The 230,686-nt window shown below is 44.7% G+C and carries 199 protein-coding genes, 9 tRNA genes, 1 other RNA gene and 1 pseudogene (1 of these 210 cut by a window edge); 148 read left to right on the top strand and 62 right to left on the bottom strand.

Going from position 1 to position 230,686, the window contains the following annotated elements; translation table 11 throughout:
* Positions 1-46: 46 nt before the first annotated feature.
* On the bottom strand, positions 47-697 hold the full coding sequence (gene fsa / locus AB4Z08_RS04480; protein ID WP_441572556.1) for a fructose-6-phosphate aldolase: 651 nt from the start codon (positions 695-697) through the stop codon (positions 47-49).
* Positions 698-821: 124 nt separating this feature from the next.
* Positions 822-921, bottom strand: an RNA gene (gene ffs / locus AB4Z08_RS04475) — signal recognition particle sRNA small type.
* A 211-nt stretch (positions 922-1,132) separates the two neighbouring features.
* On the opposite strand from ffs, the gene AB4Z08_RS04470 reads away from it, so the two are divergent.
* Positions 1,133-1,576, top strand: coding sequence for a DUF5684 domain-containing protein (locus AB4Z08_RS04470; protein WP_441572555.1), 444 nt, complete (start codon positions 1,133-1,135; stop codon positions 1,574-1,576).
* 48 nt (positions 1,577-1,624) lie between these two features.
* On the opposite strand, the gene AB4Z08_RS04465 is transcribed toward AB4Z08_RS04470, so the two are convergent.
* Complete coding sequence (locus tag AB4Z08_RS04465) at positions 1,625-2,365, bottom strand: RDD family protein (RefSeq protein ID WP_441572554.1); 741 nt, start codon at positions 2,363-2,365, stop codon at positions 1,625-1,627.
* A 122-nt stretch (positions 2,366-2,487) separates the two neighbouring features.
* On the opposite strand from AB4Z08_RS04465, the gene AB4Z08_RS04460 reads away from it, so the two are divergent.
* From AB4Z08_RS04460 to AB4Z08_RS04440, 5 genes are all read left to right on the top strand, one after another.
* Positions 2,488-3,483, top strand: coding sequence for a stage II sporulation protein M (locus AB4Z08_RS04460; RefSeq protein ID WP_441572553.1), 996 nt, complete (start codon positions 2,488-2,490; stop codon positions 3,481-3,483).
* 1 nt (position 3,484) lies between these two features.
* Positions 3,485-4,264, top strand: a complete 780-nt coding sequence (locus AB4Z08_RS04455) for a hypothetical protein (RefSeq protein ID WP_441572552.1) — start codon at positions 3,485-3,487, stop codon at positions 4,262-4,264.
* Positions 4,261-5,490, top strand: coding sequence for a DUF4350 domain-containing protein (locus tag AB4Z08_RS04450; protein ID WP_441572551.1), 1,230 nt, complete (start codon positions 4,261-4,263; stop codon positions 5,488-5,490). The genes AB4Z08_RS04455 and AB4Z08_RS04450 overlap by 4 nt, the downstream gene beginning before the upstream one ends.
* Before the next feature lie 3 nt (positions 5,491-5,493).
* Positions 5,494-6,474, top strand: coding sequence for an AAA family ATPase (locus tag AB4Z08_RS04445; RefSeq protein WP_441572550.1), 981 nt, complete (start codon positions 5,494-5,496; stop codon positions 6,472-6,474).
* A gap of 87 nt (positions 6,475-6,561) precedes the next feature.
* Positions 6,562-7,914 carry a DUF58 domain-containing protein gene (locus AB4Z08_RS04440; RefSeq protein WP_441572549.1) on the top strand — a complete coding sequence of 451 codons (1,353 nt, stop codon included), beginning with the start codon at positions 6,562-6,564 and terminating at the stop codon, positions 7,912-7,914.
* On the opposite strand, the gene AB4Z08_RS04435 is transcribed toward AB4Z08_RS04440, so the two are convergent.
* From AB4Z08_RS04435 to gatC, 5 genes are all read right to left on the bottom strand, one after another.
* Positions 7,915-8,604 carry a hypothetical protein gene (locus AB4Z08_RS04435; RefSeq protein WP_441572548.1) on the bottom strand — a complete coding sequence of 230 codons (690 nt, stop codon included), beginning with the start codon at positions 8,602-8,604 and terminating at the stop codon, positions 7,915-7,917.
* A 47-nt stretch (positions 8,605-8,651) separates the two neighbouring features.
* A complete protein-coding gene (locus AB4Z08_RS04430; RefSeq protein ID WP_441572547.1) occupies positions 8,652-9,242 on the bottom strand; it encodes a riboflavin synthase in 591 nt (196 codons plus the stop codon).
* Between the two features lie 21 nt (positions 9,243-9,263).
* A complete protein-coding gene (locus AB4Z08_RS04425; RefSeq protein ID WP_441572546.1) occupies positions 9,264-9,824 on the bottom strand; it encodes a cob(I)yrinic acid a,c-diamide adenosyltransferase in 561 nt (186 codons plus the stop codon).
* Positions 9,825-9,953: 129 nt separating this feature from the next.
* Positions 9,954-10,658 (bottom strand): ABC transporter ATP-binding protein, encoded by a 705-nt coding sequence (locus AB4Z08_RS04420; protein ID WP_441572545.1) that lies wholly within the window; start codon positions 10,656-10,658, stop codon positions 9,954-9,956.
* A gap of 5 nt (positions 10,659-10,663) precedes the next feature.
* Positions 10,664-10,954 (bottom strand): Asp-tRNA(Asn)/Glu-tRNA(Gln) amidotransferase subunit GatC, encoded by a 291-nt coding sequence (gatC, locus tag AB4Z08_RS04415; protein ID WP_441572544.1) that lies wholly within the window; start codon positions 10,952-10,954, stop codon positions 10,664-10,666.
* Between the two features lie 209 nt (positions 10,955-11,163).
* Between gatC and trpS the strand changes: the two genes are divergently transcribed.
* From trpS to AB4Z08_RS04365, 10 genes are all read left to right on the top strand, one after another.
* Positions 11,164-12,174 (top strand): tryptophan--tRNA ligase, encoded by a 1,011-nt coding sequence (trpS, locus tag AB4Z08_RS04410; protein WP_441572543.1) that lies wholly within the window; start codon positions 11,164-11,166, stop codon positions 12,172-12,174.
* Positions 12,175-12,220: 46 nt separating this feature from the next.
* Positions 12,221-12,856 carry a deoxynucleoside kinase gene (locus tag AB4Z08_RS04405; RefSeq protein WP_133808723.1) on the top strand — a complete coding sequence of 212 codons (636 nt, stop codon included), beginning with the start codon at positions 12,221-12,223 and terminating at the stop codon, positions 12,854-12,856.
* Between the two features lie 320 nt (positions 12,857-13,176).
* A complete protein-coding gene (locus AB4Z08_RS04400; protein WP_441572542.1) occupies positions 13,177-13,971 on the top strand; it encodes a hypothetical protein in 795 nt (264 codons plus the stop codon).
* On the top strand, positions 13,938-16,010 hold the full coding sequence (locus AB4Z08_RS04395) for a hypothetical protein (protein ID WP_441572541.1): 2,073 nt from the start codon (positions 13,938-13,940) through the stop codon (positions 16,008-16,010). Before AB4Z08_RS04400 ends, AB4Z08_RS04395 begins: the two co-directional genes overlap by 34 nt.
* A gap of 711 nt (positions 16,011-16,721) precedes the next feature.
* A complete protein-coding gene (locus tag AB4Z08_RS04390) occupies positions 16,722-16,916 on the top strand; it encodes a hypothetical protein (RefSeq protein ID WP_441572540.1) in 195 nt (64 codons plus the stop codon).
* A 172-nt stretch (positions 16,917-17,088) separates the two neighbouring features.
* Positions 17,089-20,409, top strand: a complete 3,321-nt coding sequence (locus AB4Z08_RS04385) for a SusC/RagA family TonB-linked outer membrane protein (RefSeq protein ID WP_441572539.1) — start codon at positions 17,089-17,091, stop codon at positions 20,407-20,409.
* Positions 20,410-20,452: 43 nt separating this feature from the next.
* Positions 20,453-21,922 carry a SusD/RagB family nutrient-binding outer membrane lipoprotein gene (locus AB4Z08_RS04380; RefSeq protein WP_441572538.1) on the top strand — a complete coding sequence of 490 codons (1,470 nt, stop codon included), beginning with the start codon at positions 20,453-20,455 and terminating at the stop codon, positions 21,920-21,922.
* 153 nt (positions 21,923-22,075) lie between these two features.
* Positions 22,076-22,387 (top strand): DUF3467 domain-containing protein, encoded by a 312-nt coding sequence (locus AB4Z08_RS04375; protein ID WP_133808729.1) that lies wholly within the window; start codon positions 22,076-22,078, stop codon positions 22,385-22,387.
* Between the two features lie 10 nt (positions 22,388-22,397).
* Complete coding sequence (locus AB4Z08_RS04370) at positions 22,398-23,471, top strand: Ldh family oxidoreductase (RefSeq protein WP_441572537.1); 1,074 nt, start codon at positions 22,398-22,400, stop codon at positions 23,469-23,471.
* Positions 23,472-23,550: 79 nt separating this feature from the next.
* A complete protein-coding gene (locus AB4Z08_RS04365) occupies positions 23,551-24,873 on the top strand; it encodes an aspartate kinase (protein WP_441572536.1) in 1,323 nt (440 codons plus the stop codon).
* 72 nt (positions 24,874-24,945) lie between these two features.
* On the opposite strand, the gene AB4Z08_RS04360 is transcribed toward AB4Z08_RS04365, so the two are convergent.
* From AB4Z08_RS04360 to dinB, 4 genes are all read right to left on the bottom strand, one after another.
* Entirely contained in the window at positions 24,946-25,404 is a 459-nt protein-coding gene (locus AB4Z08_RS04360) for an RES family NAD+ phosphorylase (RefSeq protein WP_441572535.1), read from the bottom strand.
* An 18-nt stretch (positions 25,405-25,422) separates the two neighbouring features.
* Positions 25,423-25,875 carry a type II RES/Xre toxin-antitoxin system antitoxin gene (parS, locus tag AB4Z08_RS04355; protein ID WP_441572534.1) on the bottom strand — a complete coding sequence of 151 codons (453 nt, stop codon included), beginning with the start codon at positions 25,873-25,875 and terminating at the stop codon, positions 25,423-25,425.
* Between the two features lie 42 nt (positions 25,876-25,917).
* Positions 25,918-28,875 carry a DNA polymerase III subunit alpha gene (locus AB4Z08_RS04350; protein WP_441572533.1) on the bottom strand — a complete coding sequence of 986 codons (2,958 nt, stop codon included), beginning with the start codon at positions 28,873-28,875 and terminating at the stop codon, positions 25,918-25,920.
* 169 nt (positions 28,876-29,044) lie between these two features.
* A complete protein-coding gene (gene dinB / locus AB4Z08_RS04345; protein WP_441572532.1) occupies positions 29,045-30,259 on the bottom strand; it encodes a DNA polymerase IV in 1,215 nt (404 codons plus the stop codon).
* Positions 30,260-30,273: 14 nt separating this feature from the next.
* On the opposite strand from dinB, the gene AB4Z08_RS04340 reads away from it, so the two are divergent.
* Positions 30,274-30,399 carry a hypothetical protein gene (locus AB4Z08_RS04340; protein WP_441572531.1) on the top strand — a complete coding sequence of 42 codons (126 nt, stop codon included), beginning with the start codon at positions 30,274-30,276 and terminating at the stop codon, positions 30,397-30,399.
* Between the two features lie 177 nt (positions 30,400-30,576).
* Positions 30,577-31,248: an SdpI family protein gene (locus tag AB4Z08_RS04335; protein ID WP_441572530.1), complete on the top strand. Its 672-nt coding sequence runs from the start codon at positions 30,577-30,579 to the stop codon at positions 31,246-31,248.
* A gap of 98 nt (positions 31,249-31,346) precedes the next feature.
* Here AB4Z08_RS04335 and AB4Z08_RS04330 read toward each other — a convergent pair whose 3' ends face one another.
* Positions 31,347-31,793 carry a hypothetical protein gene (locus AB4Z08_RS04330; RefSeq protein ID WP_441572529.1) on the bottom strand — a complete coding sequence of 149 codons (447 nt, stop codon included), beginning with the start codon at positions 31,791-31,793 and terminating at the stop codon, positions 31,347-31,349.
* 109 nt (positions 31,794-31,902) lie between these two features.
* Between AB4Z08_RS04330 and AB4Z08_RS04325 the strand changes: the two genes are divergently transcribed.
* From AB4Z08_RS04325 to rpoC, 22 genes are all read left to right on the top strand, one after another.
* A complete protein-coding gene (locus AB4Z08_RS04325; RefSeq protein WP_441572528.1) occupies positions 31,903-32,655 on the top strand; it encodes an XRE family transcriptional regulator in 753 nt (250 codons plus the stop codon).
* A 287-nt stretch (positions 32,656-32,942) separates the two neighbouring features.
* The gene (locus AB4Z08_RS04320; RefSeq protein WP_441572527.1) at positions 32,943-33,269 is read left to right on the top strand and encodes a cupin domain-containing protein; all 327 of its coding nucleotides are present in this window, start codon (positions 32,943-32,945) and stop codon (positions 33,267-33,269) included.
* A 71-nt stretch (positions 33,270-33,340) separates the two neighbouring features.
* A complete protein-coding gene (gene rpsU / locus AB4Z08_RS04315; protein ID WP_079470678.1) occupies positions 33,341-33,538 on the top strand; it encodes a 30S ribosomal protein S21 in 198 nt (65 codons plus the stop codon).
* A gap of 86 nt (positions 33,539-33,624) precedes the next feature.
* Positions 33,625-34,566, top strand: a complete 942-nt coding sequence (locus tag AB4Z08_RS04310) for a tyrosine-type recombinase/integrase (RefSeq protein ID WP_441572830.1) — start codon at positions 33,625-33,627, stop codon at positions 34,564-34,566.
* Positions 34,567-34,727: 161 nt separating this feature from the next.
* The gene (locus AB4Z08_RS04305; protein ID WP_133808740.1) at positions 34,728-35,027 is read left to right on the top strand and encodes an HPF/RaiA family ribosome-associated protein; all 300 of its coding nucleotides are present in this window, start codon (positions 34,728-34,730) and stop codon (positions 35,025-35,027) included.
* Between the two features lie 235 nt (positions 35,028-35,262).
* Positions 35,263-35,336: transfer RNA gene (locus AB4Z08_RS04300), tRNA-Thr, on the top strand.
* A 55-nt stretch (positions 35,337-35,391) separates the two neighbouring features.
* Positions 35,392-35,473, top strand: a tRNA-Tyr gene (locus AB4Z08_RS04295).
* Between the two features lie 199 nt (positions 35,474-35,672).
* Positions 35,673-35,745: transfer RNA gene (locus tag AB4Z08_RS04290), tRNA-Gly, on the top strand.
* Positions 35,746-35,766: 21 nt separating this feature from the next.
* A tRNA-Thr gene (locus tag AB4Z08_RS04285) sits at positions 35,767-35,841 on the top strand.
* A gap of 112 nt (positions 35,842-35,953) precedes the next feature.
* Positions 35,954-36,027: transfer RNA gene (locus AB4Z08_RS04280), tRNA-Lys, on the top strand.
* Positions 36,028-36,099: 72 nt separating this feature from the next.
* Positions 36,100-37,287: an elongation factor Tu gene (tuf, locus tag AB4Z08_RS04275; RefSeq protein WP_441572526.1), complete on the top strand. Its 1,188-nt coding sequence runs from the start codon at positions 36,100-36,102 to the stop codon at positions 37,285-37,287.
* A 103-nt stretch (positions 37,288-37,390) separates the two neighbouring features.
* Positions 37,391-37,461: transfer RNA gene (locus AB4Z08_RS04270), tRNA-Trp, on the top strand.
* 111 nt (positions 37,462-37,572) lie between these two features.
* Positions 37,573-37,773, top strand: coding sequence for a preprotein translocase subunit SecE (gene secE, locus AB4Z08_RS04265; RefSeq protein ID WP_106527941.1), 201 nt, complete (start codon positions 37,573-37,575; stop codon positions 37,771-37,773).
* On the top strand, positions 37,774-38,340 hold the full coding sequence (gene nusG, locus AB4Z08_RS04260; RefSeq protein ID WP_089902937.1) for a transcription termination/antitermination protein NusG: 567 nt from the start codon (positions 37,774-37,776) through the stop codon (positions 38,338-38,340). It abuts the gene before it with no gap.
* An 87-nt stretch (positions 38,341-38,427) separates the two neighbouring features.
* Entirely contained in the window at positions 38,428-39,627 is a 1,200-nt protein-coding gene (locus AB4Z08_RS04255) for a transglutaminase domain-containing protein (RefSeq protein ID WP_441572525.1), read from the top strand.
* Positions 39,628-39,745: 118 nt separating this feature from the next.
* Positions 39,746-40,942, top strand: coding sequence for a transglutaminase domain-containing protein (locus AB4Z08_RS04250; RefSeq protein ID WP_441572524.1), 1,197 nt, complete (start codon positions 39,746-39,748; stop codon positions 40,940-40,942).
* Positions 40,943-41,163: 221 nt separating this feature from the next.
* On the top strand, positions 41,164-41,607 hold the full coding sequence (gene rplK, locus AB4Z08_RS04245) for a 50S ribosomal protein L11 (RefSeq protein WP_331964243.1): 444 nt from the start codon (positions 41,164-41,166) through the stop codon (positions 41,605-41,607).
* Positions 41,608-41,651: 44 nt separating this feature from the next.
* Positions 41,652-42,341: a 50S ribosomal protein L1 gene (rplA, locus tag AB4Z08_RS04240; protein WP_089902929.1), complete on the top strand. Its 690-nt coding sequence runs from the start codon at positions 41,652-41,654 to the stop codon at positions 42,339-42,341.
* Between the two features lie 58 nt (positions 42,342-42,399).
* Positions 42,400-42,927 carry a 50S ribosomal protein L10 gene (rplJ, locus tag AB4Z08_RS04235; RefSeq protein WP_133808747.1) on the top strand — a complete coding sequence of 176 codons (528 nt, stop codon included), beginning with the start codon at positions 42,400-42,402 and terminating at the stop codon, positions 42,925-42,927.
* A 124-nt stretch (positions 42,928-43,051) separates the two neighbouring features.
* The gene (rplL, locus tag AB4Z08_RS04230) at positions 43,052-43,420 is read left to right on the top strand and encodes a 50S ribosomal protein L7/L12 (RefSeq protein WP_441572523.1); all 369 of its coding nucleotides are present in this window, start codon (positions 43,052-43,054) and stop codon (positions 43,418-43,420) included.
* Between the two features lie 219 nt (positions 43,421-43,639).
* Entirely contained in the window at positions 43,640-47,449 is a 3,810-nt protein-coding gene (gene rpoB / locus AB4Z08_RS04225; protein ID WP_133808749.1) for a DNA-directed RNA polymerase subunit beta, read from the top strand.
* A 121-nt stretch (positions 47,450-47,570) separates the two neighbouring features.
* On the top strand, positions 47,571-51,869 hold the full coding sequence (gene rpoC, locus AB4Z08_RS04220; protein WP_441572522.1) for a DNA-directed RNA polymerase subunit beta': 4,299 nt from the start codon (positions 47,571-47,573) through the stop codon (positions 51,867-51,869).
* A 174-nt stretch (positions 51,870-52,043) separates the two neighbouring features.
* Here the strand turns inward: rpoC and AB4Z08_RS04215 are convergent, their stop codons facing one another.
* Complete coding sequence (locus AB4Z08_RS04215) at positions 52,044-52,580, bottom strand: hypothetical protein (protein WP_441572521.1); 537 nt, start codon at positions 52,578-52,580, stop codon at positions 52,044-52,046.
* Positions 52,581-52,711: 131 nt separating this feature from the next.
* Here AB4Z08_RS04215 and AB4Z08_RS04210 point away from each other — a divergent pair, with 131 nt between their 5' ends.
* From AB4Z08_RS04210 to AB4Z08_RS04180, 7 genes are all read left to right on the top strand, one after another.
* Positions 52,712-53,398 (top strand): DUF4397 domain-containing protein, encoded by a 687-nt coding sequence (locus tag AB4Z08_RS04210; RefSeq protein WP_441572520.1) that lies wholly within the window; start codon positions 52,712-52,714, stop codon positions 53,396-53,398.
* Between the two features lie 215 nt (positions 53,399-53,613).
* A complete protein-coding gene (locus tag AB4Z08_RS04205; RefSeq protein WP_441572519.1) occupies positions 53,614-54,645 on the top strand; it encodes a glycerophosphodiester phosphodiesterase family protein in 1,032 nt (343 codons plus the stop codon).
* Positions 54,646-54,760: 115 nt separating this feature from the next.
* Entirely contained in the window at positions 54,761-55,369 is a 609-nt protein-coding gene (locus AB4Z08_RS04200; protein WP_441572518.1) for an OmpH family outer membrane protein, read from the top strand.
* Between the two features lie 78 nt (positions 55,370-55,447).
* Positions 55,448-56,872, top strand: coding sequence for an APC family permease (locus tag AB4Z08_RS04195; protein ID WP_441572517.1), 1,425 nt, complete (start codon positions 55,448-55,450; stop codon positions 56,870-56,872).
* A 788-nt stretch (positions 56,873-57,660) separates the two neighbouring features.
* Complete coding sequence (locus AB4Z08_RS04190) at positions 57,661-58,266, top strand: DUF4254 domain-containing protein (RefSeq protein WP_441572516.1); 606 nt, start codon at positions 57,661-57,663, stop codon at positions 58,264-58,266.
* 11 nt (positions 58,267-58,277) lie between these two features.
* Positions 58,278-59,318: a glycosyltransferase family 9 protein gene (locus AB4Z08_RS04185; RefSeq protein ID WP_441572515.1), complete on the top strand. Its 1,041-nt coding sequence runs from the start codon at positions 58,278-58,280 to the stop codon at positions 59,316-59,318.
* A gap of 185 nt (positions 59,319-59,503) precedes the next feature.
* Positions 59,504-59,574: transfer RNA gene (locus tag AB4Z08_RS04180), tRNA-Gln, on the top strand.
* A 534-nt stretch (positions 59,575-60,108) separates the two neighbouring features.
* Here the strand turns inward: AB4Z08_RS04180 and AB4Z08_RS04175 are convergent.
* The 4 genes from AB4Z08_RS04175 to AB4Z08_RS04160 all read right to left on the bottom strand — a co-directional run bounded on the left by AB4Z08_RS04175 (position 60,109) and on the right by AB4Z08_RS04160 (position 63,348).
* Positions 60,109-60,378, bottom strand: a complete 270-nt coding sequence (locus tag AB4Z08_RS04175; protein WP_441572514.1) for a hypothetical protein — start codon at positions 60,376-60,378, stop codon at positions 60,109-60,111.
* Between the two features lie 113 nt (positions 60,379-60,491).
* Positions 60,492-61,343: a hypothetical protein gene (locus tag AB4Z08_RS04170; RefSeq protein WP_441572513.1), complete on the bottom strand. Its 852-nt coding sequence runs from the start codon at positions 61,341-61,343 to the stop codon at positions 60,492-60,494.
* Between the two features lie 70 nt (positions 61,344-61,413).
* Positions 61,414-62,028 carry a hypothetical protein gene (locus AB4Z08_RS04165; RefSeq protein WP_441572512.1) on the bottom strand — a complete coding sequence of 205 codons (615 nt, stop codon included), beginning with the start codon at positions 62,026-62,028 and terminating at the stop codon, positions 61,414-61,416.
* A 255-nt stretch (positions 62,029-62,283) separates the two neighbouring features.
* A complete protein-coding gene (locus tag AB4Z08_RS04160; protein WP_441572511.1) occupies positions 62,284-63,348 on the bottom strand; it encodes an SDR family oxidoreductase in 1,065 nt (354 codons plus the stop codon).
* Positions 63,349-63,451: 103 nt separating this feature from the next.
* On the opposite strand from AB4Z08_RS04160, the gene AB4Z08_RS04155 reads away from it, so the two are divergent.
* Positions 63,452-64,291, top strand: coding sequence for a helix-turn-helix domain-containing protein (locus AB4Z08_RS04155; protein WP_441572510.1), 840 nt, complete (start codon positions 63,452-63,454; stop codon positions 64,289-64,291).
* Between the two features lie 62 nt (positions 64,292-64,353).
* On the opposite strand, the gene AB4Z08_RS04150 is transcribed toward AB4Z08_RS04155, so the two are convergent.
* Positions 64,354-65,001 (bottom strand): NAD(P)-dependent oxidoreductase, encoded by a 648-nt coding sequence (locus AB4Z08_RS04150; RefSeq protein ID WP_441572509.1) that lies wholly within the window; start codon positions 64,999-65,001, stop codon positions 64,354-64,356.
* Between the two features lie 9 nt (positions 65,002-65,010).
* The gene (locus AB4Z08_RS04145; protein ID WP_441572508.1) at positions 65,011-65,499 is read right to left on the bottom strand and encodes a hypothetical protein; all 489 of its coding nucleotides are present in this window, start codon (positions 65,497-65,499) and stop codon (positions 65,011-65,013) included.
* 113 nt (positions 65,500-65,612) lie between these two features.
* Between AB4Z08_RS04145 and AB4Z08_RS04140 the strand changes: the two genes are divergently transcribed.
* Together AB4Z08_RS04140 and AB4Z08_RS04135 are read left to right on the top strand one after the other, a co-directional pair.
* Positions 65,613-66,245: a MarR family winged helix-turn-helix transcriptional regulator gene (locus AB4Z08_RS04140; RefSeq protein WP_441572507.1), complete on the top strand. Its 633-nt coding sequence runs from the start codon at positions 65,613-65,615 to the stop codon at positions 66,243-66,245.
* 159 nt (positions 66,246-66,404) lie between these two features.
* Positions 66,405-67,880 carry an RICIN domain-containing protein gene (locus tag AB4Z08_RS04135; RefSeq protein ID WP_441572506.1) on the top strand — a complete coding sequence of 492 codons (1,476 nt, stop codon included), beginning with the start codon at positions 66,405-66,407 and terminating at the stop codon, positions 67,878-67,880.
* A gap of 74 nt (positions 67,881-67,954) precedes the next feature.
* Here AB4Z08_RS04135 and AB4Z08_RS04130 read toward each other — a convergent pair whose 3' ends face one another.
* Positions 67,955-69,079, bottom strand: a complete 1,125-nt coding sequence (locus AB4Z08_RS04130) for a fatty acid desaturase family protein (protein WP_441572505.1) — start codon at positions 69,077-69,079, stop codon at positions 67,955-67,957.
* Between the two features lie 189 nt (positions 69,080-69,268).
* Here AB4Z08_RS04130 and AB4Z08_RS04125 point away from each other — a divergent pair, with 189 nt between their 5' ends.
* Both AB4Z08_RS04125 and AB4Z08_RS04120 read left to right on the top strand, forming a co-directional pair.
* Positions 69,269-70,057: a TerC family protein gene (locus AB4Z08_RS04125; protein WP_441572504.1), complete on the top strand. Its 789-nt coding sequence runs from the start codon at positions 69,269-69,271 to the stop codon at positions 70,055-70,057.
* 182 nt (positions 70,058-70,239) lie between these two features.
* A complete protein-coding gene (locus AB4Z08_RS04120) occupies positions 70,240-70,632 on the top strand; it encodes an acyl-CoA thioesterase (RefSeq protein ID WP_441572503.1) in 393 nt (130 codons plus the stop codon).
* A 2-nt stretch (positions 70,633-70,634) separates the two neighbouring features.
* On the opposite strand, the gene AB4Z08_RS04115 is transcribed toward AB4Z08_RS04120, so the two are convergent.
* From AB4Z08_RS04115 to AB4Z08_RS04105, 3 genes are read right to left on the bottom strand one after another with little or no spacing between them, the layout of a single operon-like run.
* The gene (locus tag AB4Z08_RS04115) at positions 70,635-71,030 is read right to left on the bottom strand and encodes a DUF1634 domain-containing protein (RefSeq protein WP_441572502.1); all 396 of its coding nucleotides are present in this window, start codon (positions 71,028-71,030) and stop codon (positions 70,635-70,637) included.
* 10 nt (positions 71,031-71,040) lie between these two features.
* Positions 71,041-71,874: a sulfite exporter TauE/SafE family protein gene (locus AB4Z08_RS04110; RefSeq protein WP_441572501.1), complete on the bottom strand. Its 834-nt coding sequence runs from the start codon at positions 71,872-71,874 to the stop codon at positions 71,041-71,043.
* A gap of 10 nt (positions 71,875-71,884) precedes the next feature.
* Positions 71,885-72,538 (bottom strand): FadR/GntR family transcriptional regulator, encoded by a 654-nt coding sequence (locus AB4Z08_RS04105; protein ID WP_441572500.1) that lies wholly within the window; start codon positions 72,536-72,538, stop codon positions 71,885-71,887.
* Between the two features lie 195 nt (positions 72,539-72,733).
* On the opposite strand from AB4Z08_RS04105, the gene AB4Z08_RS04100 reads away from it, so the two are divergent.
* The 3 genes from AB4Z08_RS04100 to AB4Z08_RS04090 all read left to right on the top strand — a co-directional run bounded on the left by AB4Z08_RS04100 (position 72,734) and on the right by AB4Z08_RS04090 (position 77,367).
* Positions 72,734-73,462, top strand: coding sequence for a GDSL-type esterase/lipase family protein (locus AB4Z08_RS04100; protein WP_441572499.1), 729 nt, complete (start codon positions 72,734-72,736; stop codon positions 73,460-73,462).
* A complete protein-coding gene (locus tag AB4Z08_RS04095) occupies positions 73,459-75,105 on the top strand; it encodes an FAD-dependent oxidoreductase (RefSeq protein ID WP_441572498.1) in 1,647 nt (548 codons plus the stop codon). The genes AB4Z08_RS04100 and AB4Z08_RS04095 overlap by 4 nt, the downstream gene beginning before the upstream one ends.
* 327 nt (positions 75,106-75,432) lie before the next feature.
* Positions 75,433-77,367 carry a hypothetical protein gene (locus tag AB4Z08_RS04090; protein ID WP_441572497.1) on the top strand — a complete coding sequence of 645 codons (1,935 nt, stop codon included), beginning with the start codon at positions 75,433-75,435 and terminating at the stop codon, positions 77,365-77,367.
* A gap of 105 nt (positions 77,368-77,472) precedes the next feature.
* On the opposite strand, the gene AB4Z08_RS04085 is transcribed toward AB4Z08_RS04090, so the two are convergent.
* On the bottom strand, positions 77,473-77,805 hold the full coding sequence (locus AB4Z08_RS04085; protein ID WP_441572496.1) for a DUF4870 domain-containing protein: 333 nt from the start codon (positions 77,803-77,805) through the stop codon (positions 77,473-77,475).
* A gap of 242 nt (positions 77,806-78,047) precedes the next feature.
* Here AB4Z08_RS04085 and AB4Z08_RS04080 point away from each other — a divergent pair, with 242 nt between their 5' ends.
* The 12 genes from AB4Z08_RS04080 to AB4Z08_RS04025 all read left to right on the top strand — a co-directional run bounded on the left by AB4Z08_RS04080 (position 78,048) and on the right by AB4Z08_RS04025 (position 95,879).
* On the top strand, positions 78,048-78,530 hold the full coding sequence (locus tag AB4Z08_RS04080) for a hypothetical protein (RefSeq protein ID WP_441572495.1): 483 nt from the start codon (positions 78,048-78,050) through the stop codon (positions 78,528-78,530).
* A gap of 77 nt (positions 78,531-78,607) precedes the next feature.
* Positions 78,608-78,678, top strand: a tRNA-Gln gene (locus AB4Z08_RS04075).
* Between the two features lie 483 nt (positions 78,679-79,161).
* Positions 79,162-82,383, top strand: coding sequence for a SusC/RagA family TonB-linked outer membrane protein (locus tag AB4Z08_RS04070; protein WP_441572494.1), 3,222 nt, complete (start codon positions 79,162-79,164; stop codon positions 82,381-82,383).
* Positions 82,384-82,403: 20 nt separating this feature from the next.
* Positions 82,404-83,900 carry a SusD/RagB family nutrient-binding outer membrane lipoprotein gene (locus AB4Z08_RS04065; protein ID WP_441572493.1) on the top strand — a complete coding sequence of 499 codons (1,497 nt, stop codon included), beginning with the start codon at positions 82,404-82,406 and terminating at the stop codon, positions 83,898-83,900.
* A gap of 28 nt (positions 83,901-83,928) precedes the next feature.
* On the top strand, positions 83,929-86,265 hold the full coding sequence (locus AB4Z08_RS04060) for an arylsulfatase (RefSeq protein ID WP_441572492.1): 2,337 nt from the start codon (positions 83,929-83,931) through the stop codon (positions 86,263-86,265).
* Positions 86,262-86,390 (top strand): hypothetical protein, encoded by a 129-nt coding sequence (locus AB4Z08_RS04055; protein WP_441572491.1) that lies wholly within the window; start codon positions 86,262-86,264, stop codon positions 86,388-86,390. The genes AB4Z08_RS04060 and AB4Z08_RS04055 overlap by 4 nt, the downstream gene beginning before the upstream one ends.
* A 20-nt stretch (positions 86,391-86,410) precedes the next feature.
* Positions 86,411-87,508, top strand: a complete 1,098-nt coding sequence (locus AB4Z08_RS04050) for a sterol desaturase family protein (RefSeq protein WP_441572490.1) — start codon at positions 86,411-86,413, stop codon at positions 87,506-87,508.
* A 160-nt stretch (positions 87,509-87,668) separates the two neighbouring features.
* A complete protein-coding gene (locus AB4Z08_RS04045; RefSeq protein ID WP_441572489.1) occupies positions 87,669-88,241 on the top strand; it encodes an RNA polymerase sigma-70 factor in 573 nt (190 codons plus the stop codon).
* Positions 88,242-88,314: 73 nt separating this feature from the next.
* Positions 88,315-89,289, top strand: a complete 975-nt coding sequence (locus AB4Z08_RS04040; protein WP_441572488.1) for a FecR family protein — start codon at positions 88,315-88,317, stop codon at positions 89,287-89,289.
* Positions 89,290-89,487: 198 nt separating this feature from the next.
* On the top strand, positions 89,488-92,796 hold the full coding sequence (locus AB4Z08_RS04035; protein ID WP_441572487.1) for a SusC/RagA family TonB-linked outer membrane protein: 3,309 nt from the start codon (positions 89,488-89,490) through the stop codon (positions 92,794-92,796).
* 28 nt (positions 92,797-92,824) lie between these two features.
* Complete coding sequence (locus tag AB4Z08_RS04030; RefSeq protein ID WP_441572486.1) at positions 92,825-94,447, top strand: RagB/SusD family nutrient uptake outer membrane protein; 1,623 nt, start codon at positions 92,825-92,827, stop codon at positions 94,445-94,447.
* A gap of 34 nt (positions 94,448-94,481) precedes the next feature.
* On the top strand, positions 94,482-95,879 hold the full coding sequence (locus AB4Z08_RS04025; RefSeq protein ID WP_441572485.1) for an alpha-L-fucosidase: 1,398 nt from the start codon (positions 94,482-94,484) through the stop codon (positions 95,877-95,879).
* 72 nt (positions 95,880-95,951) lie between these two features.
* On the opposite strand, the gene AB4Z08_RS04020 is transcribed toward AB4Z08_RS04025, so the two are convergent.
* The 18 genes from AB4Z08_RS04020 to AB4Z08_RS03935 all read right to left on the bottom strand — a co-directional run bounded on the left by AB4Z08_RS04020 (position 95,952) and on the right by AB4Z08_RS03935 (position 125,041).
* Positions 95,952-97,556, bottom strand: coding sequence for an NAD(P)/FAD-dependent oxidoreductase (locus tag AB4Z08_RS04020; RefSeq protein ID WP_441572484.1), 1,605 nt, complete (start codon positions 97,554-97,556; stop codon positions 95,952-95,954).
* Positions 97,557-97,944: 388 nt separating this feature from the next.
* Positions 97,945-98,793 carry a hypothetical protein gene (locus AB4Z08_RS04015; RefSeq protein ID WP_441572483.1) on the bottom strand — a complete coding sequence of 283 codons (849 nt, stop codon included), beginning with the start codon at positions 98,791-98,793 and terminating at the stop codon, positions 97,945-97,947.
* Between the two features lie 421 nt (positions 98,794-99,214).
* Positions 99,215-99,694 (bottom strand): hypothetical protein, encoded by a 480-nt coding sequence (locus AB4Z08_RS04010; RefSeq protein ID WP_441572482.1) that lies wholly within the window; start codon positions 99,692-99,694, stop codon positions 99,215-99,217.
* 72 nt (positions 99,695-99,766) lie between these two features.
* Positions 99,767-100,171 carry an SMI1/KNR4 family protein gene (locus tag AB4Z08_RS04005; RefSeq protein WP_441572481.1) on the bottom strand — a complete coding sequence of 135 codons (405 nt, stop codon included), beginning with the start codon at positions 100,169-100,171 and terminating at the stop codon, positions 99,767-99,769.
* Positions 100,172-100,180: 9 nt separating this feature from the next.
* Positions 100,181-101,914 carry an alpha-L-arabinofuranosidase gene (locus AB4Z08_RS04000; protein WP_441572480.1) on the bottom strand — a complete coding sequence of 578 codons (1,734 nt, stop codon included), beginning with the start codon at positions 101,912-101,914 and terminating at the stop codon, positions 100,181-100,183.
* 75 nt (positions 101,915-101,989) lie between these two features.
* The gene (locus AB4Z08_RS03995; RefSeq protein ID WP_441572479.1) at positions 101,990-103,246 is read right to left on the bottom strand and encodes a glycan-binding surface protein; all 1,257 of its coding nucleotides are present in this window, start codon (positions 103,244-103,246) and stop codon (positions 101,990-101,992) included.
* 18 nt (positions 103,247-103,264) lie between these two features.
* Positions 103,265-104,914, bottom strand: coding sequence for a RagB/SusD family nutrient uptake outer membrane protein (locus AB4Z08_RS03990; RefSeq protein ID WP_441572478.1), 1,650 nt, complete (start codon positions 104,912-104,914; stop codon positions 103,265-103,267).
* 18 nt (positions 104,915-104,932) lie between these two features.
* Entirely contained in the window at positions 104,933-108,124 is a 3,192-nt protein-coding gene (locus AB4Z08_RS03985) for a SusC/RagA family TonB-linked outer membrane protein (protein WP_441572477.1), read from the bottom strand.
* Between the two features lie 202 nt (positions 108,125-108,326).
* Positions 108,327-112,430, bottom strand: a complete 4,104-nt coding sequence (locus AB4Z08_RS03980) for a hybrid sensor histidine kinase/response regulator transcription factor (RefSeq protein WP_441572476.1) — start codon at positions 112,428-112,430, stop codon at positions 108,327-108,329.
* A 272-nt stretch (positions 112,431-112,702) separates the two neighbouring features.
* On the bottom strand, positions 112,703-113,836 hold the full coding sequence (locus AB4Z08_RS03975) for a redoxin family protein (protein WP_441572475.1): 1,134 nt from the start codon (positions 113,834-113,836) through the stop codon (positions 112,703-112,705).
* A 59-nt stretch (positions 113,837-113,895) separates the two neighbouring features.
* The gene (locus AB4Z08_RS03970; protein ID WP_441572474.1) at positions 113,896-114,819 is read right to left on the bottom strand and encodes a hypothetical protein; all 924 of its coding nucleotides are present in this window, start codon (positions 114,817-114,819) and stop codon (positions 113,896-113,898) included.
* A gap of 34 nt (positions 114,820-114,853) precedes the next feature.
* Positions 114,854-115,771 (bottom strand): hypothetical protein, encoded by a 918-nt coding sequence (locus AB4Z08_RS03965; protein ID WP_441572473.1) that lies wholly within the window; start codon positions 115,769-115,771, stop codon positions 114,854-114,856.
* An 11-nt stretch (positions 115,772-115,782) separates the two neighbouring features.
* Positions 115,783-117,198, bottom strand: a complete 1,416-nt coding sequence (locus AB4Z08_RS03960) for a PKD-like family lipoprotein (RefSeq protein ID WP_441572472.1) — start codon at positions 117,196-117,198, stop codon at positions 115,783-115,785.
* A gap of 11 nt (positions 117,199-117,209) precedes the next feature.
* Positions 117,210-118,046 (bottom strand): DUF4843 domain-containing protein, encoded by an 837-nt coding sequence (locus AB4Z08_RS03955; protein WP_441572471.1) that lies wholly within the window; start codon positions 118,044-118,046, stop codon positions 117,210-117,212.
* Positions 118,047-118,055: 9 nt separating this feature from the next.
* The gene (locus AB4Z08_RS03950; protein WP_441572470.1) at positions 118,056-119,531 is read right to left on the bottom strand and encodes a RagB/SusD family nutrient uptake outer membrane protein; all 1,476 of its coding nucleotides are present in this window, start codon (positions 119,529-119,531) and stop codon (positions 118,056-118,058) included.
* A gap of 10 nt (positions 119,532-119,541) precedes the next feature.
* Positions 119,542-122,970: a SusC/RagA family TonB-linked outer membrane protein gene (locus AB4Z08_RS03945; protein ID WP_441572469.1), complete on the bottom strand. Its 3,429-nt coding sequence runs from the start codon at positions 122,968-122,970 to the stop codon at positions 119,542-119,544.
* A 163-nt stretch (positions 122,971-123,133) separates the two neighbouring features.
* Entirely contained in the window at positions 123,134-124,303 is a 1,170-nt protein-coding gene (locus tag AB4Z08_RS03940; RefSeq protein WP_441572468.1) for a FecR family protein, read from the bottom strand.
* 69 nt (positions 124,304-124,372) lie between these two features.
* On the bottom strand, positions 124,373-125,041 hold the full coding sequence (locus AB4Z08_RS03935; RefSeq protein WP_441572467.1) for an RNA polymerase sigma factor: 669 nt from the start codon (positions 125,039-125,041) through the stop codon (positions 124,373-124,375).
* Positions 125,042-125,344: 303 nt separating this feature from the next.
* On the opposite strand from AB4Z08_RS03935, the gene AB4Z08_RS03930 reads away from it, so the two are divergent.
* The 3 genes from AB4Z08_RS03930 to AB4Z08_RS03920 all read left to right on the top strand — a co-directional run bounded on the left by AB4Z08_RS03930 (position 125,345) and on the right by AB4Z08_RS03920 (position 127,309).
* Positions 125,345-126,499 carry a TlpA family protein disulfide reductase gene (locus AB4Z08_RS03930; protein ID WP_441572466.1) on the top strand — a complete coding sequence of 385 codons (1,155 nt, stop codon included), beginning with the start codon at positions 125,345-125,347 and terminating at the stop codon, positions 126,497-126,499.
* 128 nt (positions 126,500-126,627) lie between these two features.
* Positions 126,628-126,822 carry a hypothetical protein gene (locus AB4Z08_RS03925; protein WP_441572465.1) on the top strand — a complete coding sequence of 65 codons (195 nt, stop codon included), beginning with the start codon at positions 126,628-126,630 and terminating at the stop codon, positions 126,820-126,822.
* A gap of 31 nt (positions 126,823-126,853) precedes the next feature.
* Positions 126,854-127,309: a hypothetical protein gene (locus AB4Z08_RS03920; protein ID WP_441572464.1), complete on the top strand. Its 456-nt coding sequence runs from the start codon at positions 126,854-126,856 to the stop codon at positions 127,307-127,309.
* A 298-nt stretch (positions 127,310-127,607) separates the two neighbouring features.
* Here the strand turns inward: AB4Z08_RS03920 and AB4Z08_RS03915 are convergent, their stop codons facing one another.
* Positions 127,608-128,351, bottom strand: coding sequence for a hypothetical protein (locus AB4Z08_RS03915; RefSeq protein WP_441572463.1), 744 nt, complete (start codon positions 128,349-128,351; stop codon positions 127,608-127,610).
* A gap of 271 nt (positions 128,352-128,622) precedes the next feature.
* Positions 128,623-128,693 (bottom strand) — tRNA-Gln (locus AB4Z08_RS03910).
* 234 nt (positions 128,694-128,927) lie between these two features.
* Here AB4Z08_RS03910 and AB4Z08_RS03905 point away from each other — a divergent pair.
* From AB4Z08_RS03905 to AB4Z08_RS03875, 7 genes are all read left to right on the top strand, one after another.
* Positions 128,928-130,466 (top strand): hypothetical protein, encoded by a 1,539-nt coding sequence (locus tag AB4Z08_RS03905; protein ID WP_441572462.1) that lies wholly within the window; start codon positions 128,928-128,930, stop codon positions 130,464-130,466.
* Positions 130,467-130,563: 97 nt separating this feature from the next.
* Positions 130,564-131,115 carry an RNA polymerase sigma factor gene (locus tag AB4Z08_RS03900; protein WP_441572461.1) on the top strand — a complete coding sequence of 184 codons (552 nt, stop codon included), beginning with the start codon at positions 130,564-130,566 and terminating at the stop codon, positions 131,113-131,115.
* A gap of 90 nt (positions 131,116-131,205) precedes the next feature.
* Positions 131,206-132,246, top strand: coding sequence for a FecR family protein (locus tag AB4Z08_RS03895; protein WP_441572460.1), 1,041 nt, complete (start codon positions 131,206-131,208; stop codon positions 132,244-132,246).
* A gap of 107 nt (positions 132,247-132,353) precedes the next feature.
* On the top strand, positions 132,354-135,713 hold the full coding sequence (locus tag AB4Z08_RS03890) for a TonB-dependent receptor (RefSeq protein WP_441572459.1): 3,360 nt from the start codon (positions 132,354-132,356) through the stop codon (positions 135,711-135,713).
* A 12-nt stretch (positions 135,714-135,725) separates the two neighbouring features.
* Positions 135,726-137,117, top strand: coding sequence for a RagB/SusD family nutrient uptake outer membrane protein (locus AB4Z08_RS03885; RefSeq protein WP_441572458.1), 1,392 nt, complete (start codon positions 135,726-135,728; stop codon positions 137,115-137,117).
* Positions 137,117-138,157, top strand: coding sequence for a cyanophycinase (locus AB4Z08_RS03880; protein ID WP_441572457.1), 1,041 nt, complete (start codon positions 137,117-137,119; stop codon positions 138,155-138,157). The genes AB4Z08_RS03885 and AB4Z08_RS03880 overlap by 1 nt, the downstream gene beginning before the upstream one ends.
* A 22-nt stretch (positions 138,158-138,179) precedes the next feature.
* Complete coding sequence (locus AB4Z08_RS03875) at positions 138,180-139,217, top strand: isoaspartyl peptidase/L-asparaginase family protein (protein WP_441572456.1); 1,038 nt, start codon at positions 138,180-138,182, stop codon at positions 139,215-139,217.
* A 65-nt stretch (positions 139,218-139,282) separates the two neighbouring features.
* On the opposite strand, the gene AB4Z08_RS03870 is transcribed toward AB4Z08_RS03875, so the two are convergent.
* Complete coding sequence (locus AB4Z08_RS03870; RefSeq protein WP_441572455.1) at positions 139,283-139,555, bottom strand: hypothetical protein; 273 nt, start codon at positions 139,553-139,555, stop codon at positions 139,283-139,285.
* A gap of 178 nt (positions 139,556-139,733) precedes the next feature.
* Here AB4Z08_RS03870 and AB4Z08_RS03865 point away from each other — a divergent pair, with 178 nt between their 5' ends.
* Positions 139,734-140,177: a hypothetical protein gene (locus AB4Z08_RS03865; RefSeq protein WP_441572454.1), complete on the top strand. Its 444-nt coding sequence runs from the start codon at positions 139,734-139,736 to the stop codon at positions 140,175-140,177.
* 3 nt (positions 140,178-140,180) lie between these two features.
* Here the strand turns inward: AB4Z08_RS03865 and AB4Z08_RS03860 are convergent, their stop codons facing one another.
* Together AB4Z08_RS03860 and AB4Z08_RS03855 are read right to left on the bottom strand one after the other, a co-directional pair.
* Positions 140,181-140,930 (bottom strand): LytR/AlgR family response regulator transcription factor, encoded by a 750-nt coding sequence (locus AB4Z08_RS03860; protein WP_441572453.1) that lies wholly within the window; start codon positions 140,928-140,930, stop codon positions 140,181-140,183.
* Positions 140,927-143,632, bottom strand: a complete 2,706-nt coding sequence (locus AB4Z08_RS03855; protein WP_441572452.1) for a sensor histidine kinase — start codon at positions 143,630-143,632, stop codon at positions 140,927-140,929. Before AB4Z08_RS03855 ends, AB4Z08_RS03860 begins: the two co-directional genes overlap by 4 nt.
* Positions 143,633-143,813: 181 nt before the next feature.
* On the opposite strand from AB4Z08_RS03855, the gene AB4Z08_RS03850 reads away from it, so the two are divergent.
* Positions 143,814-144,392, top strand: coding sequence for a Crp/Fnr family transcriptional regulator (locus AB4Z08_RS03850; protein WP_441572451.1), 579 nt, complete (start codon positions 143,814-143,816; stop codon positions 144,390-144,392).
* Positions 144,393-144,455: 63 nt separating this feature from the next.
* Positions 144,456-144,869: a DUF4267 domain-containing protein gene (locus AB4Z08_RS03845; protein WP_441572450.1), complete on the top strand. Its 414-nt coding sequence runs from the start codon at positions 144,456-144,458 to the stop codon at positions 144,867-144,869.
* 40 nt (positions 144,870-144,909) lie between these two features.
* On the opposite strand, the gene AB4Z08_RS03840 is transcribed toward AB4Z08_RS03845, so the two are convergent.
* The 3 genes from AB4Z08_RS03840 to AB4Z08_RS03830 form a co-directional block, all read right to left on the bottom strand.
* The gene (locus AB4Z08_RS03840) at positions 144,910-145,893 is read right to left on the bottom strand and encodes a hypothetical protein (RefSeq protein ID WP_441572449.1); all 984 of its coding nucleotides are present in this window, start codon (positions 145,891-145,893) and stop codon (positions 144,910-144,912) included.
* 175 nt (positions 145,894-146,068) lie between these two features.
* Positions 146,069-146,542, bottom strand: coding sequence for a PRC-barrel domain-containing protein (locus tag AB4Z08_RS03835; RefSeq protein WP_441572448.1), 474 nt, complete (start codon positions 146,540-146,542; stop codon positions 146,069-146,071).
* Between the two features lie 32 nt (positions 146,543-146,574).
* The gene (locus tag AB4Z08_RS03830) at positions 146,575-147,201 is read right to left on the bottom strand and encodes an OmpA family protein (RefSeq protein ID WP_441572447.1); all 627 of its coding nucleotides are present in this window, start codon (positions 147,199-147,201) and stop codon (positions 146,575-146,577) included.
* 81 nt (positions 147,202-147,282) lie between these two features.
* Here AB4Z08_RS03830 and AB4Z08_RS03825 point away from each other — a divergent pair, with 81 nt between their 5' ends.
* Positions 147,283-147,471 carry a hypothetical protein gene (locus tag AB4Z08_RS03825; RefSeq protein ID WP_441572446.1) on the top strand — a complete coding sequence of 63 codons (189 nt, stop codon included), beginning with the start codon at positions 147,283-147,285 and terminating at the stop codon, positions 147,469-147,471.
* Here the strand turns inward: AB4Z08_RS03825 and AB4Z08_RS03820 are convergent.
* Positions 147,456-148,211 carry an RNA polymerase sigma-70 factor gene (locus AB4Z08_RS03820; protein WP_441572445.1) on the bottom strand — a complete coding sequence of 252 codons (756 nt, stop codon included), beginning with the start codon at positions 148,209-148,211 and terminating at the stop codon, positions 147,456-147,458. The genes AB4Z08_RS03825 and AB4Z08_RS03820 overlap by 16 nt on opposite strands.
* A gap of 12 nt (positions 148,212-148,223) precedes the next feature.
* On the opposite strand from AB4Z08_RS03820, the gene AB4Z08_RS03815 reads away from it, so the two are divergent.
* The 5 genes from AB4Z08_RS03815 to AB4Z08_RS03795 all read left to right on the top strand — a co-directional run bounded on the left by AB4Z08_RS03815 (position 148,224) and on the right by AB4Z08_RS03795 (position 156,349).
* Positions 148,224-149,192, top strand: a complete 969-nt coding sequence (locus tag AB4Z08_RS03815; protein ID WP_441572444.1) for a FecR family protein — start codon at positions 148,224-148,226, stop codon at positions 149,190-149,192.
* Positions 149,193-149,210: 18 nt separating this feature from the next.
* Entirely contained in the window at positions 149,211-152,546 is a 3,336-nt protein-coding gene (locus AB4Z08_RS03810; RefSeq protein ID WP_441572443.1) for a SusC/RagA family TonB-linked outer membrane protein, read from the top strand.
* A gap of 18 nt (positions 152,547-152,564) precedes the next feature.
* Positions 152,565-154,304: a RagB/SusD family nutrient uptake outer membrane protein gene (locus AB4Z08_RS03805; protein ID WP_441572442.1), complete on the top strand. Its 1,740-nt coding sequence runs from the start codon at positions 152,565-152,567 to the stop codon at positions 154,302-154,304.
* Between the two features lie 18 nt (positions 154,305-154,322).
* Entirely contained in the window at positions 154,323-155,660 is a 1,338-nt protein-coding gene (locus AB4Z08_RS03800; RefSeq protein WP_441572441.1) for an alkaline phosphatase family protein, read from the top strand.
* Between the two features lie 212 nt (positions 155,661-155,872).
* Entirely contained in the window at positions 155,873-156,349 is a 477-nt protein-coding gene (locus AB4Z08_RS03795; protein WP_441572440.1) for a hypothetical protein, read from the top strand.
* Between the two features lie 232 nt (positions 156,350-156,581).
* On the opposite strand, the gene AB4Z08_RS03790 is transcribed toward AB4Z08_RS03795, so the two are convergent.
* From AB4Z08_RS03790 to AB4Z08_RS03770, 5 genes are all read right to left on the bottom strand, one after another.
* The gene (locus tag AB4Z08_RS03790) at positions 156,582-157,514 is read right to left on the bottom strand and encodes a hypothetical protein (protein WP_441572439.1); all 933 of its coding nucleotides are present in this window, start codon (positions 157,512-157,514) and stop codon (positions 156,582-156,584) included.
* Positions 157,515-157,525: 11 nt separating this feature from the next.
* Entirely contained in the window at positions 157,526-158,527 is a 1,002-nt protein-coding gene (locus AB4Z08_RS03785; RefSeq protein ID WP_441572438.1) for a redoxin domain-containing protein, read from the bottom strand.
* A 247-nt stretch (positions 158,528-158,774) separates the two neighbouring features.
* Positions 158,775-159,527, bottom strand: coding sequence for an SOS response-associated peptidase (locus AB4Z08_RS03780; protein ID WP_441572437.1), 753 nt, complete (start codon positions 159,525-159,527; stop codon positions 158,775-158,777).
* A gap of 6 nt (positions 159,528-159,533) precedes the next feature.
* Positions 159,534-160,028, bottom strand: a complete 495-nt coding sequence (locus AB4Z08_RS03775) for a hypothetical protein (RefSeq protein ID WP_441572436.1) — start codon at positions 160,026-160,028, stop codon at positions 159,534-159,536.
* Between the two features lie 15 nt (positions 160,029-160,043).
* Positions 160,044-160,463, bottom strand: a complete 420-nt coding sequence (locus AB4Z08_RS03770) for a LexA family protein (RefSeq protein ID WP_441572435.1) — start codon at positions 160,461-160,463, stop codon at positions 160,044-160,046.
* Between the two features lie 542 nt (positions 160,464-161,005).
* On the opposite strand from AB4Z08_RS03770, the pseudogene AB4Z08_RS03765 reads away from it, so the two are divergent.
* The 24 genes and pseudogenes from AB4Z08_RS03765 to AB4Z08_RS03650 all read left to right on the top strand — a co-directional run.
* A pseudogene (locus AB4Z08_RS03765) lies at positions 161,006-161,059 on the top strand (hypothetical protein); the annotation flags it as partial.
* Positions 161,060-161,067: 8 nt separating this feature from the next.
* On the top strand, positions 161,068-161,979 hold the full coding sequence (locus tag AB4Z08_RS03760) for a PDDEXK nuclease domain-containing protein (protein WP_441572434.1): 912 nt from the start codon (positions 161,068-161,070) through the stop codon (positions 161,977-161,979).
* Between the two features lie 312 nt (positions 161,980-162,291).
* The gene (gene hisG / locus AB4Z08_RS03755; RefSeq protein WP_441572433.1) at positions 162,292-163,146 is read left to right on the top strand and encodes an ATP phosphoribosyltransferase; all 855 of its coding nucleotides are present in this window, start codon (positions 162,292-162,294) and stop codon (positions 163,144-163,146) included.
* 15 nt (positions 163,147-163,161) lie between these two features.
* Positions 163,162-164,442, top strand: coding sequence for a histidinol dehydrogenase (gene hisD, locus AB4Z08_RS03750; RefSeq protein WP_441572432.1), 1,281 nt, complete (start codon positions 163,162-163,164; stop codon positions 164,440-164,442).
* 23 nt (positions 164,443-164,465) lie between these two features.
* Positions 164,466-165,539 (top strand): histidinol-phosphate transaminase, encoded by a 1,074-nt coding sequence (gene hisC, locus AB4Z08_RS03745; protein ID WP_441572431.1) that lies wholly within the window; start codon positions 164,466-164,468, stop codon positions 165,537-165,539.
* On the top strand, positions 165,536-166,672 hold the full coding sequence (gene hisB, locus AB4Z08_RS03740) for a bifunctional histidinol-phosphatase/imidazoleglycerol-phosphate dehydratase HisB (protein WP_441572430.1): 1,137 nt from the start codon (positions 165,536-165,538) through the stop codon (positions 166,670-166,672). Before hisC ends, hisB begins: the two co-directional genes overlap by 4 nt.
* 412 nt (positions 166,673-167,084) lie before the next feature.
* Positions 167,085-168,497, top strand: a complete 1,413-nt coding sequence (locus tag AB4Z08_RS03735) for an anthranilate synthase component I family protein (protein WP_441572429.1) — start codon at positions 167,085-167,087, stop codon at positions 168,495-168,497.
* A 1-nt stretch (position 168,498) separates the two neighbouring features.
* Positions 168,499-169,068 (top strand): anthranilate synthase component II, encoded by a 570-nt coding sequence (locus tag AB4Z08_RS03730; RefSeq protein WP_441572428.1) that lies wholly within the window; start codon positions 168,499-168,501, stop codon positions 169,066-169,068.
* 85 nt (positions 169,069-169,153) lie between these two features.
* Positions 169,154-170,149, top strand: a complete 996-nt coding sequence (gene trpD / locus AB4Z08_RS03725; protein ID WP_441572427.1) for an anthranilate phosphoribosyltransferase — start codon at positions 169,154-169,156, stop codon at positions 170,147-170,149.
* Positions 170,150-170,160: 11 nt separating this feature from the next.
* Positions 170,161-170,961 (top strand): indole-3-glycerol phosphate synthase TrpC, encoded by an 801-nt coding sequence (trpC, locus tag AB4Z08_RS03720; RefSeq protein WP_441572426.1) that lies wholly within the window; start codon positions 170,161-170,163, stop codon positions 170,959-170,961.
* Between the two features lie 7 nt (positions 170,962-170,968).
* Positions 170,969-171,604 (top strand): phosphoribosylanthranilate isomerase, encoded by a 636-nt coding sequence (locus AB4Z08_RS03715; RefSeq protein ID WP_441572425.1) that lies wholly within the window; start codon positions 170,969-170,971, stop codon positions 171,602-171,604.
* Positions 171,605-171,610: 6 nt separating this feature from the next.
* On the top strand, positions 171,611-172,819 hold the full coding sequence (trpB, locus tag AB4Z08_RS03710) for a tryptophan synthase subunit beta (protein ID WP_441572424.1): 1,209 nt from the start codon (positions 171,611-171,613) through the stop codon (positions 172,817-172,819).
* A gap of 8 nt (positions 172,820-172,827) precedes the next feature.
* Complete coding sequence (trpA, locus tag AB4Z08_RS03705) at positions 172,828-173,601, top strand: tryptophan synthase subunit alpha (protein ID WP_441572423.1); 774 nt, start codon at positions 172,828-172,830, stop codon at positions 173,599-173,601.
* Positions 173,602-173,605: 4 nt separating this feature from the next.
* Positions 173,606-174,199, top strand: a complete 594-nt coding sequence (gene hisH / locus AB4Z08_RS03700; protein ID WP_441572422.1) for an imidazole glycerol phosphate synthase subunit HisH — start codon at positions 173,606-173,608, stop codon at positions 174,197-174,199.
* 1 nt (position 174,200) lies between these two features.
* Positions 174,201-175,346, top strand: coding sequence for a 1-(5-phosphoribosyl)-5-[(5-phosphoribosylamino)methylideneamino]imidazole-4-carboxamide isomerase (hisA, locus tag AB4Z08_RS03695; RefSeq protein WP_441572421.1), 1,146 nt, complete (start codon positions 174,201-174,203; stop codon positions 175,344-175,346).
* Positions 175,347-175,358: 12 nt separating this feature from the next.
* Positions 175,359-176,114, top strand: a complete 756-nt coding sequence (hisF, locus tag AB4Z08_RS03690) for an imidazole glycerol phosphate synthase subunit HisF (protein ID WP_441572420.1) — start codon at positions 175,359-175,361, stop codon at positions 176,112-176,114.
* A gap of 21 nt (positions 176,115-176,135) precedes the next feature.
* Entirely contained in the window at positions 176,136-176,732 is a 597-nt protein-coding gene (gene hisIE, locus AB4Z08_RS03685) for a bifunctional phosphoribosyl-AMP cyclohydrolase/phosphoribosyl-ATP diphosphatase HisIE (protein WP_441572419.1), read from the top strand.
* 235 nt (positions 176,733-176,967) lie between these two features.
* Entirely contained in the window at positions 176,968-178,053 is a 1,086-nt protein-coding gene (locus tag AB4Z08_RS03680; protein WP_441572418.1) for a redoxin domain-containing protein, read from the top strand.
* Between the two features lie 70 nt (positions 178,054-178,123).
* Positions 178,124-179,263, top strand: a complete 1,140-nt coding sequence (locus tag AB4Z08_RS03675) for a redoxin domain-containing protein (protein WP_441572417.1) — start codon at positions 178,124-178,126, stop codon at positions 179,261-179,263.
* A 145-nt stretch (positions 179,264-179,408) separates the two neighbouring features.
* The gene (locus AB4Z08_RS03670) at positions 179,409-179,768 is read left to right on the top strand and encodes a BlaI/MecI/CopY family transcriptional regulator (RefSeq protein WP_441572416.1); all 360 of its coding nucleotides are present in this window, start codon (positions 179,409-179,411) and stop codon (positions 179,766-179,768) included.
* A gap of 13 nt (positions 179,769-179,781) precedes the next feature.
* Complete coding sequence (locus AB4Z08_RS03665; protein ID WP_441572415.1) at positions 179,782-181,323, top strand: TonB-dependent receptor plug domain-containing protein; 1,542 nt, start codon at positions 179,782-179,784, stop codon at positions 181,321-181,323.
* A gap of 166 nt (positions 181,324-181,489) precedes the next feature.
* A complete protein-coding gene (locus AB4Z08_RS03660) occupies positions 181,490-182,797 on the top strand; it encodes a M56 family metallopeptidase (RefSeq protein ID WP_441572414.1) in 1,308 nt (435 codons plus the stop codon).
* 110 nt (positions 182,798-182,907) lie between these two features.
* Positions 182,908-183,360 carry a redoxin domain-containing protein gene (locus AB4Z08_RS03655; protein ID WP_441572413.1) on the top strand — a complete coding sequence of 151 codons (453 nt, stop codon included), beginning with the start codon at positions 182,908-182,910 and terminating at the stop codon, positions 183,358-183,360.
* 5 nt (positions 183,361-183,365) lie between these two features.
* Positions 183,366-183,875: a DsbA family protein gene (locus AB4Z08_RS03650; protein ID WP_441572412.1), complete on the top strand. Its 510-nt coding sequence runs from the start codon at positions 183,366-183,368 to the stop codon at positions 183,873-183,875.
* Here AB4Z08_RS03650 and AB4Z08_RS03645 read toward each other — a convergent pair.
* Positions 183,858-184,904: a formylglycine-generating enzyme family protein gene (locus tag AB4Z08_RS03645; RefSeq protein ID WP_441572411.1), complete on the bottom strand. Its 1,047-nt coding sequence runs from the start codon at positions 184,902-184,904 to the stop codon at positions 183,858-183,860. The genes AB4Z08_RS03650 and AB4Z08_RS03645 overlap by 18 nt on opposite strands.
* A 256-nt stretch (positions 184,905-185,160) precedes the next feature.
* Here AB4Z08_RS03645 and AB4Z08_RS03640 point away from each other — a divergent pair, with 256 nt between their 5' ends.
* Positions 185,161-186,525: a GH1 family beta-glucosidase gene (locus tag AB4Z08_RS03640; protein ID WP_441572410.1), complete on the top strand. Its 1,365-nt coding sequence runs from the start codon at positions 185,161-185,163 to the stop codon at positions 186,523-186,525.
* Between the two features lie 105 nt (positions 186,526-186,630).
* Here the strand turns inward: AB4Z08_RS03640 and AB4Z08_RS03635 are convergent, their stop codons facing one another.
* Both AB4Z08_RS03635 and AB4Z08_RS03630 read right to left on the bottom strand, forming a co-directional pair.
* Positions 186,631-187,860 carry a hypothetical protein gene (locus AB4Z08_RS03635; RefSeq protein WP_441572409.1) on the bottom strand — a complete coding sequence of 410 codons (1,230 nt, stop codon included), beginning with the start codon at positions 187,858-187,860 and terminating at the stop codon, positions 186,631-186,633.
* A gap of 9 nt (positions 187,861-187,869) precedes the next feature.
* A complete protein-coding gene (locus tag AB4Z08_RS03630; RefSeq protein WP_441572408.1) occupies positions 187,870-189,204 on the bottom strand; it encodes a DUF4270 family protein in 1,335 nt (444 codons plus the stop codon).
* A gap of 247 nt (positions 189,205-189,451) precedes the next feature.
* Here AB4Z08_RS03630 and AB4Z08_RS03625 point away from each other — a divergent pair, with 247 nt between their 5' ends.
* The 4 genes from AB4Z08_RS03625 to AB4Z08_RS03610 all read left to right on the top strand — a co-directional run bounded on the left by AB4Z08_RS03625 (position 189,452) and on the right by AB4Z08_RS03610 (position 192,998).
* Positions 189,452-190,450 (top strand): Kelch repeat-containing protein, encoded by a 999-nt coding sequence (locus AB4Z08_RS03625; RefSeq protein WP_441572407.1) that lies wholly within the window; start codon positions 189,452-189,454, stop codon positions 190,448-190,450.
* A complete protein-coding gene (locus tag AB4Z08_RS03620; protein WP_441572406.1) occupies positions 190,443-190,793 on the top strand; it encodes a DUF4907 domain-containing protein in 351 nt (116 codons plus the stop codon). The genes AB4Z08_RS03625 and AB4Z08_RS03620 overlap by 8 nt, the downstream gene beginning before the upstream one ends.
* A gap of 358 nt (positions 190,794-191,151) precedes the next feature.
* A complete protein-coding gene (locus AB4Z08_RS03615; RefSeq protein ID WP_441572405.1) occupies positions 191,152-192,270 on the top strand; it encodes a sensor histidine kinase in 1,119 nt (372 codons plus the stop codon).
* Complete coding sequence (locus AB4Z08_RS03610) at positions 192,267-192,998, top strand: LytR/AlgR family response regulator transcription factor (RefSeq protein WP_441572404.1); 732 nt, start codon at positions 192,267-192,269, stop codon at positions 192,996-192,998. Before AB4Z08_RS03615 ends, AB4Z08_RS03610 begins: the two co-directional genes overlap by 4 nt.
* Before the next feature lie 536 nt (positions 192,999-193,534).
* Here AB4Z08_RS03610 and AB4Z08_RS03605 read toward each other — a convergent pair.
* Positions 193,535-194,278 (bottom strand): hypothetical protein, encoded by a 744-nt coding sequence (locus AB4Z08_RS03605; RefSeq protein WP_441572403.1) that lies wholly within the window; start codon positions 194,276-194,278, stop codon positions 193,535-193,537.
* 321 nt (positions 194,279-194,599) lie between these two features.
* Between AB4Z08_RS03605 and AB4Z08_RS03600 the strand changes: the two genes are divergently transcribed.
* Positions 194,600-195,727 carry a cysteine desulfurase family protein gene (locus AB4Z08_RS03600; protein WP_441572402.1) on the top strand — a complete coding sequence of 376 codons (1,128 nt, stop codon included), beginning with the start codon at positions 194,600-194,602 and terminating at the stop codon, positions 195,725-195,727.
* Positions 195,728-195,832: 105 nt separating this feature from the next.
* On the opposite strand, the gene glmM is transcribed toward AB4Z08_RS03600, so the two are convergent.
* Entirely contained in the window at positions 195,833-197,215 is a 1,383-nt protein-coding gene (glmM, locus tag AB4Z08_RS03595; protein WP_441572401.1) for a phosphoglucosamine mutase, read from the bottom strand.
* 249 nt (positions 197,216-197,464) lie between these two features.
* On the opposite strand from glmM, the gene AB4Z08_RS03590 reads away from it, so the two are divergent.
* The 32 genes from AB4Z08_RS03590 to AB4Z08_RS03435 all read left to right on the top strand — a co-directional run.
* Positions 197,465-199,483, top strand: a complete 2,019-nt coding sequence (locus AB4Z08_RS03590; RefSeq protein WP_441572400.1) for an LTA synthase family protein — start codon at positions 197,465-197,467, stop codon at positions 199,481-199,483.
* A gap of 116 nt (positions 199,484-199,599) precedes the next feature.
* A complete protein-coding gene (locus AB4Z08_RS03585) occupies positions 199,600-200,343 on the top strand; it encodes a class I SAM-dependent methyltransferase (protein ID WP_441572399.1) in 744 nt (247 codons plus the stop codon).
* Positions 200,344-200,345: 2 nt separating this feature from the next.
* Positions 200,346-200,924, top strand: a complete 579-nt coding sequence (locus AB4Z08_RS03580; RefSeq protein WP_441572398.1) for a phosphatase PAP2 family protein — start codon at positions 200,346-200,348, stop codon at positions 200,922-200,924.
* Complete coding sequence (locus tag AB4Z08_RS03575; RefSeq protein WP_441572397.1) at positions 200,921-201,652, top strand: ZIP family metal transporter; 732 nt, start codon at positions 200,921-200,923, stop codon at positions 201,650-201,652. Before AB4Z08_RS03580 ends, AB4Z08_RS03575 begins: the two co-directional genes overlap by 4 nt.
* A gap of 23 nt (positions 201,653-201,675) precedes the next feature.
* A complete protein-coding gene (locus AB4Z08_RS03570) occupies positions 201,676-202,965 on the top strand; it encodes a hemolysin family protein (RefSeq protein WP_441572396.1) in 1,290 nt (429 codons plus the stop codon).
* Between the two features lie 148 nt (positions 202,966-203,113).
* Positions 203,114-204,649 (top strand): HAL/PAL/TAL family ammonia-lyase, encoded by a 1,536-nt coding sequence (locus tag AB4Z08_RS03565; RefSeq protein ID WP_441572395.1) that lies wholly within the window; start codon positions 203,114-203,116, stop codon positions 204,647-204,649.
* 46 nt (positions 204,650-204,695) lie between these two features.
* Entirely contained in the window at positions 204,696-205,424 is a 729-nt protein-coding gene (gene fabG / locus AB4Z08_RS03560; RefSeq protein ID WP_441572394.1) for a 3-oxoacyl-ACP reductase FabG, read from the top strand.
* A gap of 139 nt (positions 205,425-205,563) precedes the next feature.
* Positions 205,564-206,790, top strand: a complete 1,227-nt coding sequence (locus AB4Z08_RS03555) for a beta-ketoacyl-[acyl-carrier-protein] synthase family protein (protein ID WP_441572393.1) — start codon at positions 205,564-205,566, stop codon at positions 206,788-206,790.
* A gap of 94 nt (positions 206,791-206,884) precedes the next feature.
* Positions 206,885-207,142, top strand: coding sequence for a phosphopantetheine-binding protein (locus AB4Z08_RS03550; RefSeq protein WP_441572392.1), 258 nt, complete (start codon positions 206,885-206,887; stop codon positions 207,140-207,142).
* Positions 207,142-208,017, top strand: coding sequence for an LpxL/LpxP family acyltransferase (locus AB4Z08_RS03545; RefSeq protein WP_441572391.1), 876 nt, complete (start codon positions 207,142-207,144; stop codon positions 208,015-208,017). The genes AB4Z08_RS03550 and AB4Z08_RS03545 overlap by 1 nt, the downstream gene beginning before the upstream one ends.
* A gap of 75 nt (positions 208,018-208,092) precedes the next feature.
* Positions 208,093-208,518 (top strand): 3-hydroxyacyl-ACP dehydratase, encoded by a 426-nt coding sequence (locus AB4Z08_RS03540; RefSeq protein ID WP_331972228.1) that lies wholly within the window; start codon positions 208,093-208,095, stop codon positions 208,516-208,518.
* A 6-nt stretch (positions 208,519-208,524) separates the two neighbouring features.
* Complete coding sequence (locus tag AB4Z08_RS03535; protein WP_441572390.1) at positions 208,525-209,280, top strand: hypothetical protein; 756 nt, start codon at positions 208,525-208,527, stop codon at positions 209,278-209,280.
* Between the two features lie 3 nt (positions 209,281-209,283).
* Positions 209,284-209,703, top strand: a complete 420-nt coding sequence (locus tag AB4Z08_RS03530) for an acyl-CoA thioesterase (RefSeq protein WP_441572389.1) — start codon at positions 209,284-209,286, stop codon at positions 209,701-209,703.
* Positions 209,704-209,714: 11 nt separating this feature from the next.
* Complete coding sequence (locus AB4Z08_RS03525; protein WP_441572388.1) at positions 209,715-210,860, top strand: beta-ketoacyl synthase N-terminal-like domain-containing protein; 1,146 nt, start codon at positions 209,715-209,717, stop codon at positions 210,858-210,860.
* Positions 210,861-210,873: 13 nt separating this feature from the next.
* Positions 210,874-211,935: an SAM-dependent methyltransferase gene (locus AB4Z08_RS03520; protein ID WP_331956524.1), complete on the top strand. Its 1,062-nt coding sequence runs from the start codon at positions 210,874-210,876 to the stop codon at positions 211,933-211,935.
* Between the two features lie 49 nt (positions 211,936-211,984).
* Positions 211,985-213,241 (top strand): NAD(P)/FAD-dependent oxidoreductase, encoded by a 1,257-nt coding sequence (locus tag AB4Z08_RS03515; protein WP_441572387.1) that lies wholly within the window; start codon positions 211,985-211,987, stop codon positions 213,239-213,241.
* A 4-nt stretch (positions 213,242-213,245) separates the two neighbouring features.
* Complete coding sequence (locus tag AB4Z08_RS03510; protein WP_441572386.1) at positions 213,246-213,863, top strand: beta-ketoacyl synthase N-terminal-like domain-containing protein; 618 nt, start codon at positions 213,246-213,248, stop codon at positions 213,861-213,863.
* 19 nt (positions 213,864-213,882) lie between these two features.
* Positions 213,883-214,149, top strand: a complete 267-nt coding sequence (locus AB4Z08_RS03505; RefSeq protein ID WP_441572385.1) for a phosphopantetheine-binding protein — start codon at positions 213,883-213,885, stop codon at positions 214,147-214,149.
* On the top strand, positions 214,146-215,339 hold the full coding sequence (locus AB4Z08_RS03500) for a beta-ketoacyl-[acyl-carrier-protein] synthase family protein (protein ID WP_441572384.1): 1,194 nt from the start codon (positions 214,146-214,148) through the stop codon (positions 215,337-215,339). Before AB4Z08_RS03505 ends, AB4Z08_RS03500 begins: the two co-directional genes overlap by 4 nt.
* A gap of 141 nt (positions 215,340-215,480) precedes the next feature.
* Positions 215,481-216,545, top strand: coding sequence for a beta-ketoacyl synthase N-terminal-like domain-containing protein (locus AB4Z08_RS03495; RefSeq protein ID WP_441572383.1), 1,065 nt, complete (start codon positions 215,481-215,483; stop codon positions 216,543-216,545).
* Positions 216,539-217,318: a polysaccharide deacetylase family protein gene (locus AB4Z08_RS03490; protein WP_441572382.1), complete on the top strand. Its 780-nt coding sequence runs from the start codon at positions 216,539-216,541 to the stop codon at positions 217,316-217,318. Before AB4Z08_RS03495 ends, AB4Z08_RS03490 begins: the two co-directional genes overlap by 7 nt.
* A 16-nt stretch (positions 217,319-217,334) precedes the next feature.
* Positions 217,335-217,943, top strand: coding sequence for an outer membrane lipoprotein carrier protein LolA (locus tag AB4Z08_RS03485; protein WP_441572829.1), 609 nt, complete (start codon positions 217,335-217,337; stop codon positions 217,941-217,943).
* Positions 217,921-218,544, top strand: coding sequence for a hypothetical protein (locus AB4Z08_RS03480; protein ID WP_441572381.1), 624 nt, complete (start codon positions 217,921-217,923; stop codon positions 218,542-218,544). The genes AB4Z08_RS03485 and AB4Z08_RS03480 overlap by 23 nt, the downstream gene beginning before the upstream one ends.
* 27 nt (positions 218,545-218,571) lie before the next feature.
* Positions 218,572-218,931, top strand: a complete 360-nt coding sequence (locus AB4Z08_RS03475; protein ID WP_441572380.1) for a 3-hydroxyacyl-ACP dehydratase — start codon at positions 218,572-218,574, stop codon at positions 218,929-218,931.
* Positions 218,932-220,125 carry a DUF2062 domain-containing protein gene (locus AB4Z08_RS03470; RefSeq protein ID WP_441572379.1) on the top strand — a complete coding sequence of 398 codons (1,194 nt, stop codon included), beginning with the start codon at positions 218,932-218,934 and terminating at the stop codon, positions 220,123-220,125.
* On the top strand, positions 220,118-223,993 hold the full coding sequence (locus AB4Z08_RS03465; protein WP_441572378.1) for a 1-acyl-sn-glycerol-3-phosphate acyltransferase: 3,876 nt from the start codon (positions 220,118-220,120) through the stop codon (positions 223,991-223,993). The genes AB4Z08_RS03470 and AB4Z08_RS03465 overlap by 8 nt, the downstream gene beginning before the upstream one ends.
* Positions 223,980-225,497, top strand: coding sequence for a phytoene desaturase family protein (locus tag AB4Z08_RS03460; RefSeq protein ID WP_441572377.1), 1,518 nt, complete (start codon positions 223,980-223,982; stop codon positions 225,495-225,497). The genes AB4Z08_RS03465 and AB4Z08_RS03460 overlap by 14 nt, the downstream gene beginning before the upstream one ends.
* A gap of 2 nt (positions 225,498-225,499) precedes the next feature.
* On the top strand, positions 225,500-227,191 hold the full coding sequence (locus AB4Z08_RS03455; protein WP_441572376.1) for a C45 family autoproteolytic acyltransferase/hydolase: 1,692 nt from the start codon (positions 225,500-225,502) through the stop codon (positions 227,189-227,191).
* Positions 227,192-227,205: 14 nt separating this feature from the next.
* Complete coding sequence (acpS, locus tag AB4Z08_RS03450) at positions 227,206-227,583, top strand: holo-ACP synthase (RefSeq protein WP_441572375.1); 378 nt, start codon at positions 227,206-227,208, stop codon at positions 227,581-227,583.
* 85 nt (positions 227,584-227,668) lie between these two features.
* The gene (locus tag AB4Z08_RS03445) at positions 227,669-228,961 is read left to right on the top strand and encodes a phenylacetate--CoA ligase family protein (protein ID WP_441572374.1); all 1,293 of its coding nucleotides are present in this window, start codon (positions 227,669-227,671) and stop codon (positions 228,959-228,961) included.
* Positions 228,962-229,063: 102 nt separating this feature from the next.
* On the top strand, positions 229,064-229,978 hold the full coding sequence (locus AB4Z08_RS03440; protein WP_441572373.1) for a helix-turn-helix domain-containing protein: 915 nt from the start codon (positions 229,064-229,066) through the stop codon (positions 229,976-229,978).
* A 162-nt stretch (positions 229,979-230,140) separates the two neighbouring features.
* Positions 230,141-230,686 carry the 5' portion of an NAD-dependent epimerase/dehydratase family protein gene (locus AB4Z08_RS03435; RefSeq protein WP_441572372.1) on the top strand. The gene runs 519 nt beyond the window's last position, so only the first 546 of its 1,065 coding nucleotides appear in the window; the start codon lies at positions 230,141-230,143; its stop codon lies off the right edge, out of view.

Genomic DNA, 230,686 nt, shown 5'->3' with positions numbered 1-230,686 from the left:
GCAATTACTGCACCGGGGATACACCATCTAAAAAAATATCGTAAGATTACATTTTCTTGGCATCTTCCAGGAACTTCGCCAGACCGATATCCGTTAATGGGTGTTTCAGCAGACCCAGGATAGAATCTAACGGGCAGGTACATACGTCAGCACCTACTTCTGCACATTTCACAATGTGGAGTGCACTACGGATAGAGGCTGCGAGAATTTCTGTTTTGAAACCCTGTAAGCTGTAGATCTGTGCAATTTGTGCGATCAGTTCTACACCATCCCAGTTGGTATCGTCAATACGACCAATGAACGGAGATACATAAGCTGCACCTGCTTTAGCAGCCAGGATAGCCTGACCTGCAGAAAATACCAGGGTACAGTTTGTTCTGATACCGTTATCAGTAAACCATTTGATGGCTTTTACACCGTCTTTTATCATTGGAACTTTCACCACGATATTCGGGTGAATAGCAGCCAGTTTCTTACCTTCTTCAATAATAGATTTGAAATCTGTGGAGAGCACTTCAGCACTTACATCACCGTCTACGATTTCGCAGATGTCTTCGTAATGCTTAATAATAGCAGCTTCGCCTTTAATACCTTCTTTAGCCATCAGAGATGGATTGGTGGTTACACCATCGAGAACGCCGAGATCGTGAGCTTCCTGTATTTGCGCCAGATTAGCTGTATCAATAAAGAATTTCATACTATATAAATTAGTTGTCAGGAAATGAACCGTTTGTGGAAGGTGCTGTCATTAGTGAAAGAGGTGGAGAAAATAGCAACCAGATACTATTGACAAGCAACTAATGACAATAAAAAAAGAAAAAAAAAGGCAAGTTACTTATATCGCACCGCTACAACCACCTACCCTTGCTACATTCCTGTCCTGGGGGAGTTCAGTAGGAGCTGGTCGTATAAGACTTGCCGGTTGCAAAGGTAATATAATGTGTTGAATCTCCAAATATTAGGCAGAAAAAAGTTGAAATTATTTTTGGAACCGTATTTATACGCATTCTTTTAATGTTAATAATGTTAGGAGTATGTATATAGCGGGAAAATATATATATTTGGTAAACAGGGTTATCCCCCAAAGAAAGATTGTTAAACTTGAAACTTCAAAACAACTTAAACCTATTTTATGCAAACAACCACCTATGAAGGCGGCAGTGCCTTCGCAGTGCTATTTAGCGGCGTATTTCTTGTCTTCGCTTTAGTTCTCATTGCCATCATTTTCGTCAGTCTCTGGAAGATATTTGAGAAAGCAGGCCAGGAAGGCTGGAAAGCTATCATTCCAATTTACAACCTCTACATCCTCACTGTCATTGTTGGTAAACCATGGTGGTGGATGCTGCTGATGTGTATTCCTTACATTGGCGCGATCTGGGGTATCTGGATAACTAACCTGCTCAGCAAAAGCTTTGGAAAAACTGAAGGCTTTACTGTAGGACTGGTTCTCCTGGGGATTGTATTTTATCCTATCCTGGCATTTGACCGTACTATTGTGTACAAAGGCCCGGCTGGTGATCCAACCCGTTTTAATCACGTAAACGATGACCTGAATTCGATAGGTAAATCTATCTGATGCAGCTATCAAGATAAAAAAAAGGCGGCCTGTTGAAGGCCGCCTTTTTTAATTATTCCTGGTAGTGTAATAATTGTAGTCGTTGAGCACCGTTTCCAGGAAGTAAGTATGTGGCAGATCTGATTCAATGTGCAACACATCCTTTACCCGGTATGCCACCCTGGCCGCCAGTTCGTCATCTTTCGCCATCAGCGCGCGATCCAGCAGTTCCTTCACTTTATTCATATCCCTGTCAGACAATTTCATGATCTGCGGAAACTGAGGTTTATAATCACTATTGGAAAGGTCCCGGAAGATGGTTTCTTCTATACTGCCTTTTCGTTTGGTACTGATCACAATGGTGCCGGCTATTAAATCGCCTAAACGTTGATTATACGGTGTGCGCACAATCGTGATCAACGGTATGAGCACCGGTAAAAGAGCCATGAAATATAACGGCGTTTCAATGATTCTGAATATCCATCTTATCAGGTGCTGACTAATACTGGGCGCATTGCCCGTCATACTTACCACCTGTATATGCAGTATTTTTTTTCCCGGTGTAGACCCGTTCATACTGATTTCTGTGATAGGAAAATAAAACGTGACGGGTATAAAAACCAGGATTATGTAAATTACCAAATGGGCATCCATATCCATCCGGAAAGAGGTGAGCACTGAATAAGCCAACAGGATATAGCAGGCGCGTATGGCAAAATCAATCAGCCATGCTAAAAAACGTTTCACGATATCTGCTGATTCAAATTCGAGATCTATATTGAAAGAAGTTGGTATTTTTATATCTGCCATAGTCAAATTTACATATTTGTTTATATATTGTTAAACGATTTAGTATGTTTGCCGGTATTCCCCCATTAGTAACCCATTACTGTAGGTAATATCTGTATTTAAAAGGGAAAGAAGAACTCAATATGAGAGAATCGCTGTTTATCAAAAAAAATTTGTCCCGCTGGAAGCAATACCAGGAGGAGCCCACAGATGACCCTGATGAAATGGCGGAAAGATTTGTGTCAGTATTAGATGATCTGTCTTACGCTAAAACTTTTTATAGCTTCAGTAAGGTAACCCGTTATATAAATGGCCTGGCAGCAGGCATTTACCATCGTATTTATCAGAACCGGAAAGAAGATGTAGGTCGCTTTCAGTTGTTTTTTAAATACGAATTACCACTGCTGTTTCGCAGGTATCACCGTCTGTTATTATTTACTTTATGTTTTTTCCTGCTCTTCTGTATTATAGGCGCCTTTTCATCAGCGCATGATGAAACTTTTGTGCGGGGTGTACTCGGTGATGAGTATGTGAATATGACTGAACGTAATATTGCCAATAAAGATCCCTTTGGTGTATATAAAGACGGTGATCCGTTAGGCATGTTTTTCCGCATCGCGATCAACAACATACAGGTATCTTTCTATTGCTATGTAGGCGGTATTTTCCTGGGTGTAGGCTCCCTGTATCTGCTCATACGGAATGGGGTGATGCTGGGTGTTTTTCAATACCTGTTTTTTACGCATGGTCTCGGCTGGAAATCAATCCTGGTCATCTGGATACATGGTACTTTGGAAATATCCAGTATCGTTATTGCAGCCTGCGCCGGTATTATATTGGGCAAAAGCATTCTTTTTCCCGGCACGCACACACGGTTGGATTCCCTGCGCAAAGGCGCCAAAGATGGAATTAAGATCATGGTAACTTTAATACCTGTATTTATAGTAGCAGCATTCCTGGAGAGCTTTGTAACCCGGCATACTGAAATGCCGCTGGCGTTAAGCCTTTTTATCTTGTTGTCATCCCTGAGTTTTATACTGGGCTATTTCATTTTTTATCCCATCTACCTGCATAAAAAAGGATATCGTTTAAATGCGGACGGGAAAGTCTTCATCCCATTTACCCTTTCAAAGCAGTAACATGAAGAAATATTTGGGGCTAAAAATAGGTTTGCTGCTGTTGCTTTGCCTCCCTTTAAAAAGTATAGCGCAATACGACAGCACAGGAACACCGGAAACTGCTATTACCGATAGTGTACCGACAGCGGCAGGCGCGGATGTTGATGCAGATACTGAAGAATACGCAAACGAAACTGCTTATCATGAGATGCGTTACATCTCAGATTCTCTGGTAAAAGCGCTGAAAGAAAATAAGAAACTACAGTACTATGATGTGAAAAAGGAGCCTCCAAAACATTTACCATGGCTGGAAAGATTCCTGATTGCGATGTTTAATTCTATCAGTGCTATCCGCTTTGTACTCATGATTTTGTTGCTGGCAGGATTAGGATTTCTGTTGTACCGCTATATGAAAGTTAATGGCATGACCATCTTCCGCAAGGCGAAACTAATAGATGGCCTGACGGAGATACAGGAAGAAGAACTGCAAAGTGGAGAGGAATATGAGGAGAAGATAAAAACAGCTATTGCGGCCGGAGATACAAGACAGGCCATACGCTGGTGGTACTTGTATACGCTGTTTCAGCTCGTCGGCCGGCAAATGATTGTGCCGGGCCGGGAAAAAACAAATAATGACTACCTGCGTAGTATGCGCAGCTCTCCCTACTATAAAAAGTTTGCCACACTGACGTTGGACTATGAATATATCTGGTATGGTGGATTTGAGGTGAGTGAAGATAATTTCAGGAATATTAACCAGGAGTTCAGGGATTTTAATAACGCAATAGGAAAAGCTTCGTGAAGACTAAATCCATTTATATCATCATAGGATCGGTTGTACTGTTATTTATAGTACTGATGATCATTGGAGGCAATTTTTCCATTAACCCGGAAGAGCAATCCACTGATATGTCCCGGTCTTCTTTTTCCAGTAAGGATAAGAAAGCCGGCGGAGCTTACGCCGCTTTTAAGATGCTGCCGGAACTGTTTTACAAACATTCCATACAGGTGGTGACTAAACCTTTTGCACGCACCTACGAAAAGGAAACAGAGCTGAAGTATAGCGGCAACACCTATATACTGGTGGCCAATGAACTATTTACAACTGAAAAAGATGTAGATGCTATGCTGGAATATGTATCACCTGGCAATGAACTGTTTATTGCAGTGAATAACCCGGATCCTTATTTAGCGAAGCAACTGAATTTTAAGGTGGTGGAAAGTGATAACCTGCAGCATCATAAAGCAGGTGTGGTACAGCGTTACGAGGATACAGCGGTACCCGTAGATACCAGCTTCTCTTATGAAGGGATGATCAGCGGTAATTATTTCTCTGGTACAGACAGTACTACAACAACAACGCTGGGCTATAACTATAAGAATAAGCCTAATTTTATTCGTATTGCCTACAGCCGTGGGTACATTTATCTTTTGCTGAACCCGTATACCTTCACTAATTATTTTTTACTGCATAAGCATAATGTGGCCGCATTGGAAACGCAGATTGCCTATTTGCAAAATTCAGCCGGTAATGTATACTGGGACGATTTTTATAGTGGCCAGCATAGTGCACAGGCGGGCGATTTCAGTGAGTGGCAGGTATTAATGCGCTATCCGGCTATGCGCTGGGCGTTGTGGCTGGGCGTAGTATTGTTGCTATTGTATGTATTGTTTGAAAGCAAACGCAGACAACGGATTATTCCTGATAAACCAGTATTTAATAACACTTCCGTTGAGTTTGTGGATGCAATAGGACAGTTGTATTATCAGCAGCATAACAACTTTAATCTGGCGCATAAAATGATTCTTCATCTGCTGGAGTATATTCGTACCCGTTATTATCTAAATACCAATATACTGAATGAAGAATTTGTAGCAGCATTGTCGCGGAAATCTACTATATCGGAAGCGGATATCAGAACGTTATTGCAGATGATGCATCATGTACAGCTGGAAGGGAATATAAGTGATGATTACCTGAAGGAATTTTATAAACGCATTCAACTATTTTATTTAAACACGAAATAAATAATGGACACCAATACATTTCAACCCAGGACTGATTTTTCTGCTTTGCATGAAGGGGTGGAAGCGATCAGGGAGCAAATAGCAAAAGTAATTGTAGGGCAGCATCAGATGGTAGATTTGCTGATTGCAGGTTTACTTACACAGGGGCATGTGCTGATCGAAGGCGTTCCAGGCGTGGCTAAAACCCTGACGGCTAAACTACTGGCACAATGTGTAGATGCAGATTTCAGCCGTATACAGTTTACACCGGACCTGATGCCGGCCGATGTATTGGGCACTTCCGTATTTAATCCTCAAACAAGGGAATTTGAATATAAGAAAGGACCTATTTTCAGCAACCTGGTATTGATTGATGAAATAAACCGTGCCCCGGCCAAAACACAGTCTGCCTTGTTTGAAGTAATGGAAGAAAGGCAGATTACCAACGATGGTACTACCTGGGCACTGGATCGTCCGTTTATGGTGATTGCCACGCAGAATCCGATTGAACAGGAGGGTACTTACCGGCTACCGGAAGCCCAGCTGGATCGCTTTCTGTTTAAGATAGAAGTAAAGTATCCTGACTTGCAGGAAGAAGTAGCGGTGCTACGCAGTATTCACCATTTCAGCGGGGAAACAGATCTAACAAAGATGATCAGCAAGGTAGTGACTACTACACAGATTATTGAATACCAGAACCAGGTAAGACAGGTAGTGGTAGATGATAAACTGTTCCATTACATCGCGGCTATTATCAATGAAACACGTATGAATTCATCGCTCTACCTGGGCGCGTCACCTCGTGCATCCATTGCCGTTATGAATTGTGCAAAAGCTACTGCTGCCATGAAAAACAGGGATTTTGTGATTCCTGATGACGTGGTGGAAATGATACCGCATGTGTTACGTCATCGTATTATTCTTACGCCTGAAAAGGAGATGGAAGGTATTAAAACAGATGATGTTATTGCGCAGATTATTAAGATGGTGGAAGTACCGAGATAGCAGTTAGCCATTAGCAGTTAGCTATTAGCTGTTTAGCTAAAACTAATGATGAATGGCTGGAAGCTACTGATTAAATGCTAAGAGAATATGTCAGCAACTGTAAAGAATAATTTATACCAGATACTTTTTTTTACTAACCGGCTTTATTTGCTGTTAGGCATAAATGCGCTGTTGTTTATCACAGCATTTTTTATTCCGCGTCTTTACAATATTGCGATCATCGCTTTTATTGTACTGGTAGGAATAGTGTTGCTGGATATGGTATTACTGTTGCTGCGTCCTTCGGGCATCATATCGCTGGAACGTAAAACCAGCAATCGTTTCAGTAATGGAGATGAAAATGAAGTGTTGCTTGATTTTCATAACAGGTATCCCTTTCCTGTTTTTGTAAGTATAATTGAAGAATTACCTTTTCAATTCCAGGAACGTGATTTTTCTTTAAGTGCAAAAGTTGGCGGCGGCGCAGCGCATGTGTTCAGATATGTACTGCGTCCGCTGGAAAGAGGTGTTTATCAATTCGGCTATAGTAATGTGTTTATAAAAAGTGCACTAGGTATTATCAGTCGCCGGTTTGTATTTAATAATGAACAGGAAGTAAGTGTTTATCCGAGCTTTCATCAGTTGCGTCATTTTGAATTGTATTCCTATATGAACCGGCTGAATGAATTAGGTGTACATAAACGCCGCATTATCGGGCATAGCATGGAGTTTGATCACATTAAGCCTTATACAAAGGGCGATGATGTGCGGATGTTAAACTGGAAGGCATCAGCCCGTACGGGCAACCTGATGGTGAATAATTATGTGGAAGAAAGGTCACAGCAGGTATATTCTATTATAGATAAGGGGCGTACAATGAAGATGCCTTTTAATGGATTGTCATTGCTGGATTACGCTATCAATGCTTCGCTGGTATTCAGTAATGTGGCCATCAATAAAGGCGATAAAGCCGGGTTGGTAACATTCACTGAAAATAAAACAGAAGTACTTCCTGCCAGCAATAAAAAAATACAGGTGAATAAGATCCTGGAGATGTTATATGCGCAGGAAACGCATTGGCAGGAAAGTGATTATGAAGCATTGAGTGTACAGTTGCGCAGCAGTGTATCTACCCGTTCATTGTTGATGGTATACACCAACTTTGAGTCCATGTCAAGTTTACAGCGGCAGTTACCTTTCCTGCGCCGGCTGGCCCGTTATCACCTGGTGCTGGTGGTATTTTTTGAGAATACAGAATTGAAGAAAATCACGGAGCAACCTGCTTATGATATAGAGGGTATTTACAAACAAACTATTGCGCAAAAATTTGCGTACGATAAGAAACTGATTGTAAAGGAGCTGGCGAAATATGGTATCATGTCGCTGTTAAGTCCTCCGGAACAATTGACCCTGAATGTGGTGAATAAATACCTGGAGTTGAAATCACGTATGCTGATATAGTTATTGTCTTCTTTTCCTTTTATTCCCTTCGGGAGAATTTTTTATCAGCAGGGAATCATTGTCAGGCGCCTGTTTTACGGGGATAACAGATCGCAGGTACATGCGGTCGTTTGGTTTATACCATGCTTCTACGATGACTGTTTTCGAGGAATCATTTTTATCCAGCAATAAGTCCTGCCCTATAATTTTCCCGGTAGAGGCAGCAAATTTTATGGTAGCGGTATCTAATGGAAATACTTTCCCACTGTTGAATTTTCCTTCTACATTCAGGTAAAAACGGATATCCCGTTTAATGCTGTCGGCATAATGATTAAAGCGGATACCTGTAATATATGGGAGGGTGATCGTTGTTTTTAAAGGGTCGCTATTGCCGGTAGTAACGGTAAGGGTAATACGATAATGATCATTTATGAGCTGCGCTCTGTCGAAATAAAGTACGCCATTCCGGATGGTTCCATTGCTGCTGCTGATATTTAATTTGTTCCAGCGGTAATTGCCCCTGCCGTAGCCGGTGGTGAGCTGGGTGGAGCTGTCGCTGTAGAACAGCTGTATGCCAATAGGAGCACTGTTATAGAGCTCCGTTACCGCAGTAGCATCGTAACTGCCCTGTATCCTTACCACAGTGGGCTGTTGGGCATTTGCCAACATGGTGATAAAAAGCAGGGAGCAGCAGAGAAGGTATCTTAGCATTCAGCTGTCAGCTTTAGTAAAATGATGGTGAGGAAAGCTAACAATGGTTAGTTTCTTACCGCTAATTGTCTGGCTACGTATTTACCAAGAATATCAAATTCCAGGTTGATCAGCACACCGGGTTTTATTTTAGATACATTGGTATGTTCGTAGGTGTATGGAATGATGGCTACTGAAAACTCATCATTGGTAACATCAAATACAGTAAGACTGATCCCATTCAGGCAAATGCTTCCTTTTTCCACGATGAGGGCGGCAAATTCCTTTGGATAGCGAAAACGGTATAACCAGCTACCATCCTGTTCCTGGCAGGAAATACATTCTCCTACGCTGTCTACGTGTCCCTGTACCAGGTGGCCATCTATGCGGCCGTTGAACACCATGGCTCTTTCCAGGTTTACGAATTGAGTGGGGGTGAGCTGACCGAGATTCGTTTTTTGCAGGGTTTCTGCTACGGCAACGGTTTCGTAAGTATCTCCCTGGATGTTGGTAACAGTAAGACATACGCCATTATGTGCCACACTCTGGTCTATTTTTAATTCGCCTGCGAGTGGCGTTTGTATCGTTATTACCAGGTTACCACCGTCCTTCCTGGTCGATACTACTTCTGCTAGTGTTTCTATGATTCCTGTAAACATGAAGCGAATTTAAGAAAATTTCTATACCCGGGGCTTCCATGGAATTTCATCCACGCCCAGTTTGTGTCCTACCCAGCGTGCGAGTACAAAAAGATAATCGCTGAGACGGTTAATATATTTGAGTACCAATGGCTCAATGAACATATCGTGTTCCTGCATACCTACGCAAAGTCTTTCTGTACGGCGGCAAACGCAGCGGGCAACGTGACAGGTAGATACTGCCACATGGCCTCCCGGCAAAATGAATGATTTCATGACGGGGAGTTCTTCATTCATCTGATCGATGCTTTTCTCCAGCAGTTCGATGTCTGCCTCATGGAGGTCCGGTATTTTTAATTTGGTTTCTTTATCAGGATCACAGGCGAGTGCAGCGCCGATGGTGAAAAGACGGTCCTGTACTTCCCGGAGTAGATGTTTGGTGTCCGGATCTGCGATATAATCGTTGACGAGGCCAATATAGGAATTGAGTTCATCAACAGTGCCGTAAGCTTCAATACGCACATCGCTTTTGGGCACTTTAGTGCCGCCGATGAGGGATGTTTTTCCTTTGTCGCCTGTTTTAGTGTATATCTTGAATGACATGGATAGTATTTAATGCAAATTACGAATTAGGAATTACGAATTACGGAGTTGTGAGTAGATCTTTTGCGAAGATGATCCGCTGTTATCTACCCACAACTCCGTAATTCGTAATTTATAATTCGTAATTCTTTAGTGTACTGCGACTTTCTGATTCACCCGGTCAGATTCAATGACGCCATCGCGTAAGCGGATCACGCGCCTGGCATGATCGGCAATATCTTCTTCATGGGTTACCAGTACCACCGTGTTACCGGAGGCATGTATGGCGCCAAAGATCTCCATGATTTCCACGGATGTTTTGGAGTCCAGGTTACCGGTAGGTTCATCTGCCAGGATCAGGGATGGATTATTTACCAGGGCGCGGGCAATAGCCACACGTTGACATTGTCCACCGGAAAGTTCGTTGGGCTTATGTTTGTAACGTTCTCCCAATCCTACTTTTTCCAGCATGGCGATGGCTCTTTCTGTTCTTTCTTTTTTGTTGATACCTGCGTAGACCAGTGGAATGGCCACATTTTCGAGGGCGGTTAGCCGTGGCATCAGGTTAAACTGCTGAAAAACGAAGCCTATTTCCTTACCACGTACGGTGGCGAGGTCGTTGTCTTCCATTTTGCTCACATCATGTCCGCTGAGGATATATCTACCGGCGGTAGGTGTATCCAGGCATCCCAGGATATTCATCAGGGTAGATTTACCGGATCCGGAGGGGCCCATCAGTGCTACATATTCATTCTTAAAAATGTCTAGTGTTACACCTTTGAGTACCGGCAGTTCATTTTTTCCGAGAAAATAGCTTTTCCTGATCTCTTCCAGGTGGATGACGGACTTTTGCATGTGGGTTATTTCTTTATAATTTTCGGCACTTTAAAGTATTCTTCAGTAGCTGATGGTGCATTCTGCAGGGCTTCTTCGCGTGTAATACCCGGAATTACCCTGTCTTCACGGAAAACATTATAATCATCTGTAAGATGAAGTAATGGTTTTACGTTTGAGGTATCCAGTTCGTTGAGCTTTTCCACGAAGGTGATCATCCGTTGCAGTTCCCCGCGTATCTCCACCTTTTCCTGGTCGTTAAATTCCAGTCTGGCCAGATCCGCCAGTTGTTGCACCAGTGCGTCGTTCACTTCCATAATCAAATTAAATCAAAAGATAATGAAATATAAATGGTAAATATGATAGTGTCCCAAAATTAGGGATAAACGGCCAGAAAAAGCGGAAAGCTTAAAGCAGAAAGCTAAAAGCTATGGTGGCGGATAAACAGGGCGGATGGGCATCTGCTTAAATAGCTTTTGGCTTTCTGCTTTAAGCTTTCCGCTTTTTGATTAAATTGCGCCCTGTTATGGCTACTGAAAAAGAAATTGTGGTAAGCGGCATACGCCCCACCGGTTATTTGCATTTAGGCAATTATTTTGGCGCAATCCGTAATTATATCCGGATGCAGGAAGATTTTAACTGCTACTTTTTTGTGGCAGACTGGCACTCACTGACCACCCATCCGGATCCCAAGGATCTGCCGGGCAATGTAATGCGGGTACTGGCTGAGAATATTGCGTCCGGACTGGATCCTGAAAAGGTATCCCTGTACGTACAGAGCGATATTCCTGAAATTTCGGAGCTATATCTGCTGATGAATATGCTGGCCTATGTGGGCGAGCTGGAAAAGGTACCTACGTTCAAAGATAAGGTGCGGTTGCAGCCGCAGAACGTGAATGCAGGGCTGCTGACTTACCCTGTGCTCATGAGTGTGGATATATTAATTCAGCGTGCAGTAAAAGTGCCGGTGGGTAAAGATCAGGGACAACACCTGGAAATGGCCCGCAACTTTGCGCAGCGCTTTAATCACCGCTATGGAGATCTGTTCCCGGAACCGGAAGCATTCAACTATGGTGATACCCTGGTGCGTATCCCAAGTCTGGATGGAGAAGGCAAGATGAGTAAGAGTGAAAATGAAATGGCTACTTTGTACCTGGCAGATGAAGATGAAAAGATCATAAAGAAGATCATGAAGGCCAAAACTGACAGTGGTTCAGGTGTACCGGGTGCGCCGATTCCGGAATCAGTACGAAACCTGTTGGATCTGATGAAACTGGTGACCACTACTCCGGATGCTGTATCTTTTTATGAAGAGGCATGGAGTACCAATGGTAACATCCGTTTTGGTGATATGAAGAAACAGCTGGGAGAAGATATGGTGAAATTTATTTCCCCTATCCGTGAAAGAGCGAAGGAATTACAGCGGGATACGGATTATTTGAAGAAGATTATGAAAGCCGGTGCAGAGAAGGCAAGAGCGAATGCGGCACAAACTTTGCAACAGGCGAAAAAACTTATTGGTATAAATTATTATTGAAAAAGTCGCGAACTGTAGCTATTTTCAATATTACACCTATCATCGCATGGCAAAACAGAATAAGATTAAGCATATAGCTATCGCCGGAAATATCGGTGCCGGTAAAACTACACTCACAGAAATGCTGTGCAGACATTACAAATGGCACCCGCAGTATGAGGATGTAGAACACAATCCATATTTGAATGATTTTTATGAAGACATGCCCCGCTGGTCTTTTAACCTGCAGGTATATTTTCTGAACGGCAGATTAAAACAACTGCTGGAAGTGCAGAACGGAAAAGAAACGGTGATCCAGGATCGTACCATCTACGAAGATGCGCACATTTTTGCGCCTAACCTGTATGAAATGGGCCTGATGACCAAACGCGATTTCGATAATTATTTCAACTTTTTTGAAACGCTGAAAAGCATGGTGAAACCACCAGACCTGCTGATCTATCTGCAGGCATCTGTACCTACCCTGGTAGCCCAGATTCAGAAGAGAGGAAGAGAATATGAAGAGAATATCCGGTTGGACTATCTGAAGCGCCTGAACGAATATTATAACAACTGGATCGAGAAATATAAAGAAGGTCCATTGCTGATTATAGATATCGATAAAAATAAATTCCCGGAAAGCGATGAAGATCTGGGAGAAATTATCTCTAAGATTGACTCACAGTTGTACGGATTGTTTTAATCAGTGCGGAGTTTGTCTTAGTTCAGGATGATACTGATTGTGATGATTTCCTGGATGTTTTTTTGATTTCGTAAGATATAAAAGCTTAGCGGCGGCAGGTAAGAAAAATTCTTATCGGTTGCCGATAAGCTTTTTTAATAGCCTAAAGTAACATCATCAACATCAGTATCATCCTGAACCAAGACAAAAATTCGCTTGTTTATGTTTCATTAACACCTACCCATACAACGATTCCTACATTTGTTACCGATGATAGCATTTTGTTGACCCAAACTACCGTTGCTATCAGGCGGATTTTTATTGTTAAACCCAACTCCCGGATGAAACAGTTTATGTTGACCCTTATATCCACGTGGTGGATATCGTTGTTGTCGGCGCAACCCTTGCTGATGCCCATAGGAAAAAATACCGGCATTGGCAGTTACAGCCGTCATTTCCAGAATGTAATTGCTACGTGGACTAATCCCGCCGGTTTATCCTGTTTGCCGGAATTTAGTGCCGGTATTTATTCAGAAAACAGATTCCTGTTGAAAGCAGCTTCATTGTATGCGGTGATGATTGCTATTCCGGTGCCTGCAGGTGCATTTGGTGGTAGTGTTGCCCGCTTAGGCAACAGTGCCTGGCATCAGCAACAGCTTAGTGGTGCATATGGGCGTAGCCTGGGACGTAAGATGGGGATAGGCGTACAGTTTAATTATGAAACGACTGCTGCACAGGGAGCAGGTACGGCCAGTTCGTTTAGCTTTGACGGAGGTATACTGTGGCATTGCAGTGAAAAACTGCATGCAGGATTACAAGTGCGTAAGTCGGCGAGTGAACCGGTAATGTACAGTGCCGGTGCTGGTTTCGAGGCATCCCCTGATTTTTTATTAACCGCCGGTGTGATTAGTATGGGCGCAGTTACCGGTGTGAAAGCGGCTGCGTATTACCGGATCGTGCGTGCTTTCGCATTGGAAATAGGTATGGCATCCCGTCCGGCCTATAACAATGCATCCGTCATATTTTATCTGCGCTCACTACGCATAGATATTGCAGCCGGATTTCATCCGCAGTTAGGTATTACTCCTTCAACCTCACTGATATGGCAACCTTCTACACCACCTTCTACAGAATAATTTGTTGCGCGTTACTGCTATTGCTGTGCAGGGAAACGAGCGCCCGCCAACAGGAAGAAACAATGCCGGTGGTGATGGAAAATAACCTGGAGAAAGAAGCGGCCGGCACGGAAAGTGTATCGGAAGATGATGCGCAATGGCAGCAGCTGAATGCACTGGGCAGGCATAAAATTCAGCTAAATACGGCGGATGAAGCGACACTGCAATCTATTGGATTGCTGACACCTTTGCAGATCAGTAACTTTTTGCAATATCGCTTACTATTGGGCGACTTGTTGAGTATCTATGAACTGCAGGCGGTGCCCGGTTTTGAGCCGGAAGTGATCCGGCGTATCCTGCCTTATGTAATGGTAGGTAATGATCTGTCACCGCATTATACATTACATGATTACCTGCATAAAGGCGATCATACGTTTCTGTTACGTTATGCGCGGCCACTGGAAAAAGCGAAAGGATACCTGCATACCGACAGTACACTGCCTGCTTACAGGGGAAGTCCGGATAAATTGTTTGTGCGTTATCGTTATAGTTTTCCACGCTATATCAGCTGGGGGGTAGTGATGGAGAAAGATGCCGGTGAAGCACTTTTTAAAGGAGGGCAACAACAGGGATTTGATTTTTACAGTGCTCATCTTTTTATCAGGAACTTCCGGAAAATAAAAGCATTGGCATTAGGTGATTATACCGTCAATCTCGGGCAGGGGCTGTTGAACTGGCAATCACAGGCCTATGGAAAAGGGGCGTCAGTAATGCAGGTAAAGCGCGAAGGAGAAGTGTTGCGGCCGTATACTTCTCCGGGGGAATTTTATTTTTTCAGAGGTGCTGCTATCACGCTGCAGCAACAACATTGGGAAGCAACTGCTTTTGCTTCCTGGCGTAAGCAGGACGGCAGCACAGATACGTTAATGGATGAGGTGATCGCTGAAAGTGTGATCAGCAGCGGGTATCATCGTACGATTGGAGAAATCGCCAAACGGGGCCTTGTGCAACTATGGAGTGCCGGAGGCAATATCGGGTATACCACTCCCCGTTGGCAGCTGGGAGGAAATGTAATCAGTCATCGTTTTTCTCCGGCTTTGCAAAAGGCTATCGCACCATATAATCAATTTGATTTTAACGGTCGTCAGCTGTCAGCCGGTAGCGTGGACTATGCGGGGAGCTGGAAGAATGTTCACCTGTTTGGAGAGGTGGCAGCAAGTAATAACGGCAAACTGGCGATTGTACAAGGACTGCTCACCAGTGTAGCGCCATCTGTGGATATTTCGCTGGTGTACCGTTACTATGATAAAGCTTACCAATCGCTGTTTGCCAAAGGTTTTGGCGATGGCTATCGCACCGTCAATGAAAATGGCATGTACATGGCGGTAACGGTTAAAATAAATGCCCGTTGTAAACTGGATGCCTATGCGGATTTTTTTCGCTTCCCCTGGCTGAAGTACCGTATCAATGCACCTTCTTATGGTAACGATTTTTTTGTGCAGGGGAGTTATACGCCTGGTAAAAAAACAACACTGCTGCTCCGGTATAACTACCGGCAGTCCAGTGAAAACATATTGCTCCCGGATAATCCGCTCAAAGTACCGGAGTTGATAACGACTACGCATCTACGCCTTCAATGGAACTGGCAAAAGAACAAACAGCTGAGTGCCAAAGCTAGACTGGAATACAGCAGCTCTCAATCGGCTGCAGGCGCACAGCAGGGGTGGCTGATTTACCTGGATGCAGGATATCATTTTAAGCGTATACCCTTTACCGTTAGTGGAAGATTATCCCGTTTTCAAACCAGCAGTTACGATTCCCGAATCTATGCTGCCGAAAGCAGCGTGTTGTATGAAAACGCTGTATCCCAGCTCTATGGCCTGGGATGGCAGTATTACCTGAACGTGAAATGGAAAATAAATCGACGACTTTCCGGTTGGGGGCGTTTTCATCAGACGATCTATCCGGGGGCAGATCAAACAGGCAGTGGTAATGATATCATCAAAGGTGATAAGAAAACCATGCTTCAATTTCAACTGCAGTATTTAATCAACAGGTAAGAATTTTTTTTACTTATGCAATCACTTACATTGATTATCAATTTGTTATGTGGTTATCTTTGCTTGCTGTTAAAATAATGTTAAGTAGATGTAGGACAGCATCCTTTTTTTTTCTATCTTGTGTATGTCAACCGAAATCTAAATCATACTTGCTTTATGAGTGAATACCTTCTTCAGGAAGATCAGCTTGTGATAGCCAGGAAACACGCACTAGTTTCAATTATGGTTGACTACAATGAGCAACAAAATCAGCAACTGCTACCTTAGCCCGGAATTAACCAGACACAATTAGCGTATTTCATTAGCCATGGTCCTGTAATAATATCTGGTTACCAACAACCTGATATAAACAATCAGCTGTCACCCTTGATGGTGCGCTGTTTGATGCAAAGACTAAATCGGTATTTAATTTATACAACCAAAATCTGAACTGATTATGAAAAAAGGAACCTCCCCTTTTACATAGCTGTGATGCCGTAGCCATTTACGGTAACTGATTCTGCATTTCCCGCCCATTGTGGGAATAGAATGGTTTATTGCAATAATAGATCGTACAAGCTTGTGCGGTACGGAAGGCTTATGTCTACACTTTCGCCGGGTGCATGAGAAAGCGTCAAATGATATTTGGCGTAACGGCATGCTGTTGCCCAATTGTGAAGCAGTTATACGATACAATTTTTATTTCTTTTTCAACCAAAATTTGAATCTTTTATGAAGAAGGTTTTATTCCTTTTTGCCGTGCTTACGGCAATTGTAAGTCTGGCCTACTCGCAGCAGCGGGAGGTTACAGTGACTCGTGATGGCAACCTGACTCGGTTTGCCGCTATCGGGGTTAAAGGTATCCATACAGGCACTACGGTGCTGCCCAGCCGGGTATATCCCTTGAGTGTATCCGATATTTTTTAAAAGAAATATGGATTCATGATATTCAACCAGATCGAACCATACAGAAGGACACAGCGCACATCAGGTATTCAGCCAAAATCGAATAACTGTTGACGCCGGCTGGTAATAGAGCTCCGCTTCCCATGTCCGCTCTGGACAATCCAAACTAAAACTAAAACAAAACAATTCGTTTATGAGAAAACCATTCTTATTAACAACGATGTTGCTGCTACTATGCATAGCAACTGTCATCGGGCAAGCAAAACTTATCACAGGGAAAGTCACCGAAACCAACGGGGACGGTGTGCCCGGTGCTACCATCCAATTTAAAGGACTGTCGAAAGGTACCGTTTCGGACCTGAATGGTGCCTTTAAACTGGAAGTTCCGAATGGCCAGGTGTTGGTTATTTCTGCCATGGGCTACGAAACGAGAGAGGTTACTGTGAGTGGTAGTACACTGAACGTCAGCCTGGTGAAAACGGAGAAAACCATCAATGAGGTAGTGGTAACTGCATTGGGCATTAGGAGAGAGAAGAAAGCGCTGGGATATGCAGTACAGGAAGTAAAAGGGGCAGAACTTACGCAAACGAATGAAAACAATATTTTAAATTCATTGTCAGGTAGGGCAGCTGGTGTACAGATCACTAACAACGGTGGCGCCGTAGGATCCAGTACCAGCATCGTGTTACGCGGTTACAACTCTTTCGGTAATAACCAACCACTGATCGTAGTGGATGGTATTCCGATCAATAACCCGAACACAACGTTGGTGCCAGGTACCATAAGAAACACTTCTACAGATCAACCCACCGCAGTGGATTATGGTAATGGTATCCAGGATATTGATCCGGAAAACGTAGCCTCTATTTCCATCCTGAAAGGCGCCAATGCTGCCGCTTTGTATGGCTACAGGGCAGGAAACGGTGTGATCCTGATTACTACCAAGTCCGGAAAATCCGCCTTCAAAGGTATCGGGTTATCTTACACCGGGGGTATTTCATTCGAAAAACAATACATCCTGCCGGGGTACCAGAATAAATACGGACAGGGTTCCGCCAGTAGTGAATACTGGTACAACCAATACAAAAGTCAAACACCAACTAACCCGCTGTCTTACCAGGACTGGGCATTACAAAACGGATTTGCTTATGTAGATGGAGCAGGAGGGGGAGTAAATGATGGCGCAGATGAAAGCTGGGGACCAAGGCTTGATATAGGACTGAAATTGCCACAGTACAACAGCCCACTGGATGCCAGTGGTAACAGAACTCCTACTGACTGGGTCTCACATCCTGACAACGTGAAAGAATTTTTCACGACTGGATTTACGCTCAATAACAGTGTGGCAATGACTTCGAATACCAACAGGGGCAGCACGAGGCTTTCACTTGGCCACCAGCGTCAGATGGGCAGTATTCCCAATACGGATCAGACAAGGTATGTTGCCATGCTGAATACTTCACAGAACCTGACCGATAAGTTGAAAGTAGAAGCAATGGCCAACTACATACAAACCCTTAACGAAAATATTGTAGGACAGGGATATAACGAATTCAACCCATTACAGTCAGTAGGTAGCTGGTTCGGACGTCAGGTAGACATGAAAGACCTTAAAAATAACTGGACGAAGTTTATTCCTAATCCCCAATACCCCGCCGGAGGTGTTCCCTACAACTGGAATTTGAACTACCACGATAATCCTTATCTGAGTATGTATAAGAATCAGAATGGACGTACTAAAAACCGTGTGATCGGTTACGCGAGTATTTCATATGATTTCCACAAATGGTTTAACCTGATGGGACGTATTGGTACCGACTGGTATTCTGAAAACAGGAAACAGACAACAAGCTCTCTCACCACCGCTAATTTTACAACCGGTCAGGGTGGACAGTTTACGGATTGGAGTATTTACCAGAATGAGTTTAATGCGGACCTGATAGCAACTGGTGGAGGAAAACTGGGTCATGATTTCTCCCTGTCCTATACCGCTGGTGGAAATTACCGTGATACGAAATATAAGAGTACTTCAGTTATCGCAAACGATCTGACTGTGCCAGACTTTTTTACGATTGGTAACGCAAAAGGGGGAACGATTAATGCCATGCGTATTTCACAGCTCCGCTCCAATAGCGTATTTGCACAGGCTTCATTGGGATTCCGCAACTGGTTGTACCTGGATGTTACTGGTAGAAATGACTGGAACTCCAGCTTGCCCGCCAGCAACAGAGCTTATTTCTATCCTTCAGCCAGTTTGAGCTGGATTTTCAGCGATGCATTAAACCTGAATAAGTCGACTGTCTTTACCTTTGGTAAACTCCGCTTAAGCTACGCAGAAGTAGGTAATGGAACAGATCCTTACCAACTTATCAGAAGTTTTGTACCCGAATCTGGTACATTCCATGGCGTGAGCCTTTATCATGAAGCCTATAGCCTGGCTCCTAAGAACCTGAAACCGGAAAGAGCCAAAAGTACTGAAATCGGTGCTGAGCTGCGCTTTCTGGATAACAGGTTGAATCTGGATGCCACGTATTATAACAAGATAACAAAAGACCAGATCATGCCGGTAGGTATCTCCGCGGCCGCCGGAGCGGATTTCAACTTCATCAATGCCGGTGAGATCCAGAACAAAGGTGTGGAGCTGCAATTGAACCTGGGTATCCTGCGTAAGGAGAATGGATTCAATTGGGATATCACGGTTAACTGGGCGAAGAATTCCAGTAAGGTGAATAAACTGTATACTGATCCTACTACTGGCCAGACACTGAATTGGTTCCAACTGTCCACTGCCTGGGCTGTTACTGTGGGAGCGGTTCCTGGTGAATCTTATGGAGTGATCAGGGGGGCCGATTACGTAACCGATCCTAAATCAGGTGCGATTGTGGTAAATGCCCAGGGATTGCCAACGTTCGCTAAGGATCAGGTGATTGGTAACATCACACCCGATTGGTTTGGTGGAATCAATAACGCATTTACTTATCGCAATTTCAAACTCAACTTCCTGGTCGATATGAGAAAGGGGGGTGATATATTCAGCGTAACGCAGATGTTCGGTGCTAATACCGGTACGATGGACTTTACAGCTGATGGTACACTCCGTGAAACAGGAGTGGTAATCGGTAGAGACCTGTTGGCCGACAGAAAAGTAGTAGACGCAAACGGTAATCCCAATACGAAGGTGGTGGCTGCCGACAGGGCTTTTAAATACCTTTCTTACGATGGAGCTTCCTCCGGAACCAAGTTCGATATCATAGATGGTACTTTTATAAAACTCCGTACTATCCAATTGGGCTATACACTTCCTGCCAATCTGATAAGCAGGTGGGGATGGTTGAAAGGTGCGGGTGTATCTGTGTTTGCGCAGAACGTAGCACTCTTGTATGTTGATAAAAGCAACAAAGCACATATTGACCCGGAAACCGGATTAGGAACGGACCTTACGTCAATCGGCGTGGAAGAATACCAGATTCCTTCAAACAGAAGCATAGGTCTGAAATTAAATCTGAATTTCTAACATAGTAGTGAAGCGGATTGATGATTTAACTAAAATTATTATTATGAAACTGTATAATAGAAGATTTTCGAAATTTATCCTGGCGGGTGCATTGATTTTGATAACTGGCGGAAGCTGCACCAAAAGCTTTGACAGAATAAATGAGAATCCCAATACTCCGGAAAAGGTGCCTGGTAACAATACGCTGGCATATTCGATTGCTTATTATGGAGAATTCCTTTATGATTTATGGGGAGATATGAATGAGCCCGAATGTTTCGGTGGCCATCTGGGTAAGATCCAATATATAGATGAGTCACGTAATGTATACAGGGGAGTGGTGATGGAGAATTTATGGACTTATCATTACAGAGTTCTAAATAACCTTCAGATCACCATTAGTGATGCCGTATCCAACAATAAAGTGAATATGCAGGCGGCGGCACTTACTTTTAAGGCTTATGTGGCACAAATAGCCACAGACAGCTGGGGGAACATACCTTACTCTGATGCGCTGAAAGGTAATTCCGGTGTTATTACGCCAAAATATGATGACCAGAAAGCTATTTATGCGTCATTATTAGCGGATCTGAAAACGGCCAATGATCTGTTTGCGAAGAACAGTCCTGATGCGCTGGGGGATGGAGATTTCCTGTTTTCGGGAGACTTAACCAAATGGCGTAAATTCTGTAATTCCGTTCGGTTAAGAGTAGCCATCCGTTTAAGCAAGGTGGATCCGGTAACAGCTAAATCCAATATTGAAGAAATTGCCGGAGATCAGGAGAAGTACCCTATCATGACAGACAACGGTGATAATGCGTTCCTGACCTGGCCTGGAGGTAAACCTTACAATGAACCCTGGGCTTCCAATAAATCGGATGATGGCCGCGATGATCATGCTGTAAGCGACACGTTGGTAAATATTCTCAGCCGCCTGAAAGACCCGCGGTTGTCAGTTTATGCCAAACCTGCCAGCGATGGCCAGTTCCGCGGTGTAGGAATTGGCATACCAGATAATGACAGACTGCCTTCCCTTGCGCTGTATTCCAGGATCGGCGCCCGTTTCAGGGACAATAAGCAAGGATTTACGCCGTACATGCGTGTGGCGGAAGTGAAATTCATTCTTGCGGAAGCTGCAGCCAACGGCTGGAACGCAGGTGTTAGTGCGCAGCAAGCCTATGAGGCTGGTATTGACGCCTCTCTCGCTGAGAACCAGATCACCAACGCAGCATATAAAACCAATTCCGGCGTAAAATGGGATGGTGATGTGAAGAAAATATATCTGCAGAAATGGATTGCCCTGTTTAAAGATGGTCATGAAGCGTGGGCGGAAACCAGGAGAACAGATGTTCCCGTATTACCTGCTGCCAAGGGATCTCCTTATCCGGGCCATACACGTGTATCCTTTCACCTGCCTTATCCTAATAGTGAAACTACATTGAATAAGACAAATAGCGGACCTACTGTGGGCCAGGTGAAAGATAACTTCTGGGGAAAGCAAATGTACTGGGACACCAGAACAGGAATAAATTGATGTCTAAAAAGAAAAGAAGGACATTGTCTGTCCGGTATTTAGCGGACAAATTCGATAAAGATGACTGGTAACAGACGCTAATTTGCTGTTTCTAAAAAAAGAGGACTCATTTGAGTCCTCTTTTTCTATTTTTGTACGGCAAAAACGTACAACATGGAAAATCAGGAAGAACAGAATCAGCTTAATATAGAGTTGAATGAAGAAATCGCCGAGGGTCAATATGCGAATCTTGCTATCATTACTCATTCAAACGCCGAATTCGTGGTAGACTTTGTGAATGTGATGCCCGGTCTGCCAAAGGCTAAGGTAAAATCCCGTATAATACTTACCCCGCAACATGCCAAGCGCTTTATGAAAGCGATGCTGGATAATATTAAGAAATATGAATCTGTACACGGCCCCATCCAGGATCAGGAGCAGGTATCTGTACCTTTGAATTTTGGTGGACCCACCGCTCAGGCTTAATTCGTCGCAGATGGAACATATTTTTTCTTATCATCATTTGAGGGAATTTACCCGCGAGGTGTTTATTCACATGGGATGTAGCCTCGAACATGCTGCATTGGCAAGTGAAGTATTGGTTTCGGCAGATTTGCGTGGTATAGATTCTCATGGAATAGCCCGTTTATCGGGCTATGTTCGTTTATGGGAGGCAAAGCGAATCAATGCACGTCCCAATATTCGCATTGTGCATGAAACGCCCAGCACCGCTGTTATTGATGGGGATGCTGGTTTAGGATTGGTGGTAGCGCCTTTTGCCATGGAAATAGCCATGCAGAAAGCGGCTGCTGTGGGTACCGGCTGGGTAAGCGTGAAAAATTCCAATCATTTTGGTATTGCGGGTTATCATGCTATGATGGCTTTGGAAAAGGATATGATAGGCATGGCCATGACCAATGCCAGTCCGCTGGTAGCGCCCACTTTCTCTACAGAGCGGATGTTGGGTACCAATCCGATTGCAGTAGCCATTCCGGCTAAGGAGCAACCGGCTTTCGTGGCTGATTTTGCTACTACCACTGCAGCCAATGGTAAACTGGAGATCCTGCAACGCAAAAATGAAGAAGCGCCTTACGGCTGGATACAGGATAAAGAAGGTAATCCCAGCAAAAATCCTCATGAACTTAAGGATGGTGGGGCTTTACTGCCATTGGGCGGTGATCGCGAACATGGAAGTCATAAGGGGTATTGTTTGGGAGCAATAGTTGATATATTTTCGGCCGTTCTTTCAGGAGCTAATTATGGTCCATGGGCGCCTCCTTTTGTGAGTTTTCTGCCATTGGCGCCTGATCCCGTAGGAGAGGGACTGGGACATTTCTTCGGTGCTATGCGTGTAGATGCATTCCGGCCGGCAGAAGAGTTTAAGTTGAATATGGATACGTGGATCAATCGCTTCAGAGCTGCTGAACCGGTAGCAGGGAAAAAAGTGTTGATACCCGGAGATCCGGAAAGAGAAATGCAGCACGAAAGACTTGAAAAGGGAATTCCTGTAATAGCCCCTGTGGTAAAGGATATGAAAGAAGTAGCTGCAAAATTTAATTTGAATTTTTAAATCATAATCGTTCATAAAAAACACCAGGAATAAAGCCCGTGCTGGATTTCAGGTAGCTAAAGCAAAACAAAACATTCAGATGAAAGTGTTAAAATTTGGTGGAACCTCCGTGGGAAAACCAGAGCGTATGCAGTCGGTATCACAACTGATCACAGCAGATAATGATCAGAAAATTGTGGTTCTGTCTGCACTGTCAGGCACCACAAATTCCCTTGTGGAAATTAGTCAGTCACTGTCAGGAGGTAAGAAGGAACAGGCGAAGCAGCAGATAGATAAGCTGGAGAGCCACTACCGTACCTTTTGCGATGAACTGGTGAAACAGGAAGCCGGCCGCGCAAATGCCAAGGCGATTGTTGATGAACACTTCGAATTTCTGAACATCATCCTGAAGATATCCTTTAATGAAGCGCTGAATAAAGATATTCTTGCACAAGGCGAATTATTATCTACCCGCTTGTTCTGTGTATATCTCGAAGAAGCCGGTATCCCTGCAGTATTGTTGCCAGCACTGGATTTCATGAGTATTGATGAATTTGAAGAACCAGAAATTCCAAAAATAAAAATTAAACTGGCTAACCTGATCAGCCAGCATAAAGGTCAAACGGTATTTATTACCCAGGGATATATTTGTCGCAATGCGCGCGGAGAGGTAGATAACCTGAAACGTGGCGGCAGTGACTATTCTGCATCCCTGATCGGCGCTGCTATCCAGGCAGATGAAGTGCAGATATGGACAGACATTGATGGTATGCACAACAATGATCCGCGCGTGGTGAAAAAAACTTTCCCCATTGAGCAGCTCTCTTTTGATGAAGCGGCAGAACTGGCTTACTTCGGTGCTAAAATCCTCCATCCGGCTTCTATCTGGCCTGCACAACATTTCAATATCCCGGTGAAATTGCTCAATACCATGCAACCGGAAGCCAAAGGCACTATCATCACTGAAATGCCTAATGGTAACGGGGTAAAGGCAATTGCAGCGAAAGATGGCATCATTGCTATTAAAATCAAATCCAGCCGCATGCTGCTGGCATATGGTTTCCTTCGCAAAATTTTTGAAATATTCGAAAAATACCGCACTCCAATTGATATGATCACTACTTCTGAAGTAGCGGTGTCTGTCACGATCGATAACGAGCAATACCTGGATCAGATCCTGAAAGAACTGCAACCATTCGGTACAGTAGAACTGGATTATCATCAAACCATCGTATCTATTGTTGGTAACGAAGTAGCGGCTACTCCCTCTATTATCACTAAATTATTTGACGCCATTGAAGAAATTCCATTGCGCATGATCTCTTATGGTGGCAGCAGGCACAATATCTCTATCCTGATCAATGGTCAGTTTAAAGAGAAAACATTGCAGGTGCTGAATAAAGGGTTGTTTGGTCTGGAATAGACAACAGATATAAACGTATAAAAGAAATGCCACGGATATTTTCCGTGGCATTTCTTTTATACGTTTTGAAAATTATTTTTTCAGCCGCTGGTCAAAGACAAATGGTTGTGTATTGACGATTGTTATACTCTCCGCATCCGGATGAAGAGGATTGATCAGGTAATTATATTCATCTGCTATCACAACAGAAGGAATCCTGAGTACCGCATATTTAGCAGTATCTGCCCATTCATCACCGATACCCTGCAGCTCCGGATCCGGACCAAGTGACTGCCAGCCTGAAGGTAGGTCGTGTTTGGTCAACACCTTAATGGCGAGATTATCCGGGATGTTGATAGTAGCAATACAGAAATCCTGTACTATATTTTTCAAAGGAATATGCACGAGCACTTCCAATGCGGATAATGCTCTGCTGCCAGCGGTGTACACAATGGAATGCCCTGGACTGTTCCAGCGTCCTCCGTACAGACGCGCACCTGTTCCACTCAGATCATTGATGTAAGCGCACTTACTGATCCTGTATACTTCCATGTTGATTGATTCGTTGATTTATGCAAAGATGCCATGCTCAATGCGTCCCAGCTCATCTTGAATCAGCTGAAACCCAAAAGTGGTATCTAAAAGCGAAATAGGGGTTTGATAGTTGAAGGCAGGTAAAGATGTTCTCATCCATTCCTTGAAGTTTTCAAGCTGACCGAACACTTCGGTCCCACGTTGATAGAGCTGAGAGAGCAAAATGGCACGCTCAGAGGTATCGGCAGATAATTTTGCATCGTCTGCGTAGCGCTGTAGTGTTCTTTCTGAAACATGTACTACCTGCGCCAGTTCTGATAAAGAAAAAGAAAGCTGTCTGCTCAAATTCAATAATGCTTGTTTAATAATTCCACTACGGGAAAGTTGTATAAAATCAAAATAGCCGCTACCGGCAATGAAAGCCGCCCCAGGTACTTCTACAATCAGTAATGCATTTTCCTGCACGCGGTATCCTTTTACGTGTTTCATAATACCCGACATTTGTCGCAAAAATACAACATTTTGTCGGTTTTATGCTTTTTTATCTTCAAAATACCCAATCTTCCACATCTTATTGATTTCCAATGTTATTACATCATGTTCTTTCGCCACCTTACCCTGTAAAACATAAAAACCACCTTTTTGAAAGGGATATTGCCGCAGACTATCAGGGAAATGAACCGTATCCACAAATGCGCCTTCTTTATCCAGAAAAGTACCAAAACACATGGGCTCTCCTTTATTGCTGCGTAAAAATTTAGTGGTTACCAGGTAGCCCAGCGTTGTAACCGGCAAACCCACATATTTTCCGAACTCACGGGCAGGCATATACGTACTTTGATTGTGTTGCAATACACTGAAAGGAGATTGTAGCGGAAAACCCAGCAGATCAATCTCATCAAAGGCATCTTCATGTGCATGATATGCCAGGGTAGGGAGTTCACAGTGAACAGCCGTATTTCCAAACAGCGGGAGACTATGGGTATTATTGGTTTCTTTACTTTTTACGAGCATACTGCTTTTCCACAATAATTCTTTTTTAGTGTAGCCAGTAAAGTTGAAACAGCCAATGCGGATCAGTATTTCGAGTTGCTCCGGCCCCGGTGAGATGCGGTTGGTAAAGTCTTCCAGATGTGCAAATGACCCATAGGCCAACCGATCGGCTAATATTCTTTCTGCCAGTAGTTGTTCGAGTCCTTCCACGTGAATCAGCCCCACATATACATCCTGGCCTTTGATATTTGTGGAATAGTCACTGTTATTAATGCAGGGTGGGTGCATGGTTACCCCTGTTTTCAGCAGCTCCCGGAAATAAAGTTCCCGGTTATAAAAGCCGCCAAAGTTATTGATGACCGCCACCATGAACTCTGCCGGGAAATAAGTTTTCAGGTACAAACTCTGATAGCTTTCTACTGCAAAACTGGCAGAATGGGCTTTGGAAAAAGAGAAGTTGGCGAAACTGGCTATTTGTCGCCATACTTCCGCTGCTACCTGATCCGAATGACCTCTTTCTTTACAGTTAGCAAAAAACTTTTTCTCTATCTCTTTAAAATCATTTGAATCCCTGTACTTCCCACCCATGGCACGGCGCAGTGTATCCGCATCTGCCAGTTCCAAACCGGCAAATCGATGGGCTACTTTAATTACATCTTCCTGGTACACCATAATACCAAAAGTTTCTTTCAACAGTTCTTCTATCACCGGGTGCAGGTATTCCACTTTATCGGGATTGCGGTATCGCTGCACATATTCTTTCATCATGCCCGATTGTGCTACACCGGGGCGGATAATAGAACTCGCTGCTACCAGTGCCAGATAATTATCGCATCGAAGTTTCAGTAGCAGCTGTCGCATGGCAGGAGATTCTATATAAAAACAGCCAATTGTATTTACGGTGGCCAGGTTGTTTTTTACACGGGTATCTATCTGGAATGCTTTGACATTATGGATGTCGATATCCACATGTTTGTTTTCTTTTATGATGTCGATGGCGTCGCGTATATGCCCAAGTCCGCGCTGGCTGAGGATATCAAACTTATACAGTCCTATGCGTTCTGCCTGCCACATATCCAGTTGGGCTGTTACAAAACCTTTCGGTGGCAAATAAGTAGTGCAGTAGTGATGGATAGGTGCATCACTGATCAGTATTCCTCCGGCATGAATGCTGAGATGGTTGGGGAATGCAGGTTTTCTATCCATCAGGTCGCAGTAATGCGCTATTTTCTGATGGATGTTATCTGCCTCCAGTTGAACATGAAATCCATTCTCCAGTATTTTGTCAATCTCTTTTTTCGGTAGCCCGTATACTTTGCCCAGTTCCCGTATAATGGCATTTGTTTGGAAAGTGGTGACGGTGCCCAGTAACGCTGTATAATCTTTTCCATAGGTATCAAAGACATACCGGATGATCTGATCACGATCACGCCACGAAAAATCTATATCAAAATCCGGCGGAGAACTACGCGAAGGATTAAGAAAGCGTTCAAAATACAGATCCAGCTCTATGGGATCTACATCCGTAATTTTTGTACAATAGGCAATAATGGAATTAGCGCCGCTGCCCCTGCCAACGTAGAAAAATCCCTGTTCCTGTGCATACCGGATGATATCCCAGGTGATTAGAAAATACGCTTCGAAATCCATTTGAGCAACAATGGCCAGCTCTTTTTCAATACGGCTAAGCGCTTCTTCATGATCATCGCCATACCGGTAGTACATGCCTTCCAGGGCCAGTTCCCGCAATTTGGCGCGGTCTCCTTCCACGCTTCCTGTAAAATGTTTTTTGTTGCGGGGAATGTGAGGGGTGATGTCCATTTCCACCTGGCAGGCTTCCATTATTTCCACGGTATTTTGTACAATATGTGGATAGTCTGAAAAATGTTCCACCATTTTTGAAGGATGTACGAATTGTTCTGCCGGATGGCCCGTCATATCGGGCGTTAGTTGTGAAATAAGAATATTCTGATCTACTGCCCGCAGCAGGCGATGTAGCTCAAAATATTCTTCATCCTGGAAGGTTACTGGTTGCAGAATAACCAGTTTATCCCGGATAGATGAGGTATTTGTTCTGAATAATTTATTACGCTCCCAGGGCTTTATGCCGATTAATTCGTGTGCTGCCAACATTTCCGGAGCGCGGCTTCCCCAAGCGTAAATAACAAAGGTATGAGGGATAAAAGGTGCCTGGTCAGGAAAAGGAATTTCCTGCTGCAAATGTTCGGACAGAAAATGATTGATGGCGTACCAGCCTTGCTGGTTACGCGCCAGCAGGATATATTTAAAATTGTTTTCGTTTCGGCATTCCAGTCCCAGTATAGGTTTAATCAAATATTTATTGCAAAGTTCCACGAACTCCCAGGCATCGGAAGTCATATTGATATTTGTCAACGCCAGGGTGCGAATGCCCAGTTCATATGCTTTTTCTACCAGCATTTCTGCATGCATAGTGCCATATCGCAGACTGAAAAATGTTTTGCAATTGAGATACATAATTGAATCCGGTATTCCTTTTTACGTGCTGTTATTTTTTATAGGAAGATGTTGAACCTCGCTGTGTAACAGCGTATGCGCTGAGCAACCTGTTATTTTTATCCGGAGACATTGAACCTCACCATGCGATATTATCTACATTCCCGAACAACTGTTATCAGCAGCGATGTTAAACTTTGAAATATGGCATGATATCTTTTTTGGGTGCCGGCTGTTTTTTTCGATCAGGTGGTATCACATTGGTACCTTTCATCAGATACTCCCATCCAAAACGATTTTTGATTTGATCAATAGCCTGATACAGCGCGATCATTTCTTGTTTATCGTCAAATAAACTGATCTGGTAGTTTCCCTGCACCAGGTGGCTGAAACGTACGCCAATAAGACGTACCAACAAACGACGGTCATATAGTTTTTTAAACAGTTCCTTTACTTTTTCCAGTAGCGCATGATCGGCACAGCAGTAAGGAATTGACATTTGTTTGGTAACGGTTTCAAAATCGGAATAACGTAGTTTCAGGGTAATGCAGCCGGTAAGTTTATTTTGCTGTCTTAATTCAAATGCTATTTTTTCCGTCATGCGTATTAATTCTGCATGTAGAAATTCCATGTCAATGGTGTCTGCAGGAAAAGTACTTTCTGTAGAAATAGATTTTTGTTCATAAAAAGGCACTACCGGCGATTCATCGATACCATTGGCTTTTTTCCAAAGCGCTATTCCGGTTTTCCCCATCCATGCTTCCAGCAGGGAGATGGGCACTTCACTCAGTGTTTTCACGGTTTCTACGCCACGGCGCCTTAGTTGGGCACCGGTTTCGCGGCCTACCATCGGAATCTTTTCCACCGCCAGCGGTGCCAGAAAACTTTTCTCTTCGCCAAACAGTATTTCCAGTTGACCGTTTGGCTTAGCCTCATCTGTGGCTACTTTGGAGACCAGCTTGTTGGACGCCAGTCCGAATGAAATAGGTAGCCCTGATTCTTTCATGATGGCTTTCCGCAGCTCGGTAGTCCATTTCAGGGAGCCGAAGAATTTATCCATGCCGGAAAGGTCCAGGTAAAATTCATCGATAGATGATTTCTCATATAGCGGTGCTTTGCCGGCAATGATCTCCGTGATCTCCCTGGATTTTGCACTGTACAATTCCATATCCCCACTGCGTACAATGGCATGCGGACAAAGCCGCAATGCTGTTTTCATGGGCATAGCAGAATGAATACCATAGCGTCTGGCCTCATAGCTGCAGGCAGCTACCACAGCACGATCACTGCTGCCGCCTACCAGCAGCGGTTGTCCGCTTAACCGGCTATCCCTTTGGCATTCCACTGACACAAAAAAACAGTCAAGGTCGAAATGCGCAATGGTACGCTGTTGTAACGTAATCATAATAACGTTGGTTTATGGATAAACAAAGGACGGAACAGCTAGACCGTATAAAAGCGATACGGATGGCGGACCGGGCAAAGGGAGAGGATAGTAAAGCAGCAGGCCTGCCAGCCGGAATCACTTTTATCTGCGACTGCTAAATTACTAATTATTTTAGTAATACTAATAAATTTAGTAAAATATTATTGAGATTTCTCTAAGAATCAATTTTCGTAACTTTAATAAACATAACTGGCATCCAATATGTAATAGATAAGAGAATGGAAATGAAGGAAAAAGGGAGTATGTGAGTGGTTTTACATTTAAACTGATCTCCAATGAAACAGCCGGATTTTACCAAAGAATTGCTTATCCTCGCATTACTGCTGGTACCCATGGGTTACCTGGCTATTATCTGGAATTCGATACCTGCAGTTGTCTCTACTAATTTAAACACATCAGGCGCCCAGGAAATAGGATCAAAGAGAGATTTCCTGTTGCTGATGATCTTCCTGTTTTTTACAAATGCCCTCATCTATTTCCTGTTTCGCTATATTCCGGCCGCAGGAGAAAAGCAGATTACACCGTCTGCCATAGAAGTGGAGCACAAAGAATATTATCGCATCCGATTTTTGATTCATTCTTATCAGGCAGTTTTCACCTGTATTATCATTTTCCTGGTGAGTCAGGGAAAATCGTTCATCATGGAACGCTGGGCATTTATAGGAGTCGGATTGCTGATCACCGGTATCGGTTTTTATCTGCGAAATCTGAAGCCCAACAATTATGTAGGTGTAAGAACACCATGGACACTACAAAGTCCTAATGTATGGAAAGAAACACATCTGATGGCCAGTAACCTGTGGGTAAGTGCAGGTGTGGTCATCATCATAGCCGGATTCTTCCTGTCGCTGATCACCGGCGTATTTATTATCTTCTTTGTGGCGATCGTACTGGCGGCATTGCCGTATATCTATTCGTTCAGATTGTACAACAAGGACAAGGGTTAATTAGTTATTCAGTGGTCAATCAATAAAAAGAAAATGGCGTCCCTGACAAGGACGCCATTTTGCTAATAGCTTTTATTATCTGACAACCAGGGCCGTTATTAAAACCATCCTTTACCGAGTGCTGCACGGAAAGGCCATGGAATAAGCGCTAGTATCACTACCAGTGCAAGACCAAAGAAGATCAGGCCAAGTTTATGTTTTTGTGCATCGGAGGCTGCTTTCTTTATTTTGGATTTACCGATGTGTACGAGAGCAATGGCAATAATGGCCATCGTTTCATGTTCTACGGTAAAAAATCGCAGTACAGGGTCTTTCATCGCAGCGCCCATGTCTGATATGCCGGCTTTAGATAAAGGACTCACGAAGAAAAGGATCAGTCCCACCAACAATTGCAGGTCACAGAATATCATGAAGAAAAGGCCTGCTTTGCTGTCTGCTGCAGTAAATGGTGTTTTGCCTGTTACGCCCTTTAATGAACGGATAACGGCCCAGATCCCAGCGAGTAATAGCGCCCATCTTAAAAACGAGTGTATATAGTTTAACATATCGAGTTGGATTTTACCGGGCAAAAATAAGCGAAGCGACCCGAATATATTTGGTAATTCATAAAAATATTTGCTAATTTTGTTAGCAAGGTACTAAATTATTTAGGTTATGTCCGTAGTATGTCAGAATTTGAAATATCTGCGTAAGCAAAAAGCCTGGACGCAGCAAGAGTTTGCCGATAAACTCGGTATTAAGCGATCCCTGCTGGGTGCTTATGAGGAAGAGCGAGCGGAACCCCGTACAGAAATCCTGGAACAGGTAAGTGATATGTTCCGGGTATCTATCGATGATCTGCTCCGCCGCGATCTTGGCTCCCAGAAAGACAGTTTCCTGGAAAAGCGTCGTCAGCTGAAGTTGGGCAGTGCCCGTCAGGCAATACAGTTTGTACCGGTAAAGGCAGCTGCCGGTTATCTTGCTGGTTATAACGATGATGAATTTATAGAGGAACTGAATACGTTTACATTACCTATGCTGGGTGCCGGGGATTACCGGGCCTTTGAAATAGCCGGGGACTCTATGTTGCCGGTTACATCCGGTTCTGTTATCGTTTGCCATAAGGTAGACGGATGGGAAGAAATTAAGAACAATGAAACTTATGTGGTGATTACTTCCCGTGAAGGCATTGTTTTTAAACGTATCCTGAAGAATAACCGCTCCAAATCAAAAATCACCCTGGTATCAGATAACCCACAGTTTGAGCCATATGGAGTGGAAATGGAGGAAGTGCTGGAATTATGGCAGTCTGATGCCGTAATCAGCAAAGCAGGGCAGCAAAGCCGTATGAGTGTGAACCACCTGGCAGATATGGTTAGCCATCTGCAGGATCAGGTGAGTTTGTTAAAGAAGAAGCTGAAAGACTAAAAGAAACTAAGTTTCGGGGATCTCAGGAAAGATAGGCGCGGTGATTACCGGGTAGATCTCTCCTGAGATTCCTGTTTGTATAGCACAGCATCATTGTTACTCCCGACATGCCGTGATCTGTCAGGTAACAGGTCTTCTGCCGCTTGTGCTGCCACGGTTATCAGATTTCACCATTGGACAGCCCATACTACTGGCATCTGTCTCCAATGCCAGCGCCTGTCTTCAGCTCAAATTCCCAATTCTTTCTTAATTTCGGGTTATCTCAGCACACGTTAAATAACCAGCGTATGAGGTTTCATGTTTCTTTTGCCGAGTCCTTAACACAATTGCAGAAAAGCGAAGATGACTTCGCGGTATTGTTTGAACACGGTTCCATGCGGGGAATTATCTTTGGCCCGGATGAGATAGACGGACAGGAGCCTCATGTTCAGGACGAAATCTATCTGGTAATGCGGGGAAGCGGGGAATTTGAAATGGAGGGTAAAGTGGTACACATTGGGGTGGGTGATTTCCTGTTTGTGCCCGCCGGTGCTGCACATCGCTTCCGGAATTTTACGACCGACCTGTTATTATGGGTGATATTTTACGGTCAGGAGGGAGGGGAGACAGAATAATTCTGATAGTCTTTTGTTTTTTCACAAATCTTGTTTTATCTTTGCGTTCCTAAAAATAAGAGGCAAAAATTATGTTGATCATTGATTCTAAAGATTGCGAAAACATAGACAAGGCGCTTAAAAAATATAAAAAGAAGTTTGAGAAAGCTCGCATATTACTGCAGCTGAGAACGCGCCAGTCTTTTACTAAACCATCTGTTAAACGTCGTAACCAGGTGTTAAAAGCCGTTTACAAGCAACAGTTGGCTACCGGTAAATTTGAAGATTAATATTGCATTGGCAATAAGCTGAATGCAACTCAAAATATTTGATGATTGTAAGGTTATTTAATAACTTTACAATCATCAATCTTTTTGTGTTGAACGAACCATTATATTCCTTAGCAGAGCGCTTTATAGCCTATATCCAGCTCGAAAAACGGTACTCAGCGCATACCTGCACTGCCTATCGCAATGATCTTTTACAGTTTATCGATTATATTACCCTCAGCTACAACAGTACCCCTGTTGAGGACCTTACCCATGTAATGATCCGTAGCTGGCTGGCTCGCCTCATGGAAGATGCCATGACAGCCAAAAGCGTAAACCGCAAAATCTCCACACTCAAATCCTTTTTCAAATATTGCCTGCGTCAGGGCCTGGTCAGGCAGTCGCCCATGACCAAAGTCATTGCACCCAAAATAAGCCGCCGTTTGCCGGGTTATATTGAGGAGAAGGGGATGCGTGCCCTGGAAGATAATATCAGCCCCGTTTCCCTTACTTCCCTTTCCATTTTTGCCAATGATTTTGAAGGTGCCACCCATCGGCTCATTTTTGAAATCTTTTATCAGACAGGTATCCGTTTGTCGGAGCTGATCTCTTTACAGGAGTTCAGGGTAGACAAAGGGAATCTTTCGATTAAGGTAATGGGGAAAGGAGGAAAGGAGCGGATCATTCCGATTAGCCAGGGGTTGCTGATGCAAATAGGCGACTATATGGATCAGAAGCGTAGTTACCTGGAAGAGTTTGAAGCAGGGGTATTGGTGGTGCATCCACACAGCGGTCAGCGACTATATCCCAAATATGTGTATCTGACAGTACGGAAATATCTCACAGAACATCAAATCACTACTTTAAAAAAGAAAAGCCCGCATATACTTCGTCATACGTTCGCTACTCATCTCGCAAACAATGGTGCAGATCTGAATGCCATCAAAGAATTGCTGGGTCACTCCAGTCTCGCTGCCACACAGGTTTACACGCACAATACGATTGAGCAGTTGAAGAAAGTTTATCAACAGGCACACCCGAAAGCGTAGCAGTTATTTTTGGCTTTTAACAAAATATTACGCGGCTATTCCGCATTGCATTGCAAAAGTGACTATATTAGTAATCCAGTTCATTATACTAAAAGAGAGTGCCTATGACCTTCCTTTACTAACTAGAACTTAGATTGTTAAATATTTAAAAAATTAGTGCTATGAACGTACAAATTCAAACTGTGCATTTTGATGCTGATTCCAAATTGATCGATCATGTGAACAAGAAACTTCAGAAGTTAAACACCTTTTATGACCGTATCATTAGTGTGGATGTATTTTTAAAAGTGGATAATTTAGCCCATCAAATTAAAGACAAAATAGCCGAGATCCGAGTTCGAATACCCCGTCAGGACTTGTTTGTCAAGCACGAGTCTAAGTCCTTCGAAGAGTCTTTTGACCTTGCCTTCGAATCCCTTGTAGAGCAGGTGAAAAGAAAGAAGGAAAAGAAATTTCAATAATTTTCTGAAATAATTTTGGAAATATTAATCTCTTTGCTACCTTTGCCATCCCGATTCAAAAAGAGGGTCGGTAAAGGTAGCAAAGTTCTTTATGGTAGGGCGTTTTCAGGGAAGCAGATAAATTTTTAAATATTTGTAACAAACTGAAAAAAAGATTTTGAGAATTGAAAAATTCGTTTAATTTTGCGCTCTCTTTCAACGAGTTACTTTATTGAAAGAATGTTTTTTGAAAGATGCCAGCATAGCTCAGTTGGCCAGAGCTACTGATTTGTAATCAGTGGGTCGGGGGTTCGAATCCCTCTGCTGGCTCATCGATTTTTATTTGGTTATTGAGATAACCGGATGACAAAATCCAAAGATGTTAGGGCAGGTTCCAGAGCGGCCAAATGGGGCGGACTGTAAATCCGCTGACTACGTCTTCATAGGTTCGAATCCTATCCTGCCCACAAATACAGCGTGTTCCGCTTTTGCCCTTCGCAGAGGCGGAACATAGTTGTTGAGTAGAAGGTGAGTAATTCAGAAGTAGTAGACAGAATACCCTAAACCTGTGGTACAACAGCCTTTTAAAGTTCTTATTTTTATTCTAATAATTCTATAAGTGGAAAGTTGCAGTGTTGTTTGCCGGAAACTTAGTGAATTAAAAATGCGGGAGTAGCTCAGTTGGTAGAGCGACAGCCTTCCAAGCTGTAGGTCGCGGGTTCGAACCTCGTCTCCCGCTCGCATTAAAGCAATTTTTTAAGCTGTTGTAGCTCAGGGGTAGAGCACTTCCTTGGTAAGGAAGAGGTCGTGAGTTCAATTCTCATCAACAGCTCCATTGAATTTTAGAAGAATAGTTGTAGTGACTTTTTTAATCGCCTCAACAAACTCCATAAAATTCGAATTTCGGAATTCGAATTTGTAAATTCTGCACTCCGAAATTAAAACTTAGCGTTGTAGCTCAATGGAAGAGCGACCCATTTTTATTTAGGGGAGGCCATGAGTTCAATTCTCATCAACGGTACAAGTTTGTAAAACCGTTTTTTTAAAACAACAATCAATACAATCTTTACAAACCATCTAAAAAGAAAATACAATGGCAAAAGAAACCTTCAAGCGGGATAAACCCCACGTAAACATTGGTACCATCGGCCACGTGGATCATGGTAAAACTACTTTGACTGCTGCCATTACCACAATTTTGGCAAATAAAGGTCTGGCAGAGAAGAGAGGATATGATGAGATCGATGCTGCTCCTGAAGAAAAAGAAAGAGGTATTACTATCAATACAGCTCACGTTGAGTATCAGACAGTTGCTCGTCACTACGCTCACGTTGACTGTCCTGGTCACGCGGATTATGTGAAGAACATGATCACCGGTGCTGCTCAGATGGACGGTGCTATCCTCGTGGTGGCAGCTACAGATGGTCCTATGCCGCAAACAAGAGAGCACATCCTGCTGGCTCGCCAGGTAGGTGTACCTCGTATCGTGGTATTCATGAATAAAGTTGATCTGGTAGACGATCCGGAACTGCTGGAACTGGTAGAAATCGAAATCCGTGATCTGCTGTCTTCTAACGGTTTTGACGGTGATAACGTTCCTGTAATCCAGGGTTCTGCAACTGGCGCTCTCGCTGGTGACGAAAAATGGGTTGCTGCTATCGACCAACTGATGGATGCTGTTGATACTTACATCCCACTGCCTCCACGTCCGGTTGATCAACCGTTCCTGATGTCAGTAGAAGATGTATTCTCTATCACAGGTCGTGGTACAGTTGCTACAGGTCGTATCGAACGCGGTCGCATCAAAGTTGGTGAGAACGTTGAAATCGTAGGTCTGCAGGAAGAACCACTGAAATCTACTTGTACTGGTGTTGAGATGTTCAAAAAACTCCTCGACGAAGGTGAAGCAGGTGATAACGCTGGTCTGTTACTCCGCGGTATTGAGAAAACTCAGATCCGTCGTGGTATGGTTATCTGCCAGCCAGGTACTATCAAACCTCACTCCGAATTCAAATGCGAAGTATACGTACTGAGCAAAGAAGAAGGTGGCCGTCACACTCCGTTCTTCAACAAATACCGTCCTCAGTTCTACTTCCGTACTACTGACGTAACAGGTGAAGTTGAATTACCAGCTGGTGTTGAAATGGTTATGCCTGGTGATAACGTTAGTCTGACAGTTAAACTGATCCAGCCTATCGCTATGGACAAAGGTCTGAAGTTCGCTATCCGTGAAGGTGGTCGTACAGTAGGTGCTGGTCAGGTTACTGAAATCCTGAAATAAGCAACTAAATAATATTGAAGAGCCATTAGCTTTGGCGATTAAATGTCAGAAAATTAATATAGATTTGCTGGCTGCTAAAAGCTTACTGCTAATGGCTTTATACACGGGTATGGTGCAACGGTAGCATACGGGTCTCCAAAACCTTTGATCTGGGTTCGAATCCTAGTACCCGTGCAAGGTTTAAAAAATATAATTAAATGGTTGAATTGTTGTTATTACAAAATAAAACAAGTCAACCATTTTTTAGGCTTTAAACAATTGACCATAAATAGTTAACTTTATAGAATGAATAAGATCAGAAACTATTTCCGCGAGTCTTATCATGAATTGGTTTACAAGGTGTCCTGGCCTACCTGGCAAGAGCTCCAGTCATCTACCATGATTGTACTGATAGCAACAATATTTGTTACCGCACTGGTATGGGGTATGGATGCCGCTTCCAATTTTGTGTTAACACACTATTACGAAATTTTCAAAGCTAAATAAATGGATGCAGCCAATCTTCCTGCTCAGGAAACAAAGTGGTATGTACTCCGCGTTGTTAGTGGCAAGGAAAAAAAAGTGAAGGAATACCTGGATATTGAAGTACGCCGCTCCGATTGGGGTAACGTAATCAGCCAGATCTTCCTGCCGGTGGAAAAAGTTTATAAAGTGCAGGCTGGTAAAAAAGTAATGCGCGAAAAAAACTTCTATCCCGGATACGTGATGATCGAAGCGGTAGATGGTAAAATGACCGATGAAGTAATACAAGCCATACGTAATGTATCCGGCGTTATTCACTTCCTTGGAAAAGAAAAACCAATCGCACTCCGTAAAGCTGAAGTAAATAAAATGTTAGGTAAAGTGGATGAACTGAGCGATCAGGGATTAACCATGAGTGAACCTTTCATCGTAGGTGAAACCATTAAAATTATTGATGGTCCATTCAACGACTTTAACGGCGTGATCGAAGAAGTAATCGAAGACAAGAAAAAACTGAAAGTAACTGTAAAGATCTTTGGCCGTGCTACTCCGGTAGAGCTGAACTTTATGCAGGTAGAAAAACTTTCTTAATTTTTTATACAATATCTTTATTGAAGAGCGTTCCGGAACACCGGAGCGCTTTTCTCATTTACCTATGGCCATGAACATCAAATAACCATGAATATCAAATGCCTGGTAATGGGTGCCACCTGCTTCTTTCTCATCGGAAGCGTAAAGGCCCAGACTGTAGCCCAAAAAACCGTTAAACCAGTGGCCTTTGCCGTTAATTTTGCACGCGTGCCTGATTCGGTGACCACTACGCCAGCCGCAATGGCGGCCTACCTGGTAGCCCACAACAAAAGCCAGGTTGCCATACTTAAATCCCTTTACAGCTGGATGTCTGACCACATCAGCTATGATATGGTGAATACCTTTAAACCAGATTATTATAAAGATACTGCTGATGCCATCAGCAAAACCCTGAAAACCCGTATCGCTGTTTGCCAGGGATATGCCAGCCTGTTCATGGACATCTGCCGCCGCGCCAATATTCCTGCGTGGCTGGTGAGCGGATATACACTCAGTGCGGGAAGGCCTAATAATGCCAGTCATGTATGGGTGGCTGTGTTTACAGACAATAAATGGCTGCTGGCTGATCCTACCTGGGGATCCGGCTATGCAAGGGATAATGAATATGTGCAACAGATTAACTGGCAACATTTCCTCATCGCTCCGGCTGTATTCATTAAAACACATGTACCCTTCGATCCTTTGTTCCAATTCCAGGATCAGCCCTTACGGCACGATGAAATCCGGGATGGAAAGTGGACAGCGGGGAGCAGTCGCCCGACATTCAATTACAGGGATACGCTGGCAGCGTATGTGCTGATGCCGGAACTGGCCCGGGCTGAGAATTCGGTGAACAGAATAACGCAGTATGGCATCACCAATCAGCTGATCTCTGTAGAATTAACCAATCTTCATAATACAATAGCATACAGTAAACAAAAGAAGCTGGTAGATGAGCAAAATAAACAGGCCCATATAATAAATCAGGCCAGCAGCCGGTGCAATGATGTGATCAATTCCTTTAACCGGTATATAATTTTTAGAAACAACCAGTATACCCCGGTAAAGTCTGATAAAGAGATCCGGGAATGGGTGGACGGCATGGCTGCAGAGCTGAATGACATCACTAAGATGCTCAGTAGCGTGAATGCAACTGAGCCTCCCTATACCACAAATAAAATGGAAATAGAAGCTTCTGCTGCCGGATTAAAACAACGTATCGCGGAAGAACAGGTCTTCCTGACGAAATACCTTAAAACAGGAAAATTATTCCGGAAAACCTTGTTTTATAAAATGAACTGGCGATAAGTTTACATAGTTGGATATTCAGATAGAGGAAAAAAAGTTTTCTCTTTTTTATATTTTTAGGATGGTCCCGGGCCTTGCCCGGACTTTTAAACACAATCTCCCTATATCTCATTATTATATGAAATCAGTTATTTCTGTCTTGCTTGGGCTGCTGCTATGTACAGCAGCTGACGCACAAACCGGCAAATCTACTAAACCAGCCACTACCCTGGCTATTCCTCAGCTACCCGAATCAGCCACTACGTCTCCCGCAGCAATGGCTAAGTGGTTACAGGCGCATACCAGCAATAGTATGGCTTTACAGCAGTCATTATTCAGCTGGATGGCAAATAATATTGCCTATGATGTGGCCAATATGAATCAGCCTAATAGTTACAGGGATTCGGCGGCGGCAATACTCAGAACGTTGCGTACCCGCAAAGGCTTATGTACTGACTATGCGGTATTATATGCACAGGTATGCCGGGAAGCAGGCATTAATGCTATTGTGGTAACTGGCTACGGTTTGCTGAATGATATTATGATTCCTACAGGTTCACATGACTGGGTAGTAATAAAAAATGGCACGCAGTGGAGCATTACAGATCCTACCTGGGGAGCAGGAGTGGTAGATAATGGTCGTTTTATCCAGAAGATCAACTGGAGCTGGTTCCAGGCACTGCCGCAGCTGGCGGTGAAAACGCATATGCCTTATGATCCCATGTGGCAGATGTTATCATTTCCGTTACGTCATGACGAGCTGAACAGCCAGGGCTTTGCAGCAGCAACGAAACGGTCAGTGTTTGCTTTCAATGATAGTTTGAATGCCTGGGCACGGCAGTCTCGTCTGGAACGGTTGCAACATGCCTCTGTCAGGATCCGGCAGTTTGGCGGGGCAGCGAATCCATTTATTATGACGGAACTGGACTGGATGGATCAGACCATTAAGGTATTGGCGGCCAACCAGGAAATAGAGGCAAGGAACAGGCGGGTAGACCAGTTTAATGCCGTGAACCGGGATTATACCGACGTGGTGAAGTTATATAATGAGTATGTGGGCTTCAAGAACAGGCAGTTTTTGCCGGAAACGAAGGATGAGATATTAAAGAAGATGATTGATGGGATTGCCGGCCGGCTGACGGCTGCTGAAAAGGCGCTTTCGGGGCTGCATATTCCTGACGATGCGATTAAACATAATATGGACGAGCTGTTGCAGGCAATAACGGAGATGAAGGGAAAGGTGATGAGTGAGCAATCTTTTGTCAATAAATATATAAAAACAGAGAAAGCTAAGCGACGGGAATTGTTTTACGCACAAGTGGCGGAGAAATCGTAACTTTGCCGGCTTCGGATTGTAAGGAAAAATTTCGGGTAATGCAATAGATTTGTAAAAAAAATCCTTTCTGAAGCAAAAAGGATGCCCAATTTCAAATACTTTTTGACAATTTCGTAATAATATATACCTTTGCATCCCCTTTAAAAGGTTATTTTAGTTCCTTTTAGTTTTGGGAGTCTTCTGTTTTGCAGGGGGCGTTTAACCAAATTAAATTAAAAAACATGGCAAAAGAGATTTCAACGTACGTGAAATTGCAGGTGAAAGGCGGCCAGGCCAACCCTGCACCTCCAATTGGTCCCGCACTGGGTTCCAAAGGTGTGAACATCATGGAGTTCTGCAAACAATTCAATGCCCGTACCCAGGATAAAATGGGTAAAGTATTGCCTGTGTTGCTGACTGTTTACACTGACAAATCATTCGAATTTGTAATTAAAACTCCTCCGGCACCTGTACAGCTGCTGGAAGCTGCTAAATTACAGAGTGGTTCCAAAGAACCAAACCGTAACAAGGTGGGTAAAGTTTCCTGGGCTCAGGTACAGGCTATCGCAGAAGATAAGATGGCTGATCTGAACTGCTTTACGCTGAACAGCGCTATGAAAATGGTAGCTGGTACTGCGCGTAGCATGGGTATTACTGTTGATGGTAAAGCTCCTTGGGAAAACTAATTGTTTCACCCTGTTGAGGCAGGATCTTAAAATCATTTTGACAAATGGCAACTAAAAAGAGAAAAGTAGCTGACGCTAAGCTTGAAAAAAATAAGGTTTACAGCCTGAAAGAAGCTTCTAGCCTGGTTAAAGATATTAACTGTACTAAATTCGACAGCTCTGTCGATTTACATATCCGCTTAGGCGTTGATCCTAAGAAAGCAGATCAAGCCATCCGTGGTTCCGTAACGCTTCCACACGGTACTGGTAAGACTAAGAAGGTTTTAGTGCTCTGCACACCTGATAAAGAAGCTGCTGCAAAAGAAGCAGGTGCTGACTTCGTTGGTCTGGATGAATTTATCCAGAAGATCGAAGCTGGTTGGACTGATGTTGATGTAATCGTAGCTACTCCTTCTGTAATGCCGAAGATCGGTAAACTGGGTAAGATTTTAGGTCCCCGTAACCTGATGCCAAACCCTAAGACCGGTACTGTTACCAACGACGTTGCAGCTGCAGTAAACGATGTTAAAGGCGGTAAAATCACTTTCAAGGTTGATAAAGCTGGTATCATCCACGCTTCTATCGGTCGTGTATCTTTCGCATCTGATAAAATTGAGCAGAACTCTCTGGAGCTGATCAATGCTATCATCAAGCTGAAACCAGCTACTGCAAAAGGTACTTACCTGAGAGGTCTGTCTATGGCAAGCACCATGAGTCCAGGTATTGTTATCGATACTAAATCTGTTCAAAACTAATTGATCACGAGTTGTAGTCGTTATCTGTAAAGATGGGGCTTGCTACAAACGTTTTAATATGAATAAAGATCAAAAACAAGAAGCGATTGAACTGCTGAAAAGTAAGTTCTCTCAATACAGCAACTTTTATATCACTAATACTGAATCATTATCAGTAGCACAGGTAAATGGCCTGAGGAAAGTATGCTTTGATAAGCAAGTGGAAATGAAGGTGGCTAAAAACACCCTGATCCGCAAGGCACTGGAATCTCTGGATAGCGAAAAGTATGCAGGTTTATATGAAAGCCTGAGTGGTGTAACAGCCCTGATGTTCTCTGACAGCCCGAAAGAGCCGGCTCTGATCATCTCTGCTTTCCGTAAAGCTAACAACAAGCTGGAAAAGCCTGTATTGAAAGCTGCTTTTGTTGCAGATGAAATCTTCATCGGTGACAACCAACTGGTTCCTTTGACCAACATCAAGACCAAGAACGAGCTTATCGGCGAAGTTATCGGTCTCTTGCAATCACCTGCAAAACGCGTTATCGCTGCTTTGCTGGAAAAAGGCAAGAAAGAAGAAGCTGCAGTGGAAGCACCAGCAGCAGAATAACTCTTTTTGCTTTGAACTATTCGCTTGCTAAAAGCTGGTAGCTAAAAGCTAAAAGCACAATCGGCTTCCAAGTCACAATATAATTAACAACAACATTACAAACATTACATTAAAACATTATAAAATGGCAGACGTAAAAGCATTAGCTGAACAATTAGTAGGTTTAACTGTTAAGGAAGTACAAGAACTCGCAGATGTTCTGAAATCAGAATATGGTATCGAACCAGCTGCTGCTGCAGTTGTAGTTGCTGCTGCTGGTGAAGCTGCTGCAGTTGAAGAAAAAACTGCCTTCAACGTAGTTCTGAAAGCTGCTGGTGCAAGCAAACTGAACGTTGTTAAGATCGTTAAAGATCTGACCGGCTTAGGTCTGAAAGAAGCGAAAGAACTGGTAGACGGTGCGCCTAAATCTATTAAAGAAGGCGTAAGCAAAGCTGAGGCTGAAGACCTGAAAGCTAAGCTGACTGAAGCTGGTGCTGATGTTGAAATTCAGTAATTCTTTGCTTAAGTATACATCTTTTAAAGGTCAAAAGTGCTTTTGCACTTTTGGCCTTATTCCCTTTGGGAAAGTGTCTTTTTCAGAGAGTCAAAACGGGGAATCACTAATAAGGTGACTTTGACCACGTGCAGAAGGCATAAATAAATTGGGATGGTATTGGCAAAGAAATCTTAATTTCCCTAATTCTTACAAGTCATATAACTGCTAACTTCGAATATGTCTCTAAAAAAAGCCCAAACAAACGAAAGAGTAAATTTTGGAAAGATCAAACAAGTTACTGAGACACCGGATCTGTTGGCTATCCAAATCCAATCTTTCAAGGATTTCTTCCAATTAGAAACCACACCAGACAAGCGAAACAACGAAGGACTTTTTAAAGTATTTAAAGAGAACTTCCCGATTACGGATACCAGAAATATCTTTAATCTGGAATTCCTTGATTATTTCGTGGATCCTCCGCGTTATACCATCGAGGAGTGTATTGAGCGTGGGCTTACTTATTCCGTACCGTTGAAAGCGAAACTCCGCCTCAGCTGTAATGATGAGGAGCATGTGGATTTCCAGACGATTGTCCAGGATGTGTTTTTAGGAAACATTCCTTACATGACTCCAAGAGGTACTTTCGTTATTAATGGTGCTGAGCGCGTGGTTGTATCCCAACTGCATCGTTCACCTGGTGTTTTCTTTGGTCAATCTGTACATCCGAACGGAACCAAGATCTACTCGGCAAGGGTGATCCCGTTCAAGGGCGCATGGATGGAGTTTGCAACGGACATCAACAACGTGATGTACGCTTACATCGACCGTAAGAAGAAATTCCCGGTTACCACTCTGTTGCGTGCCATCGGCTATGAAACAGATAAGGATATCCTGCAGCTGTTTGGCATGGCAGATGAAGTAAAAGCAGACAAAAAAAGTCTTGATAAATATGCCGGCAAAAAGCTGGCTGCCCGTGTTTTAAGAAGCTGGGTGGAAGACTTTGTGGATGAAGATACCGGTGAAGTGGTGAGCATCGAGCGTAATGAAATTATGCTGGAGCGTGATAGCATCCTGGATGAAGCGAATATCGAAACCATCGTAGACATGGGATTGAAAAGCGTTTTCGTGCAGAAAGAAGAGGTGAGCGGCGATTTCTCCATCATCTACAATACATTAAATAAGGATACATCTAACTCCGAGCTGGAAGCTGTTCAGCACATCTACCGCCAACTGCGCGGTGCGGATGCGCCGGATGATGAAACTGCAAGGGGTATCATCGATAAATTGTTCTTCTCCGACAAACGTTACGATTTAGGTGACGTAGGTCGTTATAAGATCAACAGAAAATTAGGTCTTCCTACTCCGTTAGACATGAAAGTGCTGACGAAGGATGACATCATCTCCATCATCAAGTACCTGGTACAGCTGACCAATGGTAAAGCAGAAATCGATGATATCGATCACCTGTCTAACCGTCGTGTGCGTACTGTAGGCGAGCAGTTATATGCTCAGTTTGGTGTTGGTCTTGCACGTATGGCACGTACCATCCGTGAAAGAATGAACGTACGTGATAACGAGGTATTTACCCCGGTAGATCTGATCAACGCCAGGACTTTGTCTTCCGTGATCAACTCCTTCTTTGGTACTTCCCAGTTATCCCAGTTCCTGGATCAAACAAACCCGTTATCAGAAATCACGCACAAACGTCGTATTTCCGCTCTCGGACCCGGTGGTCTGAGTCGTGAAAGAGCAGGCTTTGAGGTGCGTGACGTTCACTATAGCCACTACGGCCGTCTTTGTACCATTGAAACACCAGAAGGACCAAACATTGGTCTGATCTCTACACTTTGCGTTCACGCAAAAGTGAATGAAATGGGCTTCATTGAAACACCTTACCGCAAAGTAAGAGACGGTAAAGTAGATATGCATAAAGTGGAGTTCCTGAGTGCTGAAGAGGAAGATTCTGTGAAGATTGCACAGGCGAACGCCCCACTGGATGATAAAGGCCATTTCTTAAACGAAAAAGTAAAATCCCGCGAAACCGGTGACTTCCCGATTCTCGACAGAGATGATGTGGAGTTCATGGACGTGGCGCCTAACCAGATCGTAGGTTTGAGTGCTTCATTGATTCCGTTCCTGGAACATGATGATGCCAACCGTGCGTTGATGGGATCAAACATGCAACGTCAGGCGGTACCATTGCTGAACCCTGAAGTGCCTATCGTAGGTACCGGATTGGAAGGCAAAGCTGCGCGTGACTCCCGTTTGCAGATTACTGCAGATGGTAATGGTGTGATCGAATTTGTGGATGCAAATGAAATTCATGTTCGTTACGAGCGTGATGAAATGCAGAAACTGGTGAGCTTTGAAGACGATCTGATCGTTTACACACTGACCAAATTCGTTAAAACCAACCAAAGCACCTGTATTAACCTCAGACCTTGCGTTAAGAAAGGTCAGCGCGTTAAGGATGGCGACTTCTTAACAGAAGGTTATGCTACCCGCGGTGGTGAACTGGCACTGGGACGTAACCTGAAGGTGGCGTTCATGCCTTGGAAAGGTTACAACTTTGAGGATGCGATCGTAATCTCTGAGCGTGTTGCACGTGAGGATCTGTTTACCTCCATCCACATCGATGAATATGAACTGGAAGTTCGTGATACCAAACTGGGTGAAGAAGAACTGACTCCGGATATTCCTAACGTAAGTGAAGAGGCTACCAAAGACCTTGACCAGAACGGTATCATCCGTGTTGGTGCACACATTAAGGAAGGCGATATCCTGATTGGTAAAATTACTCCGCGTGGTGAATCTGATCCTTCTCCTGAAGAAAAACTCTTAAGAGCGATCTTCGGTGACAAGGCTTCTGATGCGAAAGATGCTTCTCTGAAAGCACCTCCGTCAACAGAAGGTGTGGTGATCGACAAGAAATTGTTCAGTCGCGCCAAGAAAGATAAGAACTCCAAAACCCGTGAGAAAGCAGCTATCGAGAAACTGGAGAAAATTCACCAGAAGAATGCGGAAGATGTGCTGGAAGTGCTGATGAGCAAATTGCTGGTATTACTGAAGGATAAAACCTCTCAGGGTATTACCAACACTTACGGTGAAGTATTGATCTCTAAGGGTTCCAAGTTCTCTCCGAAGAACCTGGTAAACATTGATTTCATGAACGTAAACCCACTGGGCTGGACAACAGACGAAGTGGTGAACGATCAGATCAATACCCTGCTGCATAACTATAACATCAAATTCAACGAAGAGCTGGGTCGTTACAAACGTGAGAAGTTCAACATCTCTATCGGTGATGAGCTGCCAGCGGGTGTACTGAAACTGGCAAAGGTTTACCTGGCCAGCAAGCGTAAGTTGAAAGTGGGTGATAAGATGGCTGGACGTCACGGTAACAAGGGTATCGTTGCCAAGATTGTGCGTGATGAAGACATGCCTTTCCTGGAAGATGGTACACCACTGGATATCGTACTGAACCCACTCGGGGTACCTTCCCGTATGAACCTTGGACAGATCTACGAAACCGTATTAGGTTGGGCTGGTCTGAAACTGGGTGTACGCTTTGCGACTCCGATCTTTGACGGTGCTACTACAGATGAAATTGCTGATTATATCAAAGAAGCCGGTTTACCTAGCTTCGGTCACGCTTACCTGTGTGATGGTGAAACGGGAGATCGTTTCCACCAGAAGGCAACCGTAGGTGTTATCTATATGCTTAAACTGAGCCACATGGTGGATGATAAGATGCACGCCCGTTCTATCGGACCGTACAGTCTCATTACCCAACAGCCGCTGGGTGGTAAAGCCCAGTTTGGTGGTCAGCGTTTTGGTGAGATGGAGGTGTGGGCACTGGAAGCATATGGTGCATCCAACATCCTGCAGGAACTGCTTACTATTAAATCAGATGATATCGTTGGTCGTGCCAAAGCATATGAATCTATCGTGAAAGGTGACAACATACCTAAAGCAGGTGTGCCTGAATCCTTCAACGTATTGATCCATGAATTGCGTGGTCTGGGTCTGGATCTGAAATTTGACTAAGAGCTTTTAGCTACCAGCCATTAGCAGCAATGCTAATGGCTGATAGCTTGGATATTTCGCAGGAATAAAATTTTTGTCGCTGGCTTATCACCAACGGCTAACAGCTAAAAGCTAATTACAGATGGCTATCAAGAAAGAAAATCGTCCTAAATCAAATTTTAACAGCATTACCATCAGTCTGGCTTCTCCGGATGTTATTCTGGAGCGTTCATACGGTGAGGTGCTGAAACCTGAAACTATCAACTACCGTACTTACAAACCGGAACGTGATGGTTTATTCTGCGAAAGAATATTCGGGCCTGTAAAGGATTACGAATGCTATTGCGGAAAATACAAACGTATCCGTTATAAGGGTATTGTGTGTGATCGCTGCGGTGTAGAGGTAACGGAGAAGAAAGTACGTCGTGAAAGAATGGGCCACATTCGTTTAGTGGTACCCGTTGTACATATATGGTATTTCAAATCCCTGCCTAACAAGATTGGTTACCTGCTCGGAATGTCTTCCAAGAAACTGGAAACCATCGTGTATTACGAGAGATACGTGATCATCCAGGCGGGTATGAAACAGGAGAAAGGTATGAACTACGGTGATTTGCTCACTGAAGAAGAATACCTGGACATCCTGGACACCTTACCAAAAGACAATCAGCTGTTACCGGATGAAGATCCTAACAAGTTTATTGCTAAAATGGGTGCGGAAGCGGTAGAAATGATGCTGGCCCGTATTGATCTGGACAGTCTTTCTTATCAGCTGCGTAACCAGGCGGCTACTGAAACTTCCCAGCAACGTAAAGCGGAAGCGCTGAAACGTCTGAGCGTAGTGGAAGCTTTCCGTGAAGCAAATGGCAGAGTTGAAAACCGTCCTGAATGGATGGTGATGCAATATATCCCGGTGGTACCTCCTGAACTGCGTCCGTTAGTTCCTCTGGATGGTGGCCGTTTCGCGTCTTCCGACCTGAACGACCTTTACCGCAGGGTAATTATCCGTAACAACCGTCTGAAACGTTTGATCGAAATTAAGGCACCTGAGGTGATCCTTCGTAACGAAAAACGTATGCTGCAGGAAGCAGTGGATTCCCTGTTCGACAACTCCCGTAAATCCAACGCGGTGAAAGCGGAAGGTGGTCGTGCACTGAAATCACTGTCAGACGTACTGAAAGGTAAACAAGGTCGTTTCCGTCAAAACTTGCTCGGTAAACGTGTGGATTATTCCGGACGTTCTGTTATCGTGGTAGGACCTGAACTGAAGCTGCACGAATGTGGTTTGCCTAAGGATATGGCGGCTGAATTATTCAAACCGTTTATTATCCGTAAACTGATTGAAAGAGGCATCGTTAAAACCGTGAAATCAGCTAAGAAGCTGGTAGATCGTAAAGAAGCGGTGGTTTGGGATATTTTGGAAAACGTATTGAAAGGTCACCCGGTTATGTTAAACCGTGCGCCAACCCTTCACCGTTTGTCCATACAGGCTTTCCAGCCTAAACTGGTGGAAGGTAAAGCGATACAGTTGCACCCACTCGTATGTTCTGCGTTTAACGCGGATTTCGATGGTGACCAGATGGCGGTACACGTGCCTTTGAGCAACGCTGCTGTTCTGGAAGCCCAACTGCTGATGCTGTCTTCACACAACATCCTTAACCCGCAGAATGGTACGCCAATCACCCTGCCTTCACAGGACATGGTTCTTGGTCTGTATTACATTACCAAGGGTAAGAAAACGATGGGTGATGTGGTAGTAAGAGGAGAAGGTAAAGCTTTCTACTCTGCTGAAGAAGTAATCATCGCACTGAATGAAGATCGCATCGATCTGCATGCTCACATCCGTGTTAAAGCAGATGTAAGAACCGCAGATGGTTCGCTGGAAAGAAAACTGATCGAAACTACGGTAGGTCGCGTACTGTTCAACCAGCACGTACCTAAAGCAGCCGGTTATGTAAATGCCCTGCTGACCAAGAAGTCACTGCGTGAAATCATCGGTGATATCATTAAAGCAACAGATATTCCTAAGACTGCGAAGTTCCTGGATGACATCAAACAATTAGGTTTCCGCATGGCGTTCCGCGGTGGTCTGTCATTTAACATTAATGACCTGATCATCCCAGATGTTAAGCAAGACATGATTGATGGTGCTGCCGGTGAAGTAGAAGAAGTTTGGGATAACTATAACATGGGTCTGATCACCAACAACGAACGTTATAACCAGATCATTGATATCTGGTCACGCGTGGATACGAAGGTGACTGAAACCCTGATCCGTGAGCTGGCGGCAGACAAGCAAGGATTCAACTCTGTATACATGATGTTGGATTCCGGTGCGCGTGGTTCCAAGCAGCAGATCAAACAGCTGGCTGGTATCAGAGGTCTGATGGCCAAGCCGCGTAAGAGTGGATCTACCGGTTCAGAGATCATCGAAAACCCGGTATTGTCCAACTTTAAAGATGGTTTGAACGTATTGGAATACTTCATCTCTACGCACGGTGCCCGTAAGGGTCTTGCGGATACGGCGTTGAAAACAGCGGATGCGGGTTACCTGACCCGTCGTCTGGTGGACGTTGCGCAGGATGTGGTAATTAACGAAGAAGATTGTGGTACCCTCCGTGGTATTGCTACTTCAGCGTTGAAAGATAATGAAGAAGTGATTGAAACACTGTACGACCGTATTCTTGGACGTACTTCCCTGCACGATGTATTTGATCCTCATAATGATGATGAACTGATCGTAGGTGCTGGTTTAGAGATCACAGAAGAGATTGCACACAGGATTGAAGAAAGTGCTATTGAAACCGTAGAAATCCGCTCCGTACTGACTTGCGAAAGCCGTCGTGGTGTGTGTGTGAGATGTTATGGTAAAAACCTGGCGAGCGGTTACACTGCACAGAGAGGTGATGCTGTAGGTATCATCGCTGCACAGTCAATCGGTGAGCCTGGTACACAGTTGACACTGCGTACCTTCCACGTGGGTGGTGTGGCCGGTTCTACTTCCGTTGAATCCGGTATGCCAGCTAAGTTTGATGGTACTGTACAATTCGATGGCTTACGTACTACCACCTATGAAAATAATCAGGGTGAAAAAGTACAGATCGTTATCGGTCGTACCGGTGAGTTGCGTATCATGGACGTGAAAAATGATCGTCTGCTGGTAACCAACAATATCCCTTACGGTTCTACCCTGTTGGTAAAAGACGGGCAGAAAGTAGTGAAAGGTGATATGCTCTGTACATGGGATCCGTTCAACGCCGTTATCGTGTCTGAAATTCCGGGTAGCATTCGTTTCGACAGCATCATTGAAGGTATTACCTTCCGTGAAGAAGCGGATGAACAAACAGGTCACCGTGAGAAAGTGGTAATTGAAACCAAAGACAAGAATAAGATTCCGTCTATCCTGGTAGAAGGTAATAAAGAAGTGAAATCATACAACTTACCAGTAGGTTCGCACATCGTTATCACTGAAGGTGATAAGGTGAGAGCGGGTCAGGTAATTGTGAAGATCCCACGTATTATCGGTAAACTGCGAGATATCACGGGTGGTCTGCCACGTGTAACTGAGCTCTTTGAAGCACGTAACCCAAGCAACCCTGCCATCGTTTCTGAAATTGATGGTGTGGTAGCATTCGGTAACATCAAACGTGGTAACCGCGAAATCATCATCGAAAGCCGTGAAGGTCAGATCAAGAAATACCTGGTGCCATTAACACGTCATATCCTGGTTCAGGACGGTGACTTCGTGAAGGCCGGTACTTCTCTCTCCGATGGTTCTACTACTCCTGCAGATATCCTGTCTATCAAAGGACCGTTTGCCGTACAGGAATACCTGGTAAATGAAATCCAGGAAGTATACCGTTTACAGGGTGTGAAGATCAACGACAAACACATTGAGGTGATCGTTCGTCAAATGATGCGTAAAGTAAACATCGAAGATCCGGGCGATACCCGCTTCCTCGAAGGTGATACTGAAGATAGATTTGACTTCTTTGAAGAAAACGATATGATCTTCGATAAGAAGGTTGTAACGGAAGCAGGTGAATCTGCTAACCTGAAAGCTGGTCAGATAGTGACCCTGCGCCAGGTTCGTGAAGAAAACTCTCTGTTACGTCGTGCAGATAAGAAACTGGTTGAATTCCGTGATGCAAGTCCGGCTACTTCCAGCCCGCTCCTGCAGGGTATTACCAAGGCTTCCCTCGGTACCCGTAGCTGGATCTCTGCTGCTTCGTTCCAGGAAACAACCAAAGTACTGTCACAGGCTGCGATCAACGGTAAGACCGATGATATGATGGGTCTGAAGGAGAATGTGATCACAGGTCACCTGATCCCTGCCGGTACTGGTTTACGTGAGTTCGAAAACATGATCGTAGGTTCCAAGGAAGAATACGACATCCTGGCCTCTTCTAAGGAAGTGTTCCAGTTTGATGAAGAAGAATAGTGCTGTAAAGCATTTTCAAACATATAGAAGCGGGTGTTTCCATTTGGAGACACCCGCTTTTTGTTTGTGCTGGTTAGTGCTGTGGGTGGGTTGATTCTCCCGAAAGCCAATACTACTTTATCCATAAAAAAAGGACCGCATTGTTTGCGGTCCCTGTTATGAAAGCATTGCAACTTATTGCTTGCCGGCATCTTGTTGTGCATCCTTTTTATCATGCTGTAAATCCTTTACATCATGTTGTTTATCTTTTCTATCCTTATTTAACTGGCGTTTATCCTGCTGAATATCCTTGTTGTCGTGGTTCCGGTCTTTCCGGTCTTTGTTCAGATCTTTGTCATCCTTGCCCAGGTCTTTTTTGTCGTGGTTAATGTCTTTGCGATCATGCTTCAGATCAGCCTGGTCTTTATTCAGGTCTTTGGTATCCCCGTTTTTGCGGTCTTTAGCGATATCTTTCTTGTCTTTGTTCACATCTTTCCGGTCATGATTTAAATCTTTATGATCTGCATTGATATCTTTTTTATCATGATTGATATCCTTGTTATCATGTTTTACATTGTTGCGGTCGTGCTGAATATCCTTTTTGTTGTTGCTGATATCCTTATTGTCGTGGTGTATATCCGCCTTATCATGGGCAGTACGTTGCTGGGCGCTGATGGTCATGGAAGCAAGGCTTAATGCAAGGGCAGGTACCAGGATAGTTGCAATTTTCATTTCTACGGTTTTTATTATATGAAAAAAAATGTTTGTGATGAATAGACTACCAGGAATAATATTTGTTTAACGGGGACCTTTTAAAAACTAATTAAAACCTATTTTTGAATCCGTAAAACGAAGCGGATTTCATGAAATATCTGATCATTCCAATTATCATTGTGCTGGCATTGCTGGGAGCATGTACGAAGAATAGTGACAGCGCAGTGCCTGATACCCACGGCAGCTTTGCATTTGTTAATGCGATGCCTGGCGATGTAGCGTTTAACATCAGGCTGGATACGAATGCCTTTGCCAGTAATGTAGCGTATAAGACCAGTACCGGGTATAAATCGTACCGGTCGCAGAAGTATAATCTCATCATTACCACTGCTGCCCGACCTGATATTATTTCCTATAAAGGAGAAATCTTTTTAAGGAATAATCGTTTCTACACCGCGTTTGTAGGAGCAGATAGCCTGAAAAGGCCCATTTTGATTGTTACAGAAGATGATTTGACGCCTTTAAGAGATGATAGCGCAAAGGTCAGGGTAATTGATTTCAGTGAGGGATTCAAGCCGAACAGAACGCCGCTGGGAATGGATATTTATTTTGGTAAACCTTTATTTTTCAAAGGACTTACCTTTCCTGCGCAAACAGCTTTTGCACCGTTGGTCGGAGACAGCACTTACACCGTAAATTTCAATTATGTAGATGCCGCCACAGTGCTGAAAACTATTTCACTGAAAACGCAGAAAGGCAAAGTGTATACATTGGTAACCGCCGGCTATCCACTGGATCCGGCCAGGTTTGATGTATTGACCATACAACATAATTAAGCAGAAAGCGGAAAGCGGAAAGCAAAAAGCTATTGAAGCGAATGACTGAAGTAACAGAATAGTGAGCTATTCTTTTCCATCATTCGCTTCAATAGCTTTTTGTTTTTCGCATTATGCTTTTCCAAAGCTTTATTTTAATTTAACGGAGTAATTGTCCTGCAAAGGGACGTAAATAAATAAATTGCGCGTTATTTTCAGAGACAAACGTTGGTAATATGAATGATTACAAAAAAATATTCCTGCTTGGAGGAATGGCCATGCTGGGAACTGTAGCAGCAGGCGCACAACAGGCAGCGGCGCCTTACCTGGATGCCTATACGATTCCCGTTAAGAAAAGGAATGCTGTAATAGGAAAGATATATGATAGAAACGGGAAGTTGGGCTCAGCCGTACTCCTGGAAGATAAGTCGGGTTTATTCACGATCAGCGGGAATGAACTGAAACTGAAAAGGAAAGTCAGTGTAGGCGTGGATAGTCATGTTACCTATCCTGTGCGCATTAAAGCTGGGGATGATACCGCTGATTTTCTGCTGGTAGCAGATGATTTTATCCGCAACAAAGTAGTGGCGCACCGGGGCGCCTGGAAGCATCATGAAGGCAGTCAGAACAGCCTTACTTCTCTGAAAGACGCCATCAAGCTGGGTTGTGAAGGATCTGAATTTGACGTTTGGTTATCTTCAGATGATCAGCTGGTCATATCGCATGATCCGGAGATAGGAGGAAAGAAGGTAGAAGAATCTACCCTGGCGGATTTACAGGCCGTACAGTTGAAGAATGGAGATCGGGTGCCTACATTGGAGGAATATATCAACACCATCATGGAGCAGCAAAAGACCAGGCTGGTATTGGAGTTGAAGCCATCTGCCAAAGGAAAAGGGGAGCAGTTAGCTACCCAGGCGGTAGCCATGGTGCACGCCAAAAAAGCACAGGCCTGGATGTTTTATATCAGCTTTGACTATAATATTTGTAAGAAAATAAAGGCGCTGGATCCCACAGCGAAGATTGCCTATCTGAATGGAGATAAAACACCGGCTCAATTGCAGGCGGATGGCATATGGGGACTGGATTACAACCAGCAGGTATTTAAAAAAGATCCACAGCTGATTGCCACCGCAAGGCAGCAGCTGGTCACCACAAATGCGTGGACTATTGACAATCCGGAGATCATGGATGGATTACTGAAGGATGGTATTGATTTTATTACCACCAACGAGCCTGAAATCCTGTTGGAGAAGGTAAAACATTAATATTAGTTAAAACCGAGCTAAAAAAACTAATCGGAATATGAAAATCCGGTAAAAACGTTATTTTAGCCGTTCCATTTTAAAAATGTACTAAAAAGAAGCAAATCCACCTATTAACATGCGCACTCGTAAACAATTAGTGACTAAAGGATTTATAGCGGCATTAGCAGCCGGATTATTAATGTCTTGCCAGAATAAAGCTGGTAACAATACACCAGCTACCACACCAGCAGCAGGCACAGGTACTCCGGCAGCAGGTAGTTTCAAAATTGCGTATGTAGATTTGGATTCACTGGAAACGCATTTCGAGTATTTCAAGGAAAAGAAGGGCTTACTGGAACAGAAGCAGCAACAGATGGACAATCAGCTGAAAGGTAAAGCCCGCGCTTTACAGGCTGAATATGAAGATCTGCAGCGTAAAGCAAATACGCTGACACAGGAACAGGGTGAGGCTGCACAACGTAGTCTGATGTCCAAGCAACAGCAGCTGGAGCAGGAAGCGCAGAACCTGCGTGCTTCTTACGCAGAACAGGAAACTAAATTTAATGAGGAATTGCAGAAAAGACTGGATGATTTCCTGAAGACTTTTAATGCAGACAAGCGTTTCGCTTACATATTCTCTTATCGTAGTAATGCCAGCAACATTCTGTATAAAGATCCTGCTTACGATGTAACAAAGGACGTTATTAAAGGAATGAATGACAATGGTGCTGCTGGGACAAAATAAGCGCATAAAACCATCGAATTTTTTTCTACCTTATAGTCCCGGTTCCCTTATGAACCGGGATTTTTTATAAACAACCATATGGAAATCAACCAAACTAAATCTTTCAAACCATCCCTGGGATTGTTAGATGCCACCATGATCGTAGCCGGTTCTATGATAGGTTCCGGTATTTTTATTGTAACGGCCGAGATAGCGCGCAGTGTAGGCGGTGCTGGCTGGATTACCGCCATGTGGGTGCTGGCAGGTATCGTTACGCTGATTGCCGCCCTGAGCTACGGAGAGCTATCCGGCATGTATCCCAAAGCTGGTGGGCAATATGTATACCTCCGGGAGGCTTATAACCCTTTTATTGCTTTCTTATTTGGCTGGACCCAGTTCGGCGTGATTCAGACCGGTACTATTGCGGCAGTGGCAGTGGCCTTTGCCAAGTTTACCGCTTATCTTATTCCCGCTTTCAGTGAAAAAAATATTTTGTTGGATGCAGGCTTCGTGCAGATTTCCGCTGCACAGATAGTGGCCATAGTGTCTATTATCTTACTAACGTTTATCAATACACGTGGTGTTCACCATGGTAAAGTGATACAAACAGTATTTACACTGGCCAAGCTGTTATCCTTATTTGGACTGATTATTTTCGGATTTGCCGTTGGTGCCAAAGCGGAGATCTGGAACGCTAACTGGCAACATGCCTGGGATGCTGCCGCAGTTACTTCTCAGAATGGAGAGGTAGTCACCGCTGCCTTATCGGGACTGGCTTTATTTGGTGCGATTGCAGTATCTATGAAGGGCTCTCTGTTTTCGAGCGATGCGTGGAACAACGTTACTTTCATTGCGGGAGAAATTAAAAACCCGGCAAAAAATATTGGTCGTTCCCTGTTTCTCGGAACGCTGATTGTGACGATCATTTATGTGAGCTGTAACCTGATGTACCTGGCAGTATTGCCACTGAATGAAATTGCTTTTGCTGCGAACGACCGTGTAGGCGTTGCAGCGGCCGCAAAAATCTTCGGTTCTTACGGTGCTTATATTATTGCCGTGATGATCATGATTTCCACTTTTGGCTGCAATAATGGTCTGATATTATCCGGGGCGAGGATCTATTATACTATGGCAGAAGATAAGTTGTTTTTCAAAAAAGCCGGGGAGTTAAACAAACACAGTGTGCCTGCCTACGGATTATGGATACAGTGTGCATGGGCATCTATGCTTTGTCTTACAGGCAGATATAATGACTTGCTGGCATTGGTAATATTTGGTGTATTGATATTCTACGTGCTGACCATTCTGGGTATTTTTATTTTAAGAAAAAAGCGTCCGGAAATAGAAAGGCCTTACAAGGCTTTTGGTTATCCGGTATTACCACTGATATATATCATCGTGGCATTATCGCTGGCAGCGTTGTTGCTGGTATTTGAAAGCAACTATACCTTACCCGGATTAGGCATTATTTTATTGGGCATTCCGCTCTATTATATCGCGATGGCGCGTCAGCCGAAGGCATAGTTTAGCTAAAACGGACAAAAAAACCAGATATTTACAACGAAAGTTGTATGAAAAAATGTGGCCACTGCAGTGTATACTGCAGTGGCCACATTTAATTTGCACTAAGACACACGGGACATGGTGATGTCTGAGAATTGAACCCTAATAATTTAGAAAACCCGGTAATTTTAGAGAATATTAAACAAAAGGAATTGTCAACATAAGCAAAGGAAATCCCATAAAAATAGTGGTAAGAGACCACTTCAATTTATGAAATTCAACGTCTGTGATCTGGCCCTGTAATTTGTGACCTGGATTTTGTTAACAATTGCAGCGACTATTTTTTATTTATGCCCTCAAACAAAACGTTTAGCCATTAGAGTGATTGATATTTACTTCATGCAAAAAACATTCAAAAAAACATAAACAACTATAAAAATATTATTGCCAACATATGGTGTGTAACAGCATCATTTTAGGGTAAAAGGAACTTAAGGTGGTATAACCTTGACGGCATCTCAACCCCAAGATAACCATTAAAAGCCTTCACGATTTGCATTCTCGAACATTCACATGACAATCTTTTACAATAAGCGTATGGTTTCTACCATGCGCTTCTTTTTTTTAGCTATTAGCTATTAGCTATTAGCTATTAGCTGTTAGCTCTTAGCTGTTAGCTCTTAGCTGTTAGCAGGATGCAGGGGGCGTTTCGGTGTAAAAAAGGTTGGATTAAATATTTTCGGAATGTTAACTGCTAAACTAACTGCTAAAAGCTAAAAGCTAATAGCTGTTTTTTGTACATTTGCGCCATGTTTACACAACTGTGCAATAAGATATTTAACCAGAGTATCGCGGCCTACCACGAGCGCAACGATGTGCATCAGGCTATTTCCAATCCTTATGAAAAGAGCAGTATTGAACACCTGCTTTTCCTGAAAAACTGGATAGACACGGTGCAGTGGCACCTGGAAGATATTATCCGTGATCCTAAAATAGACCCGGTAGAAGCCCTGGGCATTAAACGCTGGATAGACCGTTCCAACCAGGAACGTACCGATGTGGTGGAGTATATCGACAGTTATTTCCTCGAAAAATTCAGTAAAGTGGCGACTGCGGCAGATGCCAGCATTAATACGGAAAGTCCGGCCTGGGCAGTAGACCGTTTGTCTATCCTGGCGTTGAAGATTTATCATATGCAGGAAGAAGCCAGCCGTGCAGATGCTACACCTGAGCACCGGGCGGCCTGTCAGAAGAAACTGGATATTCTCCTTGAACAGCAACAGGATCTGGGAACAGCGATAGAAGCGCTGCTGGCGGATATTGAAGCAGGTAAAAAGTTCATGAAAGTGTACAAGCAGATGAAGATGTATAATGATCCTTCTCTCAATCCCGTTTTATACAAAACCGAAAAATAAACCTGCAATCATTGGGCACTGTTAAAACGATATTGGTTACCCGGTTGTCTGCCTTGGGGGATGTAGCCATGACTATTCCTGTGATGAAGCAGGTACTGGACGATAACCCTGATGCGGAGATTGTTTTTGTGACCAATCGTAACTGGGGTGCGTTGTGTGCAGGAATTCCCCGGCTTACTTTTTTTCCGGCTGATGTAAAAGGGATACATAAAGGAGTAAAAGGGCTATACCGTTTATTTCGCGAAGTGAAAAAAATGTATCGAATCGGAGGGGTAGCTGATCTGCATAATGTGCTGCGATCAAAAATTATCCGGACCTTTTTCCGTTTGACTGGTACGCCGGTAGCATCGATAGATAAGGGTCGCGCGGAAAAGAAAGCGCTGACACGCCGGGAGGATAAAGTATTGCAACCACTTGTCCCTACTATTGAGCGTTATGCAGTTGTTTTCAGGCAATTGGGACTTCGTTGTGAAATGGGCAATAAACCCGTTTTTCCGCCTCGTCCTTTGACGGAGTCTATTATGGCCGTCACAGGTGTTAAGGGAGTGGAAAAGTGGATAGGAATGGCTCCTTTTGCCACTTACCGTGAGAAAATGTATCCCCTCGAAAAGATGGCGGTGGTACTGGAAATACTGTTGCAGGAACCGAAACAACGGGTACTGCTGATGGGAGGTGGAAAACAGGAAATAGCGCTGCTGACAGAGCTATCCGCAAAATATCCGGAAGCTATTGTGATAGCGGGGCGTTTTTCATTAATGGAAGAAATGACGATCATCAGCCAGTTGGATGTGATGATCAGCATGGATTCCGCCAATATGCACCTGGCCTCTTTGTTTGGAGTGCCAGTGGTATCGGTTTGGGGCGCTACTCATCCTTTTGCGGGTTTTATGGGATATGCACAACCGGCAGATAATGCTGTACAGATCGATGATCTTTCCTGCCGGCCTTGTTCTGTATTTGGCAACAAACCCTGTTTCAGAGGGGATTACGCCTGTATGGAGTGGATAAAACCAGCACAGATAGCGGAAAAAGTAAATAAAATAATTTTATAACGCTTGCTATAAAGGATCTTGTTGCCAGGGAGGCATGGAAACCATACAGATAGTGAGGAGGTGAGTAAACTGAATTTGAGATATAGTACTGTAGCGGGTTTTAAAGGATATTTAAAAAATATTGCAAGTTTTTTTTGCAGAAATAAAAAAAGTTATACTTTTGCCATCCCAAACAACAAGGGTATTGCCCAATAGTATAATGGTAGTACAGCAGATTTTGGTTCTGCTTGTCTTGGTTCGAATCCAGGTTGGGCAACTACTATAAAAAGAAAAGGCCGGAGAATTTCTCCGGCCTTTTCTTTTTATAGTAGTTGCCAATGATATTTATTAAAAGGGATCAAGTCGAAAACCTGGGAGATAGTGTAAATTTTAGGCATAAAGTTTATAGGACATAAAGAATCCCCATCATTATAGTCAACATTACCCACAAGATGTATTGTCATTATGTAGATGCAGTCTAATCTATGCTTAACACCCGCTATGCACCTATAGAAGCACTGCAGCAGAGGTGGACTTGAGGTGGACTTGAGGTGGACTTGATGCGGGGATGACACAACCGAATCAGAAGATGGCTGGAGGTCAGAATGAGCCATAGCAGCGCTGTTGTAGCAGGCTGTAGCTTTTTAAAGAGGTAATATTGTATTCAAATATGGTTTGGGGAGATTTGAGAATGGCAAATGGGGGCGAATGGCATTTTGAGAATATTGAAAAAGATATTCCCCAGGCATTTAACATTCAAGCAGAAAGCCGCAGTGATGCGGCTTTCTGCTTGAATGAATGTTTTTAACGCTTAATTACAAGGGCCAAACCATGCCCACGCAGACGAAAATCCTGGGTATTGAGCCTGGTTCGTGGTTATTGCCTGATACAGGTTGCCGTTGTAAACCACTCTTTGTCCCGGATAATACATGAATCCATAAAAGAATGGGGGTACACCAACGCAGGAGACTCTGGCAGCCGCCTTTTTAGCTGTAACAGAAGACTTAGGGCCTGCTGCGTTTACGCTGGTCAGGAAAAGGGCAAAACAAAACAATAGCAAATAGCTCACTTTGGTTTTCATAAATTAGAATTTAGGTGTATTCAAAAATATCCTGAGCCACCGCTATCTCCTCACAGTGGAAAGGAAATTTATGATGATAACTAATGGGTTCCTTCTCACGAAATCAATGCATGCTAGTTTTGGGCTATTACAGGGGTAGCACCTATTGGCCCATATATAGGAGCTGTTTGCACGTAGTTAGGGAGCCTTGCATACATTGATCTTGAGTCCACCCACATCTTATCACCGGAAGGAGAGAGTACGCCAAAGTAAGGTACCAGTTTCCTGTTTTCTTCATTATAGCCAGACATATACACCATAGCGCCCTGTTGCACATAGAGTACCTGGAGTATGCCTGGTGTAGGTATCTGAGGAGTAGCTGTTTCAGGTGCATAATTTCCGTTTCTGAAATAAACCGCCACATTATTGCTACCACTTTTCCGGAACTCAATAGTATTCAGATCAGGATAGGAATCCTTAAACATCCCATGCCAGGCAGTACCCGTTAAAGAAGGTGCCGCAGCAGGGAATGATTCCAGTGTAATAGAAATAGGGACATTAGGCTTATTGGCATCGGCAGTGGTGCTGGTGAGTTTTTGTCTGTTTGTGATCAGCATCGTCTGGCGGTCATTAATTTCAGGAAAGGTAACAATCACGCGGGTCCTGTTGTCTGTGCCGGTACTGTCGATGCTCGTGATAACGCCATTGATGCTATCTTTTTCAATGAATGTGTTGTTGACATTAAACACAAAGAATGAATACAGGATAACAGTGGTATCTGAATTGAATTTAAGACAACAGGGCGGATCGTATTCGCGACCAGGACTTACAATATGATAGGAGCCCACCCACTGTGTGTTTGTAAGAAACGAGTGAACGTTGTTAACCGGCGGCTTGGGTACGGTATTATCTTTTTTACAGCTGATGAATACCAGTATCGATACGATGAAAAAGAGGCTGAGGTTGAATAATAGTTTCGTTTTCATAACTTTTTAGTGTTGAGTATCAGAAATGTTCCGGTTAACTGTTTACAGGATTGAGTGGGCAGGCGGGGAGCTATAGCCGCTCCATTCCTGTTTCAAGCAGCTTGTCACCTGCTGCCAGAAAAATTTGTTGCAGATTTTTATTATCAGTAGCTGCCGCGGCCTGTTGAAGCTCCAGGGCCACTACAGCCAGTTCAATTGCCGACCATTCAGGATGAGGATCCGGATCAGGAGGATAGGGGCCTTTGGGCTTTTTAATTTTCGGCGGATTTGGGCAGAGGTCATCCACAAAACGGTTAAGGTAATGTGCTACGAAGCCGGCAGACTGTTCATTATCGTTGGGCTGAACGGCTGCGGCCACATCATGTATGAGGAGAACGCGGTTAATTACTGCATGGGCAAGTGAATGCACAAAGACAATACCTGGTGGAAGTGGTTGGGGATTGAGTACTACATGTGAAAACGGGCCACCGAAAATGTCCCATACCTCAGGACGGCGTCTGGCAATAATCCGCCAGGATCGGATACCTTGTCCGAAGGCCATCATAGACTCCAGGGCCTCGTGGATGATAGGGCCCCATGGACCGGGTGGCTGGGGATCATCAGGGTTGGGGTAGGCATCTCCATAAATCACTTGGCTGGCCAATGAAACCAGCTTTTGCGGGGTGAATGTTGTGATGTTTTTCATAGCATAATTTTTTTGTTGGTATGCTATTAGTCGTGGTTTAATTATGCAGGGGAAACAACCATTTAATTATTTTTTTTGATACTCCGGATGACCTGTCATAACAGGCATATAATAGGGGCGCAAACAGAAATGAAGTAGTGCATACCAGGATTATTAAGAAGCCGTTACCAGTGTATGCCCCGGGAAGTGTTCAATTTTTGGGCGGCATTACATTCGTAACGGCATTCTCTTTTTATCAGTTATCTGTTGAAATCATTACGGAATGACTTTCATCTTTCTGAAGTTGTCAAAAATCTCCATGAACATTGCTTCGGTGTCTACAAACTCGTGGAACCCTGCTCTTCGTGCTTTGGAGCCATCTGCAAAAAAGTCGTAGTCCCAGGAGAACACAAAGTCCCCGAATTTCCAGGAAGAAACTTCTGCATAGCTGTATTTCAGGCCATACTTTTCCATCATCGTATTCCACAGCGGTTCTTTATCTGCCATGACTACATCGAGTTGCATCGGTAACGGATCTGCTGCTTCCAGGCCAAAGTAGCGGGCAATACGCGGCCAGAGGTCGGACCAGCGGAACAGGTCACCATTGTTGATATTAAAAGCCTGGTTAGTGCCGGCAGGACTTTCTGCTGCCCAGGTGGTGGCTTTGGCCAGGAGATTTGCGTCTGTCATTTCCATCAGCTTATGATAAGCGCCTGGTTTGCCCGGGAAACGGAGTGGGAGACCCAGTTCTTTGGAAATGGCAGCGTATACAGCAATGACCATGGCCAGGTTCATCGGGTTACCCAGTGCAAATCCACCTACTACAGAAGGACGTATAGCCGACCAGGTCCAGGATTTTCCCTGTTGCATATTTTCCAGGAAATGCTGCTGCGACATGTTGAATTCCGGTGGCATAAAGCTGCCTGCATCGGTTTCACGGGCAGGCGTTTTAAACGGACCAAGGTGAGCGCCATATACTTTGTATCCCTGCATCAGGCTGATGTGCTGTAGTTGCGTGGCTACGGGTTCCACTACTTCCACTACGTTCCGGAGCATAGTCATATTGGGTGCTACCAGTGCCGCCCAGCTGTCGCGGTCCTGGTAAGCGGCATAAAATATATGCGTTACCGTAGTCAGGTGTTCCAGTTTCTCCTGGGTATCTTCCCGGCTCATTAAGTCTACTGCAATGTGTTTTACCTGCGCCGTATCTTCTCCACCTCTTCTGGATAAACCAATAATATCCCATGACTGCTGTGCTAGCAGGTAGTCAGATAGGTTACGTCCTATTACTCCTTGTGCACCTACTATCAGTGCTACTTTCCGATTATTATGCTGTTCCATATTACTGTTGTATTTTTAGTATCGATTTTGATAACACAAAGATCGCTATCGGGCAGATTGCCACACTTGTACATCACGGGGGATAATTGGTATATTTCAACGAATGAAGAGATACATACAACTTGAGTACCTGAAAGTATCGCACTTTACAGTTACGGAATGGCAACATCCGGTGCATAACCACAATCACTTTGAACTGATTTTTGTGCATCAGGGCAGTGGTACGCATTGTATATCGGGGATGAATTATCCTTATACCGGTCCGTGCCTCTTTTTGCTGGCACCTTGTGATGCCCATCATTTTGAGATCGCTACGCCTACTACTTTTACTTTTATTAAGTTCACCAACGTATATCTCCACGGCAGCGGACACCTGCGGTTTCAGCAAAGCTGGAATCAGGAATTGGATAAGTTACTGCTGCAGGCCCGTGAGCAAAGAATGTTTGGTGCTGATACCAGCAGGATGGAGCAGCTGGTAAAGCTGATCACTACAGAATGGCAGGCAGTGCAGGATGAAAATAACGAAACCATTTTCTTCCTGCTACAGGCATTGTTTACCATGATTAAAAAAGCCGGTGACAACGAGTTGCCGCAAAAAGGAGCTGCTAACGGCGCCCGTGTGACGGCTATTCTTCATCATATTCATGAACACATACATCAAACAGATGAAGTGCAGATAGAACAGCTGGCTGAAATTTTCGGTTACTCGAAACATTACCTGGGCGCTTTTTTTAAGGAACAAACGGGGAGTACGCTGCGGGAATATGTGAACCAGTACAAATTACACCTGTTGGAGAACAGGTTGCACTATAGTGCTTTTTCGTTGAAGGAAATCAGTCATGAACTGGGATTCAACGACCAGAGTCATCTGAATAAATTTTTCCGCAAATATCATGGAGTAAGTCCCTCTGCCTATCGAGAGCAGGTGCAGGCTTCCTCGTGAAGACACTGCCTGTATCATTCCGCAGTATACTTCTGATCAAACTATGAAGACCCCGATGTTTTTTAGTAAGCGATTTCAATAATACTCCTGTTTGTTTCCGGGTTGTCTATTATGTCAGTGATGTAGGCCGCCAGATCTGCCCTGGAGATGCTGAAAGGTCTTTTGAGGTGTGTATTTATTGCCACTTTATAATGGCCGGCAGGAGCGCTGTCTTTTAGCCAGGGCGGGCGCACAATAGTCCAGTTAACCTGGGTGTTACGCAGCAGTTTTTCCATTATCAGCAAGTCTTTATACGGGTGCCTGAAAATTTTCCGGACGATATATTTTATCAGCCACCTTTGCCAAACCGTCATTACAGAATTTATTTCAATGGGTAAAGCGGAGATGCATATTAATCGCTTGCGCTCTGGTTTATCCATGGCATGCAGGATGTGTTTCATGCCATCAGAGTATAAAGTAGTTGGCATCCGGGAGCGACTGCCAACTGCAGAAATAATGATGTCATGTTGCTGCACCAGGTCGGCAAATGTTCCCGGTTGCGTGATATCACCTTTTCTAATCAGGAGGTTGGGATGTTGAAAGTTGACTTTTACGGGGTCACGTGCGATGGCTGTAACATGATATCCTTTGCGGATCAGGTTTTCAGCGATGATACTTCCGGTACCTCCGGTAATCCCGAAAAGAAGAATATGTTTTTGAGTAGTTTCCATACAATGATTTTAATTAGGAATCTTGTCAGGTCTTACAACACTCACCAGAATGATTAAAAAGAAAAGTATCAGCTGGATAAGGTAAAACCATTGCAGTGAATCTCTGACTCCAATGGTTTGTGGAATAAAGCTGTTGGCATTTTCGTTAATGATGGTTCTCAGTTTATGGCCCAGCTTACTGCCTACAAACATGCCATTCGTTATTAATAGCATGACTAATATCATCTTTATCCTGAACCATAACTGATCCCACCAGGTACCATTTACTAGTGTGAGCATCGTAATGCCTGTTAGCAGCATGATGACAGCGCCCGCTCTAACAAAGGCCCCATACCTGGCCATCAGGGGGAGTAAGCCTAAAGACTTGTGATCTCCCTGATCAACCAGTTTCCAGAATGTTTTAAAAGTGAGGTAATCTATAGTGGTGGTGCCGGCCATTATTACCAATCCAATGATATGGAAGGCCAATAAAATTTTTATGGCGAAATACATCTTCATGGGGGATTATTTATTTCAATTTGGTAGTATTTATGTAAAAGTAAAACCTTTTGGTATAAATAAACAACTATTTGGTATTTATTTTATTTATTTGCTACTTAAATGAATTAATGATGAATCAAACTGTTGAATTGGTCAGGCTTTGGGGGGAATATGAGCAAAGCCATCCCGGCGCCACCATTGAGGGGTTTTGCCGGAGTACATTAGCTGGATCTATCAGAAAGGAGAGAACTGTGGAACCCGAATGGCAATTGCGACCGGATTTGAATGGTGCATTAATTAAGTTGATCAGCCGTATTGGGAAATTCCAGATGATATACACGAATAAGGCACTGGAAGGTACCGGATTAGATCAGATCGAGGAGTTTGGAATCATGGTAGCCATCTTTAACGGAAAAGAACCTATTAAGTCGGAGGTGATTTTCAGTAATATGCTGGAACTATCAAGCGGCACCAATATACTGGTAAGGCTGAAAAGCAAAAGCCTGATCAGTGAATATGATGACCAGGACGATAAAAGGGTAAAGCGACTGCAGCTTACAAAGAAAGGAGAAAAAGTATTGAAGGCGGCAAAAGAACAAATTCTCAAAGTGGTAGGAATGCTGGCCCAGGATTTAACGGAAGATGATAAACAATTATGTCTGCAATTGTTGACCCCTATAGACAGCCGTTTTTCTGCTATCATACAAAAACAAAAAGGAAAGCCATTTGATGAAATATATCAGGAGAATACGCACCTGCGTTGATCACTGTCTCCTGCTTTTAAACGAATACTAATTTACCCCCTGTTTTAAACGATTTACTCCCCCGGTCTCCTTGCGGAACAACCCTATATTGTCAACGTTATTTCCACGACTAAGCTGATATTATTAACCCTCATCTTTCACGTTTTAAAGTGCTTAATTATGAAACGATTACTATTCTATCTCCCGTTGACCCTCCTTTTTTTCGGCTGTTCAAAAAATATGAAGGAAAACATCCCCAACAGTCTGGCAAAGGAGAAAATTGTTACCACTACCTCGCTGCTGGAGGCAGCCTCCTCCGATTTCAAAGGTGTTAACTGGGCAGATCCTGCAGACAACTTCAAAGATGACTTTGTAGTACCAAGCGGACTGGTGTCTTCCGACAATTACGCCACCACCAAAACCAAAGCAGCCAATATTATTAATGCCTTTAAGCAACGAGGTGCCAATACCATACGTATGCCGATTAATCCACCTTCCGTACTGCAAGCCTGGTGGGGCAGTTATACCGCTGCTATTGACACTGCGGCCAATAGTGGCATGAAAGTAATCCTGTGTTATTGGGAAGGAAGCAGTTCCCGCGATGGTGTAGTCGATAACACTACCCAGTTCTGGAACATGTGGCAAACAGTGGTCAATAAATACATTAGTAACAGCAATGTTTATTTTGAAGTCTTTAATGAGCCGCATGGCTATAGTTTATCTAATCTGAACAATTTGTATGCGGACTGGCTCACACATTATCCCAATGTGCCTAAAAACAGGATCCTGTTGGATGGCGCCGGATATGCGACGGATGTTAACGGCGTAGGTGCTGACAACAGGCTGAATACCTGCCTGTTATCTTATCACAACTATAGCTGGTTCGACAATAGTAAAACAACGACCGCTGATTGGGAAACGGCGATATCTGGTGTTAGTTATCCCGACAGAACAGTGGTTACAGAATTTGGCATTCCCATGACTAATGGGAAGGACTATCTGGGGGCACCGGGGCAGGACCGTGAAATTGCTTATTTCCAGGGGATGACCAACGGTATACATGCCCATGGTATGGGGTGCGTATACTGGCCCGGATTAAGAGATGGAGATGGTTACAGCTTATTAACATTAAGTGGTACCACGGTTACCACCAATAATGCATCGGGTCTGTCCCGGTTGCAGTATGCCTGGGGTACTAACACGATTACACAGCCTGCAGGCGTATTTGATGGTAATGCATGGTATAAGGTTGTTTGCCGGCAGAGTAATAAGGGCCTTGATGTTAACGGTTCTTCGACTACCAACGGCGGAAGTATTGTGCAATGGGATTATTGGGGCGGTACCAATCAGCAATGGAAGTTAACCAGTCTGGGTAATGGGTTGTTCTCCATCACGAATCGTAACAGTAATAAATCGCTGGATGTGAATGGTAGTTCTACAACCGGGGGCACTGGGATTGTTCAGTGGGATTATTGGGGCGGTACCAATCAACAATGGAAAGTGGTGGATATGGGCTTTGGGTATTACCAGGTGACCAATGTGAACAGTGGGCTGGCGCTGGATGTGAACGGCGCCTCCAATACTAATGGTGCCAGCATTATTCAGTGGTATTGGAACGGTAATGCCAATCAGCAATGGCAGATCGGAAAGTTATAAATACAAAAATATCATCGGGTTTTTCGCGGAAGAATATTAAGAAGGAGGCTGTCTACACACAGCCTCCTTCTTAATTAATGTTTGCGGCCACCGGCAACACCCAGTTGTTTCAACATGCGGCCGTGTTCCCACAAGGCATGTATAAAAGTAGGTTGTACCTGGTATGGTAAATTAAATGCTGCCGCTTTTGCCTTTATAATAGGGGCGAGTTTCCGGTAATGCACATGACAAATGCCGGAAAACAGGTGGTGTTCGATCTGGTAATTTAGTCCGCCTATGCACCAGGATAGTATGCGACTGCGCGGGGCATAGTTAGTTGTATTCACGACTTCATGGATGGCCCAGCTGTTTTCCATTCTTTTCACATCATCCACTACCACGGGTGTAGCAAATTCAGACGAAGTCATGACATGTGCAGGCTGGAAAATGCAGGCGAGTAATAATCCTGCAGTAAAGTGCATGAGGAAAAAGCCTGTCAATACCCAATACCAGGGCACACCGGAAAATAATAACGGTAACACGAGAATATATCCATAGTAGAATACCTTGAACACGGAAATTCTGAACATGGCTTGTTTTAACGAAACTTTTTGTTTTATGAGCAGGCCATGATTTTTATAACGCAGTACCTGTAAATAATCTTTGGCGGTCATCCAGAATAAGGTCATCAGCATATAGAAGAACCAGGCGTAAATAAACTGATACCTGTGATACCAATGGCGTGGCTGGTTGGGAGAGAAACGCAGAAATTTAATGCTGTCAATATCTTCATCTAATCCAGTTACATTGGTATAGGTGTGGTGCAGTACGTTGTGCTGTATTTTCCAGGTGGCAGCATATCCACCGATTACTTCCAATATATGGCCTATGAAATTATTGACACTTTTTTTCGGAGAAAAGGCGCCATGGTTAGCATCGTGCATGATGGTGGCGCCTATGCCAGTCATGCCCAGCCCGGTGAGCAACCATAATCCCAGGTACAGCCAGATATTACCGGCGCCGGCACCCACTACCATTAAAGTATACGGTACAAAATACAGGGAAAGCATCACGATAGTTTTAATCCACATCTCTCTATTGGCATAAATAGAAATTTTATTTTCGGTGAAATAATCCTGTACCGCAGCCATAGCAGCTTCTATAAAGCTGTTATTACCGCGCGAAGCAAAGCGCACTATATGCCATTCATCTTTTTTCATTTTCATCTTTTAATAAGGAAACAGAAGTATGTATTTGTAAACAAGCAGGAGGAGGAAATGCTATTCATTGTGTAATGGGTGTAAGGTACGGTAATTTGTTTTAGCAGGTATTTAGCAGATTTTATCACTAGTGAAAAAGAAAGTATATTACGGTTTGCACATGCAACAACCTATATATAACTGTCAATTATGGAACACTTGCTTAACGCAGATGCGCTGATTAGTCTTTTGACGCTAACCGTACTGGAAATAGTACTCGGTATTGATAACATCGTATTTATTTCTATTCTGGCAGGGAAGCTGCCGGCAGACAAGCAAAAGAAAGCACGGCGCCTGGGATTGGGGCTGGCTATGTTTGTACGTGTTTTATTACTGTTGTCTATCAGTTGGATCATGTCGCTGACGAAACCGCTTTTTAATGTGGGTGACTGGATAGGTATACAACATCCGGAATGGCTGGAAAAGATGGCTATTTCCGGCAGGGATCTTATTTTGTTGATAGGTGGATTGTTCCTGATTTATAAAAGCACCGCCGAGATACATGAAAAGCTGGAAGGTGGAGAGCATGGAGAAGCAAAAGGAAAAGCCCTGGGATTTGGTCAGGTAATTGTGCAGATATTATTACTGGATATTGTGTTTTCGCTGGATTCTGTAATCACCGCGGTGGGTATGGCTGATCATGTGGAGATCATGATTGCTGCAGTAGTAATAGCAGTAGGTGTAATGATGCTGGCGTCAGAATCCATCAGTCATTTCGTTAACAGGCATCCTACAGTGAAAATGCTGGCGTTGTCTTTCCTGTTGCTGATTGGCGTTTCCCTGATTGCAGAAAGTTTTGATCAGCATATTCCCAAAGGATATATTTATTTCGCGATGGCATTCTCTGTATTTATAGAAGTGCTGAACCTGAAAATGAGATCACGTTCGGAAAAGCCAGTGAAGCTACATTCGCCCGAATTACCGGAAAAAGATAAATAAGTTATTTATCTGCCGAAAAAATAAACGATAACGGAAAAGGTTATACGATTTTACCGGGGTGTACTGCTTTCCCGGATAATTAACTTCCCTGGCAGAATAATTTCCAGGTTAGCCGGAAAAGTGGTACACCGTATGTAAGAATGGAATAGCTTTGCTTTTTTACCAGGAACAAAATTATCGTCATGAACTTTTACACACGGAAATGGGTAAAGCCGGAGGATCTGAATGCACACGGAACTTTATTTGGCGGCAGCCTGCTGCGCTGGATCGATGAAGAAGCTGCTATTTATTCCATTATTCAATTAGGTACCAACCGCTGCGTGACAAAGTACATGTCTGAAATTAACTTTATCAACTCTGCCAAACAGGGCGATATCGTGGAACTGGGCATTAAGGCTACCCATTTCGGCCGTACCTCACTTACCCTCACTTGCCAGGTAAGAAACAAGATTACACAAAAAACGATTCTCACAGTGGACAGAATGGTGTTTGTCAGTGTAGATGAACATGGTAAACCTGTACCACATGGCAGAACTGCTATCACGTATACGGATGAACGACTGAGAGAAGAATAAACTTATACTTTCAGTCCACCGAACATACTGAACAGAATGATGCAGAGCACGATCATGGTAATCACCACATAGAGCTTATCTTTTTCTATAGCAAAAGCAATCAGGGAGAAAAAGATGCGGAGAATGGGAGTTGCCAGTAATACGAGTACGCCCAGTTGTATTATTTCGGTGGCGTTGCCGGTAGCTACACCATGGAAGATGCCCCGGAAAGAGGTGTAATCCGCGCCTTCTCCCTTAAACACACTATACTCCGGAATACTGGCGGCGCCCTGCTGTACCAGGTACAAGATGCCTCCCAGCAGCGCAATGCAGCTGGCGGTGATGACGCCTATCCTCAGTACCTGGCCAATGAATAGTTCAATATCGCGATCTACTAATAATTTCTTCAAAGGTTTCATGCTGCTGCTGTTAAAACTGGTGATGTAATCCGTTATAGATCATTTCTATGGCTACAAACGTAATGGCCACCCCAAAAATGATCCGCAACGTAGTAGGGTTGATCATGGTGAGTATTCTCGCGCCTGTGAAGGCGCCGCCCAATACACCCAGTATCACCGGGAAAGCAATGCCGGGATCTATATATCCTCTCTGCAGGTATACCACCGCACTGGCCGCCGCAGTAACACCTATCATGAAGTTGCTGGTAGTGGTACTTACTTTAAAAGGAATGCGCATGGTGCTGTCCATAGCCAGCACTTTCAATGCGCCGGAGCCAATGCCCAGCAGGCCGGAGAGTACGCCGGCGACCAGCATAATAGAAAATCCGCCGCCTACATTTTTCAGTTTATAGTTGACTTCACCGTTAGGTGTGGGATAGCTGCTGTTGAGCTTCAGCAGGTAAGATAATTTGCTGCCGGTTTGTTCTGCATGTACATTTTTTTTGCGCATGGTCATGGCAGCGGAAAATATAAGTACTACGCCCAGCAAAATGGCAATAGCATTAACCGGCATAAATACGGCGATGAGTGCACCCACCACCGCACCTGCGGTAGTGGCTATTTCCAGGAACATGCCGAGCCTGATGTTAGTGATGCCTTCTTTTATATAAGCCGTAGCGGCGCCGGAGGAGTTGGCGATAGAAGCCAGCAGCGCGGTACCTATGGCATAACGGATGTCTACGTGAAATATAAGCGTGAGCAGGGGAATGAGAATTACGCCGCCGCCCAATCCGGTGATGGAACCTAAAAGTCCTGCCATGTAAGCGCTTCCCAACAGGATCACGCTAAATATCAGAATATTCATCTTTCAAAATTTAATAATTGTTGTCCAGGATATCTTCCATTACCTGCCGGGATAATTTGGCGTTGCCGCTTTTGATGGCTTTATATAAAGCTTCATGCAAATGATGACTGATTGCAAAATGGCTGATGCTTTGGGTATCGCGTTTAGCAAAGAAATCGCGGATCACGACAGTGAAGCTGCGGAACAGGTCTGCCAGTACGTTGTTGCCGGACGCTTTGGCGATGGCGGTATGAAAGGCAATGTCCGCATCCATGCATTGCTGGTATTGTTGTTCCAGGATGGCTTTTTTGCGTTGTTCCAGCAGGAGTTTCAGGTGTTGGATATCTTCTTTGGTATGATTTTCTGCTGCGAGTTTTACGATTTCATAATCCAGCATACGTCTTACCTGGTTAATTTCTTCGAAGTCTGCCCGGCGCAGGCGCTGGTCCAGCGATTCTGCTTTGATGGTTTCATTCACAAAGGTGCCGGCGCCCTGTTGTACCCGCAATACCCCGCTCATGGCCAGGGTTTTAATTGCTTCCCGGATGGTGGAGCGGCCTACAGCGTATTGTACCATCAGTTCCGGTTCCGCCGGTATTTTCTGTCCTGGTTTGTATTTCCCCTGAGAGATATCTTTCTGTATGGCGTTGATGACGCGGTCTGATAATTTGGATGTCTGATCCATGAATTCACATTTACACTACAAAGGTATGATGTTTATTTAAACATCAGATGTTTTATTTTTCAAAGGAGAGAAGCGCATTTGTCTTTAGCGGAGTACCACATAGTTCTAACATTTCCTGCTTTTGTATAGAGAGATTATTATCTTACCTATTCAAACTCCGGAGCCGGCAACGGCATTAAAATAAAGTACTAAGCTATGCATCGCAGAAATTTTCTACAAGCCGGTTTGCTGACTGCTACCCTTTCTTTACCCGACACTTATTTTCCTGGCAACGCCTATGCTGCCACCAACGATGGTTTTATTGTAAATGCCGGAATAGGCGGCAATAATACCGTAGATCTGTTGGGACGCATTACCCCCGACTGCCTGGAACGTAAACCGGAACTGACCATTCTCATGATTGGTACCAATGATATGAATTCCCGTAAGCATATTCCATTACCTGAGTATGAAAAAAATCTGCGGGAGATCGTATCAAAAATAGTGGCTATTAAAAGCCGGGTATTGCTGATGACCATCCTGCCGGTTTATGAGCCTTATTTGCATATCCGTCATCCGGCAGCTTTTTATGAGCCGGAAGGTCATACGGAACGAAAACGACAGGTGAATGAAGTGATCCGCAAAGTGGCGGCAGACTATAGGCAGGATCTGCTGGATATGCATTTTATTTTTCAGCAAACAGGCGACATTGGTGAAGGCGCAGAAAGTTTGATTAAAAATGTAGTCAACAGTAACGTAACAGATGGTGTACACCCAACACCGGCAGGCTACCGAACCATGGCGGTGGCCATTTTTGAATACATCCAACAGAAAAAGCTACCTCGAAACCGGATCGTTTGTTTCGGTGACAGTATCACTTTCGGCGATGGTGGCATAGAAGGGAAAAGCTATCCTGCGTATCTTAAAAAATTATTATTTGCATGAGAAAAGTATGTTTACTGATCACTGTACTGCTATTACCCGCTTTATTTTCCCAGGGTACCGCACCTGTTTATAAGGCAGATGTGATTATTTACGGGGGGACTGCTGCTGCGGTCATTGCTGCCGTGCAGGTACATAAGATGGGGAAAAGTGTGATCGTGGTATCTCCTGATAAACATCTTGGTGGCCTCTCTTCCGGGGGGCTTGGCTTTACTGATACCGGTAATAAATCTGTTATTGGTGGTTTGGCGCGGGATTTTTATCATCGTATCTGGCTGCATTATCAGCAACCATCCGCCTGGAACTGGCAAAAGCCTTCTGAGTACGGGAATAAGGGACAAGGTACACCTGCAATGGATGGCGCTGCACGCACTATGTGGATCTTTGAGCCACATGTGGCAGAGCAGGTGATGGAAGATTATGTCCGGGAAAATAACCTCGTTATTTACAGGGGCGAGTGGCTGAACCGGGAGCAGGGGGTAGCAAAGAAGGCCGGCAAAATACAGGCGATCACTACTTTGAGTGGGCATACTTACAGCGGTAAAATATTCATTGACGCCACTTATGAAGGCGATCTGATGGCAGCAGCGGGGGTGAGTTATACCGTGGGCCGGGAAGCAAATGCTACTTATGGTGAGTCCTGGAATGGAATACAGACAGGTGTTTTACATCACGGCCATTATTTTAAACAGCATATCAGTCCTTACCGTATTGCCGGAGACTCCGGCAGTGGGCTGTTGCCGGGTGTATCTGCAGAAAATCCGGGTGAAAAGGGAGTAGCGGATCATAGAATCCAGGCTTATTGTTTTCGTTTATGCCTGACCGATAACGCTGCCAACCGGATATCTTTTCCCAAACCGATCGGGTATGATGCTGCTAAATATGAATTGCTGGGCAGGGTACTGGATAGTGGCTGGAATGAAGTGTTTAATAAATTTGATCTTATCCCCAATCATAAAACCGATGTGAATAATCATGGTCCTTTTAGCATGGATAATATCGGCATGAATTACGACTATCCGGAGGGAAGCTATGCCCGCAGAAAGGAAATTATCCGGGAACATGAAGCGTATCAGCAGGGACTCCTGTATTTTCTGGCCAACGATCCCCGGGTGCCGGCGGCTATTCAGGCCCGTATGAAAACATGGGGCTTGTCGGCTGATGAGTTTAAGGATAATGGAAACTGGCCGCATCAGCTGTATATCCGGGAAGCCCGGCGGATGAAAGGGGAGTTTGTGATGACAGAGCAGACCGTTGTTGGGAAAAGCGAAGTACCTCAATCTATCGGCATGGGCTCTTATACATTGGATGCACATAACGCGCAGCGTTATGTGAAAAAAGATGGCTTTGTACAAAATGAAGGAGATATAGGTGTGGATATTAAAGCGCCATATAAAGTGGCTTATGGGGCAATACTACCCCATCAGCAGGAATGCAGTAACCTGTTGGTGCCTGTATGTGTGTCGGCTTCCCATATTGCCTATGGCTCTATCCGGATGGAACCCGTATTTATGATATTGGGGCAAAGTGCTGCCACGGCTGCCGTATTGGCGATTGCAGAAAATAAGGCGGTGCAGGAAGTTGACTACGAAAAATTAAAAGCGCAGTTGCTGAAAGATCAGCAGCACCTGGAAACGGGGCTGTAATCGTATTGCGTTCTATTATTCCGTTATTTATTAAAAATGCAGTAAACCGGGTCAATACCAGTTTACTGCATTATCTTTTTTTATAATGAAGTAAAAAAAGAATTTGGGGGTAATTAACAAAAGAGGAAAGGCCGTATATATGCGTTGGTAAGTTCAGGCCTAGGATGCCGGTTTTTCATTTTTTCCATATGATCCTTTTCTATAAATGAACTCTGATGCAAAAATACAGTGCTGTAGCGGACTTCAGGCATTTGTAGCATCTACAACGTGACTACAGCATTCCTTTTTTTATATCTACAAAACAACTACAAATAGTATTTTTGCGGGATGAACCGTATCAAATGGAGGCTGGTATTTGTGTTATGTGCCATCATTAGCCTGCTATCTACCGCTACTTTAGATGCTCAAACCGTGCTGGATTCATTAAAGCAGGTATTGACGCAACGGACGTTAACACCGGAGGAACAGGTGTTAACAAGATTGAAACTGAGTCGTGCTTTAATAAGCCATGATCATAAAGAAGCGCTTGCAAATGCGCAGGTAGCTTTATCGATGAGTCGTTCTTTAAAGGATAGTAAGTATGCCGCACAATGTCATTCTTCCCTGGTGTCGTTAATGTTTGGACAGGAAGAAGTGAAGAAGGTGCAGCTGCAGCTGGACAGTGCTTTCCTGCTGGCGGAGCAATCCGGTGATCCGTTGACGATGGAGAATGTATGGTACCGGAAAGGATGGCTGGAAAACAGGATCGGCAAGCCGCATGATGCTGTGAAGAGCTTTCAGCAGGCTTTAAAGTATGGAGTTGGGCAACCGGCCAATAGTTTAGCAACCAGTATTTTATATAATCTTTCTTCCATTTATGCCGACTGGGATGATCTGGAAAACCAGTCGCGGTATGCCTTTGCGACCCTTGATGCCACAAAGCGTTTCCCCGATCCGGATGATATGTGCAATGCTTACCAGGCCATTGCCGGCAGTTATGAGAACCGGTTTGCCCGTGATACCAGTGCCCGGAAGCTGCTGGATTCCTCCCTGTATTACAATCGCATTGCCATACAGTACTACCAGCAAAATAAGAACAGGATCAGCTTTCCGAGTATATTGGGACTGGTAGCGTTGAATACCGCTAATCTGTATGCGGAATATTTTCCACGCAGCTACCGCGATTCCGCTCTGCATTATCTGCAAATTTCCCTGGAAATAGGCACCGCTACTGATCAGCAGGAGGTCATCGCCAGCAGTTATGGGATGATGAGCAGCTTTGAAATAGAAGATGGACACTATGATCGTGCCTCGCATTTTTTAATGGCAGGACTGGAAACTTTGCTGAGGTCTACTTCTCCCGATAATAAGGTGATGGCACATCTCATGAGTGCTTTGTCGGAGGTGGCGGAAAAGAAAGGCGATCTGTTGGGGGCGTTGAACTACGCCCGCGAGCACAGTAAATATTATGCTGCGGCTTTTGACGCAGAAAAAATGTCCATCACCAAAAGACTGGAAGCGCAGTACCAGGCGCAGCAAAGAGAGCAGGAGCTGAGTGCGTTACAGGAAAAAGCAGCTTTCAATAAAAAGCTGAACATCGTATATGTGATATTGATAGTGGCTTGTATACTGGTGCTGGTATTCCTTTTCCGCTCCTATCATTTCCGGTTGAAATCTACTATTCAGCAGCAGGCCTTGCTGGAAAAAGAAAAGCAGGATGCAGTATTACAGATGCGGTTGAAAGACGAAGAAGCCAGAGCGCTGGCATTGGAAAAACAGGAAGCCGCCCTGCAGGCAAGACTTCAAAGTGAGGAAGCCGCACGGCTACAGGCCGAACAGCAACTGATGCAGGCCCAGAAGGAACAACTGCAGAAAGACTTACTGGCAGGGGCTTTACAGGTGGAGCAGAAGAATGAACTGCTGCAAACATTGCAGGAGAAACTCTCTGAAAAATCGGGGGATCGTAACCTGGTAGGGCAAATTACGCGTATGATAGATCAGCACCGGCGTATGGATGAAGACTTTGAAACGGCGAAGACAGAGCTGGAAAATATTCATCCGGAATTTTTCAGCCGTCTGCAGGAGAAGGCCGGCAATACCTTGACCCGCCTTGATTTGAAGCATTGCTCTTATATATCTATGGGTTTATCTACCAAAGAAATTTCTTCCAGGATGGGGGTAGCACCCAAAAGTATCCTGATGTCGCGCTACCGGATTAAGCAAAAACTGGGGCTGGGCAAAGAAGAAGGACTGGATGCATGGTTGATGAACATGGTACAGTAGCTGCATAAAAAGAATGAGACTGACCATCACAGTCAGTCTCATTCAAGGGTTTACCTCATTCACAAGTAAAGTCTTTGTACCCGGCAGTTACCAGGGGCATTCACTTTAGTTCTGCAGGAAAACAAACTTGTTTTCGAACATTTTTCCTATTACAGGTATAGGTTGTTGAACGTTGTTGTTGGCGTTGATAATGCCAAAAACCATAAATACCAGGGGTAAGAAACCTGCAAAAGAGAGTATACCGCTCAGCGCTGCGGGTAAAACGGCGATAACAATTCCAAGCGCAACAGACCAGATGATACTGGCTATCACAAGACCCAGGGCCTGCTCCAGGTGATAATTTACCAGGGCACTTCTCTCTTCTTTACTTTTTACATAAGCAATGATCCATCCTATCAGGGTGATGTAAGCAATCATAGCCCATTGATTTGTTTTCATAGTTTGTTGCGTTTTTTGGTTTAACGATGATGTATGGCAAAGGTAAAATGACCTGATAGCAGTTGGTGTATTATGTCTACTACACAATGTCTACATGTTCTGAGATAAGGTACTACAAAGTAACTACATCTATCTTTATAAATTAAAAATCAATTATTTGAACATTTTATTATTTTATATTTTTAGAGAAGCACACACAGCAGGAATGGCAGGCGTGGCACAATGATTGTTGCGCAGCTGGTATGAAAAAAGCAATTATACCTTCCATATTTCAGGTTATTGGTTTGGGAATAGTCACCGGGATGCGTAGTGCGATGGGTCCTGCCTTCACCAGTTATTCACTCAGCCAGGAACCTTCCGATAAACTACGTCGCTCACCCCTGGCCTTTATGCAAAAGCCGGGTACTGCGCGTTTTTTACAGACCATGGCAGCAGGTGAGCTGGTGGTAGATAAAGCCCCTGGTACAGGAGATCGTATAGCCGCTGCCGGTATTGCCGGCAGAGCACTTTCAGGTGCATTGGTGGGTGCTACTCTTTATCAGGCAAAAGGCGGCAAAGCATGGAAAGGTGGGTTGATAGGCGCCGTGGCAGCAGTAGCCGCCGCCTATGCATTCTTCTATCTGCGCCGGGAAACAGGCCGTAAATTTAAAGTAAGAGATGCTGCATTGGGTGGCGTGGAAGATGCGGTGGCAGTAGGTATAGCGGCAGTGTCGATACGGAAATAATGATCTGTTCCAGGAATTATTTTTTGCAGGTGTTGTTTTATTTAAGAAAAAAACTACATTTGCATCCCGTTAAACAATGCCTAATAGTATAATGGTAGTACGATAGATTTTGGTTCTATTTGTCTAGGTTCGAATCCTGGTTGGGCAACAAAGCAACGCTTCACATCAACATGTGGAGCGTTTTTATTTTCACCCTGTCCCTGCGTTGCAGTGATGTTGGCCGCAGATTATTTTTTCATAGACCCCTTGCGTTTTCCAAAACCCCGTTGTATATTTGTCTACAATTATAGTAGACTAATAGAAATTTACCACCACCAAATGCCGGTATCTCCGGCAAAAGTCTTTGTCCCACCATACAAAGCAAAGCTGAATGATTCTTTATTGAAGTTGCTTCAAACAAGCAACCGGGAGTTACTATTAAATATTTTCAACCATGAATCAGCTATTGCACAACAATAGACGCAGTAAAAAAGTGAACGCCGGCAAAACAACATCTGTTTGCTGTTGCTGCTGTTGTTGTTAGGCCTTTCCTAATTGTCCCCTGATGAATGCATCCGGTTATCTGTATGGCACGTAATACGGCCATCAGGATACTTATTGCCCTGTCTGTCCAACATCTAATCTCATTTGTATGTTCAAAAATTTACAACCCGCAGTCTGGTATGCTGCGCTATTATTCATCGGCAGCCATGCGTTTGCGCAGGCGCCCGTATTATTAAAAGGAAAAGTGATTGATAGTAAAACACAGGAAGCGCTGCCCGGCGCATCTGTACGTGTTAAGAATGGAAAATCAGGTACACAAACAGATGCTACCGGAACGTATCAGCTAAGCCTGACAACGTTACCAGGTACCATCATCGTCACCTTTGTAGGATATCAGCCCCAGGAAGTAGTTATCACAAAGAATGACCTTAACAACGTGATAAAGCTGGAACAACAGCAGGCTTTATCAGAAGTGGTGGTAACAGCCGTAGGTATAAAAAGTGCCACCAGGTCACTCGGCTACAGCGTAGGCGAAATAAAAGGCGCCGCATTGAAAGACAGCCGCGAACCTAACATTGTATCTGCCCTGAGCGGCAAGGTGCCGGGTGTGCAGATCAATAATTCCGGTGGTTCTCCCGGAGGATCATCTACCATAAAAATCAGGGGTAATAGTTCCTTATTGGGGAGTAATGCACCACTATTTATTTTAGACGGTGTTCCTATAGATAATTCTATACAGGACATACTTCCCATTTCCAACAGCGTTTCCCTTGCCACACCTTCCAATCGCGGGATTGATATTAACCCGGGCGATATTGCCAGCGTAACGGTGCTGAAAGGCCCCGCCGCAGCTGCTTTGTATGGTATCAGGGCCTCCAATGGCGCAGTAGTGATCAACACTAAAAGAGGAACGGCTCTTACAGATAAAACATTTGGCGTGAGCTATAGCGGCTCCTTTACCGTTGATAAAATTAATCGCCGTGTGCAACCGCGACAAACCAGTTTTTCCAATGGCATAGGCGGACAATATGTGAAACCCGGCACCACCGGATCTGATGAAAACTGGGGCGCTTTGCTGGATACCCTGACCTACAGCTCATTGCCCAGCAACTTTGATAAAAATGGAACGATTGTAGGAAAGAGCGATCCCAGCTCCAATGGCATTCCGGTAAACAGGTATAATAATATTGATAACTTTTTTGTCAACGGCTATACGAATGACCAGCATATCAGCTTCTATGGCAATACGGGGAATGCAGGATATTATTTCTCCTATGGAAATCTGAAACAGACGGGCATCATTCCTACGACTGATTTTTTCAGGCATACCTTTCGTTTCAATGGTGACTACACCGTGAATGACCGGCTGAAAGTATCCGGTGGACTGAACTACATCAAGGATGGCGCAGATAACCGGGCGCTGATGGGTGGATTTAATACGAACGTGGTTCGCGCGTTAATCAACTCACCGGCGAATTTTGATATCACAAACGGGTACTCCAAACCCTGGGAACATCCGGAGTCATATAAGCTGCCGCCTACCAGCGCCAAGCCCTGGGGCGACAGCCGCTCCTATGCAAATGGCATCGGATGGGACAATCCATACTGGTCGCTGAACATGAACCCGCAGTCGGATGAACTTAACCGCTTTATCACTTTTGCAGAAGCAAGTCTGGATATCACCAGCTGGTTAAAGGCCACGGCCCGCTATGGTATTGACTATTATACCGATGTAAGAAAAGGTGCTTTTAGTCGCGGTACCTCCGGGGTGGCAACAGGTACTATCAACGATGTAAATTACACCCGCAGAGATAATAACCTGGACGTACTGCTGGTGGCTGACAGGCGAGTGAACAGAGATCTGAACCTGACAGTGGTGGCAGGTTACAATTATTATAATTCCTGGAAGAACCAGGTAAATACGCGCGGTGATGGCCTGACCATTCCTGGCAATTTTAATATCTCCAACGCTTCTTCTACCCAAACATTTAATCAAACTATCCGCAAGAAGCTGGTGGCAGGATATGCAGATGTAAAACTGGATTTCAGGAAATGGCTATACCTGGAACTGACCGGCAGAAATGAATGGACCTCTACACTGGCAAAAGGTAAGAATGCTTTCTTTTATCCTTCTGCCAGCACCAGTTTCATCTTTACAGATGTGCTGCACTGGAATAACAGTATCCTGAATTTTGGTAAGATCCGTGCTACTTACGCACAGGTAGGAAATGATGCCGATCCTTATTCTCTTGAAACTTACTACGTGCCTACTACCAGTGCCGGCTGGATACAGAGTGCGATCAGCTTTCCTTTTAATGGAAAGCAGGGGCTCAGTTATAGCTCCACTATCGGTAACCCTGATCTGAAACCAGAACGTATCAGTACCTGGGAAGCCGGTCTGGACCTGCATTTCTTCCACGATAAAACACAACTGGAGGTGGTGTATTATAATAACAGCAGTAAAGATCAGATCATTCCGGTTACGCTGCCATACTCTACCGGTGCCGCCTATACGCTTATCAATGCCGGAAATATCGTTAACAGAGGTGTAGAAGCAAGTCTGCAGCAACGCATTGTTAGCGGCAGAAAATTTTCCTGGACAGCCACTGCATTGTTTAACAAAAACATCAGCCGCGTGAATTATATCACGGATAATATTTCCAGTGTTAGTTTGGGTGGTATCTGGATGGAAGCGCGTGGTCAGGCCGGGCAGCCGTATGGTGTGTTTTACGGCACCGATGTGAAACGCAATGCAGCTGGTAAGCCCATCATTAATGATGATCCGTCCAGTGCTAACTATGGCTATCCATTAGTGAACAGTACGTTTACAAAAATAGGAGACCCCAATCCTGATTTTAATGTGGGCTTGCGGAATGAACTCAGATATGGCGCCTTTACTTTTTCCTTTTTGCTGGATGGCCGCTTTGGATTTGACATCTTCAATGCGCCGCGTTTACAGATGGTATTTAACGGTGTAGATGAGTCAACGGTAGCAAGAGGCAGCAAAACTGTTTTTGATGGCGTTACTGCATCGAAAGGAGCGCCTAACACGATTGAAGCTGTGTTGTCCCAGGCATGGTACAGAAACACTTTCAATATACAGGGGCTTTACGTAGAACATGATCTCTACTGGATCAAACTGAAAGATGTAAACCTGACTTATGCGTTACCGCAGCAAATACTAAAGCCTGCACATATATCTGCTGCCAGCGTTACGCTGACAGCGAGAAACTTCCTGCTGTCTACCAATTATACCGGCAGTGATCCGGATCTGGGCAGCCGGAATGGCTTGTCGAATGCTGCCGGTATTGACTTCTGGACAACACCCAGCACACAAAGTTATGGCGTGGCATTGAATGTATCTTTTTAACCAACTAAGTAATCCTGAACATGAAAATATATCATCAACACATCGGCCTTTTATTCATTGCAGTGAGCATGCTGTTAATACCGGCATCCTGCTCACTGGAAGGAACCAATGTTAACCCCAACGCCTCTACGCAGGTATCGGTGAGCGCCGTATTAACCGGGGCAGAAGTGGCGCTGGGATTTAACCTGGGCGTGAATGCCGGGCTTATTGCCAACATCTATATACAACAGGCTTCGGGCGCTAATGGAGATGCGGCCTCCTTTGATAACTATGCTTCCTCTATTCAATATTTTGATCAGACATGGAGAGGATTTTATGCGGATGTACTGGATGAACTGAAGATTGTGAAGACGACTGCCGCACAGCAGAAACTTCCTTATTACAGCGGCATTGCCCGTATACTCAGCACCTACGCTTATGGAACATTAACAGATCTGTTTGGAGATATTCCCTATAGCCAGTCACTCTATGGTAATAATGTTGCCAACCCTGTTTATGATAAGCAGGAAGATATCTACAAAGCATTGCAGGGACAGCTGGACTCTGCTATCCTGGAGCTTTCTGTTCCTGCAACAGCCAACCAGGGCGCGTTACCCGCCACCGATGATGTAATATATGGTGGCAATGTAGAACGCTGGAAATCGTTGGCGTATACGCTGAAAGCAAGATATGCGATACATCTTACCAAAATAAATTCCGTAGAGGCCGCGCAGCAGGTGTTGAAGGCATTATATGATGGTACACGATACAGAGGCATCGCAGATAATTCTGCTGATGCCCTTGTAGTATTTGGTGCTTCTACCACGAACGCGAATCCTTTTTATCAGCAAAATTCCAACAGGCCGGGATGGATAGGACTGGGAGCATCTTTCGTAAACCTGTTAAATGGTAATGAAGTAACAGATGCTGCTACCAAGCCGGAAGGACCACTGGTAGATCCAAGACGGGCTTATTTCGCTACGCCTTATCCCACCGGCAGCAGTACTTACAGAGGTAGTGCCCCCGGAGTACCAGGCGCCTTTTCGGTGATCGGCTCTTTCTATGGTACCGCTACTTCACCTGTCATCATCAGCAGTTTCTCGGAAGCAAAATTCCTGGAAGCAGAAGCCAGGTGGCGTCTCAATCCTGCGGATCCATTGGTGAAAACTTCCCTGGAAGCGGCGATACGTTCTTCGTTTCAGCGGGTGATCAGCAACCCCGCTGATCCATATGCCACAACAGATAAACAAACAGCCTATGTAACGGCAAAGACTACACTGAGTGGCGTTGCCAGCAGTGATTTGAATACGATTGTTACACAAAAATATATCGCGTTATTTCTGCAGCCGGAGGCATGGTCAGATTATCGTCGTACAGGATATCCGGCGTTGCCGCTGGCGAAGAATGGTACCAGCGTAGCTAATCCAAATGGACAGATACCGAGACGAATTCCTTACCCGCAGAATGAACAATCACTGAATAAAAATACGCCGGCAGGATCAGGATATCAAACACCTGCACTGTGGTGGGACAAATAATCTATCAGCCAACCTAACTCATTAACAAATGAAATTTTCATTCCCTTCCGGACCCTTTATTTCATTAGCCCTGCTGAGTATCACAGCAGGCGCAAATGCGCAGCATAGCCCGCAACAACGCTATGCCGACAAGATAGGGCCCACGCTTTCGCAAACAGTTATTAGTCCTGCTCCATTTAATCCGGTGGCCCCTGCAGGCGCGCCTAATATCATCTATATTATGCTGGATGATGTGGGCTGGGGCGCCAGCAGTGCATTTGGCGGATTGGTATCCACACCGGTTTTTGACAGTCTTGCCAATAATGGATTGCGATATACCAACTTTCATACTACCGCTATCTGTTCACCTACGCGAGCTTCGCTGTTAACAGGCCGTAATCATCATTCGGTGAATGTGCCTACGGTGATAGATGCGGCAGTGAATCTGCCAGGACATAATGGCTATATGCCATTTGAAAAAGGAACCGTGGCGGAAATATTAAGAGAAGATGGTTACAACACTTACGCCGTAGGGAAATGGCATGTTACACCCAGCCCGGACCTTACGCCGGCAGGGCCTTTTAACCGATGGCCTACCGGGCGTGGATTTGATGCTTTCTTTGGCTTTATGGGTGGGGAAACAGATCAGTATACGCCGGCACTCTGGGAAAATACCGTAAAAGTAGAACCCGATCTGCAGGGAAAGCATCTTACCACGGTGTTGGTGGATAAAGCTATTTCCTATATCGCAGGTCAGCATTCGGCTGCACCTGATAAGCCCTTCTTCCTGTATTTTACGCCTGGGGCCACCCATGGTCCACACCAGGTAGATAAGTCGTGGGTAAACCAATACAAAGGAAAATTTGATGCCGGCTGGGATGCTTACCGGGAGCAGGTATTAGCTCGTCAGAAAAAGCTGGGACTGGTACCTGCCAGCGCAACGTTGCCACCACGAAATCCGGGTGTGAAGCCATGGGATTCACTTTCTCCTACTGAAAAGAAAGTGTTTGCCCGCTTTTTTGAAGTGTATGCAGGATTTTTATCGCACACCGACTATGAAGTTGGGCGATTAATTAATTATTTACGTGAGACCAAACAGCTGGATAATACACTGATTGTGCTTATTATCGGCGACAATGGCGCCAGTAAGGAAGGTGGTCTCAGTGGTCATGTGCATGGCATTAATGAATATATTGACGGTAGTTTATTTACAGAAAGTTACGAGAGCAGAATAAAAGACATCGACAGTTTGTATGATAAAATCGGCAGTGCAGATTCCGGTCCTAATTATCCTGTAGGCTGGGCGCAGGCAGCCAACACACCATTCCGCTACCTGAAGCAGGATGCCAACAGCGAAGGTGGTACACGGAACCCACTCATTATTTTTTATCCGAAGCTGATTAAGAAAGGGGGCATCCGTACACAGTATTCACATGTGAACAGTGTTACGCCTACGGTACTGGAACTGGCAGGATTAAGTATTCCCAAAGTCATCAACGGTTATCCTCAGGATACACTGGAAGGTATAAGTCTCGCTTATACCGTTAACAACGCCGCCGCTCCAGGCAGACATCATGTACAATATTATGAAATATCCGGTGGTCGTTCTGTTTATAAAGATGGCTGGAAAGCTGCCGTGAGTCATAGTCGCGGTACTCCTTTCTCTGGTGATAAATGGGAGTTGTACAATCTTAATGAAGACTTTAATGAGCAACATGACCTGGCTCCCAGCAATCCGGCAAAATTAAAGGAGTTGCAGGATCTTTTTGATGCAGAGGCATGGAAATATAAAGTGTATCCATTGTTGGGAGATACTTCCCGTCTTACGCCGGCCATTCTTACCAGGGGGCCACTGGATGGACGTGCACGCGCCATTTTATATCCCGGACTCACACAGGTGCCTTCACGTTCTGCACCATTTCTTTCTGAACAGTCATTTGAAATTAAAGCAGATGTGGAACTAAATGATGCAAAAAATGAAGGCGTGTTATTAAGCATTGGCGGCCGTTTTTCCGGGTTCACTTTTTTTGTGCAAAATGGAAAACTGAAAGCGGTGCATAACATCAACGGTAAGCTGACAGATCTTACTTCCGGCAAAGATCTTCCCAGCGGTAAAGTGATCCTGCGGTATGTGCTGACTTACTCGCCAGCGCAGCGTTTAACAGATCCGGCTGGTACAGAAGCACTGTATATCAATGAAGAGAAAGTAGCGGAACGGGCTATCACAAAGGCGGATGCTACCATCACTCCCTATGATGAAGGACTGGATGTAGGCAGGGATCAGGGTTCTTCGGTGTCACCATTGTATAAGTCGCCCTACAATTTCACCGGTAAGCTTAATCATATAGAAATTATACATCCTTCATCTTTAAAACCTTCATTATGACAATCACAGATGTAGCTATACTGACAAAAAAAATTGCTATCGGGATATTTATCTTCCTGATACCGCTGGTCATCATTTCAGGTACCATCTGGTTACTGCATTTTTTACTTAATCAACCTCATTAATCACGAAAAAAATACATTTTATGACAACAACAGCAAAAACACCAACACAGGTGATCCTGAAGGATTCCCTGATTAGTCTGCTGCTCTATGTATTGCCCATATCGCTGATGTTTGGGTGGTTTTATATCAGTGGCAGCAAGCCATGGGAAACAGGTGCAACGGAACATCTTTCTTTCCGGGCTCCTGCATTCCTGGAGGCGGTATTTAATAACCTGAAAACCTGGGGGCTGCCGGCCATTATGCTGGTAGTGGGTATCGTAGAATTTTCTGTAGGGTTGTATGAAAACAGGTGGACGAAGAATGAACGTATTCTGGACATCGTTTGTTTTATTTTGCCGAGGATTGTGTTGCGTCCTATGATTGCTTATTTTGGATTGCAACTGTTGCCTCTGGTACTGCCCAACGCCAAAGATGCCTTTGTGTGGGTGCCGTTCTGGTGGGCTTTTGCTATCATGGCGGTAGCCGATGATCTCACCCAGTACTGGTATCATCGCCTGCATCATCAGTTGCCACTTTTGTGGAGATTTCATCGTACGCATCATTCCGCGCCATATATGGGCATGGCCATGACGAGCAGACAGAATATTATTTATACCATGTTTTTTTCGCAGATCTACCTGACTGTTACGTTGACGTATTTCGGATTAGGTTATGCAGCCCTTTTTGTAGGCGGTATTAAATCACTGATTACAACAGCGGCGCATTCCAGCATTAAATGGGACAAACCATTTTATACGATTCGCTGGTTGAATCCTGTTGCGTGGGTGATGGAGCGCCTTATATCAACGCCGGCCACGCATCATGCACACCATGCGGATACGACCGATGATGGCATCGGAAATTACAAAGGCAATTTTGGAAATATGTTTTTTATCTGGGACCTGATTTTTGGAACCGGCATTATTACGCGTCAATATCCTGCTGCCTATGGATTGAAGCATTATAAGGAAGAGGAATGGTATGCGCAATTGTTGTGGCCTATTTTTAAATCTAAGAAGGAAGGGAGTGAGCTGGCAAAGAACGGACCAGAAGTAGGAGATGAGATTCCGGTGGCGATGGAAGCGCCGGTGGCGTTGCCGCAGGTAGCGGTAGTGGCACAACATGCGGCGGCGGTGTAGTGTATTTGAATATATTAGCTGTCGGGTGACCGGCAAAAGGGGAAAGTTCCGTAGGGAGACTTTCCCCTTTTGCCATTTATCTTTTTTAGCAGAGCGATAGTAATTTAAACTATATATTTACCCCCGTATTCCACCATCATCTTAAAAATTAATATCAGCCATGCCGGCCAACGAGGGGCTAACAGATGAAGAGTTGCTGTTGTTGCTGCAAAAAAATGACGAACAGGCATTGACGTTGTTATACAAGCGGCATTGGCAACCACTGTTTTTATCTGCCTACCAGGTCCTGAAAGACAGGGAAGCCTGTAAAGACCTGGTACAGGAGCTGTTTACAGAGGTCTGGCAAAAAGCTGACCGCATCCAGCTCACTGGCTCTCTTAAAGTATATTTATCTGCCAGCATCCGTTACAAAGTATTCCGCTATATCCGCCAAAACCCCGTGCGGGAAGAATTGTTTGATCATATGCTGGAGAGAATGGAAACCGCTTCACCGGAAAGTGAACTGGCGGTGAAGGAATTACAGGTTTTGCTGAATACCCTTATTGACACCCTCCCGGAAAAATGCCGGGTCATTTTCCGTATGAGCCGGGAACAACATCTTTCTTATAAAGAGATAGCCACGCAACTGAATGTATCCGTTAAAACGGTGGAAAACCAGATCCATATTGCTCTCCGTAAGTTGCGTACTGCGCTGAACTACGCTATTGTAGTGCTTTTTCTCCTGCATAAATAAGCCCGTCCAAAAATATTTTTATCCGCTTTGGGGGTATGCCTTCTTTTTTGTCACTAGATATAAAATACCCATAATGGACAGGCAGGAATTTTTTTCACTGATAGATAAATGGATGGATGGATCGGCCAGCGACACCGAAATACGGTCGTTGATGAATTACTACCATAGTTTCCAATCAGCTGCCGACTGGGATGAATCGCAGTTGGGAGCCAAAGCCTTGCTGGAAGCTGAAATGGAGCAGCAATTGTTACTGGCTATCAGAAGTGCCACGCCGGTGGCTACTCCGGTAAAACGTATCCCGTGGCTGAAAATCGCTGCAGCGGTGCTATTGCTGCTGGCACTCGGTGGCGGCTGGTGGTATCGTGCAGGAATCCGGCCACCTGTTCATACCATGTCCTCCAAACTATTTGTGACCAAAGCCGGGGAGCATCAGAAAATGCAATTGCCCGATGGTACTACGGTGTGGCTGAGCCCTGCCTCCTCCCTGCAATATGCAGATACCTTTTTTAAAGGCAGCAGGGAAGTGGTGCTCACCGGAGAGGCTTTCTTTGAAGTGGCTAATTCTCCCCAACAACCCTTTATTATCCATAGCGATAAGGTGGCTACGCGTGTGTTAGGTACCTCTTTTAATATACAGGCTTTTGAAGCACAACCAGATGTAGCGGTAACGGTATTAACGGGTAAAGTAGCTGTAGCCGCAGGCGCCGCGACAGCAGTGCAGGTAGCGCCACAACAAAGAGCCGTATTCAGCAAGGCTACCGGGTTAATTACGAAAGAAGAAAATGTATCTACCGCGGAACTGTTGAACAGACGGGAAGGTATTTTGAAATATGACAGGGCCAGTTTAGCGGAGGTAACTACCCAGTTGGGTTATTATTATAACGTCACAATTGAGATAGCAGGTAATACGTCCAACTGTTTTTATTTCGGAGAATTCAATACACACGGCACTTTGGAGAAGGCATTGCAGCAGTTGTGTCTGACGTTGAATGCCACATTGGAAAAGAATGGTACAAAATACATTATCCGGAAATCCGGTGAATGCTGACCACTTATGAAATAAACTGACTTCCCATGTTAAAAGAAGCGCATCCCACTTAAGAAAAACCTCCCCGGAGGGAGGCTGAAAAGTTAAGTCCTAACGCTAGTATGCCACACTGGCCTGGTAACCGATGGCAGCTAGTATTTACTCAACCTTAATCTACGTAAAAGTATGAAAAAATGTGTACCTGTAATAGGCATGCTAATGAAAATGTCATTGTGTATTGTAGTCGTTGTATGTAGCACCGCACTATCACTGCTGGCCAATCATACCGAAGCCCAGCTCCTTGAAAAAAGGATTACCCTGAAAGTGGAAGGAGGGGTGTTGCATGATGCCCTGGATGAAATAGGCGCGTCTGCCAACCTCTCTTTCAGCTACGCGGTCAACAAAGAAATCTTTAACAGCGTGGTCACGATCAGGGCGCATCACCAGAAAGTGGGCAACATCCTGAAAGAATTGCTCGCTCCTTTTGCCCTGGAATATTTTATTGCAGATGATAAAGTCATCATCCGGCGAAGCAACGATCTGATGACCAGTATGCTCCTGGATTCAGCGTCCATGCTGCTGTTTAAAGACGTGAAAGGTAAGGTGGTCAATGAAAAGAATGAGCCGCTGCCAGGGGTTTCTATCCACGTAAAAAATGCATCCGTAGCTGCTGTTACCAATGATCAGGGAGAATACTACCTGAAAGGGATTCCCGAAAATGCGATCCTGGTAGTTTCTTTCATGGGGTATAATACCCAGGAAATAGCCACAGGAAAGGATACGGAACTACGGATTGTACTCACAGAAGACACCAGAAAATTGGGTGAAATCATTGTGGTAGGGTATGGCTCTCAGAAAAAGACGAGTCTTACCAGTGCCGTATCCAGCGTGAAAGGTGCTACTGTAGCAGAAAGACCAGTACCCAACGTAGTCAACGCCCTGCAGGGACAAGTGCCCGGTTTGTTTATACAGCAAACAGATGGCATGCCCGGTACCAACAACAATAAACTAAGTATCCGTGGTATCAGCACCTTATCCAATAACCCGGTGCTGGTATTGATTGATGGCGTAGCCGGACAACTGGAAACGATCAATCCGCAGGACATTGATAACATCAGCGTCCTGAAAGATGCTTCTGCCACCGCTATATATGGGGCACGCGCCTCCGGCGGGGTGATACTCGTGACTACCCGTAAAGGCCGGCTGAATGCCAAACCTTCTTTATCCTACGATGCGTATGCAGGCATACAGCAACCTACCTATCTGCCTAAATTGGTAGACGCGGTATCGTTTATGCGCAAATGGAATGAATCACAACTGAATGATAACCCGGATGCTACTGTGCGTTTTTCCGAAGCCAATATTCAAAAGTATGCCAGCGGCGAACTGCCCAGTACGGACTGGATCAAAGCCATCTTCAAACAGAATGCATTGCAGATGCAACATAATGTAGGTGTCTCCGGAGGAACAAAAAATACAGATTACTTTGTATCATTAGGCTACCTGAAACAGGAAGGACTGGTACAGGGCGTCATGAATGAACGCTTTACTTCCCGCATCAACATTAATACACAGATCCTCGATAACCTGAAGTTCGGTATCAACACAGTATATATGAATGCGCCTAAAAGTTTTGCAGGTGCAGGCATTTATACTACCGCTATGCATTGGGCCTATATCCTGAACCCAACAGAATGGGCATATACACCACAGGGACGTGATAGGAGCTATCGTGGCGGATCTCAGCCGGTAGCGATTATCAATCATGGTGGGTTTGAAAACTATAAAGACAACTACTTTAACACCAACATGACCCTGGACTACGGCATCACCAAAAACTTATCGGTGAAAGGACAGTACTCCTGCAACAGCCGCGATATCAAACACAAAATATTCAGAGCTACGTATAAGTTGTACGATGATAATGAAAACCTGGTAACTACGCAGCAGTCGCCCAACTCCCTGAATGACGACTATAACACCGCCATCAACCAGACATTTATCGGTACATTGAATTATGGTTTGCAGGTAAAGCAGCACGACTTTAAAGCCTTGTTAGGTTACAGCCAGGAAAGCATGAAATATGATTCTTATTCACTGGGTCGCCAGGATTTTCTGAACAACGATATTCATGTAATCAATGGCGGCAGCATAAAAAAAGACCAGTGGTCTACCGGCGGCGGTGCTTACGAATGGGCCATTCAGTCGATGTTCGGACGGTTGTCATATAGCTTTAAAGACCGCTACCTGCTGGAAGTAAACGGTCGCTATGATGGATCTTCCCGTTTTAAAAATAACCGTTGGGGTTTCTTTCCTTCTCTTTCTGCCGGATGGAGAATTTCTGAAGAAGATTTCCTGAAATCTTCCGGTACGATCAGTAATCTGAAGTTACGAGGATCTTATGGAAAAGTAGGTAACCAGAATGCAACGGGAACGGATACACGAGGTATTTATTCCTGGGCGAGCATTATCGGTACCGGTGCTACTTATTTTAATGATAAGGCGCAAACCACTACCTACTATAACAATACCGCCAATCCGGATCTTACCTGGGAGGAAAAAGTAACGGGGAATATTGGTGTGGATGCAGGATTTTTTAATGAGAAGCTAACATTTACCGCGGATGTGTTTAAAGAGAAAACAACCGGTATTTTATTAACACCCAGCGTGCCTTCTACCTTTGGCCGGGAGGCACCGGTGATGAACCTGGGTCGTATGAGTAACTGGGGCTGGGAAGTGTCTGCCGGTTATCAGAACCGTGATAATGAGTTGAAGTATGGTGTAATGGTTAACTTCTACGATACCCGCAACAAAATACTGGACCTGGGTGGCACGCCGGATGTGTTACAGGAAAATCCGGTGATGGTAGGACAGGCTCGCTGGACCTGGTATGGCTACAAAGCGCTGGGCCTGTACCAGTCGGATGATGAGGTGAAGAACTCGCCGGTATACAAACCACAGAACAAAGCAGGAGATATTAAATACCAGGATACCAATGGTGACGGAAAAATTACACCGGAAGATCGCGTGATACTGGGTGATGCAGATCCACATATGATGTTTGGTGTAAATGCTAATTTCTCCTGGAAGCAGTTTGACCTGACCATGTTGTTTCAGGGAGTGTTGAAAAACAAAACCTATCTCACGGGATATGCTGTAAGTCCTTTTAACTACGGTGGTTCCTTCACTACTGACCTGATGGATTCCTGGAGACCGGATAACAAAAACGCCCGCTACCCGCTGATGCGACAGGATTTGAGTGTGAACTACGACTTCTCTGACTGGTGGTTATATGATTCCAAATATGTGCGTTTGAAAAATCTGCAGTTAGGATATAACGTGGCGAAAAATGTGCTGCAACGTACAAAGATCAGTCAGCTCCGTTTTTATTTCATGATGGAAAATGTGCTGACGCTTAAATCAAAAAGTTTCCCGAAAAACTTTGATCCGGAAATCGACAACTGGCAGTCAGGCGTGAACTTCCCACAAATGAAGACGTATACCCTGGGACTGAATCTGAAATTCTGAGTACGCCATCACCTGTAAAAACAAACACATGAAACGACTATCAATTATCACCATACTGTGTACTTTAACAGCTTTATCTGCCTGTAAAAAGTTTCTCGACAAATCACCGTTAGATCAGTACTCTGACGATACTTACTGGACAACAGAACAGGATGCTGTAAAGTTTGCATCACGGATATACGAATTCCTGCCGTCGGCCGACTTTTTTGTGTGCTATGAAGGGATGAGTGACAACGCTTTTTCTAAAACTGCTTCCTGGGGTAATACCCTGCGCAATGCCCAGCTGATAGGCAACAGCACTTTTGTGGCTACTACCGATTACCTGGGTGATGAATGGCAATATGGACAGGTGCGGCATTGCCTCGAGTTCCTGGATCATGTGGATGCGGTGCCGGACATGAATGAAACGTTAAAGAAACGACTGAAGGCCGAAGTAAAAGTATCACTGGCTTACCGCTACTTTATGATGACCATGCTGTTCAGAGATGTGCCGTTGGTGACCAAGGTATTTGCTACGCCTGCCGCATCAGATGTGCCACAGGATAAGAAAGTGTTGGTGCTGACACAAGTCATTAAATGGCTGGATGAAGCCGCCGCTGATTTACCAGCGTCTTACACCGGTGAAGATAAAGGCCGGTTTACACAAGGGGCTGCCTGGGGATTGAAAGCGCGCGTGCTCTTGTACAACGGCGATTACGCTGCTGCTGCGGCGGCTGCCAAACAAGTGATAGATAGCAAAGTATATTCGCTGTATCCTGATTATTATAACAGTTTTCAGCAGGAAGGTGATTACTCGGCGGAAAGCATCATCAGTTATATCCATGTAAAGGAACTACGCGCCAACGGCCTGCGTGATATTCTCGGCATCAACTCCGTTTCAGGAGGCACCCTGTACCTGGATCCATTGCCTTCCCTGGTGGACGATTATGAAAGTGCGGCCGGTTATTATCCGTTTACAAAAGATCCGGCCTATGATGTACATGCGCCCTGGAAGAACCGTGATCCGCGCTTAAACGCCACGATATATTATCCCGGCAGTACCCTGGCAAATGACAAAGTATACGATCCTATCAATAATCCCATTGATAAAATAGGCGGTGATAAGGCCACCTATACCGGTTATGCCTTTAAGAAAATGTTTGATAAAACGGATCTGGAAGCCAGAGATAATGGCGGAAATGACTGGAAGATCCTGCGTTATGCAGAAGTATTACTGACATATGCAGAAGCCGCTAATGAAGCAGGGGGGCCATCTGCCGATATCAGCAGTGCGCTGAATGAAATCAGGAGTCGTGCCAAGATGCCGGATGTGGCTACTACGTTCGCATTGAATGGCTGGACCATGTCTAAAGAAACGCTGCGTACCTTCATTCGTCATGAACGGCGTATAGAGCTCGCAGGAGAGGGGCATCGCTATTTTGATATCCTCCGGTGGAGAATTGGGCAACAGGCGTTAAATGGGCCTGTTTATACCCTGGATGCCAGCGCCGGGTTGACCGATATTCCTGCTACCGGTGGCAAAACCAATAAGTATCCAAAGACCAAGCTGGAAGACAGGCATTTTTCAACAGACAAATTTTATGTATGGCCGGTGCCGCAAAGTATCCTGGATCAGGCACGCAAGCTGCAACAGCAGCCGGAATGGAAGTAATTTCTTATTGTTTATATTTTCAACTCATTAGCTTGTGAAAAAGAATCAGATTATCAGCGTATTGGCCGCGTGGCTGTTGTTAGTAACAGGTATGGTGCAGGCGCAGCAGAACAAATCCCTGCATCAGTTGCAGCAGCAGTTTGTAGACCTGCGTTTCGGGATGTTCATTCACTTTAACATCCCTACTTTCATGGACGATGACTGGGCAGACCCGGAGGCATCTCCCGCTATTTTTAATCCGAAGAAGCTGGATTGCCATCAGTGGGCGGCAGCAGCCAAATCAGCGAACATGTCGTACGGATGTTTAACGACCAAGCATCACAGCGGTTTTGCCATCTGGAACACTAAAACCACTCCTTACAATGTGATGAATAGTCCGCTTAAAAGAGATGTGGTGAAAGAATATACCCAGGCATTCCGTGCGCAGGGGTTGAAAGTAATGCTGTATTACTCCATCCTGGATACGCATCATAAAATCCGCCCGGGTCAGATTACCAAAGCGGACATCGAAATGATCAAGGCCCAGCTGACGGAGTTGCTGACCAATTACGGTGACATTACCGCGTTGGTGATAGATGGCTGGGATGCACCGTGGTCAAGGATTTCCTACGATGATGTTCCTTTTGAGGAAATATACGGTTTAATTAAACGCCTGCAGCCCAACTGCCTGGTGATGGACCTGAATGCGGCCAAATATCCTGCAGAAGCCTTGTTTTATACCGACATCAAATCATATGAGCAGGGAGCTGGTCAGCATATTTCTACTGATAATAATAAGCTGCCCGCATTATCCTGTCTGCCTATCAATACAGCCTGGTTCTGGAAAGCGGATTTCCCCACCACGCCGGTGAAAGATGCGGATAAGCTGGTGAATGATAACATTGTTCCTTTCAACAAAGCCTGGTGTAATTTCATTTTAAACGTGGCGCCTAACCGTGATGGATTGATAGACAATAACGCATTGGCAGCGTTGAAAAAGATTGGTCAGCAGTGGAAGAATGCAGGGGCGGTGAGCGCTTTACCTGCATATGCAGCGCCCATTATATCTTCCAATATGGCCAAATTTCAGGCGGCCAATTCCAGTTGGAGTACAGATATGAACATCATGGATTTTGCGAATGATGATAATTTCAGGACTACATGGCAATCCAACCGCAGTGTAAAGCAGCCCTGGTTTGAAGTGGAACTGAATAAAGCGCAGGGTTTTAATATGGTGACGATTGTGGAAGATAAAGCGCGGATTAAAAAATATCGTTTGGAGTATAATGAAAATGGTGTGTGGAAGCCATTGCCATCAGAAAGTGATGATGCAGGCCGGGTGAAGATTCATCGTTTCCCGCGGGTATGGGGAAATAAGGTGAGGATCCTGATTGATGAATTTTCTGAAACACCTGCGATAGCGGAGTTTGGGGTGTTTAACGAGCAGCGGTAAATTGATTTTTTATTTGGAAATTTTGTTTTGAAGTCCGTCTTTCAAAACAAAATTTCCAAATGAATTAATGGGTTATTTTTTTTCCTCATGATATTCCTGCTCTGTGTTGATAGACCAGATATTGGATTTGGTAACAATACCATTTGAGATATTGTCTACCGCCACCATGGCCGTGAGCATAGAGTGATCGGAGTTATTGTATTTGTGCATGCCGTTGCGGCCCACGAGGAACAGGTTTTCGAAAGAATCAATATAAGTTTTTAGTTCCTCAAAACGTTCGTAGGTGCCCCAGTATGCCGGGTATGTTTTTTCCATTCTGAGTACGGTGGCGTCCAGTACATCTGCCTGTTGTGCCAGGCCTATTTTGCAGAGTTCTGTGATGGCAGTCTGGCGGATTTCTTCATCGGACAGTTCCCAGAAATCATCTCCTTTATTACAGAAGTATTCCATCCCAACCCAGGTAGTATCCGGGTCTTTTACCATATAGGGGCTCCAGTTATTAAAGAGTTGGAGGCGTCCTACTTTCACATCTTTTTCCTGTATATAGATCCAGGTATCTTTCAGTTCCAGTGGTTTATACTGGCCTGTTTTTTTATCTTCAAAGCTGAGATTTTTTAGTAAGATACCGATGGTGATGAAGTCACGATAATGCAGTCCTGCCGCAATTTCTCTGACATTGGCAGGTACATCGGTTTCCATGTCGGCCACCAGTTCTTTGATGGGCATGGTAGAAAAGAAATAATCCCCTTCCAATGTGACCACTTCGCCGGTTGTGCGGTCTAATACATCAATAGCGGTGATCTGGTTGCCGGATGAGTGGATCTTTTTCACGTCGTGCTGCATGAGTACAGTGCCGCCTTTGTTGATGACCTGATGTGCTACTTCTTCCCAAAGCTGACCCGGGCCATGTTTGGGATAGAGGAATTGTTCAATCAGGCTGGTTTCAACATTTTTTTGTTTGAGGTCTTTGGGTTTGCCGGCGGCTACGGCTGATTTTACGGCATGTGAAATTGCTTTGCCGATGGAAATACCTTTGATTCGTTGTGCGCCCCATTCTGCAGAAATGGAGCTACAGGAAATGCCCCATACTTTTTCGGTATAGTCTTTAAAGAAGAGGTGATACAGGGTTTTACCGAAACGGTTAATCATAAAATCTTCCAGGGATTTTTCATTTTTTCTTGGAAAAATCTGTGCCCACAGGTAAGAGAACATGATGCTGACAGTAGTGGTAAATCCCAGTTTACGCAGGGTGTCAATGGATAGTTGGATGGGATAGGTAAAGAATCTTTTGAGGAAATAAATACGCGAAAGGCGTTGTCTCACCAGCATAATCAGGTCCGGGTTAGGGGCTATCAGGGTATCGGTGTTGTTGCTGTTATTGCGGGGAGCTTTTACTTCTCTGGTTTTTGATTGGTAGCTGATAGAAAATATTTCCGCGGCTTCTTTATCCAGCGGCATCATGTTCATCCACCAGTCCATTACGCGATCGGATTTGGAGAAGAACCGGTGTCCTCCAATATCGATGCGGTTACCTTTGTAGTTGACTGTTTTGGAAATGCCGCCGATGTCGGTACTTTTTTCCAGCACTACAGGTAGGATACTGGTGCGCTGTAGTAATTCATAGGCAGCAGTCAGCCCGGCAGGGCCAGCGCCAATGATGATAGCTTTCTTTTGCATGAGCGAATGAGGTTGTTGAATAAATGATTTCTGAGGTGAGCATGTTGTGGTAACCTAATTGTCTGAGATGAAGTGTTGGAGTGGCATCCCACGCGCATAAAGATGGTGGAACCTGTTAAACGTTGGCATAGCAAAATGGTTTTATGCAGGTATTTCCGATGAAGGACTTACCTGTTTTGAGGGTGTATATATTTTTTTGGGTTAGCAGCAGATCATGATGGCTGCTCGCACTATACAAGTATAGGAGTTGTTACTGAAATGCGATAGCAGCAATAGCGGTTTAGCTTTTAGCCATTAGCTTTTAGCTTTTAGTAAATGCAGCGAGTACCAACATTTATTGATCTTCGCTGCATTTACTAAAAGCTAAAAGCTAATGGCTAAAAGCTTATTAAAATTTCCATTTGTAAAAATAGATGGGTGCATTTTTACCTTCGCTGATGGTTACATAGCCGTCATTACCAGGTGTAATGGTGACGCCTTCTCCCTGCTTTTCTGCTACATAGGGCAGTTCTTTGGCGGGTTTTGCCATGGCTTCTTCTACACTTTCATTGCTGTTGCGATGCCAGTAATAAATGGTGCTTAAAGTTTTGATAACTATATGGTGGCCGTCTTTTGAAATATCTCCGGAAGTAACCCAGGAATAAGGCAACCTGATGAGTTTTTCCAGCACTACTTTATCGCCGTCTTTGAAGAAAAGTTGTTTTGTTTTATACAGGCTCACTTCTTTTTCTCTTTTACTGACGATATAAATTTGTTTACTGATGGGATCAATCATCAGCGACTCTGCATCACGTGCGCCATTAGGGAATTTGAGCGTCAGCACATCGGGCGTGATGGTTTCGTCTTCTGCAGGTAATTTTTCCGGCTCAGGGAAACGGTAGATGCGGATATGTTTCCGGACGCCGCTATTATCGCCGATATCGCCTACATATACATACGACTTCCCTTTGACCGGTCCAATGCCTTCCGCAATATCTTCCCAATCGCGGTTACTGACACCATCCAGTTTAATAGTAGAGATGAGTGTCCCTTTGTTGTTGAGAAGATATACTTCCGGTTTATTGCCGCTGTCGTTATGCGTCCAGTAGCAGCCTTTTAAAGGTATGCTGGAAGCAATACCGGAGGCTTCCCTGATTTTATCAGTGGCAAGGTGGCCGAGTATCTCCGGAGTGGCTGTTTGAGCCAGGGAGGTAGCGGAAATCAACATGGAGAGAATACCAAGGGTTAGTAAGCGCATATGTTAAATTACAGAAAACTGTCGGAATGGAGATTTTTTCAGGTATTTTTTGTTGTGCATTTTTTGTGATAATCTGGATAAAGGGCAACCAGCTTGTTTTGATTTTTGAAAGGAATGATAGTGTTGTGATACACTATTATGAGGTGTTGAATTTGGTTGGATGGTTTATTTTATTGGACTTTTAGGCATCAGGAAAAAATGGATGGATGCGGTGAAACAGGAAAAGCTCATTTTTTGAGTAAAATGGATATAATCGTTTGATAATTAATGTTATAAATAGAATTGTTATTAAAATGCGGTGAATAATTTCGCTATTCGCCGCATGTTTTGCGGTGAATAAGCAGTCTAATCATCGCATAAACCAATATATTATTAATAGAAATGAGTCTGTGGTATTCTAGTCGGAGTTTTGGTGACTTACTCACACCGGTAAATCGTACACATAGACTGATGTCCCCCTGCCTTCAATGGCTTCCAGTATCAACGGTTCTATTTTATCCCAGGTGCCGCCCGCGAGGCCGCACCCAATCCTGGGCATATGTGCTGTTGCGTGCTCTTTTGCAGCAAAGGCAGCTACTTTATATAAGGCGGTTTGGATGGCTTCATAGCGCACGGGAGGCAGCACATCTGTAGTATGACGGGTCGTAATTTTATGTTGCCCGATCATATTTATAATCCATAGGTTTTCCTCTACTGCAACAATTTGAATGTCTCCTAAGACTGGTTTGAGATCTGCTTCAAAGGATGCTAAGTATTGTTTTTTAGCAGAAGGCCATTTTTTTGAAACAGGTAATACAAAGCCTTTTCCCCATGCACCGATATCATTGCATACATGTGCGATAATTTTTTTTCCGTCACCAACAGGTACGGTAGCGTCTCCGGTTAAATAATGAATGGGCATAACAAATCTTATTTTTCGATGGCAAGATAATCGAAAAAATCAGGTTGGGATAAATAGTGAGGTTGAATAATATCAATACAACAATTGAGAATCTTTATTAATCAGCAGTATCCCTTCTTTAAACGATAACGCTATGGGGTTTTGCTGATCTGTATCTTTGAATATGCCGGTTTGATTTTTCAGAAAGCCGATAGTATAACCGTTTATAGCAGCGTCAGAGAAGCCGATGAAATTCTTGTTTCCATTTTTGCGGTAAGATGCCAATATCCTGTGAATAGGCCATATGGAGAACATGCTGCCACGTACTTCCACATCAGCAAATCCATCCACTTGTAGATACAATTCCATAAAATCTCCGGGAAATCTAAAGCCCAATGCATTTTCTGTCTCCATGATCATTTCTATCAGTGCACCTTTGTTCAGTTTAATGCTTTCTATTTTCCATTGTTGAATAATGCTCTCTGTCCAGCTTTTCATAAACGACGATTATTTTTTATCAATCACAACATATACTACCGACATAGGAGGCAAAGCTACTTTAATACCTCCCTGCGTACCGGCCGCATTGGCTTTTACGGCATCATAATTTGGAGGACCACCAGCGGTACCGGCGGGCCCGTTGTCGTTTACCAATACCTTGCGGCCAAATCCGCTAACACCTTCACCGCCGGAGAGCGTGTACCAGTAGTATCTGCTGCCTGCATTGAAGTTTTTAAATTTCAGCTGTACATTTTTTGGGAGGTTGCCTTTATTCACCAGCACGGCAGATATTTCTCCGGAACTGAAGGTAGAAGCATAAGAGATGACATTGGTATCTGTAGATGCCGCATTGATGGCTCTGTCGCCCAATGTCTTTTGGAGGAAATACAGGTAATAGAATGCAGGTCTTGGTTCCCAGCGTTGTTCGCCGGAAGCGGCGGCGCCGTCACTAAAAAGCCCGTGGTCATTTCCATTATCCCAGGCATTGGCAAGATCCCAGCGGCTGGCCATCCCGAATTTATTTTTCATCAGTTCCTCCAATACCAGCACTGCGTGTATACCGGCTACCTGTGATACCATTTGTTTGGATCCGGTAGCGAAAATATTCCATTCGGTTAGTGCAACAGGTTTTTGTGATACGCCGGCTGCCTGTACGGAAGCGTTTACGTGATTGTAAATTATTTTAGTGACTGTGCTGGCGGTGGCCAGTATTTCAGAAGGCGTGGAGTTGGTATTGAAGGGGGTATAATAGCTGTGAACAATATAGAAGTCGGCCGCGTTGCCGGTCTGCTGTAATACGCCACTGTTCCAGCTTTTGTCGGTAGCCGTAGCCCATGACGCCGGTTCCTGCTCCAGGAGTTGTACACCAATGAAAATAGTTTTACCAATTTCCGTGGCTGCTTTACGCAGGGAGTCGATAAATACTTTTGCATGGCGACCATACAGCTCCCCCGTGATCAGCAGTGGTTGTCCGTCTTTGTTTTGTGACAGATCAATGCGATAGCCTGCCTGCCAGGTGCCGTTGCTTTCGTTGCCTATTTCCCAATATTTGGTACGACCATTATCGTAACGTACCCAATCGGCTGCAAGATGTGCGGCGGCAGCTACGGGGTTGTTGCTGTTACCATACCTGGCATATCCATAGTTCAGCGTAATGATGCCTTCGTTGTTGGTTTGTTGCAGCATCCGGTAGTAGTTGTCGAGCGACAATGTCCAGCTATCGTTATTGCGGCCATACCAATAGCCTGCATTTGCCATCGTGCCATTCATGTCGGGAATGTTGACAGGAGCGTCTGTCGGCGGATTACCCGGTGTACCATTCCAGAAATAAATACTACTCAGATTGCCACCCGGAAAACGGATAATGCCGGGATGTAATTTGGTGATATGTCCCATTAATGTAGGTTCTGTCACCATCTGCGTCATATATAAATTACTGTTGTTGCCAAACAGTGCGGGTGAAATTTTCGTAATAATCGTTGAGGCGTCTACCGTAACGGTAGTATTCGCATCTGTAGGTGTAGCCGTCTCGTTAAATGGGGGCGTCGTAAACTTTTTTGCGGTCCAGGCATCTTTAAAAAATCCTTCTGTTGCGGCGGTGGCGGGGTCTGGTGGCGTAACTACCGTAATGGTGGTGTCAGGTTTATTACCATCGCCTGTTGGGGTGGAAGACTTTTTACCACATGCGCCGAGGGCGAAGAGCAACAGGCATATCCATACCATATCATTTGCTTTTTTCATCTGATCAGATTGTTCGGTCGTTGAAATACCGGGCATCACACGATGGATGCCCGGCTGAATTGACCTACTTAAGAATTATTTTATTTTAATGATTCTGAAATTATCATAAGCAGTATTGTATACTTCTACACCTGCAGCCTCTGTAATGATGCGGTAGCCGAATGTTACTTTCGCATCCGCTTTCAGCAGGTCGCCCATAACAGCGGCATTGGCGCCGGTGCCTTCGATGCCATCGGCAGTGAGCTTAAAGTCTGATAGTTTAACAGTAACGGTCTGCCATTTGTTATTGGTATCGAACGATTTGTTGGTAGCCATTAACCAGGGCTGATAGCGAAAGCAATATTTATCATTGAAGCGAAGCACGTTGATGCCTGCGGTCCATGGTTCTTTGGTATTGATTTCAAATTTCAGGGCGTACTGCGATGCCTCTTTTGTCAGCACATCTGCTGAAAACATGGCTACATCATTGAAGTTGCCGGAGCGATTACCATTCCACCATCCGCCGTCATTAGCGCCTACCCCACCGAAGATATTCTGTAGGTATGCGCCCCTGGTGCCGGGAAAAAGAGTGGCATCGCTGGTTCTGTTGGCTCCCCACCAGGCCCAGTTGAATACAGGCGTTTCACCGGTTTCTCCATCGTTGGTTAAATTGCTGATAACATCACCGCTGGCATGATCATTCAGCGGTCCGTCAGACAGTGCCTTGCCGTATTTGGCTTGTATCACCAGCCTGCCGGTATCAGTGCCCAGGTTGGGCATGATAAGTCCTACTCTTGTGCCACTGGCATCAGCTACAAACGAAGTAATTTCTCTTCCCCCCGGAAGCGTGATCTTATCTATCAGGAACAGGCTGGAGCCATATATGATCAGTGAATCACCGGCCAGCGCATTTTCATTGGAGATAGACGTGATAGAAGGTGGTGGTATATCTAACACAAAAGCGAAAGCGGCTTCACCATGCGTAGTGGTAACTTTTATCTGGTTAGGTACTTTCGGGTCGGTGGCCTCTGTGGGAGCATTGCCCGGAATACTGAGAATGATGTGTGTATTGGTATTATAGGTAGGATTTGCGTATGCACTCATGCCGTTGAAAGTGATACTGACTACGCCACCCAGGTTTTGACCGGTGATCAGGATCAGGGTGCCTGGTAATGCTTTGGTAAAGGCACTATCCTGCAGGGCGGAATCCAGTAGTGTTACTTTGGTGATCACCGGTGGACCGGACAGTTCATTGTTTTTAGAACAGGAAATGAGCAGACATAATATTACTGCCAGCATGCCTGTAATGAGTCCGCCATGTTTTTTATATGATGTAAGATGGTAGTTTGTCATACGTGTACTTTTTGAAGATTAATAGGGATAAGGCACCGGTGGTTTCCTGAGATTGGGTGCTGCTGATAATTCAGCGGCGGGATAAGGTAACAGGAAGTTGCTTTCTGTAACAGGGTAGAAAGCAGGGGTGTCGGAGTTAATGGTCCAGCTGGTGGCATTGGTCGCCGTATTAGGCACAATCCGGTAGGTGCCTTTATCCTGGGCATTCAGCAAGGCAATGGCTTTTTGCGGATTGTAATAATGCAGGCGTAGGATATCGTACCATGCCTGACCTTCCATAGCGAGTTCCAGTCTTCTTTCTTTATAAATATCATCCCAGGTAATGCTTGTTTTATCACCCAGTCCGGCGCGTTTGCGGACCGCGTTGAAATATTTCAGTGCTTCTCCGTCAGAAGTGCTGGCAGCATTGCCTAGTATAGCCTCTGCATACACCAGGTATACATCTGCCAGTCGCAGCATATAGGTATTAATTTCTGTATGCTGCTGGGTTACTTTGCCGTCATTATCTTCTGGTCTGCCTACTACATATTTTTTAACCCAGGCGCGTGTGTTGTACCTGTCAGTGCCGTTAGAATTCCATGGCACCTGTAATTCCTGGATGATCTTTTTACCGGGATTATTAGGGTCATCTACTGACTGATGGATGTAGGAGTAGTGATCACCGGGGAACATAAAGGTACCTTTACGTCTTTTGTCATTGGGAGAATATAACCTTAACTGGTCCAGTGAAGCGCCGAGATCACTTCCCCAGCCATCGGCAAAGCCGGTGATTTCAGAGCCGTAGGCGAGAAATGCCTGCACACTGTTTTGTGTGCCCCAGTCGCCATCATATTTCCATTGCAGGGAAAACAGGCTTTCGGAATTATTGTTATTTTTTGTGAGGAATAAGTCTTCATAGTTATTCAGCAACGAAGCACCACTGTTGACAATGACATCGTTGGCAAACCATTTGGCGCTATCCAGGTCTGCCTGTTTGCGTGTCATAGAGCTGCCAAGACCCGCGCGGGTGAGGTATATTTTTGCAAGCATACCTTCTGCCGACCATTTCGTGAGACGCCCTTTCTGGATAGGTGTAGCAGGCAAATTGGCGGCAGCAAACCGCATCTCCCGGATAATAAATCCCCATACTGTTTCCACTGTATTGCGACTAACAGAGGTATCTGTTACCAGCTTATAGTTATCCTCGATTACCGGTACCGGGCCCCAGTTTTGTACGAGGTAGGAATAGGCCAGTCCACGCATGAAACGTCCTTCTGCGATGGCAGCATTTTTTATATTGGCGGGTACTGATGCTGCCGTGTATTTGGTGATGTTGTTAATCGCCATATTGGACTGTGCTACCACGTTGAAGAAAGCCGTCCAGGAACTGTATACTTCTGGAGTAACGTCTGTGGTCTGCATCCGGATGTTATCCACCTGGTAGGAGCCTGACATGAGCACACCGGCTCTTCCATCACCGACACCGTTGGCAGCTTTATCATTATATGCAAACCATACGATGCCATACAACGGGGCGGTGCCAGCCATTACCTGGTCGGAGGTCTGGTAGAAATTAACATCCACGATGGCATCTTCCGGGGGCCTGTTTAAGAAGCTCTTACTACAGCTGCCCAGGATAACCAATAATGTGAAAGCGGTCAGGTATCTTGTATAAAAATGATTGTTCATTGTAATTTTTTTACTGCATTAAAAATCAATACCTACACTGGCGGAATACATCCTGGTTAAGGGATATCGGCCGGCATCCACGCCATAGAACTGGCTGTTTAGCTGCACTTCTTTGCCAAGAGAGGCGCCTACTTCCGGGTCATAGCCTTTGTATCTGGTAAAGGTGGCCAGGTTCTGTACGCCGATGGATAACCGCACGGCTTTGATCACCGGTTGTTGTTTGATGAGAGAGGCAGGCAGGGTGTATCCCAGCTGAATATTTTTGATCCTGATATAGGAGCCATCTTCTACAAAGAGGTTAGTGAAGCGGTTGCCATTGCCGTTTACATCTGTACCGGTAATTCTTGGTACGGTAGTACCAGGATTCTGGAGGGAAGCTTTTGTTCCATCGCCGGTTACACGTGCATAGTCAAATGCTTCCACCAGCAGGTTGCGTCCCAGGTTGATATTATTGGGATTCAGATTTTCATAGCGCAGGTAGTTGTAGATGTCGTTGCCTTGTGTGCCGGTAATCAGGATGTTAAGATCAAATCCTTTATAGGAGAAGGTATTGGACATACCGAAAGTGAGCTTGGGCCATGGGTTGCCGATATTGGTCTGATCACGGGAGTCGATGATACCATCGCCGTTCAGATCTTTATATTTTATATCTCCTACCCATACACCGCCATCTTTGGCAACATCCAGCCTGCTGCCATCGGCTTTTGCAGGAACTGCACTTTTGTTAATTTCATCTACAGAGGTGAACAATCCATCTGCTACGTAGCCGTAAAACAGCCAGGGTGCCTGGCCTACAGTAGCACGTGCACTGAAATTATTCATATACCATGCAGAGCGGGTAACTACGGCTGCATCTGAATAGAATTCGGTGATTTTTGTTTTGAAAGAAGATACGTTGAAGTTGGTTCTCCACACAAAACCACCGCTGCTCTTTATGTTTACGGTATTCAATGTGATGCCGAAACCTTTGTTCTGCAAGGTGCCTATGTTCACGGTAGGAGGAGTAATAGCACCTTCTCCCTGGGTTCCCATATAAGCAGGCAGCGGATTTAGCAGCAGCAGATTGTTTGTTTTTTTGATATAGTAGTCCGCTTCCAGTTGTATCCTGTTATCCAGTATGCTGAGATTAAATCCAATATTTTTTGTGGTAGTGGATTCCCATTTGATATCAGCGTTACCGTATACGTTGGATTTATATCCATTTCCCCAGGGAGTGGTAACTGCACTCAGACTGGAGTATTGTCCGCCGCTACCTGTGCTGCCGGTGGTGCCATATTCCGCGCGTATCTTCAGGTCGTTGATGAAGGGAACATTTTTCATGAATGGCTCACTGGTAATACGCCAGGCAGCAGATATAGAAGGGAAGTATGCCCACTGGTTGTTAGTGCCGAAGATAGAGGAGGCATCTGCACGACCCGCCAGTTGGAGAATGTATTTATCGTTATACACGTAATTAACACGTCCGAGATATGATTCCAGTGCGCCGGAGCCTTTACCGCTACCAGTGCTTTGTCCCTGCGCATTACCCAGGTTAATGGAGGGGATTTCGTTGCTGGCAAAACCGATGCGGGTAGCGTTGTAGCTCTGGTAGTTCCAGGCCTGCGCTTCATGGCTCGCCATCACCCCGAAGCTGTGTTTCTTAATTGTTTTATTGTATTGTACCAGTTCATTCAGGTTCCAGTAGAAGTTTTTGTTGGTACTGATACTCATAGTGGCATTTTCATTGGAATTATATCCCAGCTGGTAGGTGGGCGTAAATTTGGCGCCATCTGCATATTCGAAGTTGCCGTTGAAGCTGGTTCTAAAAGTAAGGCCCGGGAGAATATTGATTTCTGCACTGAGACCGCCCAAACCACCTGTTCTCTTGTAGTCGTTGCTAATAAGACTTGCGATCGCCAAAGGATTCAGCGGGGCATACTTTGCATTGCTGCCATACTCATTTTCTGTAGCGCCACCCCAGGAGCCATCCGCATTTTTTACCGGGATATTAGGTGCCAGGTTGATCGCATTACGGATCACATCTTCGCTGGTAGAAGCCAGCTTTTCTTTGGTCTGGTAGAAGTTGAGAGAGGTACTTAATTTAAGCCAGTCAAAAGCTTTGTTGTCCAGGTTCAGCCGGAAAGAATACCTGTTGAAATCAGATCCGGTAGCGACACCCTGCTGACTGAAATATTCACCCGCCATATAATAGTTGGTCGTTTTGGTACCATTGCTGACAGTGATCTGATGTTTTTGCAGCGGCGATACTTTGAAGAGTGCTTCCTGCCAGTTGGTGCCGGCGCCGAGCACCGAAGGGTTTTTGAATTCTGCAGTGGGCGTGCGGTTCAACAGTGTAGCAATTTCGTTGTTCATGATGGCAAATTGTTGCAGGCTCATGGTTTTGATGGGGTCTGGCTTTTCCTGGGCAGTATAGAGATAGTTGTATCCCACTTTCAGCCCTTGCTGACCTCTTTTGGTGGTGACCAGTATTACCCCGTTAGTTGCGCGGGAACCGTAAACAGCGGTTGCGGAAGGACCCTGTAATACTTCCATGGACTCAATATCTGAAGGGTTAATACCCGCAAGTGGATTAACGGAGCTGGTAGCACCATAGGAAACGTTGGCAGGCTGTATCTGTACGCCGTCAATAACATACAAGGGTTCGTTGGTGTTACCAATGGTGTTAACACCGCGGATATTGACAGAGATGCCGCCTCCGGGTTGCCCGGAGTTTTGTGTAACGTATACACCCGCTGCGCGGCCCTGTAAAGCCTGATCCAGGGTGGTGTTGATCGTTTTGTTAATGTCTGCGGAAGAAATGGATACCTGCGCGCTGCTCTGATCTGTTTTCTTCATGGTACCATAGCCTACTATCACTACATCCTGCAGGGCACTCCGGGTTTCATTCAGTACTACGTTCAACGTCATAGCATCGCCTACTTTTATCTCTTTGGCGGTAAAGCCAATAGAGGTAAAGACTAATACCTGACCAGGGGCAGCAGCGATGCTGAACTTACCATACTGGTCTGTGGCCACCCCGGTGTTGCTGCCCTTAAAGATGACGGATGCGCCGGGAACAGGTTGTCCTGATTCATGAGCGGTTACCGTGCCGGTAACTTTTTTTCCTGATGGAGGTGGATTTTGTGCTTTTGCTGTAATGGCAAAGGCACAGCAAGTGATCGTTAACCATACCCATAGGAATGGCCTTCCAGTAATACTGGCTCTTTTCATACGTGGAGAAATTAAAAATTTTAAAAAAGAAACGAGTGTCGATTTTGGTTTGCTACTTCATAGACTTATTCATTCGTGGTAATGGAAATAAAGTTATTTCTATTACCACGAACACAGGGTAGCGGGATGTGTATAATTCAGGATATTATGTTGCATGCAGGGGGTATCAAATGTATCACTCCAGGGGGTTGTTTTGTTGCAGCTACTCTTTCCTCATTGCCATTGCATAGGCCGAAGGGAGCATGTTGTAGGCCATTTTAAAATATTTTGTAAAGTACTTCGGATTATTAAATCCTACTTCATAAGCCACCTCTGTTACATTCATTTCTGTTTGGGTAAGCAGATAAGCGGCGCGTTGCAGGCGTACGCCCCGGATAAATTCTATAGGTGGCTGTCCGGAGATGGCATAGATGCGGCGGTAAACAGATACCCTGTTCATAAATAGTTCCCTGCTGAGTTCTTCCACAGAGAAGTTGGCGTTAGAAAGATTCTTTTCCACAATTTCCAGTGCTTTCTGCATAAATTTTTCATCAGCAGATAATACGGTGCCTGTATCGGCAGGAGGGGGCAACATCATCATTTGTTTTGCCGGCGCCCTGCGTGTCAGCAGGTTACGCACCCTCGACAGCATAATCTCAAACCTCACAGGCTTCACCATATAATCATCGGCGCCTTTTTCCAGTCCCTGGAGTTGTTCTTCTTCGCCCGTCATAGCCGTTAATAATATGACAGGGATCTGCCGGGTACGGTTATCGCTCTTGATTTTTGTGCATAAGGCGATGCCATTCATCACCGGCATGTTTACATCACTCACCACCAGGTCGGGGTGGGCGGATAGCGTTTTTTGCCAGCCGGTCAATCCGTCTGGTGCTTCTATAATATGATAGTACGCCTTCATGTTTTCTTTCAGATAGAAACGGAAGTCGTCATTATCTTCTACCAGCAGGATAGTTTGCTTTTCCTCTTTCTTTAATGTGGTATGTACTTTAGGAAGTACCGATTCCTGCTGCGGCTGTTCATATATATCGAACGGGCCTGTTTCTGTTATTTCGGTCATTTCTTCCACTTCCTGTTGAGTAGCCACCGGCAGTATTTCCAATGGCAGGTGCAGGGTAAAGCAGGTGCCTTTATTCACTTCACTGTCTACCACGATGGTGCCCCTGCAGAGTTTTACAAATTCTTTGGTAATGGCCAGCCCGATACCACTGCCCTGGTTGACAAATCCTCCGGGAGAATCGCTATGGAAAAACTGTTCGAAAATTTTTTCATGCCTTTCCGGCGGGATACCTATACCGGTATCTGCTACTTTAATTTCCAGCAGGGCCTGGTCATCTGTGGTGCGGAAGCTGGTGAATACTTTAACGGCGCCTCCTGCCAGTGTGAATTTGAAAGCATTGGAGAGCAGGTTATAAAGAATCCGTTCTATTTTATCGTGGTCAAAGCTGGTGTATAACGTTTCATTGTCTGCATGAAAAAAGAACTCCACCTGTTTACGCTCTGCCAGGTCTGTAAAGGAATATACTACTTCCCGGATAAAGCCAATGATGTCGCCGGTGGCCGGATTTAGCTTCAGCTCCTGCATTTCCATCTTCCGGAAATCCATCAACTGGTTAGCCAGGTAGAGCAGCCTTTTGGCATTACGGCGTATCAGGTATAGTTTATGACGGAAGTTATGATCTTCTTCGTGGGTAATCACTTCTTCCAGTGGCGCCAGTATCAGGGATACCGGTGTTCTGAATTCATGGCTGAGGTTTGTGAAAAGTTTGATCTTCAGCATGTCCAGTTCATGCAGTTGCCGGGCTTCTCTCCGTTCCTGCTGTAATGCAAAGCGGCGTTGGGCGCGTTGTAAAACAATTTTTCTTAGTAACAACAGGATGGCGGCAATGAGCAGAACATAGCACACATAAGCCAGCGGCGTTGCCCAGAAAGGAGGTAGTATGCGGATGCGCAGTGATATGCCTTTCCAGGGTTGGGTGTTGTCATCGTTTACCGCTTTCAGTAACAGCGTATAGTTGCCGGGGTTAATGTTGGTATAAGTGATACGCCGCGACTTCCCATCGGTAGTTTGCCATTCTTTATTAAAGCCTTCCAGTTTATAGGTATAGGTATACCTGTTTTTATCTGTGTTGGTAAAATCGAGTGCCGCGAAATCAATGGAGAAATCATTTTCATTGTGGCGTAGCACAATTTCACGTATTTCAGGCATGGCAGCCGGTAGTATCACATGATTGTTCCGTTTTTCATTTACGGCAATGGTGCGGTTAAAGAGTTGCAGACTGGTGAACACGATGGGGGGCTCGTGTCTGATCTGTTTTACTTTAGCCGGATCCAGGATGTTGAATCCATCTGCTCCGCCAAATAATAATTCGCCGGATTTTAGCTTAAGAGCAGCGTTTACATTAAATGAATTACCCTGCAGGCCATCTTTTTCATCATAATTATGACAGCTGATACTAATTGTACCTTTTGGATCGGATTGTACGATTATTTTACTTAACCCATTGGAGGTACTTACCCAGAGATGATGATCATTATCTTCCAGTATGGAAATAATATTATTATCGGGTAAACCATCCTGCATACGAAAATTGATGAACTGCTGTTTCTCCGGGTTATAGGCACTCAGTCCGTCACGGGTGCCTACCCACATGATACCACGACTGTCGCAGAGCAGGGAGCTGGTGTTGTCGTTGCTCAGCTGATGAGTCTCACGGAGGTAATGTATATATACTCCCTTGGCTTTGTCCAGTACATCGATACCATAGGCGGTTGATATCCAGAGATTTCCTTTTGTATCTTCTGTCAGATCGGTGATATAGTTGGAATGTACGGAGTTGGGTATGTTTACATTGTTATGGTAGAAGGTGCCAGCAGAGCGGTCAAATCTGTCGAGGCCCCCGCCCAGCGTGCCTATCCAGAAGTTTTGTTGTTTGTCTTTGAAAATCTTCCAGACGGTTTTATTGCTCAGACTCTTGCTGGTGGTATCGGTGCGATAATGCGTGAAGGTGCCATTGCGATAGTTGTCGAGCCCCCCGAAATAATATCCGATCCACAGGCTGTTATCGTCGTCCACATAAAGACTTAAGATTACATAATTACTAATGCTATTGTTGTTAAGGGGCTGATGCGTCATTCGCGTGAAGGTGTTAGCGTGCCGGTCGAAATAAATTAATCCGGCGCCATTAGAACCTATCCATATGTTACCATTCCGGTCTTCCGCAAAACAGTTTACATCATTATAACTCAGGCTATGTGCATCTGCATATTTATGTACATAGAGGTCGAATTTCATCATGTTTTCGGCATAGTAGCTGATGCCTCTTTTATAGGTACCACACCAGATAATACCCAAATCATCTTTGTACAAGGCGTAAATGGCGTTTTCCGCCACGCTTTTCACATCTTCTTCTCTTCTCTGCAGATAGTAAATCGTAAAGTTTTCTTTGTCCAGCACATTGATGCCGCCGTGGTCTGTTCCAATCCAGATCTGTCCTTTTTCATCCTGGACAATGCTGTTGACGATATCATTATTTAAAGCGCTGTTTTTTGATGATAACCGCCGTACCGCGCCATTTTTGCTATTGATATATATGACACCGAAATCACTGCCGGGCATGTATACCCATATGTCCTGCTGTGCATCTGTAAACAAACGGAATGATATCGGTTTATTATCTACGAAACGGGTAATGGCATCCGAGTGTGTCAACAGCTGGTTGGTGTTGATATCCAGCATATCCAATTCGCCATTCAGGTAAAGGACCCCGAGACGGTTGGCGGCTGTTTTCGTAATATCTGCTACCGCAATGCCGGCGTGATGGAGGATACGGGTAACAGCTCCCTTCTTTTTTTCATTGATACGATAGATGTTACCATCCTGGTAGCCTATCCAGAAGGAGCTGTCGGCTTGCTGGGTGCAGGTAATACCTGTTACCGGAAGGCCTTTGCTTTTCAGCCATGCGCCGGCATCTGAAAACTGTTCTTTTACAGGATCATACAGCACATCCCCTGCGCGCGTACGGATATAAAGTCGGTTGCCGGGGGCTCCTGTAATACCAGTTACATAATCATCGGAGATGGAAGCCGGATCGGCAGCATTATGCCGGAATATCCTGCAGGTGAAGCCATCATACCGGTTGAGGCCACTCATCGTACCAAACCACATAAATCCACGGCTATCTTTGAAGATGCAGTTGACCTGGTTGTTGGAAAGGCCATTGTTTACATTCAGGGAGGAAAACTCCTGGGCATTGGCATACAACAGCAACGACATTAACAGTGGGATCAGTATAGTTCTTTTTAGCATAACGTGTTGAAGGCATTAGCATAAATATAAACATATTAGGCTGATAATGTACAAGTGTATGGGAGACACTTAAACAAGCGGCTCCGACTGAAACAAGAACGCGTTTTATTTTTCTTTTGAATAGGGAAATGTTTTGGTGTCTATAAGGGATAAAAGGCGTTATGTAAGAAAGTATCTTTAAATGAAGAAAATATCACCCTCCCTGGTTAAGCAAAAAAATCCCGGCTGCTATCATGCAACCGGGATAAAATAAAGGATGCTATCAGGATAGATCAGTCTTTGAAAACTTCCGCCAGTTTCTTATTCAATTCCTCTCCCCTCAAAGAGGCGGCAATGATTTTCCCTTCCCCATCCAACAGGAAATTGGCGGGTACGGCCCTGATGCCATACAGGCGACCTACTTCATTATTCCATCCTTTCAGATCGGATACATGTATCCAGGGCATTCCATCTTTAGCAATGGCTTCTAACCATTTATCTTTATGGTCATCTAAAGAAATGGCGATGATCTGAAAGCCTTTTTCTTTATATAATTTGTATTGACTGATCAGGTTGGGATTTTCTGCGCGGCAGGGCCCACACCAGCTGGCCCAGAACTCTACTAACAGTGGTTTTCCTTTGAGGTCGGCCAGCTGTACTGCTTTTCCGTTCACATCGTTTTGTGTGAATGCCGGTGCCATAGCACCGATTTTAATATTTTTGGTGGCGGCGATGCGCTGTGCCAGTTCTTTGCCCTGGTCAGAAGCCTGCAGGTTTTTGTTCATGGCATTGTAAATAGGCTCTATCAACGGGAGATCTACTTTGCCACCTGCTGCTTCTGATAACGCCACCATTCCAAAGAAGGAGGCCGGATGCGCCTTTGCAAAGGCTATTTGTTTGTCAGTTCTCTTTTTCCTGCTGGCCATATAATCGTTGTTCACCTGGTTGGTGAAAGACGTATCATTTTGTTGCGCGGCAGTTAATTTGGCAAAGGCAGCATTGGCAGCTTTAGTCAGCGACATGATGCTGCCTCCAATGGCATTATTGTAAGCTGCATACTCGTTATATACTTTTGATCCGCTGAACACCGCGTTGTCTAAAGAATCTTTCGAAGAAATCAACACTTTTTCTTTACCAAAATAAAAGTAGATCACATCCCCGGTGTAAACGGCTTTTTGTTTGCCACCGCCATCATGTGAAAGTGCCAGGCGTGCATAGGAGTACCCATTACTGCGACCGGTAAACGTGAAGGTGCCATTTACCAGCATGGTGGAATCTTCTACACCGCTGCCATTATCCATATAATCGATGTAAGCTTTTGCGGGTGCGTTCAGCGTACCGATTTTGCCGCTGATGGTGAAGGGGCCTGATTGAGCGGCGACTAATACAGGCGCCAGGAATGCGACTAAGCTCAGTATTTTTTTCATGTGGTGGTTTTTACTATTAAAAAAATAGGGGCATCACCATACATACGATGCCCCTGCGTTTAGTACTTTACGTTAGGATAATCTTCTTTTGCGTTGATGAGCTGCTGTTCATTTTCCATGGTCCAACCAAAAGCAATTTTTGCCTGTGCCTTGAGATCCGCGCCTGCGGCGCCGCTCATGAAGTGAACAAACTCGCCCAGGTTTACATCTTCTGTATAATTTTCAAAACCCTGTTTATCTTTTTCGTGCGCAAGGTTGGCAGCCAGTATTTTGAAGTAGTTGACGAGCAACGTTGTTTTTCCATACTTCATATAAACCGGATACCACCAATCCCGAAACCAATAGGTACCTGGCCTGGGATAGAGAGCTGCACTGACTACCGACTGGCTGTACGAGTCGTCGGCTAACTGTTGCAGGCCTAAACCCAGGTATACATCATAAATAAAAATGTCCATCAGTTTACTATCACCCCAGAGCTTGAAGGTGGGAGAGCCGGACCTCTGCATACTCGAAAACTCTACGATATGACCTACTTCATGTGCCAGTACGGCAGACATAATCGCAGAATCTTTCCACATAGTAGAGCTGACTACCACCAGGTTTTTATAATCGCAAGTGGAGGAGCGGTAGGTAGATAACGTGCCAAAGAAACCGCCCCCATTGAGGTATTCCCCGTCGTGCATGGTTACCAGCAAATGTGGGTCATCTCCAAAATTGCCATATTTTTCTTTGGTATATTTCCAAAGCCGGGAGGAGAAGTTGTTATAAAAAGTAAGCGACAGGGTGGTATCCATATCAGGCGCCAAGTAGGTGGCCACCTGATCATCGAGGTATACCCTTTTTAATTCCGACTGGTAGTCGAACCAATGCTCCTTTAGTGTTAACGGAGGGTTGGTATCGCCGACAGATAAATCTGCTGTTTCCGTTTTTGAACAGGAAACAAATAATAAGGAAAGGAAAATGAGTGTATATGTTGACTTCATTTTTTGTGCTGATTTTTGATAAAAAGAAATTCCACTATTCGGTATATTTCACATTGGGAAAGTCCACGCGGGCCTGCTTAAATTGCCGGTCGCACGCATCGGGCCATCCAAAGGCAATAGTAGCCTGTGCTTTCAGATTTACACCCGCAGCACCACTCATAAAGTGAATGTATTCGCCGAGGTTCATTCTCCTGGAATATTCCTGTTCTTTGCCCAGTGGTACTTTGGGGAAATGCTGAGAAAGCAGCACGAAAAATTTATTCAACACCTGTGCTTCGCCATATTTGCTATAGATTGGCATCCACCAATCTCTGAACCAATGACTGCCTTTACTGGGATAGGTAACAACATCATCGAGATAAAAGTTATACCAGGCAGCCGCTTTATCCTGTAGCCCCAGGTTTTTGTATACATCATATACAAAGATGTCCTGCCATTTACTATCGCCCCACACTTCAAATGCCGGGGATCCTTTCACCTGGTTAGTTACACTTTCTACGATATGACATACTTCATGGATCATACCTGGTTCCGGGAAAACAAAGCTGTTCCAGTTGCCTGCGCTGAAGTCCACAATGTTGCGGTGTTCTCCGGATGCATCGGGGTAATACTGCGGCTGGCCTACATTGCCATAGGTGCCACCATGCAACACTACGTACAAACGTGGATCATCTCCCATTTTGCCATATACTTTTTTAGCGTACTTCCAGGTATCGGACATCAGCTGGTAAGGCCATGCAATGGCGGGACCTACGCCCGCATCCTTGTATACCACTACTTCCTGGTCATAATATGCCAGCGTTAATGTTTGTGTATGTTCCAGCCAATGTTCTTTCCAGACGCTATCTGGTTTAGGGCCTTTATCTGCGGAAGTGTTGTTGTCATTGGATTTTTTACAGGCACCGAAAGCCAGTGCGATGAATAATCCGGGTATATATTTATTGAATTTCATGTAGTGCTGTTTTATTTTCTGATTACAATATCTACCGGTGAACCTGGTATTCCATTTACCCTGTTGGTAATGACACCATTTTTTCCAACACTTACGTCCAGGGTAAGTATGCTACCTTCGATGCCTGCCGTAAGTTTGGTGCCTTCCTTGTTGAGCTGGATCATGGTTACTTTCCTGCCACCAAAATTGGCATCCAGCGGATACAGGTCGCCGTTTACGGGATTATACACGTAGATCTTAGCGGCTGAAGTGAAGTAAAACAGGTCTACAGCAGCATGCGCCCATTTAGTATCTTTTTCTATCAAAGCGGCACCTTTAAAAATGCGTTTGCTGATAGGTTTGATAGCGCGTTGATTGTAATCAGCCATATCAACAGAAAAAATATATTCATAGATACTGCCATCTGCTGTTTTGAAAAATGCATATGTGATACCGGGGATCGCCTGCATATAAATCAGTTCGCCGGCGCCTAAGTTTTTTGGATCAAACGCATTACCAGTAACGGTGTAGTCAGTACCCATGTAATTGCCGCCGCCATCAAATGATACAAAGGCATTGGTCAGGGTATTAAATCCAAAGAAGAAGTTACCCGTGCGTGTATAAAAACGGGAGAGATAATAATCGCCGGTTTGCATGCTGGAGAACTTCCCAAAGTCCGGTGCGAATGGTGCGGTAGAAGTAACGCTGAGATACAGTTTACCATTTATAACACCTGTTGGCGTGCCGGAGGAGCCTTCAAATGCTTCTGTCAGGAGTGGTGATGGGGGAGAAAAGAACTGATCACCAAAATAATGTTTCCGGAGCATAGTGCTGCCATCAATGATCACGCTGGCTTTGGCAGGATCCTGGCAAATAACCCAGTAATCTTCTGTGGTGCCAGCCTGGTAAGCCAGTGGCTTAGAGAATAGTTGAATGGGATGGGTCGGCAGGTTTTCATTATGTAGCGCATAATAAAGATTACTGTTGACAGTACTATCGGGCCGTATAAACGATAATTTGGTGATACCCTGATCCACACTCAGTACGGTAGTGCCGACAGAGAATTTGGTGCCGCCACGGATACTAAAAGCGTAAAAGTATTTGATACCATTCCGGTTGTCAGTGACGGTTAGTTTAGCGGTGCGTAACATCGGTTTCAGGTTGTACACCATTTTCAGCGGGTAGCCCGTATAGTGATCAGCGCGGGCTTCTTCTGCTATTACAATATCCCAGTCAAAAGTCAGGTCTGTAGCAGGATTAGCACCTGCTAAATACACATATGGCCTTACAATCAGGGAATCTCCTACGATGGCATCTACAATAGATCCCTCCAGGCCATCTACCAGCGGCTCGGAAGGAGGGGAGTAATGATAGTTGCCCAGATCTTTTTTACAGGCAGTAAAGACAACCGTCAGCAGGATGAAAAGAGGAATAATATTAGCTTTCATATAAAGGCTGATTAGAAGATAATTTGTTGGTTGTTTTCGTCGATGAAAATGTATTTATCAGCTGACTTAAAATATTTCAGATAAAATCTGATGTCAGGTGTACCGGTGTTATAGAAATCATAGTCGCCTGTAGCATCGTTTCTTTTTTTCAATACATAGCCTGACTCCGGGTTTTGGGCTACCCAATCAAACGGGTGATGGAGGAAATAGCTGGTGTTGGCAATGTAGTACAGTGCTCTTGGAATTTCCATGTACCAGTCAGGGTAGGAATTAGGGATCACCAGGTCCTTAGTGCCGGAAGAGAGGAGGAAGAGACGATGTTTGGTTCTGCTGTAAGATCCCAGCTGTCCCCAAAAATTCCACCAGGCGGGTATTTCCAGTCTGTTGGAGAAATAGATCCTTTTGGTACGGATGCCTTCGGGTAACTGCGTGGCAAAGTCAGTTCCACCTGATATCCGGAAGGTCACATACACCGATTTGTTGACAAGTGCCGTATCTGTATTCAGGATGATCACCGGGATATGCACTGTGCCGGAATCAGCAGGCATCACATAGCTGGACTGCAGTGGTTCGAAATGCAGCTTCCTGACAGCCGTAGTAGCCTGGTCCACTACGCTGATAGCGAAGCTTCTGTCCTGATGTACCACTTTCCCGGATATTTTCACCGGTACCCAGATGGTATCACTTTCCTGTGTGAGGTTATACGCAAATGAATATACGATGCTATCGCCATTCTGATAATCCAGGTAGATATTATCCTTCGGAACACTGTAGGATAAAATGCTATCCTTTTTACAACTGTATATCGCCATGCAACCAAGTATGGCAAGGATTAAATGTTTTTTCATGGCAATGAATTAATTATTTCTGTAAGCATTTTCATCTTCCGGCAGCGGGAATACGAATATGGAAGTGGAAGGTTGTTTTACCTGTGTAGCCGAAACCGTAATAGCGTGATTCAGTCGCTTATACATGTAGAAGATCTGGCTTTCTCCATAAAATTCTTTCCGTGCATCTATTAACAACAGGTCAATGAATGCATCTTTATTAGGGACGTCAGTAATGGTACGACCAATACCACGTTTGGCCCTGAGCGTATTAAAGTATTCCAGTGCTTTTGTTGGATTGATATCAAACGTTGCTTCGGCAGCGATGTAATACATTTCACTGAGTCTGATTGCCGGCGCCATCAGTGGATGCAGATTTGTTAAGGGAGCAGCGTTGCGGTAGTACTTCTGCAGTATAGAACGGTCAGGGCCACCGGTAGCAGCAGATTGCGTAAGGAACCATTGCTTCAGCCGCCAGTCCTGGCCACCAGACTGGGCTACTTCATAGATTTCCTTTACCTGGTCAGCGGTACCACTTAAGGTAGGGTTTGTATTGTTGAATCTGGCTGTCAACATAGTGTTGATATCCTTGGTATCTATATACCAGGCAGAAATTAATTCGTTGTAAAAGATGCGGTCTTTTTTAACAATATCTGTCTGGAAAAAATCTTCCTGTGTGGTGAATGGAAATCTCTTTGAGTCAATGACTTCCTGTGCATTGGACAGGCTGTTTCCCATATCATTTTTATATAAGTAAACGCGGGCCAGCTCTCCACATACGGTAAAATAATTCATCCGGTGCCTTCTGTTCTGCATAAACAGTTCCTGGCTGAGTGTTTCCGTAGCATAAGGATTGGAAGGGTATCCCACCACATAATCAGAGAAGACAATCGGATCACTTTTTTTGAGCAATGCTTTTGCTTCATTCAGGTCTGCCAGGATTTTATCTATTGTTTCAGTCACCGTTGTAAATGGCGTGCTTTGTACGCCGGTAGTTACTACATAGGGAATGCCCTTCAGTTTGGCGCCTGCTTTATACGAGGGGGCAAACATGCGCAGTAAATCAAAATGCAGGTACGCGCGTAAGGTCAATGCTTCTCCTTTGATCAGCGCATAGCTGTCGCCGCTGAAGAGAGAAGGGTTTTTATCGATGGCCGTCAACAAGCTGTTACAGTTGGCAATGGCTTTGTAAGCATTGGCCCATACTGCGTTGTTCATTCCTTTCATCAGGTCGCCGCCATAATCGAAGTTGGCCAGATTCCGGTAGGTAACGTCCGTAAACTGATAGTTTTGTGCAATGATATCCAGGTTGCCAAAGCTGAGATGGCCACCATATAGCGATTGGGAAGCACAGATGGTATAGATGCCATTCAATGCTTCTTTAAAGCCCTGTTCTGTAGTAAACAGGTCGTCCATATCAATCTGCGACTGTGGCTTCAGGTCCAGGAACTTATTGCAGGAAGCACAAGCCAGCAGGAGGACTATTAAGTAGAAATGTTTTTTCATTTTCATGTAATTAAAAAGTGGCGAGAATGGAACAGGTTAAACTGCGGGCAAACGGGTAATCAATACCACGTTCCTGCCGTACACTGGACGTTCTGAAAATGTCATTCATGGTCACTGCGCCCCGTAATGATTGTAAGCCCATTCTTTTTGTCAGCATACTTTTTACATCATAGGACAGGTATAGCGACTGCAGTTCCAGCAGGTTATCTTTCTGGATAAATCTGCTGGTAGCATAAGTGGTATTGAGATTAGCGATGTTTTTATACAAAGCAATATCCCCCGGTTTGATCCAGCGTTGCGTTAATGCCCTGCTGTCTACATTGAAACGTGGGTCTGCATTTTCCACTCTGTCCACCAATGTCTGGTTGTACATATCCCCACCTTGCTTGTAGTAGAAGCTGAAGCTGAACATGAAATTTTTGTAGGTAATGTTACTGCCGAAATAGCCTTCTATTTTAGGGGTGTAATCGCCTACGGGCCTGGTATCGTTGATATTGTAGTTGTAGGTGAGCGAGCCATCGGAGGCTACATATAGCTCCTTTCCATTCTGCGGATCTATGCCCATGGATTTAACGGCGTAGATGGTGTTGGTGGACTGACCTTCTGCATACCGCAGCAGTGGCTTGCCTTGTGCATTGTTATCCGGATCCAGCTGGTATTTATTAACACTTTCGTTATAAGCTTTTAAGGCATTGGATATTTTAACAATCGTATTGGTATTGTGCGCCAGGTTGCCGGTGATATTGATATTCAGGTTCCTGCTGCGATATGCGTTGGCAGTGAGATATAGCTCATACCCTTTGTTGGACATATCTCCCAGGTTAGCTTTATAAGTAGTATAACCGGTAGAAGGAGCGAGGTTGATATCTGTTAAGAGTCCTTTGGTGAGTTTATTATAATATACCGGGTTTATTACCAGGCGATCGTGCCATAATCCTATTTCACCGCGTACTTCCGTATTATAGGTCTTCTGCCATTGCAGGCTTTTGTTGCCATACCCATTCAGTACGGCGCCTATGCCGGTAGAATACCAGTTGGCCGTTTGGTAAGTATAAATTGTTTTAGCCAGATAGGGTGGAAAATCAACTGAACCTGTTACGCCATAGGTAGCGGTTATCTTTAAGCGGGAGAGTACGGAAGACATTTTTTGAAAGAAGGCTTCGTTATGTACGTTCCAGCCGATACCTGCGGACCAGAAAGGGGCGTACTTCTGATCAGAGCCGAAGGAGGAGGAACCATCTACACGGAAGGCGGCATCCATCAGGTATTTATTCTGATAAGAGTAACTGCCGTTGAAGAAGGAGCCGATCAAACTGCTTTTAGGTACATCACCTATTGGCGCTGCATTTTCAGCATAGGTTCTGGCAAAACCAATATTTGTAAATTTATCGTTGGAGAAACCTCTGGCTTCGAAACTTTTAAAATCGGTTTTTGAATAGGTGATATTGGAGCCCAATACTGCATTCAGCGCATGTTCACCGAGTTGCTTGTTAAACACTACCCGGAGATTTCCATCCATGCGGATACCATTACTGCTGCTGTAGTAATAGCTACCACGATTTAAGATTTCGCTGGCGGGCGTTTCAAAAAAGGTATTGCTGAAGGGAGACACAAATTTATCTGCCGTGCTTTTGGTATTGTTCATACTCACCAAACCAATTAAACGAAGTGCAGGGTTTATTTTCCAGTCTACAGACAATGCATCGATCAACTCCAGGTAAGCAGCCTTATCGAAGTTGCCCAGGGACGCTTCAAAGAGGGGGTTATACACCGGTACGTTCTTGATTTGATCGGGGCCATCTTTTTTTGTATCTACTTTCCAGTTGGCAATTTCACGTATTGGTTTACCATTGGCATCTGTGATCCGATAGTAGGGGTTCATGCCTACATAAGTAGAGAAGCTGCCGTATTTTGAATTTTGTTCATTTACCTGGGTGACAGTAATTTCATTCTTAATTAACAGCGTACGGGTAGGGTTGTAGTTAAAGTTCATACCACCGCTGTACCTATCGCGGCCGGAGCCTTTCATCACGCCCGGATTGGTTTGATAGCGGAGGTCGATGCCGTATCTGAAGGTAGAGTCGCCACCTTCTGCGTACATGGAATGTTTCTGGCCGTAAGTGTTTCTGAGTGGTTGTGACAGCCAGTAGGTGTTGTAACCGCTGACCACATTTTTCAATTTGGCATAATACTGTTTGTCTAAATCCTCCTGGTTATAGGCGGCAGTATTCGCCGCATTATATAAGCCCGCCAGTTTTTCATAAGCCAGTTTATCAGTAGCATTTAGCACATGATAACCGGTAAGGTCTGCTGCGGTAGCATTCAACTCGTAGTTGTAAGTTAAACGTAACCTGCCGGGAATGGGTGTTTTAGTGGTGATTACGATCACACCGTTTGCTGCCCTGGAGCCATATACAGCCGTGGCAGCAGCATCTTTCAGGATAGTGATGCTGGCAATTCTGTTAATATCGAAATCCACTACTTTTTGCAGTGGCACTTCAAAACCATCCATAATGAATACAGGCAGGTTGTAGGAGCTGGACAAATTATTCCGGTCTAACACTTCCCCATTCATGGAAGGCATGGCAGTAGAACCACGTACATTGATTTTGGGTAGCGCATTTGGATCAGAACCCAGCAGGTTGTTTTCTGCAATCCGGAAAGAGGGATCAAAGGAAGCCAATCCTTTCAGGATATTCTGAGGGTTTAGGCGTTTTAATTCTTCTCCCTTAACGGTAATGGCGTTACCGGTATAGTTATCTTTTTTAATCACCTGGTAACCGGTAATGACTACATCACCCAGGGCGCTGGTATTGGGCGCCATGAGGATATTGAGAAAGGAGGTATTTTTTAGGAGCACTTCTTTCCGTCTAAACCCGATAGAGCTAAACACCAGCACATCACCTGTACCGGCCTCTATTTTAAACAGGCCGGTTTCATTGCTTTGTGTGTATATGTTTTTATTCTTAACACTGATGGTAACAGCTACCATAGCGGTATGTGTGGTACTGTCGGTAATCCGCCCGGAAATAGTAACTTCCTGGAGAGGAGTTGTTGTGACGTTTGTATTCGCTGCTTTATTACTGATCACAATCGTTTTGTTAACAATTGTGTAGGTGAGCGTAAATTTACTCAGACAGGTTCTAAGGGCTTCTTCCAGTGTAACATCTTTCAGGCTCACATCCTGTTTCAAGTCTTCGATATTTACGCTGCCTTTATAAAAGAACAGGTARCCCGTTTGTTGTTTGATTTCCCGGAAGATAGTTTCCAGGGAAACATTTTTCCGGGAGATGGTTACATGGCCGGTGTCTGCTACCGCTGCGGATAATTGCAGGAATGTAAGTAGGAGTAACACGGTGGTGAGTCTGGATACCAGATAAAAAAATCCCCTTACCCTTGTCTGTAAAGACAAAGGAGGACGATGAAAAATTAATTTCATGGTTGATGTCAGATTAGTTGATAAAAAGTAGTTAGCTGATAATGCCCTATGGCAAGGCATTTCGCATAGTTGTTGGCTTGTTTGTTGGTTAGATCCTGGTTACTGATTGGTAAAGCATCCGATACATTTTAATAGTTTAAAATTAGTGACAGTTAAGGGATAGCTATTTATTGCTTCCGTTCGAAATAGTTAAGACATTGCCGGTAAGGCTGAATTTAATATCGTTGATCATTAAGATGGTCAGCACATCGGACAATCCGCTGCTGCGTGATATTTCTCCCGAGAATTTTTCCGGGGTAATGCTTCCTTCATATTTTATGTCGATATCGTACCAGCGGCCTATCTGGCGCATGACATATGGCAGGTCATCGTTTTTAAAAGAAAAAATATCGTTCACCCAGGCGGTTTCTTTTTCTGTATTGGCAGTTATTTTGCGCAGCGGCTTATTGTTATCTCTGCTGGCAATGACCTGTTCACCTGGTACAATTAAATAAGATCCGTTGCTGGTGCTTACTTTAACAGATCCTTCCAGCAGGGTGGTTTTGATGGCGCTTTCATCTGCGTAGGCATTCACGTTAAAGTGAGTACCCAGTACCTGCACGCGCTGCGTGCCTGACTTCACCACAAAAGGTTGTTGTGCATTGGGTTTTATCTCAAAGTATCCCTCTCCATTTAACGTCACCACGCGTTCGGCGGCGGTGAACCGGGTAGGATAGCTGAGCGATGACAGTGCATTCAACCATGCGCTGGATCCGTCCGGTAACATGATTTTATATTTCACACCCTTTGGTGTGGAGAATGTATTTTCCGGTACCTGGCCGGTCGCATTTGGCTGACTGCCTGCATTGTACACAATGGCCCCGTCTTTTGTCCGGGTGATGATGACGCCGGATTGTCTGGCAATTTCACCTTTGGTGCTGTCATTTAAGTAAATGACGCTGCCATCGCTTAGTGTCAGTGTTGGCTTGCCGGTTGCCGGTAACGCATTATTCACGGCGTAGTCAGCGGCTTTGTTAGTCAGCCGGTGGGGTGGCATAAAGTAGTACGCTACCAGGAAAACGAGTATCGCCGCGGCAGCCACTTTGCCCACCATCCAATAGATCCTGAACGATGCTGGTGAGGCACTGTGCTGGTCAATTTGCTGGTCAATATGATGTTTCATAGCGGCCTTCAGCGGAAGGTAATCCGCTTCATTGTCAGCTGTGATCAGGTCTTCGTTGGATTCAAACAGATCAAAAAAAGTTTCCAGAAATTTTATTTCTTCCTCGCTGGCATTCCCTGTCCGGTATTTTTTTAGAATAAGCTGAAAATATTCCTTTTTATTTTCGTGCATTTGAAGCTGTTGTCAATGATAAGAGTCAAAAAGTGAGGGCTGCGCCCATACTGTTTGAAAAAATATTTTTCAGGTATGAAGGAGCGGGTAGTCCTGGATCGTAAAAGAGGGATCTGTATTCGATGGAAATGCAGACGGGTTGGTCGATCCTGGTAAATCTCCCATCGCAGACAGGAAGGCGGCCAGCTGAATTAAAATAAGCGATTGCCGGATTCTGGCCAGCGCTTTCCCCATTTGGTTCCGGACTGTTTTTACGGAAATATCCATTTGGTCAGCAATTTCCTGGCTGCTGAGTCCAGCATGAAAGCGTAAGTTGAAGATGACTTTTTGCTGTGTGGGTAAGGTGGCTACCAGTTCTTTAAAAGTTTCGAGGAACTCTTTGAATAACACGGCCGTATCTGCGGAACCATCCGAGGTATTTAATTCCAGTAATTCTTCCGGCAGCATGGCGTATTTGCTTTCTTTCTCCAGTTGTTTAAATACGCCATTCCGTGCAGATGCCTGTAGGTAAGCCGGCAGGTTGAGGATAGGGGTTTTAGCTTCCCGGGTCCATAACTGAATAAAAACTTCCTGAGCAATGTCCTGTGCCAGTTCTGTATTACTTATTCTTTTGTAGGCAGTATTGTAGACTTGTTTCCAGTATTTATTATATAATACGTCAAATGCAACCCTGTTCCCGTTATTGAGTTTTGTCAGTAGTTCCTGATCGCTTGCATACACTAATTCATCATGACCCATAGCATAATATATTTACGAGACAGAAAATTTCAAATAACCCTAAGGTGTAATGGTGTTTTTTAAATCTTAAATGAATTTTAAATGCGTTGATAATGATTGTATTATGGACAATTAATAATTTTCCTGGTGTAAAAATAGTTTTAAAATGATGAGTATTTTATTTATTTAAACTTATCATGTTTAATTGTCTGGATTAGTTGGCAGGCCCTACTTATCAGGAGGTAATTTTAACTAAACTTAAACTGTGGGCAGGGCGCAGCGCTGCCTACTTTGGCTACTTTTGGTCAACTTATTCTTTGTAACATGATAAAAGCTATCCTTCTTTTATTTGTAGCCGTCCTTATTGTTTTTCAACCCCTCTATGCCCAGCGCAGGTTTTCTGTGACAATACTATTGGATACAGCCATTGCTGCGGGAAAAGTGCATTGCAGTTATGATAATGGCAAACAAGTCATTGATGTACCCGATACTTTTGTGAATAATAAATTGGTACTGGAAGATAATTTATACTCGGAATATGCGGCGGTGTCAGTTACTTACAGTAAAGAAGGATACCGCGGACATTCCCCGGATTTTTTTGTTGGCGATACGGCCGCAACCATCTGGTATGGATTTAAGAGGGAAGTATTTGTTTATAAAGCTTATGAGTATGCTATCCCTATAAATGATACCACTACTAACCATGTTTGGAGGGAGCTGTTAGCCTCCCGGATGAAAGAGGCCATAGATTTGAGTGCACTGTGGACTAAACATAATGGCCAGGAAATTATGGGCAACGATTCTCTCCGTCATTTGCATGAGGAAATTCAGAAAAAGATGCAGCAAAAAGAGTTGACCGTTCTTCGGAAGTACTCTCATGATTATTATTCATTTTGGTTTTTTAAAGACCAGATTGTTACACCATCAAGGATTGCTTTTGAAAAAGACACGCCCTATTTAAATTATTTGCTGACGTTTTTGAAAATGGGATTTCCTCCAAAATTTACACAAAGTATAGAAGGGGTATCGCTGCAGCTATTATTGGAAGGGTTGGTTCGTCCTCCTGAAAAAGGAGGAGCCGCGCCTTCATTTTCTTTCATGGATATGAATGGTCATGCTTATCAGTTGAGCGATTTTAAAGGGAAGTATGTGTTGCTTGATTTCTGGGCAACCTGGTGCGTGCCGTGTATGAAATCCATGCCATTCATAAAGGAACTGAGAGCGAAATATCCGGCAGATAAGTTGATCATCGTTGGTCTTAACTATGATCACGATGCTGCTAAATTTAAGAATGCAGTAAAGATAAATACAATGAACTGGCTTCATTGTTTCGATAAAGATAACGACATAGGAAGAGTATTTGGAGAACAGGCATTGCCTACGTTTATTTTAATTGATAAGGAAGGGACGATTGTGTACAGACGTTCGGGGGTTGGTGATGAGACGGAGATGGAGAAGGTGTTGGAGAGGATGGAGTAGTATCATAATAGCAGTATTTTGAAAAATTTGTTAATTAGAATTGGTGAATGATAACCATCATGGCAATAGCAATGAAATTAGATCATCATTTGTGAATAAGTAATGCAGTAACGACTTAATTTTGTTGTATGATGTCAGATTTCTCATATAAGCAAATTAAAGCGGCTCTAATTAAGCAAAGGGCTGATATTATTGCATCTCCGGAGTTAGCGAGTAAATTGATTGATGACCTTGGAATAAGGGACTTGTTTGTGCCTAAGGTTAAGAAAACTGCCACTAAAGCGGTTGCTAAGAAAGCGGCTTCGCCAAAAGCTACCAGATAATAAATAGTTAATCCCAATCACTTTATTTACAATGACTCATTCTAGTTTTATTTATTCATCCGAGCCAGGATTAATGATGGGTTTTCATGGATGTGAAGAAGAGGCCAATACTAACCCTGCACATGATGAAAATTCGAAGGACAGAATAGTAAGAAGGTTGGATTGTGCCGTAATTAGGAATATCCACATACTAATTAACCTTTCTGGATTTAAGCCATTTGATGCTGTTAAAGGGGTTTTCTTTGAAGGTGATCCATTGTATGATGGCGTTGGCTTTAACGATAAAACCCATATTCAGATCTGCATACGTAATCCGAATTGCATAAAAGGGATATTTTCTTCCTCGCAGAACGGTAAAATGGTATTAAAACCATCCAGGTACGCGATCTATGTTGTTGACGGTTTGAATAGGGATGAAAAGGAACAAGAAGATAGTCATTATAGAAAGCATCTTCGTCCATTCATCGATGTTAAAAATAATGCGTAAGAAAATCGCATATCCAACGGGACTACCCGCAAACAGGTATTTCATTATGTAGCATCCGTCTATGCTTAGCACCCGCTTAGTACATACAGTAGCACTGCAGGAGAGGTGGACTTGATGCGGGGATGACGTCCGGATGTATAACAGGGGTGAAATTGCATCAGCAAATGGATGGAGGTGAGAACTGGCCATAGCAGGGCTGCTTCCCTACCAGGGGGTAGTTGGGGAAAGAAATATACTATTGAAAGGAAGCACGTATAAAGGTTTTATTCATCAAAATATCTCCGGTGGCAAGATGGTTTTATTCCAGTTGAATGACAGATGGAAATGCGTGTGGCCAGGTAAGTTTGGGAGGCAATATCGTCCGCTTGGGGTAAGTACGTTTTTTAGCATATTTGGGTAGATGTGGTGCTGCCACCGCAATGATATCAGCGGCCATATATTGTCTGTTGCCCGATGGACCATCCCCGTACATCGCTCTTACCTGGAAAACTACTACCAGTGAACCCTGCCCCGGTACATCCAGCGAAACATTTGTTTCCTGGAAAGTGGTAGCCGGATCTATTATGAGCGTCACCGTTTCGCTACCCACCACCTGACGTGATGTAAAATCAATACGTGTAGCGATCACTTTTACTTCCAGCGCAGTAATACCTTTATACCCGGCGATGGTTTGTGCGGGAATATTTAATATCCCGTTATGGCACAGCCGGGGAGCCACGGTAAAGAAACGATCTACACCGGTATGCTGATTGAAGCGGAAGCCAGTTAGGGTCTCGTGATGATCACCGGCAGCAATGAGTCGCTTGTTCAGCCGATTGATGTGGCCACCATCGCAATGGATATCCAGGTGGGGGTAGAATGCCTTACGGATAAAAGCGCCTTTCCTGCTGGCGATGCCAAAGCGGCGGGATGCGCGACGGGTAGCAGCCGTTTGCTGCACGCTTTCAGGCATGCTGCGCAGAAAGTATTTGCCATTGCGCTTATACCCTATGAAATTCCCGAGTTTTCCCGTAAAAGAAATGATAGACATTTGTTTTGCCATGGGAGATGATTTTGATTACTATAAATATAAGATAATTCGGGGAGGGTGTTTTCGGGGCAAATTGAAGATTAGCCAAAGGGATTGTATGGCGTATTGTATAATATTCAAAGCTAGTGTAGTAGGGATTTGAGAATGACAAACGGGAGAGTATGGGCATTTAGAGCATATTGAAAAAAGATATCCCCCAGGTTTTCAACTTGATCCTTTTTTGCTACAAAAAGAGAGCAGGAGGTAAACAAAAAATGCACTCCTGGAGTGCATTTTAGTATTGTTGCCGAACCTGGATTCGAACCAAGACAAACAGAGTCAGAGTCTGTCGTACTACCGTTATACTATTCGGCAATAGTAAATCAGGACCGCAAAAGTAGAACTTTTCTGATAAATACCAAATTTTTACCCCATTTTCTTCCAAAAAATTGCAGTAAATCCTTGATTGCCATACTTTCATCTACCACTGAATTCCTGTTTCAGTCGCTTCTCCTATACTTGTACACGTAGTACAACCCTGAATCAAACACCCTCATTAAGGCACAAACCATAGATCCTGCCGGTCGGATCAAATATAAAAGTTAAACTATGTTTTTATCACCCTCCCTGCCCGCTAATACGCCTGCCAACAGTTTCGGCGCCTTTATTTTCGCTGATCGCCGTAATCGCCTGCTATTGGCTATAGCTGTAGCCACAGCTGTTATCAAGATGGTTATATTCAAACATTTTTTTCCCTACCTGGATTTTACCTCAGATACCGGTTCTTATATGCAAACGGCCCTGCAAAACCTGGATCACAATATATGGCCTATCGGCTACTCCAAGTTCCTGTGGCTATTCCACCAGGTGTCGCATTCTGAAACGGCGCTGGCAGTGTTGCAGTTAACCCTGCTGGAAACAAGTGCTTACTTCTTTTATTTCAGTATCGTATATATTTTTCATCCGGATAGCTACTTCCGGTATGGTTTCTATGCCTTTCTACTGATTAACCCGTTATTTCCGTTTTTGAGCAACTACTTCATCTCTGATGCAGTATTCCTGTCGCTGGGGCTTACCTGGATAACGCTGTTGCTATGGATGCTGCATAAGCCCACAACTTTAATACTGGTGTTGCATGGGGTGGTGCTGGGACTAGCTTTCACGATTCGTTATAATGCCATGTTTTATCCGTTTGTGGCGCTGATCCCAATATTATTGTCCCGATATAAGGTGTGGCAGAAGGTAGCGGCTATTTTGCTGCCTATGGTGCTGATAGCATCTTTTGTGTTGTTTATCCGGCAGCGTTCTTATGAACATGCCGGGGTGCGGGAGTTTTCGGTTTTCAGCGGATGGCAGATGATGAATAATTCCATGTATATGTTACAGTACCGGAAGCTGGATTCAACGGATGTACCGCCGAAGTTCGCGGTCATGCATAAGCTGGTGTATACTTATTGCGATAGCCTGAGGAGAAGTGAAAGAAAGAAACATGTGTTTGAAGGATCTGTATTTATGTGGGATAATATAGGGCCACAGAAGTCTATGCTGCGGAACTACTGGACAATTAATAAAGATAAGGACGCTTATACCGCCTGGGCTGCGCTGGCGCCACTGTTCAGGAGTTACGGAGAGTATATGATCAAAAAGTATCCGGCGGATTTCTTTCATTACTATTTGCGGGAAAATGCCATGCTGTATATACTTCCTGAGCCGGAGGTATTGAATGCTTATAATCGTCCCTATATGGGTTCAGACCTGAAAAATGTGAGCGCTTTTTTTACGGATGGGAAAACGGAAAAACCGGAAAGCAAGTACAACGACCTGCAAAGCACGCTCATGGCATTATTTCCCTCGTTAATCGTTATTTGCCATTTACTGTTCCTGGAGGAAACCATTCGCTACCTGATCAGGAAAGGTATCCGCAAGTCCAGCCGGAAGTTTAATATCGCCTTGCTGTTATGCTGGACATTTATCCTCATCAATTTTTCGTTCAGCGTGCTGGCAGCGCCTATTGTGCTGCGTTACCAGGTGTTATTGATTGTGCTTTTACTGGGATATACGCTGCTGCTCACAGAAATAACAGATATGCCATCTTCCTCTTATGAAGAGGCGGAGCTGGAGAAAGAGCGGGTTATGCTGGGGATCTGAACGAAATGCAACGATAAAGATTTTTCGCAGTATCTTAACCGGAGGATGCGCGGAGTCAACAGATGATTCCGGTAAAGCATCCGGTATATGATATTGTATGTCTTATGAAGAAGACAATAGCACTTATTGGGAACGCCTGAGGAACGGCGATAAACAGGCGTTGTTTGCATTGTATAACAACACTTATTCACATCTGCTGAGATTTGGATTGAAAATATGTGGCAGCGATGAACTGGTAAAAGACTGTATCACACAGCTGTTTTTACAGTTGTGGAGCCGGCACCAAAGCCTGCGCCCTGTTACCAATGTACCAGCTTATTTATTTACCGCCCTCAAAAGACAACTGCTGGACCAGCTGGCCTACCAGTCCAGGATCCATGCCGCCATTCACCGGGCAACGGATAAAGACGCAGAAAGTGAACTGTCTTATGAAGAAATCATTATCCAGGTACAACAGGATGAAGAGCTGAAACACCGCCTGCAGCTGGCTCTGAAAGCATTAACCCCCAGGCAGATTGAACTGGTAAGATTGAAATTCTTTGAAGGCCTGACCTATGAACAAATAGCCGCCCAAACTTCCCAAACCGTGAAAACGGCCTACAATACCATTTATGATGCCATCAAGGCACTCAGGAAAATGCTGAAATAAGCAGCTTTCCATCTCCCGAAAAAAAAAGTTAAAAAATCTTTAGGAAAAACGACGCATTCTTCCGTCTGTATAATCAAAGGCATTACCTACATGAATTTCCAGGAATACGAAGTCATCGATTTTGCATGTGATGAATCTTTTCAGCGCTATTGCCTGGAAGAACATGATAAGGATGTGTTGTTCTGGAAAGACTGGCTGCGCCAGCATCCTGAAAAGCAGGAAGCAGTAGCGGAAGCCCGCAGTATTGTGGCGCTGTTGTCTGCCAGGCAGGGCAACCGGTTAGAGCAACTGAAACATCTGGAAGATGGCATTGCACGGTATGATCTGCTGCAACAGGCGCTGGGCGAGGAATCCGGACAGGATACTGCCCACAGGCGCTTCCCGCAGGTATTGAAGTATGCCGCCGTGATAGGAGGGGTGCTGCTGTTAGCCGGAGGCATGGCGCTTTTTTATCAGCATAAGGTGCACCCGGAAGAAGCCGTGGTGATCAATGCCGGTAAAGAACCCCGGAAAACGGTGGTACTGTCGGATGGCTCTTCCATTGTTTTACGGGAGAATAGTACCGTACAGTTGTCTCCCGGATTTAACCGGGAAGACAGGCAGCTCACCCTTACAGGGGAAGCCTTCTTTGATGTAACACAAAATGCCCGGCATCCATTTATCGTACATACTGCTGCGGTAGATATTAAAGTATTGGGCACCGTTTTTAATGTCAGTGCGTATCATTATCGCCAAACGGAAACCGCTTTATTTAAGGGGAAAGTGGAAGTTACGCTGGTCAACCATCCCGAACAGAAAATTGTATTGCAACCCAATCAGAAATTAACAACAGATATAACCAAACCTTTTGCCATAGCACCATTGGATGCAGATCCGGTGGACCACAAAGCCAAAGAAATTGCCTGGGTAAGAAATCGCCTGGAAATTGAAAATGAACCCCTGGAAGTGATCGCAGCGAAGCTGGAAAAGTGGTACGGTATCCCGGTGGTATTTGCAGATGAAGAAGTGAAAGAATACCGTTATTCCGGCACCTTCGAAAGCGAAACAATACTCAAAGCACTGGATGCTTTGCAGTTATCTTATCCCTTTAGCTTTAAAATGCAGAACGGAAAAATTATTATCAGCAAATAAAGAATCATACATCAGCCAAAAATAAAGAAGGGGAAGTGCTGGAACACTTCCCCGGAAAAGGTCAGAAAATGTCGGGATTGATCATTTACTAAACCAACATCAAAGGTATGTTAAAACTTGTATTCCTGGAATGGAAGGGGAAACCTGTTCCCGCCGGCAAACTGCTGCTCACTATGAAATTGACAATCTTTCTTTTTTTGACCTGCCTTCAGGTGCAGGCTATTTGTTTTGCGCAGGAAACGATTACCCTGCAGGTAAAAGAAACAAGTATAAAACAATTGCTGAAAACACTGGAGCATCAAACGGCTTACCGCTTTGTGTTTCATGATAAGACACTGCCGGAAAATAAAAAAGTGACCGTGGCCGCAAAAGATGCTACGCTCGATGCGGTGCTCACACAGGCATTTTCCGGTACCAACCTCGCCTATACGCTGAAGGAAGATGGCCTGGTAGTGGTATATGCCCAAACCACCACTGCTGCAATAGTGGTGGATAATATCACTATCACCGGTACCGTCAGGGGGATAGACAACCTGCCCCTGCCTGGTGTTACCGTAAGAGCTACTGGTACTACTGCCGGCACACTCACCAAAGTAGATGGTACCTATCAACTAACGGCACCCGACAAGGCAACATCGCTGCAGTTCTCCCTGATAGGGTATGTAAGCCAGGAAGTAGCGATCAGTAGCCGTCGCGAAATCAATATTACACTCATTGAAGATATCAAGACACTGAACGCGGTAACGGTTACCGGTTATACGAATTATGCGAGGGATAAGTCTACCGCCGCCTCCGGTGTAGTAGGCGCTGATAAAATTACACAGGTACCCATGGGTAGTTTCGACCAGATCCTGCAGGGACGTGTGCCCGGCATGGTAGTAGCCGCCGGCTCCGGACAGCCCGGCAGCAGCGCCAAAGTAACCATAAGAGGAGTTGGTACCATTAACGGTAACTCTTCCGCATTATATGTAATGGATGGTATCCCAATAGAAGCCGGCGTATTCCAGGGCATCAACCCGGAAGATATTGCCTCCGTAACAGTATTGAAAGATGCTTCTGCTAAAGCATTATACGGATCACGCGGCTCCAACGGTGTTATCGTCATCACCACTAAAAAAGGACAATCCGGAAAAGTAGCCATCTCCTATAAATCGCAATACGGCTTTTCAAATATGACTACGCCGAAATATGAGATGATGAATTCGAAAGAAATCCTGCAATTCCAGGAGGAAGTGGGATTGGAGACCGGTGAAAGTAATGGACCAGGTTGGGATTATTCTCCCAAAAATCCTGACTATGCTACTAAAACGCCCGCAGAGAAAAAGGAAGCAGATCGTATTATCGATAGCCTGGGCAACATGAATACTGACTGGAGAAAAATTTTCCTGCAAACCGGAAAGTTCCAGGAACAACAGCTGTCTGCCAGCGGAGGCAATGATAATGTGAGATTTTATAGCTCGGTGAATTACTTTGATCAGCAGGGTATTGCCAGAACATCTGCATTAAAACGTTACGCCCTGAAAAATAATGTGGATTTCAACGTGGGGAAATTAACGGCGAATATTAATATCGGTCTCGCCTATACGGAGTCGTCTTTCATTCGGAATGAAGCCTCCAGCAGTGGCGAAAACACGTTGGCAGCAGTATACTACGCCATGCCATATGAATACCCCTATGCGAAAGATGGTACCCTGATGACCCGGTACAACCGCGATGAATATCCAACCCTGGATCCACGTGAAGGTAGTAAAGCACTGGAAGCCATGCTGAATACTTCCAACAAGGAAAATCAGATAAAGAGTATTATCGGTACTTCCCTGAACTATGAACTGGCAAAAGGACTCATTGCAAAAACAAGACTGGGACTGGACTTCAGGGAAACAACGTCTGAAGCTTATGTAAACCCGGATTCCTACTCCGGCTATAAAGTAGATAATGGTGCTAAAGGTAGTTTCGGTGAAGGTACCACCCGGAACTTTACACTGGTCACCACGTCCGGCTTAACCTATGCTAAAGTAATAGACAAACATGATTTCGAAGTATCCGGTTATTTTGAATTCACCAAAAATAACTACCGCGCTTTCGGTTACACCGGGTACGACCTGGATGGAAGATTTCCTGCCACACCGGCAGCGATCACACCGGGTTCTCCCTTTGCGCCAACCCTGAGTGGGGGCAGAACAAAAAGCGCATTGGCTTCCTACATTGCAGTAGGCCGTTATACCTTCCATGAAAAATATACACTGAACGCCAGCTACCGCCGTGACGGTGCTTCTACGGTGCCTGTAAATAACAGGTGGCATGGATTTTATTCTGTAGGATTGGGCTGGGAAGTAAAACGTGAAAACTTCCTGAAGGATGTTGATTTTGTGAATAACCTGCGCTTCAGGGCCAGCTATGGTACTTCTGCCAATCCGTTTTCCGGTAGTGGTCCTTTTTCCTACTTCCGTACTTTTAGAACAAATCAGTATGGCGGCACCCCGGCCATTTATCCTTATCAACCTGGTAACCCGGCCTACGATTGGGAATACGCTAAAGAATTTAACGTGGGATTTGACCTCGGCATATGGAATAACCGTATCCGCGTAGTGAGTGATGTATACAGTAAAGTTACCAATAACCTGTTTGTAGATCAGCCACAGTCTATCACTTCCGGCTTTTATACGATCTCTCTCAACTCCGGTTCTATGCGTAACCGGGGAATAGAAATGGATATCCAGGGAGATGTGATCCGCCAGAAAAATTTTAGCTGGACAGTAGGTGTCAACTTCGCCTATAATAAAAACGTAGTTACGGATCTGGGAGCAGCTAATGAGTTCACACAGGGACTTTCGCAGATTGTAAGAGTGGGCTTGCCATATGGTTCTCACTATGCCCCTAAATGGGCGGGCGTGGATCCTGCCAATGGTAATCCGCTTTATTATGATCGTAGTGGAAATAAAACAACTAACTATAATGAAACTGCTTTAAGCGTAGCAGAATTTGGTACTTATATACCACCGCTCACCGGTGGGTTTAATACCGGCCTTACCTGGAAAGGATTTTATGCGAATGCACTGTTTACGTTTGCTGATAAGAGCATGCGCTATCTGAATGAAGATTACTATAACGAAAACCCCTCTTTCGCCAGTAGTAATCAATCCAAACGCATGTTGTATGACCGCTGGAAAAAGCCGGGCGATAACGCCATCCTGCCAAGGATTACAGCCGGCAGGAATTATTCTTCCAAAGACATACAGGACGCTTCCTATCTGCGGTTAAGGAACGTAAGTATTGGCTACAATTTTCCAAAGGAAATCCTTGGGCACATAAAGTTTGTACAAGGCATCCAGGTATTTGCACAGGCGCAGAACCTGTACACCTGGACTAAATGGAAAAGTTTTGATCCGGAAAATAGTGACGGGGAGGGTATGTTTGACTACCCCAGTGCGCGGACTTACACTTTTGGCCTGAATGTTAATTTCTAAAACAAGTAACTCATGATGATCCGTCATTTAAGATACCTGGTGTTGCTGTTGCCTTTTTTAATTCTTTCCTGTAACAAGCAACTGGACCTGCAACCTACTGATAGCATTATTGATCCGGAAAGAACCTTCCGTAATGTGGCCGACCTGAATAGTGGGCTGCTGGGAGCTTATTCGGAGTTAACGTATAACACCATCTACAGCGTATCGCTGCTTACAGATGAATGCACCCTCCCCAATGAAAATAACCTGGGCAGGGGCGTGGCTTCTTACCGTTGGCAGATAGATCCGGGTAGCACCACTATAACCGGTTCTTTCGGGGAATATTATATCACCATAGACCGGGTGAACCGCATATTGGGAGCGATGAACAGGGTACCTGCCAAAGGGGATGATATTGCTTTGAAAGACAGGTACCGCGGCGAAGCTTTAGCACTACGCGCTTATTGCCATTTTCAACTATTGCAAAGTTATGCGGAAGCATACGATCCCGCTGCCATGGGCGTACCATTTATGGATACTTCCATCATTAGTTTTCCTGCCCGCAACACTTTTGGTGCGGTGATGGCTGCAATAGAAAAGGATCTGCAACAGGCCAGCACTTTAATTCCTGCTGATGCCAATGACAATTCCCGTATCACATTGACGGGTGTATCTGCCATCCGCGCCAGGGTAGCGTTGTACGAAAAGAAATGGGATGATGCGATTACCTACTCCACTGCTGCAATTAATGCGCTGCCACTGGCCAGCGCCGCCGATTTTCCGGGCATTTGGACAGATACCAAACAATCAGAGGTGATCTGGAAACTGAAGCAGGTAGCCAGTGTGAACGATCCAATAGGCGCTGTTTATTATGATGGAGATGTTGTTTATTATGCTCCTTCTTTTGAATTAATTAACACCTTTGATAAGGACAATGATGTCCGCTATGGCGCCTATATTCTCTTCGATGATACCCGTGGAGATGGTACTTCAGAGTACATCGTCAATAAATATTTTGGCCCGGATGGTAACGTCGGACTTACAGATATCAAGCTTTTCAGAACCGGTGAAATGTACCTGATCAGAGCAGAAGCCCTGGCAGAGAAAAGTAAAGTGGCCGATGGCGCTGCCGATCTGAACGACTTACGTGCCGCACGTATCAACGGATATACGCCGCAAACCTTCAATGATAAAGATGCATTGATTGCTGCTGTTTACACTGAACGCTTTAAAGAACTGGCCTTCGAAGGACAACGGTTATTTGACCTGAGAAGACGCGGTTTATCTGTTACCAGGGAGCCGGCAGATGCGATCAACGCACAGGGAGCAGTACTCCTCAAACCCGGTCAGAAAGGATATGTATTTCCTATTCCTGATGCAGAAACGAAGGCGAATAAAAATATGAAACAAAATCCAGGCTACTAATGAAAATAAGCACTCTTCTTCCATTTATAACAGCAACGGCTATATGTTTTAGCGCCTGTAATCAGCACACAAAACAACTCCCCGCCATACCAGGTCGTCCGGGATCTATTGGCATCATTGGCGATACCGCTGATATTACCACACCCGTACAGGGCGGCATAGCATTGATTGGCGGTGGTGGCAATGTGGATGGCGCTTTCCAATGGATGATCGCACGCAGCGGTGGTGGTGATGTAGTGGTCCTCACCGCCTCCGGAAATGGTAGCTACAATCATGACATCGATTCGCTGGGGAAAGTGAATTCCGTAGAAACACTCAACATCACCAGTCGCGAGCTGGCCAACAATGATACCCTTGCCAACATTATCCGCAACGCCGAAATGTTGTTTATTGCAGGCGGCGACCAGTCGCGCTACATGAACCAATGGAGAAATACCAAAGTAAATGCGGCCATTAATTACCTGCTGCAGGAAAAGAAAGTGCCGGTAGGTGGTACCAGCGCTGGCTGTGCTATCCTGAGCGGCCTTTACTACAGCGGAGAAGGCGGTAGCGCCGTTTCGGATTCCGTACTGGCCAATCCGTACGACTCGTTGGTAACGCTATATAACAACGATTTTCTGCACGCACCTTATTTGAAGGATGTGATCAGCGATCAGCATTACCTGAAGCGTGGTCGTGAAGGCAGACATGTCACTTTTATGAGCCGTATCATCAAAGATCATGGTATCTTTCCGAGGGGAATTGCACCGGATGAAAAAACAGCTGTTTGTATCGATGAACAGGGGATGGCCAAAGTATTTGGCGTAAGCAAAGCCTGTTTCATTTTAACAGATAGTCTGAAAAAACCTGAACTTTGTGAAAAGGGACAGCCGCTGCAATGGAACCATAATGGTCAGGCGTTGAAGGTATATGAAATCCCCGCCAGTGCTTCCGGCGACGGTAGCTTCTCTGTCGCGGATTTTGATCCGGCCAAAGCCAGCGGTGGTACCTGGTATTGGTGGTGGGTGGAAAACGGTCACCTGAACAAGAAAGCCATTTGATTACTTCTTAATAAACGTTGATATGAAAGGTAGGTTTTGTTATTTGTTTTTCCTGGTGCTGGGTGTGCATCTTTTCTCACCAGCGATGGCGCAGGAAAAATCTTCCTATGTATTGGTGATTCATGGAGGGGCAGGTACTATTCTCCAGAAGAATATGACTCCGGAAAAAGAAGCCGCTTATAAAGCTTCCTTGAAACAGGCGCTGGAAAAAGGATACAAGGTGCTACAATCCGGAGGTAGCAGTCTGGATGCGGTAGAAGCTACCGTTAGAGTGCTGGAAGATGATTCTCTTTTCAATGCCGGTAAGGGCGCTGTTTTTACGCATGAAGGCCGCAACGAACTGGATGCTGCTATCATGAATGGTAAAACCAGGGCAGCCGGCGCGGTAGCAGGTGTAACCACGGTACGTAACCCGGTAAGCGCTGCCAGGGCAGTGATGGAAAAATCAGAACACGTGATGATGGTAGGGCCCGGCGCAGAAAAATTTGCCAAAGAAGCCGGACTGGAAATAGTGGATCCTTCCTATTTCAGAACTGAGTCCCGCTGGAGAGATCTGCAAAAAGCCCTGCATGAGGATTCTATTGCGGCAGCTAAATCCAACGCCTATACGAATCCGGAGAAGCTGGGCATCAAAAACAAAGACTATAAATTTGGTACCGTAGGCGCCGTAGCGTTGGACAAACAGGGAAACCTCGCTGCAGCCACTTCTACCGGAGGTATGACAGATAAAAAATATGGCCGCATCGGCGATTCACCTATTATTGGCGCAGGTACTTACGCCAACAACCAGACCGCGGCTATTTCGTGTACGGGTTGGGGTGAGTACTATATCCGTAATGTGGTAGCGTATGATTTATCTGCACTCATGGAGTATAAAGGACTGAGTGTACAGCAGGCCGGTAATACTGTTATCAAAAAAGTAGGTGCTATGGGCGGCGATGGTGGTCTTATTGCATTAGACAAGAAAGGTAACATGACCATGTCCTTTAATACAGAGGGTATGTACAGAGGTGCAGTTACCAAAGATGGTAAAATTGAAATTGCTATTTATAAAAAATAAATGATTTACGGATGCCGGTATAAGCCGCCTGAATGGGCTGGCAAGTACCCGCATCCGTAAATATTTTACCCTTTCAGGGGACCTTTTTCCGAGTCATCTTCTTCCGGATTTTCATCGTCTATATCCTCATCTGTTATATCCTCTTCTTCCAGTAACTCATCTATTTCCACATCATCGTCTTCCTCATCCAGTAATTCATCGGAAGTGTCTGCTCCCTGCCGGGATTGCTCATCCTGGTTGCCTTTTGGCGGCACGGGTTGTTGTTTACCCTGAATAATATCATCAGGTTGCAGATCATCATCGCGCAGCGGGCCGGGTGTGTTAGGTTGTGTTCTCATGATTAAAAAGTTTATATAAGGGGTCCAAACATCGCACCATACAAAAAGTATTGGTTGTCAGCATTTAAAGAATGCCCCTGTTGCGTAAATAAATACACAGTTATAATCACATTAGGGAATATGGCGAAAAGTGATATTTTTGAGCCGTCAATTGTAAAAAACAAGACCCTACTATCCAATGAGAAGATTATTATCCGTACTAACCCCGGTATGTTTATTGTTAGCCGCCTGTACCAGCCACCATGATGAGCCTTATGCAGGAAACTGGATACAGATCACCCGTATTAACAACGAATACGTGATATACGTTCCCTGCGCCCTGGACCTTAGAAAAATGAAGGTAACTGATTCGGCTATTCATGAAGTGTTGCCTATGGAAGTAAATGACTGCCGTATTGTTAATATAACTACAGCGGGCGAAGGCTACCACCTGAAAGGAAAAGAATCCATCTATACTTTTAAGTGGATGGATCAGAAAAAAGGGACCGCAGAATGGACTATTCAGTACTCGGCTTCTTCGCCGGAAGAGAAGGTGTTTTTTGTAAACAGTATCCACGAAAAGGAATTCAAAAAAGTGCATCAGCCGGAAAGTGATTGTAATACCAGCAGCGATGCGAGGTAGTGGTTATTTCATCAGCAGTTTAAGTACTTCTTCTTTTCGCTGCCTGGAAACAGGTACCTGGCTCCCATCTTCCATGGAAATGGCGCCACCTTCTGTTTTTATCCAGGCAGTTATTTTGCGGCTGTTAACCAGGTGCGACTGATGCGTGCGTATAAAGTGCTGGCCGGTTAGGAGGTCGTTATACTCTTTGAGTGTTTTGCACACGATTATTTTTTTTTGTCCGGAGATATATACATGTGTGTAGTTGCCTGCAGCTTCGAGGCGTATAATATCTTCCGGTGCCGCAAAAACAATTTTATCTGCGAGGGGGAAGGCGATGCGGTTTTCTGCTATTGGCTTGCCTATATTGGCGATTAATTCCCGGAGCCGGCTGTTTTCCTGCTGCGGAATAATTTGTGTGATGGCTTTTTCCACTGCACCGGATAGTTCCAGTGCATCAATAGGTTTCAATACATAGTCAATGGCGCAGGCTTTTACGGCAGCAATGCCATACTGGTCATAGGCCGTTACAAAAATTACTTCAAAGTTTCGGGGGACCGGAAGGGATTGTAGCAGCTGGAAACCAGACCCACCGGGCATTTCAATGTCCAGGAAAATAAGTTGTGGTTCCAGTTGCTTAATAAGTTTTAATGCGGTTGCGGCGGAATTGGCTTCTCCGGCTATCTCTACTGACGGACAATATTCTGCCAGCAGTACACGGAGGTTGTCCCGGCTTTTATCTTCATCGTCAACTATAATGCTTATTATTTTCATGCAGTTTCAATTGGAATAGTTAATAATGCCGTAGTGCCGTTCCCGTTACTAATATGCAGATGAGCGGATTGTCCGGCTATGCTGAATAGCTGCAACCTTTCCCGCACCAGTTTTAATCCCATGCTTTTATGTGTACCCTTGTCAATGTCCGCCGGGTAAAATCCGTTTCCATTGTCGTGTACAGAGATCAGTAAAGTAGCGTCTTTTTTTACGGTTTTGATATGCAGTGATCCGGCTTTTCCTTTAGCGGCAATACCGTGTATGATAGCGTTTTCCACCAGTGGTTGTAGTATCATACCGGGTATTTCTACCAGGTCAACCGCAATTTCTTCAGCTGTATCCATGTCAAAGGAAAAGTCAAAACGTAGCTGTTCCAGCTCACAATATAAGCGAACCGTATTCAGTTCATCTATAAGTGGCAGGGTGTTTTTTTCTGCATTATGCAATACGCTTCTCAATAGCAGCGAAAATTTTACGAGGTAGGTATTGGCTGCTTTGTATTGGGCTGTATTAATCAGCGATTGAATAGAGTTAAGGGCATTGAAAATAAAGTGTGGATTCATCTGGGAACGGATGGCCTTTACTTCCAGCTCGCGGATGGCGGTTTTCGTGGCTTCCGCTGCTTTGATGTTACGTATGCGTACCCGGTAAATCCATATACCGGCTAAAGCTGTCAATAGGATGGAGCCGAGGCTCCATCCTATGATGTTCATCATATTTGATTTTTGTGTGGTAGAGAGGCGGGGCATTTTAGCTGCGGCATCAATGGCGTTCTGCAGTTCCTTCCATACATTATTTGAGGTAGGTATGTGGTCATCTACTATTCTTCCCCACTGATCCAGTACGACCACGTTACTTTGGTTGCTGTTACTTAGTCCGTATACCGCATATTTATCAGCACCTTTATTTTGCAGTTCAATACAGGTAACATTGGGAAATGCACTAAGCTTACCCACTCTTTCCGGATTGGAGTAAGGTTCCTGTATCCATGCAAATACAAATGATACTTCCGGATGACGCTTTATGATGCTCACCAGCACTGTATCCTGGTAGTAAGCGCCGTCTTCAAATATCACACAGGTAGTTTTACCCGCCTTTGTATCTATCTCATAGGTTTTGCCATTGGCCAGTGGCAGCCTGGAGAAAGGTAAGCGGTTGCCCGGCGCCCAGTGTTCCATCAGTTGCCAGTCTTTTATGATCGGGGCTGTTAAGCTGCTGTCGTCGCAGTTGTGGATAAAGTCTTCAAAGTAAGGCTTCAGCCGCTGATTGGCGGTCCAGCTTTTTTTCATCAGTTCCTCATGGATTCCTTTGGCCAACTTAAAATACAGTGGATAGCCCTTAAGGGTGGATAGCAGGGCAAAGTAATCGCTGTAAAAGGAAAATGTCTCCGTACCGCCGCCCGCAGATATGCCGATGCGTGTTTTTTGATAAATAAGGAACCAGTCCAAATAATACGTGTAGAAGTAGTTAGTGGGGTAGGGGTTCATAAGCACAGGCATATTATCGATGCCACTGGTGATTATTTCCGGTATCTGCTGAAACGGCCTGAGGGAGCTATCTGCCTGGAAGTTATGTGTGTAAAGGAAAATCAACCAGTCATCAGCAATACGATATTTCCAGGCGGTTTTATAATAATCAAGGCTGACGGGTGTCGCCTTTCCTTCATACGATTTCAGTATGGTATTGAATTTAGCACTGGCTGTTTCCTGTGTTGTAAAGACTTCCGTTAATCTTTGGGACCAGCTCATATTACTGAGACCATTGTTATTAATGTCGAAGACACTGGAGATATCATCGGCCAGTTTGCAGCTCCAGGCGGCATTACCGGTTAGGCTCATAGGTAAGGAAGTATCCGCCGCTGCATGAATAATCAGTGTATCTCCCGGCATTAAAAAGAGTGCATGGGTATTTTTTTTCGTGAAAAAGTAACCTGTTTCGGGTTTGGTTAATAGCAAGGAGCAGGAGAATTCCCCCCGATCGTTTACCGGAACATGGAAGGTACTGTCACCTATCTGAATGGTCGCTTCCTCGTTGTGTGTCTGCTTCAGGATACCTTTTACCAGTACATTACCATTCACCGGAAAAGAGGCCGCAATGAGCAAGTGTGAATATGACCCGGTATTACCCGGAATCCGTAGTGGTGCGCCATTTTCCTGACTGCGGTGGTCCAGCACTTCCTGTACCATTGGCCGGACCTCTTCCACCTGCATGGCCCAATAGGTGGAGGTAGCATATACGCCCACCCGCGTTTGTGGGCTATAGTCGGCCAGCGTCACTGGTAAAGGAGGCTGTTTTTTATCTGCTTCCAGCGACACGATTTTGCCCGCCGCGTTGATCTCCAGTAGGAAGGTGCCTTTAGGAGGCTTTTTATCCAGCCCTTGTTGATAAACAGGATAATAACTGTCAGACCCCATCCAGCCTCCGGCAGCTCCCTGGGGATTATTGAAAATGATCCTTTCCTGGGTGATGCTATATTGCTGATTTCCGTTGGGCAGTTGCCGCAGCAGCAGGTACCGCAATACATACCGCCTGGTAAAGAGCATGACTGGCTCCTGGCTGGCATAAGGGCCATTTTCTGTGCCCAGCGTTGTCTGCATATCGAACCAGTCGCCCGGTTTCAGTGCAAAATACCCTGGTTTGTCCTGCGCCGGCAACAGGTAGGGCAGGCATAACAGCAATAGTAAATAAACTGTTTTTTTCATGATACAATAATTTTATTGTACCAAAGCTATCTGTATCAGAAGGCCCGGTTTCTATTCACCTAGCAGATGGTAAGGCTGACTGAATATCCGGTGAATATATAACCGAAATAGGTATACGCATAACTTTTATAAAAACGCTGCTGCTGATGATAGCTTCCGTAAATGTTTTATTTTTATAAATATGAGCCAACAATTAGTCAATTCAATAAAATACCTGATCCGGTTGACTGAGGAAGAAGAATCGCTTTTACCAACGCTTTTCAACCGGGTAACGCTGAAAAAAAATGAATACTTCCTGCAGGAAGGAAAAGTATCCGGTCACGTGGCCTTTATAGAAAAAGGGCTGGCAGGGTACGTAATGACCCACAACGGAGAGGATGTCCATTTTTATTTTTCCCGCGAAAATGAATGGGTGGGTAACTACGAAAGCTTTCTTTCCCGGCAGCCATCTACTAAAAGCATCATTGCACTGGAACCTTCTGTATTGTGGACGATTTCCAAAGAGAACCTGCAAAAAGTGTTTGATACAGTGAAGGAAGGAGACCGGATGGGCAGACTAATCATAGAAGACGTTTTTGTGAAGTCATCAAAACAACTGACTTCTTTATATACCGGTACGCCGGAAGAACGCTATCACGAGTTCTTTGAGTTGTTCCAGGATATCCAGCACCGCGTTCCCCAATACATGATCGCCTCTTTTATTGGTGTGAAGCCACAATCCCTGAGCAGAATCCGGAGCCGGATGGCCAATAAGCATTAGTTAACCCAGGTGAACGAAATTGTATTTTCAGAAGTGGAAATTTGTGTTATAAAATCATCGCATATGACACGTTACAATTTCTTTAAGTACCTGACTATTGTATCCGGTTTAACACTGGTTTTTATTGGCTGCAGATTCCTGTTACAACCGGAAGGGGCAGAGGCTGGATTTGGACTGCATTTCAATGAAAACGGAGATTATTCTTTCCACTATATAAAAGGTATCCGCGACCTGTTTACAGGTACCGTGATCACTTTGCTGGCTGCGTTAAATATGCGGAAGGCGCTGATGATCGTATTGTTGTCCGGTATTTTTATTCCGATTGTAGATATGACCCTGGTGCTGCAGGCTACTCATGGCAATGTGATGACTGCTATGCCACATATTACCGCTATTGTTTTAACAGCTCTGGCAGCAGTAGGGATCCATTTTTCCGGACGCCCGGTCAGCGCAAAGCAGCTGCCTTTACCAGCATAAATCAATGACAGCCGGTGTTCATATCAGTGAGCACCGGTTGCTATTCGTTTACCGGCTGGCTTTTACGGAATATATCTCCCCAGGTTTTAATATAGTCGGGAGATAAGGCAGCGGACTTCTTCGCTATGAATACGGCATGAAAAGACTTTGCTCCTTGTACAATATAGTATAGCTGAGATTCATGGGTGGGATCACCTGCATCATCCGGTGATTCTATTTTGAACAGGGCCCGGCGGCGGCCAGGCAGATTCTCTTTACTCAGCAAGGTAACTTTTGCTTTGGCTGATTTTTGAATTGCCGCATCCGTGAAGCTTTTGATGGCCTGATCGATGTTGCTGATCTTCACATTTTCCATGGTCATGGCGTAAATCATCTGACTCCACTTTTCAGGTGTTTCATCATCCGGTAAGTATTGCCGGGTCACAAAATGATCTACTTCCGTATCGGATATCAGCTTCCATTTTGTAGTACCTGGAAACGCTATTTTAAGCCGTTCTTTTCGCATCGCCCTGCCTGTTTGTAATGAATTCCCAATCTGGTGGAACAAGGGTGCATAAACGGCTGAAAACGCCGATAGCGTAGTAGCGCTCAGCAGGTAGGCTTTTTGGTCGCTATAGGCGATGAATAGGGTGGCAAAAAAGGTATCAGGTAAATTGGGCTCCATGTGTATTTCATCCAGCCATACGGTACGTTTACCATTGCTGATGATGCTGCCGGAGTCCAGGAGTTTAAAGAAAGGATTATGACTGGTGTAGTTGAGCAGCTTTTTTACAATGTTATCAACATTGGATGCAGGCTCCCGGAGGATGCTCACATTGAAGTTTTCCGGCGCTTTCTGGCTGCTGTCGCCGAAAGTCCGCTGCGCTACAAATTTAATAGCAGGTGCTTTGGTGTTTTTCCAAATGGTCCATCCGTTGGGTACTCCCACGGAAAAATTATGTAGGGTATCTCTGTAGTTAACTAATTCCTGTCCGTTGGAAAAGAAAGGAAGTAGTAGAAAACACCAGATTAGTATTGGTTTCATTCCAGGCTATTTATCCACAAATAAACATCTTTTTTCAGACCCGGCTTGCACTAAAAGTGACTGCTGCATAGTGCAATACCACCGGGAGGCTGTCTTAAAATAAAAACAGCCGCCTCAATTGGAGGCGGCTGCTCTATGTGGGTTAACACATACGGATGAATATGAAGGCAAGTGTTTATACACGGTCATCTTTCGGATACCTGGGCGCATAAAACCGGTTCTGGTCAAATTGCTCATGGTCGTAAAAATCGCTGTTGGTATTATTGCTGCCCGGAACTACAAATACATTCCGGATATCCTGTTCTGTTTCGGGTGTAACGATCACTCCTTTTTCGTAAAATGGTAAAGCAGTAATATGAGTGGCAGATATTTCCGGCAGTAATACCGTATCATTTTTTTCATGTAGCACCGCTATCCCTATTGGAAACAATACTTTACGATCTGTTAATCCTACGTTGTTACCTTTGAGGTTAATCACGAGATAGCGTACCCGCCTTGATTGTGGGTTAAACAGCAGATCTTCGACTCTTCCCAGCTTATGTCCCTGCAGGTCTTCCACATCCCAGCGTCTGATATCCGGTTGTCCCTGCACTATTTCAAAGTTGCTGCCGCTTAATTCTTCCAAACGATTATTTTCAGTAATAGACATGGCAATAAATTTTTGTGATGATGAAATCAATATTACTTACCAGGGAAGGCCACTATTTCCACACTCCGGTTCTGTTGTCTGCCTGCTGCATTATTATTATCGGCTAATGGTTTTGTTTCGCCCAGTGAATGCACAGAAATTTTATTTTCTGCTACATCTCCATGCTGTATAAGCCAGATTTTTACGGCTGCCGCACGTTCTGCTGCCAGCTGTGAATTATGATCGGAGGTGCCTTTAGCATCTGCATGTCCATATACACCTATCTGTGCATGGGGGAAACGCTTGTTAAGAGACGCAGCTATCTGTTTTAACTGGCTGTCTGCATCGCCTTCCAGTGTACTCTTGTCTGTGGCGAAAAGAATATTTTCTCCCAGACTATATATGGTATACTGGTCATTACTTCTTACTACAATTCCTTTTCCGGTTACTTCTTCATATTGTGTATCCGGAGCATTGAAGTTGACATTGTTCCAGTCAGGATCAGCTGCCACTATAGGTTTGCTGGTGCTTGCAATAGTGTCGGTAGTAGCAATGACAGACTGATCTTTATTATTGCTGCGCATGAGGAAAAAAAGAATAACGGCAACGATTAATAATCCTATTATCAACCATATCCACATGGAACTTTTTTTCCTGGGTTGAACTTCTAAGTGTGCCATATAAATGTAATTAGGGTTTGTGTATATTTTGGATGAGTGCATCCAAATAGTTTCGTTAGATATAAGACAATCATTATACCAATGCCGGAAACAAGCCGTCAGCAAGGTGTGCGGTTGGGTTTAATAAGCCTGATGTACAAGCGGTTAGCGAGTTTGAACGCCATCGTGCAGCAGCGTGTATATGGTGGTAAAGAGCCCGGTTGGGGAATCCCGGTAGCCCCTGTTTATGGTCTTTTTCCTACGTATTGCGGAAATTATATGCCTGCATAGACAGACATCGCAATGAGCAGCATGCCAACACGATGTTCTGCTCTCAGTTCCCTGCGTAATACCTGTAATGCCTTACTCATATGCTTCTCCACTGTTTTTACAGAGATGCCCATTTCCTGTGCAATTGCTTTGTAGCCCATATTACCGTAGTAACTCAGCATAAAAACTTCTCTGCACTTCTGTGGTAATGTATTAATACTACGTGCGATCTGATTTTTTAATTCATGTTGTTCCAGCTGCACAGGTTGTACCACTTCCTGTTGATAAGCTTGTCTGATCAATACCTGGTGATGATTTTCCTGCAGTAATTTATTGCGCAATAAATTAGATACTTTATACTTTACAGCATTGTTCAGATAACCGTTGATATTCACATCTGCTGCTATTTCATCTCTCCTGAGATATAAACTGATAAAAATATCCTGTATAATATCCTTTACCTGCTCACGATCTTTCAATATACGGAATGCCTGGTTGCTGAGTGCCACCACAGTAGATTCATACAACTGCTCAAATGCTTTTGTATCGCCTTTCCTGGCCTGTTGCCACAGGCTGTCGCATGTATGGTGACTGTTGGAGTAGATAAGAATGTGGTTTTGCGGGCAAAGATATTTACTGTGAGAAGCTTTGTATGTTAATTTATGGTAAACAACTTTTCCAATGTTAACTAAATATGAATTCCACTTTTTTTGTAAAAACGGAGTGGGGGTAAATAGTCGTTGAAGTGATAAGTATAGCAAACACGCATACCAATGACGCCATCGCGCCTGCAATATTTACTGGAAAAATACCTCAACGGAACGGCCACTGATGCAGAGCTGTCGGAATATGATCATTGGTATGAACAACAACACGGCGATGATACACCCGCCTTTACTGCGGCAGAAAGAAAAGATATGTACACGGTGATTGCGGCGGGTATTAAGCCTAAAAACAATGTCATTTATCTTCGCTGGGCAGCGGCCGCAGCAATATTGCTGGCAGCAGGTGCGCTGTGGATGTTTAAAACAACGTCGCTGCCTGTACGAAAAACAATGGCCCGTGTAGCGGAGGTAACAATGGATAGCACGGTTATTAATAATAATACCCAACAGCCAAAAACGATCAACCTGGCGGATGGCTCACAGGTAGTTTTATACAAAGGCGCCACCATACGCTTTGCTGCACCATTCGGACAGCATAACAGGACCATCCTGCTGTCAGGAAAGGGTTTTTTCAACGTCACAAAAAATGCGCCGCTGCCATTCACCGTACTGAGTCATGGAGTAGCGACCACCGCACTGGGTACTTCATTTACGATTGCTACCATTCGTCATGAAGTAAAAGTAGTGCTGCATACCGGTAAGGTAATGGTGAAGTCAAATGCACAAACGCGTTATCTGCTGCCTGGACAAGAGTTGGTATATAACACCCTTACCAATGCCTCCAGCTTACAGGTGCCGGCAAATAAAGCCGTAACAGCACCTGCTATCGCGTTTGGCTCCCTGCGTGGCTTTACCGCCACATTTGACCAGGTACCGTTGTCTGGTGTACTCGATACTATTGCCAGAGGATATCATGTAAGCATCACAAGAAATGCCGGCTCATTTGATGACATCGCTTTTTCCGGTGTTATCAGGGACACCGATTCATTGTCACAGGTGCTGCATCGCATGTCGATGTTGCACGATTTAAAAATAATATCAACACGTACAGGTTACCGTATAGAAAAAAATCACTAACTAAAATATTTGCGCATTATGACACATCGCTACCTGCTAGTGAAGGGCGGAGCTTTGCCCCTTAACAACCGGCAGTCAACGTTTCAGTACGGCTGTAAATTTCTCGGCCTGCTGTTACTGATGGCTTTTATCAACCTGCTGCCTGCACAGGCGCAAAAGAAAACATGGATCAAAGGCTTAATCGAAGATGAAAAAGGACAGCCCATTCCAGGCGCCTCTGTGCAGCTGAAAAGCGGGCCGGATAGTCTTAAAAGCTTTACCGTGACAGATGCAAAAGGTGTTTTTACTTTTGATAATTCCCATCAGCAAGGCCCCTTCGTTTTCATGATCGCCTATGTGGGATATATGACGCAAACGATTACTAAAAGCAGCCTGGATCCACAAAAAGAACAGTCGCTGTATGTAGTACTGAAGGAATCTTCTTCAGCACTCAGTGAAATAGTAGTAGTCGGCTACGGCACGCAAAAGAAAGTAAATCTTACCGGTGCAGTAGACCAGGTAGGAAAAGAAGTATTTGAAAACAGGCCGATGACCAGCGCTACCAGGGGATTACAGGGAGTGCTGCCCAACCTGAACATTCGTATGACCGATGGAAAACCTATCCGTGGTGCCACCTATAATGTAAGGGGCACCACGTCTATTGGCGCCGGCGGCAGCGCCCTGGTACTGATAGATGGCGTTCCGGGAGATCCTAATTTATTAAACCCCAACGATATTGAAAGCGTATCAGTGCTGAAAGATGCAGCTTCTGCTGCTATCTACGGCGCACGGGGTAGCTTCGGTGTAGTGCTCATCACCACAAAAACGCCAGCGAAAAACAGTACGCAGCTGACTTACTCCAGCAACTACTCACTGAATGACCGTACCATCAAACCGAAATTCGTTACTAACGGGTACGAATGGGCCAAAAACTTTGATGAAGCCTACTATGCCTGGAACGATTATAAATCACACCCGGCCAAAGCCAATAGCGTATTCCCCTTTTCGCTGGACTACCTGGACGAACTGAAACGCCGCAACGATGATCCTTCCCTGCCTAAAACAGCAATCGATCCTACTACCGGCAACTACGTATACTATGGTAATACCGACTGGTTCCAGGAATTGTACGCCGATAAAAATCCATCTACAGAACAAACATTGTCTGCTTCCGGTGGCAATGCAAAATCAGAATATTATCTCTCCGGCAGGTACATGTCACAAAACGGTATTTTCCGTTATAACCCGGACAAATTTAAAATGTATAACATCCGCGCAAAAGGTGCGGTAAGACCATTTGACTGGTTGAAACTGGAAAACAATTTTGATTTCTCCCAACGCACTTACTTTTTTCCTATCCTGAATCACCCCAGCAACACGCCGGTGTGGAGAAGGATTTCCGATGAAGCATTCCCGGTAGCCATGCTGAAAAATCCAGATGGCTCGCTGACAGAAAATGCGGCGATTGTTTTTGGTAGCTTCTTAACGGGTAATAACTATTCTGATCAGACGCAGCTGCTGCTGAGAAACACTTCCCGCTTTACCACCTCGTTTCTGCATGATAAACTGCATGTAAACGGAGACTTTACGTATGCATATACTTCCAGTGTGGAAACACGTTTGTATACACCGGTGCCTTACAGCAAAATGCCTGGCCAGACATTGTTGCGTGGTGAAAGTAAAATGAATGAAGAAAATGATCGGACTACTTATACCGGTATGAACTTCTACGCCGACTACGAGCAGCGCGTATCTAAAAATACGTTTAAGCTCCTGGTGGGTTATAACTATGAAAATACCTTATATAAGTCCAGGTTTTATCAGCATGACGGTATGATCAATACCAGCATGCCTGATTTTTCCCTGATGAATGGACTGAACTATACCCTTACCGGTGGCGGTTATGAATGGCGCACGCTGGGTGGTTTCTTCCGATTGAACTATAACTACGATGAACGTTACCTGCTGGAAATAAATGGTCGTTATGATGGTTCGTCCAAATTCCCGGAGTCGCAGCAGTTTGGCTTCTTCCCTTCTGCTTCTGCCGGATGGAGGGTGTCTAAAGAGAAGTTCTGGAATGTATCACCCAATGCGGTCAGCGATTTAAAATTAAGAGGATCTTACGGTGCATTGGGGAATGGTAACGTTAATCCATACCAGTTCCTGCAGATGATGTCGGTGAGTAAATTGCAGATGTCGATCAATGGCGTGATACCGGACTATACCCAGCAACCCAATGTAATTCCTGACGGACTTACCTGGGAAAAATCCACCACGCTGAACGGCGGTATCGATGTATCATTTTTGAAAAGCCGTCTGAAAGTCAGCTTTGATAAGTACACCCGGAAAACAACCAATATGTTTACCACAGGATTGCCGGTTCCTGCGGTGTTTGGCGCCAGTGTGCCCAAAGGCAATTATGCAGACCTGCAAACAAAAGGATGGGAATTATCAGTGAACTGGGCCGATCAGTTTAATGCCGGCCGCAAACCATTCAGCTATTCCTTTGGTGTGGTATTATCTGACTACCAGTCTTACATTACCCGCTTTAATAATCCCAAGAAGCTGATCAATACCTATTACGAAGGTATGCGTGTAGGAGATATGTGGGGTTTTGTAAATGATGGCTATTTCCAGAGCCAGGAAGAAATTGACAAATATAAAGTTGATCACGATCAGTCTTTCATTAAAGTATCTAATGCAAACGTATTAATGCCCGGAGATATCCGCTTTAAAGATCTGGACGGCAGTGGCAAAATAGACGAAGGACAAGGCACTTTGGATCACCCGGGAGATAAGGCAATCATTGGTAATACCGAACCACGCTATGCTTTTGGTATCACCGGTAGTGCCAACTGGAATAATTTCTTCCTGAGCTTTTTCTTCCAGGGTATTGGAAAACGTGACTGGTGGCCGGGCACAGATGCTTCGCTGTTCTGGGGACAATACAATCGTCCTTATAGCTGGATGCCGGAAGATATCATGGATAAGCGCTGGTCTGAAACCAACCGCGATGCTTATTTCCCCCGTTTCAGAGGATATACGGCACTCAACTCCAATGCGGAGCTCACTGTGCAGCAGGCCAAATATGTGCAGCATGTAGCGTATATCCGTTTGAAAAATCTGACGGTCGGTTATAATCTGCCACAGGCATGGTTATCAAAAGTGAAAATGAAAAATGCGCGCATTTTCTTCACCGGACAAAATCTGTGGACATGGTCGCCGATGTATAAGATTATGAAGACGCTGGACCCTGAAGTGATTGAGGGCTCCGATCCGGAACTGAATAACAATGCCGGTGGCATTGGCGCCGGTAACGGGATGTCATATCCAATGCTGAAAACATATACCGTTGGTTTGAGTGTAACTTTTTAATGATTAATGCTTATTAAGATGAAAAATAGTATTTACCTGTTATTGATCCTGGCCATGGTCTCCTGTAAGAAGGATCTGAACCTGAAACCATTTGATAAACTGAGTCCTGATAACGCGTTTAATACCGAGGCAGATTTGCAGCTGTATGCAACTTCTTTCTATAAAATATTACCTGACGGGAATAGTATTATCAGGGGAGATGTTATGAGCGATGTGATGGCCGGAAAAGACGTGAATACGTATATCATTCCGGGTGCTTTTACGTCTACACAGTCCAGCGGTTGGAGCTGGGGAGATCTGCGTAATATCAACTATTTCCTGGAGCATTACGGGCAGGCGAAAATTCCGGATGAAGCCAAAAATCATTATGCCGGTCTTGCCCGCTTTTTCCGGGCCATGTTTTACTTTGAAAAAGTGAAACGTTTTGGCGATGTGCCCTGGTATAACAAAACCCTGGAGATCAATGATCCGGAATTGTATAAAGGCCGCGACCCGCGTGCCACAGTCATGGACAGCGTGCTGGCAGATCTTGATTTTGCCTGTGCCAACATTCGTGCTAAAAAAGATATCACCTGTTCGCAGATTACCAAATGGGTGGCATTGGCCTATAAATCCAGGGTATGTTTATTTGAAGGTACTTTCCGCAAATACCACAAGGAGATGGGGCTGCCGAAAGATGAAAATAAATGGCTGCAGGCTTCACTGAACGCCGCAGATTCCGTAATAAATGGTGGGCAGTATTCCCTGAACACTGCCGGTGATCCTGCCATGAACTATCGCAACCTGTTTATTAATGAAACACCCAACGTCAACGAAGTAATACTGGCCTATGTGTGTAATAAAAGTTTGCGTGTGTTCAATGATGCCAACTGGTATTTTACCAGTGCTACCTACGGTAACAGGATCAGCTTAGTAAAAACATTTGCAGACACCTACCTCAATATTGACGGCAGCCGCTTTACAGATACGCCCGGCTTTGATAACCTGCCATTTAATGAAGAGGTAAAGAACAGGGATCTGCGCCTGCAGCAAACGATCCGTATGGGTAGTTATAAACGCGATGGACAAATTGCACCGCCTGATTTTACGTATACCTATACCGGTTATCAACCGTTGAAATTTACGCTGGACTCCAAGGCTACGGATGGTGTGGGAGAAAACAATAATTCCATTCCGATTATTCGCTATGCAGAAGTACTGTTGAATAAAGCAGAAGCCAAAGCAGAGCTCAACAAAGGCCTTTCCGCAGAAGACTGGAATGGCACTATCAAGCTGCTGAGACAGCGCGCTGGTTTGAAAAATACAGACATGCCATTAACTCCTGATCCTTATCTGGCCGCCAAATTTTATGGCAGTGTGGAGACGCCCATTCTCATGGAAATCCGCCGCGAACGTGCTATTGAGCTGATCATGGAAGGGTTTCGTTTTTATGACCTGATGCGTTGGGGCCTGGGGCCGTTACTGACAAGTCCTTATGTAGGTTTATATGTGCCTGCCATGGATGTGTTGATGGATTTAAATGAAGATGGTAAACCGGATGTTTCTTTCGTGAAAAAAATACCCGCGACAAAAGTTCCTGGCGTATATTATTTCCTCATTGATGGTGATCAGACAAAATTATCTGGCGGTACCAGCGGCAACCTGATCTGGCTGAGCAATATTAGCCGGAGATGGGATAACTTTAAATACGTATATCCTATCCCGTTTAATGACCTGTCATTGAACCCGGCACTGCACCAGAATCCTTTATGGGACTAACATTTAAATAATTATAGCATGAAAAAATTAGCAGGTATAGCATTGCTGCTGATGTTAGGACTCTCCTCCTTTTCACAGAAAGCAAGTCATGTAGTACTGATAACGATTGATGGTTTCCGCCCGGACTTTTATACAGATCCGTCCTGGGGCATGGTAAACCTGCGTATGATGAAAGAGAAAGGAGTATATGCAGATGGTGTAAACAGTGTGTTTCCTACTGTTACCTATCCCAATCATACGTCCCTGATTACCGGTGTAACGCCAGCGAAACATGGCATTTACTACAACACGCCTTTTGAGCCAACAGGTGCTACCGGTATCTGGTATTTTTATTACGACAGTATCAAAGTGCCTACGTTGTTTGATGCCGTACACAAGGCAGGGAAAACTTCCGCCAATGTTATCTGGCCGGTAACCGTAGGGGCGCCTATTGATTATAACATTCCGGATGTATGGCCTATTGGTAAAAAAGACCGTAGGGATATCATGGCGAAACTATCCACACCTGCCCATCTCTGGCAGGAAGTACAGGACAATGCTACGGGTAAACTGGGCATAAAAGATTTTGCGATGGAAGATGAAGAGATGATCCTGGATGAAAATGTGGCGCGCATGTCGGCTTACCTGATCACTACTTATAAGCCTGCATTTACTACACTGCACCTGGCCTGCACCGATCATTACGAGCATGAGCAGGGACGGGACGGATTGCTGGTAAGAAAAGCAATAGCAGGAGCAGACCGGGCACTGGGTACCATTATAGAATCACTCAAACGGGCAGGGATATACGATAGTACTACCATCATCGTTACCGGTGATCATGGCTTTGTGAATATCAACAAAACATTTTCTCCCAATATATTACTGGCAAAAAATGGTTTGTTGAATAATGTAGCTACAGGCGATTGGAAAGCACAGTTTCATAGCTCCGGTGGTGCAGCCTTCCTTCACCTGAAAGACGAAGGAGATGTGGCTACTAAAAATAAAGTATTGGCCATCTTAAAAGCCTTGCCTGCAGAACAGCAGCAGTTATTCAAAGTGACCAACCGGCAGCAACTGGACGCAGCAGGCGCCAATCCTCATGCGGCGCTGGCATTGTCGGCAGCTCCCGGCGTGACCATTGGTGGCGCTGTTACCGGGGAACTGGTAAAGGCCGCCCATGGAGGTACCCACGGTTATTTTCCTGATTTTAAGGAGATACAAACCGGCTTCGTGGTCTTCGGTGCCGGCATCAATAACGGCGGTCATGTGAAAGAAATGAATGTGACAGATGTGGCGCCGGTAGTGGCGCAGCTGTTGGGATTATCACTGGGGAATACGGATGGTAACGTGCCTGCGGGTGTGTTGGTAAAATAATTATAGCATATAAAATAGTTAGGGCGTCTCAAAAAAAATGAGGCGCCCTTTTAGTTTTAGGCATAACTGAGCTCATTTTGGGAAATGATCTGGGGGAAAATAAGGAATTTGCAGATAAAATCTACACGGCGGGCGTATGATATTTACAAAACGCTCCTCGATTTTTTTAATAATAATAGCACAAATAGTAATAGATCATTAAACTGATGAACATGAGATATATAAAGCATTTTTTTATGTTGGTGGTGCTTACCTCTGGTTGTAGCAGAGAGACAGAGGAAGATAAAATGCGTAGAACAACCAATGATATAGTGGCCACTATTGAAAAGGATCAGTTTACTGATTTTAGATTTTTTATTGGGCCAAAACTTTTGTTTATAGGAAAAGATGACGTAAGAGTGTTTGATGACTTTACAAAATTTAAGGGACTACTGGGTGCGTCAGGAGAGAAAAAAGATATTACAATAAATATTACAGATCTCTATAATGATATGGGACAGCGGATTGTAGACATTCCGATAAAAAGTGCCCATACAACATCACCAGATAGCATTTATCATCTTAATCTGCTTTTTGGCCCTCCAAATATCTTTCCGTTAAATAAAATAACCGGTTATAAATTAACAAGAGGAAATGTGATCCCAGAAGGGTTTCATAAAATGGAGAAACCAGTTAGTTCAGGAAAATAACTTTAATGAGTATGACTAGTTCAGCGGATGCGATGATTAACACGATCATTTCTCACGAAAAGTGAATTTTATAGTGAGATAGTAAATAACAGATAAAAGAAAATGTATCAAAAGTAATTTGATGGGTTTAAGAATCATGTAAATGAAATCGCTCTCCATCGGGCACCCGAATGAAATCAGGTGAAAACTACTTTTGATACATCCCCATTATTACCAGCTATCGTCAGAAGGCTTACTCTTCATGTTGAGCAACCGGATAGTGCATATTCAGGCTAAGTTTCAGCAACATCACCAGCCCTTCTTCAGGTACGGCGGGCATAGTAGCCATCTGGAAATAACCATTACGTATCACCATTGTCCGCGTATTTCCTGACAGGGCATATAGGCGGCGGAAAGCAACCAACTCTTTCGCCGTTAAATGGTATTGCTTCAGTGGGGATGCAGGTGCAGGGCCCCCCTGCAGGTTAAGCCCGACAAATGTATAAGTGCTGTCGCCGGCAAATCTTTGTGCCAATGAACAGAAACTGCGATATGCCTGCATGCTGGCAGTGTCATTGGGTGCATAGGTTTGTATAACCCACATCTGGTGGCCGGGGGCTGCAAGGTCCAGTCGTCCGCCATTATCATCCGACAAGGCTAAAGCTGGTATTGGCTGCCCTTGTCGCAGGCTGTTCCAGATGTTTAACAGGGAATCGTATTTGATCCGTTGCTTTGGGGGGACCATCAATGCCAGATCTTCTTTTACATTCCCGATCGTTTCGTTATCAGTATTTTCGGTAATGCTCCTGGCCACTACCTGCTGATAGTAAGCCCATCTTACCCGATCGCTCTGTACATTATAGAGTACGTATTTCAGGCGCATAGTCAGGCCGCTGTCGAAGGCAGTTGCGGTACCGGCAATGCTGCGTAATCTGAAAAATCCATCCAGGTAAGCATTGATGCTGTTATCATTTCCGGGTGTGGTCAGCAGAACATTGTCCGGGTTTAGTTGTGGTAATAGCTTTATGGCCGCTATGCTGGCAGCGCTGCTGTCCTGTGCTGCCTGTGCCATTATTTTTTGGATGGCAGCCAATTGATCGTGTATGCTTTTAGGTGGTGGCGTTTGCTGTGCAGTAGCAGATAGGCTCCAACATCCGAACAACCATAGTATGATGCTATATTTCATGGATCTTTTGTTTATTTGGTTTGTGCCAGTGCTTCATCCAGCAATTGTTCCAGTGATTTTCCCGTACGGTCCCAGACCGTTACTACTTTACCATCGGCGCCTATGAGTACGGCAAAGGGCACGAAGCCGAATCCAAACATTTTGCGGAAACCATCTTCATCAAATCCTTTGGGGTCACGTGCCTGTGGCCATGGCATTTGTTCCTGTCCCAAAGCTTTTTTCCAGGCGGCATCTACGGCATCAACGGAGATGCTGAGAATTTCAATTCCTTTTTCATGATAGGCCTGGTATACTTTTTTGAGATGTGGTATTTCCATGCGGCAGGGATGACACCAGGAGGCCCAGAAGTCGATCATCAGTACTTTCCCGCGAAAGCGGTTATAATTCACGGTATCTGCATTCACACCCAGTGCTTTGAAATCCGGTACCACGCGGCCTGGTTGAGATCTGGACATAATGTCTTCGCGTAGCACCACTTTTTTCCCGTACCAGGATTTTCGGGCATCGGGTCCCATCGCATCCAGGAAGGATTTTACGCGGGAATAGGGATACTTCCCCCAGTAGTTGGCCAAAAAGGCGCTCACTGCTGAGTTGGGGTAGGTGGTCAAAAACTCCGCAGTACGATCAGGGTTCGATGGGTTGGTCATGTCCTGCAGGTAGTACTGATACTCTTTATTCAGCTTCCCACCTTTTAACTGTTTGCCATTTAGCCCGAAGTAGTCTGTCTGCAGCTGATAGGTAGTATTTTCCAGGAATACATTGGTGTTACTTCCATTGTTGATGCAGAGGGTTATTGGTTGTGGATAATCCAGTTTCCCTCTGACTACAAACGCATGTGCCTTGATATCGCCTTCTGCCAGTACGATCTGCTGATCTTCCATGACCAGCAATTTTATCTTGCCATATTTTACATCCTTTACGTACCCCCTGATCTCAAACCCTTGTGCCAGGCCCGGTAACCGCAGCAGGAGCAATAGCAACAGGCAGCAGGCGCTACTCATTATTTTATTCATATTTGTACGCATTTTGTATAGATAAGACAACGGACACCCCGGAAAGGGTGAATGCGGGACGGAAATACTTTTGATATCCTGTGTTTTTGTTGGGGCATGGGTATAGATACCGCCGGTTATTTTCGGATGTAGGGAGAGAAGTGCAAATACAGGGAACTTCATCCCCAAAAAGGGGGAGATCGTTTTAGTAGCTGGGTTAGTAGCTGTAAGGGAGATATACTTTATTCCCGGGCCATGTGGCGGCAATTTATACCTGTATGGCTGGCAAACCTTCGTATGCTGCAGGGGCAATAACGGCGGCGTCATCGGGCTTTACTTTGCGCACAGAATTTACGGGCCAGTAATCCAGCTGGCCGGCAGGTAATTCATATTGCAGTATTTCACGTATGTCCGTATCCGTTAGTCCTGGTTTTATCCATTCCTGTGCGAGTTGATTGGTGAGCATCAACGGCATCCTGCCGGCATTGTCGCCGCCATTATGGATTTGCGCCATCAATGGGTTAGCGTGGCGGGTGAGCAGTGTGAAAGTAGGGATACGCCCTGGTTTATCCACATCCCAGGAGTTGGAGAGCGCCCATAATCCTGCGATGAAAAAAACATCCTGTTCTTTTGATTTGATATAGTAGGCTACTTTATTTTTCCAGCCACTGATCTGCCGGTATTCAAAGAAACCGGTGGCTGGTACCAGGCAGCGCTGATGCCGGATGGCATTCCACATAGTACCATTTTCCAGTACTTTTTCGCTGCGGGCATTCAGGAAAAGCTGTCGTTGTCTTTTTACCTTTTCTATGGTGTCCAGCATTTTAGGTACAGGACCCCAGGTATACTTCTCCAGCTTTAAGCCATTGTTGTTGGTAATCACCGGCCATTGGGGGTATGACATCCCGATCTTATGCCAGGTAGGATCAAAGTGAATATCGAGGTCGCCGCTGGCTTGCAGCTGTGGCAGATATTTAAAGATGCTCTCTATGTTGGCAGTAAAAGCGATATCGTAGCACATAATTATTTAGTCGTATTCTATCTCCGATAAAGGTACTTTTATTTCTTCAGCTCCGTACTTCAGGGTAAAATAGAGCTCCCCATAATGCAGGAATAATTCTGCACTGACTTCTTCTTTACGTTCCGGTCTCCATTTTGTTTTGAGAGAAATATATCTTCTCACCGCCGGATCCATATACAATGGTGGATTCCATACTTCCTGCTGTAACAGTGACGCATATACTTTGTAGCCTGGTGGCTGTGATGCGGCTTTATACAATTTTTCTATTTCTTCCGGATGATGCGCCTGGTAAATATATTTCCGGTGATCAAAACGGATATGCTGAAAATGTATGTTGGCTTCTCCTATGTCTTTATAAGGAGTGATCAGGAATACTTCCCGTATGTGCAGGTCGTTGTGGTCTTTTCCTGCCGCATAACTCTGGCGGACAAATAATGTAAAACCATTTTCGAGCAGCGCTTTTACCAGCGCAGCAGATAATAATGCTAATGGATTATGCATAACTGTTCAATTTCACTATTTACGCATATCTACAATCACGGCGGTCACTACGCCCCATACCTGGAAGTCTGCATCTTCTGCTATGATGATGGGTTTATAAAAGGCATTTTCAGGGTGTAATACCCAGTTACGGCCGGCCTTTACCAGTCGTTTAACAGTATATTCCCCATCGAGGGCCGCTACAATAATGTCGCCGGTAGAAGGGCGGATAGAGCGGTCCACAACGGCCATACAGCCATCAGGGATATTGGCTTCTGTCATGCTATCACCTTTCACTCTGATAATGAAGGAGGTAGCGGGATTGGGCTGCAGGATACGGGAAAGATCAATTTCTTCTTCCTGGTAATCCAGAGCAGGAGTGGGGAACCCTGCGGGGATGCTGGTATTAAAGAATGGCAGGGTTATACTCAACTCTCTCAGTTTCAATGCTTCCATATAACTATCGTTTTAATAAATACTAATATTATTAGCAAAATAAAGCTAAAATTATTAGTTAAAGAAATCAATTAACAGATCGTTTGCAAGGGGCGAAAATGCGCATGGGGACTAAAAGACAGCAGATCAGTGAGATGTATGTTTTCCCTGCTAAAACAGGTGCAGTGAGATTTTTTTTTGAGAGGAAGATAATGGAGTAGATGAAGGAGGAATTATGTATGATGTCTTGCGCAGAATGTCCTTTTTCGTGTGAAATATCAGACATTTTGATTGAGAAGAACACGTAGTACAATTTAAAAGATATTCCCACATGATTGTATCCAATTAGTGTTATACTGGAAAGTAAATAATAGGGCATATGAATTACACTATTTATTGGACTTTACAATAATTCAATAACATGTTAATCCATTTTCATTTCCTTCGAGATGCTTACTCTTACTGAGTTCTATTAGTTGAACTTTAATCGGATTATTTCATGTAAGTTTGAAGTATAACTATTAATCGTGCTAAAGAATTCTTTTGTAACAGATATAAAGAAAATGCTTTCGGCAGCAAGACAGAAAGTAAATAATTCTATTAATGCTGCAATGGTAGATGCCTATTGGCATATAGGGAAGCGTATTTTGAAGAAGAGCAGCAGGGACAGGAAAGAGCAGACTATGGTGTTTTTCTGATAAAAGAACTTTCCAGGCAGTTAATTGAAGAGTTTGGAAAAGGGTTTGATGAAAGAGAATTACGCCGTATGAGGCAGTTTTATCAAACATTTTCAATTCGGGACGCACTGCGCCCCGAATTGAGTTGGACACATTATCGTATTATATTACGGGTTGATAATCCCACTGCCAGACAATACTACATTACAGAAACTGCAGAGCAATCGTGGAGTACCCGCCAGCTTGAGCGGAATATTAATACCCTTTATTATGAACGGCTGCTTTCTACGCAAAGTAAGAGAGAAGCCCTATTGGATCAAGAGAAAATGGAAAAGTCATCCTCTTTTGATGTGATAAAAAATCCTTATGTTTTAGAGTTTCTTGGATTAGAAAATCCAGTCGGGTATTCTGAAAGTGATGTTGAATCAGCAATTATCAGCAATCTACAAGCGTTTCTTTTGGAAATGGGTAAGGGCTTCTCATTTGTTGGAAGGCAATATCGAATTAAAACCGATACCAAGGTTTTTTACATAGATATGGTTTTCTATAATTATATTCTCAAGTGTTTTGTACTAGTCGATCTGAAAATAAATGAGTTGACACATCAGGATATTGGGCAGATGGATATGTATGTACGAATGTTTGAAGATCTTAAGAAAACGGAAGGGGATAATCCAACTATTGGAATTATTTTTTGTGCTGAAAAAGACCATACGCTGGTAAAGTACAGTATGCTAGAGGAAAATAAACAACTTTTTGCTTCAAAATATAGATTGGTGTTACCTACGGAAGAAGAATTGCGTGTAGAGCTGGAGCGCGAAAAGCAGTTTATACGAGAACAAATTGAAAGGAAAGGATAACCTTTAAGGAACAGATATTACTGTAACGGAGAGCCTTTGGATTGATCTGGTATAAGAGGTCAACGATGATTTATATCAGAACTTATATATAAGCACTTATATTTAAATTTCACGTTAATTCCAAAAAAAACCTTTGAGTTTTCATTTTACTTACTATTTTTGCACTCGAATTATGAATACAAGCATACATATCCATCATCACCATCATTTCTTACCAACGCGGTAGGCTGGGATGATAATGTGTATATCACTATATTAAATCATCAACAGGGGCTTACCGGAAAGGTAAGCCCCTTTTTATTTTTACCCAGGATGAAATTGAAAATTGCAATCCAGAAATCCGGCCGCCTGCACGATGATTCCATCAAATTATTGAAGGAATGCGGTATCGACATCAACAACGGTGTTAACAAGCTGAAAACAGAAGCGACCAACTTTCCGCTGGAAGTGTTTTTCCTGCGGGATGATGATATTCCGCAATACATTGAAGATGGTGTGGCAGATATTGGAATTGTAGGAGAAAATGTAGTGCTGGAAAAACAAAAACAGGTGAATATTGTTCAGAAGCTGGGCTTCGGAAAATGTCGCTTGTCGATGGCCGTGGAAAAATCAGTGGAGTACACTTCCGTGAAAGACCTGCACAACAAAAGAATTGCGACCAGCTATCCGGTGATAGTGGAAGAATTCCTGCAGCGTAATGGTATCACTGCGGAAATCCACGAAATCAGCGGATCGGTGGAAATAGCGCCTGGCATTGGCTTAGCCGATGCGATCTGTGACCTGGTAAGCAGCGGCTCTACTTTATTCATGAACGGTTTGAAAGAAGTGGAAACCGTACTGAAATCAGAAGCCGTGCTGGCAGCTTGTCATAACCTGAAACCGGAACAACAGCTGCTGCTGGATAAATTATTGTTCCGTATACAGGCAGTGAAAAAAGCGAAGAATAATAAATATATCCTGCTTAATGCACCCAATGATAAACTGAATGAAATCATTGGACTGCTGCCAGGTATGAAAAGTCCTACAGTACTGCCTTTGGCAGAAGCTGGCTGGAGCTCCGTTCACTCTGTACTGAATGAAAATGATTTCTGGGATATCATCGAAAGCCTGAAGGCGGCCGGTGCACAAGGTATCCTGGTAGTGCCCATTGAAAAAATGGTGATCTAAAAAATTGTGTAAACGATGCAAACAACCAGATTTCCTGATAAAAGTACGTGGAATACCCTGTTGCAGCGGCCTGTAATGGATACATCGGCACTGGAAAAAAAGGTGAACGATATTCTGCAGGAAGTACGCAGCGGTGGCGACCAGGCCATCAAAAAATTTGCAGCTGAATTTGATAAGGTGACGCTGGAAAATATACAGGTACCACCCGCTGCTTTTGCAGCCGCAGCAACTACGCTGGAACCTGCACTGAAAGCAGCGATACAGCAGGCGGCAAAAAATATTACTACTTTTCACCGCGCACAGCAGGAAAAGGTGCAGATGATAGAAACCATGCCCGGCGTACAATGCTGGCGCAAACCGGTAGCTATTCAAAAAGTAGGTTTATATATCCCCGGTGGTTCGGCTCCATTATTTTCTACTATCTTAATGCTGGGTATACCAGCCATGATAGCAGGTTGTAAAGAGATAGTACTTTGTACGCCCTCACTGCATCCCGCCATATTATACACGGCGCAGCTGATAGGCATTGAGAAAGTATTTACCATTGGTGGCGTGCAAGCTATTGGTGCCATGGCCTACGGCACCGAAACGGTTCCACAGGTGTATAAAATATTTGGTCCCGGCAATCAGTACGTCACCTGCGCCAAACAACTGATCAATAAAAGCGGCGTAGCGATCGATATGCCCGCAGGCCCTTCTGAAGTAGCTGTGCTGGCGGATGATAGCTGTATTCCTGATTTTGTGGCCGCTGATCTGCTGTCGCAGGCAGAACATGGTCCCGATAGCCAGGTAGTACTGGTAACCACGAGTGAAAAAGTGATCACCGATGTTACCAATGCCCTGCATGCACAGCTGGAAAAGCTGCCACGCAAAGGAATTGCTACAGCGGCACTGGAAAACAGTAAAATGATCCTGGTTGCAGATATGGATACGGCGATGGAGATGTTGAATGCCTACGCACCGGAACATTTGATTTTAGCCTGTAATGGGGCGGAAAATCTCGCCGACAAGGTAACAGATGCCGGATCTGTTTTTATGGGGAATTATACCCCTGAAAGTGCAGGCGATTATGCATCCGGTACCAATCATACCCTGCCTACAAATGGTTATGCCAGGGCATATAGCGGTGTATCGCTGGACAGCTTCGTGAAAAAGATTACTTTCCAGCAGATTTCTCCCGAAGGGCTGCAGCATATTGGCGCTACTATAGAAGCCATGGCAGCAGCAGAGGGACTGGAAGCACATAAAAATGCCGTCACCGTAAGATTGCAACAGCTGGAAAATTCCGGCTCATAAATAACTAATAATAATTCATTAATATGTTCAATCTCGATACCCTCGTAAGGGAAAACATAAAAAGACTGGTACCGTATTCCACGGCCAGGGACGAGTTCAAAGGAGAGGCGACCATCTTCCTGGATGCAAATGAAAATAACTTCGGATCACCACTGCCGGTAAATTATAACCGCTACCCCGATCCGCTGCAATGGAAGCTCAAATATAAAATGGCCGATGTGAAAGGCGTACCGCCACAAAACATTTTTATCGGCCATGGCAGCGATGAAGCCATCGATGTGCTTTACCGCTGTTTCGTCAACCCGGGTGCGGATAATGTAGTCCTTTGCCCGCCTACCTATGGGATGTATGAAGTGAGTGCACACATCAACGATGCGGTGATCCGCAAAGTGAGTCTCACAGAAGACTTTCAGCTGGATATCCCCGCACTGCAACAGGCGATCGATGGAAATACCAAACTCATTTTCATCTGTTCTCCCAACAACCCTACCGGTAACTCTATCAACCGTTCAGATATTGAATTACTGCTGAATAATTTTGATGGGATTGTGGTGATAGATGAAGCATATATCAACTTCTCCCGTCAGAAAACATTTATCCAGGAGCTCACAGAATACCCTAACCTGGTAGTGCTGCAAACCATGTCCAAAGCATGGGGACTGGCAGGACTCCGAATAGGAATGGCTTTCGCCAGTGAGGATATCATCAATACTTTCAATAAAGTAAAGCCTCCCTATAATATCAGTCAGGCTACCAGCGAACTGGCTTTGCAGGCCCTGGACAACGTTAGCCAGGTGAATGAATGGATCCGCGAAATAGTGATAGAACGTGATCTGCTCTCTGCTGCACTGATACAACTGCCGGAAGTACTGGAGATCTACCCCAGCGATGCCAGCTTTATCCTGGTGAAAACCACAGATGCAAAAGGCATTTACAATCATCTCATTGAAAAAGGTATTGTGGTGCGTGACCGCTCCAAAGTAGAACTTTGCATGGGTTGTTTACGTATCACCATCGGTACACCCGCTGAAAACCTGCACCTGCTGGAGGTATTGAAATCTTTCAACCTGAAAAAAGAAACACCTGTATCTGCATGAAACGAGTTCTCTTTATAGACCGTGATGGTACCCTGATCAAGGAAGTACCGCCAACCTACCAGATTGATAGCCTGGAAAAAGTGGAGTTCTATCCCAAAGTATTTGTGAATATGGCCCGGATAGCTGCTGAGCTGGATTATGAACTGGTAATGGTCACTAACCAGGATGGCCTGGGAACGGCCTCCTTCCCGGAAGATACCTTCTGGCCTGCCCAGCAGATGATCATGAAGGCATTTGAAAATGAAGGGATAAAGTTTGATGAAGTATTCATTGACCGCTCTTTTCCTGCAGACAATGCACCTACCCGCAAGCCCCGCACCGGTATGCTCACCAAATACCTGGATGGCAGTTACGACCTGGCCAACTCCTTTGTTATCGGCGATCGTATCACCGATGTACAGCTGGCCAAGAACCTCGGCGCCAAGGCCATCTGGATTAAGGACGATGCCGGTTTGGGCGCTGCCGAAATCAGCGATGATGTGGCTGCCCTGCAACCCGTGATAGCGCTGGAGTCTACCGACTGGAACCGCATCTATGAATTCCTGAAACTGGGATTAAGAACAGTAACGCATGTACGAAAAACAAACGAAACAGATATCAGCATTGAACTGAACCTGGATGGTACCGGTAAAGCCAATATCCACACCGGCCTGGGCTTTTTTGATCATATGCTTGACCAGATTGCCCGCCATGGCGCTATAGATCTGAATATTACCGCCAAAGGGGATCTGCATATAGACGAACATCATACGATTGAGGATACCGGTATTGCACTGGGAGAAGCCATCGCCAAAGGCCTGGGAGACAAACGCGGTATTGAAAGATACGGTTTCTGCCTGCCCATGGATGATTGCCTGGCCCAGGTAGGTATTGACTTTGGAGGCCGTAACTGGCTGGTATGGGAAGCAATATTTAAAAGGGAGAAAATAGGGGAGATGCCTACCGAAATGTTCTATCACTTCTTCAAATCCTTCTCAGATGGCGCCAAAGCCAACCTGAACATTAAGGCAGAAGGAGAAAATGAACACCATAAGATAGAAGCTATTTTCAAAGCCTTTGCCAAGGCCATCAAAATGGCGGTGAAGCGCAACCCGTATAATATGCAGTTGCCCAGCACCAAAGGAGTGCTGTAGAGCGCCTCCGGCGCTTGTCTTTGGACAGGATTAGGCTGATTTAGATGATTTTATTCCTTTTTTTAAAAGATGCTTACATCCGAAAGCTCCCAGTAAATGGATAAAGGTAATTATCAGGAAAATCATCAAAATCAGTCTAATCCTGTCCGAAGACAAAGGTCAAAGGCCTTCCCCTCCGCGCTCTCAAAAAAATATTTGCATATTCTAAAAAAATATTCCATTTTTGTTCTCGCTATGCAAAATATCATTACAAACAAACATTGGTGGTGGCACGGAATCAATTCCTGATCTGTGTTACAGTGCCATGTTTCGTTTAGAAATATATTTGGAAGGCCCGCTGTTACACAGCGGGCCTTCCGCTTTTTCAGCCCTTCCCATTTTAACATAAAACAAACACTTCACCCAATACATCATGCGTACCATCCAAGTAAAAACGAGATCCAAACAGATGCTGGCAGACATTTTCACGCCAGTGGGAATATATCTGCGGTTGCGCGATAAATTCCCGGGTTCTATCCTCCTTGAAAGCACCGACTACAGGGCCAGTGACAACAGTTATTCATTTATTTGTGTGAAGCCGATTGCAGGTATTGAAGTTACCTCTACCTCACACTTCGAATTCAAGTATCCTAACCTGCCCGTAGAAAAGAAAGAACTGAAGAACAAACAACAGGTACTGGATGAAATGGAGAAGTTTCTCGGTAACTATTCTTTCAGCGGCAAACACCCGGTGCCAATGGCACAGAGCCTCTTCGGCTACACTACCTTCGATGCCGTTCAGTTCTTCGAAACCATTGAATTCAATAAAAAGAAACAACAGGCGGATAATACCATCCCATTGATGCGTTACCGCTACTATCAATATGTAATAGCGATCAATCACTTTAAAGATGAACTCTATCTTTGTGAAAACCAGGTAGAAGGCGTTGACAGCGAGTTTGAACTGCTTGAATCCCTCATCCGGCACAAAGATTCCCCCGGGTATCCGTTTGCCACTACCGGAGAAGAAGAAAGCAATATGACGGACGCGGAATATATGCAGATGGTAGAACAAGGCAAACAACACTGCTTCCGCGGAGATGTTTTCCAGGTAGTACTTTCCAGAGCTTTCCAACAGTCCTTCAAAGGTGACGAATTCAACGTTTACCGCGCTCTCCGCTCCATCAACCCCTCTCCTTATCTTTTCTTCTTCGATTACGGCGATTATAAATTAATGGGTTCCTCACCGGAAGCACAGATCGTGATTACGGATGGTAAAGCTACCATTCACCCCATTGCCGGAACTTTCCGCCGTACCGGAGATGATGCACAGGATAAATTACTGGCGGAGAAACTGTTGCAGGACCCGAAAGAAAATGCGGAACACGTGATGCTGGTGGATCTGGCCCGGAATGATCTTAGCAGAAATGCAACAGAAGTAGAAGTAGCTTCTTACAGACAGGTACATTTCTATTCCCACGTCATTCACCTGGTAAGCGAAGTAACCGGAAAGGTAGATCCGAAGCTGAATCCGTTTACCCTCCTGGCCTCTTCTTTCCCGGCAGGTACGCTGTCAGGAGCACCGAAATACCGCGCCATGGAAATCATTGATCAGTACGAACCCACTGCACGTGGCTTCTACGGCGGTTGTATAGGCGCTGTTGGTTTCAATGGCAACTTTAACCACGCCATCATGATCCGCTCCATACTCAGTAAAATGAATACGCTGTACTATCAGGCCGGTGCCGGCGTAGTAGCTAAATCGGTGGCTTCTTCTGAACTGGAGGAAGTAAACAACAAACTCAATGCGTTAAAACAAGCCATTCTGCTGGCACAAAAAATTTAGTATGAACATCCTCGTCTTTGATAACTACGACTCTTTTACATACAACCTCGTTCACCTCGTGGAAAAAATCATCAACGGTAAAGTAACCGTGGTACGTAATGATGAAATTCCACTGGAAAAAGTAAACGACTACGATAAAATAATTTTATCGCCCGGCCCTGGTATTCCGGAAGAAGCAGGATTATTACTGCCACTCATCAAAGAATATGCACCCACCAAATCCATCTTCGGCGTTTGTTTGGGGCAACAGGCCATCGGTCAGGCTTTTGGCGCTTCGCTCACTAACCTGAAAGAAGTATATCACGGTGTAGCCACCAACATAAATATCATTAGGGAAGATGGCCGCCTGTTCAATGGTTTGCCCAGGCAGATACTGGCTGGTCGCTATCACTCCTGGGTAATTGATGAATCCACCCTGCCCGCTGAATTGACCATCACCGCCAAAGATGAAGATGGTTTTATCATGGCATTGCAGCATAACAAATATGATGTAAGCGGTGTACAATTCCATCCGGAAAGTGTACTCACCCCGGAGGGAGAAAAGATTGTGAGAAACTGGTTAAGCCTGTAATGACAGCCATTCATCCTTACCCATTTCAGTGAAACATCCATCTAACTAACAACTAACAGCTAACTGCTAAAAGCTAACAGCTACCATGAAAAAGATTCTTAATTACCTCTTCGAACATAAAACCTTTAGCCGCGAAGCTGCTAAAGATATCCTTATCAGCATTTCCAAAGGCATGTACAATGAAAGCGAACTGGCTGCTTTCATGACGGTATACCTCATGCGCAGCATCACCATCGATGAGCTGCTGGGCTTCCGTGATGCCTTGCTGGAACTCTGTGTACCCGTAAATCTGAACGGTTATGATGTACTCGACATCGTAGGTACCGGTGGGGATGCAAAAAATACCTTTAATATTTCTACCTTGTCGTGCTTTGTGGTGGCAGGAGCCGGCGCAAAAGTAGCCAAACACGGCAACTATGGCGTATCTTCTGTCAGCGGTGCTTCCAATGTGATGGAGCTGGTAGGCTACAAATTCAAAAGTGATGACGCCAAACTGAGAACAGAACTGGAAGATTCAGGTATTTGTTTCCTCCATGCACCGCTGTTTCACCCAGCCCTGAAGCATGTTGCCGGTATCCGCCGTCAGCTGGGTATCCGTACGTTCTTTAATATGCTGGGTCCATTGGTAAACCCGGCGCTGGCAAAACATCAGCTGATTGGCGTATATAGCCTGGAAATGGCAAGGGTATACAACTACCTGTTCCAGCAAACAGACAAACAGTTTGTGATTGTTCACAGCCTGGATGGCTACGATGAAATATCACTCACCGCAGATACCAAAGTAATCACCAACAAAGGTGAACAGGACTGGACCCCGGAACAGCTGGGTAAACGTAAAGTACACCAGGAAGATATCTACGGAGGTAATACCACTGAAGAAGCCGCAAAGATCTTTATGAAGATCCTGAAAGGAGAAGGTACCTGGGCACAGAATTCCGTTGTATTTGCTAACGCTGCAATGGGACTGTATAGCCTCGGAAAATATAATTCGTATGAAGATTGTTTCGCCGCCGCGGTAGAATCCCTGGAGTCGGGCAATGCACATACGGCATTTAAAAAACTGATTGCATTGCAGTCGTAGGAACGTTTATCATGAAGAATATTTTAGCAGAAATAGTTGCTCATAAACACATTGAAGTAGCTGCCCGCAAGTTGCAGCGCAGCGCATCGGACCTGCAACAGTCTCCCGGATTTGCCCGCGAAGCATTATCACTCTGTCAGTTTCTGCAACAGCCGGAAAAGACAGGTATCATCGCGGAATTCAAACGTCGTTCTCCTTCAAAAGGAGTGATTAACGGAAACGTAACGGTACAGCAGGTAACAACGGCCTATACCCGCTATGGCGCCTCCGGCTTATCTGTACTCACAGATGAGAAATATTTCGGTGGCTCCTCTGATGACCTGCAACAAGCCCGCAGCTTCAACCAGATCCCTATTCTGCGTAAAGATTTTGTGATAGATGAATACCAGATCCTGGAAGCAAAAGCTATTGGTGCAGACGTAATCCTGCTGATCGCAGAATGCCTGGATGCTGCACAGGTTGCATACCTGGCAGCATTTGCGCACAACCTGGGACTGGAAGTATTGCTGGAAGTACATAGCGAAGCGCAACTGGAAAAAGTAACGGCACATACACACCTGGTAGGCGTGAATAACCGCGACCTGATCACTTTTGAGGTAGACTTTAACCGCTCCTGTGAACTGGCGCCAAAAATTCCGGCCGATAAAGTGAAAGTGGCAGAAAGCGGCATCAACGATCCCGCCGCGATCGTCACCCTGAAAGCAGCTGGATTCCAGGGCTTCCTGATTGGAGAACATTTCATGAAGCAGGAAGATCCTGCCCGTGCATTCGAAAATTTTGTACAAACACTCCATGACCTGGAACACAAATAATCATCCTATGCGTATAAAAGTTTGCGGCATTACAAGAATAAATGATTTGCAGGCGCTGGTAGCCAACAGCGTGGATTATGCAGGATTTATTTTTTATGAGAAATCACCCCGTTTTGCCGGCAACAAAATAGACGCAAGATCAGTAAGGGAAACAACCGGTATTCAAAAAGTAGGTGTATTCGTAAACGCTTCACAGGAACAGATACAACGCACCATCGCCGATTACGCCCTGGATATGGTGCAGCTGCACGGCGATGAAACGCCGGAATTTTGCGCTACTATCAGGGAAACCATTCCGGTGATCAAAGCTTTTCGTATAGGTGATAACGTTAACTGGCAAACGGAGCTGGCGCCATTTATTCCTGTAACGGATTATTTTCTTTTTGATACCGCGTCCGTAAAAGGATATGGTGGTACCGGCGAACGCTTTAACTGGGAACTGCTGACTACTTACCCTTTTGACCATCCCTTCTTTTTAAGTGGTGGCATTAGCCCGGATCAGGCAGCAGACATCAGCGAAATGCAATTGCCGGCACTGTTTGCAGTAGATGTGAACAGCAAGTTTGAAGACAGCCCCGGTGTGAAAAACATCGAGCTGGTAGAACATTTTGTAAAACAAATTCATTCATCAATAATAAAATAAACGGTCATGGATATTGCGATTAATACCGGCAACTCCAGGTATCAGGTGGATAAGAATGGCTATTATGGCAGATTTGGTGGGGCATACATTCCTGAAATGTTATATCCCAATGTGGAAGAATTACAAACCAAATATCTCGGCATACTGAGCGATCCCTCCTTTCAACAGGAGTTTGAAGCCCTGCTGACAGATTACGTAGGCAGGCCTTCCCCTTTATATTTCGCTAAACGTTTGTCTGAAAAATATAAAGCAAAAATTTATCTCAAAAGGGAGGACCTGAATCATACAGGTGCACATAAAGTAAACAACACCATCGGCCAGATCCTGCTGGCAAAGCGTTTGGGTAAACACCGTATCATCGCTGAAACCGGCGCCGGACAACATGGCGTAGCTACAGCTACAGTATGTGCACTCATGGGCATGGAATGCGTGGTGTATATGGGCAGCATCGACATTGAAAGACAGGCACCCAACGTAGCCCGCATGAAAATGCTCGGTGCTACCGTGGTACCTGCTACCAGTGGCAGCAAAACCCTGAAAGATGCTACCAACGAAGCTATCCGCGACTGGATCAACAATCCGGTTGACACACATTATATCCTTGGTACCGCTGCCGGTCCGCATCCATATCCCGATATGGTAGCACGTTTGCAGTCGGTGATCAGCGAAGAAATAAAAAAACAACTGCTGGCTAAAACCGGCAGCGAAGATCCCAACTATGTAGTGGCCTGTATAGGTGGCGGCAGCAACGCCGCCGGCGCTTATTTCCATTACCTCGACCGGGAAAATGTGAAACTGGTAGCCGTAGAAGCTGCTGGTAAAGGAGTACATAGCGGCCATTCTGCTGCTACCACTCAACTCGGCACCATCGGTATCATCCATGCCAGCAAAACGCTGCTCATGCAAACCGACGACGGGCAAATCACTGAACCTTACTCTATCTCTGCGGGACTGGATTATCCGGGTATCGGACCTATGCACGCTCACCTCTATGAATCAGGCCGCGCACAGTTCCTGTCTGCTACCGATGACGAAGCCCTCGCTGCTGCCTATGAACTGAGCCTGCTGGAAGGAATTATTCCGGCTATGGAATCAGCACATGCCCTCGCGAAGCTGAAAGACCTGACCCTGAAAGCAGATGATGTGGTGGTAGTATGCCTTTCCGGCCGCGGTGATAAAGACCTGGATACCTATATCCGTCACATGAATAAATAAAATGGATTATGCAAAATCGTATTGATCAACTGTTTGCCAAAAAGCAACACGGCGTTTTAAATATATATTGCACGGCTGGTTTTCCGCAGTTAAATGATACCCTGCCGGTAATGACAGCCCTGCAACAGCATGGAGCGGATCTCATTGAACTGGGTATGCCTTTTTCCGATCCCCTGGCCGATGGCCCGGTAATCCAGGACAGCAGCACCAAAGCCCTGCAGAATGGAATGAGCCTGCACACCCTCTTCGATCAGCTGGCTGGTTTCAGGAAGCGTATACACGTACCCGTTATTCTTATGGGATACTTCAACCCAGTATTAACTTATGGTGTAGAGGCCTTCTGTGCCAAATGCGCGGAAGTAGGCATAGATGGTATCATTGTACCTGACCTGCCCATGGCGGAGTTTGAAAATGAATACAGACCCGTGTTTGAAAAATATAACCTGCACCTTATCTTCCTGGTAACACCGGAAACAAGTGAAGCCCGGATCCGGAAAATAGACAGCCTGAGCAAAGGGTTTCTCTATGCCGTATCTTCTTCTTCCACTACGGGGAAAGACAAGGATATGAATGATCAGCAGGCTTATTTCGAGCGACTGAAAAAATTGCAGCTCACCAACCCGGTATTAATTGGTTTTGGTATAAAAGATAAAGCTACTTTTGATACGGCTTCGGCGCATGCCAATGGCGCTATTATTGGCACTGCCTTTATTAAAGCCATTGAGCACAGCCAGAATATTGACGAAACGGTGAAAACGTTTATTTCGGGAATAATTCAGTAATAACATGAAAACGGTTATCATAAAATACAACGCCGGTAATATTCGCTCAGTGCAGTTTGCACTCGAGCGTTTAGGCGTTAACGGTACTGTTACAGATGATCACGAAGAGATCATGGCAGCCGACAAAGTGATTTTTCCCGGTGTGGGAGAAGCCAGCACGGCTATGCAGTACCTGAAAGAAAGAAAACTGGACAAGGTCATTGCCGGCCTGCAACAACCGGTACTGGGCATTTGCCTCGGTATGCAGCTGTTGTGTAAGCACTCGGAAGAAAACGATACGGACTGCATTGGTGTTTTTGATACACCCGTGAAGCGTTTCCAGTCGCCCGTGGAAAACCTGCTTAAAATACCACAGATAGGCTGGAATAATATTACCGGCCTGCATAGTGTGGTGTTTGAACATGTGCCCGAAAATGCCTACATGTACTTTGTGCACAGCTATTATGCTGCACTCGGCGCAGATACCGTAGCCATCACCAATTATGTAATTAACTACAGCGCTGCCCTGCAGAAAGATAATTTCTATGCGGTACAGTTTCATCCGGAGAAATCTGCTGAAGCAGGTGCGCGTATTATTGAGAACTTTTTGAACCTTTAAGATGAATATCCGCCAGATCAGTGCAGATGATACCTTGCAGCTCCGCAGGGATGTGATGTACCCTAATGAACCATTATCTGCTGTAAAAGTAGACCATGATGCAGATGGGTTACACTTCGGCGTTTTTGATCATGGACAACTGGTAACAGTAGTATCCCTTTTCCTGGGTCGCGACAGTGCCCAGTTTCGTAAACTGGCTACCACACCGGCTGCACAAGGAAAAGGCTATGGCAAAGCGATACTCACGCACCTCGTTGATATCTGCAAAAAAGAACGAATAAAACTGCTTTGGTGTAACGCCCGTGAAACAGCCGTTAGCTTTTATGATAAGCTGGGATACACTAAAAAAGGAGATTATTTTATAAAGAGCGGTATCTCCTTCGTCAGGATGGAACTACCACTGGACCTGAATAATATGACAGCTAAACGTTTCGAAATAATACCCGCCATCGATATCATTGATGGCAAATGTGTAAGGCTCACCCAGGGCGACTATAGCCAGCAGAAAATTTACAACGAACATCCGCTGGAAGTAGCCAGGGAATTTGAAGCCATCGGGGTAAAACGACTACACCTGGTAGACCTTGACGGCGCCAAAAAAGGACAGGTCGTTAACTGGAAAGTGCTGGAGAATATTGTGGGCAAAACCGGCCTGATAACAGATTTTGGCGGCGGTATCAAAACCGGAAAAGATATTGATATCGTGTTCGAATGCGGTGCCGCATTAGCCACCATTGGTAGCGTAGCGGTAAAGCAGCCTGAATTATTTTTCAGCTGGGTAGCACAATATGGTGCCGATAAAATATTTTTGGGTGCCGATGTGAAAGAAGAAAAAATCGCGGTAGGTGGATGGCTGGAAACAACCGATCTCTCTGTATTTGATTTCCTGGAAAGCAATATCGCGAAGGGGGTTACTAATATCTTTTGTACAGATATCGCTAAAGATGGTCTGTTACAGGGTCCGTCTACAGAGCTGTACAAAAAAATTATTGAACGCTTTCCATCAATTAACTTTGTGGCAAGCGGTGGCGTAAGTAATATTGAAGACGTGGCAGCCTTACAGGAAATTGGCTGTAGCGGCGCTATTATCGGTAAAGCTATCTACGAGGGTAACATCTCTATGGAAGCATTAAAAACATTCCTGTAAATTTATTAGCACATGTTGACCAAACGCATCATACCATGCCTGGATATCAAAGACGGACGTACCGTTAAAGGTATCAACTTCGAAAATATCCGCGATGCCGGCGATCCGATTGAGCTGGGTGCTTTATATGCCACACAGGGCGCTGATGAACTGGTATTCCTGGATATCACGGCTACGAATGAACGAAGAAAAACACTGGCCGAACTGGTTACCCGCATTGCACGCCATGTGAATATTCCTTTCACCGTAGGTGGTGGAATTTCTTCTGTAGAAGATGTAAATGTACTATTGCAATCCGGCGCGGATAAAATATCTGTAAATACCTCCGCATTTAAAGACCCGGCACTGGTAGACAGGCTGGCACGCGAATTCGGTAGTCAGTGCATTGTACTGGCCATTGATACCCGTTTCGAAGACGGTGACTGGTACGTATACCTGAATGGTGGCCGCGTAAAAACAGACGTGAAAGCTTTTGACTGGGCCAAAGAAGCGGTAAACCGCGGTGCTGGTGAAATCCTCCTCACTTCTATGAACAACGATGGTACTAAAAAAGGTTTTGCACTCGATATTACCGCGCAACTGTCTCAACATCTCAATGTGCCTGTTATCGCCTCCGGTGGCGCAGGTAACATGGAACATTTTGTAGACGTATTTGAAAACGCACAGGCGGATGCTGCACTCGCTGCCAGCATCTTCCACTATAAAGAAATAGAAATACCTGCGCTCAAAACCTTTCTTTACAGCAAAGGGGTGAACGTAAGATTTTAGTGATACCTGAAATAAGTTAACATGCAGATAGATTTTCAAAAGTCGTCCGATGGCCTGGTTCCGGCTATTATACAGGATGCCGTGACTTGCAAAGTACTGATGCTGGGCTATATGAACCGCGAAGCACTGGAAAAAACCATGGCGGAAAGTAAGGTGACTTTTTTCAGCCGCTCCAAGAACCGTCTGTGGACAAAAGGAGAGGAAAGCGGTAATTTCCTGATCGTAAAAGACCTGAAGGTAGACTGCGACCAGGATACTATTCTCGTTAAAGCCAGCCCTGTAGGTCCGGTATGTCATACCGGCGCTGATACCTGCTGGGACGAGCAAAATATAAGCAATGATTTCCTGGCTACCCTGGAAGGAATTATCTCCGACAGAAAAAACAATCCTACCGATAAATCCTATACTGCCAGTCTTTTTGCACGTGGCATTAATAAGATTGCACAAAAAGTAGGAGAGGAAGCGGTAGAAGTAGTCATCGAAGCCAAAGACAATAATGATGAGTTATTTTTAAATGAATCTGCAGATCTCCTGTTCCATTACCTGATTCTTCTTCAGGCCAAAGGGTTCCAGCTGTCAGATGTTATATCGGTGTTAAAACAACGGCATAATAAATAGTTGGCGCCGCCAACTGTTAAAATTTATATCCATGAAATGGATGATTGTCGGGATTTTATTGCTATTTGTTACGGCATGAATAGTAATTCATAAGCCTGTAGAATAGCATAGATAAAATCACGACAATCATCAACATCCCGGTCATAAAATTTTAACAATGGGCGAAGCCTGCCGCTCTCTCAGTATAAAATCTCTTCGTATATTACACCCCTCTAACTAATTAAAATAATTCGTAATGAAACAGATTTTCCTGTTAGCCGCTGTAGTGCTGTTTTCCACAGGAGTGTATGCCCAACAGGTATCGGGCATTGTGAAGGGAGGCAACGGCAAAACCATATACCTTTTTGATGATCAGGATAATAATCCGGATGATTCAGTGGTGATAAAAAATGAAGAGTTCAGCTTTCGCGTGAAAGGTGGTAAAGAACCATCCGTGTACGCTTTGATTATGAGAGAGGTGAACTACCCGATGCTGTTTGTAACGGGGGGCAGCGAACCGGTTCATTTTACCACTTCCCTGGCTACCTATCCGATTGCAGCTGCTTTGAAAGGCAATGCCAACACGCAGGCAATGCAGCAATACCAGAAAGCGTTTGAACCATTGATTAAAAGAGCAGAGGAGCTCAATACCACCGCTAAAGAAATTAATCCTGAAGATGAACCGGGCAAAAATGCTTTCCGCAAAAAGGCGGATGAATTCAGTAAGGATGTGATAAAAACAGGCAAGGACTTTATCAAAGCGCATCCCACCAGCATTGCCAGTATCTGGTTGCTGATGAATGAATTACGCTCAAGGCTGGAGCCGGAAGAATTCCAGGAACTGTTCAGTTCCCTTGATAAGTCTATACAAAACGGACAATACGGTGAAAGCGTAACCGCCTATATAAAAAGTCTTAAGGCTAACGGCGTAAATGTTGCCGCAGATGACTTCTCCCAGGCAGACACAAAAGGCCAGCCGGTGAAGCTTTCCTCTTTCAGGGGTAAGTATGTGCTGGTAGACTTTTGGGCCAGCTGGTGTGGACCCTGCCGCCAGGAAAATCCCAACGTAGTAAAAGCGTATAACAAATACAAGGATAAAAACTTTACCATCCTGGGTGTTTCCCTGGACGATAACCGCGACCGCTGGTTACGTGCCATCAACCAGGACGGACTCCATTGGACGCAGGTATCTGACCTCCGTGGATGGGGCAACGAAGTAGCCGTACAATACGGTATTCAGTCTATTCCTTCCAATTTCCTGGTAAGCCCTGATGGCAAGATCATTGCCCGTAACCTGCGTGGAGAAGAGCTGGAAGCGAAACTACAGGAATTGCTGAAATAGCCGCTTATCAAAATCAGGTTGACATTGATCAGCCGATTTTACAAATTTGTTATTCGTAAAACAAAAACCAATGAAAAAAACGATTGTAGGTATTGCCCTTTTAGTGCCGGCAGTAATATTTGCCCAGGATAAAAAAGGTTCGTCTGCAGGCAAGCCTTATACTATACAGGGAACTGTTTCTCAGCAACAGAACCCGGCTACTGTTTACCTGAGAATGCGTAAGGGTGGCGAGAATTTCGTAGACAGCGCACAAATCAAAGACGGTAAATTCGCTTTTTTCGGTTCCCTGGAAGAACCAGGTCTGGCCAGCCTGATGCTGGTACAGAAAGGAACTGAAAAGCCGGTATCCATGGGCCGCGATATGCTGGCAGTATTCCTGGATAAAGGTGCGATCACCATCAATACCACTGATTCCATCAGCAAAGCCACTGTAACAGGTTCTAAAGCCAATGATGATTATAAAAAGCTCAATGAACTGCTGAAAGATGTAAACGAGAAAGGTGCTGCACTGCAGAAACAATATCGTGAGCTGGCTAAGAATAAAGACGAAGAGGGTATCAAAAAGCTGGAAGCACAGTATGATGCTCTGGACGCAGAAGAGAAGAAAATAGAAAATGATTTTCTTTCTAAAAATACCAATTCCCCTATCTCCATGTTCTTACTGAACCAGGTAGCAGGATACGATCTGAATCCGGCAGAAATTTCTCCGCTGTTCAGGAAATTAAGTAAAGAAGCAAAGAATTCCCCTTCCGGTAAAGAATTCTCCAAGCGCCTGGAATCTGCCCGTAAAACAGCAGTAGGCCAACCAGCGATCGAATTTGCACAGGCAGATGCAGCAGGCAAAGATATCAGCCTCTCTTCTTTCCGTGGTAAATATGTACTGGTTGATTTCTGGGCAAGCTGGTGCGGTCCCTGCCGCGCTGAAAACCCTAACGTGGTAAAAGCTTACGATCAATTCAAATCCAAAGGCTTCGAAATCCTCGGCGTTTCCCTGGATGATAAGAAAGATAAATGGCTGGCAGCAGTTGAAGCTGATAAGCTCACCTGGACACATGTTTCTGACCTGAAAGGCTGGAAAAATGCCGCAGCTGACCTTTATGGTGTACGCGCTATCCCACAGAACGTGCTGATTGATCCTAAGGGTAAAATAGTAGCTAAAAACCTGCGTGGTGATGAACTCGTTGCCAAACTGGGAGAAATACTGAAATAATTAAAAACGTTCACAGAACGTTGATGAAAGGGGATGTATCATTATTGATACATCCCCTTTTTTATCTTTTTCAAAATAAATTTGCTCGATCTACGATAAGTTCGTAGATTTACGAAAGAATCGTAATTAACTATAAAATGATATCATGGAAAAACTGACCCAGCAAGAAGAAACAGCCATGCTGGCTATCTGGAAAGTAGGGAAAGGTTTTGTGAAAGACTTCCTGGAGGCACATCCGGCGCCGGTACCACCGTATACTACGCTGGCTTCCACCATCAAAAATCTGGAGAAAAAAGGTTTCCTGGAAAGCCGTAAAATGGGTAACGTATATGAGTATACGCCTTCCATTGAAGAAGCCGCCTATAAGCAAAAATTCATGAACGGATTTGTAAAAGATTTTTTCGAAAACTCATATAAAGAACTGGTATCCTTCTTTGCTAAAGAAAAGAAGATCAGTCCGGATGAGTTAAAAGAAATTATCAACATGATAGAAAAAGGCAAATAATAAACTGTTGGCTATGGTACCTGCTATTTTGATATATCTGCTGAAGGCGAACATTGCACTGACAATGTTTTTTCTCGCTTACCGTTTTGGTTTGCGCCGACTCACCTTCTATACGCTGAACAGGTTGTTCCTGTTGACTGGTATAGCATTCTCTTCGCTGTTCCCTTTTATATCCATAGATGCATTTGTGAATAAGCACCAGGTGATTGCAGGTACAGTATTCACCTATGTGCCGGATCTTACTGCATGGCAAACGCCTGCGCCGGTGTTTACGGTATGGACAGCGTTGGTATATATCTTCTGGATAGGGGTATTGGTAATGGCTATACGTTTTTGTATCCAGCTTTTTTCTTTATGGCAAATTCACCGGAAATCACAACGGGGAACCATCGATGATATTTCCGTACAACTGTTACAACAACCGGTGAATCCCTTTTCTTTTTTCCGTCACATCTATATTAATCCCTCCCTGCATCAGCCGGAAGAACTACCGGCTATCCTGCACCACGAAAAGGTGCACGTAAAGCAATGGCATACCGCCGATGCTTTGCTGGGAGAGGTCAACAATATTTTTTACTGGTTCAATCCCGGCGCATGGCTCATGAAAACGGCCATCCGCGAAAACCTGGAGTTCATCACAGACAGGTACCTGCTGCGGCAGGGCGTGGATAAAACCAGCTATCAGTACAATCTTATTAAAGTTAGTGGGATCCCATATGCGACGGCCATCGCAAACAATTTCAATTTCTCACATCTTAAAAAAAGGATCATCATGATGAACAGCAAAAAGTCATCACGCTATCAGATAGTAAGGTACCTGGTACTGGGCTTGCTGGTAGGAGGAACGGTACTGTCACTGAATTACACTAAAGTACCTGCCGCGCTTCACCTGGTTACGGTAACGGACACAGTACCGCCGCCTAAAAAAGCCAAAGTCCTGGCGCCACCAGCGACAGACGTGAAAGGAAAAACACCGAAGGAAACACCTCCCGCAAAAGACAATGAACCGATAGTAGTAACAGGTTATAAAACACCTGCGGCGCCAGCAGTCACTGTTGTAACGACTGGCGGGGTGAAGATGGAGCCTGTTTACCTGGTAAATGGTAAGCAGGTGAGCAAAGCGGAACTGGATGCCATAAAGCCCAGCGATATTGCCACCATCAATGTGGTGAAAGATCCCACACCTGAAATGAAAGAGAATCTCACAAAAGAGTATGGCCAAAAAGCCAGTAACGGAATCGTTTTTGTTCAATTGAAACAATCACCCAACGTAATAGGTGTTGCTGTCAGAGGCGGAAAAACAACTTCTACCATACCAGATGATGTATTGGTAGTAGTAGATGGTGTTCCCCGGTCTAAAGGCAAAGGCGTCAATGATATTCCACCAAATGATATTGAATCTATTACTGTGCTAAAAAATGAGGGCGCTACCGCACTTTACGGCGATGCCGGAAAGAATGGCGTAATCGTGGTAACTACTAAAGAAGGTTCACATGGAAAAGATGCGAATAAAATTGAAATTCGTATTGATACCGATTCAACGAAAGTGAAATAAATATTCTTTATATCGCAAAAAAGCCACGGTCCGCCACCGTGGTTTTTTTATGCCTGTGATGCTCTTTATCCATCTTACCTGCGTATCCCGAATTTCAATTTTCCGATAAAATAAATTTGTTTATCTACGATTATTTCGTAGATTTACGAACAAATCGTAGTATGCTATGGTCCCAGCTATTTTGATATACCTGCTAAAGGCGAATATTGCACTAACGATGTTTTTTCTCGCTTACTATTTCGGTTTGCGCAGGTTAACTTTCTATACACTGAACAGGGTATTCCTCTTGCTGGGCCTTCTGTTTTCTTCCTTGTTTCCCTTTATATCCATAGACTGGTTGGTGAATAAACATGCCGCTATTGCCACCTATGTCCCCAACTTTACAGCGTGGCAGGCCCCTGCACCGACATTTACCATATGGTTTGCATTGGTATATATTTTTTGGTTAGGAGTATCGGTCATGACTATACGTTTTTGCATACAGCTTTTTTCCCTGTGGAAAATTCACCGGAAATCGCAACACGGTAAGATCGATGATATTTCAGTACAACTGTTGCAGCAGCCGGTGAATCCTTTTTCATTCTTCCACCACATCTATATAAATCCCTCCCTGCATCAACCGGAAGAGTTACCGGCCATCCTGTACCACGAAAAAGTACACGTGCAGCAATGGCATACCGCCGATACCCTGCTGGGAGAGCTTAATAATATTTTTTACTGGTTCAATCCCGGCGCATGGCTGATGAAAACGGCCATCCGCGAAAACCTGGAGTTTATAACAGACAGGTACCTGCTACAGCAGGGCATGGATAAAGCCAGCTATCAATACAACCTTATTAAAGTTAGTGGGATCCCTTACGCGACGGCCATCGCAAACAATTTCAATTTCTCACATCTTAAAAAAAGGATCACCATGATGAACAGCAAGAAATCATCCCGCTACCAGGTAGTACGTTACCTGGTGCTGGGCCTGCTGGTAGGAGGAACAGTATTGTCTCTGAATTATACCAGGGCAACAGCTGTTACGCCTCTCAGCATTGTTAAAGATACGGTGCCGCCACCTCCTCCGCCTCCGCCACCACCACCACCTCCACCTCCTGGTGCACCTGTGCCGCCACCGCCGCCTCCGAAACCTGGCAGCAAAAAGGTTATTCCGCCACCACCGCCGCTACCACCTGCTGGTACCACCCATGCCAGCAATCTTCCTGACCATATCACCTTTAACGGCAGATCTATTCCTGATGACGTGCTGGTACTGGTAGACGGTAAAAAATCCTCCAGGGCGGAAATGAATAACATGCCGCCGAAGGATATCGCAGCTATTGATGTTTTAAAGGGAGGGAAAGCGGTGATCTTCAAAGGAGAACCGGTGAATAAGAACGTGATCATGATCACCACCAAAGCTGGTAATACAGCTACCATTGAAGGTACCAGGGAACATACTATGGAATCAGATACCATTATCATCAAATAATTCACGCCATCAAATAAGCAAAAAGCCACGGTCCGCCACCGTGGCATTTTTGTTTATGCACAACTTTATCGGCCGCCTGCTGTTTATATAGGTGATCAATTTACCTGCATATGTTACAAAAAGGCGAAACTGCTCCTGACTTTACATTAAGCTCCACTCCCGAAAAAACGGTTACTTTAAAGGAACTGCGCGGGAAAAATGTGATCCTGGCTTTTTACCCGGCCGACTGGAGCCCGGTATGCAGCGACCAGATGGCGTTGTATAATGAAATGCTCAAGTACTTCGAAAAGTATAATGCTGTGATGCTGGGGATTTCCGTAGATGGTGCCTGGTGCCATCATGCTTTTGCCAAAGCCCGGCAACTGCACTTTGATCTGCTGGCCGATTTTGAACCCAAAGGCGCCGTATCAAGTCTGTATGGTGTATATGAAAATGGGGTGAGTCAGCGGGCGCTTTTTGTAATAGATGCCAACGGCATTATCCAATGGAGCTATTTATCGCCTATTGGCCAGAATCCAGGTGCCGATGGTATCCTGCAAGCATTGGAAAACATTAAAAACTAACGGTAATGCCTACCCTGATTCCTCCGGTGAATGCACTGGACCATATCCTCGGTGTGCAAAATGCCACCATAGAACTGGTAGAATACGGCGATTTTCAGTGCCCTTACTGCCGGGAAGCTTTCTTTGTAGTAAAACAACTGCAGGAGCGCTTTGCCAACCGGCTACGCTTTGTTTTTCGCAATTTTCCGCTCTCGGAATCTCATGAATATGCTATGGATGCTGCATTGGCGGCGGAAGCTGCGGCTAACCAAAGCCGGTTCTGGGAAATGCACGATGCGATCTACAACCGCCAGCCTGAACTAAATGAAGCGTTGTTATTAAGACTGGCGGCCGATCTTGAAATAGATCTGCGGAAATTTGCGGATGATATGGACTCACCCAAATTATTAAGCAGGGTAGAAGCCGACTTCGAAAGTGGTGTTCGCAGCGGCGTAAATGGTACCCCTACTTTTTATCTGAACGGGAAACGTTATAACGGCGACTATAGGGTACTGTCCTCATTTCTGGAGGACTGAACGTGCACAGCGGAAGCCCAGATTAGATAACCCTGATTCAGGCGTGCTTTTCATGCGCGCCGATACCCGGTAACCCCGGCAATATTCGTCACTACACATATAGGAACCACCTCTGATCACTCTCTTGGCCTGACCCGGATCATCCGGGTCAAAGCCTGCTGCAGGGCCGGGAGGGTTGTGCACGCCCTTTTCTCCCTGCACATAATAATTGGCATCGTACCAGTCCTCACACCATTCCCATACGTTACCAGACATGTCGTACAACTGGTAACCATTAGGACTATACGATTTTACCGGTGCTGTACCATAGTAGCCATCGGTTTTAGTATTCTTATAGGGAAAATTGCCATTCCACGTATTGGCTTTGGGTTTGCCGCTGGTCAGCGCTTCATCACCCCAGGGATACAACTTCCCGGAGAGGGCGCCACGGGAAGCATATTCCCACTCTGCTTCAGTAGGGAGCCTTTTCCCGGCCCATTTGGCATAAGCCTGTGCATCCAGCCAGGAAACCTGTGTAACGGGCTGATTGCCCCTGTTATCGATGTTGCTGCCAGGACCTTCCGGATGCTTCCAGCTGGTTCCGGGTACAAATGTCCACCATTGAGAAATATCATTGAATGGAACCGCATGATCCGGTGGTGTAAATACCAGTGCACCCGGTGCCATCATCCCTGCCAATGCACTACTGTCCGGCTCCGGACTGCCTGGCGGCATGCTGGCCATTAACTCTTCTTTACTGATAGGTTTTTCGGCGGTGGTGATATAACCGGTAGCTGCTACAAAGTTGGCAAACTCCTGGTTGGTCACTTCATGTTCATCCATCCAGAAACTGGCCACGTCTACAGCATGCCTGGGATATTCATCCGCCATGCCGGTAGAGTCATCAGCCCCCATGAGGAAGTTGCCGGCAGGTATGAGTACCATCTTATTCAGTGTGTCTTTTTCAGTGCCGGCAGCTCCCTGCTTGCCGGGGCTTCCTGCACAGCTGCTCAGCAGCGCAAGTCCAAGCACCAGGTTTATCTTCAACATGTTATTAACCGTATGTTTAGTCGTTTTTCAAAAATAATATTTAAAAGATGCTTTTCCGAAAATTTTGTCTTTCCCAGGATTATACTGATTTTGATGATGATCAGGTTATTTAAGAAAAATAAAAATCAGTATAATCAGTATAATCCTTGGAAAGACAAATCCGACTTAACAATTATATAATTACTTTTCCCCGAAAACTGTCGTAAACTGCATGCTGTTACGGGGTCGCTAGCCCCTGGTTTTATCGGTATCGCGTATGCAAAAAACTGCTGTACCCTTTACACGCAAGGATTTCGGGGAAGACTTTCTTTGGGGTGTCACAATTTCCGCTTTTCAGAATGAAGGTGCCTTCGATAAAGATGGCAAAGGACCTTCTATTTGGGATACTTTCTCCGGCCGCAAAGGCAAAATCAAAGATAAAAGTCATGCACAGGTAGCCACCGATTTCTATAATCGATATACCCAGGATATACTGCTGGCAAGGCTGCTGGGCTTCTCGGTGTTTCGTTTTTCCATTTCCTGGTCACGTATTATACCTAAAGGCACCGGCGCGGTTAATCCTGCAGGAATCGACTATTACCACCGGGTAATAGATGCCTGCCTGGAACTGGGACTGGAACCCTATATCACCCTGTATCACTGGGATTTACCCCAGGCGCTGGAACATAAAGGGGGCTGGAGCCATCGGGGAGTAGTTTTTGCTTTTGAAGAATTTGTAAGAATATGTGCCCGCGAATATGGCAATAAGGTAAAGAACTGGATTGTATTAAATGAACCATTTGGTTTCACGGCCCTGGGCTATATGCTGGGCGTACATGCACCTGGCAAGTTCGGGCTGTCCTGGTTTTTGCCGGCAGTACATCATGCGGTGCTGGCGCAAGCAGAAGCCGGACGTGTTATCCGTGATGAAGTAGCAGGTGCTAATATCGGCACCGCCTTGTCCTGCTCACAAATCATTCCCTATTCAAATAGTGAGGCCGATCTGCTGGCAGCACGCCGTGCAGATGCCCTGTTTAACCGCTTGTTCCTGGAACCTGCACTGGGCATGGGCTATCCGGTAGAGGATTTTCCATTGCTCAAAAAAATAGGGCGCCGTTATGCCCTGTGGCGCGACTGGGACCGGCTGGCATTTGATTTTGACTTTATTGGTGTACAGAATTATTTCCCACTCGTGGTGAAATACAATTCTTTTATGCCTGTCGTGAAAATTTCTGAGGTAAAAGCTAAGTCCAGGAATGTACCGCTCACCGGGCTAGGCTGGGAAATTAACGGTAACGGACTATACGAAGTATTAAAACAATTTGCGGCTTATAAAGGCATCAAAAAGCTGATTGTGACAGAAGGAGGAGCTGCCTTTCCGGATACTCCCGCAGCAGACGGCCGTGTGGAAGATGTAGCCCGTATTCAGTATTTCCAGGAATACCTAGCAGCGGTACTGAAAGCCCGTCAGGAAGGCATTCCCGTGGATGGCTATTTCGCCTGGACCCTCACCGATAACTTTGAGTGGGCAGAAGGCTATCGCGCACGCTTTGGCCTCGTTCACGTAAATTTTGAAACCCAGCAACGTACCATCAAGGACTCCGGCTACTGGTTCCGTCAACTGCTGAATGCAGAAGGCTAAAGGCAGAAAGCAAAAAGCTATTTCAGCAAATGATCAAAGCGAATATCAAATCTAATCGCGCTCATTTGCTGAAATAGCTTTTTGCTTTCTGCCTTTAGCTTTTCGCTATTGTGATAACCGCTTAAAGAACCAGATATCTCTCAGGCTGAAGTTAAATACTGCATTCACATACGTTTCTTTTACCAGCGCAGTGCCGGTAGTACCGCGCTGTCCTGCTTCCAGGCCTACATAATATCTTAACTGTCCGTTTTTACTGGGAAGTGACACTCCCAGCGTACCGGATATATCTTTTATCTGTGTACTGCTCACCACCAACGGTGATCTGTTATAGCTGAAACCTGCCTGTAATACCGTTCCCTCAAAGGTTTGGTTAAAATACTGGCGTTTCAGCGTATATTCTATACCGGTAGAGAAGCGTTCTCCGTCCTGGTAGCTGTAGGTGGGGCCTTTTTCATTGAGACTGTTCCACAACTGGTGGCGATAATCTGCTACCCAGGTGACAGTACCATTGGTAAGGGCAATACCAGCACCATATTCAGCGGGCAACGTAAAATAGGAAGGGTCCTGTTCTTTGTTGTAAAGAGAGGTACCGTTCTGATCTACAATATTCAGTGTTTCCTGCAGCTTCATCTTCGTTTGGAAGCGGTAGGTGGCGCCCAGTCCCAGTTGCCAGTCCTTGTTTATTTTACCAGTGTATTGCGCACCTGCTGTAAAGTTGGGTTTGAAACCATATTTATCGCGTTGGGTTTGTAAGGAGTCAGAACCTGTATATTTTGAGGTGTTCAGCGGACCAAAAAGAAATGCCGTAGATACACCCACAGAAAAGTTTTTGCTAAGCTGAAAGCCATTGGAAATATAGGCCCTGTTAAAACCGCCGGTACCAGTGGTTGTTTCAGTGACAGGGGCGCCTGTGCCGGTCATAAACTGCTGGTTCAGCAATTTATAATCTACCGTACTGAAAGGTGCAATTCCTGCGCTGATGCCCCAGAACTTAGCTGCTTTGAATCCGAGCGCCGCACGTTTAAAGTTAACATCACCAGCGCTTTGTGAAATACCACTGCCGCTGTAATTCACCTGTTGCGCTTTCAGCGACACATCAAACATGAAGTTTTGATTAGGCAGGACGCTATAGGAAGCCGGGTTGAGCTCATTGAGGTAGCCGGAGTGACGGCGGGCAATGCCGGTACTTCCCAGCCCGAAATTGCGGCTGTAATCCCTTGTCTCCAGGTCACCTATGCCATAGGCAGAGTAAATGGAATTAAGGCCATGTTGTGCTTTCGCTGCTGTACCGCACAACAGGAGTATAATAAAACCGCTATATATTTTGATTCGCATGAGTATCCTTTATTTGTACAACAGATAGTATAACTGTATTTTAGCCCGGTTCTGAATATTTTGCTGGTCACCAATCACCAGCCTGTCCAGCGTTGTTCTGCCATCTGTAGCGCTGGGCGTAAGCAACAGGCCTCGCGAATAAAAATCTGATACCGTTTGTTGTTTAATAACATAGTTGGTAATGTCGAAGGTATAGTTGGTGTTTACATTAAACTGATTATCGATGGTGAGCTGACCATAGGTAAGTGTATCTGTTACATTGTTGTTTTGATCCAGCTCACAAAGCGCTACTCTTGGCGGCAGGCGGTCGTTTACATAGGTGCCCACCACCGGTTTCAGGGTCATATATACTTTCATGATTTTGAAAAACTGACCCAGGTACACCAGGTTTTTGATGTATGGAATGTCAATGCGTGTAGCTATTCCCGTTATAGGCTGACAAAAGCCCTGGTTACCGGTGCTGGCAGTAGGTATTGTTTTCACCGTTCCATCGAATGGTGCCAGTAAGGTACCGGTACGAACAGTTTTTACCTGGTTAAACTGCAGATTAGAGGCCTGCATTTTAAAATCAACATACCTGACAGTAGTAATCTGCTCATTGATATGATAGTACAGTCGCATCACGAGACTGGTATCATTCGCCGTAAACCCGTTTACTGTTTTACTGTTAGGGCCTCCTCTTACATTCAACCCTTTAAAGAAGGCCAGCCATGTGGGACTGGTAGTCACATCACCACTTTTGTCGCGTACCATGGTAAACAGCTGGTTACCCAGTTGATCCGACATATGTGCGGTGATGATTTTATCAATGCCAGGTCGTATTACTCCTTTGAAATTTCCTATAGGCGTACTTTCTGTAGAAAAATTACTGCTGTTGTACAGGTAGTAAAAGTTAGTAGCTGTTTGTATGGTAGAAGTCACCCGGTACACCTGTAATTCCTGTTCCTGGGTAGTGTCGCCGGAAACATAGCCGTTCTGATGCATGATCAGCACCATGGAATCGTACTTCGAGCCGTTAAGCGGAATGTCTACGGAGGTAGGCTGTGCAATCTGGAAAAAGGACTGGACGGTAGAAGTGCCGAATAGCGGATCCACTCTTTTACCAGCCAGCATTACTTCTGAGCCGGAGGTGGGCATAGAATCCTGCCGTATTGTTTTCATCTGTATAGAAAGCGTATCAGAAAGTACATTGTCTGTATTCTGGTTATTATCTACAATATTATTATAGGTAAACCCTGATTTCTGGCAGGATGAAATGGCAGCCACCAATAAAAGTGCCGGAAGATATCTGCGTATACTTCCATTTACACGCCTGAAAAATAAATGATACATGGTATTGTTCATGGTGCGCAATTTTAGACAGGATCAATACTTTCAGTTGCTTTAATATGCCAATGGCCAAAATTTATCGATGAATAACGAAATATATCCTTTATGCTGCCGGTAGGGCAGGAACAAGCATTTCCCGCCAAAGATTCCAACTGGTAGATGAAATAACGGTATCCGTCATCTAAAACAGCGGGAACAGCTATTTCCTGTTTGCCGGAATGCTTCGGCGGATAATTTTGGCTGCAGTAAAAAGAACATGCTAATGCGATATTTAAAAGGTTATAGTTTATTATTGATGGCTTCCCTGGCAGCCTGTTCGAAGAGTTCAAACACCACCACACTGGTAGGAAACTGGATTAAACGTTCCGAATTTGAAGGTGTTGCCAGAAATGCAGCTGCTTCTTTCGTAATTGATAATAAAGCCTATGTAGGAACCGGGTACGATGGACTTAACAGGTTGACAGATTTCTGGATGTACAATGTAGATCAGAATCAGTGGACGCAAATAACTACCCCTTTCACTGGCCCTGGTCGTAGTAACGCGGTAGGCATGGCTATAAGTGGAAAAGGCTATGTGGGTACAGGTACTGATGGATTAACCAAAATGAACGACTTCTACGAATACGACCCTGTTCAAAACAAGTGGACTACCAAGAAACCTTTCCCCGGTACCGGCCGTTATGGTGCAGTGGCTTTCGGATTGAAGGATAAAGGTTACATCGCTACGGGTTATGATGGCAACTGGTTAAAGGATAACTGGGAGTACAGTCCTGCTACTGATACCTGGACACAGGCACAGAGCCTCAACAGTGGCAAAAGACAGGACGCTTCTGCTTTTGTGATCGGCAACAAGGCTTATGTATGTATGGGTACTGCCAATAACAGTGCAGTAACCGACTTCTATTCTTTTGATGGCGATACCAAAAACTGGACGACCCTGAATTCCATTGCCAATGTGAGCGATGATAGCTTTGATGATTCCTACAACTTCGCGGGTAGTGGTGCTGCCTCTTTTGCGATGAAAGGTAAAGGTTATGTTGTTTCCGGTGTGAAAGGCGGTTTATCCGCAGCTACCTGGGAATATACGCCGGAAACTGATCGCTGGGTACAGAAAACAGACTTTGAAGGAGCAGCCCGTCAATATTCTACCGGGTTTGCGGTGAAAGATCGTGGTTTCGTGGTACTCGGTGTAAGCAGTACCCTGCAACTCGATGATATGCGTGAATTTGATCCAACTGCAGAGTATAACAAAAATGACTAAGCGTAATATTATTATCGCTGCCGGTATAGCCGTGTTGGCGTTGGCTTTTTTCGCCTGGAAATCCGGTCAGAATAAGATAGCTCAAAAGAGTGATTCCGATATGCTGGCCGTGGTGGTGGAACCGTTTGAAATAAATGGTGGATGGGGCTATAAAGTAAATGTAGATGGTCATACCTATATTTATCAGGACATGCTTCCAGGTGTAGCCGGACACCGTGTTTTTCGCACCAGGGAAAATGCCCTGCGGGTAGGAAATGTGGTGGCCGACAAGTTAACGCATCATAAAATTCCTGCTATGACACAACAGGAATTGATCAATATGAAAATTACTGAAGCGGAGTAAATTTATTCAGATATTCAACTGCTTTACTATCCGGATATTTAGTTCTGTTACACATGGTACCGGAATGAAGTATTCAGATGGTAAAGCAGTCTTATGTCTGTGATTTTAAGTAGATTTTAATTTCTTTATTAAATTTAACAAACCCTTATACTGGATTAACAAATTTTAACACAAGCCTAACCCTATCTGGTGTAAGTTTATCGCATCAAATTAAGTGATGCTAAATTTTAAACGGATACTCAAAAGTCGTCCCTTCCTCATTTCACTGCACGTCCTCGGATGGGCATGCTTTTTATTTTTCCCGTTTTTCATTTATCGGATTCAGATTTTACATACTGGTTTCTTTATTAAAGAGCTGGTGGATAACCTGTTTCTTATCGGCATTTTTTACCTCAACATTTACGTGCTGATTCCCCGGTTTTTTAACAGGAAGAAGATTGCTGTATACTTTTGCAGCATCATTTTACTGATTGTTTTTATCACTGCACAACAAGCCACACTTAACTTTTACTTTTTTAAAACCTATGCGCATCGTCCAATGATGACTTTACGCATGGATAGAAAATTTAACAATTCAGAAGTAACATCGCCGGGCTTTCCACCGTTTCACCGTCGTCGTATGATGATGGAGGCGGAAGAAGGTGCCAGGGCAGGGGCGATTCCTGTTGTGGCAAATGATGAAACGCATGTAGATACATTTGTCCATGCCACGGCGGCGGGGTATCCAGGCATACCTTTAATGGAACCCGATGCACCGACTATCCTGGAGTACCTCTTTTTTCCTGAAGTACTTCGCAGATCCGGTTTCTTTGCGCTCCTGATGTTGTTCATGAGCGGATTTATAAAGATTGCACTCGAGTGGTTTAAAAGTGAAAAACAGCGGGAAGAGCTGAAAGTAGAGAAATTAAATGCGGAATTAAAATTTTTAAAGTCGCAGATTAATCCTCACTTCCTTTTTAACTGTCTAAATACTATTTACTCCCTGGCTCATAAACAATCGGCACAAACAGAACATGCCATTTTGAAACTGTCAACCATCATGCGGTACATGATTTATGAGTCCAATGAAGCCAGGGTGTTGCTGTCACAGGAGTTAAAATACCTGCACGATTACATAGAAATACAACGATTACGGTTGCCAAAAGATATAGAGATCAACTACCAGCTGAACGGAGAAGCAGATACGTTGCAGATAGAGCCCATGTTGCTGGTCCCTTTTGTGGAAAACGCATTTAAACACGGCATCAGTTATACAGAAGATTCTTTTATAGATATAGATATAGCTACAACTGAAGATATGATCAGATTAACAGTCAAGAACAGTCACTTTAAAGAACGTGTTGCCGAACGGGGAGGAATAGGCCTGGATAATGTATTGAAACGCCTGGAGCTGCTCTATGAAAACGAGCATGAGATTAATATCAGGGAAACGGAGAACCAATTTATTGTTGATCTTAAAATTGTGTTGAAAAAATGATAAAGTGTATAGCAGTGGATGACGAGCCGCTGGCGCTGGAAATCATGGAAGATTATATCCGCAAGGTTCCGTTCCTGACCCTGGCGGGCAAATTCGAAAACGCGGCCACCGCGTTACGATTTATTCAGGATGAACCCGTAGACCTGGTATTCCTGGATATCAAAATGCCCGATATCACCGGCATTCAATTCCTTAAATCACTTAAATACCCTCCCATGGTAGTTTTCACTACTGCCTATGGAGAGTATGCACTGGACGGCTTTAATCTCGATGTGGTAGATTACCTGTTGAAACCCGTACCTTTTGAGCGTTTTCTTAAAGCAGCGGCTAAAGCCAGCGAAACATGGTCTGTCAGCCAACAGAAAAATGTAAGCGCCGGTAATACTGCCCTACCCATGGATGCTACCTGGGTAAATGACTACATCTTCATAAAAACAGAGTACAAGATCATCAAGATCAATCTGGAAGACATTCTTTTCATCGAAGCACTGAAAGACTATACGAAAATCTATACACATAATCTGCCCGTTCTTACACTGCGCAGCCTTAAATCATTCGAAACACGTTTGCCGGCCGACAAATTCATACGGGTCCACCGCTCTTACCTGGTATCTCTCAATAAAATAAACTGCGTGGAGAAAAATACCGTGATGATCGCCAACCAGTCTATCCCCATCTCCGATGGCTACAGAGACAGGTTCTATGATGTGATTAATAGAAATTCTTAATATATTTTCCGGATCCCGGACAGCATAAACCGGTGAGTAGTCCGATAATATTTCATTATCGGACCACTCACCGGTTATTTGGGGGATAGTGTAAATTTTAAGCATAAAGTTTAGTCCATCTATAAAGGAAGAATTCCATAGATCTAAGGCTACCAGTTGCCGGAAAGTATGTATCACGGATATTTTGGGAGGAATTTTATCTTGATTGTTCCTGAATACGCTTTTAAGATATCGTGCATTAAGAACCCCCATCATTATAGTCAACATTACTTCTTCATTATGTAGATACCGTCTAGGCTATACTTAGCACCCGCTAAGCACCTGTAGAAGCAGTGCAGGAGAGGTGGACTTGATGCGGGGATGACTTCCGGATGTATAACTGGGATGAAATTGAATCAGCAGACGGATGGAGGTCAGCACTGGCCATAGCAGGGCTGCTTCAGTGCCAGGCTGTTGCTGTGGAAAGAAATATATTATTGAAAGGAAGTAGGTATAAAAGATTTATTCATCAAAATATCTCCAGGGGCAGGATCGCTTTATTCCAGTTGAATGATAGCTGGATATGCGTGTGTATAGGTAAGGTTAGGAAGCAATCTTGTCCGCTTGGGGTAAGTACGTTTTTTAGCATATTTGGGTACCTGTGGCGCTGCCACCGCAATAATATCAGCGGCCATATATTGTCTGTTGCCCGATGGACCATCCTTATACATCGCTCTTACCTGGAAAACTACTACCAGTGATCCCTGCCCGGGTACATCCAGCGAAACATTTGTTTCCTGCAAAGGGGTATCCGGATCTATCATGAGCGTAACCGTTTCGCTACCGGCTGCCTGGCCTGATTTAAAATCAATGCGTGTAGCGATCACTTTTACTTCCAGCGCAGCAATGCCTTTATACCCGGCGATGGTTTGTGCGGGAATATTTAATATCCCGTTCCTAAAAAGCCGTGGAGCCACTGTAAAGAAACGATCTACTCCGGTATGCTGATTGAAGCGGAAGCCTGTGATGGCGGCGTGATGATCACCGGCAGCAATGAGTATCCTGTTGAGCCGATTGATGTGGCCACCGTCACAATGGATATCCAGGTGGGGGTAGAAAGCATGCCGGATAAAAGCAGCTTTCCTGCTGGCAATGCCAAAACGCCGGGATGCGCGGCGGGTAGCAGTGGTTTGCCGTACGCTTTCAGGCATGCTGCGCAGAAAGTAGTTGCCATTGCGCTTATACCCGATGAGAGGGCCGAGTTTTCCCGTAAAAGGAATGATAGACATTTGTTTTGCCATGGGAGATAATTTTGATTAAGATAGAAGTAACCTAATCCGGGGAACGGGTTTCCAGGATAGATTGAAAATTATCTAACACTAATGCCATAAGTATTGTTTAATATTCAAAGATAGTTCGGGAAGATTTGATAATGACAAACGAGGGTGTATGGGTATTTAGAGAATATTAAAAAAAGATATTCCCCGCGTTTTCAACTAGATCCGTTATTTCCATTCATAAAATTCCAAAATTAAAAATCCCAAAATTTTCGGAACTTCGCTCTCTTTTTAAGACCACCATACCACCATTAATTATTATTCTTTTATCAAAAACCACCAACATTGGAAAGAATATATTTTGACAATGCAGCTACCACCTCGCTGGATCCAGCGGTTTTAGAAGCTATGCTGCCATTTATGACGGAAAAGTTCGGTAATCCTTCCTCTATTTATTCTTACGGTAGAGAAACAAGGCTGGGAATCGAAAATGCACGTAAATCAGTAGCCAAAACATTGAATGCACACCCGGGAGAGATTTTCTTTACCTCCGGCGGTACAGAAAGCAGCAATACAGCCATTAATGCCGCTGTAAAGGACCTGGGCTGTAAACACATCATTTCTTCGCCTATTGAGCACCATGCTACCCTGCACACAGTAGAATACCTGCACCACCACGATGGTGTAGCTCTTTCTTTTGTGAATGTATTACCTACAGGTCATATCGATATGGACCACCTGCGCGAACTGCTGCAGCAATCCACGGAAAGATGCCTGGTAACTCTCATGCACGCCAATAACGAAATTGGTAACCTGCTGGATATACATGCGGTGGGTAATCTTTGCAAGGAATTTGACGCCATTTTCCACTCAGACACCGTGCAAACAGTAGGTCACTATCCATTTGACCTGCGCAATACCCCCGTACACTTTATTACCGGTGCCGGACACAAGTTCCACGGTCCTAAGGGCGTAGGTATCCTTTATATTAATGAAAATGTAAAAATAACCCCGTTCATCCAGGGCGGTAGCCAGGAACGCAATATGCGCGCCGGTACTGAAAACCTTTATGGCATCATCGGGTTTGCCAAAGCATTGGAGATCGCCACCGTACAACATGAAGAACACAGTGCCCATATCAACGGCCTGCGTATGTACATGGCAGAACAACTACAAAAACATATCCCGGAAGTAAGCTTCAATGGCGATTTGTATGGCCGCAGCCTGTATACCGTATTGAACGTGGCTTTCCCTAAGTCAGAAAAGAGTGAAATGATCCTGTTTAACATGGATATCAACGGTATCTGCGCCTCCGGCGGCAGTGCGTGTACATCCGGCGCCAGTGCGGGGTCTCACGTTATTCGCGCCATCAATAGCAATCCTAACCTGATTGCCGTACGCTTCTCTTTCTGTAAAAATAATACCAAAGAAGAAGTAGATAAAGCAGTAGAAAAACTGAAAGAATTGGTATAAACAGCTATTAGCTTTTAGAAAAAATGCAGCGAAGAAAAAAAGTATGATACTTTCATCTTCGCTGCATTTTTTCTAAAAGCTAAAAGCTAATAGCTAACCGCTAAATCAGTGCATAAATTCTTTGATGTCCTGCATGATGCGCTTGGCTATATTATCTGCCGTAGTTTCATTCTGGCTTTCTGCATAAATACGGATGATAGGCTCGGTATTGGATGTACGGAGATGTACCCAGTCTTTGTCGAACTCTATTTTCAGTCCATCTTCAGTATTTAAAGGCTGATTTTTATACTTCACCTTAATTTTTTCGAAGATAGTTTTTACATCTACTCCTTTATCCAGCTCTATTTTATTTTTAGAGATGAAATAATCAGGATAGCTGTTACGCAGCGCTTTGATGCTCTTTTTACTGTGTGCCAGGTGGCTCAGGAAAAGACCAATACCAATCAGCGCATCACGGCCATAGTGCAGGTCAGGAACAATGATACCACCATTGCCTTCTCCGCCGATTACCGCATTTGTATCTTTCATTTTCTTTACCACATTCACTTCACCCACCGCAGAAGGGGTATACTGCCCGCCATGCTTCAGGGTAACATCTTTCAGCGCCTGTGTGGAAGACATATTGGAAACGGTGTTTCCTTTTCTTTTACTTAATACGTAATCTGCTACTGCTACCAGGGTGTATTCTTCACCGAACATGCTGCCATCTTCGCAAACAAAGCAAAGACGATCCACATCCGGATCTACTGCGATGCCCAGGTCAGCATTGGATTTATTCACCTCATTGGACAGCGCTGTCAGGTTTTCCGCCAGCGGCTCAGGATTGTGACTGAATTTACCATTCACTTCCCCGAACAGTACTTCTACTTCTTCCACACCCAATGCTTTTAACAATGGAGGAACAAATAAAGCACCGGTAGAATTTACCGCGTCTACCACTATTTTGAAGTTACGCGCTTTGATGGCAGGCACATCCACCAGTGGATAGTTCACCACCAGGTCTACGTGCTTCTGCAGGTAAGAATCATCTACCGTGTAGGTGCCCAGCTTATTCACATCCGCGAAATTAAAATCCTCACGTTCTGCAATGTCCAGCAGTTGAGTACCGTCATCTCCGGAAATAAATTCGCCTTTACTGTTCAGTAATTTCAGCGCATTCCATTCTTTCGGATTATGGCTGGCAGTAAGGATAATACCGCCTGCAGCATTTTCCATGGTAACTGCCAGCTCAACGGTAGGAGTGGTAGAAAGACCAAGGTCTACTACATCAAAGCCCAGCCCGTTCAGGGTAGATACCACGAGGTTTTTCACCATTTCGCCGGAAATACGACCATCACGGCCTATTACCACCTTACGGTTTTCTGTTTCACGGCTCAGCCAGGTGCCGTATGCCGCTGTGAATTTTACCACATCTAATGGAGAAAGTCCCTCGCCGGGCTTACCGCCTATGGTTCCGCGTATGCCGGATATCGATTTGATCAGTGCCACAAGATTCTGTTTTTAAAGGAAGGCAAATATAAAAAAATCCATTCCAGAAATCCTAATTATGAATAGATGATGTAAGAGCAGAAAGGATAAAGGATAAAGCAAAAAGCTATTGTAGCGAAGTTATAAGCGATTATTAGTTAATGTATCCCCTTAGCTCTCCGCCACAATTGCTTTTTGCTTTATCCTTTCCGCTTTCCGCTTTTTCGATATATTTGCAGCTACGCTTTTAAAAAAACAGCTATACGTTACATGCAATACTCGTGGAAGAATATACCCCGGTATATTCGTTATGTGTTTGTTCAAACGCTTTACCTCTTCCTGCTGATGGTAATGTTCAGGGCTATATTTTACCTGTTCTTCTTCAAAACTACCATTACAGACCACGCAGCCATCGTGAAAGCCTGGAACCTGGGATTACGGTTCGATCTCAGACTCGCCCTCTATTTAATGATTCCTATACTGCTGATAGCACTCATTACACGTAATGCCTTTTTTACGTTGAAGCCTATACGCCGCATCAACTTTATATATTTCTTTCTGATATACCTGCTACTCACCCTCCTTTATATTCTTGACCTGGGACATTATGATTACCTGGGCCAACGCCTGGACCCTTCTGTATTAAGGTTCCTGGCCAAAGGAGAACGCGCAGACAACGCCCGTATGGTGTGGCAGAGTTACCCGGTAGTAAGAGGTGCACTCGGTATTTTTATTTTCATGTTCCTCGTATATCGCCTGCAAAAGGCCACCTGGAAAAGATTTGCCGCACAACCACTCATTTACCTGCGCAACTGGCCCTTTACCGGTTATGTGATTGGAATGGTACTGCTCTTTGCTGCCGGTTGCTATGGTAATATCGCCTATTTCCCACTGCGCTGGAGCCAGGCCATGTTTACCCGCGACAACGGGGTGACCAGCCTGGGACTCAATCCCATCCTGTATTTTGCTTCCAACTTCTCCGTAAAAGGAGATACTTTCAGTCCGGAAGCCACCAGGAAATATTATCCGGCAATCGCCAACTACCTGAAAGTAGATAGCGCCAATGCAGACAGCCTCAACTACGTACGCACCATTGCCGGCGATGCCTCCAGACCTAAACTCAACGTAGTACTGGTGATGCTGGAATCTACCGGCGCCGCCGTGACCAGCATGTACGGCAACCCCATGCAGGCCACGCCCAACATGCAACGACTGGCAGATAGCGGTATTCTCTTTAAAAATTTCTATGTGCCTGCCATCAGTACGGCGAAAACCGTGTTTGGCGTACATACCGGCTTGCCGGATATCACTTCCGTGAAAACAGCCAGCCGCCACCCTAAAATGCTGGACCAGCGTATTGTGATGGACCAGTTCAAAGGCTACGATAAATTGTACCTGCTGGGAGGAAATACCAACTGGGCTAATATCCGCGCAGTATTTACCAATAATGTGGAAGGGGTACGCATTTACGAGGAAGGTATGTATAAGTCGCCCAAAGCAGATGTGTGGGGCGTTTCCGACTATGACCTGATCACAGAAGCCAGCGGCATCTTCAAAGAAGACAATGATAAAAAGCAGCCCTTTGTCGCCTTCCTGCAACTGGCAGATAATCACCCGCCCTATACCACTACCAGTGGCGCGGGTGACTTTAAAAAGCTGACGGAGAAAGACATCGACATGAATAAGTTCAAAAAGTCGGGCTTCGTATCTGTTGATCAGTTTAATGCTTTAAGATATGAAGACTATAATGTGGGGCATCTCATTGATATGGCCCGCAAAGATGGTTACCTGGACAATACCATCTTCGTGTTTTTCGGTGATCATAACTGTGTACTCAATCCATACAGCTTTATGCCGTTACCGGAATATGAACTGTCTACCGGTGGCGTACATGTAACGGCGTTTATGTATAGTCCCAAACACCTGGCGCCGCAACAGATCACCACGCCAGGCAGTTTACTGGATATATACCCTACCATGGCTAAAATGGTAGGTATGCCATATAAAAACTATACATTGGGCGTAGACCTGTTCGACAGCACCCGGGTAGAGAATAAATATGTTTTCATGACGTACCTGCGCAACCAGATGCCTTTTTATGCTGCGCTGGGTGATCGTTACCTGTACGAAATAAACATGGTAAACGATTCCACCGCATTATACGATCTGAAAGGTGATCCGTTGAAAAATGTCCGCGCGCAGCAGCAGGATACAGCGAAAAGCCTCGATAATTTAACACGTGGCTTTTACGAAAGCACCCGATATTTGATGTTTAATAATAAAAAATAGCTTTTAGCTTTTAGCTGCTAGCTTTTAGGAAATGCAGCGAATGATTAAATTAACATAACACCATCTACGCTGCATTTCCTAAAAGCTAGCAGCTAAAAGCTAAAAGCTAACAAATTATGGAAGTAGATAAACTTTGGTTTAAGGATTGGTTTAATTCTCCCTATTATCATTTGCTGTATAACAACCGCGATGATCGGGAGGCAGCTGCCTTCATTGATAAATTGCTGGCGTATCTGCAACCTGCTCCTGGTGCAGAAATGCTGGATGTAGCCTGTGGAAGGGGACGACATGCCAAATACCTGGCTGATAAAGGCTACAATGTAACAGGAATTGATCTTTCTATTGAAAGTATCAATGCAGCTAAAAAACTGGAAAACGACCACCTTAGTTTTTTTCAACACGATATGCGCTTACCTTTTTGGGTAAACTACTTCGATGTGGTGTTTAATTTTTTTACCAGCTTCGGCTACTTCGAATCTCAGCGGGACAACGACAATGCGCTGCGTACACTGAAGAATGCACTGAAGCCCGGTGGCAAGCTGGTACTGGACTATCTGAATAGTAATTATGTAGCGGCCCACCTGGTGAATGACGAAGTGAAAGAGAAGGATAATGTAGTATTTGATATCCGCCGGGAACTGAAAGCACATAAATTTATGAAGCAGATCAGTATCCTGGACAAAGAAAAAATGCGCCGCGCTACTTACACCGAAAGCGTGAATGCCTTTACCAGGCAGGATTTTGAGGCCATGTTTGCAAAGCAGGGACTTGAAATATTAGAAATATTCGGCGACTATCACTTTAACAGTTATGATGAGCAGCGTTCGCCACGACTGGTTATCATTGCTACAAAATCATAGCCATGCTTGAATCGATACTCCGTGAAGACCTCAGATTATTTTTTCATATCAACGGGCAATGGCATAACGCTGCGCTGGATGTTATCCTGCCTTTTGTGCGGGAACCTTTTGTGTGGGCGCCTTTATACCTTTTCCTGGGTTTATTTGTGACCATTAACTATGGTTGGAAAGGACTTTTCTGGATCCTTTTCTTTTTGCTGTGCTTTGGCCTGGCGGATCAAAGTAGCCTGTATCTGAAAGGTGCCATAGGAAGGGTGCGGCCCTGCCGGGACCCTGTGGTATCCCACTACGCACGTGTGTTGGTGGTATATTGCCCTATGAGCGGAAGTTTTACTTCCAACCACGCCGCGAATCATTTTGCGTTGGCTACATTTTGTTTCATAACTTTAAAATCAGCTTTTCGCCGGTTTGCCTGGTTGTTCTTCGCGTGGGCCGCTATTATTGGCTACGCACAGATATACGTAGGAGTGCACTATCCGCTGGATGTAGCCGGTGGTGCTTTACTGGGCATTTTAATCGGACTGCTCAGCGGAAGTTTCTTTCAACGCCGCATAAGACTGGAGTCTGAACTCACATCATGAACTGGAACTATCTGATATTAATACTGGCTGCTACAATTGTTGGTGGGTTGATACCCATGACAATAAAACGTATTCATGCCAATTTTTCTATTTACCTGCTGGCCTTTACCGGCGCCTTTCTTTTTGGGGTTATTATTATGCACCTCCTGCCGGAAGTGTATCATGAGCTGGGGCATCAGGCAGGCCTGTATATTGTAGCAGGATTTTTTCTGCAGGTATTCCTGCAGCAGTTGTCACACGGTATGGAGCACGGGCATACGCATGTGCCGCAGGAGCATCATCATCATATTGCCGTAACACCGCTGTTGCTGGGACTTTCCATACATGCTTTCATGGAAGGGATTCCCCTGGGATTTAAGTATGACGATCATTCCGCACTACCTTCACTGATGGTGGGGGTGGCTGCACATAAAATACCGGAAGCATTAACACTGATCACCGTGATGATGCATGCACATAAGAAACGGGCGGATCTCTGGCGGATCCTGCTGGTATTTGCACTGGTAACACCGTTGGCCGCTATCCTGGCAGGATGGCTGGGCAGTCGTTTCGAAATTGTACAGCATTATCTTTTATACGTGGTAGCGCTGGTAGTAGGTGCATTTCTGCACATTTCCACTACTATTTTTTATGAAAGTGGTACAAAACATCATGAACTCAGCAGGAAAAAGGTCATGGCAATAGCACTAGGACTGCTTTTGGCATTTCTTACCCTGATATTTGAATAATTTTTTATTTTTAGGCTTTATATATGGAAGTCGTCATTATCCTCATCCTTATTTTATTGAATGGCCTGTTCTCGATGTCCGAGATAGCATTGGTCTCGGCCCGGAAGATCCGTTTGGAGAACCAGGCCAATAAAGGGGATGAAAAAGCAAAGGCAGCTTTAAAGCTGGCAAATAATCCGGACACCTTTCTTTCTACCGTGCAAATCGGTATTACCCTGATCGGCATATTAACGGGTATTTATTCAGGCGAAAACATCAAAACTGATGTGATGGCCTGGCTCAATACATACCCCGCCATACAGCCCTACAGCAGTGTGGTAGCTACTACCATCATTGTAGTGACTATTACTTATTTTTCTATGGTACTGGGAGAACTGGTACCTAAACGTATAGGGCTGGCTAAGCCGGAGGCAATTGCCAAAAATATGGCAAAGCCAATGCAGGTCCTTTCCTGGCTTACCTTTCCTTTCATCTGGTTATTGTCTGCCTCCACTACGGTGCTGGTGAAACTATTTAATCTCAAATCCGGTGATTCACATGTAACGGAAGAAGAGATCAAGGCAATTATCAACGAAGGCACCAACTCCGGTGCTATCGAAGAAACAGAACAGGAAATCATTGAACGCGTATTCCACCTGGGCGATCGTAACATCACCTCGCTCATGACTTACCGGAATGACATTACCTGGCTGGATATTAATGAGGCTGCGGGCGACTATCAGCGGAAAATTCATGACAGCCTGCATTCTGTGTATCCTGTTTGCGATGGACAGATAGACAGTATTAAAGGACTGATCACCATAAAAGACCTGTACACGGTAGCCGGAAAATCGGTGCCACTGGCTGATATTATCCGCAAACCCCTGTTTGTACCGGAGAATAATACGGCTTACCAGGTGCTTGAGAAGTTTAAAGAAACGCATTTACACGCAGCCTTTATCGTGGATGAGTATGGTACATTCCTGGGGATGATCACCCTGAATGATATCCTCGAAGCCATTGTAGGAGATATGCCGGAAACTGCCGAAAGTGATGATTACGAGATGGTTCTGCGGGAAGACGGCACCTGGCTGGTAGATGCACAGATCCCGTTTTATGATTTCCTCGAAGAATTTGATAAAGAAGACTGGATGACGGAATTTGAGCAGGATTTTGATACGCTGGCCGGCTTCATCCTGCATCACCTGGAACATATTCCGCAAACCGGTGAAAAGTTCACCTGGCGAGACTTTACATTCGAAATAGTGGACATGGATGCACATCGTATAGACAAAGTATTGGTGACACCGCCAACACAGCATGTGGAAGAATAAGCATTGACCCCAAAGCAAAATAAGTAATAATCGCATGCGTAATTACCCGTAATTCGTTTGGGATCGTTGTTATTTATTTGGATAAATCTAGCTTTATGCTAATTTTGAGCACTTTTTTACATATACAAATAATTTAATTTAAGATAAAATGGTTGCAATAGGAAGTAAGGCGCTGTCCCTGGATGAAGTGTACAGGGTCCTTTTGGGCGGAGAAGAGCTGACATTAGAAGCAGCAGCTCTGCAGCAGGTGGAAGCTAGTTTTTTATTCCTTGAGAAATTTTCGGCAAAGAAACTGATCTACGGCATCAATACCGGTTTTGGTCCTATGGCCCAATACCGCATCAGCGATGAAGATACCTTCCAGTTACAATATAACCTGATCCGCAGTCATAGCTCCGGTGCAGGTAAATGTATGTCACCATTGCATACAAAATCACTGATGATCGCACGTTTGAGCAGCTTTATGCAGGCACATTCAGGCATTCATCCGGAAGTAGTACATCTCTTAAAAGATCTGATCAACAAAAACGTATATCCCTGTGTGTTTGAACACGGTGGTGTGGGCGCCAGCGGCGACCTGGTACAGCTGGCCCACCTGGCCCTTGTATTGATTGGCGAAGGGGAAGTATGGTATGAAGATAAATTTCAGCCTACGGCAGAAGTATTTGCCCGACTGAACCTCAAACCTATAGGTATTCACGTAAGAGAAGGACTGGCCATTATCAATGGTACCTCCGCTATGACAGGCGTAGGATTGGTGAATCTTATTGAAGCCAAAAAACTCCTTGGATGGTCTGTGGTATTATCTGCCATGATCAACGAAATCGTAGAAGCATTTGACGACCACCTGTCTGCAGAACTGAATGCGGTGAAAAAGCATGAAGGACAGCAACAGATTGCTGCTAAAATGAGAGAAATACTGACAGGCAGCAAAATGGTCCGCCATCGCCCTGATCATCTCTATAAAGAACTGGAAGAAGAAATTTTTAAAGATAAGGTACAGGAATATTATTCCCTGCGCTGTGTACCACAAATTCTGGGTCCCGTATATGATACACTGGTACAGTCAGAAAAACTGGTGGTGCAGGAATTGAATTCAGTGAGCGATAACCCTGTAGTGGATCATCACCTGGAAAATGTTTTCCATGGCGGTAACTTCCATGGCGATTATGTCTCTCTGGAAATGGACAAAATAAAAATTGCCATTACCAAATTGTCTATGCTCGCAGAAAGACAATTAAACTATCTTCTGAACGATAAATTGAACCATAAATTCCCGCCGTTCATGAACCTGGGAAAACTTGGCTTCAATTTTGGAATGCAGGGCGTTCAGTTTACGGCTACATCTACCGTGGCGGAAAACCAGACGTTGTCATTCCCGATGTATGTACATAGTATTCCGAATAACAACGATAACCAGGATATTGTGAGTATGGGCTGTAATGCGGCTATCATGACGAGTAAGGTGATAGAAAATACTTTCCAGGTATTGGCCATACAGGTGATGACGATGTTGCAGGCGGTAGACTACCTGAATTGTCAGGATCGTTTGGCTGGTTTTTCTCATAAGGTATACCAGGAAGTAAGAGCAATATTTCCTAAATTTATTGAGGATAGCCCGCGTTACAAGGATCTTCAGAAAATTAAGGAATACCTGATAAAAAATGTGCCCGTAGAGTTTTAGTTCATATTAGATGAGCCATCATTTGTAATCCGAAATTTGTAATTCAATGAAGTGTGCATTAGTAACAGGAGGATCCAGAGGGATAGGAAGGGCAGTTTGTGTAAAAATGGCCGAAGCAGGTTATCATATACTCATCAACTACAAGGGGAATGAAGCAGCAGCACTGGAAACCCTGGAGGCGGTAAAAGCAAAAGGAAGTACAGGTGAACTGCTGCAGTTTAATGTGGGAGATGCCGCAGAAGTGCAGCAGGTGCTGGGTGGATGGGTAGAAAATAATAAAGATCAGCAGATAGAAGTCCTGGTAAATAATGCCGGTATCCGCGAAGATTCCCTGATGTTCTGGATGAATGAAGCGCAGTGGGGAAATGTATTGAATATCAGTTTGAATGGTTTTTTTAATGTGACGAAGCAGGTATTGAACAATATGTTATTAAAACGTTACGGACGTATTATTAACATGGTGTCGTTGTCTGGTATCAAAGGGTTACCCGGCCAGACAAATTATTCCGCCGCGAAAGCAGGGGTTATCGGCGCTACCAAAGCCCTGGCCCAGGAAGTAGCCAAGAGGGGAGTCACCGTAAATGCCATCGCACCCGGATTTATTAAAACAGATATGACAGCAGAACTCAATGAAAAAGAGCTGGCTGCCCAGGTGCCTATGAACCGCTTCGGTACACCGGAAGAAGTAGCGGAAGCAGTAGCTTTCCTCGCTTCCAAAGCAGCGGGTTATATCACAGGTGAAGTATTAAATATTAATGGAGGGTTGCATACCTGAATAGCGTTTAGCTATTAGCTTTTAGCTGTTAGTAAATGCAGCGGAGATTAGCATAACATACGCTTCGCTGCATTTACTAACAGCTAAAAGCTAATGGCTAAATGCTAGATCAAAGCTAACCGCTAAAAGCTACGAGCTTATGAAAAGAGTAGTGATCACTGGAATGGGAATCTACTCTTGCATTGGAAAGGATATGCAGGAAGTAAAAGATTCCTTGTATCAGGGTAAATCCGGTATTGTGCTGGATCCCGAGAGGAAAACTTTTGGTTACCGGTCAGGATTAACCGGCTATATAGAAAGACCCGAGCTCAAAGGGGTACTGGATCGCCGATCAAGGATCATGATGCCGGAACAGGCGGAGTTTGCCTATATGGCGACCAGTGAGGCCCTGGCGCAGTCGGGCATCACTCCTGAATATATTGACTCCACTCCCATAGGACTATTATACGGTAATGACAGCTCTGCAAAACCAGTGGTGGAAGCCAATGACGTAATGCGGGCAAAAAAAGATACCATGCTGGTAGGTTCCGGTTCTGTATTCCAGACCATGAACTCTACGGTGAACATGAACCTGGCCACTATTTTCAAGCTCCGTGGTGTTAACTTTACTGTGAGCGCGGCTTGTGCCAGCGGTTCTCATGCTATTGGCATGGGATATATGTTTATCCGCAACGGGATGCAGGATGCCGTTATCTGCGGCGGTGCACAGGAAGTGAATCTGTATGCCATGGGCAACTTTGACGCTATTGGGGCCTTCTCCATAAGGGAAAATGAACCTGCCCGCGCTTCCAGGCCTTTTGACCGTGATCGCGATGGACTGGTGCCCAGCGGTGGCGCGGCTACTGTGATACTGGAAAGCCTGGAGTCAGCTCAAAACAGAGGGGCTACTATTTTAGGGGAAGTGATGGGATATGGCTTTTCCTCCAATGGATCACATATCTCGAATCCAACCGTAGATGGGCCCGTACGTTCCCTGGAAATTGCCCTGAAAGATGCAGGGCTCCAACCCGGCGATATCGAATACATTAATGCACATGCTACTTCCACACTGGCAGGAGATGCCAGCGAAGCCAAAGCCCTGCATGAAGTATTCGGCGCTTCCAGGCCTTATGTCAGCTCCACCAAATCCATGACCGGCCACGAGTGCTGGATGGCTGGTGCCAGCGAAATTGTATATTCCATGATCATGATGAAGCACGGGTTTATAGCACCCAATATTAACCTGGAAAATCCCGATGAGGATGCCGCCCGGTTAAATATTGTGAGCAGTACAATTAATAAAAATTTTAATATATTTTTGTCGAACTCTTTTGGTTTTGGAGGTACTAACTCCTCTCTTATCGTAAGGGGGTGGAACGGACAATAAATATTCTTAACTTTGACCCTTGGATCAGGATCGTTAGACCAACTAAGCTGCAATAAATAAATTTAAAAACGACCTATATCTGATTTCGCACTTTATGGACATTAGAGAAATAATAACTGTTACGAATAAGTTTCTGGTTGAGGAGTTTGAAGCAAACGCCGAATCAATCACACCTGAAGCAAATATGAAGTCCACACTGGATCTTGACAGTCTGGATTATATTGATATGGTAGTAGTGATAGAAGATAACTTCGGATTTAAAGTAAATCCTGAAGATTTCCAGGCTATCATCACCTTCCAGGATTTCTACGATTACGTAGCCACTCGTGTACAACAAAAAGAACTGGTATAATGCCTTCCTGGCAAGGAAAGTCAAAAGGGAGTAAGTTTGGATATAGTTGTTTTGTTTTCCTGCTTAATAATGGGGGAGTAATGCCGGCTTATCTGCTGCTAAGGTTCGTGGCTTTCTATTTTTTTGCATTTTCCTGGAGCTCCTCAAAACCTCTCTATCATTATTTCCGTACAAAAATAGGATACGGCAAGTGGCGTTCATTGCTTAGTCTGTATCGTAATTATCATGTGTTTGGTCAAACGCTGATCGATAAAGTAGTAGTGATGGCCGATATGGCCAATAAATTCACTTTTGAATTTGAGGGCGAACACCATTTGCGTGAAATGATTGCCGGCGGCAAGGGCGGTATCTTACTGAGCGCCCACCTGGGTAACTGGGAAGTAGCCGGACATTTGTTCAAACGCCTGCAAACCCGTATCAATATTGTCATGTTTGATGGAGAACATCAGCGTATCAAAGATTACCTGTCTGGTATTACCGGCGACCGTAACATGAATATTATTGTGATCAAAGACGACCTGTCACATATCTACGCCATTAATGAAGCCTTGAATAATAAGGAAATGGTATGTATGCACGCCGACCGTTTTCTGCCTGGTAATAAAACGCTGACCACTTCCTTTTTGGGCCAGGATGCCCGATTTCCAATGGGTCCCTTTTTGTTGGCCGCCACCTTCCGGGTGCCGGTTTCAGTAGTATTTGCCTTCAAAGAATCTTCCACACACTATCATTTCTATGCGACTGAACCCAAACTATATCACGGGCGCCGTAACGAGGGAGTGGAAACTTCACTGAATGATTTTGTGCAGCGCGTGGAAGAAAAAGTACACCGTTATCCGGTTCAATGGTTCAATTATTACGATTTTTGGGAATAATGCGTGTTTTTACTGTTCATAATTTCGTATAATTCTAGTTATTTCGTGTTTCATATTTAATAATAACTTGCGCAGATGTTTATTCATACAGATGATATCACCGCCTATATCCCTCAGCGTACGCCAATCGTAATGATTAGCGGTATCCTGGAGGTAAATGGTCCTGTAACCCGAACCGGCCTTCACATTGCAGCAGACAATATTTTTGTGGAGAATGGGGTCCTGACGGCTCCCGGTCTGATGGAAAACATTGCCCAAACAGCAGCTGCCCGCATCGGGTATATTGCCAAACAGGAAAACAGCCCCGTTCCATTAGGGTTTATTGGCGCCGTGAAAGACCTGGAAATACTGGAACTGCCTCCTGCAGGACAAATGATTGAAACCACCACGGAAATCGGTGGAGAAGTATTCAACGCCACCATGGTAACCGGTAAAGTGATGTTTGAAGGCCGTGTAATGGCACAATGCGAAATGAAAATCTTTATCAATCCCATAATTTAGAATAACATGAACTGTAGAAAATTTATCGCACTACCATTGATGGTTTTAAGCATGTTCGCAATGGATGCCCATGCTCAGAAATTGAAAAACTTTTTAGAGAACAAAGACTCTTCCTTCCTCTGGCTCGGAGTGGACTTTACCCAGGCTAAACTGATTGGTGATGCGGCGGCAAAAACAGATGCCATCGTAGATCATGAGTTTACTGCTCTTAACCAGGTAATTGTAAATGAACAGAAAAAATATGATGTGCCAGGCGCATTTCATCGCGAAAAGTACAATACCAGCATTACCCAGGTAAATAAGCATAACGAAGGCATTAATAAAGATGCCCTGTTGTCAGACGAATCCTCCGACTTTGAACGCCTGAAAGCGGAAGACATCACCAAAGTGGTGAAATCTTACGATTTTTCCGGCAGACATGGTATCGGTGTAATGATCGTAATGGAAGGCATGAGCAAAACCAGCAAAAGCGCCTCTATGTGGATCACCGTGATAGATATGGACCGTAAAAATGTACTGATGACAGAACGTTACATCGGTAAAGGCCAGAAATGGAGCTTCGCATGGCGTAACTATTGGCTGGCAACCATCAAAAGCGCACTGGGTGACTTTGATGATGACTACAATAAGCTGAAAACCAAATACGCTGATACCAAAGACGTAGAAGATCCAAAACCAGTAGTGGCACCTGCAGAAAAGAAAGAAGGTAAAACCGGTGTAGCTACAAAAGAAACAAAGAAACCAGCAAAGAAGAAAGGATAAATCATGACACTCACAGCCCGCACGAACATACTAATACGATTTAATGAAGCAGATCCGCTGGGAATAGTATGGCACGGGCATTATGTGCAGTATTTTGAAGACGGCAGAGAAGCTTTTGGCGAAAAATACGGACTTCGTTACCTGGATATTTTTGAAAAAGGATACTCCGTTCCGGTAGTGAACATACAATGCGATTACAAACGCTCTTTGCGCTATGGCGACAGGGTAGTAGTAGAAACAATATATGTGGATGATCTGGCCGCCAAAATAAAATTTGAATATATTCTTACCAATCCGGCAACAGGTGAAATAGTGGCAAAAGGATCTTCTGTTCAGGTATTCCTGGATAAAGAAACATCTTCCCTGCAACTGATAACACCCGCTTTTTTCAGTGAATGGAAAAAAACACACGGGCTGGTATAACTAAGGGTGATATGCAACAGGTGTATGTAGTAGCAGATAATATTGTGGGGCCTTTGGGCGGTACTACCCGGGATAATTTTGACCAGGTTTTACTGGGCAACAGTGGCATAAGTTTGCAGGAAAATGCAGCTTATGCCGCTGCTCCGTTTTATGGCGCTATGATGGCGCCAGGTCAGCTGGATACATACACCGCTGCATACAACCTGCACGGATACACGACATTTGAAAAACTGCTGGTGGCGTCTGTACAAAATGCCCTGGAACAAACAGGGATCACATTAACAGATAAACGTACCGGTTTCCTTATTTCCACTACCAAGGGAAATATAGAACTACTGGAGCAGCAGCCTGAAGGAACTGTCGTACCATTGGCAGATTTGCAATTGTTTTCTTCTGCCAATAAAATAGCGGCACATTTTAAGGCAGCCAACCAGCCAATGGTTATCAGTAGTGCCTGCATATCAGGACTGGTCGCTATTTTAACCGGTAAACGACTCATTGAATCGGGACGTTATGATCACGTAGTGGTTGCCGGAGCTGATGTGCTGACCCGCTTTGTATTGTCTGGATTTCAATCTTTTCAGGCAGTAAGTGCTGTTCCCTGTAAACCCTTCGATGCCAGCCGCACCGGGGTAACATTGGGAGAAGGTGCTGCCACCGTTATCCTCAGCAAGGATAATAACAACGCTGCTTTTTCATTGGGCGCCGGTGCTATCAGCAACGACGCCAATCATATTTCAGGTCCGTCCCGTACCGGTGAAGAGCTGGCTGCAGCGATGCAACTGGCTATACATGGTAGTGGACTCACCGCTGCTGATATCGGATTTGTGTCCGCACATGGCACGGCTACACTGTATAATGATGAAATGGAAGCGAAAGCATTACACCACGCCGGTTTAAGCCAGGTGCCGGTAAACAGTCTAAAAGGGTACTATGGCCACACCCTCGGTGCAGCCGGACTCATAGAGGCGATCATCAGCATGCAGGCCATGAAAGCCGGTGTAATATTGCCAACAAAAGGATATGAAAACTCCGGTGTAAGTATGCCGGTCAACGTTAATAATACCCTGCTGCACAGGCCATCTGCCCACTTCCTGAAAACAGTATCAGGTTTTGGAGGATGTAATGCAGCCATGGTCTTTAATCTTAACAGCTAAACAAGTTATTGTCGTGTTTAATAAAGAAACAAAAACAGCACTGGAAGCGAAAGAAGCTGCATTGCGTCTGGCATTTGCCCCTGTTGCTTTTCAGGCTACCAGGGCATTGCGTGATATGGGCATTTTAACTGCAGTAAGCAACAGCCGTTCTGCAGGCATCACCATTGAAGAAATAATGGAGCAAACAAAAATGTCCCGCTATGCAGTAAGAGTATTGCTGGAAGCAGGTTTAGGTATGGAGCTCGTGATCGTAAATGATAAACGCTATACCCTCACCAAAACAGGCTACTTTATTTTACATGATCAGCTTACCCGTATTAACATGGACTTTTCTCAGGATATCTGCTATAAAGGCATGAATCACCTGCAGGAAAGCCTCACAGAAGGAAAGCCCGCCGGCTTGCGTGAACTGGGCCCCTGGGATACTATCTATCCCGGCCTGTCGCTGCTGCCACCTGAAGTAGGTAAAAGCTGGTTCGACTTCGACCACTACTATTCTGATCTGGCTACCCCTGCCGCCCTGGATATTGTTTTTGAGAAACATCCAAAACGTCTCCTCGATATTGGCGGTAACACCGGTAAGTGGGCGTTGGCTTGCACTGCCAAAGACCCGGATGTGGAAGTAACCATCTTTGATTTACCGGGGCAGGCCGGATTGGCACAACAGAAAATGAAAGATGCCGGCGTAGAAAACCGCGTACATTTTCATATCGCCAATATCCTGCACGAGGAACTCCCTTTCCCTAAAGGCTTTGATGCCATCTGGATGAGCCAGTTCCTGGATTGTTTTTCTGAAGCTGAAATTGTGTCTATCCTGAAACGTTGCCGCGAAGCGCTCAACGAAGACGGTATTGTATATATACTGGAACCATTCTGGAATCGCCAGCAGTTTAAGTCTGCCGCTTTCTGTCTGCAACAGACCTCCCTGTATTTCACAGCGATGGCCAACGGCAACAGCCAGATGTACCACACAGATGATTTCTTTCAATGTATTGAAGATGCCGGCTTAACGATTATCGAAGAGAATGATCAGATGGGTATGAACTATACATTGTTGAAATGTAAGAAGAAATAGAAATTCCAATTGTCACACAATCATCTATAATTCCCAAAATCGATCTCTTATGAAAACTGAGCAAGTTGATGTACTGGTAATAGGAGCGGGTCCGGCAGGAACGGTAGCAGCGTCTATTATTCACCAGGCAGGGTACAAAGTAAAAGTGGTGGAAAAGCAAAAGTTCCCCCGTTTTGTTATTGGCGAAAGCCTTTTGCCCCGCAGTATGGAAGCCCTGGAAGAAGCAGGGTTCATCGATGCCATCAAAGCAAAAGGTTTTCAGCAGAAATACGGTGCCAAGTTCGTGAAAGGCGATGCCACCTGTGATTTTACCTTCCAGGAGCAATACACGCCCGGTTGGACCTGGACCTGGCAGGTAACCCGTGCCGATTTTGATAAAACGCTCGCTGACACTGTAGAAAGTATGGGTGTTCCCGTATCATACGAAACAACGGTGACAGCTATACGTTTTAATGGGTCCGACTCTGTGACGACTGTGGAAGATAAAGATGGTAATCAATCTGAAATTGCTGCCAGGTTTATAGTAGATGGCAGTGGTTACGGCAGGGTAATTCCTAAACTGTTTAACCTGGAGAAGAACTCCAATCTGCAACCACGTAAAGCATTGTTTGCCCATACGGTGGATGTTCGCCGCTCTATGGCGGATGAACCTAACCGTATTACTGCTGTTGTGCATAAAAAAGGTGTCTGGATCTGGATTATTCCTTTTGCTACCGGGGTAACTTCCCTGGGATTTGTGGGAGATCCGGAGTTTTTTGAACAATATCCTGGCACTGACGAAGATAAATATCGCGCTTTACTGGAAGCAGAACCTTATACCAGAGAGCGTTTCCGAGATGTAGAACTGGTATTTGAACCACGGATTTTGCAGTCCTGGTCTGCCACTACCGATAAGTTTTACGGTGATGGATTTGTATTAACCGGAAATGTAACAGAATTTCTGGACCCGATTTTCTCTTCTGGCGTAACTTTGGCCTGCGTATCTGCTCAAACAGCGGCAAAGCTGGTGATCAGAAAACTGAAAGGTGAGGACGTAGACTGGGAAAAAGAGTATATGGAGCCAACCATGCAGGGCGTGAATACCTTCCGTTCTTATGTAATGGCCTGGTATGAAGGTACCCTGGATACCATTTTCTTTAAGAAAGATGCGGATCCGCTGATCAAGGGACAAATTTGTTCCGTACTGGCTGGTTATGTGTGGGATATGAATAATCCATTTGTCAAAAATCATGAGACTGCGCTTAAACGCCTGGCCAGAACAATAGAATTAACGGAAAAGTTAAAAAGCAGTTCAGAAATTGAATAGTGAGTTGGCATATATTACAGGGAGTTGTATCATTCGTCATAACAAGGTGTATCTGAATGGTACATTGTTATGGGAGGCAGCGCAGGAGCTGGAAGTATCTGATTTTCTGCGGGCAGGTTACGACCATTTTTCCGGTCAGTATCCTAAATTTCATAAGATGGATGCCCTCAGCAAGCTTGGCTGGCTGGCGGCGGAAATATTGCTGAAAGATACAGGGGTACATACCTTGCCACCAGAACAGGTAGGTATGGTATTATCAAATCGGAGTAGCAGTCTGGATACAGACCTGCGTTACTATGCCACCGTGAAGGATTTTGCCAGTCCGGCCTTGTTCGTATATACGCTACCCAACATTGTAATGGGGGAGATATCGATCCGGCATGGTTTTAAAGGAGAGAATACTTTTTTTGTGTCAGATACTTTTGACACGGCATTGATGAGCACTTACCCGGCACAGCTGCTGGCAGAAACACCTTTAAAGGCTTGTATCTGTGGTTGGGTAGAGGTAATGGAACAACGGTATGAGGTAGCATTATTCCTCGTGGAAAATAAACGAACAGATAAAGCACAGCCTTTAACAGCAGCAGCTTTGTCAGCGTTTTATCAACAAATAAATAGTTAATAACTTTAATCAAATTACAGTGGAAAAGTTGATGTCGGATCTGAAAGCGCAGATCATTGAACAATTGAATTTGCAGGAAGTAACCCCGGAGAGCATCGGCAGCGATCAGACGCTGTTTTCTAAAGATGGGCTGGGACTTGATTCTATCGATGCGCTGGAACTGATTGTATTGCTGCAACAGCATTATAATATCCGCATTGCCAATCCTGAAGAAGGACCAAAAATATTCCACTCTGTTCGTTCAATGGCAGAGTACATTACAGCAAATCAAACCGTAAAGGCATGAGTGAAAAGGTGTGGATAGCAGGTGGTGGGGTTATCAGCGGGATAGGCCTGAATGTAAAGGCCTGTTTGCAGTCGTTCCGGGATATGCAGCCGGGAATGGCTGCTATGCAGTACCTGCCTTCTGTTCATCGTAATACCTTTCCGGTAGCGGAAGTGAAGGCAGACAATGCCACACTTGCCGATATGGCACGTATGCCGGAACATATCAGCAGAACAGCCCTGCTCAGCATGATTGCTGCCCGTGAGGCGTGGCAATCCAGTGGGCTGGGCGATATATCACAGTATCGCGTGGGTTTTGTTTCCGGCAACACAGTGGGTGGAATGGATAAAACGGAGGACTTTTTCCCGGAATTTCTCGTAAACCCACGTGGCGGCCGCTTACACCAGGTATTGCACCATGAATGTGGTAGCATTACTGAATTGGTAGCAGATATGCTTGGCATCCGTCATCATGTGTCTACCATCAGTACTGCCTGTTCTTCCGGGGCTAATGCCCTGATGTACGGCTCCCGCCTGATCCGCAATAATATGGTGGATGTGGTGATTGCCGGTGGTACAGACGCGCTGACACGTTTTACATTAAATGGTTTTAATACACTCATGATCCTGGATCAGCAGCCATGCCGGCCTTTTGACGACACCCGCACCGGGCTCAATCTGGGGGAAGGCGCAGGCTATGTTATCCTGGTATCAGATAGCCTGGCTGCACAGCTGCAGCCATGGTGCCGTTTCAGTGGTTTTGCCAACGCCAATGATGCGTACCACCAAACAGCTTCTTCTCCCGATGGCACAGGCAACTACCTGGCTATGAAAGGCGCATTGGATAGAAGCGGACTACAACCGCAACAAATAGGATATATTAATTTGCACGGCACCGGTACGCAAAATAATGACGTATCAGAAGGAATTGCCATCAACAGGCTCTTTGCGCCACATTTTCCGGCCATGAGCTCTACCAAATCGTTCACCGGCCATACACTGGGCGCCAGCGGTGGTATAGAAGCCGTTTTCTCTGCTTTGGCAGTAAAGGAAGGCATCCTCTATCCCAACGCTCGCTTTGAACACCAGATGAAGGAAGTACCATTTGCACCCGTAACCGAATATTCAACGGGTCATGACCTGCAACATGTGATGTCTAATTCATTCGGTTTTGGTGGCAACTGTTCAAGTCTGATTTTTTCTAAAGGCTAGTCAAGGTGGTCAGGTAACCTGCGTCGGCCAACACCAGCATTTAGAGCTAAAAGTATAAAGTAAGTGCTTTCAAAACAATGTGAGCTATCCGCTAAACAAACAATGTAAGCTAACTGCTAACAGCTAAAAGCTAACAGCTATATGAATATCTACATAAATGGCACCGGTTGTATATCTCCGCAGGAAACTGCGCAGGGAGGCCCTTTGCTGGCTACTCCCAGAGAATATGAACAGGTACGCCTGTCTACCGTAGATCCGGATTACAAGCAATGGATTGATGTGAAACAGATCCGCCGCATGAGCCGTGTGGTAAAAATGGGCGTAGGCGCGGCTCATCTGAGCCTGGAAGCTGCAGGTATTACCGCACCGGATGCGATCATCACCGGCACCGCCTATGGCTGTCTCGATGATACCGGCCTGTTTTTAACTAAAATGGTGAATCAGCAGGAAGAAATGCTGACGCCCACCGCTTTCATACAAAGTACCCACAACACCGTAGCCGGACAGATTGCCCTGCTACTGGGTTGTAACGGTTATAACAATACCTTCGTACACCGCGGTTTTTCCTTCGAAAATGCCCTGCTGGATGCGATCATGATATTGAAAGAAGGCTCCGCTCAGCATATACTGGCCGGTGGCGTAGATGAAATTACCAACTACAGCCATCAGCTCCTGTCGCGTTTCGGTATCTATAAAAAGACGCCTGTAAAAACGATGGAGCTGCTGAACAGCCCTGATAGCGGCACTATTGCCGGCGAAGGCGCCGCCTTTTTCACACTGGGCATCGCCAAAGAACCCGGCACTGTAGCCGAGCTGTCTGGTGTTAGTACCCTGTACAAACCACTCTGGGAAGGAGAAGTGATAGGTCATATCATGAAATTCCTGGAAGATAATAACAGTACCCCTGCAGACATTGACCTGATCATCACCGGCAGAAATGGTGATATAGACCAGGATGAAATATATGAAGAAGTAGCTGCTGCCTTGTTCCCGGAACATGCAGAAGCCTGCTTTAAACACCTGTGTGGCGAATATCCCACTGCTGCCGGTTTCGGCGTATGGATGGCCAATGCCATCATCGCAGCGCAGGAAGTGCCCGAAGCAGCCGTGTTTTTTGGACGTGCACCCAAACAGATTAAAAAGGTTTTATTATATAATCATCATCAGGGAACACACCATTCCCTGGTATTACTAACCGCATGCTAAACAACAGGGTAGTAAATATCGTAGCCATTATAAGTCTCGGGGTACTGTTGTTCCTGGACAAATACCTGGCGCTCGATATTCCTTTCTGGGCTTACGGTTTACCGGTACTTATCTTTCTGCCACTCACCATTCGCGGCGCTATAAATATAGAAGCCAGTTTTTTTATGAAGGTGGTGTGTAAGGCAGATACGACCGAAAATGTAGTGGCGCTTTCTTTTGATGATGGCCCACATACTGAGTATACGCCGGTAATACTGGATATACTGCAAAGAGAACAGGTGCCCGCCGCATTTTTTTGTATCGGGAAGAATATCTCCGGCAGCGAGCACTTACTGAAACGCATATACGCAGATGGACATGTAATAGGGAACCATACCTATTCACATGACTTTTGGTTCGATATTAAACTCTCCCGCAATATGCTCACGGATATGCAGCAGATGGACGCAGTAACGGTAAACACCACAGGGCTTACGCCACGCCTGTTTCGCCCGCCATATGGTGTCACCAATCCGAACCTGGCAAGGGCGGTGAAAGCAGGTAATTATCTGCCGGTAGGCTGGAACATACGCTCACTGGATACCGTAGCCAAAGATGAAACAGCATTGCTGAACAGGATACTGGAACAGCTGAAACCAGGCGCCGTTATTTTATTACATGATACCTGTAAGATAACCGCCGATATATTACCACAACTGATCCAGGGCATCCGTCAACAAGGATATCAGTTGGAAAGGATCGATAAAATGTTAAAAGTGCGCGCATATGTGTAAATGGATTTTAATTTTGATGTGTGGGATTTTAAGTCTGCAAACGCAGGCGCAAACAGGCTTTAAACCAGTGGCGGATATGACGCCGCTGAAACAGCAGTTTGCCAGAGCTGCACAAAACACACAAAGCATTCAATGCGATTTTGTACAGGAAAAAAATCTGAGCATGCTGTCGGATAAGATCGTATCCAAAGGCAAATTCTGGTTTAAAAAAGATAATAAAGTAAGAATGGAATACCTGCAGCCTTCTTATTACCTGCTGGTCATCAACGGAAAAGATATCCGGATAAAAGATGCTCAGAAGGAAAATAAAGTGTCAGGAAAAAGCAATAAGCTGTTTGAGCAGATCAACAAAATTACGGTAGACTGTGTACGGGGGACCGTACTGGATAATGCCGACTTTACCACCAAAGCCACCGAAAATGCCCAGTATTACAAGCTGGAGCTGGAACCGGTGAACAAGGTAATGAAAGAATATTTTAAGTCGATCGTATTGCTGGTAGATAAACAGGATTATTCTGTATCAAAGATTACGATGGCGGAATTATCCGGCGATGATACTACCATCAGCTTTTTACATAAACAACTGAATACAAACATCCCGGATGCGGTATTTTCTGCTAAGTAGTATATTAGGCATTGCCTTGCTGACGGGAGGTTGCAGATCTGTGTATAAAGGGTTACAACCGGCAACTGGTGACGTGAATTACATCCGTCAGTTCAGTCCGCAGTTTAATGCTACCCTCTATAGTACGCAGGTGGATATTTTAAAGCATCACCTCAGCGGGCTCCTGTTTTTTAAGCAAATGCCAGACAGCAGTATCCGCGTGGTGTTTGCAAATGAAATGGGATTTAAGTTCTTTGATTTTGAATTTGATAAACAGGGCAACTTTACCAAACACTATCTGCTGGCCAAAATGGATAAAAAGGCGGTAGTAAAAACCCTGCGCCAGGATTTTGCACTGGTATTGCTGCACCCGGATTTACACGCAGCACATGTTGCAACGGACAGCCATTACCGTTATGTGGTAGTGCCTACTGAAAAAGGTAACAACTATTACATTACAGATACCGCCTGTACCCAGCTGGTACGTATAGAAAAATCGTCCCGGCGGAAACCGGCGGTAACAGTATGGATGCAGCATTATAACAATGGCGTGCCGGATACTATTAATATCCGTCACGAACATTTCAAATTCAATATCTCTTTACAGAAGGTTGAGAAATAACAAAACAAACCATAATAATCACAGTACATGTTAGCAGGTAATTTTTATACAGTAACAGCACATGCAGAAGAACCGGGACAAGTAACCGTCACGATTGAACTGAATGCGGCGCATCCCATCTTTCAGGGCCATTTTCCGGAGCAGCCGGTAGTGCCGGGTGTATGCATGATGCAAACTATTACAGAAGTACTGGAGGGTGCTGTGAAACAGAAAGTGTCGATGAAGAAAGCCAGCCAGATGAAATTTCTGCAAATGATTGATCCGGTGAAACAACCATTGGTAGATGTTACCGTAAACTACAAAGTGGACGAAGCAGGATGGAAAGTGAATGCTACATTGAAACGGGAAGACAAAACATTTATGAAGTTCCAGGGTATATTTAATTAAGTGACAAACCAACCTACACATAACGCACACTTTGAACGTCACCGCGCAGCGGTGTTGATCCCTACGTATAATAACGCCGGCACACTCGGCGCTGTATTGTCCGACGCACTGGAATATACCAATCATGTCATTGTAGTAAACGACGGTGCCACCGATGAAACGCTGGCAGTACTGGAACAGTTTCCTTCCCTGCAACTGGTATCGTATAGCCCTAACCGTGGTAAAGGTATAGCCCTGCGCCGCGGATTTGCATACGCCATGAAACAAGGATACGATTACGTGATCACCATGGATGCGGATGGACAGCATTTCGCCACCGACCTGCCTGCTATGCTGCAGCAGATAGATGAACACCCCGGTGCTCTGATCATTGGCGCCCGTAACCTGCACCAGGAAAATATGCCTGGAAAAAGTACTTCCGCCAATAAAGTATCTAATTTCTGGTTCAATGTGACCACCGGTTTAAAAGGACCGGATACACAATCCGGCTATCGCCTGTATCCCCTGCACCGCATGGGAAATATGCACTATTTCTGTACAAAATACGAATTCGAAATTGAAGTGCTGGTGCGCAGTGCCTGGAAAGGCATTACTGTGGACTGGACGCCGGTAAAAGTATATTATCCGCCACCGGAAGAACGGGTATCGCATTTCCGTCCCGTTCCCGATGTAACGAGGATTACCATATTGAATATCATATTGGTACTGACGACTTTCCTCTATATCAAGCCACGCGATTTCATCCGCTTCCTGCTGAAGAAGGAGAACTGGAAAAAGATGTGGAGAGAAGAAGTACTGAAAGCGGATGAATCTAATATGCGAAAAGCAATAGCGATTGGGTTTGGTGTATTTATGGGCATCGTGCCTATCTGGGGCTTTCAGCTGCTGGTGGCCATTTTGGTATCTATTAAACTGAAACTGAATAAGGCGCTGGTGCTGCTCTCGGCACATATCAGTACACCTCCATTGACGCCGTTTGTACTCTTCGCGAGCTTCCTGGTTGGCAAGTTCTGGGTGGGACAAACTGCCAGCGACCTGATATTTAAGGATGGTTTTAACTTCGATACAATTAAAGATAACATGCTACAGTACGTGTATGGCAGCATTACGCTGGCAGTACTGGGAGGACTGTTAGTGTGGGCAGTAAGTTTGGGGATGTTGACAATATTTAGAAAAGAGAAAAAAAATGGGTAGCTTTTTTGTAGCGATATATAACTTTTTTGAAAAGCACAAAGGCTGGCTGTGGACTTGTACCATTGCCAGCTTTCTGTTGGTGGGATACTTTGCTGCACAAATAAAACTGGAAGAGGACATCACAAAAATTTTACCACAGGACAAGAAACTGGACAAGCTGCAACAGGTGTTCCAGGACTCGCGTTTTGCGGATAAACTGATTGTTACCATCTCTCAAAAAGACACTACAAAAGAAGCACAACCGGATAGTTTAACAGCATACGCAGCAGAACTGGCTTCCAACGCGGGTGCGCAACTATCTCCTTACATCCGGCAAATACAATCACAGGCAGAAGATTCCATGGTCATGGGATTGATGCAGGTCATCCAACAACACCTACCCATCTTCCTGGAAGAAAAAGACTACGCGAAAGTAGATAGCCTGCTGGAAACAGCACAGCTGCAAAAATCACTGCAATACGATTATAATACGCTGATATCACCAGCAGGACTGGTATTGAAGAAAATGATCCAGGCCGACCCGGTAGGTATTTCCTGGATAGGGGTGAAGAAATTACAGCACCTGCAATATGATGATCAGTTTGAATTATATGATAACTATGTGATCACCAAAGATCACAAGCATGTGCTGATCTTTATTACTCCGGCCAATCCGCCGGGCGCCACGAAAATTAATGCACAATTCCTGAAAGGACTTGATAGAATAAAAGATAGTATTGATCAGCGTTACCCGGGGGTAGCAGCATCGTATTTTGGCGGTACTGCGGTGTCTGTAGGTAATGCTACACAATTAAGACAGGACACTTTCCTCACACAAGGCATTACTGTTGTTTTACTGATAGTGCTGATAGGGCTGTTTTTCCGGAAAAAACGTTCCCCTGTACTCGTGATGCTGCCGGTAGTTTTTGGCGGCCTGTTTTCACTGGCATGGATATACGTTTTGAAAGGCCATATCTCTGTAATGGCCATGGGCGCAGGAGCGGTAGTGTTAGGTATTGCAGTGAATTATTCCCTGCATGTGTTTAATCACTTCCGCCATTCACAGGATATACGTGAAGTGATCAACGATCTGGCTACACCGATGACGTTGGGTAGTTTTACAACAGTGGGAGGTTTCCTATGTCTGCAGTTTGTACATTCTCCTATGCTCCGTGATGTGGGCTTGTTTGCCGCCCTCAGCCTGGTGGGCGCCGCTTTATTTTCCCTGATATTTCTGCCACACTGGATCGTTATCGGACATAAACCGCAAACGACACATACGCACAAAGAGAACTGGCTCGATAAATTATCTGCCTATAAACCTGAAAAAAATAAATACCTGGTAGGCGCTATCTTCCTGCTCACCATTGTGTTTTTTTATACGGCCCGCAACGTATCTTTTGAAAGTGATATGATGCGTATGAACTACATGACGCCACAACTGAAAGCCGCGGAAACACAGCTGAATGCAGTGAACTCCTATATCGCACAATCGGTGTACGTAGTATCTGATGGGCATGACCTGGAAAGTGCGCTTGAAAACGGGGAGCAACTGATGCCGGTGGTAGAACAGCTACAGGCAAAAGGTATTGTGAAAAAGTATGCCGGCGTACAGGCGTTACTGTTATCTAACAAAGAACAGCAAACGCGCATTGATCGCTGGAATAAATATTGGACAGCAGACAAAAAGCAGCAGGTGTTGGCCTATCTGCGAAGCAATGGTAGTACGCTGGGTTTCAGTGCAGCCGCTTTTAATCCCTTTGAGGGCATGCTGAACAAGGAATTTCAGCCTTTATCACCCGATGCGTTAAAAGTATTGCGGAGCGGTAATCTTGGGGATTTCATTATACAAAAAAACAACACTACTTCACTGGTCACCCTGCTGAAAGTAGATCCTGCCCATAAACAGGCGGTATACGATGCTTTGGAGAACTTACCCGGCACTACGGTGCTGGACAAGCAATATGCCGCTAATCGCCTGGTGGAAGTCATCAAGGATGAGTTCAACAGCATCGCCTGGATGACCTCCCTGCTCGTATTTTTTGCGCTGTTGTTGTCTTATGGTCGTATTGAGCTGGCATTGATCACCTTTATTCCAATGGCAGTAAGCTGGATATGGATATTGGGTATCATGGGCCTGTTTGGTATCAAGTTTAATATTGTAAACATCATTCTTTCTACTTTTATTTTTGGTTTGGGAGATGACTACAGCATCTTTATGATGGATGGGCTGTTACAGGAATACAGAACAGGTAAGAAAACCCTGTCTTCTTTCAAGTCATCGATTTTCCTGTCTGCTATTACAACCGTGCTGGGGTTAGGCGTTCTGATCTTCGCGCAGCATCCTTCCCTGAAATCTATTGCACTTATTTCTATTATCGGTATTGGCACGGTGGTGCTGATTTCGCAAGTGATGATCCCCTTCCTCTTTAACTGGCTGATCACTAACCGGGTGCGTAAAGGCTATGCGCCATGGACGTTGAAGGGATGGACGCTCTCCGTGTTTTCTTTTATCTACTTTACTACAGGCTGCCTGCTATTGACGGTGATTGGTACGGTATTGATCCGTCTGAATCCCTTTAATAAAGAGAAAGGCAAAGTATTATATCATCATATTCTTTCTGCTTATACCCATAGTGTATTGTATATTATGGGCAACTTGAAGAAGCGCATTATTAATCCGGGTAACGAGCAACTGGAAAAACCGGCGGTGATTATCAGTAATCACCAGTCTTTCCTGGACATACTCGTTTCTACCATGCTGCATCCAAAAGTAATTCTGCTGACCAATCAATGGGTATGGCGCTCACCGGTTTTTGGCGCGGTAGTGCGGCTGGCGGATTATTACCCCGTTGCAGATGGAGCAGAAGGCGCCATCGAGAAATTACGTGAACGGGTAAATCAGGGATATTCTATTGTGGTGTATCCGGAAGGGACCCGCTCTCCCGACCCTACTATCAAGCGTTTCCACAAGGGCGCGTTTTATATTGCAGAGCAACTGGGACTGGATATATTACCCATGGTTATTCACGGTACCGCCTATACGATGAGTAAGGGCGACTTCCTGCTGAAAGATGGATTGGTAACAGTGAAATACCTGCCACGTATTACTCCGCAGGATACTGCCTGGGGGGAAGGTTACAGCGCACGTACAAAATCCATCAGCCGTTATTTCAAGCAACAGTATGAATTGCTGCGGGAAGAAACAGAGGTACCTAAATATTTCCGGGAGCAGCTGAAGTACAACTTCATTTATAAGGGACCTGTGCTGGAATGGTATATGCGGATAAAAACAAAGCTGGAAAACAACTATGAGTTATTCCATGAGCTATTGCCGAAGCAGGGACGTATACTGGATATTGGCTGTGGATATGGATTTATGGACTATATGCTGGCCTGGGCAGCACCTGGTCGGAACATCACCGGCATTGATTACGATGAAGATAAAATAGCTACAGCTGCATATTGTTATACCAGGCCTGCACAACTGCAGTTCATTCACGGTGATATTGCCGCTACGCCTTTTGATTTTTATGATGCCTTTATTTTAAGTGATGTACTGCATTACCTGTCTTCAGATGAACAGGAAACGTTGTTGCAGCAATGTATTGAAAGACTGACACCAGATGGGGTGATCATTATACGTGATGGTGATTGTGATATGGCGAAAAGGCACGAGGGTACCAGGTTTACAGAGTTTATGTCTACAAAGGTAATTGGGTTTAATAAAACGAAGAGCAAGCGACTGTCGTTTTTCTCGGCGTCACATGTGCGTAGCCTGGTCAACAAATATGGTGCGATAGCGGAAGAAATAGATAACACCCGGTACACCTCCAATGTAATATTTGTGATAAAAAAACTTCCCCAGGAAAACTATGCACAACTATGATGTCATCATTATAGGCAGTGGCCTTGGAGGCCTTGTATGTGGCGCTATCCTCAGCCGGAACGGGTATCGTGTATGCATCTACGAAAAGAACCGGCAAACAGGTGGTTGTCTGCAAACATATTCCCGTGAAAAAGTCATCTTCGATTCCGGTGTGCATTATATCGGCGGACTGGCGCCCGGAGAAAATCTCTATAAAGTATTCAAATATCTTGGTATCTACGATAAGCTCCGGCTGAAACGCATGGATATGGATGGTTTCGACCATATCAGTTTTGCCGGCGATGATAAAGTATACCGGTTAGCCCAGGGAGAAGAAAATTTTATCCGCACCCTGCTGGCAGATTTTCCGGAAGAAGAAGCTGCTTTGCGTGCTTACTGTGATAAGATCAGCGAAGTATGCAGCAAATTTCCGCTGTATAATTTACGTACCGGTGATTATGAAGAAAAACGCAGTGTACTTAATTTGAACACTGCCGATTATTTGCGCAGCATTACCAATAATGAAAAGCTGCAGCAGGTGCTGGCAGGAAACAACCTCTTATACGCAGGAGTGGCAGAGAAAACACCTTTCTACGTACATGCGTTGGTGTTAAACAGTTATATGAAAAGTTCCTGGAAATGTGTGGACGGTGGCTCCCAGATTGGGAAATTGCTCTGCCGGCAGATCCGGGAAAATGGAGGCGATATCATCCGCAATATGGCCGTTACCGCAATACAGGGGGAAGGCGATCATGTAGATCATATTGTGCTGCAGGATGGCTCCAAAGCTCAGGCCACGCATTATATCTCTAACCTGCATCCAGCCCAAACAATGGCCATTACCCACAGTGATACATTGCGGAGTGCCTATCGCAACCGCATACAAAACCTGGAGAATTCTGTGGGCGCTTTTGTACTCAATGTGGTGTTAAAGCCGGGGACTTTTAAATACCTGAACTATAATCATTATTATCATGCTACCGGCAACGCCTGGGCTGGTATCGATTACCAGCCGGAAGCATGGCCGCAAACCTATGCGATGTACGTATCCGCCAGTTCCCGGCATGAAACGTATGCCGATTGTTTATCAGTAATGACCTACATGCGCTATGACGAAATGCAGCCCTGGGAGCACACGTTTAATACGGTATTGCAGGCAGGTAGCAGAGGCGCCGATTACGAGGCCTTTAAGGAACAAAAAGCCAACCAGCTGATAGATTGTGTAGCACAGCAGTTTCCGGGATTCCGCGACTGTGTGCAGTCTTATTATGTGGCCACGCCTTTATCTTATAGGGATTATATCGGTACCAGCGACGGCAGCATGTACGGGATAGCAAAAGATAGTGCAGATCCGCTACGGACCATGGTTTCGGCCCGTACCAAACTATCCAATTTGTATCTTACCGGTCAAAATCTGAACTTGCACGGAATTTTAGGGGTAACTATCAGCAGTGTTATCACCTCAGCAGAATTGCTGGGAATGGATTTCCTGGTGGAAGAAATTAATCAGTCAATACATTCATAACAGTGGAAAAAAAGAAACGAAGCGGCTGGAGAAGACTTGGACGCATACTCTTATACATCATCGGTGTTTTTTTATTACTCTTCATCGGACTGGCTGTTTACCTGGTAGTGGTGAGCAGAGTGAAGCCGCCTGTTGTTGCCGATCAGCGCGCATTACAATTGCAGCGTACACAGATCGACAGTACCTGCTATACTTTAGGTAACAACTGGTTCCGCAAAAGCAGCAGTGGCTTGTATGAAATGTATGTGGAAGGCGCTCCTTTTGAAAGAGGAGTGATCAACGGCAAACTCTCCGGAGAACTGATCCGTCGCCAGGAAGATGTATTTGTGGCGCAGTTCAGTAAAATGGTGCCATCTACTTTCTATCTGCATTTCCTCAAATATTTTATCGGCTGGTTTAACCGCAACCTGCCGGATCATGTACCGGAAGAATTTAAAGAAGAAATTTATGGAGAATCTTTCTCTGCTTCCCCTAACTATGATTATATAGGGACTAACTATGCCCGGTTAATGAACTATCATGCCGCACATGATATAGGACATGCCCTGCAGGGTATGATGCTGGTGGGTTGTACGTCCTTCGGTACCTGGAATGATCAATCCGCCGACAGCAACCTGATCATTGGAAGGAACTTCGATTTTTATATGGGAGATGATTTTGCAGCAGATAAGATGGTGGTATTCTATCGCCCTGAAAAAGGCCATAACTTTATGTTTGTGTCCTGGGGCGGTTTTACAGGAGTAGTATCCGGTATGAATGATAAAGGGTTGACCGTTACCATTAATGCTGCCAAAACTTCAGTACCTACTGCTGCAGCTACGCCCGTATCACTGGTGGCCAGGGAAATTCTGCAGTATGCAAAAAATATCCGGGAGGCATGGGACATTGCGAAGAAACGGAAGATGTTTGTATCAGAATCTTTCCTGATAGGTTCTGCAGAAGATAATAAAGCGGTGATCATCGAAAAAACACCGGAGGGCATGGATATGTACACTTCCGGTAAAAACTTTATTACCTGCACCAATCACTTCCAGGGCGATTCATTGGGTAGTCTTACTTCCAATAAATTACAGATCAGAGAAAGTGCTTCTGAATACCGCTACGAGCGGCTGACAGAACTGATGAAGGAGAAAGGACCTAATACCGTACAAAAAACAGTGAGTATCCTGCGTGACCGCGGTGGCCTGCACAATACAGATATTGGCCTGGGGAATGAAAAGGCCATCAATCAGTTGATAGCGCATCACTCTATTGTATTTGAGCCTAAAAAAGGCATGGTATGGGTATCTACATCACCCTGGCAGGAGGGGCAGTTTGTAGCCTATGATCTCAACAAGATCTTTGCTATGCACGGTCTTACTTCAGATCATGAAGTATACGACAGCGCACAGAATATTGCTGCTGACAGCTTCCTGGTATCAAAAGATTACCTTGCTTTTAATACCTACCGTAAACTGAGAGACCAGATCAGGGAAGGAGCAACAGTAGATATCAAAGCATTGATTGCGGCTAACCCGGCATATTATCATACCTATGTGCTGGCAGGAGATTACGAATATAAGCGCAAAGCATATGCTACGGCAAAGCAATATTATGAAACAGGTTTAACGAAAGTAATTGCTACCAAAGGAGAAGAAGATCATATCCGTAGGCAACTGGCACTTTGTAACAGTAAACTAACAGCTAACCGCTAAAAGCTAACAGCTATATGATCATTGGTATTGGAACAGACATTGTGGAAGTACCGCGCATAGCCGCAAAGCTGGCGAAAGGGGATGGATTCCGGAACCTGGTATTTACTCCTTTTGAAATCAGTTATTGCGAAAAGCAGACGAATCCGGCAGAAAGTTTTGCCGCCCGCTTCGCTGCCAAGGAAGCCATGCTCAAAGCATTTGGTACCGGCTGGGGAAATGGTGGCATCAATTTCGATGAAATTGAGGTCCGCAATGATGAAGCAGGAAAGCCGGAGATTTTTTTAATAGGTAACGGAGCAAACAGATATACTTTGCTGGGCATAAAAAAAATATGGGTTTCTTTATCTCATGAAAAAAGTGCCGCTATTGCAATGGTTATTATAGAAGGATAATTAATAATTGGAATTACGAATTACGAATTTCAAATTAGGATCCACCATTTGAAATTCGTAATTCGTAATTTGTAATTTTCGAAAAATGTACATACCAGATATTGAACTACAGTCGAAAGCAGCCATCAGGGCTTACCAGGAAAAGGAAGTGATGCGCCTGCTGGGCTACCTGCGGGAGTTTTCACCTTTCTATAAATCATGGTTTAAAAAACATGGTATTGCCGCAGACCAGGTTCAGTCGCTGGAAGCATTCTCCCTGATTCCTCCTGTCTCCAAAGAAGATCTACAGGAACATAACTGGGAATTTTTATGTGTAGATAAAAGTAATATCGCTGAATATACCACTACTTCCGGTACCCTGGGGCGGCCAGTTATTGTGGCGTTAACAGAAAAAGACCTGCAACGTTTAAGCTACAACGAATACATTTCTTTTTGTTGTGCCGATGGTACCAGCAGTGATATTTATCAACTGATGCTCACGCTGGACCGGCAGTTTATGGCTGGCATGGCCTATTACAACGGCATCCGTAAACTGGGCGCCGGTGTATTGCGCGTAGGTCCTGGTGTGCCAAGTATGCAGTGGGAAAACATACAACGCATAAAACCTACTACCATCGTAGGGGTACCTTCTTTTATTGTTAAATTGATTGCTTACGCAAAAGAGCATCAGATAGATATTAACCAGACTTCTGTAAAGAAAGCAGTATGTATTGGTGAAAACATCCGTAACACAGATTTTTCCCTGAATGTATTAGGCAAAAAGATTACGGAGCAATGGGATATCAAACTATATTCCACCTATGCGTCTACTGAAATGCAGACGGCCTTTACAGAGTGCGCCGCAGGTCAGGGGGGGCATCATCATCCGGAACTGCTTTACGTAGAGTTACTGGATGAAAATAATCGGCCGGTTGCCCCGGGCGAGGAAGGAGAAGTGACTATTACCACGCTTGGCGTGGAAGGCATGCCCCTGCTGCGTTATAAAACTGGTGATATCTGTCAGTACCATTACGATGTATGCAGCTGCGGCAGACACACGCTAAGGTTATCTCCCGTAATAGGTCGTAAAAAACAGATGATTAAATATAAAGGCACTACCCTGTATCCGCCTGCGCTATTTGATTTGCTGAATGATATGGAAGATGTGAAAGAATTTGTGGTAGAAGTATTCTCCAATGAACTCGGCACTGATGAGATTCTTTTGCACCTCTGGCCCCGGGAAGAATCCGAAGAGATGGACCGCAAGATAAAATCATATTTGCAGGCAAAATTGCGTGTAATACCGCAGGTTAGGTATACCAGTCAGCAGGATATTATGCGGATGCAGTTTCCTGAGAACAGCCGTAAACCGGTGAAATTTGTGGATAATAGAAACTAACCAATAATTACAACGGATATCCGCAAAGAGTGTTTGTTTGGCCATGATTTGTGTTACCTTTCCCCATTAGCCGGCGTATTTTTGTAAATAAAAAGCATTGTGATGGAGGAGATCATAAGAGTAAAATCAATCTCGCAATTACATGAACTGATGGGTGCTGAAAAGCCTGCACATCCGTTAATTTCTATTTTAGATATGGCCGCATTGGACCTGGGGAAGAAATGGGTAGGCATTAAAGTAACTTCTGACTTATATACGATCGGACTCAAGGACAAGGAGTGCGGCATAGAGTATGGTAGGAACAGCTATGACTTTGCTGAAGGTGCCATGTTCTTTACAGCACCCAACCAGGTGGTACGATCTGACGAAGAACAAATAGCCGGTGAAGACTGTGGTTGGATGCTTTTCTTTCATCCTGATTTAATAAGGAATACACCGCTGGGTAAGAATATTGAGCATTACCACTTTTTTTCCTATGATGTGCATGAAGCACTTCATTTATCTGCTGCAGAGCAAAAAACGATCATAGAATGCAGGGACCTTATTCAATCGGAAATCACACAACGGATCGATCATCACAGTCGAAAAGTGATCGTTTCTTCACTGGAACTTATTCTGAATTTTTGCACCCGCTTTTACGAGCGTCAGTTTAATACGCGAAGTACAGCGAGTAATGACATTATGTCTCAGTTCGAATCTTTATTAAAAGATTATTATACTTCAGGGAAATTCGCTGAGAATGGGATTCCATCGATAGAATACTTTGCAGGGCAGGTACACCTTTCACAAAGCTATCTGAGCGATTTACTGAAAAAGGAAACAGGTTACGCAGCAAAGGATCATATCAATAATTTTATTGTCGAAAAAGCTAAGACCCTGCTATTAAGCGAGACTGATTCCATCAGTGAAATTGCGTATCAACTTGGCTTTAATTATCCTCATTATTTCAGCAGGTTGTTCAAGTTAAGAACCGGGTTCTCACCCCAGGAATACCGGCTAAGTTCCAACAAAAATTAAGTAAGCGCCCACTTTTGTAAACTACTTCATCACTTGTGAAGCAGGGGTTTCCGTGCCCACCGCTTCCCACGGGTAACCCGGTTTTGTGTTATTATTTCATGGATTGGTGTTAATTATTGCAGGGTTATACACGCAATTTTACATCAACAAAAAATAATAAGAATGCAGAAGATTGATAAAAGTAAACCGGTACTCGTCACCGGTGCCAATGGCTACCTGGCCAGCTGGCTGGTAAAACGGTTACTGGAGGCTGGTATAACGGTACATGCTGCTGTACGCGATCCTGATAACAATAAAAAAAATGGACATCTGAGGGCGATCGCAGCCGCCACGCAAGGGACGATCCGATTTTTCCAGGCTGATTTGTTGCAAAAAGGATCATATGATATGGCGATGCAGGGCTGCGAGCTTGTTTTTCATACCGCATCTCCTTTTTTCTCAAGTGCAAAAGATCCTCAGAAAGAACTGATCGATCCAGCCGTGAAAGGGACGGAGAATGTGCTGCAAGCTGCGTTGCTTACGTCTTCCGTGAAAAGAGTGGTGCTTACCAGTAGTTGTGCAGCAATTTATACGGATGCCATCGATTCGGTGAATGCATCTAACGGTATCCTTACTGAAAAGGTATGGAACAGCACCGCTTCACTGAACTATCAACCATATAATTATTCAAAAACATTGGCGGAAAAGAAAGCATGGGAAGTTGCCGGC

The sequence above is a fragment of the Chitinophaga sp. RAB17 genome (assembly GCF_052114225.1).
GTDB lineage: Bacteria > Bacteroidota > Bacteroidia > Chitinophagales > Chitinophagaceae > Chitinophaga.
This window is presented reverse-complemented; position numbering and strand designations above follow the sequence as displayed.

Bases quoted from the DNA above. Each gene is read 5' to 3' on its own strand.
- fsa (WP_441572556.1), bottom strand. From the start codon at position 697: ATGAAATTCTTTATTGATACAGCTAATCTGGCGCAAATACAGGAAGCT.
- AB4Z08_RS04470 (WP_441572555.1), top strand. From the start codon at position 1,133: ATGCAAACAACCACCTATGAAGGCGGCAGTGCCTTCGCAGTGCTATTT.
- AB4Z08_RS04465 (WP_441572554.1), bottom strand. From the start codon at position 2,365: ATGGCAGATATAAAAATACCAACTTCTTTCAATATAGATCTCGAATTT.
- AB4Z08_RS04460 (WP_441572553.1), top strand. From the start codon at position 2,488: ATGAGAGAATCGCTGTTTATCAAAAAAAATTTGTCCCGCTGGAAGCAA.
- AB4Z08_RS04455 (WP_441572552.1), top strand. From the start codon at position 3,485: ATGAAGAAATATTTGGGGCTAAAAATAGGTTTGCTGCTGTTGCTTTGC.
- AB4Z08_RS04445 (WP_441572550.1), top strand. From the start codon at position 5,494: ATGGACACCAATACATTTCAACCCAGGACTGATTTTTCTGCTTTGCAT.
- AB4Z08_RS04440 (WP_441572549.1), top strand. From the start codon at position 6,562: ATGTCAGCAACTGTAAAGAATAATTTATACCAGATACTTTTTTTTACT.
- AB4Z08_RS04435 (WP_441572548.1), bottom strand. From the start codon at position 8,604: ATGCTAAGATACCTTCTCTGCTGCTCCCTGCTTTTTATCACCATGTTG.
- AB4Z08_RS04430 (WP_441572547.1), bottom strand. From the start codon at position 9,242: ATGTTTACAGGAATCATAGAAACACTAGCAGAAGTAGTATCGACCAGG.
- AB4Z08_RS04425 (WP_441572546.1), bottom strand. From the start codon at position 9,824: ATGTCATTCAAGATATACACTAAAACAGGCGACAAAGGAAAAACATCC.
- AB4Z08_RS04420 (WP_441572545.1), bottom strand. From the start codon at position 10,658: ATGCAAAAGTCCGTCATCCACCTGGAAGAGATCAGGAAAAGCTATTTT.
- gatC (WP_441572544.1), bottom strand. From the start codon at position 10,954: ATGGAAGTGAACGACGCACTGGTGCAACAACTGGCGGATCTGGCCAGA.
- trpS (WP_441572543.1), top strand. From the start codon at position 11,164: ATGGCTACTGAAAAAGAAATTGTGGTAAGCGGCATACGCCCCACCGGT.
- AB4Z08_RS04405 (WP_133808723.1), top strand. From the start codon at position 12,221: ATGGCAAAACAGAATAAGATTAAGCATATAGCTATCGCCGGAAATATC.
- AB4Z08_RS04400 (WP_441572542.1), top strand. From the start codon at position 13,177: ATGAAACAGTTTATGTTGACCCTTATATCCACGTGGTGGATATCGTTG.
- AB4Z08_RS04395 (WP_441572541.1), top strand. From the start codon at position 13,938: ATGGCAACCTTCTACACCACCTTCTACAGAATAATTTGTTGCGCGTTA.
- AB4Z08_RS04390 (WP_441572540.1), top strand. From the start codon at position 16,722: ATGAAGAAGGTTTTATTCCTTTTTGCCGTGCTTACGGCAATTGTAAGT.
- AB4Z08_RS04385 (WP_441572539.1), top strand. From the start codon at position 17,089: ATGAGAAAACCATTCTTATTAACAACGATGTTGCTGCTACTATGCATA.
- AB4Z08_RS04380 (WP_441572538.1), top strand. From the start codon at position 20,453: ATGAAACTGTATAATAGAAGATTTTCGAAATTTATCCTGGCGGGTGCA.
- AB4Z08_RS04375 (WP_133808729.1), top strand. From the start codon at position 22,076: ATGGAAAATCAGGAAGAACAGAATCAGCTTAATATAGAGTTGAATGAA.
- AB4Z08_RS04370 (WP_441572537.1), top strand. From the start codon at position 22,398: ATGGAACATATTTTTTCTTATCATCATTTGAGGGAATTTACCCGCGAG.
- AB4Z08_RS04365 (WP_441572536.1), top strand. From the start codon at position 23,551: ATGAAAGTGTTAAAATTTGGTGGAACCTCCGTGGGAAAACCAGAGCGT.
- AB4Z08_RS04360 (WP_441572535.1), bottom strand. From the start codon at position 25,404: ATGGAAGTATACAGGATCAGTAAGTGCGCTTACATCAATGATCTGAGT.
- parS (WP_441572534.1), bottom strand. From the start codon at position 25,875: ATGAAACACGTAAAAGGATACCGCGTGCAGGAAAATGCATTACTGATT.
- AB4Z08_RS04350 (WP_441572533.1), bottom strand. From the start codon at position 28,875: ATGTATCTCAATTGCAAAACATTTTTCAGTCTGCGATATGGCACTATG.
- dinB (WP_441572532.1), bottom strand. From the start codon at position 30,259: ATGATTACGTTACAACAGCGTACCATTGCGCATTTCGACCTTGACTGT.
- AB4Z08_RS04340 (WP_441572531.1), top strand. From the start codon at position 30,274: ATGGATAAACAAAGGACGGAACAGCTAGACCGTATAAAAGCGATACGG.
- AB4Z08_RS04335 (WP_441572530.1), top strand. From the start codon at position 30,577: ATGAAACAGCCGGATTTTACCAAAGAATTGCTTATCCTCGCATTACTG.
- AB4Z08_RS04330 (WP_441572529.1), bottom strand. From the start codon at position 31,793: ATGTTAAACTATATACACTCGTTTTTAAGATGGGCGCTATTACTCGCT.
- AB4Z08_RS04325 (WP_441572528.1), top strand. From the start codon at position 31,903: ATGTCCGTAGTATGTCAGAATTTGAAATATCTGCGTAAGCAAAAAGCC.
- AB4Z08_RS04320 (WP_441572527.1), top strand. From the start codon at position 32,943: ATGAGGTTTCATGTTTCTTTTGCCGAGTCCTTAACACAATTGCAGAAA.
- rpsU (WP_079470678.1), top strand. From the start codon at position 33,341: ATGTTGATCATTGATTCTAAAGATTGCGAAAACATAGACAAGGCGCTT.
- AB4Z08_RS04305 (WP_133808740.1), top strand. From the start codon at position 34,728: ATGAACGTACAAATTCAAACTGTGCATTTTGATGCTGATTCCAAATTG.
- tuf (WP_441572526.1), top strand. From the start codon at position 36,100: ATGGCAAAAGAAACCTTCAAGCGGGATAAACCCCACGTAAACATTGGT.
- secE (WP_106527941.1), top strand. From the start codon at position 37,573: ATGAATAAGATCAGAAACTATTTCCGCGAGTCTTATCATGAATTGGTT.
- nusG (WP_089902937.1), top strand. From the start codon at position 37,774: ATGGATGCAGCCAATCTTCCTGCTCAGGAAACAAAGTGGTATGTACTC.
- AB4Z08_RS04255 (WP_441572525.1), top strand. From the start codon at position 38,428: ATGAATATCAAATGCCTGGTAATGGGTGCCACCTGCTTCTTTCTCATC.
- AB4Z08_RS04250 (WP_441572524.1), top strand. From the start codon at position 39,746: ATGAAATCAGTTATTTCTGTCTTGCTTGGGCTGCTGCTATGTACAGCA.
- rplK (WP_331964243.1), top strand. From the start codon at position 41,164: ATGGCAAAAGAGATTTCAACGTACGTGAAATTGCAGGTGAAAGGCGGC.
- rplA (WP_089902929.1), top strand. From the start codon at position 41,652: ATGGCAACTAAAAAGAGAAAAGTAGCTGACGCTAAGCTTGAAAAAAAT.
- rplJ (WP_133808747.1), top strand. From the start codon at position 42,400: ATGAATAAAGATCAAAAACAAGAAGCGATTGAACTGCTGAAAAGTAAG.
- rplL (WP_441572523.1), top strand. From the start codon at position 43,052: ATGGCAGACGTAAAAGCATTAGCTGAACAATTAGTAGGTTTAACTGTT.
- rpoB (WP_133808749.1), top strand. From the start codon at position 43,640: ATGTCTCTAAAAAAAGCCCAAACAAACGAAAGAGTAAATTTTGGAAAG.
- rpoC (WP_441572522.1), top strand. From the start codon at position 47,571: ATGGCTATCAAGAAAGAAAATCGTCCTAAATCAAATTTTAACAGCATT.
- AB4Z08_RS04215 (WP_441572521.1), bottom strand. From the start codon at position 52,580: ATGAAAATTGCAACTATCCTGGTACCTGCCCTTGCATTAAGCCTTGCT.
- AB4Z08_RS04210 (WP_441572520.1), top strand. From the start codon at position 52,712: ATGAAATATCTGATCATTCCAATTATCATTGTGCTGGCATTGCTGGGA.
- AB4Z08_RS04205 (WP_441572519.1), top strand. From the start codon at position 53,614: ATGAATGATTACAAAAAAATATTCCTGCTTGGAGGAATGGCCATGCTG.
- AB4Z08_RS04200 (WP_441572518.1), top strand. From the start codon at position 54,761: ATGCGCACTCGTAAACAATTAGTGACTAAAGGATTTATAGCGGCATTA.
- AB4Z08_RS04195 (WP_441572517.1), top strand. From the start codon at position 55,448: ATGGAAATCAACCAAACTAAATCTTTCAAACCATCCCTGGGATTGTTA.
- AB4Z08_RS04190 (WP_441572516.1), top strand. From the start codon at position 57,661: ATGTTTACACAACTGTGCAATAAGATATTTAACCAGAGTATCGCGGCC.
- AB4Z08_RS04175 (WP_441572514.1), bottom strand. From the start codon at position 60,378: ATGAAAACCAAAGTGAGCTATTTGCTATTGTTTTGTTTTGCCCTTTTC.
- AB4Z08_RS04170 (WP_441572513.1), bottom strand. From the start codon at position 61,343: ATGAAAACGAAACTATTATTCAACCTCAGCCTCTTTTTCATCGTATCG.
- AB4Z08_RS04165 (WP_441572512.1), bottom strand. From the start codon at position 62,028: ATGAAAAACATCACAACATTCACCCCGCAAAAGCTGGTTTCATTGGCC.
- AB4Z08_RS04160 (WP_441572511.1), bottom strand. From the start codon at position 63,348: ATGGAACAGCATAATAATCGGAAAGTAGCACTGATAGTAGGTGCACAA.
- AB4Z08_RS04155 (WP_441572510.1), top strand. From the start codon at position 63,452: ATGAAGAGATACATACAACTTGAGTACCTGAAAGTATCGCACTTTACA.
- AB4Z08_RS04150 (WP_441572509.1), bottom strand. From the start codon at position 65,001: ATGGAAACTACTCAAAAACATATTCTTCTTTTCGGGATTACCGGAGGT.
- AB4Z08_RS04145 (WP_441572508.1), bottom strand. From the start codon at position 65,499: ATGAAGATGTATTTCGCCATAAAAATTTTATTGGCCTTCCATATCATT.
- AB4Z08_RS04140 (WP_441572507.1), top strand. From the start codon at position 65,613: ATGAATCAAACTGTTGAATTGGTCAGGCTTTGGGGGGAATATGAGCAA.
- AB4Z08_RS04135 (WP_441572506.1), top strand. From the start codon at position 66,405: ATGAAACGATTACTATTCTATCTCCCGTTGACCCTCCTTTTTTTCGGC.
- AB4Z08_RS04130 (WP_441572505.1), bottom strand. From the start codon at position 69,079: ATGAAAAAAGATGAATGGCATATAGTGCGCTTTGCTTCGCGCGGTAAT.
- AB4Z08_RS04125 (WP_441572504.1), top strand. From the start codon at position 69,269: ATGGAACACTTGCTTAACGCAGATGCGCTGATTAGTCTTTTGACGCTA.
- AB4Z08_RS04120 (WP_441572503.1), top strand. From the start codon at position 70,240: ATGAACTTTTACACACGGAAATGGGTAAAGCCGGAGGATCTGAATGCA.
- AB4Z08_RS04115 (WP_441572502.1), bottom strand. From the start codon at position 71,030: ATGAAACCTTTGAAGAAATTATTAGTAGATCGCGATATTGAACTATTC.
- AB4Z08_RS04110 (WP_441572501.1), bottom strand. From the start codon at position 71,874: ATGAATATTCTGATATTTAGCGTGATCCTGTTGGGAAGCGCTTACATG.
- AB4Z08_RS04105 (WP_441572500.1), bottom strand. From the start codon at position 72,538: ATGGATCAGACATCCAAATTATCAGACCGCGTCATCAACGCCATACAG.
- AB4Z08_RS04100 (WP_441572499.1), top strand. From the start codon at position 72,734: ATGCATCGCAGAAATTTTCTACAAGCCGGTTTGCTGACTGCTACCCTT.
- AB4Z08_RS04095 (WP_441572498.1), top strand. From the start codon at position 73,459: ATGAGAAAAGTATGTTTACTGATCACTGTACTGCTATTACCCGCTTTA.
- AB4Z08_RS04090 (WP_441572497.1), top strand. From the start codon at position 75,433: ATGAACCGTATCAAATGGAGGCTGGTATTTGTGTTATGTGCCATCATT.
- AB4Z08_RS04085 (WP_441572496.1), bottom strand. From the start codon at position 77,805: ATGAAAACAAATCAATGGGCTATGATTGCTTACATCACCCTGATAGGA.
- AB4Z08_RS04080 (WP_441572495.1), top strand. From the start codon at position 78,048: ATGAAAAAAGCAATTATACCTTCCATATTTCAGGTTATTGGTTTGGGA.
- AB4Z08_RS04070 (WP_441572494.1), top strand. From the start codon at position 79,162: ATGTTCAAAAATTTACAACCCGCAGTCTGGTATGCTGCGCTATTATTC.
- AB4Z08_RS04065 (WP_441572493.1), top strand. From the start codon at position 82,404: ATGAAAATATATCATCAACACATCGGCCTTTTATTCATTGCAGTGAGC.
- AB4Z08_RS04060 (WP_441572492.1), top strand. From the start codon at position 83,929: ATGAAATTTTCATTCCCTTCCGGACCCTTTATTTCATTAGCCCTGCTG.
- AB4Z08_RS04055 (WP_441572491.1), top strand. From the start codon at position 86,262: ATGACAATCACAGATGTAGCTATACTGACAAAAAAAATTGCTATCGGG.
- AB4Z08_RS04050 (WP_441572490.1), top strand. From the start codon at position 86,411: ATGACAACAACAGCAAAAACACCAACACAGGTGATCCTGAAGGATTCC.
- AB4Z08_RS04045 (WP_441572489.1), top strand. From the start codon at position 87,669: ATGCCGGCCAACGAGGGGCTAACAGATGAAGAGTTGCTGTTGTTGCTG.
- AB4Z08_RS04040 (WP_441572488.1), top strand. From the start codon at position 88,315: ATGGACAGGCAGGAATTTTTTTCACTGATAGATAAATGGATGGATGGA.
- AB4Z08_RS04035 (WP_441572487.1), top strand. From the start codon at position 89,488: ATGAAAATGTCATTGTGTATTGTAGTCGTTGTATGTAGCACCGCACTA.
- AB4Z08_RS04030 (WP_441572486.1), top strand. From the start codon at position 92,825: ATGAAACGACTATCAATTATCACCATACTGTGTACTTTAACAGCTTTA.
- AB4Z08_RS04020 (WP_441572484.1), bottom strand. From the start codon at position 97,556: ATGCAAAAGAAAGCTATCATCATTGGCGCTGGCCCTGCCGGGCTGACT.
- AB4Z08_RS04015 (WP_441572483.1), bottom strand. From the start codon at position 98,793: ATGCGCTTACTAACCCTTGGTATTCTCTCCATGTTGATTTCCGCTACC.
- AB4Z08_RS04010 (WP_441572482.1), bottom strand. From the start codon at position 99,694: ATGCCCATTCATTATTTAACCGGAGACGCTACCGTACCTGTTGGTGAC.
- AB4Z08_RS04005 (WP_441572481.1), bottom strand. From the start codon at position 100,171: ATGAAAAGCTGGACAGAGAGCATTATTCAACAATGGAAAATAGAAAGC.
- AB4Z08_RS04000 (WP_441572480.1), bottom strand. From the start codon at position 101,914: ATGAAAAAAGCAAATGATATGGTATGGATATGCCTGTTGCTCTTCGCC.
- AB4Z08_RS03995 (WP_441572479.1), bottom strand. From the start codon at position 103,246: ATGACAAACTACCATCTTACATCATATAAAAAACATGGCGGACTCATT.
- AB4Z08_RS03990 (WP_441572478.1), bottom strand. From the start codon at position 104,914: ATGAACAATCATTTTTATACAAGATACCTGACCGCTTTCACATTATTG.
- AB4Z08_RS03985 (WP_441572477.1), bottom strand. From the start codon at position 108,124: ATGAAAAGAGCCAGTATTACTGGAAGGCCATTCCTATGGGTATGGTTA.
- AB4Z08_RS03980 (WP_441572476.1), bottom strand. From the start codon at position 112,430: ATGCTAAAAAGAACTATACTGATCCCACTGTTAATGTCGTTGCTGTTG.
- AB4Z08_RS03975 (WP_441572475.1), bottom strand. From the start codon at position 113,836: ATGAAAAAAATACTGAGCTTAGTCGCATTCCTGGCGCCTGTATTAGTC.
- AB4Z08_RS03970 (WP_441572474.1), bottom strand. From the start codon at position 114,819: ATGAAGTCAACATATACACTCATTTTCCTTTCCTTATTATTTGTTTCC.
- AB4Z08_RS03965 (WP_441572473.1), bottom strand. From the start codon at position 115,771: ATGAAATTCAATAAATATATACCCGGATTATTCATCGCACTGGCTTTC.
- AB4Z08_RS03960 (WP_441572472.1), bottom strand. From the start codon at position 117,198: ATGAAAGCTAATATTATTCCTCTTTTCATCCTGCTGACGGTTGTCTTT.
- AB4Z08_RS03955 (WP_441572471.1), bottom strand. From the start codon at position 118,046: ATGAAAAAACATTTAATCCTTGCCATACTTGGTTGCATGGCGATATAC.
- AB4Z08_RS03950 (WP_441572470.1), bottom strand. From the start codon at position 119,531: ATGAAAAAACATTTCTACTTAATAGTCCTCCTGCTGGCTTGTGCTTCC.
- AB4Z08_RS03940 (WP_441572468.1), bottom strand. From the start codon at position 124,303: ATGCACGAAAATAAAAAGGAATATTTTCAGCTTATTCTAAAAAAATAC.
- AB4Z08_RS03935 (WP_441572467.1), bottom strand. From the start codon at position 125,041: ATGGGTCATGATGAATTAGTGTATGCAAGCGATCAGGAACTACTGACA.
- AB4Z08_RS03930 (WP_441572466.1), top strand. From the start codon at position 125,345: ATGATAAAAGCTATCCTTCTTTTATTTGTAGCCGTCCTTATTGTTTTT.
- AB4Z08_RS03925 (WP_441572465.1), top strand. From the start codon at position 126,628: ATGATGTCAGATTTCTCATATAAGCAAATTAAAGCGGCTCTAATTAAG.
- AB4Z08_RS03920 (WP_441572464.1), top strand. From the start codon at position 126,854: ATGACTCATTCTAGTTTTATTTATTCATCCGAGCCAGGATTAATGATG.
- AB4Z08_RS03915 (WP_441572463.1), bottom strand. From the start codon at position 128,351: ATGGCAAAACAAATGTCTATCATTTCTTTTACGGGAAAACTCGGGAAT.
- AB4Z08_RS03905 (WP_441572462.1), top strand. From the start codon at position 128,928: ATGTTTTTATCACCCTCCCTGCCCGCTAATACGCCTGCCAACAGTTTC.
- AB4Z08_RS03900 (WP_441572461.1), top strand. From the start codon at position 130,564: ATGTCTTATGAAGAAGACAATAGCACTTATTGGGAACGCCTGAGGAAC.
- AB4Z08_RS03895 (WP_441572460.1), top strand. From the start codon at position 131,206: ATGAATTTCCAGGAATACGAAGTCATCGATTTTGCATGTGATGAATCT.
- AB4Z08_RS03890 (WP_441572459.1), top strand. From the start codon at position 132,354: ATGTTAAAACTTGTATTCCTGGAATGGAAGGGGAAACCTGTTCCCGCC.
- AB4Z08_RS03885 (WP_441572458.1), top strand. From the start codon at position 135,726: ATGATGATCCGTCATTTAAGATACCTGGTGTTGCTGTTGCCTTTTTTA.
- AB4Z08_RS03880 (WP_441572457.1), top strand. From the start codon at position 137,117: ATGAAAATAAGCACTCTTCTTCCATTTATAACAGCAACGGCTATATGT.
- AB4Z08_RS03875 (WP_441572456.1), top strand. From the start codon at position 138,180: ATGAAAGGTAGGTTTTGTTATTTGTTTTTCCTGGTGCTGGGTGTGCAT.
- AB4Z08_RS03870 (WP_441572455.1), bottom strand. From the start codon at position 139,555: ATGAGAACACAACCTAACACACCCGGCCCGCTGCGCGATGATGATCTG.
- AB4Z08_RS03865 (WP_441572454.1), top strand. From the start codon at position 139,734: ATGAGAAGATTATTATCCGTACTAACCCCGGTATGTTTATTGTTAGCC.
- AB4Z08_RS03860 (WP_441572453.1), bottom strand. From the start codon at position 140,930: ATGAAAATAATAAGCATTATAGTTGACGATGAAGATAAAAGCCGGGAC.
- AB4Z08_RS03855 (WP_441572452.1), bottom strand. From the start codon at position 143,632: ATGAAAAAAACAGTTTATTTACTATTGCTGTTATGCCTGCCCTACCTG.
- AB4Z08_RS03850 (WP_441572451.1), top strand. From the start codon at position 143,814: ATGAGCCAACAATTAGTCAATTCAATAAAATACCTGATCCGGTTGACT.
- AB4Z08_RS03845 (WP_441572450.1), top strand. From the start codon at position 144,456: ATGACACGTTACAATTTCTTTAAGTACCTGACTATTGTATCCGGTTTA.
- AB4Z08_RS03840 (WP_441572449.1), bottom strand. From the start codon at position 145,893: ATGAAACCAATACTAATCTGGTGTTTTCTACTACTTCCTTTCTTTTCC.
- AB4Z08_RS03835 (WP_441572448.1), bottom strand. From the start codon at position 146,542: ATGTCTATTACTGAAAATAATCGTTTGGAAGAATTAAGCGGCAGCAAC.
- AB4Z08_RS03830 (WP_441572447.1), bottom strand. From the start codon at position 147,201: ATGGCACACTTAGAAGTTCAACCCAGGAAAAAAAGTTCCATGTGGATA.
- AB4Z08_RS03825 (WP_441572446.1), top strand. From the start codon at position 147,283: ATGCCGGAAACAAGCCGTCAGCAAGGTGTGCGGTTGGGTTTAATAAGC.
- AB4Z08_RS03815 (WP_441572444.1), top strand. From the start codon at position 148,224: ATGACGCCATCGCGCCTGCAATATTTACTGGAAAAATACCTCAACGGA.
- AB4Z08_RS03810 (WP_441572443.1), top strand. From the start codon at position 149,211: ATGACACATCGCTACCTGCTAGTGAAGGGCGGAGCTTTGCCCCTTAAC.
- AB4Z08_RS03805 (WP_441572442.1), top strand. From the start codon at position 152,565: ATGAAAAATAGTATTTACCTGTTATTGATCCTGGCCATGGTCTCCTGT.
- AB4Z08_RS03800 (WP_441572441.1), top strand. From the start codon at position 154,323: ATGAAAAAATTAGCAGGTATAGCATTGCTGCTGATGTTAGGACTCTCC.
- AB4Z08_RS03795 (WP_441572440.1), top strand. From the start codon at position 155,873: ATGAGATATATAAAGCATTTTTTTATGTTGGTGGTGCTTACCTCTGGT.
- AB4Z08_RS03790 (WP_441572439.1), bottom strand. From the start codon at position 157,514: ATGAAATATAGCATCATACTATGGTTGTTCGGATGTTGGAGCCTATCT.
- AB4Z08_RS03785 (WP_441572438.1), bottom strand. From the start codon at position 158,527: ATGAATAAAATAATGAGTAGCGCCTGCTGCCTGTTGCTATTGCTCCTG.
- AB4Z08_RS03780 (WP_441572437.1), bottom strand. From the start codon at position 159,527: ATGTGCTACGATATCGCTTTTACTGCCAACATAGAGAGCATCTTTAAA.
- AB4Z08_RS03775 (WP_441572436.1), bottom strand. From the start codon at position 160,028: ATGCATAATCCATTAGCATTATTATCTGCTGCGCTGGTAAAAGCGCTG.
- AB4Z08_RS03770 (WP_441572435.1), bottom strand. From the start codon at position 160,463: ATGGAAGCATTGAAACTGAGAGAGTTGAGTATAACCCTGCCATTCTTT.
- hisG (WP_441572433.1), top strand. From the start codon at position 162,292: ATGAAATTGAAAATTGCAATCCAGAAATCCGGCCGCCTGCACGATGAT.
- hisD (WP_441572432.1), top strand. From the start codon at position 163,162: ATGCAAACAACCAGATTTCCTGATAAAAGTACGTGGAATACCCTGTTG.
- hisC (WP_441572431.1), top strand. From the start codon at position 164,466: ATGTTCAATCTCGATACCCTCGTAAGGGAAAACATAAAAAGACTGGTA.
- hisB (WP_441572430.1), top strand. From the start codon at position 165,536: ATGAAACGAGTTCTCTTTATAGACCGTGATGGTACCCTGATCAAGGAA.
- AB4Z08_RS03735 (WP_441572429.1), top strand. From the start codon at position 167,085: ATGCGTACCATCCAAGTAAAAACGAGATCCAAACAGATGCTGGCAGAC.
- AB4Z08_RS03730 (WP_441572428.1), top strand. From the start codon at position 168,499: ATGAACATCCTCGTCTTTGATAACTACGACTCTTTTACATACAACCTC.
- trpD (WP_441572427.1), top strand. From the start codon at position 169,154: ATGAAAAAGATTCTTAATTACCTCTTCGAACATAAAACCTTTAGCCGC.
- trpC (WP_441572426.1), top strand. From the start codon at position 170,161: ATGAAGAATATTTTAGCAGAAATAGTTGCTCATAAACACATTGAAGTA.
- AB4Z08_RS03715 (WP_441572425.1), top strand. From the start codon at position 170,969: ATGCGTATAAAAGTTTGCGGCATTACAAGAATAAATGATTTGCAGGCG.
- trpB (WP_441572424.1), top strand. From the start codon at position 171,611: ATGGATATTGCGATTAATACCGGCAACTCCAGGTATCAGGTGGATAAG.
- trpA (WP_441572423.1), top strand. From the start codon at position 172,828: ATGCAAAATCGTATTGATCAACTGTTTGCCAAAAAGCAACACGGCGTT.
- hisH (WP_441572422.1), top strand. From the start codon at position 173,606: ATGAAAACGGTTATCATAAAATACAACGCCGGTAATATTCGCTCAGTG.
- hisA (WP_441572421.1), top strand. From the start codon at position 174,201: ATGAATATCCGCCAGATCAGTGCAGATGATACCTTGCAGCTCCGCAGG.
- hisF (WP_441572420.1), top strand. From the start codon at position 175,359: ATGTTGACCAAACGCATCATACCATGCCTGGATATCAAAGACGGACGT.
- hisIE (WP_441572419.1), top strand. From the start codon at position 176,136: ATGCAGATAGATTTTCAAAAGTCGTCCGATGGCCTGGTTCCGGCTATT.
- AB4Z08_RS03680 (WP_441572418.1), top strand. From the start codon at position 176,968: ATGAAACAGATTTTCCTGTTAGCCGCTGTAGTGCTGTTTTCCACAGGA.
- AB4Z08_RS03675 (WP_441572417.1), top strand. From the start codon at position 178,124: ATGAAAAAAACGATTGTAGGTATTGCCCTTTTAGTGCCGGCAGTAATA.
- AB4Z08_RS03670 (WP_441572416.1), top strand. From the start codon at position 179,409: ATGGAAAAACTGACCCAGCAAGAAGAAACAGCCATGCTGGCTATCTGG.
- AB4Z08_RS03665 (WP_441572415.1), top strand. From the start codon at position 179,782: ATGGTACCTGCTATTTTGATATATCTGCTGAAGGCGAACATTGCACTG.
- AB4Z08_RS03660 (WP_441572414.1), top strand. From the start codon at position 181,490: ATGGTCCCAGCTATTTTGATATACCTGCTAAAGGCGAATATTGCACTA.
- AB4Z08_RS03655 (WP_441572413.1), top strand. From the start codon at position 182,908: ATGTTACAAAAAGGCGAAACTGCTCCTGACTTTACATTAAGCTCCACT.
- AB4Z08_RS03650 (WP_441572412.1), top strand. From the start codon at position 183,366: ATGCCTACCCTGATTCCTCCGGTGAATGCACTGGACCATATCCTCGGT.
- AB4Z08_RS03645 (WP_441572411.1), bottom strand. From the start codon at position 184,904: ATGTTGAAGATAAACCTGGTGCTTGGACTTGCGCTGCTGAGCAGCTGT.
- AB4Z08_RS03640 (WP_441572410.1), top strand. From the start codon at position 185,161: ATGCAAAAAACTGCTGTACCCTTTACACGCAAGGATTTCGGGGAAGAC.
- AB4Z08_RS03635 (WP_441572409.1), bottom strand. From the start codon at position 187,860: ATGCGAATCAAAATATATAGCGGTTTTATTATACTCCTGTTGTGCGGT.
- AB4Z08_RS03630 (WP_441572408.1), bottom strand. From the start codon at position 189,204: ATGAACAATACCATGTATCATTTATTTTTCAGGCGTGTAAATGGAAGT.
- AB4Z08_RS03625 (WP_441572407.1), top strand. From the start codon at position 189,452: ATGCGATATTTAAAAGGTTATAGTTTATTATTGATGGCTTCCCTGGCA.
- AB4Z08_RS03620 (WP_441572406.1), top strand. From the start codon at position 190,443: ATGACTAAGCGTAATATTATTATCGCTGCCGGTATAGCCGTGTTGGCG.
- AB4Z08_RS03610 (WP_441572404.1), top strand. From the start codon at position 192,267: ATGATAAAGTGTATAGCAGTGGATGACGAGCCGCTGGCGCTGGAAATC.
- AB4Z08_RS03605 (WP_441572403.1), bottom strand. From the start codon at position 194,278: ATGGCAAAACAAATGTCTATCATTCCTTTTACGGGAAAACTCGGCCCT.
- AB4Z08_RS03590 (WP_441572400.1), top strand. From the start codon at position 197,465: ATGCAATACTCGTGGAAGAATATACCCCGGTATATTCGTTATGTGTTT.
- AB4Z08_RS03585 (WP_441572399.1), top strand. From the start codon at position 199,600: ATGGAAGTAGATAAACTTTGGTTTAAGGATTGGTTTAATTCTCCCTAT.
- AB4Z08_RS03580 (WP_441572398.1), top strand. From the start codon at position 200,346: ATGCTTGAATCGATACTCCGTGAAGACCTCAGATTATTTTTTCATATC.
- AB4Z08_RS03575 (WP_441572397.1), top strand. From the start codon at position 200,921: ATGAACTGGAACTATCTGATATTAATACTGGCTGCTACAATTGTTGGT.
- AB4Z08_RS03570 (WP_441572396.1), top strand. From the start codon at position 201,676: ATGGAAGTCGTCATTATCCTCATCCTTATTTTATTGAATGGCCTGTTC.
- AB4Z08_RS03565 (WP_441572395.1), top strand. From the start codon at position 203,114: ATGGTTGCAATAGGAAGTAAGGCGCTGTCCCTGGATGAAGTGTACAGG.
- fabG (WP_441572394.1), top strand. From the start codon at position 204,696: ATGAAGTGTGCATTAGTAACAGGAGGATCCAGAGGGATAGGAAGGGCA.
- AB4Z08_RS03555 (WP_441572393.1), top strand. From the start codon at position 205,564: ATGAAAAGAGTAGTGATCACTGGAATGGGAATCTACTCTTGCATTGGA.
- AB4Z08_RS03550 (WP_441572392.1), top strand. From the start codon at position 206,885: ATGGACATTAGAGAAATAATAACTGTTACGAATAAGTTTCTGGTTGAG.
- AB4Z08_RS03545 (WP_441572391.1), top strand. From the start codon at position 207,142: ATGCCTTCCTGGCAAGGAAAGTCAAAAGGGAGTAAGTTTGGATATAGT.
- AB4Z08_RS03540 (WP_331972228.1), top strand. From the start codon at position 208,093: ATGTTTATTCATACAGATGATATCACCGCCTATATCCCTCAGCGTACG.
- AB4Z08_RS03535 (WP_441572390.1), top strand. From the start codon at position 208,525: ATGAACTGTAGAAAATTTATCGCACTACCATTGATGGTTTTAAGCATG.
- AB4Z08_RS03530 (WP_441572389.1), top strand. From the start codon at position 209,284: ATGACACTCACAGCCCGCACGAACATACTAATACGATTTAATGAAGCA.
- AB4Z08_RS03525 (WP_441572388.1), top strand. From the start codon at position 209,715: ATGCAACAGGTGTATGTAGTAGCAGATAATATTGTGGGGCCTTTGGGC.
- AB4Z08_RS03515 (WP_441572387.1), top strand. From the start codon at position 211,985: ATGAAAACTGAGCAAGTTGATGTACTGGTAATAGGAGCGGGTCCGGCA.
- AB4Z08_RS03500 (WP_441572384.1), top strand. From the start codon at position 214,146: ATGAGTGAAAAGGTGTGGATAGCAGGTGGTGGGGTTATCAGCGGGATA.
- AB4Z08_RS03495 (WP_441572383.1), top strand. From the start codon at position 215,481: ATGAATATCTACATAAATGGCACCGGTTGTATATCTCCGCAGGAAACT.
- AB4Z08_RS03490 (WP_441572382.1), top strand. From the start codon at position 216,539: ATGCTAAACAACAGGGTAGTAAATATCGTAGCCATTATAAGTCTCGGG.
- AB4Z08_RS03485 (WP_441572829.1), top strand. From the start codon at position 217,335: ATGTGTGGGATTTTAAGTCTGCAAACGCAGGCGCAAACAGGCTTTAAA.
- AB4Z08_RS03480 (WP_441572381.1), top strand. From the start codon at position 217,921: ATGCGGTATTTTCTGCTAAGTAGTATATTAGGCATTGCCTTGCTGACG.
- AB4Z08_RS03475 (WP_441572380.1), top strand. From the start codon at position 218,572: ATGTTAGCAGGTAATTTTTATACAGTAACAGCACATGCAGAAGAACCG.
- AB4Z08_RS03465 (WP_441572378.1), top strand. From the start codon at position 220,118: ATGGGTAGCTTTTTTGTAGCGATATATAACTTTTTTGAAAAGCACAAA.
- AB4Z08_RS03460 (WP_441572377.1), top strand. From the start codon at position 223,980: ATGCACAACTATGATGTCATCATTATAGGCAGTGGCCTTGGAGGCCTT.
- acpS (WP_441572375.1), top strand. From the start codon at position 227,206: ATGATCATTGGTATTGGAACAGACATTGTGGAAGTACCGCGCATAGCC.
- AB4Z08_RS03445 (WP_441572374.1), top strand. From the start codon at position 227,669: ATGTACATACCAGATATTGAACTACAGTCGAAAGCAGCCATCAGGGCT.
- AB4Z08_RS03440 (WP_441572373.1), top strand. From the start codon at position 229,064: ATGGAGGAGATCATAAGAGTAAAATCAATCTCGCAATTACATGAACTG.